At 72.3% G+C, this 230686-nt stretch carries 168 protein-coding genes and 1 other RNA gene (2 of these 169 only partly in view); 80 read left to right on the forward strand and 89 right to left on the reverse strand.

Features of this window, described 5'->3' with window-relative positions:
- The 4 genes from WME83_RS43195 to WME83_RS43210 all read right to left on the reverse strand — a co-directional run.
- Positions 1 to 824 carry the 5' portion of a monooxygenase gene (locus WME83_RS43195; RefSeq protein ID WP_437315535.1) on the reverse strand. 508 nt of this gene lie to the left of the window's left edge, so only the first 824 of its 1332 coding nucleotides appear in the window; the start codon lies at positions 822 to 824; its stop codon lies beyond the left edge, outside the window.
- Between the two features lie 19 nt (positions 825 to 843).
- Entirely contained in the window at positions 844 to 1548 is a 705-nt protein-coding gene (locus tag WME83_RS43200) for a potassium channel family protein (RefSeq protein WP_437315536.1), read from the reverse strand.
- A gap of 1 nt (position 1549) precedes the next feature.
- Positions 1550 to 3076: a cation:proton antiporter gene (locus tag WME83_RS43205; protein WP_437315537.1), complete on the reverse strand. Its 1527-nt coding sequence runs from the start codon at positions 3074 to 3076 to the stop codon at positions 1550 to 1552.
- Positions 3077 to 3393: 317 nt separating this feature from the next.
- Positions 3394 to 5232 (reverse strand): SLC13 family permease, encoded by a 1839-nt coding sequence (locus WME83_RS43210; protein ID WP_437315538.1) that lies wholly within the window; start codon positions 5230 to 5232, stop codon positions 3394 to 3396.
- Positions 5233 to 5376: 144 nt separating this feature from the next.
- Between WME83_RS43210 and WME83_RS43215 the strand changes: the two genes are divergently transcribed.
- Positions 5377 to 6240 (forward strand): class I SAM-dependent methyltransferase, encoded by an 864-nt coding sequence (locus tag WME83_RS43215; RefSeq protein WP_437315539.1) that lies wholly within the window; start codon positions 5377 to 5379, stop codon positions 6238 to 6240.
- A 19-nt stretch (positions 6241 to 6259) separates the two neighbouring features.
- On the opposite strand, the gene WME83_RS43220 is transcribed toward WME83_RS43215, so the two are convergent.
- Entirely contained in the window at positions 6260 to 7555 is a 1296-nt protein-coding gene (locus WME83_RS43220) for a hypothetical protein (RefSeq protein WP_437315540.1), read from the reverse strand.
- Between the two features lie 358 nt (positions 7556 to 7913).
- On the opposite strand from WME83_RS43220, the gene WME83_RS43225 reads away from it, so the two are divergent.
- From WME83_RS43225 to WME83_RS43240, 4 genes are all read left to right on the forward strand, one after another.
- Entirely contained in the window at positions 7914 to 8123 is a 210-nt protein-coding gene (locus tag WME83_RS43225; RefSeq protein ID WP_437315541.1) for a hypothetical protein, read from the forward strand.
- A gap of 278 nt (positions 8124 to 8401) precedes the next feature.
- On the forward strand, positions 8402 to 8917 hold the full coding sequence (locus WME83_RS43230) for a hemerythrin domain-containing protein (protein WP_437315542.1): 516 nt from the start codon (positions 8402 to 8404) through the stop codon (positions 8915 to 8917).
- 183 nt (positions 8918 to 9100) lie between these two features.
- Positions 9101 to 9385, forward strand: coding sequence for a hypothetical protein (locus WME83_RS43235; protein WP_437315543.1), 285 nt, complete (start codon positions 9101 to 9103; stop codon positions 9383 to 9385).
- 298 nt (positions 9386 to 9683) lie between these two features.
- Positions 9684 to 10571, forward strand: a complete 888-nt coding sequence (locus WME83_RS43240; protein WP_437315544.1) for a CAP domain-containing protein — start codon at positions 9684 to 9686, stop codon at positions 10569 to 10571.
- A gap of 15 nt (positions 10572 to 10586) precedes the next feature.
- Here WME83_RS43240 and WME83_RS43245 read toward each other — a convergent pair whose 3' ends face one another.
- Positions 10587 to 11288 carry a tRNA-uridine aminocarboxypropyltransferase gene (locus WME83_RS43245; RefSeq protein WP_437315545.1) on the reverse strand — a complete coding sequence of 234 codons (702 nt, stop codon included), beginning with the start codon at positions 11286 to 11288 and terminating at the stop codon, positions 10587 to 10589.
- Between the two features lie 279 nt (positions 11289 to 11567).
- Positions 11568 to 12413 (reverse strand): 5-dehydro-4-deoxy-D-glucuronate isomerase, encoded by an 846-nt coding sequence (gene kduI, locus WME83_RS43250; protein ID WP_437315546.1) that lies wholly within the window; start codon positions 12411 to 12413, stop codon positions 11568 to 11570.
- Positions 12414 to 12869: 456 nt separating this feature from the next.
- Here kduI and WME83_RS43255 point away from each other — a divergent pair, with 456 nt between their 5' ends.
- A complete protein-coding gene (locus WME83_RS43255; RefSeq protein ID WP_437315547.1) occupies positions 12870 to 13235 on the forward strand; it encodes a hypothetical protein in 366 nt (121 codons plus the stop codon).
- Between the two features lie 126 nt (positions 13236 to 13361).
- Entirely contained in the window at positions 13362 to 16475 is a 3114-nt protein-coding gene (locus tag WME83_RS43260; RefSeq protein WP_437315548.1) for a glycoside hydrolase family 3 protein, read from the forward strand.
- Positions 16476 to 16484: 9 nt separating this feature from the next.
- On the opposite strand, the gene WME83_RS43265 is transcribed toward WME83_RS43260, so the two are convergent.
- The 7 genes from WME83_RS43265 to WME83_RS43295 form a co-directional block, all read right to left on the reverse strand.
- Positions 16485 to 17483: a formylglycine-generating enzyme family protein gene (locus tag WME83_RS43265; RefSeq protein ID WP_437315549.1), complete on the reverse strand. Its 999-nt coding sequence runs from the start codon at positions 17481 to 17483 to the stop codon at positions 16485 to 16487.
- A 124-nt stretch (positions 17484 to 17607) separates the two neighbouring features.
- Positions 17608 to 18180 (reverse strand): hypothetical protein, encoded by a 573-nt coding sequence (locus tag WME83_RS43270; protein WP_437315550.1) that lies wholly within the window; start codon positions 18178 to 18180, stop codon positions 17608 to 17610.
- Positions 18181 to 19186: 1006 nt separating this feature from the next.
- The gene (locus WME83_RS43275) at positions 19187 to 20419 is read right to left on the reverse strand and encodes a GDSL-type esterase/lipase family protein (protein WP_437315551.1); all 1233 of its coding nucleotides are present in this window, start codon (positions 20417 to 20419) and stop codon (positions 19187 to 19189) included.
- Positions 20420 to 20746: 327 nt separating this feature from the next.
- Positions 20747 to 21931, reverse strand: a complete 1185-nt coding sequence (locus WME83_RS43280; RefSeq protein ID WP_437315552.1) for an alpha/beta hydrolase family esterase — start codon at positions 21929 to 21931, stop codon at positions 20747 to 20749.
- Positions 21921 to 22919 carry a hypothetical protein gene (locus WME83_RS43285; RefSeq protein ID WP_437315553.1) on the reverse strand — a complete coding sequence of 333 codons (999 nt, stop codon included), beginning with the start codon at positions 22917 to 22919 and terminating at the stop codon, positions 21921 to 21923. Before WME83_RS43285 ends, WME83_RS43280 begins: the two co-directional genes overlap by 11 nt.
- 757 nt (positions 22920 to 23676) lie before the next feature.
- Positions 23677 to 29085, reverse strand: coding sequence for a hypothetical protein (locus WME83_RS43290; RefSeq protein WP_437315554.1), 5409 nt, complete (start codon positions 29083 to 29085; stop codon positions 23677 to 23679).
- 165 nt (positions 29086 to 29250) lie between these two features.
- On the reverse strand, positions 29251 to 30168 hold the full coding sequence (locus tag WME83_RS43295; RefSeq protein WP_437315555.1) for a hypothetical protein: 918 nt from the start codon (positions 30166 to 30168) through the stop codon (positions 29251 to 29253).
- Positions 30169 to 31276: 1108 nt separating this feature from the next.
- Between WME83_RS43295 and WME83_RS43300 the strand changes: the two genes are divergently transcribed.
- Together WME83_RS43300 and WME83_RS43305 are read left to right on the forward strand one after the other, a co-directional pair.
- Complete coding sequence (locus tag WME83_RS43300) at positions 31277 to 31585, forward strand: DUF6968 family protein (RefSeq protein ID WP_437315556.1); 309 nt, start codon at positions 31277 to 31279, stop codon at positions 31583 to 31585.
- A gap of 369 nt (positions 31586 to 31954) precedes the next feature.
- On the forward strand, positions 31955 to 32395 hold the full coding sequence (locus WME83_RS43305; RefSeq protein ID WP_437315557.1) for a hypothetical protein: 441 nt from the start codon (positions 31955 to 31957) through the stop codon (positions 32393 to 32395).
- On the opposite strand, the gene WME83_RS43310 is transcribed toward WME83_RS43305, so the two are convergent.
- Both WME83_RS43310 and WME83_RS43315 read right to left on the reverse strand, forming a co-directional pair.
- Complete coding sequence (locus tag WME83_RS43310) at positions 32365 to 33294, reverse strand: formylglycine-generating enzyme family protein (RefSeq protein WP_437315558.1); 930 nt, start codon at positions 33292 to 33294, stop codon at positions 32365 to 32367. The genes WME83_RS43305 and WME83_RS43310 overlap by 31 nt on opposite strands.
- Before the next feature lie 23 nt (positions 33295 to 33317).
- Positions 33318 to 34421: a PEGA domain-containing protein gene (locus tag WME83_RS43315; RefSeq protein WP_437315559.1), complete on the reverse strand. Its 1104-nt coding sequence runs from the start codon at positions 34419 to 34421 to the stop codon at positions 33318 to 33320.
- A 288-nt stretch (positions 34422 to 34709) separates the two neighbouring features.
- Here WME83_RS43315 and WME83_RS43320 point away from each other — a divergent pair, with 288 nt between their 5' ends.
- Positions 34710 to 40319, forward strand: coding sequence for a sister chromatid cohesion protein PDS5 (locus WME83_RS43320; RefSeq protein WP_437315560.1), 5610 nt, complete (start codon positions 34710 to 34712; stop codon positions 40317 to 40319).
- Between the two features lie 65 nt (positions 40320 to 40384).
- On the opposite strand, the gene WME83_RS43325 is transcribed toward WME83_RS43320, so the two are convergent.
- The 3 genes from WME83_RS43325 to WME83_RS43335 all read right to left on the reverse strand — a co-directional run bounded on the left by WME83_RS43325 (position 40385) and on the right by WME83_RS43335 (position 48577).
- Entirely contained in the window at positions 40385 to 43108 is a 2724-nt protein-coding gene (locus WME83_RS43325) for a hypothetical protein (RefSeq protein WP_437315561.1), read from the reverse strand.
- On the reverse strand, positions 43105 to 46725 hold the full coding sequence (locus WME83_RS43330) for a poly-gamma-glutamate biosynthesis protein PgsC/CapC (protein ID WP_437315562.1): 3621 nt from the start codon (positions 46723 to 46725) through the stop codon (positions 43105 to 43107). Before WME83_RS43330 ends, WME83_RS43325 begins: the two co-directional genes overlap by 4 nt.
- Positions 46726 to 46804: 79 nt before the next feature.
- Positions 46805 to 48577 (reverse strand): S53 family peptidase, encoded by a 1773-nt coding sequence (locus WME83_RS43335; RefSeq protein WP_437315563.1) that lies wholly within the window; start codon positions 48575 to 48577, stop codon positions 46805 to 46807.
- Between the two features lie 553 nt (positions 48578 to 49130).
- On the opposite strand from WME83_RS43335, the gene WME83_RS43340 reads away from it, so the two are divergent.
- The 3 genes from WME83_RS43340 to WME83_RS43350 all read left to right on the forward strand — a co-directional run bounded on the left by WME83_RS43340 (position 49131) and on the right by WME83_RS43350 (position 55243).
- Positions 49131 to 51551, forward strand: coding sequence for a hypothetical protein (locus tag WME83_RS43340; protein ID WP_437315564.1), 2421 nt, complete (start codon positions 49131 to 49133; stop codon positions 51549 to 51551).
- 634 nt (positions 51552 to 52185) lie between these two features.
- Positions 52186 to 54204, forward strand: a complete 2019-nt coding sequence (locus tag WME83_RS43345; RefSeq protein WP_437315565.1) for a hypothetical protein — start codon at positions 52186 to 52188, stop codon at positions 54202 to 54204.
- Between the two features lie 160 nt (positions 54205 to 54364).
- A complete protein-coding gene (locus tag WME83_RS43350; protein WP_437315566.1) occupies positions 54365 to 55243 on the forward strand; it encodes a hypothetical protein in 879 nt (292 codons plus the stop codon).
- Between the two features lie 627 nt (positions 55244 to 55870).
- Here the strand turns inward: WME83_RS43350 and WME83_RS43355 are convergent.
- On the reverse strand, positions 55871 to 58519 hold the full coding sequence (locus WME83_RS43355) for an SNF2-related protein (protein ID WP_437315567.1): 2649 nt from the start codon (positions 58517 to 58519) through the stop codon (positions 55871 to 55873).
- 1444 nt (positions 58520 to 59963) lie between these two features.
- Here WME83_RS43355 and istA point away from each other — a divergent pair.
- The 3 genes from istA to WME83_RS43370 all read left to right on the forward strand — a co-directional run bounded on the left by istA (position 59964) and on the right by WME83_RS43370 (position 63018).
- Positions 59964 to 61451, forward strand: coding sequence for an IS21 family transposase (gene istA / locus WME83_RS43360; RefSeq protein WP_437313654.1), 1488 nt, complete (start codon positions 59964 to 59966; stop codon positions 61449 to 61451).
- The gene (locus WME83_RS43365; RefSeq protein WP_437313655.1) at positions 61448 to 62209 is read left to right on the forward strand and encodes an ATP-binding protein; all 762 of its coding nucleotides are present in this window, start codon (positions 61448 to 61450) and stop codon (positions 62207 to 62209) included. Before istA ends, WME83_RS43365 begins: the two co-directional genes overlap by 4 nt.
- 161 nt (positions 62210 to 62370) lie before the next feature.
- Positions 62371 to 63018 carry a hypothetical protein gene (locus WME83_RS43370; RefSeq protein WP_437315568.1) on the forward strand — a complete coding sequence of 216 codons (648 nt, stop codon included), beginning with the start codon at positions 62371 to 62373 and terminating at the stop codon, positions 63016 to 63018.
- Positions 63019 to 63179: 161 nt separating this feature from the next.
- Here the strand turns inward: WME83_RS43370 and WME83_RS43375 are convergent, their stop codons facing one another.
- From WME83_RS43375 to ppdK, 6 genes are all read right to left on the reverse strand, one after another.
- The gene (locus WME83_RS43375; protein WP_437315569.1) at positions 63180 to 64385 is read right to left on the reverse strand and encodes a type II toxin-antitoxin system HipA family toxin; all 1206 of its coding nucleotides are present in this window, start codon (positions 64383 to 64385) and stop codon (positions 63180 to 63182) included.
- Positions 64386 to 64388: 3 nt separating this feature from the next.
- On the reverse strand, positions 64389 to 66017 hold the full coding sequence (locus WME83_RS43380) for a DUF262 domain-containing protein (RefSeq protein ID WP_437315570.1): 1629 nt from the start codon (positions 66015 to 66017) through the stop codon (positions 64389 to 64391).
- Between the two features lie 361 nt (positions 66018 to 66378).
- Positions 66379 to 67221, reverse strand: a complete 843-nt coding sequence (locus WME83_RS43385) for a hypothetical protein (RefSeq protein ID WP_437315571.1) — start codon at positions 67219 to 67221, stop codon at positions 66379 to 66381.
- 321 nt (positions 67222 to 67542) lie between these two features.
- On the reverse strand, positions 67543 to 68274 hold the full coding sequence (locus WME83_RS43390; RefSeq protein ID WP_437315572.1) for a PspA/IM30 family protein: 732 nt from the start codon (positions 68272 to 68274) through the stop codon (positions 67543 to 67545).
- A gap of 278 nt (positions 68275 to 68552) precedes the next feature.
- A complete protein-coding gene (locus WME83_RS43395) occupies positions 68553 to 70088 on the reverse strand; it encodes a hypothetical protein (RefSeq protein ID WP_437315573.1) in 1536 nt (511 codons plus the stop codon).
- Positions 70089 to 70285: 197 nt separating this feature from the next.
- Entirely contained in the window at positions 70286 to 73048 is a 2763-nt protein-coding gene (ppdK, locus tag WME83_RS43400) for a pyruvate, phosphate dikinase (RefSeq protein ID WP_437315574.1), read from the reverse strand.
- A 158-nt stretch (positions 73049 to 73206) separates the two neighbouring features.
- On the opposite strand from ppdK, the gene WME83_RS43405 reads away from it, so the two are divergent.
- From WME83_RS43405 to WME83_RS43415, 3 genes are all read left to right on the forward strand, one after another.
- Entirely contained in the window at positions 73207 to 74142 is a 936-nt protein-coding gene (locus WME83_RS43405) for an FKBP-type peptidyl-prolyl cis-trans isomerase (RefSeq protein ID WP_437315575.1), read from the forward strand.
- 66 nt (positions 74143 to 74208) lie between these two features.
- On the forward strand, positions 74209 to 75438 hold the full coding sequence (locus WME83_RS43410) for an AAA family ATPase (RefSeq protein ID WP_437315576.1): 1230 nt from the start codon (positions 74209 to 74211) through the stop codon (positions 75436 to 75438).
- A gap of 176 nt (positions 75439 to 75614) precedes the next feature.
- Positions 75615 to 76283, forward strand: coding sequence for a PE-PGRS family protein (locus WME83_RS43415; RefSeq protein ID WP_437315577.1), 669 nt, complete (start codon positions 75615 to 75617; stop codon positions 76281 to 76283).
- Between the two features lie 15 nt (positions 76284 to 76298).
- Here WME83_RS43415 and WME83_RS43420 read toward each other — a convergent pair whose 3' ends face one another.
- From WME83_RS43420 to WME83_RS43440, 5 genes are all read right to left on the reverse strand, one after another.
- On the reverse strand, positions 76299 to 76946 hold the full coding sequence (locus tag WME83_RS43420) for a hypothetical protein (protein ID WP_437315578.1): 648 nt from the start codon (positions 76944 to 76946) through the stop codon (positions 76299 to 76301).
- 175 nt (positions 76947 to 77121) lie between these two features.
- Positions 77122 to 78864, reverse strand: coding sequence for an ABC transporter substrate-binding protein (locus WME83_RS43425; protein ID WP_437315579.1), 1743 nt, complete (start codon positions 78862 to 78864; stop codon positions 77122 to 77124).
- Between the two features lie 296 nt (positions 78865 to 79160).
- Complete coding sequence (locus WME83_RS43430) at positions 79161 to 80966, reverse strand: acyl-CoA mutase large subunit family protein (protein WP_437315580.1); 1806 nt, start codon at positions 80964 to 80966, stop codon at positions 79161 to 79163.
- Between the two features lie 87 nt (positions 80967 to 81053).
- A complete protein-coding gene (locus tag WME83_RS43435; RefSeq protein WP_437315581.1) occupies positions 81054 to 81560 on the reverse strand; it encodes a hypothetical protein in 507 nt (168 codons plus the stop codon).
- 77 nt (positions 81561 to 81637) lie between these two features.
- The gene (locus WME83_RS43440) at positions 81638 to 83710 is read right to left on the reverse strand and encodes an OmpA family protein (RefSeq protein ID WP_437315582.1); all 2073 of its coding nucleotides are present in this window, start codon (positions 83708 to 83710) and stop codon (positions 81638 to 81640) included.
- Positions 83711 to 84117: 407 nt separating this feature from the next.
- On the opposite strand from WME83_RS43440, the gene WME83_RS43445 reads away from it, so the two are divergent.
- On the forward strand, positions 84118 to 84927 hold the full coding sequence (locus WME83_RS43445) for a DUF4215 domain-containing protein (protein WP_437315583.1): 810 nt from the start codon (positions 84118 to 84120) through the stop codon (positions 84925 to 84927).
- Between the two features lie 6 nt (positions 84928 to 84933).
- Here the strand turns inward: WME83_RS43445 and WME83_RS43450 are convergent, their stop codons facing one another.
- The 4 genes from WME83_RS43450 to WME83_RS43465 form a co-directional block, all read right to left on the reverse strand.
- The gene (locus WME83_RS43450; RefSeq protein WP_020740589.1) at positions 84934 to 85191 is read right to left on the reverse strand and encodes a BolA/IbaG family iron-sulfur metabolism protein; all 258 of its coding nucleotides are present in this window, start codon (positions 85189 to 85191) and stop codon (positions 84934 to 84936) included.
- A gap of 76 nt (positions 85192 to 85267) precedes the next feature.
- Positions 85268 to 86449 (reverse strand): thiolase family protein, encoded by a 1182-nt coding sequence (locus tag WME83_RS43455; protein WP_437315584.1) that lies wholly within the window; start codon positions 86447 to 86449, stop codon positions 85268 to 85270.
- 9 nt (positions 86450 to 86458) lie between these two features.
- Positions 86459 to 88831 (reverse strand): 3-hydroxyacyl-CoA dehydrogenase/enoyl-CoA hydratase family protein, encoded by a 2373-nt coding sequence (locus tag WME83_RS43460; protein ID WP_437315585.1) that lies wholly within the window; start codon positions 88829 to 88831, stop codon positions 86459 to 86461.
- Between the two features lie 411 nt (positions 88832 to 89242).
- A complete protein-coding gene (locus WME83_RS43465) occupies positions 89243 to 89524 on the reverse strand; it encodes a hypothetical protein (RefSeq protein ID WP_437315586.1) in 282 nt (93 codons plus the stop codon).
- 624 nt (positions 89525 to 90148) lie between these two features.
- On the opposite strand from WME83_RS43465, the gene WME83_RS43470 reads away from it, so the two are divergent.
- A complete protein-coding gene (locus tag WME83_RS43470; protein WP_437315587.1) occupies positions 90149 to 90451 on the forward strand; it encodes a hypothetical protein in 303 nt (100 codons plus the stop codon).
- On the opposite strand, the gene WME83_RS43475 is transcribed toward WME83_RS43470, so the two are convergent.
- From WME83_RS43475 to WME83_RS43490, 4 genes are read right to left on the reverse strand one after another with little or no spacing between them, the layout of a single operon-like run.
- Complete coding sequence (locus tag WME83_RS43475; protein WP_437315588.1) at positions 90391 to 91452, reverse strand: hypothetical protein; 1062 nt, start codon at positions 91450 to 91452, stop codon at positions 90391 to 90393. The two genes, WME83_RS43470 and WME83_RS43475, sit on opposite strands and share 61 nt — an antisense overlap.
- A gap of 29 nt (positions 91453 to 91481) precedes the next feature.
- Positions 91482 to 92534, reverse strand: coding sequence for a hypothetical protein (locus tag WME83_RS43480; protein ID WP_437315589.1), 1053 nt, complete (start codon positions 92532 to 92534; stop codon positions 91482 to 91484).
- Positions 92531 to 94741, reverse strand: coding sequence for a hypothetical protein (locus tag WME83_RS43485; protein WP_437315590.1), 2211 nt, complete (start codon positions 94739 to 94741; stop codon positions 92531 to 92533). Before WME83_RS43485 ends, WME83_RS43480 begins: the two co-directional genes overlap by 4 nt.
- The gene (locus tag WME83_RS43490; protein WP_437315591.1) at positions 94738 to 96192 is read right to left on the reverse strand and encodes a hypothetical protein; all 1455 of its coding nucleotides are present in this window, start codon (positions 96190 to 96192) and stop codon (positions 94738 to 94740) included. The genes WME83_RS43485 and WME83_RS43490 overlap by 4 nt, the downstream gene beginning before the upstream one ends.
- Before the next feature lie 330 nt (positions 96193 to 96522).
- Between WME83_RS43490 and WME83_RS43495 the strand changes: the two genes are divergently transcribed.
- Positions 96523 to 97308, forward strand: a complete 786-nt coding sequence (locus tag WME83_RS43495) for a hypothetical protein (protein WP_437315592.1) — start codon at positions 96523 to 96525, stop codon at positions 97306 to 97308.
- 420 nt (positions 97309 to 97728) lie between these two features.
- Here the strand turns inward: WME83_RS43495 and WME83_RS43500 are convergent, their stop codons facing one another.
- The 4 genes from WME83_RS43500 to WME83_RS43515 all read right to left on the reverse strand — a co-directional run bounded on the left by WME83_RS43500 (position 97729) and on the right by WME83_RS43515 (position 103694).
- On the reverse strand, positions 97729 to 98895 hold the full coding sequence (locus tag WME83_RS43500; RefSeq protein WP_437315593.1) for a trypsin-like peptidase domain-containing protein: 1167 nt from the start codon (positions 98893 to 98895) through the stop codon (positions 97729 to 97731).
- On the reverse strand, positions 98892 to 100781 hold the full coding sequence (locus tag WME83_RS43505; RefSeq protein ID WP_437315594.1) for a hypothetical protein: 1890 nt from the start codon (positions 100779 to 100781) through the stop codon (positions 98892 to 98894). The genes WME83_RS43500 and WME83_RS43505 overlap by 4 nt, the downstream gene beginning before the upstream one ends.
- A 49-nt stretch (positions 100782 to 100830) precedes the next feature.
- Positions 100831 to 102807, reverse strand: a complete 1977-nt coding sequence (gene nuoH, locus WME83_RS43510; RefSeq protein WP_437315595.1) for an NADH-quinone oxidoreductase subunit NuoH — start codon at positions 102805 to 102807, stop codon at positions 100831 to 100833.
- Positions 102808 to 102887: 80 nt separating this feature from the next.
- Positions 102888 to 103694 carry an ABC transporter ATP-binding protein gene (locus tag WME83_RS43515; RefSeq protein ID WP_437315596.1) on the reverse strand — a complete coding sequence of 269 codons (807 nt, stop codon included), beginning with the start codon at positions 103692 to 103694 and terminating at the stop codon, positions 102888 to 102890.
- Positions 103695 to 103780: 86 nt separating this feature from the next.
- On the opposite strand from WME83_RS43515, the gene WME83_RS43520 reads away from it, so the two are divergent.
- The 6 genes from WME83_RS43520 to folK all read left to right on the forward strand — a co-directional run bounded on the left by WME83_RS43520 (position 103781) and on the right by folK (position 108283).
- Positions 103781 to 104524 (forward strand): polyhydroxyalkanoate synthesis regulator DNA-binding domain-containing protein, encoded by a 744-nt coding sequence (locus tag WME83_RS43520; protein WP_437315597.1) that lies wholly within the window; start codon positions 103781 to 103783, stop codon positions 104522 to 104524.
- Between the two features lie 85 nt (positions 104525 to 104609).
- The gene (locus WME83_RS43525; RefSeq protein WP_437315598.1) at positions 104610 to 105245 is read left to right on the forward strand and encodes a sigma-70 family RNA polymerase sigma factor; all 636 of its coding nucleotides are present in this window, start codon (positions 104610 to 104612) and stop codon (positions 105243 to 105245) included.
- A complete protein-coding gene (locus tag WME83_RS43530) occupies positions 105242 to 106117 on the forward strand; it encodes an anti-sigma factor family protein (RefSeq protein WP_437315599.1) in 876 nt (291 codons plus the stop codon). The genes WME83_RS43525 and WME83_RS43530 overlap by 4 nt, the downstream gene beginning before the upstream one ends.
- A 67-nt stretch (positions 106118 to 106184) precedes the next feature.
- Positions 106185 to 107147 carry a glutathione synthase gene (gene gshB / locus WME83_RS43535; protein WP_437315600.1) on the forward strand — a complete coding sequence of 321 codons (963 nt, stop codon included), beginning with the start codon at positions 106185 to 106187 and terminating at the stop codon, positions 107145 to 107147.
- Between the two features lie 181 nt (positions 107148 to 107328).
- The gene (locus WME83_RS43540; RefSeq protein ID WP_437315601.1) at positions 107329 to 107694 is read left to right on the forward strand and encodes a hypothetical protein; all 366 of its coding nucleotides are present in this window, start codon (positions 107329 to 107331) and stop codon (positions 107692 to 107694) included.
- Between the two features lie 91 nt (positions 107695 to 107785).
- Positions 107786 to 108283 carry a 2-amino-4-hydroxy-6-hydroxymethyldihydropteridine diphosphokinase gene (gene folK, locus WME83_RS43545; RefSeq protein WP_437315602.1) on the forward strand — a complete coding sequence of 166 codons (498 nt, stop codon included), beginning with the start codon at positions 107786 to 107788 and terminating at the stop codon, positions 108281 to 108283.
- A gap of 67 nt (positions 108284 to 108350) precedes the next feature.
- On the opposite strand, the gene WME83_RS43550 is transcribed toward folK, so the two are convergent.
- From WME83_RS43550 to WME83_RS43560, 3 genes are read right to left on the reverse strand one after another with little or no spacing between them, the layout of a single operon-like run.
- Positions 108351 to 109013, reverse strand: a complete 663-nt coding sequence (locus WME83_RS43550; protein ID WP_437315603.1) for a hypothetical protein — start codon at positions 109011 to 109013, stop codon at positions 108351 to 108353.
- 4 nt (positions 109014 to 109017) lie between these two features.
- The gene (locus WME83_RS43555) at positions 109018 to 109794 is read right to left on the reverse strand and encodes a 3'-5' exonuclease (RefSeq protein WP_437315604.1); all 777 of its coding nucleotides are present in this window, start codon (positions 109792 to 109794) and stop codon (positions 109018 to 109020) included.
- Positions 109791 to 110900 carry a DsbA family protein gene (locus WME83_RS43560; protein ID WP_437315605.1) on the reverse strand — a complete coding sequence of 370 codons (1110 nt, stop codon included), beginning with the start codon at positions 110898 to 110900 and terminating at the stop codon, positions 109791 to 109793. Before WME83_RS43560 ends, WME83_RS43555 begins: the two co-directional genes overlap by 4 nt.
- A gap of 59 nt (positions 110901 to 110959) precedes the next feature.
- On the opposite strand from WME83_RS43560, the gene WME83_RS43565 reads away from it, so the two are divergent.
- Positions 110960 to 111757 (forward strand): response regulator transcription factor, encoded by a 798-nt coding sequence (locus WME83_RS43565; RefSeq protein ID WP_437315606.1) that lies wholly within the window; start codon positions 110960 to 110962, stop codon positions 111755 to 111757.
- Between the two features lie 39 nt (positions 111758 to 111796).
- Here the strand turns inward: WME83_RS43565 and WME83_RS43570 are convergent, their stop codons facing one another.
- Entirely contained in the window at positions 111797 to 113167 is a 1371-nt protein-coding gene (locus WME83_RS43570; RefSeq protein ID WP_437315607.1) for an OmpP1/FadL family transporter, read from the reverse strand.
- Positions 113168 to 113299: 132 nt separating this feature from the next.
- Here WME83_RS43570 and WME83_RS43575 point away from each other — a divergent pair, with 132 nt between their 5' ends.
- Entirely contained in the window at positions 113300 to 113977 is a 678-nt protein-coding gene (locus WME83_RS43575) for a hypothetical protein (RefSeq protein WP_437315608.1), read from the forward strand.
- A gap of 16 nt (positions 113978 to 113993) precedes the next feature.
- Here the strand turns inward: WME83_RS43575 and WME83_RS43580 are convergent, their stop codons facing one another.
- The 4 genes from WME83_RS43580 to WME83_RS43595 form a co-directional block, all read right to left on the reverse strand.
- Complete coding sequence (locus WME83_RS43580) at positions 113994 to 115190, reverse strand: metallophosphoesterase (protein ID WP_437315609.1); 1197 nt, start codon at positions 115188 to 115190, stop codon at positions 113994 to 113996.
- A gap of 118 nt (positions 115191 to 115308) precedes the next feature.
- Positions 115309 to 116139, reverse strand: a complete 831-nt coding sequence (locus WME83_RS43585) for a hypothetical protein (RefSeq protein ID WP_437315610.1) — start codon at positions 116137 to 116139, stop codon at positions 115309 to 115311.
- A 349-nt stretch (positions 116140 to 116488) separates the two neighbouring features.
- Positions 116489 to 118594: a hypothetical protein gene (locus tag WME83_RS43590; RefSeq protein WP_437315611.1), complete on the reverse strand. Its 2106-nt coding sequence runs from the start codon at positions 118592 to 118594 to the stop codon at positions 116489 to 116491.
- Positions 118595 to 118653: 59 nt separating this feature from the next.
- Positions 118654 to 120669 (reverse strand): SpoIVB peptidase S55 domain-containing protein, encoded by a 2016-nt coding sequence (locus WME83_RS43595; RefSeq protein ID WP_437315612.1) that lies wholly within the window; start codon positions 120667 to 120669, stop codon positions 118654 to 118656.
- Between the two features lie 141 nt (positions 120670 to 120810).
- On the opposite strand from WME83_RS43595, the gene WME83_RS43600 reads away from it, so the two are divergent.
- From WME83_RS43600 to WME83_RS43680, 17 genes are all read left to right on the forward strand, one after another.
- Positions 120811 to 121053, forward strand: coding sequence for a hypothetical protein (locus tag WME83_RS43600; protein WP_020740621.1), 243 nt, complete (start codon positions 120811 to 120813; stop codon positions 121051 to 121053).
- A gap of 10 nt (positions 121054 to 121063) precedes the next feature.
- Entirely contained in the window at positions 121064 to 122044 is a 981-nt protein-coding gene (locus WME83_RS43605; protein WP_437315613.1) for an aldo/keto reductase, read from the forward strand.
- Positions 122041 to 122883, forward strand: coding sequence for a phytanoyl-CoA dioxygenase family protein (locus WME83_RS43610; protein WP_437315614.1), 843 nt, complete (start codon positions 122041 to 122043; stop codon positions 122881 to 122883). The genes WME83_RS43605 and WME83_RS43610 overlap by 4 nt, the downstream gene beginning before the upstream one ends.
- A gap of 309 nt (positions 122884 to 123192) precedes the next feature.
- Entirely contained in the window at positions 123193 to 123888 is a 696-nt protein-coding gene (locus tag WME83_RS43615) for a cytochrome c3 family protein (RefSeq protein ID WP_437315615.1), read from the forward strand.
- Complete coding sequence (locus WME83_RS43620) at positions 123885 to 126881, forward strand: TAT-variant-translocated molybdopterin oxidoreductase (protein WP_437315616.1); 2997 nt, start codon at positions 123885 to 123887, stop codon at positions 126879 to 126881. Before WME83_RS43615 ends, WME83_RS43620 begins: the two co-directional genes overlap by 4 nt.
- Complete coding sequence (gene nrfD / locus WME83_RS43625; protein ID WP_061629775.1) at positions 126878 to 128311, forward strand: NrfD/PsrC family molybdoenzyme membrane anchor subunit; 1434 nt, start codon at positions 126878 to 126880, stop codon at positions 128309 to 128311. The genes WME83_RS43620 and nrfD overlap by 4 nt, the downstream gene beginning before the upstream one ends.
- Positions 128301 to 129071, forward strand: a complete 771-nt coding sequence (locus WME83_RS43630) for a DUF3341 domain-containing protein (RefSeq protein WP_437315617.1) — start codon at positions 128301 to 128303, stop codon at positions 129069 to 129071. The genes nrfD and WME83_RS43630 overlap by 11 nt, the downstream gene beginning before the upstream one ends.
- A complete protein-coding gene (locus tag WME83_RS43635; RefSeq protein ID WP_020740628.1) occupies positions 129068 to 129673 on the forward strand; it encodes a c-type cytochrome in 606 nt (201 codons plus the stop codon). The genes WME83_RS43630 and WME83_RS43635 overlap by 4 nt, the downstream gene beginning before the upstream one ends.
- On the forward strand, positions 129670 to 130875 hold the full coding sequence (locus WME83_RS43640; RefSeq protein WP_437315618.1) for a hypothetical protein: 1206 nt from the start codon (positions 129670 to 129672) through the stop codon (positions 130873 to 130875). The genes WME83_RS43635 and WME83_RS43640 overlap by 4 nt, the downstream gene beginning before the upstream one ends.
- A gap of 10 nt (positions 130876 to 130885) precedes the next feature.
- Positions 130886 to 131611, forward strand: a complete 726-nt coding sequence (locus WME83_RS43645) for a hypothetical protein (RefSeq protein WP_437315619.1) — start codon at positions 130886 to 130888, stop codon at positions 131609 to 131611.
- Positions 131611 to 132453, forward strand: coding sequence for an SCO family protein (locus WME83_RS43650; protein ID WP_437315620.1), 843 nt, complete (start codon positions 131611 to 131613; stop codon positions 132451 to 132453). Before WME83_RS43645 ends, WME83_RS43650 begins: the two co-directional genes overlap by 1 nt.
- A 31-nt stretch (positions 132454 to 132484) precedes the next feature.
- Positions 132485 to 133429, forward strand: coding sequence for a cytochrome c oxidase subunit II (gene coxB, locus WME83_RS43655; RefSeq protein ID WP_437315621.1), 945 nt, complete (start codon positions 132485 to 132487; stop codon positions 133427 to 133429).
- Positions 133430 to 133448: 19 nt separating this feature from the next.
- On the forward strand, positions 133449 to 135086 hold the full coding sequence (ctaD, locus tag WME83_RS43660) for a cytochrome c oxidase subunit I (RefSeq protein WP_437315622.1): 1638 nt from the start codon (positions 133449 to 133451) through the stop codon (positions 135084 to 135086).
- On the forward strand, positions 135083 to 135769 hold the full coding sequence (locus tag WME83_RS43665) for a cytochrome c oxidase subunit 3 family protein (RefSeq protein ID WP_437315623.1): 687 nt from the start codon (positions 135083 to 135085) through the stop codon (positions 135767 to 135769). The genes ctaD and WME83_RS43665 overlap by 4 nt, the downstream gene beginning before the upstream one ends.
- Positions 135770 to 135784: 15 nt before the next feature.
- The gene (locus WME83_RS43670; protein ID WP_437315624.1) at positions 135785 to 136267 is read left to right on the forward strand and encodes a cytochrome C oxidase subunit IV family protein; all 483 of its coding nucleotides are present in this window, start codon (positions 135785 to 135787) and stop codon (positions 136265 to 136267) included.
- Positions 136268 to 136514: 247 nt separating this feature from the next.
- Entirely contained in the window at positions 136515 to 137927 is a 1413-nt protein-coding gene (locus WME83_RS43675) for a sensor histidine kinase (protein ID WP_437315625.1), read from the forward strand.
- A 7-nt stretch (positions 137928 to 137934) separates the two neighbouring features.
- Positions 137935 to 138492, forward strand: coding sequence for a response regulator transcription factor (locus WME83_RS43680; RefSeq protein WP_437315626.1), 558 nt, complete (start codon positions 137935 to 137937; stop codon positions 138490 to 138492).
- On the opposite strand, the gene WME83_RS43685 is transcribed toward WME83_RS43680, so the two are convergent.
- Positions 138489 to 139685, reverse strand: coding sequence for a trans-sulfuration enzyme family protein (locus tag WME83_RS43685; protein WP_437315627.1), 1197 nt, complete (start codon positions 139683 to 139685; stop codon positions 138489 to 138491). The genes WME83_RS43680 and WME83_RS43685 overlap by 4 nt on opposite strands.
- Positions 139686 to 139806: 121 nt before the next feature.
- On the opposite strand from WME83_RS43685, the gene WME83_RS43690 reads away from it, so the two are divergent.
- On the forward strand, positions 139807 to 141474 hold the full coding sequence (locus tag WME83_RS43690; RefSeq protein WP_437315628.1) for a nitrite/sulfite reductase: 1668 nt from the start codon (positions 139807 to 139809) through the stop codon (positions 141472 to 141474).
- A 302-nt stretch (positions 141475 to 141776) separates the two neighbouring features.
- On the opposite strand, the gene WME83_RS43695 is transcribed toward WME83_RS43690, so the two are convergent.
- The 5 genes from WME83_RS43695 to WME83_RS43715 form a co-directional block, all read right to left on the reverse strand.
- Entirely contained in the window at positions 141777 to 143891 is a 2115-nt protein-coding gene (locus tag WME83_RS43695; RefSeq protein WP_437315629.1) for an ATP-dependent helicase, read from the reverse strand.
- A gap of 88 nt (positions 143892 to 143979) precedes the next feature.
- On the reverse strand, positions 143980 to 144942 hold the full coding sequence (locus WME83_RS43700) for a hypothetical protein (protein WP_437315630.1): 963 nt from the start codon (positions 144940 to 144942) through the stop codon (positions 143980 to 143982).
- A gap of 84 nt (positions 144943 to 145026) precedes the next feature.
- Positions 145027 to 146460, reverse strand: a complete 1434-nt coding sequence (locus WME83_RS43705; RefSeq protein ID WP_437315631.1) for a serine/threonine-protein kinase — start codon at positions 146458 to 146460, stop codon at positions 145027 to 145029.
- A complete protein-coding gene (locus WME83_RS43710) occupies positions 146457 to 147458 on the reverse strand; it encodes a serine/threonine-protein kinase (protein ID WP_437315632.1) in 1002 nt (333 codons plus the stop codon). Before WME83_RS43710 ends, WME83_RS43705 begins: the two co-directional genes overlap by 4 nt.
- 185 nt (positions 147459 to 147643) lie before the next feature.
- Complete coding sequence (locus tag WME83_RS43715) at positions 147644 to 148975, reverse strand: extensin family protein (RefSeq protein WP_437315633.1); 1332 nt, start codon at positions 148973 to 148975, stop codon at positions 147644 to 147646.
- A 197-nt stretch (positions 148976 to 149172) separates the two neighbouring features.
- Here WME83_RS43715 and mrtC point away from each other — a divergent pair, with 197 nt between their 5' ends.
- Together mrtC and WME83_RS43725 are read left to right on the forward strand one after the other, a co-directional pair.
- Complete coding sequence (gene mrtC, locus WME83_RS43720) at positions 149173 to 149976, forward strand: myxosortase MrtC (protein WP_437315634.1); 804 nt, start codon at positions 149173 to 149175, stop codon at positions 149974 to 149976.
- Positions 149973 to 150722 carry an HAD family hydrolase gene (locus WME83_RS43725; protein ID WP_437315635.1) on the forward strand — a complete coding sequence of 250 codons (750 nt, stop codon included), beginning with the start codon at positions 149973 to 149975 and terminating at the stop codon, positions 150720 to 150722. The genes mrtC and WME83_RS43725 overlap by 4 nt, the downstream gene beginning before the upstream one ends.
- Positions 150723 to 150749: 27 nt before the next feature.
- On the opposite strand, the gene WME83_RS43730 is transcribed toward WME83_RS43725, so the two are convergent.
- Positions 150750 to 151874: an AI-2E family transporter gene (locus WME83_RS43730; RefSeq protein ID WP_437315636.1), complete on the reverse strand. Its 1125-nt coding sequence runs from the start codon at positions 151872 to 151874 to the stop codon at positions 150750 to 150752.
- A 190-nt stretch (positions 151875 to 152064) separates the two neighbouring features.
- Here WME83_RS43730 and WME83_RS43735 point away from each other — a divergent pair, with 190 nt between their 5' ends.
- From WME83_RS43735 to WME83_RS43745, 3 genes are all read left to right on the forward strand, one after another.
- A complete protein-coding gene (locus tag WME83_RS43735; RefSeq protein ID WP_437315637.1) occupies positions 152065 to 152895 on the forward strand; it encodes a TM2 domain-containing protein in 831 nt (276 codons plus the stop codon).
- 222 nt (positions 152896 to 153117) lie between these two features.
- A complete protein-coding gene (locus WME83_RS43740) occupies positions 153118 to 154587 on the forward strand; it encodes an IS4 family transposase (RefSeq protein ID WP_437314353.1) in 1470 nt (489 codons plus the stop codon).
- 101 nt (positions 154588 to 154688) lie between these two features.
- Positions 154689 to 155036, forward strand: coding sequence for a four helix bundle protein (locus WME83_RS43745; RefSeq protein ID WP_437315638.1), 348 nt, complete (start codon positions 154689 to 154691; stop codon positions 155034 to 155036).
- Positions 155037 to 155228: 192 nt separating this feature from the next.
- Here WME83_RS43745 and WME83_RS43750 read toward each other — a convergent pair whose 3' ends face one another.
- The 10 genes from WME83_RS43750 to WME83_RS43795 form a co-directional block, all read right to left on the reverse strand.
- Positions 155229 to 157328, reverse strand: a complete 2100-nt coding sequence (locus tag WME83_RS43750) for a beta-galactosidase (protein ID WP_437315639.1) — start codon at positions 157326 to 157328, stop codon at positions 155229 to 155231.
- A 160-nt stretch (positions 157329 to 157488) separates the two neighbouring features.
- Positions 157489 to 159009: an NADH-quinone oxidoreductase subunit N gene (locus WME83_RS43755; protein ID WP_437315640.1), complete on the reverse strand. Its 1521-nt coding sequence runs from the start codon at positions 159007 to 159009 to the stop codon at positions 157489 to 157491.
- 3 nt (positions 159010 to 159012) lie between these two features.
- Positions 159013 to 161265, reverse strand: a complete 2253-nt coding sequence (locus WME83_RS43760; protein WP_437315641.1) for a complex I subunit 4 family protein — start codon at positions 161263 to 161265, stop codon at positions 159013 to 159015.
- Between the two features lie 7 nt (positions 161266 to 161272).
- Complete coding sequence (locus WME83_RS43765; RefSeq protein WP_437315642.1) at positions 161273 to 163861, reverse strand: NADH-quinone oxidoreductase subunit L; 2589 nt, start codon at positions 163859 to 163861, stop codon at positions 161273 to 161275.
- A 210-nt stretch (positions 163862 to 164071) separates the two neighbouring features.
- A complete protein-coding gene (gene yihA / locus WME83_RS43770; RefSeq protein WP_437315643.1) occupies positions 164072 to 164836 on the reverse strand; it encodes a ribosome biogenesis GTP-binding protein YihA/YsxC in 765 nt (254 codons plus the stop codon).
- Entirely contained in the window at positions 164833 to 165171 is a 339-nt protein-coding gene (locus WME83_RS43775) for a gamma-butyrobetaine hydroxylase-like domain-containing protein (protein ID WP_020740654.1), read from the reverse strand. The genes yihA and WME83_RS43775 overlap by 4 nt, the downstream gene beginning before the upstream one ends.
- 222 nt (positions 165172 to 165393) lie before the next feature.
- The gene (locus WME83_RS43780) at positions 165394 to 166410 is read right to left on the reverse strand and encodes a Gfo/Idh/MocA family oxidoreductase (protein ID WP_437315644.1); all 1017 of its coding nucleotides are present in this window, start codon (positions 166408 to 166410) and stop codon (positions 165394 to 165396) included.
- A complete protein-coding gene (locus WME83_RS43785) occupies positions 166407 to 166808 on the reverse strand; it encodes a hypothetical protein (protein WP_437315645.1) in 402 nt (133 codons plus the stop codon). Before WME83_RS43785 ends, WME83_RS43780 begins: the two co-directional genes overlap by 4 nt.
- 84 nt (positions 166809 to 166892) lie before the next feature.
- The gene (locus tag WME83_RS43790; RefSeq protein WP_437315646.1) at positions 166893 to 167846 is read right to left on the reverse strand and encodes an acetyl-CoA carboxylase carboxyltransferase subunit alpha; all 954 of its coding nucleotides are present in this window, start codon (positions 167844 to 167846) and stop codon (positions 166893 to 166895) included.
- Between the two features lie 134 nt (positions 167847 to 167980).
- Complete coding sequence (locus WME83_RS43795) at positions 167981 to 169909, reverse strand: adenylate/guanylate cyclase domain-containing protein (protein ID WP_437315647.1); 1929 nt, start codon at positions 169907 to 169909, stop codon at positions 167981 to 167983.
- Between the two features lie 239 nt (positions 169910 to 170148).
- Between WME83_RS43795 and glpK the strand changes: the two genes are divergently transcribed.
- Positions 170149 to 171660, forward strand: coding sequence for a glycerol kinase GlpK (gene glpK, locus WME83_RS43800; protein ID WP_437315648.1), 1512 nt, complete (start codon positions 170149 to 170151; stop codon positions 171658 to 171660).
- A 277-nt stretch (positions 171661 to 171937) separates the two neighbouring features.
- Positions 171938 to 172735, forward strand: a complete 798-nt coding sequence (locus WME83_RS43805; protein ID WP_437315649.1) for a UPF0158 family protein — start codon at positions 171938 to 171940, stop codon at positions 172733 to 172735.
- A 90-nt stretch (positions 172736 to 172825) separates the two neighbouring features.
- Here the strand turns inward: WME83_RS43805 and WME83_RS43810 are convergent, their stop codons facing one another.
- From WME83_RS43810 to WME83_RS43820, 3 genes are all read right to left on the reverse strand, one after another.
- A complete protein-coding gene (locus WME83_RS43810; RefSeq protein ID WP_437315650.1) occupies positions 172826 to 174151 on the reverse strand; it encodes a carbohydrate porin in 1326 nt (441 codons plus the stop codon).
- 1095 nt (positions 174152 to 175246) lie between these two features.
- A complete protein-coding gene (locus tag WME83_RS43815; protein ID WP_437315651.1) occupies positions 175247 to 176497 on the reverse strand; it encodes a serine hydrolase domain-containing protein in 1251 nt (416 codons plus the stop codon).
- A gap of 960 nt (positions 176498 to 177457) precedes the next feature.
- Positions 177458 to 178162, reverse strand: coding sequence for a hypothetical protein (locus WME83_RS43820; RefSeq protein WP_437315652.1), 705 nt, complete (start codon positions 178160 to 178162; stop codon positions 177458 to 177460).
- A gap of 88 nt (positions 178163 to 178250) precedes the next feature.
- Here WME83_RS43820 and WME83_RS43825 point away from each other — a divergent pair, with 88 nt between their 5' ends.
- Both WME83_RS43825 and WME83_RS43830 read left to right on the forward strand, forming a co-directional pair.
- A complete protein-coding gene (locus WME83_RS43825; RefSeq protein WP_020740663.1) occupies positions 178251 to 178739 on the forward strand; it encodes a nitrate reductase associated protein in 489 nt (162 codons plus the stop codon).
- A 35-nt stretch (positions 178740 to 178774) separates the two neighbouring features.
- Positions 178775 to 179860 carry a BMP family lipoprotein gene (locus WME83_RS43830; RefSeq protein WP_437315653.1) on the forward strand — a complete coding sequence of 362 codons (1086 nt, stop codon included), beginning with the start codon at positions 178775 to 178777 and terminating at the stop codon, positions 179858 to 179860.
- Here WME83_RS43830 and WME83_RS43835 read toward each other — a convergent pair.
- The 3 genes from WME83_RS43835 to folP are packed head-to-tail and all read right to left on the reverse strand — an operon-like array spanning position 179844 to position 183035.
- On the reverse strand, positions 179844 to 180782 hold the full coding sequence (locus tag WME83_RS43835; protein WP_437315654.1) for a CdaR family protein: 939 nt from the start codon (positions 180780 to 180782) through the stop codon (positions 179844 to 179846). The two genes, WME83_RS43830 and WME83_RS43835, sit on opposite strands and share 17 nt — an antisense overlap.
- Positions 180779 to 182107: a diadenylate cyclase CdaA gene (gene cdaA / locus WME83_RS43840; RefSeq protein WP_437315655.1), complete on the reverse strand. Its 1329-nt coding sequence runs from the start codon at positions 182105 to 182107 to the stop codon at positions 180779 to 180781. The genes WME83_RS43835 and cdaA overlap by 4 nt, the downstream gene beginning before the upstream one ends.
- Positions 182100 to 183035, reverse strand: coding sequence for a dihydropteroate synthase (folP, locus tag WME83_RS43845; RefSeq protein WP_437315656.1), 936 nt, complete (start codon positions 183033 to 183035; stop codon positions 182100 to 182102). Before folP ends, cdaA begins: the two co-directional genes overlap by 8 nt.
- Before the next feature lie 367 nt (positions 183036 to 183402).
- On the opposite strand from folP, the gene WME83_RS43850 reads away from it, so the two are divergent.
- The 3 genes from WME83_RS43850 to WME83_RS43860 all read left to right on the forward strand — a co-directional run bounded on the left by WME83_RS43850 (position 183403) and on the right by WME83_RS43860 (position 188516).
- Positions 183403 to 185262 carry an HDIG domain-containing metalloprotein gene (locus WME83_RS43850; protein WP_437315657.1) on the forward strand — a complete coding sequence of 620 codons (1860 nt, stop codon included), beginning with the start codon at positions 183403 to 183405 and terminating at the stop codon, positions 185260 to 185262.
- Positions 185263 to 185318: 56 nt separating this feature from the next.
- Positions 185319 to 187046, forward strand: coding sequence for an acyl-CoA dehydrogenase family protein (locus WME83_RS43855; protein ID WP_437315658.1), 1728 nt, complete (start codon positions 185319 to 185321; stop codon positions 187044 to 187046).
- 222 nt (positions 187047 to 187268) lie between these two features.
- Positions 187269 to 188516: a serine/threonine-protein kinase gene (locus tag WME83_RS43860; protein WP_437315659.1), complete on the forward strand. Its 1248-nt coding sequence runs from the start codon at positions 187269 to 187271 to the stop codon at positions 188514 to 188516.
- A 51-nt stretch (positions 188517 to 188567) separates the two neighbouring features.
- Here WME83_RS43860 and WME83_RS43865 read toward each other — a convergent pair whose 3' ends face one another.
- The gene (locus WME83_RS43865; protein WP_437315660.1) at positions 188568 to 189320 is read right to left on the reverse strand and encodes a hypothetical protein; all 753 of its coding nucleotides are present in this window, start codon (positions 189318 to 189320) and stop codon (positions 188568 to 188570) included.
- Positions 189321 to 189387: 67 nt separating this feature from the next.
- Positions 189388 to 190488 carry a DUF362 domain-containing protein gene (locus WME83_RS43870; RefSeq protein WP_437315661.1) on the reverse strand — a complete coding sequence of 367 codons (1101 nt, stop codon included), beginning with the start codon at positions 190486 to 190488 and terminating at the stop codon, positions 189388 to 189390.
- Between the two features lie 384 nt (positions 190489 to 190872).
- Here WME83_RS43870 and WME83_RS43875 point away from each other — a divergent pair, with 384 nt between their 5' ends.
- The 10 genes from WME83_RS43875 to WME83_RS43920 all read left to right on the forward strand — a co-directional run bounded on the left by WME83_RS43875 (position 190873) and on the right by WME83_RS43920 (position 202088).
- Complete coding sequence (locus WME83_RS43875) at positions 190873 to 191514, forward strand: ComEA family DNA-binding protein (protein WP_437315662.1); 642 nt, start codon at positions 190873 to 190875, stop codon at positions 191512 to 191514.
- 407 nt (positions 191515 to 191921) lie between these two features.
- On the forward strand, positions 191922 to 193409 hold the full coding sequence (locus WME83_RS43880; RefSeq protein ID WP_437315663.1) for a UDP-N-acetylmuramate--L-alanine ligase: 1488 nt from the start codon (positions 191922 to 191924) through the stop codon (positions 193407 to 193409).
- Positions 193406 to 194263 carry an inositol monophosphatase family protein gene (locus WME83_RS43885; protein ID WP_437315664.1) on the forward strand — a complete coding sequence of 286 codons (858 nt, stop codon included), beginning with the start codon at positions 193406 to 193408 and terminating at the stop codon, positions 194261 to 194263. Before WME83_RS43880 ends, WME83_RS43885 begins: the two co-directional genes overlap by 4 nt.
- Before the next feature lie 264 nt (positions 194264 to 194527).
- Positions 194528 to 194720, forward strand: a non-coding RNA gene (ssrS, locus tag WME83_RS43890) — 6S RNA.
- Between the two features lie 584 nt (positions 194721 to 195304).
- Positions 195305 to 195991: a hypothetical protein gene (locus WME83_RS43895; protein ID WP_437315665.1), complete on the forward strand. Its 687-nt coding sequence runs from the start codon at positions 195305 to 195307 to the stop codon at positions 195989 to 195991.
- A gap of 3 nt (positions 195992 to 195994) precedes the next feature.
- Positions 195995 to 197758: an MXAN_5187 family protein gene (locus WME83_RS43900; RefSeq protein WP_437315666.1), complete on the forward strand. Its 1764-nt coding sequence runs from the start codon at positions 195995 to 195997 to the stop codon at positions 197756 to 197758.
- A gap of 34 nt (positions 197759 to 197792) precedes the next feature.
- Complete coding sequence (locus tag WME83_RS43905; RefSeq protein ID WP_437315667.1) at positions 197793 to 199355, forward strand: OmpP1/FadL family transporter; 1563 nt, start codon at positions 197793 to 197795, stop codon at positions 199353 to 199355.
- Positions 199356 to 199488: 133 nt separating this feature from the next.
- A complete protein-coding gene (gene trxB, locus WME83_RS43910) occupies positions 199489 to 200448 on the forward strand; it encodes a thioredoxin-disulfide reductase (protein WP_437315668.1) in 960 nt (319 codons plus the stop codon).
- Positions 200449 to 200458: 10 nt separating this feature from the next.
- On the forward strand, positions 200459 to 201517 hold the full coding sequence (locus WME83_RS43915) for a uracil-DNA glycosylase (protein WP_437315669.1): 1059 nt from the start codon (positions 200459 to 200461) through the stop codon (positions 201515 to 201517).
- Position 201518: 1 nt separating this feature from the next.
- A complete protein-coding gene (locus tag WME83_RS43920) occupies positions 201519 to 202088 on the forward strand; it encodes a DUF2085 domain-containing protein (RefSeq protein ID WP_437315670.1) in 570 nt (189 codons plus the stop codon).
- 90 nt (positions 202089 to 202178) lie between these two features.
- Here WME83_RS43920 and WME83_RS43925 read toward each other — a convergent pair whose 3' ends face one another.
- A complete protein-coding gene (locus tag WME83_RS43925) occupies positions 202179 to 203546 on the reverse strand; it encodes a hypothetical protein (RefSeq protein ID WP_437315671.1) in 1368 nt (455 codons plus the stop codon).
- 401 nt (positions 203547 to 203947) lie between these two features.
- Positions 203948 to 204727: a biopolymer transporter ExbD gene (locus WME83_RS43930; protein ID WP_437315672.1), complete on the reverse strand. Its 780-nt coding sequence runs from the start codon at positions 204725 to 204727 to the stop codon at positions 203948 to 203950.
- A gap of 77 nt (positions 204728 to 204804) precedes the next feature.
- On the opposite strand from WME83_RS43930, the gene WME83_RS43935 reads away from it, so the two are divergent.
- The 3 genes from WME83_RS43935 (at position 204805) to WME83_RS43945 (ending at position 209246) form a co-directional block, all read left to right on the forward strand.
- The gene (locus WME83_RS43935) at positions 204805 to 206400 is read left to right on the forward strand and encodes an AMP-binding protein (protein ID WP_437315673.1); all 1596 of its coding nucleotides are present in this window, start codon (positions 204805 to 204807) and stop codon (positions 206398 to 206400) included.
- A 69-nt stretch (positions 206401 to 206469) separates the two neighbouring features.
- Positions 206470 to 207087: a hypothetical protein gene (locus tag WME83_RS43940; RefSeq protein ID WP_437315674.1), complete on the forward strand. Its 618-nt coding sequence runs from the start codon at positions 206470 to 206472 to the stop codon at positions 207085 to 207087.
- Between the two features lie 149 nt (positions 207088 to 207236).
- Positions 207237 to 209246 carry a hypothetical protein gene (locus WME83_RS43945; RefSeq protein ID WP_437315675.1) on the forward strand — a complete coding sequence of 670 codons (2010 nt, stop codon included), beginning with the start codon at positions 207237 to 207239 and terminating at the stop codon, positions 209244 to 209246.
- Positions 209247 to 209355: 109 nt separating this feature from the next.
- On the opposite strand, the gene WME83_RS43950 is transcribed toward WME83_RS43945, so the two are convergent.
- From WME83_RS43950 to WME83_RS43975, 6 genes are all read right to left on the reverse strand, one after another.
- Positions 209356 to 210696, reverse strand: a complete 1341-nt coding sequence (locus tag WME83_RS43950) for a hypothetical protein (protein ID WP_437315676.1) — start codon at positions 210694 to 210696, stop codon at positions 209356 to 209358.
- Positions 210696 to 211232, reverse strand: a complete 537-nt coding sequence (locus tag WME83_RS43955; protein ID WP_437315677.1) for a hypothetical protein — start codon at positions 211230 to 211232, stop codon at positions 210696 to 210698. The genes WME83_RS43950 and WME83_RS43955 overlap by 1 nt, the downstream gene beginning before the upstream one ends.
- Entirely contained in the window at positions 211229 to 211756 is a 528-nt protein-coding gene (locus tag WME83_RS43960; RefSeq protein WP_187345766.1) for a sigma-70 family RNA polymerase sigma factor, read from the reverse strand. The genes WME83_RS43955 and WME83_RS43960 overlap by 4 nt, the downstream gene beginning before the upstream one ends.
- A 348-nt stretch (positions 211757 to 212104) precedes the next feature.
- The gene (locus WME83_RS43965) at positions 212105 to 213010 is read right to left on the reverse strand and encodes an alpha/beta fold hydrolase (protein ID WP_437315678.1); all 906 of its coding nucleotides are present in this window, start codon (positions 213008 to 213010) and stop codon (positions 212105 to 212107) included.
- 167 nt (positions 213011 to 213177) lie between these two features.
- Complete coding sequence (locus WME83_RS43970; RefSeq protein ID WP_437315679.1) at positions 213178 to 214803, reverse strand: multiheme c-type cytochrome; 1626 nt, start codon at positions 214801 to 214803, stop codon at positions 213178 to 213180.
- 141 nt (positions 214804 to 214944) lie between these two features.
- Positions 214945 to 216420 (reverse strand): MlaD family protein, encoded by a 1476-nt coding sequence (locus WME83_RS43975; RefSeq protein WP_061625132.1) that lies wholly within the window; start codon positions 216418 to 216420, stop codon positions 214945 to 214947.
- 149 nt (positions 216421 to 216569) lie between these two features.
- Between WME83_RS43975 and WME83_RS43980 the strand changes: the two genes are divergently transcribed.
- The 6 genes from WME83_RS43980 (at position 216570) to WME83_RS44005 (ending at position 224626) form a co-directional block, all read left to right on the forward strand.
- A complete protein-coding gene (locus WME83_RS43980) occupies positions 216570 to 217727 on the forward strand; it encodes a CAP domain-containing protein (protein WP_437315680.1) in 1158 nt (385 codons plus the stop codon).
- A gap of 157 nt (positions 217728 to 217884) precedes the next feature.
- Positions 217885 to 220356, forward strand: a complete 2472-nt coding sequence (locus WME83_RS43985) for an Hsp70 family protein (protein ID WP_437315681.1) — start codon at positions 217885 to 217887, stop codon at positions 220354 to 220356.
- On the forward strand, positions 220356 to 220739 hold the full coding sequence (locus WME83_RS43990) for a hypothetical protein (RefSeq protein ID WP_437315682.1): 384 nt from the start codon (positions 220356 to 220358) through the stop codon (positions 220737 to 220739). Before WME83_RS43985 ends, WME83_RS43990 begins: the two co-directional genes overlap by 1 nt.
- Positions 220697 to 222271, forward strand: a complete 1575-nt coding sequence (locus tag WME83_RS43995; protein WP_437315683.1) for a hypothetical protein — start codon at positions 220697 to 220699, stop codon at positions 222269 to 222271. Before WME83_RS43990 ends, WME83_RS43995 begins: the two co-directional genes overlap by 43 nt.
- Before the next feature lie 70 nt (positions 222272 to 222341).
- A complete protein-coding gene (locus WME83_RS44000; protein WP_437315684.1) occupies positions 222342 to 223115 on the forward strand; it encodes an ABC transporter ATP-binding protein in 774 nt (257 codons plus the stop codon).
- Positions 223112 to 224626: a glycine betaine ABC transporter substrate-binding protein gene (locus tag WME83_RS44005; protein WP_437315685.1), complete on the forward strand. Its 1515-nt coding sequence runs from the start codon at positions 223112 to 223114 to the stop codon at positions 224624 to 224626. Before WME83_RS44000 ends, WME83_RS44005 begins: the two co-directional genes overlap by 4 nt.
- Before the next feature lie 14 nt (positions 224627 to 224640).
- Here the strand turns inward: WME83_RS44005 and WME83_RS44010 are convergent, their stop codons facing one another.
- The gene (locus WME83_RS44010) at positions 224641 to 225759 is read right to left on the reverse strand and encodes a cation diffusion facilitator family transporter (protein WP_437315686.1); all 1119 of its coding nucleotides are present in this window, start codon (positions 225757 to 225759) and stop codon (positions 224641 to 224643) included.
- Positions 225756 to 226988, reverse strand: coding sequence for an acetyl-CoA C-acetyltransferase (locus WME83_RS44015; protein ID WP_437315687.1), 1233 nt, complete (start codon positions 226986 to 226988; stop codon positions 225756 to 225758). Before WME83_RS44015 ends, WME83_RS44010 begins: the two co-directional genes overlap by 4 nt.
- A gap of 121 nt (positions 226989 to 227109) precedes the next feature.
- Between WME83_RS44015 and orn the strand changes: the two genes are divergently transcribed.
- Positions 227110 to 227673 (forward strand): oligoribonuclease, encoded by a 564-nt coding sequence (gene orn, locus WME83_RS44020; protein WP_437315688.1) that lies wholly within the window; start codon positions 227110 to 227112, stop codon positions 227671 to 227673.
- Between the two features lie 368 nt (positions 227674 to 228041).
- Here orn and WME83_RS44025 read toward each other — a convergent pair whose 3' ends face one another.
- The 3 genes from WME83_RS44025 to WME83_RS44035 form a co-directional block, all read right to left on the reverse strand.
- Positions 228042 to 229313, reverse strand: a complete 1272-nt coding sequence (locus WME83_RS44025; protein WP_437315689.1) for a serine/threonine protein kinase — start codon at positions 229311 to 229313, stop codon at positions 228042 to 228044.
- Between the two features lie 267 nt (positions 229314 to 229580).
- Positions 229581 to 230033: a helix-turn-helix domain-containing protein gene (locus tag WME83_RS44030; RefSeq protein ID WP_437315690.1), complete on the reverse strand. Its 453-nt coding sequence runs from the start codon at positions 230031 to 230033 to the stop codon at positions 229581 to 229583.
- Positions 230034 to 230089: 56 nt separating this feature from the next.
- Positions 230090 to 230686: the final stretch of an ABC transporter ATP-binding protein gene (locus tag WME83_RS44035; protein WP_437315691.1), read on the reverse strand. It continues 1254 nt past the right edge of the window; only the last 597 of its 1851 coding nucleotides appear in the window; the start codon falls outside the window, past its right edge — the gene reads right to left on this strand; its stop codon occupies positions 230090 to 230092.

Consider the following 230686-nt stretch of genomic DNA (forward strand, 5'->3'; position numbering starts at 1 on the left):
GCGGTCAGCGTGTTGTAGTGAACCTGCACGACCAGCTTGGAGCCCGGCTCGATCCGGGTGCCCGTCCCCGCCGGGAAGGTGAGGCTCCCGCCGCCGGGCACCCAGCCGCCGAGCCAGCGCGGCCTGATCCCCGGCCCCCCGAAGCAGGGATAGCCCGGGCCCGGGTCGGCCGCGTCGAGGGCCTCGACGTCGGCGACCATCTCCGGCGCGGCGATGAAGGCGATCACGTGGTGGACGATGCGCTGCTCGCCGGGCCTGACGCCGAACCCGGTGACGTAACGCGCGCTCTCCTCCGGCCAGTCGAGCACGAAGCAGCGGTAGTCGTCGGGCCCCGCCTGCGGGGTGTACTCGACCGGCATCTCGAGCGTCCGGTCCACCCGCGCGAGCTCGGGGCTCGGCGGCCGATCGAGCGGCGGGCCCTCCTCCGCGGGGTCGCCCAGGGCCGCGCCGCCGTCGACCCACGCGGCGATCGTCTGGATCTGCTGCTCGGAGAGGGAACGATCGCCCACGTAGTCGGCGCAGGCGCTGTCGGCCGGCCAGGGGGGCATGGTGCGCTCGACGACGGCCCGCTTGATGAGCGGGGCCCAGGGCGCCGCCGCGTCGGGCCCCTCGAGCGAGAACGGCGCGATGCCGCCGGCGCTGTGGCACCCCGCGCAGCGCGCGTCGAAGATGGGCTTGACGTCGCGGTAGTACGAGACCGCCGCCGCGACGCCGCCGCCCGCCGCCGCCCCGGCCCCGTCGTCGCCGCCGCACCCCGCGATGACGGCGGCCAGCGCCGCGCCCAGCCCTGCCGACAAGCCCGTGTAGCCCGCGCACCTCACCATGGAAACACCTGCCCTCGCGTCAGCGACGCTCGTGGACCCCGCCGCTCCCCAGCTCGCGCCGGAGGAAGAACGCGATGACGTCGGCGAGCTCGTCGCGCGCGGCCACGAGGAGCACGGTGGCGCCCCCCGCGACGATGGACGAGCCGCGCGGCGCCTCGACGCGGCCGTCGGGGCGGTAGACGCCGGCGAAGACGCACGACGAGGGGAAGCCGGCGCTGCCCGCGATGACGCTCACCGAGCGGCCCGCGACCGCCGAGTCGGCCGGGACGTCGAGCTCGAACGCCACCGACTCGCCGGCGCCGAGCACCATCGCGTGACGGACGCCGGGGTGCTCGATGGCGGTGGCCATCGCGCCGATGAAGACGTCGATCTCGGAGAGGATCCGCTGGACGCCCGCGCGGACGTAGACGCCCCGGTAGTCGGGGTCGCGCATGCGCACCATCACGCGCTTGGCGCCCGCCGCCTGGGCGAGGAGCGCGACGGCGAGGTTGTCGGCGTCGCGGCGGAGCATGGCCACGACCACGTCGGCGCGCCCCACCTCGGCCTCCTTGAGGAGCCCGGCGTCGGTCGCGTCGCCGACGAGCGAGACGAGGCCGTGGCGCTCGAAGGCGCTGTTGGCGATCGACTCGTCGCGATCGACGATGGTCACCTCGTGGCCCGTCTTCGCGAGGTGGACCGCGACGCTCAGGCCCGCGCGCCCGGCGCCCGCGATGAGAACGCGCATCTCAGTGGCCTCCTTCGTGCTCGTGCAGCTTCATCATCTCGCGATCGATCTCCCCCACCTGCGCGTTCGCCGTCTCGTCGGCGATGAGCCCGCGCCTCGCCGCGTCGACCAGCGCCGCCTTCTCCGCCGTGAGCAGCGCGAGATCCGTGAGGTGGTCGCGCTCCGCCTCGCCCTGGGGCGACTGGAGCGCCGCCTCGGCCGCGATCACCCGGCGCTGGAACGCGGCCCGGCGCTCCGCGTGCTCCTTGCGGGAGAGGAGGCCCGCGGCGAGCAGGTCGTCGAGCTCCGCCTGGCCGCGCCGCGCGGCGATGAGCGTCGCCTTCGCGCCGTCGAGCGCGGCGTCGGCGCTCGGGGCCGCGACCCGCAGGAGCTTGAGCAGCCGCGCGAACGGCAGCGCCTGCGCGACCAGGGTCACGAAGGTCACGCCGAAGACGATCGTGATCAGCCGCTCGCGGAACGGCATGTCCTTCGGGAGGCTGAGGACGGCCGCCATCGAGAGCGCGCCCTTGATGTTGCCGACCAGCATCACGTGCTGCCAGCGCAGCGGCACGACCTCCCGCGTCAGGGCCCGGAGCGCGCCGAAGCAGCCGTAGACGGCGACCGCCCGGCCCGCGTGCAGGGCGATGAGCGCGAGGCCGATGGAGGCCGCCTCGCGCACGAGCATGTCCGCCTGGATCTGCATGCCGACGAGCAGGAAGAGCAGCACGTTGAGGAGGAAGCCGGTCGTCTCCCAGAACCCCTCCAGCGCGAGCACGCGCGAGGGCTCGAGGTGGCGGCGCGCGGCCTTGCCGACGACCACGCCGGCGACCACGACGGCGATGACCGGCGAGGCGTGGAGCCGCTCGGTGAGCAGGGCCGTGGCGAACACGAGCACGAGCGAGGCGAGGATCGCGGTCAGGTGGTCCGGCGTGCGGCGGAGCAGGACCGCGCCGAGGGCGCCGAACGCGCCGCCGAGGACGGCGCCGCCGAGCATCGCCATCGAGAGCGCGCGGAAGGTCTCGACCGGGTCGAACGTGCCGCTCGCGAGGACGCGCGAGGCGATCAGCACGAGCACGAGCGCCGTGCCGTCGTTGAAGAGGCTCTCTCCCTCCATGATCGCGGCCAGCCGGTGCGGGACGCGGACGCTCCGGAAGGCGAGCAGCACGCTCACGGTGTCGGTGATGGCGAGCAGCGCGCCGAGCAGGAGCGCCGCCGCGAACGGGAGATCGAGCACCAGCGTCGCCACCGCGGCGGTGCCGAGCAGCGAGATGAGCACCCCCGGCACGGCGAGCGCGAGGATGGGCCGGCTCGCGGCGCGCAGGATGTCCGCGTCGGCGGCCAGGGCGCCCTCGAAGACGAGCACCGGGAGGAAGGCGATGAGGATGACCTCCGGGTCCATCGGCGTGTTCGGCAGCACGTCGAGGACGACGAGGACGAGCCCGATCAAGACGAGCGCGACGTTGTAAGGGACCCCGACGCGCTTGGCGCCGATGGCGACGACGGAGCCGACGGCCAGGACGAGGAGCAGGCTCTCGAGCCGCTCCCTCATGCGTCACCCCGCGGCGGCGGCACGAGGGCGGTGGCCATCGGCCCACGCGGCGGACACGCCGCGATATGCGTGAGTTCTCTGCGAGCGATCACCGTAAATCCTGCGCTACATGATCGCTCCCGAATTCGCAAGATTGGAGAGCCGCCGCCCGCGCGGTCCGGCGGGCTGCGCGCGGCTACGTGGAGGCGAAACGCGAGCGTGCCTGTGGCCGGAGAGCGGGGAAATGTCCGAGATGTCATGACACGACGTCCGCGGCGCTCTCGCGTCCTCCGCGCGCGGCGGCCTCCGGCGGGCGGCGGAGGCGCGTTGACCGGCGCTCAAAAGGGCCAGACGAGCGGGACGACGATCAAGGTGGTGGCCAGCACGAGGAGCTGCAGTGGCAGGCCGACGCGGGTGAAGTCTTTGAACTGATAGCCGCCCGGCCCCATGACGAGGATGTTCACCGGCGAGGCGATCGGCGTCGCGAACGCGGCCGAGGACGCGAACGCTACCCCGATGAGCAGCGGCTCCGGCGCGAGGCCCAGGGCCCCGGCCAGCCGGACCGCGATTGGGGCCATGAGCACGGCGGTCGCGGTGTTCGAGAGCACCATCCCGATGGTCGAGGTGAAGAGCACGAGCGCGCCGAGGACCACCGTGGGGCGCGCCCCCGCGAGGAGCCCCTCGGCGGCGGAGACGACGGCCCCCATCGCGCCGGTGCGCTCGAGCGCGGCGGCGAGGGGGACCATGCCGGCGATGAGCACGACGCTCTCCCAGTTCACGGCGCGGTAGGCGTCCACCGGGCGCACGCACTGCGCGAGCACGAGGAGGAGCGCGGCGAGCAGCACGGCGATCACGTTGGGCAGCCACCCGAACGCCATGCACACGAGCATGCCCAGGGTGATGCACAGGGCGAAGGCGGCGCGCGCGCGATCGACGAGGACGTCGCCGCGCGCGTCGGGCTCGGCGACGAGCACGAGATCGCGCCGCTCGTCGCGCAGGTTCTTCAGGTGCTTGAGCCGCCCCTTCACGAGCAGCGTGTCGCCGGCGCGGAGCTTGAGATCCCTGAGCTCGGGGGTGGCGTGGAACACCGGGAGCCAGCCGTCGCCCCGCCGGATCGACAGCACGCTCGCGCGGTAACGGTCGCGGAACCTGGCCTCTCGCAGGGTCTTCCCCGTCAGGCCGGAGCGCCGCGGCAGCACGACCTCGGCGAGGGACTCCTCGGGCGGCAGAGCGAACACGGGGCGCGCCGAGAGCGCCTCGAGCCCGAAGCGGTCGGCGAGCGCCGCGATCGCCGCGTCGCTGCCGAGCATGCGCAGCTCGTCGCCGGCGGCGAACACCGTCTGCGGCACCACGCGCTGCGCCTCGAGGCCGTGGGGCCCGGGGCGCGCGATGCCGACCACGGTCACGCCGAAGTCCGCCCGCAGGTTCGCCTCCCCGAGCGTGAGGCCGGCGAGGCGCGATCCGGGCGCGACGCGCGCGGCGCGCAGGGCGCTGCCGAGCCCGTACTCCATCGAGAGGTCGTCGAGCGAGAGCGACCGCGGCGCGCCCGCCTCGGCCCTGTCTCCTTTGCTGGGCAGCGCGCGGCGGCCGATCGCGGCCATGTACGCCACGCCGACCGCGAGCGCGACGAGGCCCGGGGCGGTGAAGCTGAAGAAGCGGAACGGCGCTCGCCCCGCCTCGCGGAGCGCCTCGCTCACGAGCAGGTTCGGCGGGGTGCTGATGAGCGTGAGGTTGCTCCCGAGGTGCGCCGCGAACGCGACGGGCATGAAGAGCCGCGCCGGCGCGATCCCGCGGCGGAGCGCGAGCGTGCTGACGACCGGGAGGAGGATCGCCACGGTCCCCGTGGAGCTCATGAAGGCGGACACGAGCGCCGTCGCGCCCATCACCGCGACGGTCACCTGGGCCTCCCCCCCGCCGGCGAAGCGCTCGAGGCGCTGGCCCAGCCAGTCGGCGACCCCCGTGTCGGTGAGCGCGGCCCCGACGATGAAGAGGCCGGCGATCATGAGCACGGCCGGGTTCGAGAACCCGGCGAGCGCCTCGGGGACGGTGGCGACGCCGGAGATGGTGAGGGCGAGCAAGGACGTCATCGCCACCACGTCGAGCCGCATGCGATCGCTCACGAACAGGGCGATCGCGAGCCCGAGGATGACGAGAGCGACAATGGCCTCCGAGGTCATGCGGCGGCTCAGCCTAGCGGGACTCCCAGGAGGCCGCATCACGGGCGGACCAGCTCACCGCGCCTCCCGGCGGGGCGCTTCCGTGTTCGCGGTCCGGAGTCGCTCGCGCTTTGAGTCGTCGGCGGCCGACGCTATACAGCCGTCATGCGCGCGCGTCGTCCCAGCCAGACCGCCTCCTCCATCGCGCTCATCCGGGCGCTCGCGGATCAGGGCCTGACCGATGTACCGGGGTTCGAGGACCCGGTCGTGCACCGGCTCCTGTCGCCCGGGTGGAGCGCCGCGCTGGCGCTGCTCGCGCGGCGGATCCGGGGCATGGACGCCGCGAAGCGCGCGCGCGTCCTGGCCCGGCTCTCCGCGGTCCCGCTGCGCGTGATGGCCATCGACGTCGAGCTCGAGCGCGCCGTGGAGCGCGGGTGTCGTCAGGTCGCGAGCCTGGGGGCGGGCCTCGACACGCGCGCATTCCGGATGAAGGCGCTCTCGGCGACTCGCTTCTTCGAGATCGATCACCCGGCGACGCAGGCGCTCAAGCGGGGCAAGGCGGCGGCGCTGTCGCCGGTGGTGGAGGAGCTGACGTACGTCGCGGTCGACTTCGAGCGCGACGCGCTCTCCACCTGCCTCCGCTCGTCCGGCCATCGTCCCGACGAGCCCACCGCGTGGGTATGGGAAGGGGTCGTGATGTACCTGTCGGACGAGGCGCTCCGGGCGACGCTGCGGGCGCTCGCCGAAGCGTCGGCGCCGGGCAGCGTCCTCCTCGTCAATTACATGGAGCCCGGCGGCCCGCGCCGCCTCGCCTTCCTGCGACAGCTGGTCACGCGCCTCTGGAGCGAGCCGCTCGTCGGCTTGCGCCGGCGCGAGGTCATGCGCGCGGAGGTCGAGCGGGCCGGGTTCCGCGCCTCGAGCGACACCGGCGCGGCGGACTGGGCCCGTCGGTTCGGCGCCCCCTTCGCCCCGGAGAACCCCGCCGCCAACCTGCGGCTCCTCGTCGCCGAGCGCCCCGGCGCGGGCTGACCATCGGCGCGCGCCCTCGTCAGCTCCACGTCTCCGATCGCCGCGGATTGCGGGTCTCGATCGCCTCGGCGTGCCCCCGCAGCCCGCGCGCGGCGGGCAGGTTGCCGTGCGTCTCGAAGACGTCGGCGAGGGCGAGGCCGAGGATCACGATCTGCTGGGGCTTGTCCAGCGCGCCCACGGTCGGCGCCACCGAGCCGAGCAGCTCGAACGCCCGCCGCCACGCCTTCGCGGCGGCGTCCGGCATGTCGGCGTTGAGCGCCGCGTGCCCGGCGCAGCGGTGCATGTCCGCCGCGAACTCGTGGCTGCCGCGGCGGTCCGCGAGCTCGCCGGCGCGGGCGTACGCCTCCGACGCGTCGAGGAAGCGCCGTTGCTTGCTGTGCAGGCTGCCGAGCGAGGCGTAGGCCTCTGGGACGATCGCGGACAGCCCGCGCCGCTCGGCCTCCTTCAGCGCGGCGACGAACACCCGATGTCCCTCGTCGACCACGCCCGCGGCGATCAGCGAGCGCGCGCGCTGCATGGCGACGTGGATGGCCTCCTCGCCCAGCCCGCGACCCGCGAGCAGCTCCTCGGCTTGCCGCTGGATCTGCGCAGCCTCGTTGTGCCGCCCCGCTTGAAAGCACTTGTCGGCCTCGTGCAGGAGGCGCCGCGCGGGGAGGAGATCCGGCGCGCGAAGGGGGGAGTCGGGCGCGATGCGAATCTCGAGGTCGGCGGGGAGGCGCTGCCCGCGCGCCGAGAGATCGGTGAGCAGGCGCTCGACATCCATCATGGCCGCGCTGTCCGCCTCCGGCCACACCACGCGGGACGCGCCCTCGCCGAAGCGCGCGAGCAGGTCGCCGACGCTCGAGTGGACCGGATCGACGAGGACCCAGCGCACGAGCGCGAGCTCGGGCCGCTGCGCCAGCCAGAGGACGTCGCGGGCGTACGCGCGGGGGTCGTCGATGTGCTGGGGCGAGAGCACGACGACGGCGGTCGCGTCCGGCGCGCGGGCGGCGAGGTGGGCCGCGAGCGCGCCCGCGAAGGCGTCGAGCGGCTCGCGCAGGGGGCCTGGCTCCGGGGTCGAGGCGGGCGGCTCGGCCGCCGCCGGGGCGCCGAGCTCGCGCGCCAGCGAGCGCTCGCGGGCGGCCCAGCCACGGCTGGGCCCGTAGACCGGGTCGGCCAGCACCCAGACGGGGCGGGGCGCCGGGCCTGCTTCGCCGAGCGCTCGCAGCAGCGCCAGCGTGTGCCCGTGGACGTGCGCCGGGACGATCACGTGCAGCAGGCGGGCTCGTTCGCCTGTGAAGATGGCGCTGAGCGCGCGGGCGATGTCGTGGATCATGTCGCGTCCCGGGGCGGATTCTTGCGCCGATCGGCAGCGAGGCCAAGCGAATGCGCGCGCCCCGGGGCGCGGCGTCGCCGGCGCCCGCGCCGGGCGCCCGCGCGGATCGCCGCGCCCCGGGGATCGGGCGGCCGTAGCGCGTCGCAGGACGCCACGGTCGAGGCGATATGTCTCAGGGACCGCGCGCCGGTGCGGGCGCGCGCGGCGCGGAGGAGGACGCGCGGGCGCTCGCCCCCGCTTGGCCCGGGCATTGCTGAGCGGAAGAGGCTGAAGCAAGCGTGAGAGTCGTCGAAGAACCGCCGAGCGCGCCCGGGGCGAGGTGCCGCTGGTCGCGTTCGGGCTCGGAGGAGAAGGTACCGTGAGAACTCTGTATCTGTCGCTGCTCTTGAGCGGCGTGGTCTTGGGTTGCGGTGGCAGCAAGCCTCAGCCGGAGGGCCCGGCCGAGAAGGCGGGCGAGGCCGTGGACGACGCCGCGCGCGACGTCAAGGACGAGACGAAGGACGCGGCGGAGTCGACCGGCGACGCCGCCGAGGAGGCGGGCGACAAGGTCGAGGACAAGACGGACTAGCGCGACAAACGGGTTGAAACCGAGAAATCGAGCCACAGAGGCGCAGAGGGCACAGAGGAACAACGAAATGACTCTGTGCCCTCTGTGTCTCTGTGGTTCGAATCTCTTCATTCGTAAGCGTTCAGGCTGATCGGTGTCTGGCAGCGCCGGCCCCTCGGCGGCGCTGCGCTGTGAAGAAAGCTGGCCGGAGCGCCTGCGCGCGAGGCGCCCGCGGCCGAAGGTTGAACCCAGAGGACCCCCGCCGCGCCGCGGCGCGGCTCGCAGAGTGGAGGCAGGAAATGAAAGCGACATCATTGCTCGAGAAGCAGCATCGCAAGGTGGAGTCGATCTTCAAGCAGCTCGAGAGCGGCAAGGCGGAGCCGGCGCCCCTGCTCGCCGAGCTCGCCAACGAGCTCGCCGCGCACATGGCGATCGAGCAGGAGAGCTTCTATCCCGCGGTGCGGCAGATCAAGGAGGACCTGATCCTCGAGAGCTACGAGGAGCACGCGATCGCCGAGCTCGCCCTGAAGCGGCTGCTCGCGACGGACCCGGAGGACATCTCGTTCAAGGCGCGCGTGACGACGCTGAAGGAGCTCATCCAGCACCACGTCGAGGAGGAGGAGGAAGAGCTCTTCCCCAAGGTCGAGGAGGCCGTCGACGAGAAGCGCCTCATGGAGCTCGGCAAGGAGCTGAAGGCGGAGTTCGAGCAGCGGCTGGCCGAGGGGTACGAGGCGCTCCTGCCGGCGGGCTACAAGAAGACGTCGGCGGACAAGGCGAGCCACGCGAAGCACGCGAACGGCGCGAACCCGGCCTGACGAGGCCTGCGCGCGCACAGGGCGAAGCGCGCGACGGACCGGGGCCGAGCCACGGGGGCAGGGAGGACGCAGGGACGGCCAAGGCCCTGCGTCCTCCCTGCCCCCGTGGCCGTTTTGTGGGCGTTCAGGAGGGCGCGCGGCGCGCCGGCCCGGGGCGCGCGAGCGGCCGTTCGGCGGTCGACCATGGTAGAAGCAATCGGCTGGATCAGCTCCATCATCCTCGTCCTCACCGTCGGCAAGCAGGTCCACAAGCAGTGGAAGAGCAAGACGAGCGAGGGTGTCTCCAAATGGCTCTTCCTCGGCCAGCTGGCGGCCTCGGTCGGGTTCGTCGTCTACAGCTGGCTGGTCGAGAACTGGGTCTTCGTGGCGACGAACCTGCTCATGGCCGCGAACGCCCTCGCCGGCGCGCTGATCGTCTATCTACAGCGGCGGCGGGGCGCGCCTCGGCCGGCGGGCGAAGGGCGCTGAGCCGGCAAGACGCGAAGGACGCCAAGGACGCCGACGGAGGAGGAGAGAGAGAGCCTTCCTCGCGCGCTCCTCTCCCGACCGCCTCGGCGTCGTGTTTTTTCTCCGCCCGGACACATGCACTTATCCCGCTCGACTGAAACCAACACCAACAGACGCACCCCCTGTGCGACACCCGCACTTTCCTCCGCACAGAAACGCCGCACGCTCACCAGCTGCGCCAAAACTGCTCTGAATCTACAAAAGTCCAGCACGATCGGTCGAAGTTGAGCATGAGTCCAAAGCACCATAGACTCAGCACATGCTTAACCCTTCGACTCACTCCTACGCCATCGCGCTCGCCGCGACGTTCATGGCCTCTGTGCTGTCGGGCTGCATCGGCGAGCTTGGCAGCGCGCCGCCCGAGGGCGAAGGCGACGGGCCGACGAGCGGTGCCGGCATCGAGGACGGCAGCGGACCGCCGGGCGGCGGCGCGACCGCGGGCAGCGGCGGCTCGGCCGCCGCGGGCGCCGGCGACGGCGGCAGCGCGGGCGGCTCGCCCCCCGGCGGCAGCGCCGGCTCCACCACCGCGGGCCCCGGCGGCGGCGGCTCCACCACCGCGGGCGCTGGCGGCGGCGCACCCGCGGGAGGCACCGGCGGCAGCGACGGCTCCACCACCGCGGGCGCCGGCGGCAGCGGCGGCGCACCCGCGGGGGGCACCGGCGGCAGCGACGGCTCCACCACCGCGGGCGCCGGCGGCAGCGGCGGCGCACCCGCGGGGGGCACCGGCGGCGCCGGCGGATCCGGCAGCGGCGCCGGCGGCAACGACGACCCGACCGGCGCGGCGCAACTGTGCGTCGATACGATCAACCAGCACCGCGCCACGCTCGGCCTGCCGCCCCTCGCGCGCTGGACCGAGGCGGAGTCGTGCTCCGATGAAGAGTCCGAGTCCGACGGAAACACCGGCCAGGCGCACGGCGCGTTCGGCGCTTGCGACGAGCGGGCTCAAAATGAGTGCCCCGGCTGGAACGGCCCGCCCGAATCGATGATCGTCCCGTGCTTGCAGCTCATGTGGGACGAGGGGCCCGGCGAGGATTTCAACAAACACGGCCACTACATCAACATGAGCAGCACCGCGTATACCAAGGTGGCTTGCGGATTCCACACGTTCCCGGACGGCAGCGTCTGGGCCGTGCAGAACTTCCGGTGACCGGCGCGCGGCCGCTCACCCGCTCTCCGCGTCGTCGACCTCACGCCCGAGGAGGACCTCGGAGCCGTCCTCGGCGCCCGGGGCCGCGGCCCCGTCCGTGAGCTTTCCGGTGAGCCGCACGCACCTCGCGCGGTGCACCCAGACGTCGAACGCCTCCATCATTCGCCGCTCGACCTCCGCGCCCTCGAGCAAGCCGAGCGCGCGCGCGACCGCCTCCAGCGTCGACAGGGCGCCCTCGTGCGGGGCGCGCCGCAGCCCGTAGCGGCTCGGCGCGCCCTGCGGCAGCGCGACCGGCTCGGCGCCCTGCGCGTCCGCGTCGCGGTGAACGACCCGGCGCGCCTGGTTCCAGTTGCCGTCCGGAACGAGCAGCACCACCGGCCCGCCGCGCGCGTCGTCGGGCGAGAGGGCGCGCGCCCCGGGCGACGGATACAGCACGAGCCGGCGCCCCTCCGGCAACGGCGGCCGCGCCCGCGGCGCGATCTCGCCGCGCACGCGCACCTCCGCGCCCTCGAGCAGGCGCGCGACGAGCCGGCCCGTGTTGGTGCTCCTCGTGCGCTCGATGCGGTGGGTGAGCAGCACGACGCGCGTGCGCACCGCGAGCCGGGGCAGCGCGCCGCAGAGGCACATCGATCGCGGCAGACCACAGCCGCGGCAGCGCGGCGTCCCCCGCGCGCGGATGGGGGGCAGATCGGGCGGCTGCAGCGGGATGAACGTCATCTCGGCTCGGGACCGGGCGTTTTCGCACGCGCAGCCCTCCCCGGTCAAATGGCCCCTCCCCGCCCGGGCACATCGAGCGCGCCCCGCGACTCGCTCCTGTTCCCGCCGAGCGCGGAGCCTCGCGCGCCCTCGTGCGCGCGACCTGCGCCCCGGCCGGCCGGCTGCCTACCGGGCGGCCGGGCCCCGGAGTGATTCACATGAAGGCGGGAAGACAGGAAGATCGATGATCTTTTCTTCCCGCCTTCCCGCCTTCGTGTTCGAATCCGGCCACCACCCGCTTTACTTCAGCTGGCAGACGTCGAGCACGTCCATGTCGGTGTAATCGAGGTTCTCGCCGCCCATGGTCCAGATGAAGCCGTAGTTCGAGGTGCCCACGCCCATGTGGATGGACCACGGCGGCGAGATCACCGCCTCGCCGTCGCCGACCACGAGGTGGCGCATGGCGTCGGGCTGGCCCATGAAGTGGAATACCCGGTTGTCGCCGGTCAGGCCGAAATAGAGATAGATCTCCGAGCGGCGGTCGTGCAGGTGCGGCGGCATGGTGTTCCACACGCTGCCCGGCTTGAGGAAGGTCACGCCGAGGAGCAGCTGCGCCGACTGGCACACGCCCGGGATGATGTATTGATAGATGGTGCGCTCGTTGGACTGCTCGGGCGACCCGCGCTCCAGGGGCTTGGCCTGCTCGATCGAGATCTTGGTCACCGGAAAGGCGGTGTGGGCCGGCAGGCTGGCGAGGTAGAACTTGGCCGGCGCGGCGGCGTCCGCGCTGTCGAAGGTCACGTCGGTGACGCCCATGGGCACGTAGAGCCCGTCGCGGGGCTTGAGGTCGTAGGCCTTGCCGTCGACGGTGACGCGGCCGGCGCCGCCCACGTTGACGATCCCGAGCTCGCGGCGCTCCAGGAAAGGACGGCCCTTGGCGCTCTTGGGCTCGGTCTGGGCCGGCAGCGTCAGGGTCTCCTTCGTGGGCGTGGCCCCGCCGATCACGAAGCGCTCGTTATGCGAATAGCTCAGCCGGGTATGGCCGGGAGCGAACAGGCCTTGCACGAGATATTTGTCGCGGAGCGCCTGGTTGTCCGCGCCCTTCATCATGTCCGGGTGCGTGGCTTGATAAGTCTTGTTGAACATGATCCATCCTTGAAGCGCGCCGCGCCACGGGAGCCGAGGGCGCGAGCGCCGGGAGCGCGCGAGGAGCCGGAGGCTGGATGGCGTGGCAGGAGCCGTCCTGCCGCCCGCTCACGACGTCCACCGCCGAGCGAGTCGCGAACCGAGATGCACAGGGCGTTCCAGCGCTGCGCCACACGCCGGATCGACGGGAGGAAACACGCGCCGACCGGCGCTTGGGTGGAATTTTCCGCTCATGGCAGCTGAGAACCGGGCGTGCTGTCAACCGCGGCTTGCACCGGTTGACAGGCGTGGTTGACAGCCCGCGGGCTTGGAGGCGCGAGAGATCATGGCAGCGGCACCGCAGAGCTCGATGCCGCGGGCAACCCCGGGGGCCCGGCGCCGCGCTGCGCCGATGCCCCTCGGCCCGGCGTCCCGTGCCGTGGTACATCTACGAGCACATCTTGAAAGGAGCGCGCGATGGCGAAGCTCATGGTGTACGAGACGTTCTCCAAGTCCAATATCGATGCGCTGCTCGATGCCGGCATCGTCGTCAACCTCGCGTTCGACGCGTCGCACAGCAAGCAGGAGAAGACGGTCCACCTCGAGCTGCTCATCGACGCCAGCACGGAGGCGATCGAGCGGCTCAGGAGCCGTCACAACGACACGTACATCATGCTGAAGGGCGCGCTGATGCAGGGCGCGGGCACCTACAAGCTCGAGTGCCACACCTTCGATCAGGACATCGTCGACAGCTCGCCGAAATCCTACGAGATCCGCCAGAACCGCGCGATCGTGCGGCACGGCGACATCGGCACCATCATCCAGGACATCGGCTGGTGGTGAGGCGCGTGAGCGCGCCGGTGTGCGGTGCGCCCAAGCTCCGTGCGTCAGAGATCCCGCCAGCAGCGCCCAGCTCATCCCTGTCGTGGCGCCCCCATTTGGCTCCGGATCGGGCATGATGCGGGCCGCATGAAGCATTGGAACCGATACACAAAATGGCTGCTGCTCGCAGCCCTGACCACCCCTGTCCCCGCCTGCGGGGACGACTCCACGGATCCCCCGGCTGACCCGACAGGGACAGGCGGCGGCGCCACGACCGGCACCGGCGGCTCCGGCGCGGGCACTACCACCGGCACCGGCGGCGCGGGCGGCGAGGGCGGCGAGGCCGCGGGCACCGGCGGGGCCGGCGGCGCGGGCGGCGAGGCCGCGGGCACCGGCGGGGCCGGCGGCGAGGCCGCGGGCACCGGCGGCGAGGGCGGCGAGGCCGCGGGCACCGGCGGGGCCGGCGGCGCGGGCGGCGAGGCCGCGGGCACCACCACCGGCACCGGCGGAGGCGGCGGCGCGGGCGGCGAGACCGCGGGCACCACCACCGGCACCGGCGGAGGCGGCGGCGCGGGCGGCGAGACCGCGGGCACCACCACCGGCACCGGCGGGACCGGCGGCGCGGGCGGCGCGGGCGGCGAGGCCGCGGGCACCACCACCGGCACCGGCGGGACCGGCGGCGCGGGCGGCGCGGGCGGCGAGGCCGCGGGCACCACCACCGGCACCGGCGGGACCGGCGGCGCGGGCGGCGAGAGCGCGTCGGTCGAATGGCCGACCGTGACGAGCGAGATCCCGCTCGACCCCGAGATCGAGGACGCCATCACCGAGCTGCTCGCGCAGATGAGCGCGGCGCAGAAGGTCGGCCAGATGGTCCAGGCCGAGATCCTGGCGATCACGCCGGACCAGGTCCGGGAGTACCACATCGGCTCGGTGCTGAACGGCGGCGGCTCCTGGCCGGGCCGCTCGAAGCACGCGACCGTGGCCGACTGGGTCACCCTCGCCGACGCTTATTACACCGCCTCCACCGACACGAGCGGCGCGCCCGGCGAGCACCTCGGCATCCCCGTCCTCTGGGGCGTGGACGCGGTGCACGGCCACAACAACGTGATCGGCGCGACGCTGTTCCCGCAGAACATCGGGCTCGGCGCCATGAACGATCCCGATCTCATCGAGCAGATCGGCGCCATCACCGCCGCCGAGGTCGCCGTCACCGGGCTCGACTGGGCCTTCGCCCCCACGCTCGCCGTGGTGCGGGATGACCGGTGGGGCCGCTCCTACGAGGGCTACTCCGAGGATCCGGAGATCGTGAAGAGCTACGCGGGCCGGATGATCCGGGGCCTCCAGGGCCGGCCGGCCGAGAGCGAGGATCTGTTCAGCGACAGACACGTGGTCGCGACCGCCAAGCACTTCATGGGCGACGGCGGGACCGAGCAGGGCAAGGACCAGGGCAACACCGTCTGCTCCGAGGAGGCGCTGCGCGACATCCACGCCCAGGGCTACCTCTCCGCGATCGAGGCGGGCGCGCAGACGGTGATGGCGTCGTTCAGCAGCTGGAACGGCGACAAGATGCACGGCCATCGGTACCTGCTCACCGACATCCTCAAGGGCCAGCTCGGCTTCACCGGCTTCGTCATCGGCGACTGGAACGGGCACGGCCAGCTCCCGGGTTGCACCAACGCGCAGTGCGCCGCGGCGATCAACGCCGGGGTGGACATGATCATGGTGCCCAACGACTGGAGGGCGTTCATCGAGAACACCATCGCCCAGGTGGAGAGCGGCGAGATCCCGATGGCCCGCATCGACGACGCGGTGACCCGGATTTTGCGCGTGAAGATGCAGGCCGGCCTCCTCGGCCCCAGGGCGGACAAGGGCGCCCCCTCGGCCCGGTCGGTCGCCGGCGACGCCGCGCTCCTCGCCGCGCCGGAGCACCGCGCCGTGGCGCGCGAGGCCGTGCGCAAGTCGCTCGTCCTGCTCAAGAACAAGGGCAGCGTCCTGCCGCTCAGCAAGGCGATGAACGTCCTCGTGGCCGGCAAGACCGCGGACAACATCCAGAACCAGTCCGGCGGCTGGACGCTGACGTGGCAGGGCACCGGCAACACCAACGCCGACTTCCCGAACGCGCAGTCGATCTACGCCGGCATCCGCGAGACGATCGCGGGCGCCGGGATGAGCGGCACCGCGACCCTGAGCGCCGACGGCACCGCCGCGGCCGACACCTTCGACGTCGCGATCGTCGTCATCGGCGAGACGCCCTACGCCGAGGGCCAGGGCGACATCGGCAAGTTCGAGACGCTCGAGCACGCGAACCTCCACCCCGAGGACCTCGCCGTCATCGACACCATCCGCGCCCGGGCGCCGAGCGTGCCCATCGTCACGGTGTTCGTGTCGGGCCGCCCGCTCCACACCAACAAGGAGCTCAACCGGTCGGACGCGTTCGTCGCGGCCTGGCTGCCGGGCAGCGAGGGCGGCGGCGTCGCCGACGTGCTCTTCGGCGATCACGAGTTCCAGGGCAAGCTGTCGTTCTCGTGGCCCTCGGCCGACTGCCAGACGCCCATCAACAACGGAGATGGCGAGACGCCGCTCTTCCCGTACGGCTATGGCCTCGTGACCACCGACGCCGACGCGCTCGGCGACGATCTGCCCGAGGTCTCCACGGGCCACGGCTGCGCGGCCCCGGACCCGGGGGCGGCCGGCACCACCAACGAGCCGCTCGAGATCTTCGTGGATGGCGACGAGAAGGGCGATTACGTGCTGCGCATCGGCGGCCCCTCGAACTGGGGCGGCGTCGACGTGGGCATGGGGGCCACCCTGCCCGGCGGCGAGGTCAGCGTGAGCACGGTCGACGGCGAGATCCAGGGGAGCGCCAAGCAGGTGACCTGGAGCGCGACGGGCCAGATCTACGCGCAGGTCTCGGCGGGCTCGCCCGGGGTCGATCTGTCGCCCTACTACAACTCGGAGACCTCGATCGTCTTCCGGGCGCGCGTCGATGCTCCGCCCGAGGGCGCGCTTGTCACGCTGTCGGCCCACTGCGTGTATCCCTGCTTGGGCGACATCAACATCGCCAACACGCTGACCTCCATCGCGGACGGGGAGTGGCACGAGGTCTCCGTCCCGCTGAAGTGCCTGACGGACAGCGGGCTCGACATCACCAACGTCAACACGCCCTTCCTCATCTACTCGGAGTCGCCGATGGACGTGGCGATCGAGGACATCCGCTGGGAGCCCTTCACCGCCGGCCCCACGCCGACCTGCACGTTCTGAGCCTCTAGTCTAGTCGAACCAAGGGATCCTGGCGCAGCGCGCCCCGATGTTGCCTCGGTGCTCGGGGTAGTAGACGTGGCGGGTGGCTGACCGCAGCGTCGGGGCGAGCTCGTCGTTGCTGCCGCTCCGGAAAGCCCGGTAGGAGCCTGCTGTCACAGCGGCGCAGTCATGGCATGGCATCGGGTACTCGACCGGGTCCCAGTCCAGCGTCCATTCCCACGCGTTCCCGCCCAGGTCGGCCTGGCCCCACTTCCCGTCGCCTTTGGGCGACCTCGATCCGACGTCCCGTAGGCTGCAGGTGCCGCCGCAGTAGACGGCGTAACTGTCATCGATCGTCGTCGAGGTGGCTGGCTTCGACCACGGATAGTACCTGTGCTCGCTGCCCCCGGAGGCCGCGTAGTTCCACTCCGCCTCCGTCGCCAGCCGTCCCCCGTCCCACGCACAGAACGCGAACGCCTCGTACCAGTCCAGGCAGTTGATCGGCCTATTTTCGTTGCTCCCCGCCGTGTCCGTCCAGCTCTGATGGACGATGCAGCGCAGGGCGTCCTTCAGGGCAGCCGTGTTCTGGGGCAGCTTGGTGTTCCATGCGGAGCTCCAGCCAGAGCCTGGGATCTTCGGATGTGCGCCCGTGCCGTGCCCAGGCGGGCTGGCCTGCGTGCCCATGCCGGCGTTCACGAACGCCCGGAACCGACCCACCGTGATCTCGTACCTGTCGAGGTAGAAGTCGCTCACCGTCGCCGGATAGCTCCGGTCCACATAGTCGACGCCGTCGTAGCTTCGAGCGAAGGTCCCGCCGGGGACCCGCAGGCTCTTGCAGCAGTCCTCGTTCCCCGATGGCCCGCAGGTCGCCGGCAGCCCGGCGCAGCTCGGCGCCGTTCCACCCCAAGCGTCCGCGCGGCCGCTGCCCCGGTCGTTCGCGATCGTCTCGCCCGCGGTGCAACCTGCCGAGAACAGCAGCCCGAAGAAGGCGATACCGACGGTGTGGCAAGGACGGGCAAGCGAGATCATCGATCGTCCACTGGTCAATGCCTGCTCCCATTCCATGGGCAGGGCTCACCACCGGAGCGCGCGCCTCTACGCGCGGCGCGCGCCCGTCGACATCGCAGCACGGTCCGTTGGGCCTGTGCTCCGATCAGCCCCCGAAGAACGCCTTCGCCTGCTCTCCCAGCGCGTTCTCGCCCTTCGGGCTGCTGGCGTGGCAGCCGTCGCTGACCTCGCCCGCGTCATTGTTGAGGATGAACTTCCCGAGGTAGCTCATGTTCTCGTTGATGGTCGGGTCGTTGGCCAGCTCTTGCGCCTTCATGTCGGTCCAGTCGGCGCCGCCGGCCCCCGCGATGAAGCAGTCGTGCCCTTCGTTGTAGACCGGCTGACCCACGATGTAGATATGCGTGCCCGGGTTGACGTGCTGGCGCGCCGCATTGACCATGTCACGGAGCTCTTGATCGGTCGCCCTCTGGGACAAGATGCAGATCTGGACCATGATGGCTTTGACGACGTCCTTCCCTCCGATCGACGCCATCTTCCGGTCGAAGAGCTGCCAAGAAGAGCTGCTCGGGTTCGTCCAGTTCTGGACCACCATGGCACCCGTTTGATAGTTGTCCGCGTTCCACAGGATCCTGCCGCCGACGCGCTTGTAGCCAGTGCCGATGTTGTTGGCCATCGAGCAGCCAGTGTACGCGACGGAGTTGTCTCCCGTCGGGGGCAAGCCGTCATCCCCACCGCCCGTTCCGGTAGCGCTGCCGGCGCCGCCCGTGCTCGCGGTGCTCCCCGACGCGGATCCGCCCGCGCCTGCGCCGCCGGTGCCATCTCCACCGGTGCCGGTGGTGCCGACGGTGGTGCCGCCCGTGCTGGCGCCTCCACCTGTCCCAGCGCTGGTCGAACCTCCGGTCGTGGGACCGCCGGTGCCCGTCGTCCCCGCGGTCGCGGTTGTGGCGTCTCCCGACCCCGAACCGTCGACCGGGTCACTCTCCGAACCGCAAGCGCCGAGGCAGAGCGCGGCCATCCCAAGAGCGCAGCGGGCCATCCATCGGTGGGAAAGAACACGAGAATTCATCGTCGTCACCTTCTGTTGGGGGGCGTCGGCCAGGACCTGCGAGGGCTCTCGGCTCGCGTCCGACCGTCCGTGTTCTATGGCCGCTGCGACCCGCGCGAATAGACGGCGAGATCGCCGTCGCCCCCCTTGGACAAGTTTGTCATCCCCCTCGTCGACTCCGAAGGCCGTCACGATGCCCGCTCCTCCGAGGGGAGCGTCACCCCCAATATCCGTTCTATTTGACCGGGCATGTTTGCCCCCCGAGGCGGGGTGACTCCATTGACCCCCCTTCGGCCGTTCCTGTCATCCCCGCCCCCTCCCCCACCTGTCACTCCCCGGCACACGCGAGCTTCCAATAAGGTGCTCAACCCGCGCCTCCCAGCAGGCGGCCGCCGATCGGACGCTGAACGTGATCTATCCGGGCTCGTTCGGTCGGCTCGGGCGAGCGACGACCGCCGACAGCTGCCACGCGAACGCCGCAGGACAGCAGCTGCTCGGCAATCAGGCCGTCGGCTTCTGCGGCGAGTAGGCGAACCGGAGCGCGCTCGCCGGGCCGCACGCGCGGCGAGCGCAGCGCCCGCCCCGTGCGGGGCGAGCTCGGGGGCTCACGGCAGGGTCGCGGCGGCCGTGACGCCGAGCCAGCGCTCGATGGCCGTCGGCGACCCGGCTCGCCGGCGGTTCACGGCAGCAGGTCGCCGATCGCGTCGTACCATCGGTTCGCCATGCGGGCATAGCCGGCCGCGTTCGGGTGCACCCCGTCCGCGAGCTCCGATGTCGGAAACCCGGTATGCATGTCCACCAGCACCACGTGCTTCCCCGCCGACGCCCGGGCTTCCACGATGGGCGGCAGCGCGTTGTTGTACGAGACGACGGCGGCGTTGTTGAAGCTGAGCGGAATGAGCTTCGCGACGACCACGAGCGCGTTGGGGGCCGCGGCGAAGATCTTGTCCAGGAGCGAGCCCAGCCGCTGCGGCGCCATGGCGAGGTTGTCGCTCTGCGTCACGTCGTTGGTCCCCGCCATGAGCAGCACGATGTGCGGTGTCTCCTGCATCGAAGGCGTCGGCACGAGGCCCGCGATCTGGTTGATCTTCCAGCCGCTGTGCCCCTCGTGCTTCCGCGGAAACGGAACGCCGTCGACCGTCGACGGCCCGTTCGTCAGAGAGCCCGTGAACGTGATGCTCTGGCCGGCGGCCAGCGCCTTCCTGAACAGCTCGATCCGATAGCCGCCGCCGCCCGACACCCCGACCCCATCCGTGATGGAGTCGCCCAGCGGCAGGATCTTGCAAGGATCTCCGTTCGTCGGGCACGGCGAATACGCGCTCGAGCCCCCTGTTCCTGTCGTGGCGCCGCCGTCGCCACCCGAGCCGCCGTCGCCGCCCGAGCCGCCAGCGCCACTGCCGGCGCCAGCGCCGCCCGCGCCGCTGCTCGCCGAGGCGCTAGAGGACGCGCTCGAGCTGCTGCTCGAGGAGGACGTGGTCGCGCCTCCCGTGCCTCCGGTGCTGCTGGCCGACACGATGGTGGGCCGCCCGGTGCCGTTCGCGCAGAACCCCCACGACGCTGTCTGCCCCTTGTCGATCGCGCCGTTGTAGCCCTCGTTGGTGACGTTCAGCCGCCCGCCCGAGGGCGTGGAGCGCGCGTTCCACAGGTTGATCACGGTGGTGCCGCCGAGCTCGACGACCATGCCCCACGACGTGGTGGCCGCGGTGCTGCTCCGGTTTGCGACCGTCACGTTCGCGCAGTACCCGCTGCCCCACTGCGACTGGATCGTGAGCGTCGCGTCGATCATGCCGTCCGGGCTGGTCACCCCGGACTCGAGGGAGCCGCTGTCCTCCTCCAGCGCACCCGGCTCCACCGCACATGCGAGCAGGCTGCACGCGAACGAGAGGGAGACAACTCCAAGAAAGCGATTCATACGCATCAAAATTCTCCATGTCTGGACCGATCGATTCGCAGGTTTCCGCTAAAGATGGATAAGCAATTCAGAAATACGCCTGCGAGCTCGGCCGCTCCATCAGGTTGGAGGTCTAGAATTCCCAGTCGACATTCTATCGATCGTGACGGTGTGCACCAGTCAGGATCGGCCGCATGCCGACCACGCCCCGGATTCACCCACCCTGACGATCGGCAGCGCACGGACCGAACCGCCTGACACGGCGAGCCGTCGCGAGCGCCATCCCCTCTCGAGGGCGAGCGCCGCGCGCCGCTCCCGGCCGTCAACCGGCGTGCGTTCGTTCCGCGCTCACGGCAGCGAATGCCGCTTCAGCGTGGCCCACCCGATCTCGGCGCTGCCCCAGGCGGTGCCGCCGCCCTGCGCGGTGCACAGCGTCACCTCCACGCCGCCCGCGCAGCTCGAATACGTCGAGCAGCCGCGTTCGTCCTCCGCGCTCGGTGAGCCCGTGCAACGGTTCAGCTCGGCCCATCTCTCGAAGGTGCCGACCGCGCCGAGAAAGGTGATGTTCGCGCCGTTCGGCGCCTGCTGAGCCCCTCCCTCGTAGGGGACCAGCACGTCGGCGGTGCCCCGGAACGAGATCTCGGTCACCGGCCGCGCCGGCTGGCAGGGCTGCTCCGACTCCGCCAGAAGGTCGAAGGCGCTCGGAGCGACGCCGGCAAAGACGTCCGCCGCGTTGCAGGCCAGGTGGTAGGCCATACCGCCGCCGTTCGCGACGCCCACGGCGTAGACGCGCTTGACGTCGACGCACGCCTCCGCCTGGACCTCTTGGACCAGGGCACGCGCGAACGCCACGTCGTCGACGTCGCGCGACGAGGTGCAACACGGACCGATGTTCCACGCGCCGTCGATGCCCTGCGGCCACGCGACGATGAACCCCTCGCGCTCGGCGAGCTCGCGATACCCCGAGGCCTCGGCCTCCGCCGCCGAGGTCCCGCCGAGCGTGTGGAAGTCGAGGACCAGCGGCATGGAGCTCGCGCCCGTGTAGCTCGCAGGGAGGCGAACGACGTAGCTGCGGGTCGTGTCGCCGACCGTCACCGTGCGCTCGTTGTCGCCGATCGAGAGCGTGGTCGCCGGGCAGGCGGCCGCCACGTCGCCTTCGCCGGGCGCCCGGCAGAAGCCGCCCTGGCAGCGGAACGGCGCGCCGAGCGGCGCGCAGTCGGCGTCGCCGCTGCAGGTGAGATCGCAGAACGCGGCGCTCTCGGCCGCGGCGCACGCCGCCTCGGCGGGCCGCGCCGCCACGGCCACGCACTCGGCGCCGGAGGAGAGCGCGGCGCACTCGCCTTCGGCCGAACAGGCGCGCGTGCAGACGCCGCAGATGCAGGAGAGGCCGTCTCCGCAGCCGGCATCGCAGCTCGTGAGAAAGTTGGTCTCGCTCCCGGTTTGCGGGCCCAGGTCCCTGCAGGCCGAGGCCAGGAGCGCCGCGACCACCGCGCTCGCGACGAGGCCCGCCGCCGCGACCACCCTAGATCTCATCGCCGCCCCCGAGGTCCTGCGGGATCAAGCACTGTCCGATGTAGAGCACGACCTGCGTGTACCTGTCCGGCGTCTCGTGCGCCGCGTTGAAGGCCTCGACCTGCTCGCGAAGCTCGACCAGCTGGGCGCGCAGGCGCCCCAGCGTCTCGTAGGCCCGCTGTTCGTACGGATGGCCGGGCCACACGTCGAGGGTATAGGTGCTCCCCCCGACGCGGTCGGCGAGGCCAGGCGCGGTGCGATCCTCGCGCAGCCGGCACAGAATGGTCTTCACCATCGCCTGGTAGTGATCGAAGATCGCCGCCTCCCAGCCCACCGGCGAGCCCAGCAGCACGTAGAGGCTCGCGGCGCTGTACGTCGCTCCGGCGCCATCTCCGGTCCGCTCGATGCGCGCCGATTCCACGAGGCGCCCCAGGGCGGAGTCGAGCTCCGCGCGCTCGAGGTGCGTCCGCTGGAGCAGCTCGTCGCGCGTGAGCGGGCCTTCCCGATAGATGATCGCCCAGACGAGCTCGTCCACGCCCTCGCCGGAGCGGAGCGCCCGGAGCGCGCCGAGCTCGTCGTCGGAGACCGCGCGATACACCACCTGAGCCCCCTGCCCCGCCTGGAAGATCAGGCGGCTCTCGCAGAGATCGAAGAGCACCCCGCGGAGCAGGACGTCGTCCTCGGCGGCGAACGCCCTCAAGATCTCGGCCCGCGGCGTGATCCCCCGGCGGCGGATGTAGTCGAGCACGGCCTCCCAGAGCGAGCGGCCGCGCTCGACCGAGCTCTCCGTGATGCGACGGACCCGGCGCTGGTAGCTCCGAAGCCCCATGCCGAACATGTCGGCGCTCACCTTGCGGCTGACCCCCTGCCGCTCGAGCTCCATCGCCAGGTCCTGGAACACCTGGTCCGCGAGCTGGGCCAACGGGGCACGCCAGCCCCCCGAGGTCGCCAGCTGGGCGATGAGAACGGTGGTCTGGCGAACGATGGCGTGAATCAGCTCGACCGTCATAAGGCTCGACGAGAAACCTCGTATGTCGCCGCAGAGTAGCGCGGCACAGGATAGAGCGGGGAGTGACAAACCCGACGCCCCCCGGGAGCGGGGAGGGTGACGCTCGGCATGCCATGCGGCCCCGCAGGGTGGCTGTGGTGTGAGGGAAGCGGCTTCCATACGTGGAGGAGGAACCTGAGATAGCGTCGCTTTTCATGCGGAGCGGATCGCTGAAGTGCGAGAGCACGGCAACCAAGCCGTCGAGTCGTCGGTGAGCAGGGTCCCACGAGGAGATAGCCATGAGGTCCAATCGCAGGGGTTGTCGCTGGGCGCTCGGAGCGCTCATGGTCGGTGTCGTCCCGTCCTGGCTGGCTGCGTGCCGAATGTCGCCGGGCAGCGACGACGATGGGAGTGCCGGAGCGACCTCCGCCTCGAGCGGCACGAGCGGTCAGCGGTCGCCAACGCGTGGAACGCTGGGCTCTGCTGTGGTGACGACGCCGACGACTGCACCGGCTCGCCTGGAGCGCTGACCGAGCGCGCGGATTGCGAGACGTATCCAACGTGCGGCACGGGCGCAGAGACCGTCCTCTGCACCGTTCAGAACGGCACGCATTGCGGCAGCTACACCTCGTTCATGATCCCGAGCTCGCGTGGAGCGTCCTCGAGCGGCATGCGCTTCCGTAGGCTTCTCCGAGGCTGGGCTCGCGCGCGGAGCGTGTGCCACGCTCACCGGCTCGCCGGCGCCGCGGAGCGCCGGCGTCGGCCGATCTCCCCGGCTCTATGGGTCTTCCCACGACGGCTCGACCGCGGGCCGCTCCCGCTCGATGAGCCCGCTCCCCTCCTCCTGCCGGTCGCGGAACGGCGTCGATTGCGGCGGGAAGTCGCGCAGGCCGCGGCCGGCGGTGTAGTCGTAGCGGGCGAAGAGCAGCGCCGACAGGCGCGGTGACGTCTCTGCCGGGCTCGGGATGTCGAACAGGAACGTCCCCTCCGCGCCCAGCGAGACGCGGTGTCCGCGCGAGAGCCAGCTCCAGAACGTGAGCCCCGCGGTGAACGCGTCGCGCAGGAACGCCTCGTCGCGCGTCTCGTTCTCGGGCCGGTAACTCGCGAGCCAGCCGAGCTGGATCCACGGGAACAGCCCGCGGCCAGGGAGCAGGTCGAGGTCGAGCGTCGCGTCGATGCGATCGAGGGTCGACGGCAACGGGCTCAGCCGCAGCGACGTGCCCGCCGAGACGAGCGCGTCGACGAACGGCCGGTGCCTGAGGCGCGCGCCTAGCGCGGCCTGCGTCCGGTGCTCGGCGGCGTACGGGGTGAAGACGTCCTTGTCGGCGCCCGGGAAACCCCGGAGCGACTCGTCGACCGCGAGGTACGTGAAGCCCGCCCACGGCGAGAGGGTGAGCTCGCCCAGCGGGATGGACCAGAACGCGCTCGCGCTCGCCCTGCCGCCCACGGCGTCGCTTCCGCCGGGCTGGAACACGACGCGGCCACTCAGCGCCGCGCCGGGGATCCAGCCGCTCGAGGCGAGGTCGAAGCGCGCCTCCGCGCCGAAGCTCTCCGGACCGTCGCGCAGGCGCCCGAACCCCGCGGCCGCGACCCAGGCGCGCCGCTCGATGAGCTCGCGGTGCACGTCGACGCCGAGCTCGAGGAAGCGGAGCGGCAGGCGGAGATCTTCCTCCGTGAGCTCGGCGTCGACGAGGCGGGCGTAGCCACCGACGGAGAGCGGCCCGGCGTCGGGGTCCTCTCCCACCGGGGGCGCGGGCCGGAGCCGCTCTTCGGTGGGCGCGAGCGGCGCCGGCGGCTGCGGCGCGGGCGGCGGCACGCGCGGCCGGGGCGCGCCGTGGGCGACGGCGAGCTCGACACGGAGCAGCGCCCTGCCGCCCGGCGAGGCGACGCGGAGCACGTGCGGGCCCTCGGCCAGGACGGCGACGCGGGACTCGACCTCGCCGCCGAGCCAGAAGAACGGCTCGCGCGTGACGCCCAGGCGGCGCGCCTCGCGATCCTCGGCGGGGTCGAGCGCGAGGGTTCCCTCCTCCAGCACGCCGGGCGGGGCGCTGCCGGCCGCGCCGGGGGGACCGCCGCCCGCCGCGCCGAGGGCGACGGGCGCGGCCGCGCCGTCGAGCGGCGCCACCGAGAAGCGCAGCTGCCCGGCGGGCGTGGCCGCGGCGACCTCGGGATGGCAGGCCGGATCGTCCGCGGGCGCCGCGCGCGCGCGGGGCGAGGCGACGCACTCGTAGGCGGCGCGGGCGCGGATGCGCACCACGGTCGGGCCGACGAACGCGAGCTCCAGGGGGCGGTCCGGATCGATGTCGTTCCAGGTCGAGAGGACGCGGCCCGAGAACGGCTGCGCCGCTCCGGCCGCGGTCGCGCGGATCCAGCCGAGGACGCTCCGGTCCGCCGGCGGCCGCGCCTCGATGCGGTGGCTGCCCCGGGGCACCTCCACGACGCAGCGATCGGCCATCGGCGCGGACGCCGGGGAGCACGCGACCGGCGCGCCGTCGAGCGCGATCGAGAACGCGCAGGGCGTCTCCTCGCGGTCGAGCGACCGGCAAGCGCCGTCGAGCACGATCGCGCCCGGCGCGGCCCGGTCGAGCCGGAACTCGGCGCGCGCGCCGTCCGTGATGAGGAGCGACGCCTCCGGTGCGTCGACGAGCGCGCGCCGCACCCGCACGCGGAGCGGCAGATCGCGCTCGGCCCTGGCCCGGATCTCGAGCGTGGCCGTGCCGGCCGTGGCGTCGGCGCGCGGCGGCACGGCCCAGCCGGTCACCGGCGAAAGGCGCGCGAGGGCGGCCGGCGGGAGCTGGAGCGGCGGCGACGGCGCGGCGTTTTCGGAGGCCGCGGGCGCGGCGTTCCCGAGGGCCGCGGCGCCCTGGCCCGCGGAAGCCTCGCGGGCGGCCGCCTGCACGGCGAGCTCGGCGAGCGCGAGGGCGCGCAGGGTGAGCCGCCGATCGGGCGCCGGGGCGGCGGCAGCGACGTCGGTGGCGAGGTTCGCGGCGCGGGCGAGCGCGGCGGAGGAGCGGTGGGCGAGCCCGATCCGGGTGAAGGCGTCGGCGGCGATCCGCGCCTCGCCGGCGCGCTCGGCGAGGAGGCCGAGCAGGAGCGCGTCCGCGCCCGAGCTGCCGCCCGCGGGGCCGGCGAGCAGCGCGACGCCGCGCCGCGGATCGCCGGCGATGCGCGCCGCGCGCGCGGTGGCGAGGGGCGCGCGGTCGCCGGGCAGCGGCAGCGGCGGCACGCGCGCGGGCAGGCCGAGCGGGACCGCCGGCGGGCTGCCCGGCGGCAGGGAGAACACGGTCGACGGCGGCGCGCCCGCGGCCGGGGCGCCCGGGAGCTGCCCGGCGTCCCCGGGGTCGACCTCGACGGCGCGATCGAGCGCGGCGAGCGCCGGGAAGCCGAGGGCCTCGAGCGACGCCGCCCGCTCCGCGCGGAGCGCCGCGCGCGCCCGCGAGGCCGCGGGCGCATTGCGGAGGGCGCGCGTGGCGAGCCGGATCTGCTCGAGCGTGCCGTCGACGGGCGCGCCGGACGGCGGGCGCGCCGGCGTGACGACGCGCGGCTCGGCGGGCGCGGCGGGGTGCAGGCGCACGGCGGCGCGGAGCAGCGCGGGCGCGGCGGTCTCGACGCGCAGCTCGCCGGCGCCGGCGGGGACCGGGATCTCAATCGCACCGGTGGCGCCCGCGCGCACCCAGGCCTCGTGGACGGCGGCGCCGACGCTGACGCGCAGCACGCGGGCGTCGCCGGCGGCGGCGGGCGGCGCGACGGCGGCTGCCGGCGGCGCGCCGGCGGCCTGAGGAGCGCGCGCCGTGGCGCCTTGCGCACCGGGCGATCGCGCCGCCTCGCCCATCACGGCGGCCGGCGCGAGGACGACGCGCGCCACCGTGGCGCGCTCCGGGTCGGGGAGCGCGAAGGTCACGGCGCCGTCGACCCAGGCCCACTGCATGATCTCGCGCAGCGACGCGCAGGGAGCGCGCCCGCTGCGCGGGATGCGCGCGAGCACCGGCGGCGCGCCCGCCGGCCGCTCGAAGATGCGCACGCCGGGCGCCACCGCGACGACCGAGGTGAGCCCGGCGCCGCCGTGCACCGCGACCGGCGCGCCGTCGATGAGCACCGACGACTCGGGGACCACCTCGCTCGCGGCGCTCCGGAGGAGCACCCGCGCGTGGGCGTCCGGAGGCGCCTCGACCTCGAGCCGGGCGCGCGGGGTGTCGAGGAGCGTCCAGCGGAGCCCGGACTCCGCGTTCACATCGCAGAGCGCGTCCTCCGCGGCGGGCGGGGGCGCGCCGGCGCCTCCGGGCGGGGGCGCATCGCGCGGCGGCGCGATCGAGCTCCACGCGATCACGCCGTCGGGGATGTCGAGCGCGTCCCACGGGGCCTCGCGCGCCCAGGTGGTGCGCGCGAGCGGCGCCGCGCTCCCGATGTCGCCGTGGCCGAGCGCGTAGCGCTCCGCGAGCGGCGCTCCCACCGGCCGGCGGCCATCGAGCGGCGGCGGGAGGGCCGCGCTGAGCGCGGACACGGCCGCGACGTCATCCGGGTGCGCGCGGCCAGCGCGATCGCGCGGCGGCGCACCGGCGGCGGATGCCCGCGCGCCACCGGCGGGTGCCCGCGCGCCGGCGGCGGGCGCCCGCGCGCCGCCGGCCGGCGACCAGGGCGCAGCCCCGGCGCCGGCGTCCGCGCGCGCCGCGGCGAGCCGCGCGAGGACGGCGCGCTGCAGGGGAACGGCGGTCGCCGCCGGCACGGCCTGCGCCGCCGCATAGGCCTGCGCTGCGCGCGCGAACGCCGCGCCGGGGGAGGGCGCCCACCGGACGGCCTCGGCGAGGAGGAGCGCCCGCAGCGGCGGCGGCACGGCCGGCCGGGCCGCGAGGTCGACCGCGGCCTTCGCGGCGCCCGGCGCGGCGGCCCGATCGGCGGCGGCGAGGAGCCGCGGCGCCTCGGCGTGGGCCGGCGCGCGATCGCCGGCCGGATCGCGCTGCGCGGCGCGATCGAGCAGCGCGGCGCGGTCGCGCTGCGGCGCGAGGAGCTCGGCGACGCCGGCGCGCTGCCGGTAGCCGCTGGCGGCGACGGCGATCTCCCCCTCGACGACCTCGACGGTCGCCGCGCGCGCGTCGACCGGGAGCGGCACCCGGATCCACCGCGGCTCTCGCCAGCGCGCGGCGTCCGCGAGCCGGGCGCCGGTGCGCCACGCGAGCTCGCGCACGACGGCGCCGCCGGCGCGGACCACGACGCGCGTCGCGCCGTAGGCGCGCGGCCGGAGGGCGATGCGCAGCACGTCCGCGCCGGGCGCGTGGAGCCCGAGCCGCCCGCCGGCCCCGAGCGAGCGCCAGGGCGTGGCGCGCTCGAGGGCCGGGAGATCGGGGCCTTCGCGGCCTCCGCGCAGCTCGACCTCCCGCGCGACGAAGTACGGCTCGATGAGCGGCCGGAGGAGCAGCGATTCCTCGAGGTAGCGCGCGGTGAGCCATGCGGCCGCGGCGGGCGCGAGGGGCGCGGAGGTCGGCGCGGCGGGTGCCCCTGCAGCCCTCGGCGCGGCCTTCGCGCCGGAGGCGCCCGGCGCGGACAGCGCGGCGCGCGCGGCGTCGACCCACCGGAGCAGCGCGGCGGCCTCGCCCGGCGCGGTGGCCGGCGCGGGCGCGCGGCCGCCGAGCCACGCGGCGACGTCCTCGTCGAGGCGGTACCAGGCGAGCGGCGCGCTCTCCCGCGCGGCGACCCGCACCGCGACCGGCGCGCTCTCCGCGCCGCGCGGTACGGCCGCGCGCACGGCGACGAAGCGCGCGCTCGACCAGGCCGGCACCGCGACGTCGCGCGCGCCCTCCTTGAGCGGGGGCAGCGGCATCCACGTGATCGCGTCGGGCGTGTCCCCGACGCCCGAGCCGAGGCCGATGCCCGCGACCTCGCCGCGCACCTCCAGCCGGTCGCCGGGCTCCACGGGCACGAGGAGCAGCTGCCCCGCGGTGAGCGCGATCGGCGCGGTCGGATCGGCGGCGATGGGCGCGGGGGGCGTCCCCTCTGGAGCCGGCGCGCCCTGCTGCGGACCGTTGCTCCACGAGACGACCCGCGCGCTGTCCGGCGGCACCCAGGCGAGCGCCTCTGCGGCCGCGGCCTCGCGCGCGCCCGGGGCGCCGGGGGCCACGCCGAGGGCGAGGGCGAGGGCCGCGCCGAGCAGCGCGCGGCGGGCAGCGGACGCGGCCAAGGCGTCGAGATCCACGGCCATTACCCTTGCACCATGCCCACCGTGCGCCCCGTGCGGCGTGAGGTATCGGGCTAACCGATTTCCGGCGTCGAGCGCAAGCGCGCGATCGGCGAGCCGCGCGCGGCGGCCCTCGTGGCGGCGGGGCGGGCCGCAGCGGCCGCAGGGGCGGCGCTCCGGGGCCTACGGCGGGGGCCAGCGCCGCTCGCGCTTCAGGCGCTCCAGCAGCGCTGCGAGCGCCGCCGCGTCGAGCTCGAGGAGCGACGCCTCGTCGTCGGGCGAGAGCGTGATGCCGAGCACCTCGCACACGTCCCTCACGCCCTGCTGGAGCCCCTCCTCGCGGCCCTCGCGGAGGCTTCTCTCGCGGAGCGACGAGAGGCTCGCGTGGCCCTCGCGCTGCAGCAGGTTGGCGAGGGCGGCCTGCTGCGCCGCGGCGCGATCGTAGAGCGCCTCGACGTGGAGCGGGTTCTGCAGCACGCCGGGCGCCTGCAGCAGCTCTCCCGGGAGCGCGCGCCGCGGCGGCGCGCCGGGCGCGTGCACCTCGACGTGGCGCGGGGCTTCGAGGCGGACGACCCAGACCCAGCGCGTCCCGGCGGCCAGGAGGTCGTGGATCTTCTGCGTGAGGCGCGCCTCGTCCTCGCCGAGGTCGGCGTACGCGATGGCCAGCGCCGGCGCGCCCGGCGCCCACCCCGGGGTATCGGGCACGTTGCCCACGGCCACGTGCGGCGCGCGGAGCAGCTCGGGCGCAGGGCTGTAGCCGGTACCGATGCCGGCCTCGCGGACGGCGGGATCCCAGGCGACGACCGCGCCGCCGAGCAGGTGGGCGCTCGAGGCGCGCCCGCCGCTGGGCAGGCAGAAGATGGGGTGTCCATGGGAGAGCTCGTACGGGTCGCCGGGCCGGACCTGAGCGGCGCGGAACGGCCCGCGCGGGTCGGAGCGCGTCGCGGGGAGGTCCGGCGCGGCGGGGTCCGGGGGAGGCGGAGATGCCGTGGCGGGCGCGGGGGTAGGATTGCCCGGGGCCGGGGCGAGCGGCGGCAGCTGTGCCGACGCCGTGGGGCAGGACAGGATCTCGGGCGGCTGAATGGGATACTTGGGTCGCATGCCCGTGGATTCCGGGCATGCACGAGGATGCATCACCGTTTCCGACGGCCGGCTGCGGCATCGGTCTGCCGCGAGGCGCAGGGGCACTCTCGACCGGTCCGACCGCCCTCCTGGACCGCGAACGGCCTCGGCGAACCGGTCGGAGCGCCCCTCCGACATCGATCCAGGGATCGGGGAGCGGTTCGCCCGCCCTTCCGGCATCGATACCACGCGCCCGCGAGCGGTCCGACCGCCCTTCCGGCATCGATACCACGCGCCCGTGAGCGGTCCGACCGCCCTTCCGGCATCGATACCACGCGCCCGCGAGCGGTCCGACCGCCCTTCCGGCATCGATACCACGCGCCCGCGAGCGGTCCGACCGCCCTTCCGGCATCGATACCCGCGCCCGCGAGCGGTCTGACCGCCCCCAGGCTGGCAGCGGTCGGTTCGCCGATGCTCCTGATTCTCATCTGCCACAGGCGCGCCGTCCGGCGATCTCAGCGATGAGGATGAGGTGGCCTGGCTGCCTGCTGGCCCTGTCCGATGTACCCCTGACGCTGCCTGTTCCTGCGCTAAAGCCTTTGGTTTCTCGTTCGGAAGAGGGGAGCGCGGCTCGAGGCAGCACACTTGAGCCCGGCATGCCGGTCGCAACAGGGGTGGCATGCGAACACTCAACACCATCGCCGCCGCTCTCATTTACTGTTCCATCCCTTCGTGTGCGGTTGACCCGACACCTGGATCGGACGCCGTGTTGGACGAGGAGACCCTGGAGTCTGGCGAGTCGTTCACAGCAGTAGAAAGGTGCAAAAATGCGGTAGACAAGGGGGTTGACATCTGGAGGCTCATGTGCGGATCAGCGTTGGAAGTATTCTTTACGCGACCGCAAATGGTTCACTGTTTTTCAGAGAGCAACCAAGGGCGAGCCCTGGCCTATAGAAAGTGCCCTTCCAGTTGCCCTACTGCATGCTTCGCGCTGTCGACGCGATGGGAGCTTTACTGTGACGAGCGCGCGCCCATGTTCATGAGAAGCATCTGCGAACAGGCGCGTCAAAACGGGCAGAAGAAGTGCCTGAGCGCCTGTTGAGCTCAGTCGCTTGACATCGCCGACGAGCGCGCTAGCTGGTGGGGCATGCCGGACGTGATCGCGGAACGTACCATCAGTCTGACACTTCCGAGCGGGACCAAAGAACGCATCCGGGTGCGGCTGTGGGCACCCGAGTACAGGCCGTCCGCTCTGTGCTGGGAAGCTGACGTGGAAGTCGCTGGAGCGGGGGAAGCACATAAGACCCACGGAGTCGGCATCGATGCTTTCCAGGCGCTGTACGGCGCGCTCCACTTGATTCCGGCGATGCTCAGCAGTTATGAAGGAAATGGTCAGCTCTCGTGGTTCGACGAGGCATGGACCGGGTTCCCAGAGATCAGCCTGACGAACGCGTGAGCTGGGCTGTCTGCGTCGTGATCCCGGTGCCCTGAAGCGCGGATCGCGCGCTCAGCCCCGAGCTCGACGCGGCGCCCCCAGGCGAGCGCACGGGGCGCGAAGATCAGCGCCGGCCGCCGCTCCCGAGCTCGACCAAGTGGACCTCGACGCCAACCCGGCGACGCCCCCGAGCTCGGCGGCGTCCACCTCGACCCGTGGCCGCTCCGCGGTCGCGGCCCGTAGGACCTCGACGCGGCCGCGCTGCTCCCGAGCTCGACCAGGTGGACCTCGACGCCGGCGCGCCCCGAGTTCGCCCATGTCCACCTCGAGCGGCGCATCTGCTCGGGCGCCATGTAGCGCGACGCCGACGCACTTCGGACGTGCGCTTCCATGCCGCGCTCGCGCCACGACCTCGCCATGGACGAGGAGCAAGCCCCGGGTACCGGGCGGATCACCGAGCTCGTGCCAGGCGCGCCATTCCAGCCGAGGGAGACGGTCCATGTGGTCGACGCTGTGGACCGAGAGATTCACGACGTGGCCCGCTTCATCGGTTCGGCCCGCACAGTGGTCTATCTGAGTTACGACACGGAATGCGGGCAGTCGTACCCCGCGGACCCTAGGATCGGGGTGCGGCTCGACACGGGCGCGATAGAAACCTTCTGGCCCGAGGAGCTCTCCGTCGGGCTTCACGCGCAGCAGAGCGACCGCGCAGCGGGCGCGGAGTTCGCGAGCGCCTTTGCGCTCTCTCCCGCGTTCAATGGCATGCAGCCGTTTGGTCAGGCCGTGGCGCCGCCAGCTGGCTACTCGTCCCGCGCGCAACGCATACCGTAAAAGGACAACGTCCTCTCCGGCAGCTCGCCGATGCGGTACGTCGGGCTGAGCGTCTCCTCGCCGTGAGAGAACGCCCCTCCGCGGGAGCCCCTCCCGAAGCCGCCGTCGCTCAGGGCCGCGCAGTTGACGCAGCTCCCGGTCAGCGCGAGATCGGCGTGGTAGTCGAGGACCCACTCGAACAGGCTCCCCGAAAGGTCGGCCTGACCCCACACCCCGTCGCCCGCCGGGGACTTGGACCCGACGGGCGGTATCGGGCACACCGTCGTCGTGGTCTCGCAGCCGTACACGGCCAGCTCCTCGCTCGGGGCCTCCTCTCCCCACGGATACGCGCGGTGCTGGTTCCCCCCGACGGCGGCGTAGTTCCACTCCGCTTCTGTAGGCAGCCGGCCCTCGTCCCACGCGCAGAACGCGAACGCGAGATACCAGCTTACGCAGTTGATGGGCGCCGCCTCGTTGCCGGTGGGCTCGTCGGTCCACGTCCGGAAGTTGGCGTCGCATTGCAGCGAGGCCCGCAGCTCGTCCTTGCCCGCGGGCAAGCTCGCGTCCCACGCCGGATCCCAGCCGCTGCCCTCGATGAGCGGGTGCGCGCCCGCGCCCGCCTTCGGCTTCGTCGCCGGATATCCCTCGACGAACTGCCGGAACCGCCCCACCGTCACCTCGAAGCGATCGAGGTGGAAATCGGCCACCGTGGCCGGATAGCTCGCGTCGTTCAGGCGGTTGAACTGGCCGCCCACCACCTCGCCCTCCGCACAGCAGCTCTCCTTGGCCTCCGGTCCGCAGGTGGGCGCGACCTGCTCGCAGCGCGGCAGCACGAACACGTTGGGCTCCACGTCAGGGATGCACGCGCCCCCGGCGGCCAGCGAGATCGCGACCGCGGCGAGAGGCCTATGAAAATGCATTCGCACGCTCTCCCCTGTGCGCATCAGAAGCTCCCGGAGATGCTGGCGCCCGCGCCGGACGGCGCGATCCACGGCAGCGCGACGGCGCCCTGCGCCCGCGCTGGCTCCTTCTCGCCGCTCGCCCCGACGATCCCGTACACCGCTACCCCCAGCGCGACGAGCCCCGCGCCGCCGAGGCCGGCGAACAGGCCGACATCGCGGTTCTTGCGCGCGTTGTCGGCCGCGAAGTCATAGCCGGGGTTGCAGTACGTCCCGCCCGGGACCTCGCGGCAGTTGTCGCGCAATGCCCCGATCGCCGACAGATCGTCGATCAAAAACCCGACCGACGCGCCCACGAGCGCGATGCCGGCGGCCCCCGAGACCCACGCCCACGCCGGGACGCCGCCCCCGCCCGGCGCCTCGTCCGCCTTCGCAGGCGCCGCCGCGGCTCCAGCCCCGGCGGCGGCCGCCGGCCGCAGCGTGAGCTCGACCGTCTCCGTCTGGCCCTCCGCCATCGTGATCGCGCGGGTCTCCGTCTCGTGCCCCGGGGCGCTCGCGCGGATCTCGTGCGGGCCTGGATCGATCGGCAGCGGCTCGCCCAGCGCGGCCGCCGGGAGCGCCGTGCCGTCGCGCTGCACCTCGACGCCCGCGGGCGCGCCCTCGACCACGATGCGGAGCTTCGGCACGCGCGGCTCGAGGGCCGCGATCTCCTTCTGCGCGATCTGCTCGAGGCTCCGCCTCCGCTGCTCCCCCGCCGTCTCGCGGTTCAGGACCAGGGCTCGATTGTAATCGTGCCACGCGGTCGCGAGCTTGCCGTCGCGCTCGTGGCATCGCGCGATGTTGATCATCGTGCTCGCCGAGGGGTTGAGCGCGAGGCTCGCCTCGAACTTCGGGCACCCCGCCGCGTAATCGCCCTTGTCGACCAGCGCGCGCGCGGCCTTGAAGAGCGCCTCGGCGGCCACCGGGTCGCGCGCCGGCTCCTGCGCGCCCGCCGCCGCGCCGCAGAGCACGACCGCCGCGGCCGACGCGAGCCCGACGACAGCCCTCCTGCCAAGCGCGAGCCCCGCGCCACGGCGGGAGTCGGCGATCTGGAACCTCGGCGCCGCGAGGTGGCCTTTCCCGAGCGGGCGCGTTGTCGTTTCCGCCATGTGTGCTCGTTCCGCTGCGACGACCCCGGGGCCGCGCGGGGAGACCCTACAACAAAACCTGACGGACGACCAACCTGGCAAGATCCAGCGAGGCGTCGCTCGACGCGAAGAGCCCGCTGCGGTGCCCCGCTATCCGGTTCCCGCCGCCGCTGCCGCTGCCACGAACGACGGCAAGCAGCGTGCCCACCACCTCGCGCGCGGTCCACGGGCGCAGGTCCACACGACGGTCGCGGCGTCCGGCGCCAGAAAGCACCCTGCCCGCGGGGGCGCCAGGTTATCCTGCCCGAGATGGATTCCGTCTCTCAGCGCGGAGCTTCCGCCGAGACCGACCTCGCGGCCCGAGAGCGCCAGTATCGCCAGCTGCTCGTGGAGCAGTTCGAGCGGCTCACGTTCAAAGGCATCTCGAGATCGGGCAAGGCCATCAGCCTGCCCCTCGAGGACATCTATGTCGAGCTCAAGGCCGTCGCCGACGTCCCCGACGCCGCCGACACCTACAGCGCGGACGAGCGCCGGCTGCTCGTCGAGGCGGAGGCGCGCGGCCTGCCCGACGGCGATCTCCGCCGCGAGCTCGACAGCCTCCGTGTCGAGCGCTGGCGCGAGGAGAGCCGTCGCGGACAGGGCCGCATGGTGCGCCGCTCGATGGACGAGGCGCTCGCCGATCCCGCCCGCCCGGGGCTGGTCATCCTCGGCGATCCCGGCTGCGGAAAGACCACGCTGCTGCACTACCTCGCCCTGCGCGCCGCGCGCGAGGGCCTCCCCGAGCGCGCGGGCGCGGCGCCGCTGCAGGGCGCGGAGCTCCGCGCGGCGAGAGGGCAGCCGCGCCTGCCCATCTTCGTGCCGCTCGCCGCGTACGACGACTGGCTGCGCCGCGATCACGAGCCGCTCTCGCTCTCCGACTTCCTGCCCGTCTACTACGACACGTGGTGCTCCCGCGGCGGCCTCGCCCCGCTCTTCCAGCAGGCGCTCGACGAGGGCCGGGCGCTCGTGCTCCTCGACGGCCTCGACGAGGTCCTCGACATCACGACCCGCCGTCACATCGCCAACCAGGCGCGCGCCCTGATCCAGGGCGAGGCCGCGCGCGGCAACCGCTTCGTGGTGACGAGCCGGATCGTGGGCTACCGCGAGGCCCAGCTCCCCGGCGACCTGCCCCACGTCACCGTGCTCGACTTCGGGGAGCGCGAGATCGAGGCGTTCGCGCGCAGGTGGTGCGAGGCGTGCGAGGTGTGGCTCGCCGACGGGCAGCGCACGGCCGTGGCGCTGAAGCGCGCGGCGCAGGAGGAGAAAGAGCTCCTCGCCGAGGTGCGCGCCAACCCGAGCGTGCTCCGGCTCGCGGCGAACCCGCTCCTCCTGACGATGCTGGCGCTGCTCCGGCGCCAGGGCGGGAGGCTCCCGGACGAGCGGGTGAGGCTGTACGAGCGCTACATCGAGATGCTGCTCGACAGCAACTGGGAGAGCGCGCGCAGCGACGGCGCCCGCACCCGCGAGCCCCCGCGCTTCGACCGGAACCTCGCGACGACCTACCTCATCGAGCTCGCGCTCTGGCTCCAGCGGCACAAGCCGAGCGGAACGGCGCGCCGGCAGGACCTGGAGGGGGCGCTCGTCGAGATCGCGCTGCGCGCGGACGGGATCGATCCGCTGAGGGCCTCCCCCAAGGACAGGCAGCAGGCGCACGACAAGGCCGCGCTGTTCCTCAAGGACATGCGGCACTTCGCCGGGCTGCTCGCGGAGCGCGGGCAGGATGCGTTCGGCTTTTTGCACCTCACGTTCCAGGAATACTTCGCAGGTCGGGCGCTGGCGCGGATGGACCCCGAGGAGCGGTGGGCGATCCTGAAGGAGAACCTGCACCGGCCACGCTGGCGGGAGCCGATCCTCCTGTGCGCCGGGCAGCTCGGGATCGTGGAGGGGCGGAACAGGGCGGTGAGCGAGCTGGGGCGGCGGATCCTCGGGGCCCAGAGCCTGCACGAGGAGATCCTGCACCGGGATGTCCTCCTCGCGAGCGCGATGGCGGCGGACGGCGTGGGGTTCGATCGGGCGCTGCTCGACGAGCTTACATTCGAGCTGAACGCGCTCGCCGACGCTTCAGTCCCTACTGTGCGCCTGGAGGCGTTGAGCGGACTCGCGAAACTCGCGCGATTATCGCACGACGGAGCACATGCGAGGCTAGAGCAGAGGATCCGGGACAAGAGACGCCCGGAGGAGATCGCGCGATCTCTCGACAATGTGCTCAGGGCCGAAAGCCTCACGGGGTTGCGTCGAGCTCTGAGCGAATGGTTGGACGATCCCGACATCACCGTGTGTCGCAGCGCGCTCGACGCGCTGAAGACCACAGCGGCGAGCGACACGACGATCCGAGAGATCCTCATCAAGAAGCTCGCCACCAGAAGAGACGCTTCATGGATGATAGTCGACGCCCTGGGGACGATCGCGCCGTCCGACAGGGAGGTGCGTGACCTGCTGCTGACGCAGCTGCACGTCCCAGACGAGATGACGCGCCAGGAGGCAGTCACGGCGCTTGGAGGACTCGCTGCGAGCGACAGAGAGATACGCGACCTTCTCTTGAAGATGCTGGACGACCTCGACGAGATGGTGCTTCAGGCAGCGATCGCCTCGTTGATCCCGATCGTGGCAAGCGACGCCGATGTCCGAGACAAGCTCGTGGAGATGCTCGACTCCGCGAATGAAGAGACCTGCGCAGCGGCGATTCACGCCCTGGGGCCCCTGGCGGCGAGCGACGACAAGGTTCGCGATTTGCTCCTCAAGAGAACAACGGGGCCAAACAAGATCATAAGACAAGAAGCGCTCACTGCGCTCGGGCCTCTCGCGCCGACGAGCGACGAGCTCCGCCAAATCATCCTCAAAAACCTGAACGACTCGAAGAACGGAGCTCACCATGCAGCCATCACCGCGAGCAGAACCCTCGCCCTGCTCGACCAAGAAGTGCGCGACAGCATACTCACGCACCTCAACAATCCAAGCCCACAAACGCGCGCAGTGGCCATCACGACCATAAAACCGATAGCGTCGAACGACGCATCCCTGCGCAAGCTCCTGCTCGGCACGCTGAGCAACACAAAACACCCAGTGCTGCACGAGATGATTCACGCCGTGCAAGCATTGACATCGACAAACGACGACATCCACCAAAGCATCCTGAACAGGCTGGACGACGCAGACGGGAGCGTTCGCGTAGCAGCGATACACGCCCTCCAGTCGATCGCATCGAACGATGCAGACGTCCGCACTCTCCTCCTCAGCAAGCTGGACGATCCAGACGAGGACGTGCGTGTGGCCGCGGTGCACACGCTCAGGGCGCTAGTACCTGCTGACACACGGGTCCTCCCTCTCCTCTTCGGAAAGCTCGGCGATGCCGACGGGAGCGTGCGCGTGGCAGCCGTGAGCGTCCTGGGCCCGTTGGCCTCGTACGACGCCGAAGCTCGCCAACTCATCCTCGACAAGCTCAACGACTCCGACGGCGTAGCTTACGCGGCGGTCAGCGCGCTGATCCCGTTGCTCGGCGACGAGGAGATCGTCCGCCACCTCCTCGAGAAAATCCACAAACTTACACGAATATCATGCTTCAAATTGATTCAAAACCTAGGGCCGCTAGCATCGAGAAAACCACATATTCGCAGGCTCGTCCTCGACAAGCTCGTCGATCCGGACGAAAGCATACGTCCCGCGGCGGTGCATGCCTTGGGGTCGTTGGTGTCCAGCGATGCAGAAGTCCGCAGCCTCATCTTGGGCAAGCTCGACGACCCGATCGAGAGCATACGACGCGCAGCGGTGCTCGCCTTGAGATCGTCAGTGTCCAGCGACACGGAAGTCCACAGGCTCACCCTCGCCAGATTCAATGATCCGGGAGAGACGGTGCGTGAGGCGTCGGTGCGCGCAGTGGAGAGGCTGGTGCCGGAAGAGGCGGAGACCCGAGAGCTCGTTCTCGGCAAGCTAGACGACGCATCGGAAACCGTGCGGGGCACGGCGATACGCGCCCTGAGAGCGCTGGTACCGAAGGATTCGGAGATCCAACAGTCAATCCTCCGCAAGCTCGACGATTCGAGCATCGAAGTTCGACGCGCGGCGATCACGACCCTCGAACCAGCACTACGACACGAACTCACAATACGGAGCTCGATCGTCGACAAGATCAAAGACGAGTCATTTCACGTGCGCATCACGGCAGTCCATGCGCTCGCCCCACTGGCCATCGGCGTCCCCGAGATACGACGACGCCTCATCGAGTGGCTCGGCGTGGTGGACGAGTTCAATAACCCGGAGACAGAGCGGACGCGCGCTCGCCTCGCGGAGGCATACTCGCAGGCGGCCTCACAAGACAAAGAGGTCCTCGAACATATAATCTCGATGCTTCAGTCCAGCCGGTGGCCCGAGAGGAAGAGCGCCGCATGGACGCTCTTGGCGATGCCTGGCGGGCCACCGCCGGATGCGTTACCCACCTTGCACGGACTGCTCGACGATACGAGGGCCGAGGAGAGCTGGCCGGCACGCCTCGAAGCGGCTGCAGCCTTGATCAACGACCGCGATCAGGGCGTAAGTATGGCTGCTATCGCGGCGACTGTGGAGGCCTTGGACTACGCCACGAGCCCCTGGTACAACTGCTTTCGCAGCGCTGGCCGAATACGGACACAGGCCGCACAGGTGCTCGGCACACTGGAGCCGATCTATCGGAATGACGGCATCTTCGAGCGTTTGACGCGAGTGCTGCACGAGGACACCGAAGAGAGCACACGTGACGCAGCATACAACGCGCTCCTGCGCCTCGCCGTCTCACCCGAAGCCGAATCCGACATTGAAGCATTGACAAAGACCGCGTCTTCGGAGTTCCAGCAGCTCATCGAGCCCACCCCACCGAGCACCGCCATGCAGCCCTTGCCTCCCTCTCTCCTCCTCCACCTCTCCGATCTCCACTTCGGCACGCGCGAGAGCGCCGCCGCCTGGTACAGCCAGCTCGCCGAAGATCTGCGAGGCGAGCTCGCCTGCTCCCGGCTCGACGCTGTCATCCTCTCCGGCGACATCGCCAACCAGTCCACGCCCGAGGAGTACGACGCCGCCCGGCTGTTCCTGGAGAAGCTCTGCGGCGAGTTCCAGCTCTCCCCGCAGCAGGTGATCCCGGTGCCCGGGAACCACGACCTCCACTGGGGCCTCGCGAAGAAGGCCTACAAGCTGTTCGAGCGGGACGATTACACGGGAAAGCTCGAGGACGGCCACTTCATCGATATCGGGAGCGGCGCCGTCCGCGTGCGCGACGAGGAGCTCTACGCGAAGCGATTCGAGCACTTCGCCAGGTTCTACGAGGATCTCCGCGGCGAGCCCTATCCCCTGTCCCCCGAGCAGCAGGGACTGCTCTACCGGTTCCCCGCGCAGCGCCTCCTCGTCCTCGGCCTGAACTCCGCCTGGGACCTCGACCACCACTTCCGCGCGCGCGCCGCCATCCACCCGCAGGCGCTGAGCCGCGCGCTCGACCGGATCCGGAGCGACGTCGAAACGCGCGACTGGCTCAAGATCGCCGTCTGGCATCACCCGGTCAACAGCGCGTTCGAGGACCGCATCAAGGACCACGGCTTCCTGGAGCGGCTCGCCGGCGCCGACTTCCGCCTCGGGCTCCACGGCCACATCCACAAGGCGCAGAACGGCCTCTACCGCTACGACGTCTCCGCCGCTGGCCGCCGGCTCGAGCTCGTCTGCGCCGGCACGTTCGGCGCGCCAACGCACGAATGGGTCCCCGGCTATCCGCTCCAGTATCAGCTCCTCCGCTTCGAGGGCGGCACGCTCACGGTCGAGACGCGCCGTCGGGAGGAGATCAACGGGACGTGGAAGCCGGACGCGCGCTGGACGGCGGGGCGCGGGAAAGACCCTGCGCCGCGCTATCAGCTATCGTTGTAGCTGCCCCGGGCAACGACGCGCGGAAACTCCCCCGCGCCCGCAGGCCCCCGCTCCACCCGCCCCCATCACGGATCGTCCTCCACCCAGAGCCGCGGCCCATTGTCCCGCCCCGGCGCCCGCTGCCCGACCAGCACCGCCCCCACCCACACCGCCTTCGCCGGCTCCCCCGCGTCGCCCGCCTGCGGCCCGAGCAGCGACAGCCTCACCACCCGCTCCCCCGGCGCGAGATCGTCCCCCAGCCGGATCACCCCGCGCCCCACACCGTCCTTGCCGCGCTCCTCCGTCGCCGCCTCCCACAGCGTCGCCCGCGTCAGATCCCCGCCACGGCCCGCCAGCACGCCGTCCGGGATCGTCACCCGCCGGAAGAACGCCGCCTCCCGCGACCCAGGCTTCGCCCCCTCGATGCGGTAGCGGATGCGGTAGTCCGCGTTCTCCCCGGGCGTCACCACGAACAGCACGAGGTGCAGCGTCTCGCCCGCAGCCTGCTTGAACCGGTACGTCATCGGCCGCGCCCGCGTCAGCTCGAACACGTCGCGCCGGCGCACGATCGCCCCGCCGTTCGCCGGCGGCGCGTCCGTGTACGCCACCCCCGCGCCGCCGAGCCCCTCGATCTCGACCCGCCGCGTGCCCGCAGGCGCCGCCACGCGCAGCGCGCCCGACAGCGCCACGATCGGCTCCCTCAGCGCCACCTCGCCGTCCACGCGCACCGCGACCTCCTTGCCCAGCGACGCGCGCGCCGCCCGGTAAATGACCGACAGCCGGCCCGCCCGCGCCCCCTCCCCGTCCACGCGCACGTCCTTCGCCACCAAGAGCGGCGTCCACGCGTCGCCCGGCGACGCCTCCCCCGCCGACTGCCACGCCGGCATCAAGAGCCGCCGACGCACCGGCGCGTGCTCCGGGAGCAGGATCCGCTCCGGGCGATCCGCGTCCGACTTGGCGCCCTCCCCCGACCGCTCGATCCGCACCTGCTCGCGCAGATCCGAGAAGCGCTCCTTCCGCTCCAGCTCGTCGAGGTTGACCGCGCGGACGTCGGTCCACGTGCTCACGTCGAACGGCGCGTAGCGCCACGTCTCGTCCTCGGCCAGCGTGACCCGGTACGGCAGCCGGTACAGCGTCTCGTTCACGCCAGGCTCGATCGCGCGCAGCCGCACGTGCGTCCTCGCGTCCCCCGTGATCTCGATGCGCTCGACCCCCTCCGGCGGCCGGAGGATCGCGAGCCGCGGCTCGGACGCGTCGAACCCGTCGGTCCACCACTCGAAGCGCGAGCGCGGGAGCGTCACCTTGAGCTCCGCGCGCTCGGTCGGACCCGGCCCCCACCGCGCCACCACCGTCGCGTCACCCTGGTTCGCGCCGCCGCTCGCCTCGATCTCGGTCCGGATCAGGAGCCCGAGGAGCTCCTGCCCGGGCGCCATCCGCGCGATGACCGGATCGCTCGGATCCAGCGCCAGGTAGCGCACCAGGCGCACGTCCGGGGGCGTCTGGAGCCGCATCGGCGCGGCCAGCGCCGCGCCGGGGGCCTCCGTCGCCGGCTCCGGCGCCGCGCCGGAGGCCTCCGCCGCCGCGGAAGGAGCCGCCGCGACCGCGGGCGGGGGCATCGCCGGGTGCACGATCTCGCCGATCTGCTGCATCGCCTGCGCCTCCGGCGCGCCGAACCGCACGCCGAAATCCGGGCCGACGCCGTCGATCACCACCGTCCGGATGTCCTCCCGCGACAGCCGCACCGTCGCCCGCCCGAGCGGGCCGAGCTCGACGCTCGCGGGCGCGCTCGCGCCGTCCGCGACGCGCACGGTGCGGCCCGGCGGACCCTCGATGTCGAGCGACAGCGGGCCGCGGAAGTTCAGCGCCGCCGCGTGGCGCTCGCCGATCACGAACTCGGACGCGCCGCGCCCCTCGGCGCGCGGGAACGGCATCCGGAACCGCCGCAAGAGGAGCCGCGACATCTCGTAGTCGATCCCCTCGCGGCCCCCGGCCTCGAGCCGCCGCGCCCAGCCCCGGAGCAGCTCCTTGCGCGACGGTTCCGGCAGATCGGCGAAGCCGAGCGCCGACACCCGGCGCCCCATCTGCCGCCGCTCCTCGGCGTCGAGGCTCTGCTCGTAGAGCGCGCGCGACGCCTCGCTGCGCTGGTAGCGCCCCTCCAGCCGCGACAGGATCGTGAGGTCGAGCGGCCTGCCGTCGGTGTCCACGGCGGGCTTCGCCCGGAGCCGCACCTGCCCGCCCTGCGGGAGCACGTCGTGCGTGATGAGCAGCGTCGAGCGCGGATCCGTCACCGCGCCCGCGCCGCTCGCGAGCCGCGCCGCGTACTCGCCCTCGCCGAGCGGGCGGTCCGGATCGCAGCTGACCCGGCTCTCCAGGTCGTACACGTGCCGCGCGACCTCCTTGCCCCGCTCGTTCACGAACGCCGCGACGAACCCGTAGGGATAGCGCCTCGCCGAGTCGCAAACGTCGGCCTTCACGGCCGCCCAGGTCGTCACCTCGACCGCGTCGATCTCGGCCGGGACCTTGATCGCGAGGTCCCGCTCCGGCTCGATGTGGTAGGCGAGGATCTCGTCCTCGGCCGGCAGCGAGGTGCCCAGCGGCGGCGCGCCCGGCAGCATCGAGAGCGCGAACGCCGTCACCCCGAGCAGCGCCATCGCGATGAGCCAGCGCGGGTTCAGCGCCTTGCGCGGCGCGCTCGCGTGCGCGCGGAAGCCGCCGGTCGCCGAGCGCGCCCGGAGCGGCGGCCGCGCGGGGCGCGGCGGCGCGGGCGCGGTGTGGCCCGCCGGCGCGCGGTGCTTCGCCGGGGCGGTCACGGGGCCGCCTCCTGCTGCGGGGCCGCGCCGGGCGGCGACGAGCCGGACGCAGGCACCAACGACCCGGACGCAGGCACCGACGACCCGGACGCAGGCACCGACGACCCGGACGCAGGCACCGACGAGCCGGACCCGGGCGCCCCCGGAGCCGCCCCGCCAGGCGAGCCCGCCTCGATCCGGAGCGCGCTCGTGCCGATGGTGACCGCGCGCCGCAGCCGCACGCCGCCGGGCACGGCGGCGCCCGGGACCGCGACGAGCGCGCCGTCGATCGGCAAGAGCTGCGCCTCCCCCGGCCGGGCCGCGATGACCCACGGGCGCCCCGTGATCACGTCGCGCCCGAGCTCCACATGGCACCGCGCCTCGACCCGCGGCGGCGCCGCCGCACCGGCTCGCGCCGCCGCCGCACCGCCCCGCGCCGCCGCACCGCCCCGCGCCGCCGCCACGCCCCGCGCCGCCGCCGCCGCCACGCCCCGCGCCGCCGCCACGCCCTGCGGCGCCAGCGCCGGCGCATTCCCCTGCGCGGATGGCCCGGACGCGCCCTCCGGCCCAGCCGCCAGCGCCGAGAAATGCGCCCGCAGGTAGTACGGGTTCCGCTCGGTCGCGTAGCGACGGAAAGCTTCCATGGCAGCAGAGAGATCGCACCCCGCGGTCACGCCCCGGGTCGGGCACGCCTCGTCCCCGCTCGCGCCCGCGCCCGAGCTCCCCGCGCACGTCGCGAGCGCGTGCGCGCGCGCGGCCACGTCGAGCGGCACCGGCGCCACGCCGAGCCGCGTGAGCCGCGCCTCGAGGCGCGTCTCCCCCTGCCCCGGCGCCGCGAAGCGCCGGAGCTCGAAGAAGCGACGGATCGCGCTGCCCAGGTACACGATCGCGAACCGCCCCTCGGCGAACCGCTTCGCGTAGGCCATCGCCATGTCCGTCGCGCCGCTGAACGGCACCTGCTCGCGCGTGCCGTCGAAGATCCCCACGCGCAGCTCCAGATCGCGCAGCGTCTCCAGCAGCGGCCCCGCGAACGTGGGCACGTGCTCCGGCCGCACGACCTCGTACCCGAACGAGATCACCGCGTCGCGCTCGTAGCTCCGGTCCGCCTCGATCGCCTGGACCGACAGCGCGTTGCCGCCGTCCCCGACCCAGACCTCGTGCGCCCGCTGGAAGAAGCTGCGCAGCCCCTCGGCGCGCCGCACGTCGGCGGCCCCGCTCGGCTCCGCCGTCGGCACCGCCCCCGCGAGCAGCAGCGACTGCGCCGAGAGCGCGTCGGCGAGCGCGAGCCCCGCGCCGAACGCCCCGATCTGCCAGCGCGGCGCGGGCACCTCGACCAGCATCGCGCCCGTAAGCGCCGTCCTCACCGCCTCGGGCGAGGGCGACACCGGCAGGATGCCGCCGATCGACGGCGCAGGGCCGGCGGGGTCCCCCCCGCGCGCGGCCGGCGGCGGCGGCGCGGGCGCGTTCGCGAGCACGAGCCACGCCGGGTTCCCGCGGCGCTCCGGGCCGCCCTCCTCCGGCCCGGGCTCGGCGATGCCCCACGCCGCGGGCGCGGCGTCGGTCCCGCCGATGCGCACCTCGCGGAAGCCGAGGCGCCCGAGGATCGCCCGCTCCCACGCCGTCGGCGGCGGCGCGCCGGCAGCGCCGCCGGCGCGCGTCGCCGCCGCGATCAGCCGCGGCGCCACGACGCTGTCGAACAGCCGCAGCTCCTCGATCGACGGCGGGCGGAACCGGCCCGGCTGGACCTCCGTCAGGGACACCATCCGCTTCGAGAGCTCCTCCTCGAGCGTCCCGCTCCAGCGCACGACCTCCGGCGCGCCGAGCACGCGCGCGCCGACCGCCTCGGCGACGGGGCGCGGCACCCGCAGGCGCGGCGCGTCGGCGAGGAGCGTCGACTGCTCGGCCGCCGGCCGGAACGTCATCGCCGTCTCGGCGCCGAGCCCCTCGCCGATCGACACCACCGGCAGCCCCGCCGGCGTGCCCACCACGCTGAGCTCCGGCGCGTCGCCGCCGCCCGGCTCGACGATCAGCACCTGCGGGCTCTCCAGCGCCTCGATCATCGAGGCCGCGAACGCCTCGTCGTGCCGCCGGATCGCGCCGTGGCGCGACAGCAGCACGACCCCCGCGGCGTCGAGCAGCTCCGCGACCCGGAGCGCCACCGCCGGCAGCGCCGAGCCGACCTCGGCGGGCGCCGCCAGCACCAGCCACTCCGGCGCCCCCGGGCCCCGGCCGGCGCGCCTCCGGATCGCCGCCCGCGGCGCGCTCGGCGCGTCCTCCGGATCGTCGAACCGGGCGCCGAGGACGTACCACGGCCGCTCGCCGTCGCCCGCGCGCCCGACGAAGAGCCGCGCGCGCTCCGCCACGCCGAGGATCTCGTCCGCCGGCCGGCCGTCGCGCAGCACGCTGCGCGCGAGCCGGTGCGCGACCCGCCGCGACTCGATGTCCGCGGCGATCGCGGCCGCCCTCGGGCGCGGGCCGGGGCGCGGCGTCGTGTCGGCCAGCACGAGCGACAGCGCGGCGCTCTCGACGCGCGGCGGCGGCCGGACCTCGGCCGCGGGCGGCGGCGGCGCGCTGCCCCAGCCGAGCGCGACGAGCGCGTAGCCGACCCCGTTGCCGACCAGGAACGCCGTGAGCGACACCTGGATCGTCGGCATGATCACGATGCCGACGTGCTCCTTGTTCCACATCTTCACGGCGAGCAGGCTCGGGAGCAGGTAGCCGAACCCGAAGTAGTCGATCATCTGCAGCCCCGGCGCGAACCGCACCATGGCGAAGCCGATCGCCATCTTCACGAGGAAGCCGAGCACGTACACGAAGATCATGCGCCTCGGCCCCACGAGCAGCATCCGGGAGAAGGGGCGGACCGAGGTGATCCAGCGCGAGAGGTAGTAGACGACGAGCGCCTCGATCGTCGTCGTGAGCAGCTTCGTCGGCTCGTACCAGGCGACGGCGAGCAGGCCGGGCACGAGGATGCCGTTGTAGTCCCACCCGTAGCGGACGTTGTTGCGGGCGCCGAGCAGCGCGCCGATGACCAGGATGATGTGGGCCTTCGGCAGCTCGAGGAACTCGAGCGACAGGCTCTCGTTGAGGACCTGGAAGCGCGAGACCGAGAGGTTCGTCGTCCGGAGCAGCACACCGAGCACGAGCGCCGTCAGCGCCGTGACGACCGCGAGCCGCGGCGCCGCGCGCACGAGGCCGCTGTTCCAGAAGGCGTTCGCGATGAGCGGCACGAGCACGAGCCCGATGCTGTAGAGCTCCCGCGAGTGCACGAAGTCGTAGCGCGCCGAGACCTCGGGCACGACGAAGCCCTCGACGAAGAGCCGCACGATCACCGCGCCGACGATGAACAGGTAGAACCGCTCGCGCCCGAACGCCGTCGACCACGCGCCCGTCCGGGTGATCCAGCGGCCGATCAGCGCGACGAACAGGTACGTCACGACCGACTCCGCGATGATGAACACCGCGGTGACCGGCGCCGCGAAGAACACCGTCGCGAGGTAGCCGGGCACGACGAGCCCCGCGTACGTCCAGCCGAGCGTCTCGGTGAAGAACGTCCCGAAGACGAGCCCGATCAGGACCGCGGTGTGGAGGCTCCGATCGAGCCCGTTCGGGGGGAAGAGCGGCAGGTTGTCGAGCATGCGGCGGGCGGCGGCGGCGGGGCGGCGGCGGGCGGGTCGGGCCTTCGGGCGGCGCCGCCCGGTCGCGCGGGGAGCGCCGCTACGGGAGCGTGGTGGCGAGGCCGATCGCGCTCGGCGCGCCCCAGCCCGTCGGGTAGTCCCAGCCGGGCCCCGCGGCAAAGAACTCCGTCTCGCCGCTCACGATATCGCGGAACGTCGCCTGCACTTCGGGGGTCGTGTAGAGGATCGAGTTGAGGAACCCGACGCGCGGCAGCCCCTGCGCCTCGCGGTAGCTGTTCACCACGGCGATGAGCCCCGCGAACGCCGGCGACGAGAACGACGTCCCGCCGTAGCGCTTCCACTCGCCGAGGTAGTAGACCCAGTACGGGGCCGGCGAGACCGCGGCGTGCATCGCGACGTCGGCGACCGCGCGCTTGCCGTCGGACCCCTCCACGACCCCGACCTGCCACGCGGGGATCGCGAACGAGAGCGTCGGGCCGGAGCCCGAGCCCGGCCAGGCGACCTCGCTCTCGACCTCGCCGTTCCTGGTGAGCCAGAGCGACGTCCCGCCGACGCCGGTCACGTACGGGCTCGCCGAGGGCGTGTCGGTCTGCGCCGAGTCGCCGGTCGCCGCGACGACCGTGATCCCGAGCGCCGCCGCCATGCGCGCCGAGTTGTGGTACTGGAGCCGCACGGCCGTCGGCTCGGAGTCCTCGCGGTGCGCGAACGAGTCGGTGATGACCGACACCTCGCCGCGCGCGATCGCCTCGTTGAACGTGTAGACCATCGACGTGTTGCGCGCGTCGGGCCCCTGGTACACCACGAGCTCCGCCTCCGGCGCGAGGCCCCCCGACCACTGGACGTCGAGCGTCGACTCCAGGTAGCGCGTCGCGATCGGCTCCATCGTCACGACGACCTCCGGGTTCGCCCGCTGCACGCCGAGCCCCCGCCAGAACGACTGGAGATCCCTGAGCTTGAAGGTGGCGCCGACCGTGACCCCGAGCTTCACGCCCTGGCCCCGGAACCCGAGCTCGTAGAGGTCGTCGATGTCGTACGCGGCCGCGATCTGCGCGAGGCTCATCGCCGCGTCGACGTCTTCCGGCGGATCCGGCTCGATGCTGCCGCCCTCGGCCGGCAGCGGCTTGGTGCTCGCCGCGAGATCCGCCGTGATGATGCCGGTCGTGCGATCGGACACCCACGACGGCACGGTGAGCTCGCCGAGGGTGCCGTAGACGTCGAACGGCGGATTGCCCGCCTGCGGGTTCTCGCGCTCGAAGACCCGGAGCTCGGTCTTGAAGGCCTCGTTGAACTGCGCCACCGTGCCGGTGAACTGGATCAGCAGCCGGTTCGTGGCCGTGAAGTTCACCGTGAGCCCCTGCTCCTCGAGCCAGAGCTTCACGAGGTGCACGTCGAGCTCCCGCGGCGCGTGCGCCGCGATGAGCGCCTCCGGGGTGAAGTACTGCCGGAACCGCGGGCTCTGTGGGTCGTAGATCTCCTCGATCGCCTTCTCGAGGAGCCCCGCGTTGCGGATCGGGAAGCCCATCAGCGCGCGGACGATCTCGTCGCCGCCGGCCGTGCCCTTGTCCGTGTACACGCCCGGCAGCGGGGCCGGGATGCCGTCCGTGGCCTCGGTCGGCTCGAGCTCTTCCTCGGTGAAGTCGGGCAGCTCGTCCGGGAGCGCGACCCCGCCCTCCCCGCCGGACCCGCCGCCGCCTTCGGCCGCGCCCCCGCCGCCGCTCCCGGCCTCGGCCCCGCCGCTGCCGGCCGCGCCGCCCGCGCCGCCGGCGCCGCCGCCGCCCGCGCCGCCGCCGCCCGGTGGATTGACGACGTGCACGTCCGACTCGCAGCCACAGCTCGAGGCCGAGAAGGCCACGCTGTTTGCCAGAACGAACAACCCGAGGACAGGAGCGGCCCGGAGAGAGGGTGAAGTGCGGCGCATACCCAGAGCGATTCAAACCCCTTCCGACAGGCCGATCCAGCCCAATCGTCAGCGCGCGCCGACGTCGCATCACACGGGCGCCGCCCGCAACACAACGCGCCTCGGCGGAGGGTGCGGAGCACCACATCGCACCTTGTCTCGAACAGATCCGCTGCTGTGCCGCGGCGCGGCGGCTCGGTCGGAGCGCCGCGCCGCGCATCGGCCGGAGCGCGCCGCGCGTCGGCCCGAGCGCGCCGCGCGTCGGCCCGAGCGCGCCGCGCGCGAGGCGCCACGGGGCGCCACGGCGCGCCCTAGGGGACGTCCTGCTTCTCGAACCGCAGATGCATTTGGCGCGGCGGACCTCGGTAGACAATTGTATCGATGCGGCCACGATGCGACGCTCGGGCTGCCCGGGCGTCCGGCGCCCCCTTTCGCGCTGCGTTCTCCAGCGAGTATGGCGAAGACCTACCGTCCGCGGATCCCCAAGCCCTTTCGCATCCCGCGTCCGATGACCTCGCAGGCGGAGGCGGCGCGCTCCGCGTGGCTCAGGCCCGATGTGCTCTCGATCGCCGCCGGCGCGCTGATCGCCGCCGTCGCGCCGCTCGAGCGGTTCGACTACGTGGCGCGCGGCCTCACCGCGTCGGCGCTCGCCGACGCCGCGCCCTCCGCGCAGGTGCTGCTCGTCACGGCGTCGCCCGAGGCGCTGCGCGACGGGCTCTGCGAGCGCTCGCTCCCCGGGCTGCTCGAGCGCGGGCGCGCGCGCGGCGCGCTGCTCATCCCCCCGGCGGACGCGTTCTGCGGCGGCGACGCCGCGGGCCGCGGCGCGGGGGCCGCGCCCGCGGTCCGGATGCCGCCGGCGCTCCTCCGCCTGAGCGCGGGCGAGGTCGTCGGCTTCTTCTCGCTGGGCGCCGAGGAGCGCGCGGCCGAGCTCGGCGCGCTCGGCGTCTCCGCGGCGCCCTGGGTGATCAAGAAGGCGCCGCAGAGCGTCCCCGCGGTCAGCCTCCGCGATCTCGCGGACGGCCAGGTCCCGGTGAACGCGCTCGAGGGCCGCGTCGCGGTCGTCGCGGTCGGCGCGGGGGGCGTCCCGCCCCAGGCGGTCGCGACGTCGGCGCTGCCGCCGGCGAAGGGCGTCGCCGCGGTGCTCGGCGGCCTGCTCGACGGCGGCCGGCGCGCCTCGGCCCCGGCCTGGGTGCCGGCGCTGTTCGTGCTGGCGGCGGGCGGGCTCGTGGGGCTCGCGCGCCGCCGCCACGGCAGCCTGGTCGCGACGGCCGCGCTGTTCCTCGCCGTGTTCGCGCTCGCCGCGGGCCAGAGCGCGCTCGCCGCGCGGGCCGAGGCGAGCCTCCTGCCGCTGCCGAGCACCCTGTTCGGCCTCGCGGTCGCGTTCGCGGGCGTGATGATCCTGCGCGGGCTCGCCGTCCAGCGCTCGGTCGATCGCGCCGCGGAGCTCATCCAGCGCGCCGCGCTGTTCCGCATGCAGGGGGTCCACACGCTGCCGGACGAGGAGTTCTGGCCGCGCGTGGCGCGGCTCGCGGAGCAGGCGCACCCGGCGGATCTCGTGCTCGTCGCGGAGCTGCCGCCGGGCAGCTGGCACCTCAAGTTCTGGAACGATCGGCCGGGCGGCGAGAGCCTCGTCGCGGAGCGCCGCCACGACGTGCGCCGCCCGCCGTACAGCAGCGAGCAGGGCGTGCCGGCGATCCGCCTGGCGCGCCGCTTCCTGACGAAGCAGGACATGCCGGCGGTCGTGGTCCCGCTCATCGCGTTCGGCGAGATCGAGGGCTACGTGTTCTTCTGCGGCCCGGTCGCGGAGTCGACGTACTCGCGCGAGCCGGAGCGGGCCGAGCACGTCGGCCGCGAGCTCGCGCTCCTCCTGCGCCGCAAGCGCCTCGCGCGCACCGCGATCGCGGAGGGCGGCGCGGGCGAGGGGCGGGCCGGCCACGCGCCGGCGGACGATCTGGTCGAGGGCGCGCGCGTCGCGCTCGACGACCTCCAGCTCTTCGGGTCGATGCTGCGGAGCGCGCCGGTCGGGCTCCTGTACGCCGACGCCTTCGGCGACGTCCGCTTCCTCGCGCCGGAGTTCGCGAAGTGGCTGCGCGCGCGCGACGTCACGGTGCCCGCGGAGAGCGCGAGCGCGGCGCTCCCGCCCGGCTCGCTCACGCTGGGCGACGTCCTCGGCGCCACGTCGGCGGGCAGCGCGGAGGTGTCGCTCTCCAGCGTGATGGCGAGCGACGAGGGCATCGAGCTCAGCGTCAACGCGCCCGAGCCCGCGGTGATCTCGGTGCGCCCGCTGCGCCGCGAGTCCGACGGCTCCTCGTGGATCGCGGGCTACGTCGCCGCGCTGATCCCGGTGAAGCAGCCGGCGCCCGTGTCCGGGAACGTGCGGCCGCTCGCGGCGCGCGACGCGACGGATCCGCTCTGCGCCTTCCAGCTCGTCGACGTCGTGGTCGACGCGGTCGCGAGCGCCGCCCGCGCGACGGGCCGCGCGGTGCGGCTCGAGCCGATCCGCGGCGCGACGCACGCGCTCGGGCACCGGGGCGAGCTCGGGCAGGCGCTCGAGGCGTTCCTTGTCGACGTCGCGAGCCGCGGGCTCCCCGGGCACGGCCCGGTGGTGTCGGTGCGCGAGGCCCCGCAGGGCGTGCAGCTGTCGATCCTGGACGTCGGCTTCGGCCTGGGGCTGCCGGAGTCGGCGCTCCAGCGCGTGCTGACCGCGCCCGGCGCGGCGCCGGCGGGGCTCGAGCCGCTCGGCCGGCTCATCCTGGCCGTGGAGGACAGCCACGGGCAGGCGGAGCTGAAGACGAACGACGGCTGGGGCATCACGCTGACGGTGACGCTCCTCAGGGCGCACCCGCGCGTAGGCGCGGCCGTGCAGGAGAGCGGCAAGCCGGCGGCGCAGCAGAACGTGATCGCGATCGGGAGGGCGAGCCCGAAGTAGCGGGACGAGAGGGGGGCGGGACGCGAGGGGCCCGTGCTGCGAGCCCTCCCCCTCACCGCGCCGAGCGTGGAGCATCGGCGCTCAATGCGTCGCGTCACGCGCCTGCTGTAGAACGACAATTTCGCTTCAATGCGACGGACGCGACACGCGACACGCGACACGCGACGGCGGCGCTCGTGGAGCGCCCATTGAGATTTCGCTTCCATGAGCGGCGATGTCTGACCTATACTCACGAGAATCGTTCGCACCCCGGCGACAAGAGAAGGAGGTGTGACCAGAATCGTGCGGTCGTTCCCATGGACGTCGAGCAGCGATCGCCGGAGCGATCGTCCCGCGGCACCTCCTGCCGCGCATTTCAATAACAGAGACATCGATAGCTGACTCGCGGCTAGCTTGGACAGGCCGTGTATCCTGCTGCGGCGGCAGGCGGCGCCTCGTCAGCTGAGTCTATCAGTTGCGCTTGGAGCATAGCTCTGCGACGCGAGCCTCCGCCACGGGTGCGTGCGCGCTTCGATTCATTGAATCGCGACGATCCGCCAGCAGGCACCGCTGCAGGTTACGGCGTTCATCAGAATAACCAGCTCCTGTCGTCCCGTGCGCGCAGCAACACAGGACAGACGTGTCCCCGAGGAACATGATGAAATTGAGACAGCGGAGATCTGCCTGGTGTGCAGGCGCCGCAGCGGCATTTCTCGGATTCAGCGCCCCTACCGCCGCCATCGCCTTCGACCCGCATGGGCACGAGGTCATCGAGGCCGTGACCTACCGATGGCTGCTCGAGACCGATGCTCGGTTCGACGACGGCACCGGGAACAAGGCCAGCGGCAAGGAGGTCCTGGGTTTCTTGATAGCGCAAGGCGTCCTTGAAAAGCCGGAGTGCTTCAACTGCGGAGACGAAGGCCTCGACAAGCCATTTCTCAGCTGGCCGGTCATAGGATCCGGGAAGCCGGATCTCGTGATGTCGAGGCAGTTCTCGTCGAACGGCCAGTGCTTCCATTTCATGGCGCGCGCGGCGGACGTTTGGGGAAGCGAGCCGGAGACCGAAGCGACGCCGCACCGGCTCGACGTCCCCAGGTCGCTGGCCACAGACGCGTATGCGCGATGCACGCGCATGATGACCTCGCTGCTGAACGGAATTCTGAGCGCCCCGGAGGAATCCAACAGGGACTACCGAGGCGTATACGCGCTGATGCACATCATCGTGGACTCGTTCTCTGACGCCCACGTCAGCAGGGACAAGCACAACAGAATCGAATACCTGAAGCCATGGCGGCTGCGTGCATGGACATCCTACTCCATCCACTGGAGCGGCTGGAAGTATTTCGGAGGCGACAGTCACCATGGAGTGTTCGACGATCGAGACGACCAATACGTCCTCGACGACGCCGCCTGCCCCGGCACGGGACACCCTTACTCGATGCCGCGCTCGTGCCTCACCGATCGAGCTCTGGCGGCGTCACAGGCGCTCGAAGACCTTCTACTTCTTCTGTATCGCGTCACCAAGAAGATAGCGACCGAGCGCGCGGCCGAGCCGATCAGATACTATCTCGGATACGAATGGGCACACTACCTCAACGAACACTTCCAGAGCATGCACTCATGGTCGGACAGCAGACCACCAGCAAAGATCGACCGAGAGTGGCGCCCGATAGGAAGCCTCGGCGTCCGCTTCAGACCGAATCCGGTGCCAGGCGCCAACGATCTCACTGCCACCCTTGGATTCATGGACTTCAATGGGCTTTCCTTCCCGTTCGTCTACGCTCCAGAGATCGAGGCTGGGATACGACGCAAAGACAGCCGCTCTAACGTACTATTGAGCACCAACATCTCCCTGTCTTTGCCGATTCTAGACAACGTATTAATCGGCGTGACCGCATTTTCTCTAGAACTCGACGCCCCAGATCTCAAGAACCCACGTATTGGAGCCAATATACCACGAGTCGACCTGTACCTGTTCGACGCCCTACATCTCAGCCTATCCGGCCCGAGATTTTCATGGGAATCACAGAAGTTCGAGGGCGAGCCGTTCACGATTGGCATTGCCACCGCCTTCGGAAAGACGGTACCCAATTACAACGACTCTGGATCGCCGACTCGTTTCGGCGAGCAGCGGTTCGGACGCGACGCAAAAAGATGGCATCTACGTCCTCTGAACGATGATTTCCAAACGAGCCCCTACAGCTTTATTTTGACCCTCGTTGGAGGGAATGTCCTGCCAGTCGACAACGAGTCGACGTTCTTGACACCAGCGCTGGAGGTATCGAGAGATCGCGACCGCATCAACCGACGCTCGGGCCTCGGAGGCTCGGGCCTCGGAGTTGGAGCGAGGCTAGGTGGAGTTCGCCACAAGGCGAGCAATTACGACGAATTTGGCGTTGCGCTCGGCACGCCGCTGAGATATTATATTATCCCCGATTTCCTCGCGCTCGTGATGAGCCCCATCGAAGCCGAATTGACGCACCGCGTCCACGAAAAGGAGAACGGCTCGGGGCTTCGCTTCGACATAGGCGTCGAAGCGGGCGCAGCTATCACGCTTCTGAACTCTCTGGAGGTCGGGCTCTTCTCCCCCCGGTTCTCTTACGTACACCTTGACCGGGTCAAAGGCACCAACCTCGGGGTCCGCTTCGCGCTCGTGCTGCCCGAGTCCTGGTGAGACAGAGCGATCGACGCGGAACGTCGCGACAGAGCAGCAGATCGACCGCGCGGACGCGGCGCTCTGCGCATGAGCGCAGTCACGCCATGGGACGACACATCGGTCACCCGCCAAACGTGAACGCGAGACATCAAAAAAGCATCGATCCAAGAGCAAGAACATGAACCGACACGCAAAGGCATCAATATCCGCCGTCATCATAACTTTAATCTCCGGTTGCGGCGGGCTACCAAAGGCCCACTATTACGAGTCAGGAGTAGGCTACCAGTCCGCAGCCTATGAACCGCAGGGTCGAAAGCTGGGCGCGTCTGGAAATCCAAATATCCAGGGACAGGACTTCTGCAGAGATCTGGAAAATGCGGCTCGAGTGCACTCGATCGGGTTGACGAGATGGGGCTGGTTCTTCGGAGGCAGCGCGATCGCCTCCGCCGGAGCTGGCACTGTTCTCATCGCAACAACACCGGAGAAATCGTCGACCGGACGGAACGCTCTGAACGCGGCGATCCCGCTCGGCGCTGGGCTTTTGGGTCTCATCGCAGCTGGTTTTCTCGGCCGTGCCGACGACGCGTCTGACGCGGCATCCACGGCGGCCGCCGCGCTCGTGCTGTCCAATGATAAAGACAAGGCCGTCGGGGCGGATCGTCGGGCGAACGACGATTGCAACCAGGCTCTGGCCACATGGAACGACGGCCGCGGCTCCGCCAACCAGATTCTCGCACAGAGGCTCAAAGATCAAAAAGCCCAAGAAGGGCCGGGCAACGGAACACCCGGGACCATCCCTCAAGGCAACGCCCCGCAAGGCAACGGCCCGCAAGCCACCCCCCCGCAAGGCAACGGCCCGCAAGCCAACCCACCTCAAGCCAACCCGCCTCAAGGTAACGCCCCCCAAGCCAACCCGCCTCAAGGTAACGCCCCCCAAGCGAACGCGCCCCAAGGCAACGCCCCTCAAGCCAACCCGCCCCGGGCCAATCCACCCCGGGCCAACCCGCCCCGGGCCAACCCCCCTCAAGCCAACACTCCGCAGGGCACCAACCCGTAGCGGCCGTCCAGGCCGACGTTGATGCCCTAACCCCATACAGTCGGCGTCTCTGATCGGTCGGGCGCCCGACCTGCCTCGGGTCGCGATCGCGAGCGCCCAACCCACGAGCCCTCAACCGAGGTCGGGTCGCCCACCCGTTCCCGCAGGCGCCGGCCCCGTGGCCGGCGGTCCTCCGGTCAGAAGGACGAGCCCGAACCAGGTCGAGCCCGGGGCGCGGCACGCGGCCTCCACCGTCGGCCTCCAGGCCATGACGGCTGCCGCCTCCACAGAGAGGGCGCCGCCTCAGAGCACCTACTCGCCGCGGCTCTGTTCGAGAAGGTCGGCTCGAGCTGGGTCTACAAGACCAGCAAGGACTCGCTCGGCATCTGGACTCCCTTCTTCGACGGCGGCTTCTGCGCCGGCCCCGGCGTCTCCTTCTCTTCCGAGATGCCGGCCGGAAAGACCTACCGCATCTCCGCCACCGCGCGCACCCACAGGGGCAGCTCCGCCTCCACCCGCAAGCTCCACGTCAAGCCCCGCCTCCCCGTCAGCCAGCCCCGCTGACCCCCTCCGCGCAGACGCACGGGCTCTTCACGAGCCACGGACGGCGGACGGCGAGGCTCGCCCCGTGGTCGGTGCCCGGACGGGTCAGCCGGACGCCGCGCCTCCGAGTCGGCCGACCCAGCGCGCCGCCTCGTCGACGGCCGATCTCGCGAGCGCGGCGTCGAGCGGCACGCCCGCGCGCGCCAGGGAGCCGAGGTCGTGCAGCCGCGCGAGCGCGGCGTGCGCCTCGACGGGCAGCCCGCCGGCCGGCACGAGGTCGCGGTACACGCCCGCGATGAGGGCCGCGTGCGACTCGGGCGCCGGCCCCTCCAGCATGCCAGCGATGGTCCCGGCGAGCGCCTCGTAGGCCGCGCGCGCGGCGTCCGCGGCGAAGCCGGCATCCAGCACCACCCGCGCGAGCCGCAACCTGTCCGCCGCCGTCCTCCGCGCGGCCTCCACGGGAGGGCTCGCCGGCGGCTTGCTCGCTTGTGCGCTGCCACCCCCCTCCCCCTGCACCGCCTCGCCCGCCGCACCGGCGCCCTCGCCCGCCGCACCGGCGCCCCCGCCCGCCGCCTCGCGCGCGAGCAAGGGCGCCGTGCCTGTCTCCACCACGGCGGCCTCCATCGCGCCGGCGCCCACCGCGGCGGCCCCCTCCACCACGGCATCGTTCGCCGGCGCGGCCTCCCGCCCCAGCCATTCCGCCTGCAACGCCGGTGCGCCCTGGCGTCCCTCGTCGCCCTCCGCGGGCAGCGCGGCGACGCCGCCCTCGTCCGTCGCGCTCCCCTCCCCCGCCCCGGCCTCCGCCGCCGCCAGCACCTGCCGCATCTCGCGCAGCACCACCGCGAAGCTCGGCGCCGCCAGCTCCTCCACCGCGGCATCGGCGCGGAGCGACGCGCTCAGCACCTTGCGCTTCTCGGCCAGAATGCCCTCGATCCCCCGCTCGATGCCCTCCTCGGCGCAGAGGTAGGTCACGCTCACGCCGCGCGCCTGACCCATGCGGTGCGCGCGCGCCGTGCGCTGGTCGAGGCGCGCCGGGTTCCACGGCAGGTCCAGGTGCACCACATAGCTCGCCGCCTGCAGGTTCAGCCCCACGCCGCCGGCGTCCGTGCTCAGGAGCACCCGCACGGCCGGATCCTCGCGAAACCGGTCGAGCAGCGCCGGGCGGCGCTCCGTCGGCACGTCGCCGTGGAGCGTCACGTGGCCCACGCGGAGCCGGTCGAGCCGCTCCCGGGCCAGCGCCAGCATCCCCACCCACTCGGAGAACACGAGCACCTTGCTCCGAGGCTGCGCCGTGATCTCGGCGATCAGCGCCTCCAGCTCGTCGAGCTTCGGCGACGCCCTCTTCTGGCGCCTCGGATCGCACAGCTCGAGCGCGTTGCACGCCTGCCGCGCCTTCATGAGCAGCATCATGAGCCGGTCCAGCTCTTCCTTGCGCAGCGCCCGGCGCTCCGCGACCGCGATCAGGCGGGCCGCCTGCGCGCGGTAGTCCGCGTCGAGCTCGCGCTGCTCCCGGGTGAGCGGCGTGTACCGCGTCTGCTCGAGGAGCGGCGGCAGGTCGAGCAGCACCTCGGCCCGCTCGCGCCGGAGCGCGACCGGCGCGATGCGCCGCCGCAGCTCGCCGAGGTTCTTGTAGCCGACGATCCTGCCCCGCTCGTCCTGGCGGTGGAAGTCGGCGTTGAACCGCCAGAGCGGCCCGAGCAGCGCAGGATCGACGAGCTGGAGCAGCGAGTACAGGTCGTCGAGGCGATTCTCGACGGGCGTCCCCGTGAGGACGAACAGGAACCGCGACGGGATCGCCCGGAGCGTCGCGGCCGTCTTCGTGCGGAAGTTCTTCGCGCGCTGCGCCTCGTCGAGCACGAGCACGTCCGCCGCGAGCGCCTGGAGCCGCGAGAGCTCGCGCCAGGTGAGCTCGTAGCTCAGCACCGTGTACGCCGCCTCCGCCGCGAGCGCCCCCGAGCGCTGGCCCGGAGAGCCGCCGAGCACCGCGGCGCGCTCGCCCGTCCACCGAGCGATCTCCTGCGCCCACTGGTGCTTGAGCGACGCCGCCGTGACGATGAGGATCCGCCTGGCCTCGCCGCGGCGCCGCAGCAGCTCGCACGCCGCGATGGCCTGGAGGGTCTTGCCGAGGCCCATGTCGTCGGCGAGCAGCGCCCGCCCGTTGCGGAAGAGGTGGAGCACCCCCTCGCGCTGGTACGGGAAGAGCGGCAGCCCGAGCTCATCGATCGCGGCCTGCGCGCGGCACGCCCGCGCATCGAGCGCGCTCCGGCGGCGCTTGTGCCAGATCGCCGCCGCGAGCCGCTCCGCCGCCGGCAACGCCGCGTGGACGACCCGCGGCGCGAGCGCCTGCTCCCCGGCGGCCCTCGCCGACAAGGCCTTGAGCAGCCCGCCCGCCTGCACGAGGCGCGCGCGCTCCGCGCGGAGCGCCTCGGGCCACGCCCCCACCGCGACCAGGCGCAGGCCGTCCTGCGCGTCGATCGTGAGGGTCGGCCGCGTCGGCGCGTCGAGCCGGGCGAACGCGCGGCGCCACGCCGGGCGCTCCGCGACCGCCCGGCGCACCGCCTCGAGGTGCTTGCAGGTGCCGAGCTGGTTGCTCAGGAAATCAGGGCAAGAGCAGGTGTCGTATCGCTCGCTGCTGTCCACGAGATCGACCACGTACCGGCCCCCGGTCCCGCTCGCCACGGCGTAGTCGCCGTCGACGCGATCGCTGAGCGGCGCGACGCCGAACGGCTCGGCGTGCGCGCGGTGGACACGCACCTCGCGCTCATACCGGCGAACCGCGTCGGGGTCCTCATAATCATGACATTGCGGGGTGCTCCAGCGGATCGGATCGAGCGAGGCAGTGCGCACGGCGCAGCTTTGCCGCAGCCTCCCGGTCGTCGCAACGGTGTAGAGAAGCGAAGAACGCATTGCGTTTTGAATCGACAATTTCTCACCATTCGAACACGGGCTCGCTTGGCACGCGGGGGCGTGCGAACCGGAAGGCCGCGCGGGACCCACCGGCTCGCCGGGGCTCGTCAGAGCGCCGGCGAGCGAGCCGCGCAGGCGGCGGCCGCGTGTGCTGCGCTCCTCACGATGGAAAGGGAGCCCGAAGCGGGTCGAGCCCGGGGCGAGGCAGGCCCCCTCCGGGGCCGTGATGGCTGCCGCCTCCATGTAGAGGGCGGAGCCTCCGGGGGACGCGCCGCAGCGCCCCGACTGGCACAGGTCGGCTACAAGGCTAAAACTCCTATAATTTCGACATCTTACAATACATTTACCGCTTGAAACCGCGCCTCGCCCGGCTCGCCGGACAGGCCCCGCTCCGGCCGATCCCTCGTCCTCACGCACTGGCATATCCGTTGCTCTATAGGTCGGCGTCCGGCGCGCGAGAGACGCCGCCGAACCAACAGCAACGCATTCGCGGCGCCCTGCGCGGAGGCCGCGGACCGAGCACCTTCGGTCCGACCGGCCGCGTGCGGTCCGCCGCAGGAGTCAGGAGTGTCGGTGATCCTCGCGTCCCGCGTCCGATCGGTGAAGACCGCGGCGACGTGATCGTTGGCGTTCACCGTTCACCGCCGGCCCCCGCGCCGATCTGGGCCGCGCTCGCCTCCGCGGCGTAGACGTTGCGCCCGCCGAAAAGTCGAAGGCCCGAGGGCTGCCACCCTCGAGCCTTCTGGAGCTCCGCCTTCGGAGTCCCCCACCTTCACCACAAGCCGGGCTCCAGGTCCAGAAAACGGCGGCATGGAGCCTGTTGCCTTCGTCCGTCTATCGCCTCGCCCTCTGCTCCGGCTGCCGCGTCCAGCTTCGCCTCTGCCGTCGCTGCGACCGCGGCCAGCGCCTCTGCCTCGACTGCCGCCCGCTCCGGCGCCGTGAGTCGCTCCGTCGCGCCGGCGCCGCCTACCGGGCCCGGCCTCGCGCTCGCCGCCTCCAGGCCGCTCGTCAGGCCCGCTACCGCGACCGGCAGCGGGACAAGTTCTCCGCGCAGAAAGTGACGCATCACGGGGTGACGCAAGCCGCGGCCGCGTCGATGTCCCAGGTCGCGCCGGAGCTCTCCTCCGGCCGAAAGGACGACCATGACGATCGGTTCCGAGATGTCAGCCGCTGCTCGCTCTGCGGAGCGCGGCTTTCGCCCTGGGCCCTGCGTGAGCGACGCGCGCGGCCAGCTCTTCATCGACGCGCTCCCCGCGTCCCACGCGGGCCTGCGCCGTGACGGGAGGGGGCGGTGATCACCAAAGAGAAGGAGGCGGAGATCCTGCGCCTCTACCACGGCGAGAAGTGGCCCATCGGCACCATCGCCGGCCAGCTCGGGTTGCACCACACCACCGTGCAGCGCGTGCTCGGACAAGCGGGCGTCGACCCGAAGGCCGTCGCGCCGCGCCCGTCCATGGTCGACCCCTTCGTGCCCTTCATCGTCGAGCAGCTCGGCAAGTATCCCTCGCTGCGCTCCAGTCGCCTCTTCGTCATGCTGAAGGAGCGCGGCTATCCGGGCGGTCCCGATCATCTGCGCCGGGTGATCGGCCGTCTCCGCCCCAAGAAGCCGGCGGAAGCTTTCCAGCGGCTGCGCACGCTCCCCGGCGAGCAAGCGCAGGTCGACTGGGCGCACTTCGGCAAGCTGGCTGTCGGCCGGGCACTGCGTCCGCTCTGGGCCTTCGTCATGGTGCTCAGTTACTCGCGGCGGATCTTCCTGCGCTTCTTCCCCGGCGCGGCCATGCCCTTCTTCGTGCGCGGGCACGTCGAGGCGTTTGCCGACTTCGGCGGCGTCCCGCGCGTGCTGCTCTACGACAACCTCAAGAGCGCCGTCGTCGAGCGCCACGGCGACGCGATCCGGTTCCACCCCACGCTGCTGGCTCTGTCGGCGCATTACCGCTTCGACCCGCGCCCCGTCGCCGTCGCCCGCGGCAACGAGAAGGGCCGCGTCGAGCGCGCCATCCGCTACGTCCGCGAGGCCTTCTTCGAGGCCCGGGCCTACGCCGACCTCGGAGACCTCAACCGCCAAGCGACCGAGTGGACCAACTCCGCGGCGCTCGATCGCTCCTGGGTCGAGGACCGCACCCGCACCGTGCGTCAGGCCTTCGACGACGAGCGCAGCGCGCTCTTGCGACACCCCGACACGCCCTTTCCGGACCACGAGCGCGTCGAGGTCGAGGTCGGAAAGACCCCCTACGCACGCTTCGATCTCAACGACTACTCGGTCCCCCACGACCGGACGCGCCGCACGCTGGTCGTCCTCGCTGACCTCGATCAGGTGCGCATCGCTGACGGCAACGAGGTCGTCGCGGCCCACGTCCGCTCGTGGGACCGCGGCCAGCAGATCGAGCAGCCCGAGCACCTCCAGCGCCTGGTCGACGAGAAGCGCCGCGCCCGCGAGCACCGCGGCCTTGATCGCCTCGCGCGCGCCGCCCGCAGCAGCCAGGCATTCCTGCGCATCGTCGCCGAGCGCGGCGATAACGTCGGCAGCGCGATCGCCCGGCTTCTGCAACTGCTCGACGCCGTCGGCGCCGCCGAGCTCGAAGAGGCCCTGGTCGAGGTGCTTGAGCGCGACACCATCCACATCGGTGCCGTCCGCCAGGTGATCGACCGCCGCCGCTCCGAGCGCCACCTGCCGCCCCCCGTCTCGATCCCCGTCACCCGCGGCCAGCACGCCGCCCTCGTCGTCACACCGCATTCCCTCGCCACCTACGACGCCCTGAAGAAGGACCCGACGCCATGACCGACCTGACGCCCACCGAGACCAAAGACCGCCTCAAGAGCCTCGGCCTCTTTGGCCTGCTCGCCTGCTGGGAGCAGCTCGCCGACAAGCCCTGGCTTCGCGAGGTGCTCGCCATCGAGGAGCGCGAGCGCCACAAGCGCAGCCTCGAACGCCGCCTGAAGAACTCCCGCGTCGCCGCCTTCAAGCCCATGACCGACTTCGACTGGTCCTGGCCCAAGAAGATCGACCGCGAGGCCGTCGACGACCTCTTCGGCCTGGGATTCCTGGCCACCGGCCACAACGCCGTGCTCGTCGGCCCCAACGGCGTCGGCAAGACCATGATCCTCAAGAACCTCGCCCACCAGGCCGTCGTCCGCGGCCACACGGTCCGCTTCTCGACCGCGAGCGACATGCTCGCCGACCTCGCCGGGCAAGAGTCCTCGGCCGCGCTCGCGCGCCGGCTCCGGCGCTACACAGTCCCCGCTCTTCTCTGCATCGATGAAGTAGGCTACCTCTCCTACGACAGCCGCTATGCGGATCTGCTCTTCGAGGTCGTCACCCGTCGCTACGACGCGCAGAAGCCGCTCTTGCTCAGCACGAACAAGGCCTTCGCCGACTGGGGCCAGGTCTTCCCGCACGCCGCGTGCGTCGTCACGCTCGTCGACCGGCTCGTGCACCGCGCCGAGGTGATCGAGATCGAGGCCGAGAGCTACCGGCTGAAGGAAGCCAAGGAGCTGAGCGCCACCCGCATCAAGCAGCGCCGCACCAAGAAGCACTGAGCGGCCTCTTCACCGGTGAACTTCACCGGCACCCGGCCTGGTCTTCACCGGTGAACTTCATCGGCATCCGGCATGGTCTTCACCGGCACCGGCTGCGGGTTTCACCGGTGAACTTCACCGAAATCCCGCGGGTTGACGAGATCATCTACAAGGAGATCGTCATGAAACCCTATCGCATCGTCAACGGGCTCGCTTTCGTCGGCTTCGGTGTCCTCGCTATCGCGCTCGCGGGTTGCGCCGTCGACGCCACCGACGAGGACGCGCTCGCCGACGACGTGGTGGAAGAGGACGTCGCCGAGGCCGAGCAGGCCATGGGCGTCGAGTGCGCCGGCGCCGCCGCCACCGCAACCTTCGTCGGCGGCATCAACTACACCTCGCCCCAGAGCTACAGCACCGCGAGCTGCTACAAGGGCGTCGTCCTCGACGTGCAGAGCTACTCCTCGCTCTACGCCCAGAACCCGAGCGGCTCCGTCTTCCCGGGCCGCACCACCGTCGATTGGGCCGACAGCCTGCCCGCCTTCGCCGACCCCGACCACGTCGCCACGTGCGAGAGCACCTACCTCGCCGCGGATCTCTTCGAGAAGGTCGGCTCGAGCTGGGTCTACAAGACCACCAAGGAGTCTCTCGGCATCTGGACGCCCTTCTTCGACGGCGGCTTCTGCGCCGGCCCGGGCGTCTCCTTCTCTTCCGAGATGCAGGCCGGGAAGACCTACCGCATCTCCGCCACCGCGCGCACCCACAAGAGCAGCTCCGCCGCCACTCGCAAGCTCCACGTCGAGTCCCGCCTCCCTGTCAGCCAGCCTCGCTGATCCCCCGCGGCTGCGGCGAGCTCCCGGCCGGGCCACGGACGGCGGCTGGCCTCCGTCCGCCGGCTCGGCCGCGGGGCTCGCTGCCGGGTGCCGACGATGGAAGCTCGCGCCGGCTGCGCGTCAAGTGGACGCGAGTTCCGGCCTGCTACGCCCGCACGCCGTCAAAGCTGGCTCGTGTTCAGGTGCTGCTCCAGCGCATCTCGCGCGCCGGCGGCGATGGGCAGCGATCCGCGTAGCCGGGACCAGGCGCCGCGCACACGCATGGCTGTCTCGGACACGATGTCGCTCGTGAGCTCGGGCGACGCCCTGATCCTCTCGGCCAGCCTTTCGAAATGAGCTCGGGTGATCCGGGAGAATTCCTTCTCGCCGGAGAGCCGCAAGGCGAGGCGCTGGTCCAGACCCGGGCCATAGGCGATCGTGGAGACCAGATCGTAGGCAGGCGAGAGCCGCGCGCGGCGGCCGTCGGGGTACACGAGCGACCAGTTCTTCAGGTGCGCATCCGCGTTTCCGCTCAGCACGACGAAGACGAGGCGGCGCACCAGTTCCTCGTAATCAGCCTCGCCCGACACGGTGCGCACGATATTGGCGATCGTCGCGTAGTTGTGACCCTTGTACTTGTCCCGAGGCCGCACGTTGAGGACCTGGGCGAAGTCTTCCTGATGGATGCGGGCTCCTTGTTCGTCCCGGTCGAAGCGCCGGATTGCGAGCGCCAGGGTCTCGTCGAAGCGCAGCTCGTCGGGCAACCCTTGGATATCCGAGACCTGCACGAGATTGAAATCCGGCACGGAAATACCGGCTTCGCGTGCCCATGCCAGCATGGAGTACTCGTTCTCTGGAACCCTGGGGTAACGCCTGTCCGGCAGCTTGACGATCCAGCGCCCGCCCTGGCCAGCGACCGGGAGCGTGAAGCGCGTTTCCTGTTGAAGCACCGAGAACTTGAGCTGCATGCCGGCCAGAGAAAACCGTAGAGCCTCGTCGTCGGCCGGGGATGAGGGCGCCGGCTCGTCAAGCTCGTCGCCACCGGCTACCGGATCTTCGGCGCGAACGACGATGGCTCCGGGGAGGTCACCGCCGAGCACAGCCAGGAGGGGTAGCTCCTGGTTTTCCCGTACGCCCGCCTTGCGCGCCAGCAGCGTGCGAAGCGCGCTGTCCTCTTCCGGCAGGTAATTCTGGAAGAACGGAGGCAGTCGGCCGCTCTGCCCGGTGTACTCCAGAGGCGGGGCCAGATGATCCTCGAACCAGCGGCCGAGCACGGGGCGGTCGGGGAGCGCCAGGTAAGCCTCGTCGAAGCGGAAGACGACCCGCCCATCCTGGTGCCGCTCGATCATGCCTACCGAGGCGTCACGTAGCAGAACGCGCAACATCATGGCTCAGTCCTCGCTCACGATCATGGAGGAGAGGGATGGGCTGTCGTCAGCGTTCCACTCGCCCTGGCGCTGGAAGTAGCGATGGACCGTCTGCCACAGGACCACCTCGCGGAGCGCGAGGAACCGTGCCGCGTTGCCAGCGCGCAAAGCCGCACGCGCCTCGCTCGAGATCGCATGCGACGCGAGCGTCGGCTCATCGCTCGTCGTGGTGATGGCCTTGATCATGTCTCGCGTCGGTAGCCGCGGGTGCAAGATGCGGTTCGCCAGGCCGGAAGCGAGTTCGTCCTCGGCGAGCTTGCCTCGCAGCACGGTGGGCACCTTCTCTTCCCCTGGAGCGGAGAAGAGCGCCGTCACGTCGAGCAATTCCCCGCTCATCAGGTCCCGCGGGCCGAGCGACGCGAGCGCGCAGCACTGCAGCTTGCTCCGCGCCCTGGCGAAGTGAAAGCTGTCGAGGTGATGGATGTCCTCTGCCGGTGCGGTACCTGCGAGCGCCAGCAGCCGCTGGACCGATCCCTCCTCATCGTCCTTCCGGATACAGGCGAGATGCTGCCTCATCCCCACGGTCGCTCCGGTCAGGTGAGCGCCGAGCGCTCCGCGCCACAACCAGCGGCGCAGCAGCAGGCGGCTGCGATCCCGCGGCGTCGGAAACTCGTGGAAGAACTTGGACAGGACCACGATGGGCAAGGTGTAGGGCAGCAGCTCGACGTGCGCGAAACCGGCATCCCGCCGGAGGAAGACGATCGTCTCCCGCAGGGCGGCTTCGGTGGCCCGGAGCGCGGCAGGCACCTCGTCGCGATGCAGCGCGTCCGTGAAGTCACGATCGAGCGGCAGACCTTTCACAGCAAGCAGCGCGCTGAGCACATCGCCATCCGCCAGCGGACCGAACCCCATTTCTGACGCTCTTTGTGCAACGTGGCGCAGATCCGAAGGTTGTTCCTGGCTCAATGAGCCGAAGAGCGCATTGAACACCTCATGCTCTTCGAGCGGGCGGCCTGATAGGTTGGTTCGGGAATAGATGGTCCTGAGCACTTGCTCGTCGTTCGTATCGACGATGTAGCAGGGGATCTGGTATTCTCGTATACGCTTGCCGACATCGAGCGCGAGAGCGCGCTGCGCCGGGCCGAGCTTGGGATGAGCGAACAGCCATTCGAGAAGCTGAGTGGAGTCCAGAACAACGGCCATCGGCAGCCTGGGAAGCTCGCTCTCAATGACTTCTTGACGAGTCTTCGTACAGATGAACTTCGTTTCTTTCAGATCAAAGTGCATTGCACCCTCGTCGGACGCCAGGCGCCCGAGCAAGGTCTCGGCAAGCGTCGTGATACGCTGCTGCCCATCGATGACCCACAGAGCATCGGCGCGCGCAGGCGCGTCGATGTTCAGCTTGCCCAGCGAGAGCCTCCCTGCGGGTGCGTGGCGCTGCCAGAAGACCAGCGTTCCGATCGGATAGCCACGGTAAATGCTGTCGAAGAAATCAATCCGGTCCGAGTCTTCCCACCTGAGCGCACGCTGGAAAGGGGGGACACGGATCTTGCCCTCCTGTACCCTGGGGAGAAGCTCGTCGATCTGAAAAGCTTTCGCCTCGGGACGACGATCGAGCTGCGGCGGTAACTCGGCGGAGCGGGGCGTGGCCATGCCGCACCGAGTATATTCCGCTCCGTCTCGCGTGTCAGTCAGCAAGCGGACGCGCACAGCCGTGTTCTAGCCACCCCTTCCGCGGCGCATCCCGCACGTTTGCACAGGTCGCACAGGTCACGCCAATCGGTATTCTCGGGATGACCTTTCGCGCTCACGAGGATCGTGATCCGGGCGCGGCCGTGCAGGACGGCACGCTCCCTCCGGGGAGTGCCTGCCCAGGCGCACCCCGGAGGGAGGAGGGCAGCATCGCCGTCCACCCGCGCCCACGCGGTGGCGCGATGCGCCCGGTTGCCAGGCTCGACGCGCCCCTCAAGGGGCGCAGGCTCATCGCTTGCTGGCCGGAGCTCGCGCCGTCCGGCTACTCGATCGACAGGGTGACGCTATCGTCCGTGAGCGACGTCACGTTCAGGGTGCCTGAGAAGATCTTCTCGAAGGCCGTGTCGCGGAGGATGAACGAGGAGCTCGTCTCTTCGATTCGCGCGGCGGCGCTCAGGAAGCTGTAGTTCAGATCGTAGGCGTCGATGGTCCCCGCGAAGTCGCGCGACGAGATCCAGTAGGCATCCCCATCGACCAGCACGGGCACCAGGGCGCAATCGTAGTTCGTGGGCTCGCCCCCGAAGAACTCGGTTTCGTCGACGTCCCAGACCCCATCCACGAACGTCGCGCAACCGGCCGTGCCGTCCTCGTCGGCTGAGATGGCGAGCTCTGTCGTAGCGAGGCCGCCGTCCGAACCGCCGCCGCCCTCCGCATTGCCGCCCGACCCAGCGCCGCCGCCGCCTTCGGCATTGCCGCCCGACCCAGCGCCGCCGCCGCCTTCGGCATTGCCCCCGGAGCCCGCGCCCCCGCCGCCTTCGGCATTGCCGCCCGACCCCGCGCCGCCGCCGCCCTCCGCATTGCCGCCCGACCCAGCGCCGCCGCCGCCTTCGGCATTGCCCCCGGAGCCCGCGCCGCCGCCGCCTTCCGCATTGCCGCCCGACCCCGCGCCGCCGCCGCCCTCCGCATTGCCCCCGGAGCCCGCGCCACCGCCGCCCTCCGCATTGCCGCCCGACCCCGCGCCCCCGCCGCCTTCGGCATTGCCCCCGGAGCCCGCGCCACCGCCGCCCTCCGCATTGCCGCCCGACCCCGCGCCCCCGCCGCCCTCAGCATTGCCGCCCGCGCCGCCGGTGCCCGGGTTGGGATCATCGTCCCCGCAAGCGATCAACAGGCATCCAAGAAAGACAATCGATGTCCATTTCATTCGCACCTCAGCTCTCTCTCTGTGGTGCGACAAAGCGTACCATGAGCCACATGCACGCCAAAGGAATCGACCCAGGCGGGCCCGGCGCGCGCACGCAACCGACGCCCTCCCCTGACGTGCGCACGCGGCCGACGCCGGTCCGAGGCGCGGCCGTCGTCCCCGTCCAGTGATTGGCAATCGCGGTTCAGAGAATGGCGCTCGAAGAGCGCCCGCCCCGCAGCGTGCAGCCCGCGAGCGCGAGCGCCGCCTGCGCCCTTCCCCCGCGCCGCTCTCCCCGTCGGTCCCTCAGGAGCCGATCCGGATCCTCTTCTTCAGCGCGGCGAGCTCATCATCGACCGCCGACCCGCCGGGCCTGTCCGCGTCGGCGCCGCCCGCGCTGCCGCGGCCGTGCTCGAGCTGGGCGAACTTCGCCTCCAGCTCGGCCGCCGACAGCCCGCCGCCGGAGATCGCCTCCTCGACCTCGCGCGACGCCGCGACCTGCGCCACCTGCCCCTCGACCTGCTCCTCCATGCGCCGGAACTCCGAGAACGCGCTCTGGCCGCCCCGCGACCCGAGCCCCTCGGCCCCGCCGCCGGCGCGCTGCTGCTGGATCTGCGCCGCGAGCGTGCCCTTCCGCGCCTGGAACTCCTCCTGCTTCGCCTCCATGCGCTCGAGCTCGGTCTTCATCGAGAGGACCGCCGAGCGCTGCTCCGCGCGCATCGCCTCGGCCCGGTCGCGCTCGCCCACGACCCGCTTCTTCTGCACGAGCGCCTCGCGCGCGAGCTTCTCGTCGTTCGCCTTCAGCGCGAGCTCGGCGCGCTTCTCCCACTTCTCCGCCTCGGCGTCGAGCTCGTCGACCTTCTTGCGCAGCACCTTCTCCGCCGCTACCGCGTCGACCAGCTCCTTCCGCGCCGCGCGGACCTGGTCCTTCATCTCCTCGACGATGAGATCCAGCGACTTTTTCGGATCTTCCGCCTTGTCGAGGAGCGCGTTGACGTTGCTCGAGATGACCTTTCCCATCCGGTCGAAGATGCCCATGCCGGTAGCGTGCACCGCCCCGCCGCCCCTGTAAAGCGCCCGCGCGCCGCGCCGCCGGCGCCCCCGCGCCGCGCGCCCGCCGCCCCTCGCGGCGCGCCTGCCGTGCCCTTGGCGTGCGCCCGCCGCGCCCTTGGCGTGCGCCCGCCGCGCCCTTGGCGTGCGCCCGCCGCGCCCTTGGCGTGCGCCTGCCGCCCCGTTGGCGTGCGCCCGCCGCCCCCTCGCGGCGCGCCTACCGCCCCCTCGCCGCGCGCCCACCGCGACGCGCCAGCGACCGGCCCTCAGGGCGGCGGCGGATAGCCCGGACCGACGCTCGTCTCCACGAACGAGCGCGTCGTCAGCAGCGGGATCTTCACCGTCTCGTCCTCGTACAGCGGCCTCACCACGCACGTGTCCTCCCCGCACTCGCCGCCGTCGACGAACGCGACGTCCGCGACCAGCCAGTACCGGGTGCTCCCGTCGCCCGACGAGAACGTCACCGGCGCCTCCGGATCGTAGAACCCCGTCGGCCCGAGATCCGCCCCGAGGGCACCGTTGCAGAAGATCTTCACCCGCGGGTGAACCGCATAACGCCGGCCGTGGCTCGAATAATAATGGACGCCGATCCGCATCCACTGCCCGAACGGCGGAAAATCGACGTTGATGTTCTCGGGCGCGCAGAAATCGTCGCTGTTCGGGTCCGTCACGTCGGGATCGCACGTGATGTTGTCGATGTCGAGCCGCGGGTTGTGGCACCCCTGGCCGAGGGTGCGCCACGCCTCCCCGGCCCCGCGCGGCGCGTAATAACAGGTGTTGTTGGCCTCCACCGGGTCGAGGAACCAGCTCACCGGCTCCGGCGGCGACGCGGTGTCGCTGAACCAGCGGATCTCCGGGCTCGAGTCCAGCGCCTCCACCGTGCAGTTGTTGTAGCCGCAGTCGCTCGCCGATCCGCCGACCCGCCACGGCTGCGTGTCGTTCGGCTGGTGCAGGTGCAGATCGAGATCCACCCCGTCGCCGCCGAGGTCGTGCTCCCACTCGAGCTCGACCCGCAGGCCGGGCGCGCCGACGTAAAGGGCATACTCACAGGAGCCGGTCGTGCCGTCCGCGAGCCGCTTCGTGTAAACGACCTTGTACTCCCCCGACTGGAGCGGTTTGTAATCGTCCGCCGGGTCGGCCCCGGACACGCCCGGACACGGGTCGATGCCCGCCGGGCAAACCACGGTCCACGTCTCCGATCCGGGCTCGGCGTCCGCGCTGAACGTCCCTGTCCCCTCCTTCAGGTTCACGTCGGCGAACGGCGGCGCCTGCAGCGCGTGACAGCCCGCCGGGCTCTCGCTGAAGCAGCTCTCGGTCGCGTGACGGCCGCCGATGCACGGCCCCCACACGCCGACCTCGTTGCAGAGCTCGGTGCCCGGGAAGCACCCCTCCACCGCGCGGTACGACGGATCGCCCATGAAGCACGCGTGCGCCTGCCCCGCGACGCAGGAGCACGTCTCGTCGACCTGACCGTCGCAGTCGTCGTCGAGGCCGAGGTGGCCGACGTCGCAGAGCTCCTCCGGCCCGCACTCCGTGCCGCACGGGTTCACCGCCCCATCGACGACCCCGGCGTCCTCGCCGGGGGAGAGCGCCCCGCCGAAGCCGGGCTCCGAAGGAGCGCCGCCGCCGCCGCTCCCGGCCGCGCCGCCGTCGCCCCCGCTGCCGCCCGCGCCGGCGGCCGCGCCGCCCGCGCCGGGATCGCGGCGCGGGCCCGAGGCATGGCAGCCGACCGCGACGAACGCACCCGAGGCCGCGGCCCCCAAAATAGCGAGGAGCGCAGAGGAGACGCCGAGATGACGCATGAGACCTCCAGTCGCCAACGCGCGGTGGAGCCGCTTGGGCGGGCAGGCGCGCCAAGCCAGACACCGGCGATGAACGGCGAGGCTCCTGTCTTAGCAGACTCGGCGCGACACCAAAGCTCGCTCGCGCGCGCGCAAAGCACGCTCGTGAGAACGGATGTCGCGCCGCCCAGCCAGCGTATGTCCCGGAGCGGTGATGGTCAGTCCGTCGCGCGCGGACCCCTCGTGGACTCGGCCGCGAGCGCCGCCTGCGCGGCCGCGAGGCGGGCCACGGGGACGCGGAAGGGAGAGCACGACACGTAGTCGAGCCCGGCCCGCTCGAAGAACGCGATCGAGCTCGGATCGCCGCCGTGCTCGCCGCAGACGCCGAGCTTCAGCCCGGGCCGCGCCGCGCGCCCCCGATCCCGCCCGATCTCCACGAGCTCCCCCACGCCGGCCACGTCCAGCGACTGGAACGGATCCCTCGCGAAGATGCCGGCCTCGACGTACGCGCCGAGGAACCGGCCCGCGTCGTCGCGCGAGATGCCGAGCGCCGTCTGCGTGAGATCGTTCGTGCCGAAGCTGAAGAACTCCGCCTCCTCCGCGAGCTCGCCGGCCACGAGCGCGGCGCGCGGGAGCTCGATCATCGTCCCGAACCGGACGTCGACCCTCCGCCCCTTCTCGGCGAACACCTTCTCCGCGACCCCCTCGACGAGCGCGCGCGTGATGGCGAGCTCGCGCCGGGTCATGCTGAGCGGGATCATGATCTCGGGCTCGACCTCGATGCCCGCCGCCGCGACCTCGCACGCCGCCTCGAGGATGGCGCGCGCCTGCATCTCGTAGATCTCCGGCGACGTGATCGCCAGCCGGCAGCCGCGGTGGCCGAGCATCGGGTTGTACTCGGCGAGCTCCTCGTTCTTGCGCGAGAGGTCCTGCGCGGGGACGCCCATCGCCTTCGAGAGCTGGTGGAGCTGCGCCTCGTCCTGCGGCAAGAACTCGTGCAGCGGCGGATCGAGCAGGCGAATCGTCACGGGCAGGCCGGCCATCTCGCGGAAGACGCCCACGAAATCGCTGCGCTGGAACGGCAGGAGCTTCGCGAGGGCGCGCCGCCGCCCCGCCTCGCCGTCCGCGAGGATCATCTCGCGCACCGCCTGGATCCGCTCCTCGTCGAAGAACATGTGCTCGGTGCGGCAGAGCCCGATGCCCTCGGCGCCGAAGTTGCGCGCCGTCCTCGCGTCGTGGGGCGTGTCGGCGTTCGACCGCACGCGCAGGCGCCGGACCGCGTCGGCCCAGACCATCAGCTCCTCGAACTCGCCGCTCAGCGCCGCCGGGACCGTCGGCACCGCCCCGAGGTAGACCGTGCCGGTGCCGCCGTCGAGCGTGATCAGGTCGCCGGCCTTCACCGTGATCGTGTCGGTCGCGTGCCCGTGATCGTCGTAGAGCGTCACCGCCATCTGGCCCTGGCTCACGCTGATCGCCGAGCAGCCGGCCACGCAGCTCTTGCCCATCCCCCGCGCCACCACGGCCGCGTGGCTGGTCATGCCGCCGCGGGCCGTCAGGATGCCGCGCGCCGCCTTCATGCCGTGGATGTCCTCCGGCGACGTCTCGGACCGCACCAGGATCACCGCCTTGCCCTGGCCGGCGCGCCGCTCCGCCTCGTCCGCGCTGAACACCACCTGCCCCGTCGCCGCCCCCGGGCTCGCCGGCAGGCCGCGCGCGAGCAGCTTCTTCGGCGCGCTCGGGTCGATGCTCGGGTGGAGCAGCTGATCGATCGAGCCCGGGTCCACCCGCAAGATCGCCTCGCGCTGGCTGATCAGGCCCTCTTTGGCCATCTCGACCGCGATGCGCACGGCCGCCCGGCCCGTGCGCTTGCCGGTGCGGCACTGGAGCAGATAGAGCCTCTTCTGCTGGATCGTGAACTCCAGGTCCTGCATGTCGCGGAAGTGCTGCTCGAGCGTGGCCTGCACCTCGACGAGCTCCGCGTACACCTCGGGCATCTGCGCCTCGAGCGAGCGCGCGTCGTCGACGCCGCCGCCCGCGCCGGACCTCGACAGCGGGTGCGGCGTGCGCACCCCCGCCACCACGTCCTCGCCCTGCGCGTTGGGGAGCCACTCGCCGTAAAAGCGCCGCTCGCCCGTCGACGGATCGCGCGTGAACGCGACGCCCGTGCCCGAGTCGTCGCCCAGGTTGCCGAACACCATTGCCTGGACGTTGCAGGCCGTCCCCCAGGCCTCCGGGATGTCGTGCATCTTCCGGTACACCTGGGCCCGGTGGTTCTTCCAGCTATCGAATACGGCGCGGATCGCGCCCCAGAGCTGCGCGTACGGGTCGTCGGGGAACGGCCGCCCCGTGGCCCCGAGGACGATGTCCTTCTGCCGCTGGATCAGCGCCGCGAGCGACTCCGGATCGAGCAGCGAATCAGGCACCTTGCGCTCGAGCTCGGCGGCGTTCAGGCGCGTGGCGTCGACGCCGAGCCGCGCCGCGGCCTGCTTGCGCGCGCGGCCGAGCGCCTCCTCGAAGCGGTCGCGGGGCACGCCCAGCACGATATCGGCATACGTCAGGATGAAACGCCGATAGGCGTCCAGCGCGAATCGTTCGCTGCCCGTGCGCTTCGCGAGCCCCCGGACGATCTCGTCGTTCAGGCCGAGGTTCAGGATGGTATCCATCATTCCCGGCATCGACGCGCGCGCGCCGGAGCGGACGGACACGAGCAGCGGCGCCTCGGGGCTCCCGAACCGCGCGTCCAGCAGCGACTCCAGCCGGCCGATCGCCGCCCTGATCTCGTCCTCGACGCCGGCGGGGAGCGCCTTGCCCGCGGCATAGTACGCGTTGCAGACCTCGGTGGTGACCGTGAAGCCCGGCGGCACCGGGATGCCGAGGCGCGTCATCTCGGCGAGCCCCGCGCCCTTGCCGCCGAGCAGCTCCTTCTGCTGTGCGTCCCCGTCCGCCTGCCCCCCGCCGAAGAAGTATATCGATCTCCCCATGGCCGGGGCACGCTAGACCGTCCGCGCAGTCGGGTCGAGATCCCTCGAACGCCGCGCGCGGACGGCCGGCGGCGGCGCTGGGTCCGCAACCGACGGAATCGCGCCGCGCACCTCACAAAAATACCGGCTCTCGACGGCGGACGAGCTATGAAGCGCGCATGAAGCGCGGATACCTCGTCCTTGTTGCGATGCTTGCCGTCCCCCTTGCCGCCTGCGACCAGAAGCCGGCCCCGCAGGCGACCGCCGACGCCCCGGCGGCCGCGTCTGCCAAGCCGGCCGCGCCGCCCACGCACGCGGCCGAGCCCACCGCGGAGCCGACGCCGCCAGAGCCCGCCGGCCTGCCTGCGCCCCCGGACGTGGCCGCGCCGCCCGCGGACGCGCAGAAGACGGCCTCGGGCCTCGCGTTCAAGGTGCTGACGCCGGGCAAGGACAAGGAGCATCCCGGCCCCGACGACAAGGTGAAGGTCCACTACACGGGATGGACCACCGACGGAAAAATGTTCGACAGCTCCGTCCTCCGCGGCGAGCCGGCGAGCTTCGGCGTGGGCGGCGTGATCAAAGGGTGGACGGAGGCGCTCCAGCTCATGAGCAAGGGCGAGAAGCGCCGCCTGTGGATCCCGGGCAACCTCGCCTACGGCGACCGGCCGATGCAGCCGGGCGCCCCGGCCGGAATGCTCGTGTTCGACGTCGAGCTGCTCGATTTCGCGCCCGCGCCGAAGCCCCCGCCCGTGCCGAAGGACGTGAAGGCGCCGCCCAAGGCCGCGAAGAAGACCCCCTCCGGGCTCGCCTACGAGGTCCTGCAGAAGGGCACGGGCACCGAGCACCCCAAGCCGACGAGCCGCGTCACCGTGCACTACACGGGGTGGACCACGGACGGGAAGATGTTTGACAGCTCCATCGTCCGCGACGAGCCGATCACCTTCCCGCTGGGCGGCGTGATCAAGGGGTGGACCGAGGGCGTACAGTTGATGGTGAAAGGCGAGAAGGCGCGCTTCTGGATCCCGGCCGAGCTCGCGTACGGCGAAAAGCCGACGCGCCCCGGCGCGCCCGCCGGCATGCTCGTGTTCGACATCGAGCTCCTCGACTTTCGCTGATCCGTCGGCCGGCGCTTTACATCCGGCCGACCGCCTGGCTACATGGAGAGCTGCGAGCGGCCAGGCATGCTGACATCCATTCGGCTCAAGAACTTCAAGAGCTTCGCCGATCAAACGGTGGAGCTGTCCCCCTTCACGCTGCTGCTCGGGGCCAACGGCTCCGGCAAGAGCAATTTCCTCGACGCCCTGCGCTTCTTGCAGGGCGTCGGGCTGGATCTCCCCCTGTGCGACATCTTCCGCGGCCGCGTCGACGGCAGGCGCGAGATCTGGCCGGGCCTGCGCGGCGGCACGCAGGGGGCCACGCACAAGGGAGCCAAATCGTTCACCATCGAGAGCCGGTGGGCGATAGGGAAGGAGGAGCTCACACACAAGATCACGTGTCAGGTCGAGCCCGACGTGATCGTCGAGCACGAGTCGCTCGAGGCGAAGTCGGCCGGCGGGCCGCTCTTCGACACGCCCGCGTCGGCGCTGAAGGGCCTGGAGGGGTTCGCCGCGGCGGGCGCGCTGATGTCGGCGTCGAAGAAGGGCCGCTCGATGCGGATCGCGTCGATGGATCGCAACCCCGCGCGGCGCAGCCTGCTCGGCCAGATCGAGCACCACCGCGGGCGCGGCGACGACGTGAGCCTCTCGGACGTCATCGCGCTCTGCAACGCGCTCCAGGTCGCGATGCGGGGCACGCTGTCGATCGACATCGACCCTTCGCGCATGCGGGGTTACGTGCCGCACGAGATCGAGAACCTCGGCGCCGGCGGGCAGAACCTCTCCGCCGTGCTCCGCTGGCTCTGTCAGGAGGCCGATCACAAGGCCGACGTGCTCGGCTGGGCGCGCTCGATCTTCGCGCCCGAGATCCTCGATATCGAGTTTGCGGAGACGGGCCTCGGCGACGTGATGATGGTGCTCGTCGAGAAGGGCGGCACCCGCGTCCCGGCGCCGAGCCTCCCGGACGGCGCGCTGCGCGCGCTCGGCAAGATCGCCGGCGTGCTCACCGCGCCGGAGGGCTCGCTGCTCCTCGTGGAGGACCCCGACGCCGGCATGCACCCCGAGCGGGCGGGCGTGCTCGCGCAGCTCCTGGAGGGCGCGGCGCGGCCCTCCGTCTGCCAGATCGTGGCGACCACCCACTCGCCCGCGCTGCTCCGGGGCGTCTCGAAGCAGGGCCTCAGCCGCGCGATCGCGTTCGATCGCGACCCCGAGACGGGCGCCACGACGGCGCGCCGGCTCGCCGATCTCCCGCGTTTCGAGGAGATGGCAGAGCGCGATCCGGGAGAGCTGCTGTCCTCGAAGGCGCTCGCGGGGTAGGGCGCCGGACAGCGCGGTACAGCGCTGCCATTGAGTTGCAGTGCCGCCATTTCGCGAGGAGCAGAATATCTGCCCTTCTCGCGAAATGCATTGTGAACGACCACAGAGACCTCTAGGCTACCGGCGCGTCCACGGCGCGGCGACCGCCGCGCGAATCCAGTGCAATGAGGTCTTCCATGCTTCTCCAGAAAACTACACTTCGACTGGCCCTCTGTCTCGCCGTCGGCCTATCGGCGGCCGCCTGCTCGGACGACGACCCCGGCGGCGAGGGCGGCGGCACGACCAGCTCGACCAGCAGCGCCACCACGGGCTCGGGCGGCGGGACCACCTCGACCAGCAGCGCCACCACGGGCCAGGGCGGCGCCAACGAGGGCGGCGCCAACGAGGGCGGCGCCAACGAGGGCGGCGCCAACGAGGGCGGCGCCAACGAGGGCGGCGGAAGCGGCGAGGGCGGCGCCAACGAGGGCGGCGGAAGCGGCGAGGGCGGCTCCACCCCGACCGATCCGGCCTGCGGCGCGGACACCGCGACCTTCGCCGACGTGCAGGCGATCCTGACCGCGAGCTGCGCGGGGTGCCACGGCAACAGCGACCATCTGCCCGGCGAGCTCGATCTCCGCGCGAACGCGGCCCATGACGGGCTCGTCAGCGCGGACAGCACGACCTGCGCCGATCGGGTGCTCGTCGTGCCGGGCATGCCGAGCCAGAGCTACCTCATCAACAAGCTGCGCAACGTCGACCTCTGCAACGGCGGCAAGCGCATGCCCCCGCCCCCGAACATGGCCCTGTCCGAGGCCAACATCAAAAAGATCAGCGACTGGATCTGCGCGGGCGCTCCCAGCGACTGAGCGCCGCCGCCGGTCTCAGTACACCTTGCAGCGCGCGCCGCCGGCGGCGCGCGCGTAGGGGACCTTCGCGCTCCGCCCCTTCACGTAGATCGCCCCGCCCCGGGCGGGCCTCGGGATCACGGCGCCGGTCGCGAGCGGCCGCCCGGGCGGCAGCTCCTCGACCTCGATGATGACGTCGTTTCCTTCCTGATCGACCGCCGAGATCGACGGGCGCCGGAGCTCCTCGTCGGCGGGGCCGCCCGGGCAGGGCACCCCGCGCGCGCTCAGGGCGACGGCGAGCGTGTCGCCCCCGGTCTCCGGGGCGCCGGCCGCCCACTGGAACCTCCGGTCGCGCGCCTCCCCCACCTCCACGGCCAGGCAGCTGCACCGCTCGGCGCGCGACGCCGCGCGCGCGAGCGCGAGGTCGTGCCGCACGCCGACCCACGACGAGGGGGCCCGCTCCTCGGGCGTGGACGGGGCGCCGTCGAAGTCGTCGGGCGTCCCGACCGCCCGGCGCGGCGCCTTCTGCTGCGCGGCGTCCGGCTCGGCCGGCGTGGCGGGGTCGACGGTGCCGCCCTCCCAGAACGCCGCGGCGCCCGCGTGCTGGCCGCCGCCGCAGGCGGCGAGGACGGCTCCGGAGAGGAGCGCAGCGAACCGTGCGATCTGGGCGGCCGAGGGGCGCATGGCGGTGCGATCTTCGCACCGGCGCCGCCGGCGGCCAAGGTTTATGCGGAGACGGAGGGGAGGAGCTGCGCGGAACGCGCGGCGAGGTGACGAGGCGCGCAGCGGCGCGCGGGGGCGCTGAAGCCGCGAAGACGCCCGCGGCGCGCCGGGTGCCCGGCGCGCCGCGCAGCGACCTTCACTTCGGCTTGATCTCGGTCAGGACGAGGAGGTAGTCCGGCGAGTTGTTCGGCGACAGCTTCGCGTACGGGTTCTCCTTGCTGGGCCACCCGACGAAGCGCTTCGTGCTGTACTCGCCCCAGGACGGGTTCTTGAACAGCGGGATGACCGGCACCTGCTGGGCGTAGATCATCTGCAGCTCGTCGATGATGCTCTTCTGCTCCGCCGGATCGGTCGCGGCCGCGAACTTCTTGAACAGCGGCTCGGCCTCCTTGGCGCCGAAGCGGTGCCAGTTGCGCGTCGTGGCCTCGCCGACGGGCTTCACGAACTCCGGGGCCATGAGGTCGCGGTAGAAGTTGAACGGCGTGGGCTCGGTGTTCGTCCAGCCCATCGACATGTCGAACGTGCCCTTCTGGAGCGCCTCGAAGAACGCGCTGAAGTCGTAGGTCTTCAGCGACGCGTCGATGCCGACCGCCTTCAGGTTCTGCGTGGTGATCTGGACCGCGCGCACCCAGTCGGACCAGCCGGTCACGACGTTGATGTCGAACTTCAGCGGCTTGCCGTCCTTCGCCCGGATGCCGTCCGCGCCCTTGGCGTAGCCGGCCTCGTCGAGGAGGGCGTTCGCCTTGGCCACGTCGTAGTTGGTCCAGTCGCCCGCCGCCGCGGCCTTCTCGTTGCGCCAGCGCGCGTAGGCGTCGTCGAGCCCGGTCCCGTCCGCGCCGACCGTGTAGCCGTTGACCGCGATCTTGGCGATCTGCGCGCGGTCGATGGCCATGCTGATGGCCTTGCGGAGCTTGATGTCGTCGAACGGCTTCTTCGTGGCGTTCGGGTAGAGCGTCACGGTGCCGCCGACGAGCGGGAACCAGTAATGGTTGTTCTGCGGGTCCTTGGCGACGTAGGTCTTGTCGATGTCGGGGACGAAGTTGCCGGCCCAGTCGACCTCGCCGTTGATGAGCGCCAGGTTCGCCTGGTCGTTGCCCGGGTACGCCGGGAAGCGCAGCCCCTCGACCGCCGGCTTGCCCTTCTGCCAGTAGTTCGGGTTCTTGCCGAGCTCGTAGATCTGGTTCTGGAACGTCTTCACCTCGGTGAAGGGGCCCGTCGCGACCGGGTTCTCGTTCGTGAACGTGACCGGGTCGGCGACGTCCTTCCACTTGTGCTCCGGCACGATCGGCTGGTGGCCGATGTAGTGGAGCCCGGGGACGAACGCCTCCTTGAGCTTGAACTCGACGGTGGTGTCGTCCTTGGCCTCGACCGAGTCGACGAACTTCCACACGCCCGAGAGATCGAGCGCCGGGAACTTCTTGAGGAGGCCGAACGTGAACGCGACGTCCTTCGCCGAGAAGGGTTGTCCGTCAGACCACTTGACCTCGGTGCGGGTCGTGAAGGTGAGCTTCTTGTTCTGGTCGCTCCACTCGTACTTCGTGGCGAGCCACGGCACGAACTCGCCCTTCATCGTGTTGTACACGATCATGGGCTCGTAGATGCCGGCGACCGTGGGGAAGCGCACGCTCCCCTCGCCGAGGAGGGGGTTGAAGTTGCGCACCCAGGACGCCTGCTGCTCCCTGGAGATGGTGACGAACTTCGCGCCGCCGCTCTTCGTCCCGCCCTGCTCCTTGGGCCCGGTGCCCGGGGTGGCGGAGTTCGCCCCCGCCGGGTCCTTGCCGGTCTCGGCCCCCTTGTTGTCACAAGCCGCCGTGGCGCCGACGGATAGGAAGAGCGCCGAAAGGGCAAAAATGCGGCGCGACATGGATCGACTCTTCATAAGCTTGCTCCCTCGCGGCGACCTCGGTCGCCCGCGACGATCCTCTCACTCGACCGACAGCACGCAGCGCCGCAGCGCAGCGACAACAGCAGACCGTACGGCGGCGCCACGGATGAGCCGCGACTGCGGCACCCTGACGCCGGCGCACTCTACCGGCCGACGTAGAGAAGTGTCAACCTGACGAATTGAGGGGGTTCCCAGGGCCGCCGTGAGGCCCGCGACCTGATCGGATGCGCACTCCGGCGCGCTCCTTCGCCGGAGCGCGCGCCGGAGCGGGCGCCGGCGATCTCGCGAGCTCAGAATTCCGCAGGGTCGCTGTACGTGCCCATGACGTCGCGCAGCACGTCGCAGATCTCCTGCTCGGTCGCGTACGCGCTGGCCGCCGCGATGATGGGGGGCATGAGGTTGTCGCGGCCGCGAGCGCTGTTTCGCACCTCGGCGAGCGCGCTTCGCACCCGGTCCTGATCGCGCTGGGCCTTGACCCGGGCCAGGTTCTGGCACTGCACCCGCTGCACCTCCTCGTCGATCCGCAGCAGGGGGATCGTCTTCTCGCCGGCGGCGGCATAGCGGTTGACGCCCACCATGATCCGCTCGTTCGACTCCAGCTCTCGCTGGAACCGGTAGGCCGAGGCGGCGATCTCGCGCTGCGGATATCCCTTCTCGATGGCGGTCACCATCCCGCCCATCTCGTCGATCCGCCGGATGTACTCGAGCGCCTCCTGCTCCAGGCGATCGGTGAGCCACTCGACGTAGTAGCTCCCCCCGAGCGGATCGATGGTGTTCGCGACGCCGCTCTCGTGGGCGATGATCTGCTGCGTCCTGAGGGCGATGGTCACGCTCTCCTCGGTCGGGAGCGCGTATGTCTCGTCGAGCGAGTTCGTGTGGAGCGACTGGGTGCCGCCGAGCACGGCGGCGAGCGCCTGGAGCGAGACGCGGACCACGTTGTTGTAGGGCTGCTGGGCCGTCAGCGAGACGCCGGCCGTCTGCGCGTGCGTGCGCAGCTTCATGCTCTCGGCCTTCTTCGCCCCGTAGCGCTCCTTGAGGAACCGCGCCCACATCCGGCGCGCGGCGCGGAGCTTCGCGATCTCCTCGAAGAAGTCGTTGTGGACGTCGAAGAAGAACGACAGGCGCGGCGCGAACGCGTCGACGTCGAGGCCGCGCTCGACGCAGCTCTCGACGTAGGCGAGCCCGTCGGCGAGCGTGAACGCGAGCTCCTGCGCGGCGGTCGAGCCCGCCTCCCGGATGTGGTATCCGCTGATCGACACCGAGTTCCACCGCGGCACCTCGCGCGCGCAGAACTCGATCATGTCGGTCACGACGCGCATCGCCGGGCGCGGGGGGACGAGCCAGGCGTGCTGGGCGATGAACTCCTTCAGGCAGTCGTTCTGCACGGTGCCGCCGATCCGCTTGCGCGGGATCCCGCGCTTGTCGGCGAGCGCGATGTAGAACGCGAGCAGCACCACGGCGGGGCCGTTGATGGTCATCGACGTGGTCACCTGGTCGAGCGGGATGCCGTCGAAGAGCACCTCCATGTCGCGGAGCGTGTCGACCGCGACACCGCACATCCCGACCTCGCCGAGCGACCGCGGAGAGTCGGAGTCGTAGCCCATGAGCGTCGGGAAATCGAAGGCGGTCGACAGGCCCGTCTGCCCCTCGGCGAGCAGGTATTTGAACCGCGCGTTCGTCTGCTCCGGCGTCCCGAAGCCCGCGAACATCCGCATCGTCCAGAGCTTGCCGCGGTACATCGTCGGCTGGACGCCCCGGGTGAACGGGTACTCCCCGGGCAGCCCGAGCGCCGCCGCGTAGTCGGCCGGCGCGTCGGCCGGCGTGGCGAGGTCGGGCACGTCGACGCCGCTCCAGGTCGTGAAGCGCTCGCTGCGCGGCGGGAAGCGCGCCGACGCCTCGGCGACCGGGCCCTCGCGCCACGCCGCCACCGCGCGCCGGAGCGCCGCGAGCCCGTCCTTGTCGAGCCCGAGCCCGTCGCCGCCTCCGCCGTTCGTGGTGCGGGGCGCGCCTCCGTTGCTCTCGCCTTCGTGGGCCGGAGACCGGAGCGCGCGATCCGCGTCGGTCTGCGGAGGGGGGGTGGGCTGTCGTTGCGCCATGGCCCGCATTTTAGCGCGGCGCGCGCGCGGCGGCGCAGGAGAGCGCGGAGATCGCCGCCGCGCTCTCCTGCGCCGCCGCGCGGCGCGTCACGGGCAGCGCGCGTGGAACACCGCGGAGGCGACCGGCGTCGCGCCGTCCTCCAGCGAGTCCTCGATCGTCCCCGTGACGCGGATCCCCTCCGCGGCGCAGAGCGCCGCCGCGGCCTCGGCCGGCAGCGTCGTGCCCGCCGCGCCCGTGTCGAAGGTGAACTCCACGGTGACGTCGCTGTCCGGAGCGACCTCGACCGGCAGCGGCGTCGTGGTCTCGGCGGGGAGCGGCGCCACGATCGCGGTCTTCTGGTCGGCGCTCGAGATCTCGAACCCGCGCACGGCGACGCGGCTCGGCCCGCTCGCCCGCGGGCCCAGGTGGAGCTTCAGCGCGAAGCTCGCCTGAAGGCCGGTCCCGAGCGCGCTCGACGAGACGGTCGCCTCGGGCGCGGCGATGGAGGGGTCGACGAACACGGCGGCGTCGGTGTCGATGCAGCCGCCCGCCAGGGCGGCGAGCGCCGCCGCCGCGAGGGCCGCGGCGGCGGAGAGCGGGGCGCGGGCGTTCATGGGGCCACTCTCCCCCGGGCCCACCCGTCCTGTCCAGATCGGCCGCGCGCGGGGGCCCGCCGCGGGCGGCGCGCCGCTCAGGGCGGCGGCGGGACGACACCCTTGGAGCGGGCCAGCGCGCAGCCGAGCTCCACGTTGGTCGGCCCCTTGTCGGTGCGCACGACCTTGAACTCGACGCGCCGGTTCTTCTCCCAGGCCGCCGCGTTGTGGGCCGGATCGAGCGGGCAGTACTCGCCGTAGCCCATCGAGCGCACCGAGTTCTTGTTGACGCCGCGCTGCGCGAGCGCCGCCGCGACCGCGTCCGCGCGGGCCTGCGTCAGCTTGAGGTTGTAGGCGTCGGCCGAGCGCTCGTCGGCGTGCCCCTGCACCTCGATCAGCGTGAACTCCGGGTGGTGCTTGAGCGTCTCGGCGACGGCCTGCACGATGCCGAACGACTCCGGGAGGATCTCCGCGCTGCCGGTCGCGAACTGGATCTTCTCGAGGATGACGATGTTGTTCTCCTCGATCACGACGTTGCCCTTGTCCGGGCACCCGTCCTCGTCCTCGAGGCCGTTGAACGTCTCGGGATCGTTCGGGCACTTGTCGGCCACGTCGGGGATGCCGTCGCGGTCGTTGTCGGGATCGGGGCAGCCGTCCTCATCCTCGAAGTCGTCCCTGTCCTCCGGATCGTTCGGGCACTGGTCGGACTTGTCGGGGATGCCGTCCTTGTCGTTGTCGGGATCGGGGCAGCCGTCCTTGTCCTGGAAGCCGTCGCGGTCCTCCGGGTCGTCCGGGCACTTGTCGCGCGAGTCGAGGATGCCGTCGCCGTCGCGGTCGCCGTCGCTCCCCTCCGGGCAGCCGTCGTCGTCCTCGTCGCCGTCGCGGTCCTCCGGGTTGTTCGGGCAGCGGTCGTCGACGTCGAGGATGCCGTCCTCGTCGTTGTCCGGATCCGGGCAGCCGTACTTGCCGGGGGGCGAGTCCGCCTTGGTGTCCTGGAAGCCGTCGTAGTCCTCCGGCTCGTCGGGGCAGTCGTCCTGATCGTCCTTGATGCCGTCGCCGTCGCGGTCGCCGATCGACGGCTCGAAGACGAACCCGATGGTCGCGCGCTGCTCCGCCGCCTGGAAGCCGGGCGTGTACCCGAGCCCGGCGCCGAGCATGAGGAAGCTGTTGCGCTCGATGAAGAGCTTGATGCCGCCGACCGCCTCGGCCGACAGCTTCTGCTTGCTGCTCTCGCCGCCGCCGACCTGCTGCGTCAGGTACGTCTCGGCCACGAGGTCGAGCGGCGTGAGCACGCGGTAGCTCATGCCGAACCCGCCGGTGATCAGGTCCGAGTACTCGAAGTCCCCGTGCTTCAGCTGGTAGGTCGCGCCGTCCGAGCGCAGGCCGAACGCCGGGTTCTTCCCGGTGTGGCCGCGGTAGCCGGCGTTCAGCGCGATCCGGAACGGGTTGGTGATGCCGAACCGCTTCTCCAGCACGATCTGCGGCCAGAAGAAGAACCCCGGGTCCGCGGCGAAGTCCTCCGCCCCGGCGACGCCGACGCCGGCCTGGGCGATCACCGCGAGCCCGATCACGTCCTGATCGGGGCGGAGCAGGCGCACCTTGGCGTGGATCGCCAGGTTGCCGAGCGCCTGGGCGTCGAGCGAGTCATCGTCGTAATTGCCGCCGGGGCCCGGGCCGATGTCGTTGATCGCCTTGGCCCCGTTGAGCACCACCGGCGCGGAGAGGCCGACGACCAGGAAGTTGGCGATGCCGTAATCGAACTGGAACGTGCCCTGGAACGCGTGATTCAGCATCACCTTCGTTCCCTGGTCGTTCTCGGTGAGCGGCATGATGTTGTGCCCGTAATCGAGCACGAGCCCCAGGCTGATGTCGTTGGCGCCGAGGATGTCCGCCCCGTTGACCGAGAAGAGGCCTTTGGAGTCGACGGCCGGCCGGAACAGGTGCAGGTCCATGCCGTCGCCGTTCCTGCCCTCGCCCGTGCGCATCTGGGCCGCGGCCTCGCCCGCGGCGGCGGCGGTCATCGCGGCGCCGAGGGCCAGCGAGAGCAGCGCGGCGCCCGGGCGGCGGGGCCGGCCTTGCTGGCTGCGGGGGGGCGGCGCGCGCCGGTCGTCGGGCGCGTCGGGGGCGCCCGGGCGCGGTTCGGCGGGGAGCAACGGAGAGCGAGGCGTCATGGCAGGGTCCTCGGGTTCGTGAGGTCGCGGTGGGGCAAGCGCACCTGGAGCTGGCGCTCGGCGCCACGTACCACCGCGCGAATTCCGGTGTCAAACAGACGGCGCGGCGGGCTCCGACCGCGGGCCGGGGCGGGGCCCCTCGGCGCGGGCACGGCCCGGCGCGCGAGGGGCGTGCGCGCGGGTCGCCTCGTCGCCGGAGCGCCCGCGATTTGCCGGGGAAGACCGCCCTCCCTGCGCGCGATCCCGGCGCGCCGGGGTGCGCGCCGGGCGACGAGCGCGCCAGTAGCGCTAGAATTGTCCCTGGCTATCGGAGACGGGTATTCCGAGGGAGATTGCGGCGACAGGTGCTCGGTACGGAGTCGATGGGGGGCCACCGTCGGTCGCGGATCTCGCTCCTGGAGGGATAGATGCTGCTCACGAGGTGGACTGGGTCGGCCGCGGCGCTCGCGGCGGTGGCGCTCCTTGCGTGCGGGGAGGGACGCCCGAACGACAGCAGCGGCGGGGCCGGGTCGGGCGGAGGTGGGTCGGGCTCCGTGTCGAGCGCGACGACGGCGGGCACCGGCGGGACCGCGAGCGCAGGCGGCGGCGACGGGGGCGCGGGCGGCGGCGACGCGGGCGGCGGGGGCGACGCGGGCGGCGGCGGCGCGGGCGGCCGCGGCGCGGGCGGCGGCGGCGGCGACGCCGAGTGCGGCGACGGCGCGGTGGCCGGCGCCGAGGGGTGCGACGACGGCAACGCCGCGGCGGGGGACGGCTGCGGCGAGGGCTGCGCCATCGAGGCCGGGTACACCTGCGCCGGCGCTCCGAGCATCTGTTCGACGATGTGCGGCGACGGCCTGCTGCGCGGCGCCGAGGCCTGCGACGACGGCGACGTCACGAGCGAGGACGGCTGCAACGGGGTCTGCGTGATCGAGGCGGGCTACGAGTGCGCCGGCGAGCCGAGCGTCTGCGGCCCGGTCTGCGGCGACGGCCTGCTCATCGGCACCGAGGCGTGCGACGACGGCAACACGGTCGCGGCCGACGGCTGCAGCCCGGATTGCGAGGTCACGCTCGGCTACACCTGCAACGGCGAGCCCAGCGCGTGCGTCCCCGTGTGCGGCGACGGCATCCAGACCGCGCGGGAGGCGTGCGACGACGGCAACACCGCGAACGGCGACGGCTGCAGCAGCACCTGCGAGGTCGAGCGCGCGTGGACGGCGGCGCCGATGCGCCGCCGCTGATCCCGCTCAGGGGGTGCGCGTTTTCAGGCTGTCGATGGCGTGGACCGGCGCCAGGTCGCCGGCCATGAGGTGGGCGATCGCGCTGTAGACCAGCCGCTGGCTCTCCAGCATGCTCTTGCCGGCGAACACCGGCGAGGTCACGACGAGGTTGAAGTGCCCTCCGCCGCCGGTCACCTCGGCGGTGGAGCCTTCGATCTTCTCTTCGATGGCCCGCTTCAAGGCGTCGGGGATCGACCCCTGAAACGTCGTCAGGTGGGTGGGCATGGGCCCTCTATAGGCCATCGACCCGCCGCGGGGAAGCCGGAGCGCGGCGCCGCGGCGGGCCGCGCCCCGGCCGAGATCAGGCGCTCGCGGTCGCGCGGGCCAGCTCGATCAGGCCGGCCGCGCCCATGCCGCCGCCGATGCACATCGTGACGATGGCGTACCGGCCGCCGCGCCGGCGGAGCTCGTGGAGGGCGGTCGCGGTCAGCTTCGCGCCGGTGCACCCGAGCGGGTGGCCGAGCGCGATCGCGCCGCCGTTCACGTTGAGCTTCTCCTCGGGGATCTCGAGCGCCCGCTGCACGTAGACGGCCTGCGACGCGAACGCCTCGTTCACCTCGAAGAGGTCGATGTCGGCCATCTTCAGCCCGGTCCTCGCGAGCAGCTTCCGCACCGCGGGCACCGGGCCGATCCCCATGATGGCGGGGTCGACGCCGACCGTCACGAACGACCGGAAGTACCCGAGCGGCTTCACGCCGAGCGCGTCCGCCTTCGCCTTGCTCATCACGAGCGCGGCGGCGGCGCCGTCCGACAGCGGCGAGCTGTTGCCCGCGGTGACGCTCCCCTTCGCCGCGAACGACGGCTTCAGCCCCGCGAGCGCCTCCGCCGTGGTCTCCTTGCGGATCAGCTCGTCGGTGCGGAAGTCGAAGGTCACGCGCTTGCCGTTCTCGTAGCGCACGCCCTTCACGGTCACGATCTCGTCCTCGAAGCGCCCGGCCTCGCGCGCCGCGGCCGCCTTCTGGTGGCTCTTCAGCGCGAACGCGTCCTGGTCGGCGCGGCTCACCTGGAACCGGCTCGCCACGTTCTCCGCGGTGATGCCCATCGGCGTGTACACCGTCGGACAGCGCTCCATCACCTCCGGCGACGCGCTCAGCTTGTTGCCGGTCATCGGGACCATGGTCATCGACTCGACGCCGCCGGCGACGGCGACGTCGAGCGACCCCATCGCGATGCTGCCCGCCGCGATCGCGATCGCCTGGAGACCGCTCGAGCAGAAGCGGTTGATGGTGATCGCGGACGCCTCCTGCGGCATCCCGCCGAGGAGCGAGACGGGGCGCGCCACGTTGAGCCCCTGCTCGCCCTCCGGCATGGCGCAGCCGAGGACGAGGTCCTCGACGTCCTCCGGCTTCACCTGGGGGACGCGCTTGAGCAGCGCGGCGACGACCTCGCCGGCGAGCTCGTCGGGGCGCTTCTGCGCGAGCGACCCTTTGTGGGCCCGGCCAACGGCCGAGCGGACGGCCTCTGCAATTACGACGTCGACCATGGCGTTCACCTAGTTCCGGAGGGGCTTGTTGTTCATCAGCATGTACTGCATCCGCTCAGCGCTCTTGGGCTCGCCGCACAGGCTGACGAACGCCTCGCGCTCGAGCTCGAGGATCTCCTCCTCGGTCACCTCGCGCGCCGCGCCGCCGGCGCCGCCGCAGAGCACCTCGGCGAGCTTGCGCGCGATCTTCGCGTCGTGCTCGCTGGCGTGGCCGCCGGCGACGAGCGTGTCGATCATCATCTGCAGCGTCGCGATCCCGCTCTCGCCCGGCAGCTTGTAGGCGCGCGGCACGGGCGCGTGGTACCCGGCCTCGGCCAGGCCCACGGCGCGCGCCTTCGCCTCGTACAGCTGGCGCGACCGGTCGAACGAGACGCCGTCGGTCTTGCGGAAGAACCCGAGCGCCTTCGCCTCGTCCGCGCTGGTCGCGACCTTGGCGAGGGCGATGTTCTTGAAGACCTGGGTCACGAGGTCGTACGAGTTCACCGGCACGCCCTCCGGGATGCCCTCGAACGCGCGCCAGAGCATGTTGAGCGTCCCCGCGCCGCCCGGGATCAGCCCGACGCCGACCTCGACGAGCCCCGCGTACGTCTCGGCCGCGGCCTGCACCGCGTCGCACGCGAAGCAGAGCTCGAGCCCGCCGCCCAGGGTCATCCCGTAGGGCGCGGCCACGACCGGGACGCTCGCGTACTTCAGCCGCTGCGTCGCGTCCTGGTAGCCCTTCACCATCTTGCGGATCGCCTCCCAGTCCTTGTTGCCCGCGGCCATCACCACGAGGAACAGGTTGGCGCCGACGCAGAAGTGCTCGCCCTGGTTGAAGACCACGAGCGCGCGGAAGTCCTGCTCGGCCTTCTCGGCGGCGAGCGAGAGCATCCCGATCGAGTCCGGATCGAGGCTGTTCGCCTTGGTCTTGAAGGTGACGCCGAGCACGCCGTCGCCGAGGTCCCACGCCTCGGCGCCGTCGTTGGCGAGCACGGGCTTCACGCCGCGGCGCGCGCCGACGAGCGTGACGTTGCGCGGATCGACCTCGCGGGCGACGTACTCTCCCTTGAGGAGGTCGAACACCGCGCCGTCCTGCCGGTAGAACGAGGTCGCGCCGCTCTGCTTCATGCGGAGGATCGACTCGGGCAGCTTGATGCCGTCCTTCTGCATGCGCTCGACGGTCTCGGCGAAGCCGAGCGCGTCCCAGGTCTGGAACGGCCCGAGCTCCCAGTTGTACCCCCAGCGCATGGCGTCATCGATCGCGACGATGCTGTCGGCGATCTCGCCCACGCGGCGCGCCGTGTACGCGAGCGAGCGGGAGAGCACCTTCCAGGCGAACTGCCCTGCCTTGCCGGGGTCGTTCGCGAGCTTCTTCACGCGCGCGGCGGGGTCCTCGATCTTCTCGCAGGACTTCGTGGCCTTCTTGATCGCCTCGTCGCCGCCGTGGGGGCGGTACTGGAGCTTCCCGGGGTCGAGCGTCTCGAGCCCCTCCTTGGCCTTGCGGTAGAAGCCGCCCTTGGTCTTGTCGCCGAGGAGCTTCGCCTCGATCATGCTGCGGATGTAGGCGGGCACCTTGAAGACCTCGCGGTCCTCGTCGCGCTCGAGCGCCGCGTAACAGTTGTCGGCGACGTGGGCGAAGGTGTCGAGGCCGACGATATCGCCGGTCCTGAAGCTCGCGCTCTTCGGGTGCGCCATGGCGACGCCGGTGATGGCGTCGACGTCCTCGGGCGCGAGGCCGTCCTCGATCATGAGGTGGATGGCGGAGAGCATCGCGTGGGTGCCGATGCGGTTGCCGACGAAGTTCGGGGTGTCCTTGCCGAAGACGATGCCCTTGCCGAGCACGTCCTCGCCGAACTTGCGCACGCGGGCGACGACGGCCGGATCGGTGTCGGGGCCGGCGACGAGCTCGAGGAGCTTCATGTACCGGACCGGGTTGAAGAAGTGCATGACGAGGAATCGCTTGCGGAAGTCCTCGGAGCGCCCCTGCATCATCTCCTCGATGCGCAGCCCGGAGGTGTTCGAGGCCGCGATCGCGTCCTTGCGCATGACCTGCTCGAGGCGCGCGAAGAGGGCGCGCTTCGGCTCCATCTTCTCGATGATCGCCTCGATAACGAGGTCGCATTGGGCGAGCTCGTCGAAGTGATCTTCGGTGTTGCCGGTGCGCACGAGGCGGGCGTGGGAGGGGTGGAAGAACGCGGCGGGCCTGGCCTTGAGGGCCTTCTCGAGCCCGCCTGCGGCGAACCGGCTCCTCGCGGCCGGGTCCTTCCGCTCGGCGTCGGTGAGGTTCGGGGGCACGATATCGAGGAGCAGGACCTCGATGCCGGCGTTCGCGAAGTGGGCGGCGATGCCGCTGCCCATGACGCCCGCGCCGATGACGCCCGCGCGGCGGATTGGTTTCGTCATGCAGATCCTCCGAGATGATGAATATGGGGCGCGAACCATTGGCGCAAAGGGCGCCGGGCGCAAGCGTATCCGGGGTGGACGGCCGCGGGGGTGAGCGAGCGAGGACGCGCGTCGTCGGCGCGGCGTTGGACGAAGAACGGCCGGTCGAGGTGGGAGGCCGCACGCTTCAGCGCGGGTGTGCGACACCGGACGACGGCAGCCATGGGGGGCGGCGCACAGGAGCGGACACGACAGCGTACTTTGGACTACCGATACGCCGCGGCTTCCATCGATTGACCGTCCCTGCTGTGACCGACACCGGTCCGGGGCGTCAGCTGCGTGCGGGCGAGCGTGCTCAGGGGGGTTGTAAGCGCGCTGGCGGGCGCGTCGGGAGGGCGCGCGGCGGGCGCGCCGCGCGCCGTTCTCAGCGTCTCAGTGCCAGGCCTGGGCGGACTGCACGGGCCGTCCGGTGCGGTCGTGCTCGGCGAGGAGGCGCGTCGACATGTCGACGCACACGGTGCAGGAAGCGAAGCGCGAGCGGTGCTGGCACTGGAGCCATGTCGCCGTCCCTTGCGCCCCGAACTCCACCGCATCGAGGTGTTTGCCGCAGGCGACGCAGTGGATGTGCTGGTGGTCGTGCTGCTGCTGCTGCGCCGGGCGCGGCGGCGCGAGCGCCTTCCGCTCGCGCTTGGTCAGTCGCTTCTCTCGCTTCATGATCTCCTCGATGACGGGGGTGGCCGCACGGCATCGTGCTGGCGCGGAGCAAGCTACCATGCGCCGCGCGGCGGGCGCGCCGGAGGGCTGCGCGGGAGCGCGGCGGCGTCGCCCGCGGCGGCGGCGGGGCGACCTCGCCCGCAGGGCTGGCGACCTCGCCCGCAGGCGCGGCGGTGCGTGGGCGTGAGCGTCTTGACTTCGTCCGGAGGGTGTGCGTCACGTCCGCAGGCGCGGCAGTCACGATCGACGGAGAGCCTGTCGAGCTCGAGGACGGCAGGCCCGTCCCGGTCCTCCCTGGGCGCCACGTGGTGCGGGCGTCGTCGAACGGCAGGACGGCGGAGGCGGAGGTCGAGGTCGCGCGCGGCAGGACGCGGGAGGTGACGCTCGCGTTCGCGGCGCATCATTGTTGCTCAGCGGTTCGAGCCTGTTCTTCGCCTGCGGCGGGCCTTGCCAGGGTGCCACCTGCGAGGTCACCGACGACTGCCACTCGGAGCACCAGAACGTGCCGGGCACGATCTGCGTCGATGGGCAATGCGAGCGCTGGGAGCCTGGCAAGGCGATCCGACGATGCCGTGCCCGAATGGGCTGGCGTGGGATGGCTCGCTGTGCGTTCGTGATCGCTCCATGAATGATCGGCACGACCCGGGCCTCGGGGAGACCGATTACAACGGTCGAGGCCCGTGCAAGCCATGCCCGGTGGGGTTCGACTGCGAGACGGTAGACGACTGCCTCGAAGGGGTGTGCGACTCCGGCATTTGCAGGGCGCCCACGTGCACCGACGGGGTGAAGAACGGAGTCGAGACGGGCGTCGACTGCGGCGCGCCGTGCCCGCGCTGCGCGCCGGAGGGCGACGCGCACAACGTGCGTCAGGACATCAGGCCGAGCACGAAGAGCGCGTCGGACCAGAGCGGCCAGAGCGTGCGGTAGGGGTGGGTTGCCAGCAAGAGGCCGCCATTCGGGAGGCGCCGGACGTGGAACGGGGCGTGATCGACCAGGAAGTAGACGTGCTCGCCCGTCAATTTCACCCAGGTGAGGGACCCGCCGCCGGGGGTGAACGACTCGCCGCGCGCCCTGGCCTGCACCGTCAGGTTGTGGATCTCCTCGGCGCGCGGCGCCGCGGAGATCCACGCCTCGTCGGGCACATCGGCGGCGGCCACGAGCGCCTCGATCAGGGCGGAGCCCGGCATGGCCAGCGCCTTGAGGACGGTCTCGCGGGAGAGCGGGATCGAGCGCCCGCTCTTGTCCGTCGGAACCACGCGCGCCCCGACCGGCGCGGCGTCGATACGCGCGTGGAGCGCCTCCGTCGACATGCCCGCGATCAGCGAGACCTTTTCCTTGTCGTGGAGGCTGACCCACGACAGGGCCAGATCGCGCGCGATGTCGCCGGCGTTCGCGTGGTACGTCGCGCACATCGAGACCGGCGCGAGCCAGGTCCACGCGCTCGTGCAGCCGCCGGTCGAGACGCGCCTGCTCGCGTCGGGCGCGCAGAGGCGGAGCAGCAGGTCCTCGAGGTCGTCCAGAACGATGTGCCACGTGAGCTCGGCTTCCGCCTCGACGGAGCGCGGTCCGCTGCCCAGGGCGAGGTACAAATCGAGCGGGAGAATGTCCGCCGCGCTGGCAGGGACCAGGTGGATGGGGCCCATCGGCGTTAGACGTTCGCTCTTGTCGGTGAAGCAGCGATAGTGGCCATAGAATGAGCGCCGGTCGTCGAGCTCCGTGGCGAAGTAGGTTTCGGCATCGGTGCGTCCGAAGTGGGCGCGGATCATCGCGACCGCCTCGTCCACGAAGTTCACGGTGCGATCCACGTCGGAGCCCATCGTCACGCTGATATACCTCCCCGGGATCACGAGCGACGGCAACGCCGCCGCGAACGCGTCGACGCGCTCTGCCTCGTCACACCAGGCGAAGAAGTACGGCCCTGGTTTCATCCTTGGATCACCCTCATGCGGTTGCTGGGTCAGGGCATCAGGCCGAGCGAGAAGAGCGCGTCGACCCAGAGCGGCCAGAGCGAGCGGTACGGGTGGGTCGCCAGGATCACGCCGCCTCCCGCGAGGCGGCGCACGTGAAAAGGCGCGTGCTTTCGGAGGAAGCGGACGTGGGCGCGCGTGTCCGTGTGCACCTGCCACGTGGGCGGGCCTTCGCCCGTCTCCGCGATCTCGCTCGTCAGCGCCAGGATCTCTCGCGCGCGCGGCTCGGCGGCGCGCCACGCCTCGTCGGGCGCCGCCGCGGCCTCGAGCGCCTCCAGCAGGGTGGCGGGCGGCGTTGCCAGCGCCTTGAGGACGGTCTCGCGGGAGAGCGCGTGCGCGCGGTCGCTTCCGCCCTTGAGCGGGACGCGCGCCCCGGCCGGCGCGGCTTCCACCCGCGCGCGGAGCGCTTCCAGCGACAGGCCCGCGTTGCGCGATACCATCTCCTTGTCGTGGCGCTGTAGCCACGAGAGGGCGAGATCGCGCACGATGTCCCGCGCGTCCGCGTTGTACGTCGCGCACATGCGGACGGGTGCGATCCAGTCTCCTGTATTCGCGCATGCGCCGGTGCGGACGCGACCGCTCGCGTCCGGCGCGCAGAGGCGGAGCAGGAGGTCCTCGAGGTCGTCCCGGAGCAGGTGCCACGCGACCGCGGCCTCGGCCTCGATCGAGCGCGGGCCCCTGCCCCAGGCGAGCTCAAGAAGAGAGCAGAGAAACCTACGCTGGTCGCACGTGGACATGTCGATGGGGCCGGCCGAGATGTCACGGGCGACCTCTTCGTTGTAGCAGTCACTGCTGCAACCGAAGAGGCGCTTGGTGCCGCCCAGCATGACGTCGAAGATGGCTCCACCAGAAGGACCTTCGGAGAACTCGGTTCGGATCATCGCGACCGCCTCGTCCATGGAGGTCGTGTAGGATAGGCCATCGTCTTGCATCACGCCGATACGAGTCCCTGGATGCACGAGCGCCGGCAGCGCCGCCAGGAGCGCGTCGAGCGTCTCTGCCGCGTCACACCAGGCGAAGAACCACGGTCCTGAGTCGCTCATAGCTGGGTCACCTTGATGGGGTGATTGAATCCTTTCAGGGTCTCCTTCTTGCGCGTCTTCGTGTTGAAGAGGTACCCATCCTTGACGGTGTAGGTATCTTTCGGCTTGAATTTCGCACCGCGTGCCATGATGAGCTCGACATGCTCGACATCCCCGGCGACCCCCTTGTTCCGTAGCCCCTCCATCCCGTTCGACAACTGCGTGACCACATCGTCTACTTTAACGGTATCGCCGCCTTTTACCTCGCTGACGATCAGCTTCCGCCCGCGGGTGACCGTCACAAAGTCAGGAGCCCTCCCACCGGACATGCCGGGGAGCGACTCGTCTGGAAGGCCGAGCATCTTGCGCACGCCGCCGTCTCCGACGCCGAGGAGCGCCCGCTCGTCGCGGGTCATGAAACTGATCGCCGCCTTCTCGAAGGTGTTGAACGCGGCTTCCGTGACGTGCCCATCCAGCGTCTTGTACCCGCGGAGCTTCCATACCTTGAACCCGTTGACGACGACCTCGTCGACCTCCGCGATCTCCCCGGCGACCCGGACCGCCCCCGGCGTCATCCCGCCGGCGCCCTTGATCGCGCGCCAGCCAGGTCCGACCGCCGCGAGCCCGAACCCCAGCCCCGAGAAGATCCGCTCCTCGTCGCTGAGCGCTCGCCCCGCCGGCAGGCAGAACGCCTTGCCCGTCACCGCCTCGCCCAGGTCGAGCGCCGGCCCGACCACCGGCACGAACCCCACTCCGATGCGCGTCGTCGCGTGCACCAGCGTCTGCATTACCTCCGCGTACGCCTCGACGCCCTCGCCGACCGTCGACATCGCCCCCGCGAACGCGCTGATCGTCTGGTAGAGCTGCGTCTGCTCCAGGTCGAGCCCGTCCCCGGTCCACTGGTTCAGGCTGTCCTTCATCTGGTCCGCCAGCGCATCGAACCGCGGCTTGAGCACCGTGTCCACCTGCGCCCGCAGGTCCGCCGGCACCGGCGAGTCCTCGAACCAGTCCGACGCATCCATGAACCGCCGCACGTACGCCGCGATCCGGTTCTGCGCCTTCAGGAACGCGTTCGTCTCCGCCAGCGACACCCCCATCCGGTCGCGCAGCGCGATCTCCAGCGCCGCGCTGTTGTCCCGCCACGCCCGCACGTTCGCCACGAAGTCCGCCCGCGCGACCACCACCCCGCCGCTCACGTCGATCTCCAGCGCCGCGATCACCGCGTCCGCGTACGCCGCATAGGGATCCCTCCCCTCGTCGAACGCCCCGTCCACCTCCGCGATGTCCGGCACCTCCACCCACGGCACCTCGCTCTCCCCGAGCGCGTAGTTCCACGGGTCGTCCGGATCCCACCCCTCGGCACGCGCGTCCTGCGTCGCCAGGTCCGCCACCTCGTCCGCCTGCGCGCCGAACTCGTCGAGCAGCCGCGCGAGCTCGCTCTCCAGGTCGCTGACGCTCTTCTTCAGGTCGTCGACGAGCTGCTCCATCGCCGCCCGCGTCTCCGCGTCGACCACGTCCTCGTACCGGTCGAGGATCGCGTCGAGGTCGGTCCGCGAGATCTCGTCCAGCGGCCGGCTCACCAGGTCGTGCAGCTCCGTGTCGAGCTGCCGCAGGAGGTCCATCCGCGCCCGGAGGTCCGCGACCCTGGCGGCGTTGCGGAGGAGCTCCGTCATCAGCCGGGCGACCCTGACCTCCAGCTCCGCGATGTCGCGCGCCAGCGCCGGGTTGATCTCCGAAAGGCTCAGGTCGACCGCGGTGCTGCCCTCGAAGCCGGTCCCGTCGCGGCGGATGTTGAAGAGCGGCTTGTTCAGGCCGAGCGGCTCCGAGACGAGGTGCACCACGTCGTGCACGTGGGTACACCAGTTGCCGCCGTTCGTGGTGTGGACCCCGAAGTGGAAGTCGTTCCTTCCCATGCGGAGCAGCACCGAGTCGAACTCCGCCTCGAGCGTGTTGCTCGCGGAGCCGTCGGCTTCGATCTGCAGCGCGCCCGGGATCCCGTAGGTGGGCAGCGGCGTCTGATTCGCCTCGAAGATGGCAGCGCCTTCATGCGCCAGCTCGGGGCTCGCGCACGAGTCGACGTCCTGATGGCTCCTCCAGAGCACGGTATACGGCGTGCCGGCCCACGCGAACGACGGCGCCAGCACCGCCAGCATCGTGACCAGCGCGACGAGCTTCTGCAGCACCGCGGCGCCCAAGCGGCGCAGCGCGAACTCCTCCGACCGGCTCATGTCCCCTCCGCGCCGCGCACGGCGGCGTCATACGCGATGGCGGCGCCCTTCACGTCGCCCGCGTCGAGCCTCGCCTGCACCGCATCGAGCGCCGCCGCGGCCATCCCCTTCTCCCGCAGCGCCGCGAGGCCCGCTGCGATCTTCCGCGGCAGGCCCGTCCTGAGCTCCGCCTCCGCGGCGTCGAACCGCCCGCGGAGCGCTGCGCACCCGGCCTCGCGCCACGACGACCCGGCCGTCTCGCAAAGCGGCCGCATCTGCACGAGCGCCACGAGCACCCCGCACCGCTCGGCGAGCAGCGGCAGCCCCAGCTTCTCGCTGACCGGCGGCGCCGTCGACAGCGCCTCCACCCGCGCGCGCGCCCCCTCGCCGAACACCTCCGACGCCCTCTCGATCCGCGAGCGCGCGATCGCCTGGCGCGCCCCTTCGTCCCCCTCCAGCACACCGAGCGCCTGCCGGCGCAGCGCGATGCCGCCGAGCAGCGCCATCGCCGTCGCGTCGCTCCGGGCGACGCGCCGCTGCGCGTAGCCCAGCATGGCGCTCAGCGAGCGCAGCGCCCCCGAGGTCATGTCCGGCACCACCGCCCCGTGCGTCGCGAGCACCTCCTCGTGCGGCGCGATCGCCTCCTCGAACGAGACCGCGAGCGCCTGGAGCTCCGCCGCCAGCGTCATGATCTCCCCGGCGAGCTCGTTCGGCGCCCGGCTCGCCTCGCGCGCCGCCGCGAGCACCGCCTGCTCCGCGCCGTCGAGGCCGTCGATGCCCGACCGCGACGCCTGCTCCGAGAGCGCCGCGTACGCCGCCGTCTCCGCCGCCTCGGTCGCGCGGTACGTGGCGAACCGCGCCGCGACACCCGCGTACCTGGATCGCAGCGGCGCCGCGTCGCTCCGGGCCTGCTCGAAGACCGCCTGCACGACCGCCATCGCCTGCTTGTCGGCCGCGAGCGCAGCCACGAGCGGCTCCTTCTCGGCGCTCGCCTTGTCGGTCATCGCCCGCTGGAAGTTATCGGCCGCGCGGACCGGCTCCTCCTCCAAGATCGCCTCCTGGCGCTGCCTGGGCTTCAAGAGCAGCCCGAGGAGCCTGCCGTGCAAGGTCGCCCGGAGCGACTCGGCGTTCTTCTCCTCGTCGCGCACGTAGGCCACCGCCCGATCGATGTTACCGAACCAGGCCCGGAGCTCCGCCTCGTTCGCGGCGAGCTCGTCGGACATCACGCCGTTCGGCCCGAACGCCCACATCTGGATCGGCAGCTCGCCGTCCTCCTCGGCCTTGCTCCACGCGCTGCCCGGGCCTTCGCTCGCATCCACGCAATGCTCGACGATGCTGGTGTTCGATTGCGCGCAGAACCGGCCGGGCGCGTGCTCCTCGCGCCTCCACAAGCACCCTGACCCCGCCGCGCCGAGCGCCACGACGGCCACGGCCGCCACGAGGATCGCCTTTCGCCTCGCGTTCCTTCTCATGCTCATTGCCTCCACCCCGCAATTTTTCTCGCCCGCGCAAGCTCGCCCGCCCATTCTCCGGCGGCAAGCGTCGTGGCCGGAGCGATAGGACATTGCTCAGCCGAGGAGCGCGCCGGAGAGCGCTCCAAGCTCCGTCCGTCTTCAGCGCACAAACCATCGCTCCCGGAGGGTTCGAGGGCCCCGCCGTGAGAGCAAGAATCCAGCGGCCGGAAGAGCAAGAATCCCGCAGCCGGAGCTCAACAATCCTCTTCCCATCCCCGAAACTCCCATTGTAGCTTCCGCTCTCATTGCCGCCGTCCGGATCTCCCGGCCGGCAGGGAGGGAATCTTTATGGAATATTCGGATGCGGTCCTCGAGGCCACGCCGGAGCGCGCGACGAAGCTCCTGATGGGGATAGGCGCCGTCGCCGCGATTCGCACGTTGATGGCCGGGGCGGGGATGACCGATGACGACATCCTGGAGGGCCGAACGCTCCTCCTCGATGTCCTCGCCGCGCCCCGCAAGGGCGGCGCGTCGGCCGATACCGACGATGCCAGGGCGCAGCGCGCCGCGACGGGGGAGCTCGATCAGTGGGACGAGCCGAATTACGCCCGTTATGGTGCCGCGCTCCGCCGGCGTTTCCCCGACGTGCACGATTACGTGTTCAAGGATCTCGCGCCCTCCACCGGCACCGCCTCCGTCCGGGGAGTGGCCACCTTCCTCGCGCGGCTCGACGCCCTCGAGAATGGCGTCGATGCGGACCGCGCCGGGGCGAAGCAAAGCGATAAAAAGGCCGTCGCGTTCCTCGCCACCCGCGGCCTCGACAAGGCCGAGCGCAAGCGCCTCAAGGGCCTCGTCGACGTGGCGCTCGGCCCGACATCGCCTCTGCCCGAGCCCACCGAGCTCCCGGAGGCCGCACGCCGGCGCGAGGCGCTCGTCAAGCTGCGCGGCTGGTTCGACGAATGGTCGACCACGGCCCGCGCCGTGATCAAGAAGCGCAGCTATCTCATCCGCCTCGGCCTCGCGAGCCGCAAGGCGCCCCAGCGCAAGCCCTCGACCGCACCGCCCAAGCCCGCCGCCACCCCGCCCACGCCGGCGGCGTCGGGCGAAGGGGCCGGCAGCACCGGCATCGAGTAATTCATCACACAAATTTGGGTTCTCGGAGCGCGCCGAACGCTTCCCGCGCGCGCCCGAGACCTTCGCGCGCGCTCCGGAAGCTTCGCGCGCGGTCCGGAAGCTCTCCCGCGCGCTCCGGAGCACGAAGTTTCGCGCACTTAGCGGCGTCCGCCGCGCCCCCGGCGCCGTCCGGCGCGCGCCGGGCGACGAATTTCTCGGGAAATTCGACCCTCCGCCCCCCGCGCGAAGCTTCCGGAGCGCGCGCGAAGGTTTCAGGACCGCGCGCGAAGCTTCCGCCCCGCGTGGGAAGCCTCCATGCCGCCGCCGAGCACCTTCGCGGACGTCCTGGAAGCCCTCCGGCGCGCGTCCTCTGCCTCCACACGCGCACCTGGTCTTCCCACGGCAGGCCGTAGGCCCTCGGGGCGGGCAGCTCGTCGAGGCCTATCTCCCCGCCGACTCGAACCTCGGCCCCGCCTCGAACGTCTCCGCGAGCGTCCGCCGGTACTCGTCCGCGATCTGCACCAGCCCGTCGATGAGCAGCGCCACCTCGTGGTCCGCGAACCCCTCCAGCGCCGCCACGCACGACACCGCCACCTCGTCCCCCGTGATCGACACGCGGAACTCCCCCGTCGTCTGGTCGTTCATCGTGAGCAAGAACCGGTAGAACGGCTCGTGGTTCGCCGCCGGCACGCCCACCACCGGCGCGCGCAGCGTCAAGAGGCGCCCCGCCTCGTCGATCTCGATGTCCACCTGCGTCGCCGTCTCCGCCGTCGGGAACGGCCGCTGCGCGATGCGCCACGCCCGCGGACCGACCCGCGCACGGTTCGCGATGATCCCGAGCGACGACAGGCCCTGCCGGATCATCCGCTCGACGCCCGCGCGCGCCGGGGACGGCGCGAACGCGTGCGGCAACAGCCGCCCGCAGCCGAGGCACCGGTCGCTCTCGATGTCGAACGGCTCCTCGCACGCCGGACAGCGGTACACCGGCGCCCGGTCCCGGAGCTCGCCGAGCGGCCGATCCACGAGCGCGAGCAGCGGCTGGAACGCGCCCGCAGGGAGCACCGCGCTGTGGCCCGGCAGCTCCCCCGCGACGCCGGGCAGCGCCGCGACCACCCCGATCGCGCGCCCCTCCGGATCGAGCACCGGCGCGCCGAGCGGCGCCGTCACGTCGAGCTCGAACCCAGGCAGCTGCCCGTCGACCTTGCGCGCCACGTGGCTGACCCGCGCGACCGCGAGCCGCAGGCTCTGCCCCGGCAGGCAGCTCAGCACCGCGGCGCGCTCGCCGAGCCGCGGCTCCGCCGGCGCGCGCACCGCGAGCGCCGCGACGCCCGGCGGCTCGGCCGGCGCGACGAGCGCCACGTCCCGGCCCACGTCGGCCGCGACCACGCGCCCCGCCATGCTCCGCCCGTCCTCGAACGTCAGCGCGACCTCCGTCGGGTAGCCGAGCCCGCGCCGGCTCGTCACCACCACGCCGTTGCCGAGCGCCACCCAGCCGGTCGTGACCAGCGCGCCGGCGCGGATCGCCACCACCGAGCGGCGCGCGCGGGCGACGCGCTCGTGGAGCAGGGCCAGATCGCCGTCGCCGTGCGCCGCGAGCTGCGACGTCATTGGGCGACGATCCTCGAGAGCGCCGTCATCAGCAGATCGATCGTGCCCGGCTTGGCGCCGTCGCGCTGCGCGTACGCGACGATGTCGCGCAGCCGCTGCTCCGTCTTCGCCGGCAGCTTCGTGCGCACGAGCAGCTCCGACAGCGCGCCGATCGCGAGGAAGTGGCGGAGCACCGGATCGGCCGGCGCGCGCTCGATCTCGCGCAGGTAACGGCCGAGGTGCTCGCGCGCGAGCGCCGCCGTGGTGAGCGGATCGATGTGGAGCGGCTTCTCCTCGGGCACCTGCCCGCGCAGCGCCACGAGCCGCTCCATCGCGAGGAACGCCGGCTCGGCGACCCCCGCGGCGTTGCCGCGGCGCGCGCCGCCCTCGGCCTGGGCGAGCTCGCGGGTCGCCGCCGCCGTGCAGCGGTAGAGGTGCGCCACCGCGTCGGGCATCGCCTCGCCATGCTCGTAGATCGCGCGGAACACGGTGCACCGGATGAGGAGCACCATGACGCCCGGCCGCTCCTGGAAGCTGAGCGCCGCGCCGAGCACCTGCGCGTCCCGGAGCAGCTGGCAGAACCGATCGGCCGGCGTGTTCGCCCCCTCGGAGCGCCCCGCGCCGTTCTGGCGCGACGGCGGATCGATCTCGACCTCCGGCAGCGCGGGCGGGCGCACCGACACCGGCGTCGACGCCGGCGTCGCCGCCACGGCCGCCATGCCGGAGGAGGTCGAGCGGCGGAAGGGCACGGTGCGCGCGCTGCGGCGATCGCTGGCCTGCGCGGGCGCGTCCGCGGCGGGCGCAGGCTCGCCCGACAGCGGCGTCGCGGTCGCCGCGGCCGCCGTCGCCGCGCCCGCCGGCGCCGGCTTCGCGGCGGCGGACTCGGGCCCCGGCATCGCCATGCTGCTGATCGCCTTGGACGCGACGCCGCCATCGTGGGCCGGCGGCAGGATGCCGGCCTTGGGCGTGGGCGCGCCGCCGTTTCTCGCGGACGTGACGCCCGACGTGCCGCCCGACGCGCCGCCCGACGCGCCGCCCATCGACACCGGCACCGGCGTGGACGCGAGCGAGGGGGACAGGATGTCGGGGATCGCGTCCGCGTCGCGGATCGGGCGCGCGACCGACTCGGGCAGGCGCGGCAGCGGGGGCGCCGCCCACGCGGAGAGCTCCTCGGCCGGCAGCCGCACCGCCGAGACCGGCGTCGGCGGCCCGGCGACCCGCACCGACGGCGCGCCCTGAGCGCGGCCGGGCGCCGGCGGGATGGAGAAGCTCTTGAGCGGCCGGGCGCGGCCCGCCGACGCCCAGGTCAGGCTCGCGCGCTGCTCCTCCGAGAACGGCGGCCGCGCGTCGAACCAGGCGCCGAGCGTCGCCGCGAGCCGCTGCGCCGCCTCGCCGCTGTCGCGCAGCGCCCGGCGCAGCGCCTCCGGCGCGAAGGCGGCGACGCGGCCGACGCGGCGGAGCAGCAAGAGGTCGTCGCGCAGGCAGAGCCGGAACGGCTCGGCGCCGCCCGAGAGCTCCAGCGCCGCCCGCAAGAGCGGCACCCGCTGCCGCTCGGCGACGCGCACCACCGGCACGTCGATCGACACCCGCTCGTTCGCCGCGTCGAGCGCGACGAAGAGCGTCGCCGCCCCGAGCGGAACGAGCCACCCGACGCCGTCCTGCAGCGTGGTCGCCTGCACGGTCGTCCCGGCCTCGGCCGAGGCGCAGTGGGCCACGAAGCGCACCGGATCCCGCGTGCGCCACGCGTCGATCGAGCTGCCGTCCCAGTCGCCGTCCGCGGGCGGCGGCTTGCGCGAGAGCGAGAGGGCCGGCGCGCGGTCGACCCCGCACGCCTCGCACCGCGGCCCGCGCAGCGGGAAACCGCACGCCGCGCAGAAGTCGGAGGCCGGGCTCGACGGGACCGCCACGCCGACAGCATACCTCAGCGCAAGGCCGAGGTGGCACCGGGGTTTGCTCTCACAGGAACGGATTCAGGTGGAGCGCAACCTTGGCCTCCCGCAGGTTGTGCTGGACCCTGCGGATGAAGTGGACGAGCAGGTAGGCCCAGACGGAGAACGTGACGACGCTGATGACGAGCTGGACCGTCTTGCTGACGCCGATCACCATCCAGAGCGCCGTCAGGAGGAACGCCACGAACGAGAGCGGGACGAACCACTTCCAGCAGAGGTTCATCATCTGGTCGATCCGGACGCGCGGCAGCGTCCAGCGGATCCAGATGACCACGAAGACGAGCGCCCAGCTCTTCAGCAGGAAGAGGAAAACGCCGAGGAGCTGGAGGCCGAAGCTCCCCTCCTGCTGGGCCGGCGAGACGCCGGGGATCTGCCATCCGCCGAGGAAGAGCGCGCTCGCGATGCCGCACATCACGAAGACGTTCGCCCACTCGGCGAAGAAGAAGAAGAGGTAGCGCATCCCCGAGTACTCGGTCGAGTAGCCGGCGACGAGCTCGCTCTCCGCCTCGGGCAGGTCGAACGGCGCGCGGTTGCCCTCCGCGAGCGCGGTCGTGAAGTAGAGGAAGAACAGCGCGAACGTGATCGGGTTGCGGAAGACGAACCAGTGCCAGGGCCAGCCGCCCACGTCGAGCACCGAGGGCCCGGCGCCGCCCTGCGCGGCGATGATGTCCTGGAGCCGCAGCGAGCCGGTCATCATCACGATGCACACGATCGCGACCGCGCCGGGGATCTCGTAGCTGATGATCTGCGCCGCCGAGCGGATCCCGCCGAGGAGCGACCACTTGTTGTTCGACGCCCAGCCGCCGGTCATCAGGCCGATCGTGACGAGCGACGTCACGGCGATGACGAAGAGGATGCCGATGTCGAGGTCGGCCGCGATGAGGTACTGGCCGAACGGCATGACCACGAACGTGGCCGACACGCCGACGAAGACGAGGTAGGGCGCGAGCCGGAAGAGCGCCCGGTCGCTCTCGGCCGGGATGACGTCCTCCTTGAGGATCGACTTGATCCCGTCGGCGATCCACACGAGGAGGCCCTGCGGGCCGGCGCGGTTCGGCCCGATGCGCGACTGCATGCGCGCCGAGACGCGGCGCTCGACCCAGGTGATGATCCCCGCGGTCGGCGCCATGAAGAGCAGGATGATCGCGGCGGCGATGCCGAGGATGATCCCGGCGCCGAGCAGGTCGGTCGGGGCGCTCGCGTGGAACCCCTCGGTCGAGAGCTTGACCTCGGACGGCGCGCCGCCCCGCCGGAGCCCGACCGGCGACAGCCGCTCGTGGCCGCTCGGGGTCACGTCGCCCTTCGAGAGGACCTTCACGCCCTCGAAGCTCGTGATGACGTCGCCGGCGAGGATCTGCGCGCGGCTCGCGGGGCTGCCGTCGCGCACGGAGGTCACGACGAGCCCGCCGGCGGGCGGCGACTCGGCCGCGACCTCGACGCCGAAGAACGCGAGCGCGCGCGCCCCCTCCTTCTCACGCGCCTCGATCACGGCGCGGCGCGGGGTCGGCGGGATGAAGTCGATCGTGACGCCCCGCACCGTGCCGGAGACGGGGAGCGCGCCCTGCGCGGTCGCGGGGACCTCGACGGTCACGTCGCCGTGGAAGGTCGTGTGCACCGCGTCGTCGCCGCGGCCGGCGAAGCGCGCCTGCATCCCCTCGGAGAAGACGAGCGACACCTTGTTGCTGCTGATCTGCGCGCCGTCGATCTCGATGCTCTGGCCGGTGAGCGGCGCCTGGCCGGGGCGCCGCAGCGTCCCGCGGAACGTGACGACCGCCTCCCTCGCCTGCGCGGTGGGCAGGTTGGTCCCGAGGATCTCGATGCGGTCGCCGAGGTCGACCTCGCGCGGCACGACGTCGATGACGCTGAGGAGCTCGGGCGCCGTCCTGCTCTCGGCGCAGCCGGCCCCGCCGAGGAGGGCCAGGAGGGCCAGGAGGCACGGGAGGAAGCCTCGAGGGAGAGCTCTCCAGGGTGGAGATCCGCGCATGGCGCCGCTTATAAACCGCGCCGCCCGGGCGGTCGAGATTGCGGCGATCGTGTCGCTCTAGCCTAGCCGCGCGTGTCGCCCTAGCCGCGCGCGTCGCGCGCGCCCCGGACGGGGAGGAAGTACCGGCTGCCGTCGAGCTCGTTCACCCCGACGTAGAGCTCCGCCTCGAACACGTCCTTGAGCCGGCGGTAGGTCATCACCTCCTCGATGGTGCCCTGCGCGACGAGCCGCCCGGCCTTGAGGAGCGCGACGCGGTCGGCGTACTGGGCGGCCGCGTTGAGGTCGTGCAGCACCGCGACGCAGGCGAGGCGCCGCTCGGCGACCTCGCGGCGCACGACCTCGTGGACCTCGATCGAGTGGCGGATGTCGAGGTGGGCCCCGGGCTCGTCGAGGATCAGCACCTGCGCCTCCTGCGCGAGCGCCCGGGCGATGGCGACCCGCTTCTGCTCGCCGCCGGAGAGCTCGGCCACCGGCCGCTCCGAGAGCTCCAGGAGATCGCAGGCCTCGAGGGCGCGGGCGACCGCCTCCTCGTCCCGGCGGGAGGCGCGCATCCAGGCGCCCTGGTGGGGCGCGCGGCCCATCATGACGACCTCCCGCACCGAGAACCCGGGCGCCGAGGCGATCCCCTGCGGCACGACCGCCACGCACCGCGCGATCGCCCGCCGGTCCATGCCGCCGAGCGGCCTGCCCAGCAGGGTCGCCCCGCCCCGCGCCGGCCGCAGGGCCCCGGAGAGGACCCGGACCAGCGTCGATTTGCCGGCGCCGTTCGGCCCGAGGACGGCGCAGAGCTCGCCCGCGCGCACCTCCAGGCTGATCCCCTCCAGCGCCAGCCTCCCTGTGGGATAGCTGGCCGCCACGTCTCGCAGCTCGATCGCCGGCTCCTGCACGTCGCCCAATTTATGAGTGATATCGAGTCATCTTCCCTTGCGCGAGCGATCTGTCGGTGGTCCAATCGACTCGAGGCGTAGAGGAGATGGAAACGGCGAAGGAGACCCTGGGAGGCGGCGAGGTACCGCGTCGCGTTATTAAGCGCTACTCCAATCGGAAGCTCTACGACACGAAGGACAGTCGTTACGTCACCCTGCAGCAGATCGGGGAGATGGTCCGGGCTGGCGAAGAGGTCCAGATCATCGACAACGCGACCAAGGAGGACAAGACCGAGGTCACGCTGGCGCTGATCATCTCGGAAGATCTCAAATCGCAGCCGCGCTCGGTACCGCTCGGCACGCTGCGGGATCTGATCCAGGAGCGCGGCGAGCGGCTGCTGTCGCAGCTGCGCGAGGGCCCGATCGGCCGGCTCATCCCCGGCGCGGTCCCCGGCGAGGGCGGGGCGGCGGCGCCCGGCGCGGCGCCGGTCCCCGCGCAGGAGCCGGCGGCGTCCGCGTCGCCGGGGTCGCAGCCGCCCCCGCCGCTCGACGCCGACAAGTCGAGCCACGCGAAGGGGCGCCTGAGCGGGATCGTCGAGAGCTCGAAGCAGACGCTCGATCAGTGGCAGCAGGCCGTCGACGAGCGCATCCGCGCCATCCTCCCGGGGCTCGGGCTGGTCCGCGATCTTCAGGCCGATGTCAAGCGCCTCTCGCAGCGCATTGACGAGCTGGAGGCGAGGCTCCAGGAAAACGCGGGTGACCGCGCCGAGGGCGCCGCTCCTCCTCAAACCGGCTCTGCCGCGGACGAACCCGCGGGCGAGGGGCCGGGGGGTGAGAGCCGGCTGGAATAGCCCTGGCCGTTCCCCTGTTGCCCCCGTCGAGCCCATGCCGTTCTTCTTCAGCAAGAAACCTGCGTCCGTAGCGCAGGACCTTTCGTTGGCCAGCTGCGAGGGGGGCCGCGCCGACGCCTTCGAGATCGAGCTGCTCGGTCATCTGGACACGCTGTACGGCGTGAGCTGCCGGATGACCAAGAGCTCGACCGAGGCGGAGGACCTGGTCCAGGACACCATCGTCAAGGCGATGCGCGCCCGGGATCAGTTCGAGCCCGGCACCAACCTCAAGGCCTGGCTGCTGCGGATCCTCACCAACACGTTCATCAACCGGTACCGCCGGGGGGGCCTCGAGCGGGGCATCTTCGACGGGCCGGACGCCGAGCCGCTCACCGACGGGTGGGTCGGGGCGACGACGATGCGCGCGATGCGCGATCCGGAGACCCAGGCGCTCACGCCCCTCGTCGAGGCGGAGGTGCAGCGCGCCCTGGACGAGCTGCCCGAAGAGTTCCGCCTGGCGGTGGTGCTGTCGGACATCGAGGAGCTCTCCTACAAGGAGATCGCCGAGGCGATGGGGTGCCCGATCGGCACGGTGATGTCGCGGCTGCACCGCGGCCGCAAGCTCCTCCAGAAGACGCTGCGCGAGCACGCGGTGCTGATGGGCATCGTCAGCGACGACGCGGCGAAGGACGCGCCCGCCGACCTGGACGCGTACCGCAAGCGGAAGCGGGGTGTCGCATGAGCGCCGCGAAGTCGATCGAGAGCTGCGCGCGGTTCGACTACGCGCTGTCGGCCTACGTCGACGGCGAGCTGGATCCGGACCACGCGGTCGACCTCGAGTCCCACCTCGTCCAGTGTCCGCCGTGCTTCGAGCAGGTGAAGATGCTGCGCTCGCTGCGGACGAGCCTGAAGCGGGCGAAGCCGGCGGCGTGCCCGGACGCGCTGCGGGCGCGCATCGCCGCGGCCATGGCGCACGAGCAGGCGCGCGGCGCGGCGCGCGCGGCGGCGCAGGCGGCCGACGCGAGGCCGCGGCTCATGCACAAGGGGTACGCCGTCGCGCTCGCCGCCGCCGCGGGCGTCGCGTTCATGGTGGGCGTGACGCGGGAGCGGGCCGCCGCCCCGGCGGACACGGCCAAGGCGAGCACGAAGGCGGACGTCGAGCTCGCGCGCGCCGAGAGCGTCGAGGTCCTGCTCGACGATCTCGTCACGCAGCACGCGCAGCCGCTCCCGCCGGAGACGACCAACCCGGAGGACCTGCCGCGCTTCGATCCGTTCGTCGGCGTGCCGGTCCGCAGGCCGGAGTTCCCGTCGATGCCCGTGAACTTCATGGGCGCCCGCGTGCACACGATGCGCGATCGGCGCGCCGCGCTGCTCCAGTACATCGTGAGGGGCAACCACCGGGTGACGGTCTACCTCTTCAACTCGCGCGCGGTCCCGGTGCAGAAGGCGCAGCCGATCCTGCAGCCGCGCGTCGTGCGCGAGCGCCCCGTGTACGTGGGCAAGATCAACGGCTACTCGGTCGTCGCCGCCGAGCACAGCGGCGTCGGCTACGCGCTCGCCTCGGACCTCGGCGACGACCTCAGCACGCAGCTCGTCCTCGCCGCGATGCAGTGATCCGCCCGCGCCCGCGCGAGCGGGCGCCCCCCTCCCCTCCATCCCCCTCTACCCCGCGAGAGACCGCATGCGCTTCGTCTTCGTCATGGATCCGCTGAGCCGCGTGACGCACGACAAGGACACGTCGTTCGCCTTCATCCGCGCGGCGCAGGCGCGCGGCCACGAGAACTACCACTGCCTGCCGCGCGACCTCTCGGTCGAGGGGGGCGAGGCGCACGCCTCGGCGACCCCGGTGCGCATCGGCGACGCGCCGCCGTACATTTCGCTGGATCTCGCCGCGGGCCCGCGGCGGCTCCGGCTCTCGGACGTCGACGCGATCTTCATCCGCAAGGACCCGCCGTTCGATCGCAGCTACCTGTACGCGACGCTGCTCCTGGAGCGCGCGCGGCGCTGCCCGCTCATCGTCAACGACCCGCGCGGGCTGCGCGACGCCAACGAGAAGCTCTACGCGCTGAACTTCCCCGAGTGGACGCCGAAGACGCTGGTCACGGCCGACCGCGAGCAGATCCACGCGTTCGTGCGCGCCCTCGGCGGCCTGGCGGTGATCAAGCCGCTCGACGGCGCGGGAGGGCTCGGCGTGCTGCAGATCAGCGAGCGCGACAAGAACGCGCGCGCCATCGCGGACATGATGACGAACGAGGGGCACCGCCTCGCGATGGTCCAGGAGTACCTGCCCGCCGTCGTCCAGGGCGACAAGCGCGTCCTCCTGCTCGACGGCGAGCCGCTCGGCGCGATCCTCCGGGTGCCGCGCGACGACGATCACCGCTCGAACATCCACGTCGGCGGGCGCGTCGTGTCGACGGAGCTCTCGCCGCGCGAGCTCGAGCTGGTCCGCGCGGTCGCGCCGCGCCTGCGCGCCGACGGCCTCCACTTCGTCGGCCTCGACGTCATCGGCGAGCGCCTGACCGAGGTCAACGTCACGAGCCCGACCGGCATCCAGGAGCTCGGGCGCTTCACCGGCACCGATCCCGCGGACAGGGTGATCGCCTGGGCCGAGGAGCGGGCGCGCGGCCGAGCGGCGCGCGCGTGATCCGCGCCGCGGGCGGGACCGGCCGCGCGGGCGGATCGGCGTCCTCGCGCGGGACCCGCCGCACGGGCGGATCGGGGTCCTCGCGCGGGATCCGCCGCGCGGGCGGATCCCGACCCGCGCCCGGGATCCACGGTACGCCGGGAAGTTGGCCCGGAGGCCCAGGTTCTGCGAAGGCTCGCCCATGGGCGAGTCATTCGAGCGATGTGCCGTATGCGAGGACGGCGAGCTGGTCGAGCGGGAGGGCGGTGCGCCCGGGGATCCTCGCGCGAGGACGAGGATGGCGCGCGTGGTCATCCAGGGGCGCTCGCTGAGCCTGTGCCGGACGCACGCGGCGACCGTCGCCGCCGCCATGCCGGAGACGTTCGAGGAGATGCGCGAGCTCTTCGTGGGGCTCCAGCGCAGCGTTCCGCCGGCTTCGCGCGATGTGGCCGTCGAGCGGCGCTCTCCCATCCCGCGCCGGAACCCCGAGGATCGGCGCGTGTTCCCGCCGCGCCCGGAAGGCCGGCGGATCGGCGGCGGGCGCCGCGCGACCGATCCGGCGGAGTGACGGCGCGCTGCGCGCGGCGATCCGCGGCGCGTCGATCGACGGCCGCGCGCGGCGCAGCGAACCGCCGCGCGCGGCGTGGTAGGGTCTCGCCATGACATCCCGCAGGCGCGTCGTGATCGGGCTGGGGTCGAACCTCGGCGATCGCCTCGCCACCCTCCGCGCCGCGATCGACGCGCTCGCCGCGGATCCCGCCCTCGAGGTGGTCGGCGAGTCGTCGCGCTACGAGTCGCCCCCCGCGGGCGGCCCGTCGCAGAGCGACTACGTGAACGCCGCGGCGCTCCTCGCCACGTCGCTGCCCGCGCGCCAGATCCTCGAGCGCACGCTCGCCGTGGAGCGCTCGCTCGGGCGCACGCGCCCCGATCCGGTGCGGTGGGGGCCGCGCACGATCGATCTGGATCTGCTCTGGATCGAGGGCGAGGTCGTCGCCGAGCCGGATCTCGTGGTGCCGCACCCGCGGCTCTGCGGGCGCGTCTTCGCGCTGAGGCCGCTGCTCGACGTCGCCCCCGACGCGCGCGATCCGCGCACCGCCGTCGCGTACGCCTCGCTCCCCGAGGCGAGCGCGCCCATTCGCCGGCTCGATCCGAGCTGAGCGCCGCGGCGGCGCGCGGCGCAGCGGCGCGCAGCACGGCGGCACGCGGCGCAGCGGCGTGCGCCCCTCAGCTCGCGGGCGGCGCTCCGCCGCGGGCCCGGAGGCCGGCGCGGCCGCCGGCGTACGACGCCGCGGCGCCGATCGCGACCATCACGACGAGCAGCAGCGCCCACCCCAGCGCGCCCGCGGGCGCGCCCTCGGCGAGCGCGAGCGCCCACGCGAGCGCCGCGACCACGGCCCCGCTCGCGGCCGCCTCGCGCCGCCCGGCGCGCCCGCCGAACCGCCCCACGAGGTAGCCGCCGGCGAGGCCGGCCAGCGCGAACGCGATCGCGTTGAGGCCCACCATCGCGAGCCGCACCGACCCTTGCGCCTCCGCGTCTCCCGTCCGCTCGATCATCCGGCGCAGCAGCGTGTTCGCGAGCCCCGCGAGCGGCAGCCACACGATGAAGATCGCCACCGTGCCGAGCGCGATCCAGTGCCACGGCGGGCGCTCTTCGCCCTCGTCGTCGCCGCTGCCCTGCAGCACCGGGAGCCTGCGCTTCTCCGGCGAGCCCGTCGCGCCGCGGGGAGGCGCCGCGCCGGGCGCGCTCGCCGCGCCGGGCCCCGCCGACGTGCCGGGCCCCGCCGACGTGCCGGGCCCCGTCGGCGTGCCGGGCCCCGCATGCGTGCCGGGCCCCGCCGGCGTGCCGCTGCCGACGACGGGGAGGCGCCGCTTCGGCCCGTCGACCATGGCGTCAGCTGGGCTTCGTGGCCGGAGGCGCCGCGGGGGCCGGAGCCTTCCGCCAGAGCCGCCGCGCTTCGTCCTGCAGGCGGACCAGCCGCCGCTGCTCCTGGATCAGGCCGCCGTAGGCGCGAGGCACCCGCGGATCCTTCGCGAACGCGTACAGGACCTGCAGCGCCGCCTCGGCGTCGTCCGTCGCGCGGTGCGCCTTGTCCAGCGTGATCCCGAGCCGAGCGGCCATGTCGCCGAGGGCGCGGCTCTCCTCGTTCTTGTAGAGCTCGCGGGCGAACGTGAGCGGGTCGATCCAGTCGACCTCCCGCCGCATGGCGGGCGGCGGCTCGCGCGGGCGCATGCCCACGCGCTCGAGCTCGGCGAGCAGGAACGAGCGGTCGAAGGCGGCGTTGTACGCCGCGGGGATCGCCCCCTTGAAGCAGGCGAGGATCTCCTCCGCGACCTCGGCGAACGACGGCTTGCCCTCGACGTCCGCGTCCTTGATCCCGTGGATCGCGGTGCTCTCCGCCGGGATCGGCCGCCCGGGATGGATGAGCCAGTTGTAGCGCGTCAGGATCTCCCCGGCGCGGCCGATGACGATGCCGAGCTCGATGATGCGATCCCCCGCGGGATCACGCCCCGTCGTCTCGACGTCGATGAAGGCGATGGGCTGGTCGATCCAGGCGCTGCCCGCGTCGATCTCGGACGCGACGCCGACGGCGCGCACCTTGAGGAGGTGGGCGATCCCAGGGTAGTGCCGGCCCGTCGGGAAGCAGCCGCACGGGTCGGCGACCTTCAAGGCTTCCTCGGCTGAGCGGGCTGCGCAGGCCCGGCTGAGGCCGCGGGGCGCGCCGCGCTGCCCGCCGGCGCGCTGCCGCCAGCGGCGGGCGTCGCGCCGGCCGCGGGGGTCGCGCTGGCGGCAGGGGTCGTGCTGCCGGAGGGGGCCGCGCCGGACGCGCCCGCCGTCTCCGGCAGCGCGCCGGCCGGCTTCGGCGGCGCCGGCCGCGGCGTCTTGCCGAGGAGCTCCAGATCGAGCTTCACCCAGTCCTCGAGATCCTGGCCCGGGTTCGTGAGGAGCTGCAGGTCGACCTCGCGGCCGTTGATGTAGATGAGGGGCGTCCCCTCGAGCCCGACCTCCTCGGCCTGCTTCTTGTCCTTCTCGATGCGCGCCTTCGTCTCGGTCGAGACGAGGTCGGCGCGGAACTTCACCATGTCGAGCTTGAGCCGCTGCGCGTAGCGCTCGATGTCGGCCTGCTCCAGCTTGTCCTGGTTCTCGAAGAGGAGGTGGTGCATCTCCCAGAACTTGCCCTGGTTCATCGCGGCGATCGCCGCGCGCGCGGCGGGCTCGCCGTGGACGTGCGCCTGGAGCGGATAGAACTTGAAGACCAGCCGCACCTGCCCGTCGAAGCGGCTCACGAGGCCCTCGAGCAGCGGCGACATGAGCCGGCAGAACGGGCACTCGAAGTCGGCCCACTCGACGATCGTGACCGGCGCGTCGGGCGGCCCCATCTCGGGCGAGCCGTCGGTGGCGAGCGTCTTCACCTTGTTCGCGTCGAAGCGCATGTGGAACGCGTCCTCGCGCTCCTTCTTCGACCGGCCGTCCTTGACCTGCTTGAGCAGGAGCTGCGCGGCGGGGAGGCACGCCTTGCAGGCGCGCTGCTCCTTCACGCACTGCGCGATGTTCACGGGCGTGTCCGGGCAGGGGGAGAGGAGCTCCGAGACCTGGGCGGCCCACTCGCGGCGCTCGCGGGGCGTGAGCGACGAGGTGTCCACGCCCGGAAGCGAGACCGACACCTCCTGGGGCGGGGCGGGTTTGGGCTCGCTCGAGCCCGAGTTGCCAGGACAGCCCGTGACGCCGATCGAGAGCAACGCGAGGAGCGGCGGCATCCAGCGCAGGAATGACATCGCGGCGCGAGCTTAGTCGGACCCTTTGCGAGATGCTAGCGCGGGTGTAGCGTCAGGAGGTGCGGAGCGTCCTCTACCGCTTCCCGGATCTGCAGCAGTTCGAGCGAATCGTCGGCGAGCCGGAGGAGGGCGACCTCGAGCTCGGGCTGCCCGCGGGGGAGGTCGTCGCGGATGGCGAGTGGGTGCTCGCCGTCTTCGAGCTGGGCGAAAACCGCCGCGCGACATCGGCCGCGGCGTGCGCTTCCGTCTCGCCCGAGGGGGCGCGGCTCACGTTCGAGCCGCGCGACTGGCGCCGCCTCGCGCACTTCGCGCGGACGGAGGCCACCCGCCCGGGCTCGATGCCCGACACCGACGCGGCGGCGCTCACCCGCGCCGAGGGCGAGGTCCGGCCCGCCGCGCCGCCCGGCGGGAAGGGCGCCGGCGCGGGGGGCCGGGTCCCCCCGCCCGCCGCGTCGCTCCGGCTGAAGGGCAAGGGCTCGCGGATCCTCGTCGTCGACGACGATCCGCAGATCCGGGAGATGCTCTCGACGATGCTCGAGGCGGTCGAGCTCGCCGTCGTCGCGGTCGCCAGCGCGGAGGAGGCGCTGGAGCGCGTCCGCAGCGCGCCGTTCCACCTCGTGGTGCTCGACTGGAACCTCCCGAGGATGAACGGCATCGAGCTCTGCCGGACGCTGCGGCAGGACCCCGGGCTCCGCGATCTGCCGGTCCTCTTCCTGACGGCGAACGCCTCGTCGCAGGACATGGTCTACGCGTTCGCCAGCGGCGCCGACGACTACATGGTGAAGCCGTTCCGCGCCCCCGAGCTGGGCGCGCGGATCTTCAGCCTGCTCCGCCGGACCCGGCGCAGCGCCCCGTGAGCGGCCTCGCCGCGCGGCCGCGCCGCGACGCCGCTCGGCTCAGAAGGCGACATCCACGTTGACGTTGAGCACGCCGATGTTCTGCGTGTAGAGCCCGCCCGAGTCAGGCGACCGCGAGGCGCCCGCGAGGCCCGGGGTGATGCTCTTCCCCGTGGTGTCCCGGCCGACGTAGAAGAGGTGCGTGTACGACGCCGCGAGGTGCAGCCGCTCCGCGACCTGGAAGCGGCCCCCCACGGCGAACGAGACATCGTGGAAATCGGTGGCCGAGGGATCCAGGGTCTCGTCGGGGACCGCGTTGGAGTCGTAGCCGACGCCGCCGAAGACCTCGCTCGAGGGCCGCGGCCAGTAGCTGATGCCCGCGCGCACGCCGAAGGTGTCGCTCCAGCGGCGGGCGATGTTCTGCACCACGCTGGCCGGGTCGGCGGCGGAGCCGTCGCTCCGGATCTCGCACGCCGCGCCCACCACGGTGAGGCACTGGTTCTCCATGGTGCTCCAGCGCGTCCAGTCGCCGAAGATCCGGAGCTCGAGGCGCTCGGCCGGGGCGAAGCGGGCGCCGAGCCGCACGATGTCGGGCAGGTCCTGGTGCAGCTCGACGTCGGTCGGGGGGCTCGAGACGCCGTTGAGGCGGTTGGTGAGCGTGCCCTCGAGCGTCTCTCCCCCCGTGACGTTCGGCCGGGACTGGTACGACGCGCCGATCCAGAGCTTCTCCGGCACCGCCTCGATCAGCGCGCCGACGCCGAAGCCGCCGTACAGCCCGCTCACCTCGAGCAGCGAGCGCCCCTCCGTCGCAAGGAGGTTGTCGCCGGAGGCGTTGCGGGCGCGGACGGTGTTGACCTGGCTCCGAATCAGGTTCCCGGAGACGCCGAGGCTGAGGCGGAGCGACGGGATCCTGTAGGCGGCGGCGAGCGTGAAGTACATCGCCTGGAGCGAGGACTCGATGGAATGCCAGCGCTGCACCCCGTCGACCGGCCCGGCGAGCTCTCCATGGCCCTCGAAGGCGCTGTTCGTGCCCCAGGTCGCCGCGCCGCCGAAGGGCACGTAAACGCCGGCGCCGAGCGCCAGGTCGCCGAGCTTGGCCGTCGCGCCGAGCATCGGCGAGGCGGCCAGGTTGAGCAGGCTCGCCGCCCCCGTGTTCGCCCCGGGCGCGGTCACGTCATCGGACGGCGCCTGCGGGTGTGTGTAGGAGGCCGCGCGCAGCGCCAGGTTTCCGTCCAGGAACAGGTGAATCCCCTCGCTCTCGGCGATGCCAGCGGGGTTGTAGTAGATGGCGGTCGCATTGCTGGTGATCGGGGTGCCGTGCTCGCCGCCGAAGCGCGCGGTCGCGAAGCCGCCGGCGAACGCAGGCGCGGTCCAGACAAGGCCGCCGAGGAGGCCGACGGAGAGCGCGAGACGGTGGCGGTGGATGGGCATTGCCGGTGTTCTCGATTCTGAGGGGAGGAATGCGGCGCCTGCGACAGACCCTGCATGGTAGGGTTGCGTCCCCTGAGGGTCGCGGGATGCTCGACCCGATCGAGTGAAATGTCACCTCTCGCACGGTGTCAAATGCTTTTCTCCCGCTCCATCCGGACAACGCTCGCATCCGCCGCGCTCCCCTGCTTCGCGTCCGCTGCGCTCCTCCTCGGGTGCGCCGACCCGGAGGGCAGATTCGGTGACTTCGAAGCTCGCGATACCACCCTCCGTGAACACCAGGCCGGCGGCGGCGGCGGAGACGGGACCGGCGGCGGCGGGGAAGGCTGTCCGCCGGAGCCAGGCGCCGTCGATGGCGAGTTCTTCTTCAACCTCTCGGCGCGCATCAGCCCGCGAACCCCCATCGTCTTCGTGGCCGGCCTGACCACCGAGGCGAGCGACGGCGGCGTGAGCTTCTCGATGACCTTCCAGCCGCTCGAGGCCGCCGATCGCCGGACGCCCACCGGTCCGTCGGTCGAGGTGGGCCCCTACGCGCTGTCCGAGGACGGGACGTTCACCGCGGAGCTGCCCACGATCGTCGTGCCGGGCAACGCCAACCCGATCTCGGGCGGCGAGCTCGAGGCCACCATCACGCTGTCGGGCACGCTCTGCGAGCCCGCCGACTTCGTGTGCGGCGACGTGACCGGCACCGTGGCGAGGCCGGTCAACCTGAACCTCAAGGGCTCGACCTTCGCCATGGAGCGCATCACCGATCCGAGCAGCTACCCGGCGTCGGTCATCAACTGCAAGAAGGACCCGGCGAGCCCCCTTTAGGCCCGCCCGGCTCGCGCTACGCCACGGCCTCCGTCACGGCGGCGCCCTCGAGCTCGAGCAACGAGATCTCGGACGGCGCGCCGACGCGCATCGGCGGACCCCAGTAGCCCGTCCCGCGGCTCACGTAGATCTGGCTCTCGCCGTGCGACGACAGGCCGGCCACGTAAGGCTGGTCGAGCCGCACGAAGAGGCCCCAGGGGAAGATCTGGCCGCCGTGGGTATGGCCGCTGAGCTGGAGGCCCACCCCCTGCTCCGCGGCGTCGAGGATCTGCTTGGGCTGGTGCGCGAGCAGCACGAGCTCGCGCGAAGGGTCGCGCCCGGCGAGCGCGCGGCCGAGATCCGGGCCGTGGCCGCGGCCCATGCCGCGCGCGCTCCAGTCGTCGACGCCGGCCAGATCGAAGCTGTGGTCGCCGTCGCCGATCGAGACGCGCTCGTTGCGGAGCACCCTCACCCCGAGCCGGCCGAGCTCCGCGATCCACGCCTCGACGCCGGAGTAGTACTCGTGGTTGCCCGTCACGAAGAAGACCCCGTGCCTGGCGCGCAGCGCGGCGAGCGGCGCGGTGTGCTCGCGGAGCTCCTCCACCGAGCCGTCGACGAGATCGCCCGTGATCGCGATGAGATCCGGCTTGAGGGCGTTCACCTGCGCGACGACGCGCTCGAGCCACGCGCGCCCGATCGTGGGGCCGATGTGGAGGTCGGTGAGCTGGACGATCCGGAAGCCGGACATGGCCGCGGGGAGGCGGCGGAGGCGGACGCGCACCGGGCGGACGGCGACCTCGCCGAGGGCGCTCGCGGCGCCGGCGAGGCCGAAGCCCACGGCGAGCGCGCCGGCCGTGCCGGCGATGGCGCGGGAGAGGAACGTGCGGCGATCGCCGTCGAGCGGCTGGTTCAGGAGCGCCGTGATGCCGTGGGCGCCGAGGCGAACGACCTCCGAGGTGAGCAGGAGGAAGAAGAGCAGGACGGCGAGCCCGACCCACGTGTAGACGACGCCGGCGACGACGCCGCCGATGTGCCGGGGCAGCGCGCGGCTCAGAAAGAGGCCGAGCGGCACGAGCGCCGCGAGCACCACCAGGGCGACGCTGCCGATGCGCTGCCAGAGCGGGCCAAGCTCGGGCGCGCGGATCAGGCGCTGCCAGAGGTAGTAGTGAACGCCTGCCACGATGGCGCTGAAGATGCCGATGAAGAGGACGAAGGAGAGGAGGGGGCGCTGCACGCGTCCAGCATGACCACGGCCGGACGCGCCCGCCGCTCCGATTCACGACGGAGCGCAGCGCGCCAACACTTTTTCACGAAGCGACCCCGACCGGTCCGCGGAGCGACCCCGGCCGCAGCTACATCGTGCTGACGCACACGCCGAACCCAGGGGGGTAGACCGTGCTGCCGCCCTGGCACTTCGCGGTCGCGCCGCAGTCCTGCGATCGGCTGTCGATCCGGCAGAGCTGCTTGCACTGGTTCGTCAGCATCGAGCACACGAAGCCCGGCGCGCACGGGCAAGGGTCGTCGGCGCGCCCGTCGCCGGGCACGACGCAGCTCGTCGTGCCGTCCTCGCGGACGATCGTGCAGGTCAGGCCCTCCGGGCACACGCTGTCGTCCAGGAGCTCGCAGCTCGTCGCGGGGACGCAGACCGGGATGGAGACGGGGGTGTTCCCCTCGGCGAGCGACTCGGCCATCGATCGCTCTTCGCAGTACGTGCCCGGCGCGCAGCTCTCGACGTTGCCGCAGCAGTACTGCCGGCACACCCCGCCCTGCCCGTCGGCCGCCGCGCACCCCAGCCCGGCAGCGCAGTCCATGCCGCGGTGGCACGGGCCGCCCGCCCCGTAGCGACCCACCGGCCGGCAGCTCGGGATCGCGTCGCCTTCACCGAGCACGAGCTGGCAATGCAGCGGCTGCGCCGTGGTGCCCCCCGTTCCGGACCCGTCACCGCCGCTGGACGAGCACTCGGTCGGATCGCCCCCCGGCGTGCAGCCGTCGCCGCACAGGTGCGCGAAGCGCGTGTAGGGGTCCGGCGACGCCGTTGGCCCAGGGATATCGACGCTCTCGTCCACGGCGCCGCCGCCGCCCGCGGTCGGAGGGGTGCCGCCCGACGCGGCCGTTGCGGCCGGCCCGCCGCCGTCCCCGTATCCCGAGGAGAACCCCCCATACCCCCCATCATCGCTGGACATCTCGGCGGCGGCATCGTCCCCCGACATCCCGCACGCGGAGACCGCAAACGCCGAGAGCGCGGCGAGACCGAAAACCAGAAGGGCGCGGGGGGAGCTCATTCCAGGGGCACGAGAAAAGGACAAGCGGAGCGAGCGTATCATGTCGTCCTTGGGTATCCACAGAATGTGCCGTCCAGCGGTGTGCTCTCCAGGACGCAGGAGCCCCCGTGGACGCGACGACAGGGCGCACGTTCCGCGCGCGCGCCGAGCGCGGGTGCGCCTCGTCCGCCGGCGCTCCTGGCGCAAGCATGACGCGCATGTCGCGCCGAGCGCTGCGATGGCGATCGGCGAAGGCGGCATGGGACGGCGGCTACCGCGCCTCGATGTCGCGGGTGACCACGTTGCCCGCGCTGTCGTAGGCGCGCACCGCGAGCAGGTGAGATCCAGGCGGCACGAGGGCGCTGAGGTCCGCCTCGAACGGCTCCGCCGGCTCGTCGAAGATGCCGTCGCTCGGGAAGATGGGCCGCCACTCCTCCAGGCCGGCGATCGAGACCTCGACGCGCGCGACCGGGCCGAGGCCGTCCGCCACCTCGCCGGTGAGCCGGCGCCCCTGCAGCGAGAGCGCCCGGAACACCGGCGGCGTGTTGTCGACGAGGACGGTGCCCGACTCGAGGCTATGGCGCTGGGTGCGCTCGGGCGGGTTCGCCAGCTCGTCGCTCGCCTCGACGAGGATGCGGTACTCGCCCTCGGGGAGCGCGGTCGTGTCCCACACGTGCTCGGCCCGCGTCACCTTCTCGCCCGGCTTGAGCATGTTGCGCCAGGTCGACTGGCCCTCCATGCGGTACGAGAGGCGATAGCGCAGGTCGTCCTGATCGGGGTTGTCGACCTTCCACGTCAGCTGGAGCGAGCTCACCGGCTTGGGCGCCTCGCCGCCAGACGGCGGGAGGTTGGTGCGAGAGGGCTTGGTCTGCCCCTTCGGCGCCGCCTCGATCGAGGTGACCACGGCGCGCGCGTTGTCGGTCACGAACGAGAGCTTCACCTCGCGGAGCGCGGCGCCCGGATCCCGGCTCCAGCGCGCGCGGATCTGGACGAAGCGCGCCGGCGGGCTCTTCGTGTCCCCCGGCGCGGCGAGCGCCGGGGACCACGGGCTCCAGGTGGTGTCCGGCGTGTCGGTGTTCCCGCTGCGCGTCGCGAGCTCCAGCGCGCCGTCGGAGCGCCACGTCAGGCGCCCGAACGTGGCCCGCAGCCCGGCGTCGAGCACCTTGCTCGTCCACACCGCCTCGGCCCCGCCGACGCCCTTCACCTCGTGGAAGACGGCGGGGTCGGTGGTCGCGACGAACCTGCGCTTCCCGGCCATCATGAAGGCGCCGACCTGGCGCTCGTCGGTGTCGGCGACGAGCCGCGCCACGTGGTTGTCGCTCACGGTGTAGAGCTGGCCCTCGGCGCCGGTCCCGACGTAGGGCATGAGGTCGTCGCCGAGGCCGAGCGAGACGTAGTGCGTGTCGTCGTCGCTCATCATCTTCTCCGCGACGCCGCTCCGATCGAAGCGCACGAGCACGCCCTTGCCGGGCTTCGGCGCCCGCGTCGGCTGCGGGGTCGGCGGACCGCTCCGGTTGCGCTTCGGGGGGGCGAACGCCTCGGCGTACTTGTTGGCGATGGCGTAGACCGCGCCGCCCTTCGCGCCCGGCGCGATCGCGATCGCCTTCACGTCGTCCGCGTCGAAGTCGTGGAGCACGGTCGCGCGGCCGGGCGCCGTGAGCTTGTAGAGGAGCGCCTTGCCGTTCGAGCCGGCGTAGACGGCGCCGTCGTCCGCGACCGCGACGCTCACGAGGTGCGGCTCGTCGCTGTCGAAGTACACCTGGGCCTTGCCCGCGGCGTCGACGCGGAACAGCCTGCCCTCGGAGCCGGTCGCGGCGTAGAGCGCCTTCGCCTTCGCGTCGTAGGCGAGCCCCCACACGTCCTCGGTCTGCGGGAGCTCGGCGAAGAGCTTGGCCGGGCCGCCGTTGCCGGCGCCGCGCGGCAAGCGGAAGAGCTTGCCCTCGGGGAACGTGCCGGCGATGACGTCGCCGCCTTCGGCGAGCGCGAGCGCGCTGACCGCCATCTGCCCGGTCGTCGCCGCGAGCGTCACCCGGCCGCCCGAGACGCTGTAGATCTTCCCCTCGTTGCCCGTGCCGAGCAGCACCGTGCCGTCGGGCAGCACCACGGAGCTCCAGACGGACGTCGCGTCCGGCAGCGGCGTCGCGCCGAGCGTCAGCCCGGCGCGCACCATGCCGTTCGAGTCCACGCTGACCCCGGTGAGATCGCCGCCCTTGAGGTCCTCGAGCGACTTGAGCTCGAAGCTGCGCGTGCCGACCGCGTGGGCCGGGAGCGCCACGAGCCCCGCGGCGGCGAGGACGGCCGCGAGGAGGCGGCGCGGCGAGGGGAGGGCGTGAGGGCGGGACGAAAGGGGACGGGCGGGAGAGCGCTCTGTGCTCATGGATTGAAGGAGGAAGGGGTCAGGGCGGAGAGGAAGGAGGGAGGCCGGGGGCCGCGCGGTCAGCGAAGGATAGGCCGGACCGTGACGCTCACGGTGTCTTTCCCGACCATAAACCGCTTGAGGGAGATCGGCACCTGCACCTGCGCGCCGAAGGTCTCGGGCGCGTCGGAGTCGGAGCTCGGGCGCAGCGTGTCCATCGCGCCCGGGGGGAGCCTCGAGGCGACCTTGCCGCGGTACGCCGCGCCGTTCTCCCGGAGCTTGAACGTGGCGACGACGCTCTCCGCGTCGTGGTTCTGGAGCGGCAGCATCGCCACGAGCTCGGCGACGTTGTTGGGGGTCGCCATCGGGCGCTCGACCTCGTACCCGGGCGAGAGCTCGATATCCACCTGGCCGCCGGCGAGCTCGCGCGGGATCGGCACCTCGATGACGCGCGACTCCAGGGGGCCCTGGTGGGGCTGGAGATCCAGGCGGATGCGCGCGGGCGCGCCCGCGTCGATCTCGGGCTCGAGCACCTTGGCGCCGCGCAGGAGGACGACCTCGCGGTCGAACGTGACCTTCACGCGGGTGTCGACGCGCTCGATCGCGACCTCCTCCCACGGGTTGTTGAGGAGCGCCCCCATCGACCGGACGAGCCGGCTGCGGACGAAGTCGTCGGCGGTGAGCGGGGCGCCGTTGCCGGCGCCGAAGTCGACGAGCGAGATCGTGCCGTAGCGCCCGATCTTCAGCTGGCTCACCGCGCGCCAGGTCATGTCCCGCCGCTCGGCCGTGGTCGCCTCGACGGCGTTGCCGAGCGCCATCGACACGAAGGAGGGCGCGAGGAACTGGTCGTGCGCGACCTCCACGTTCCACGTCGGGTGCGGGGCGCCGTTCACGCCGTCGATCTGCACGCGCATCGGGAAGACCGGCGCCTTGGCCGCGCTGTCGACCACGATCGCGGCCTGCCGATCGTTGACCAGCGAGCCGACCGTGCGCACCGCCTCGCCGATCTTGAAGCTGCGGTTCTGGCTCGCGAGGATCCAGTGGACCTGGGCGATCGCGGTGGGGAGGTTCGTGACGCCGCCGTTCATCATCGGGTGGCCGAACGCGACGAGCTTGTCGCCGGACACGCGCGTGACCGTGCCGATGCCCATGGCGGAGATGTCGCCGCGCACGAGCTCGACGCCGATCGCGCCCCCGTCGACGTACTTGGTCGGCGCGCCCGGATCGGGGTTCGCGGACGAGCCGCCGCCGGCCTGCATCGGCTCGAGCCCCATGGGGCCGAGCAGGTCGCTGGCGATGCGCAGCGACGTGCCGCCGAGCCCGCCGAGCATCACCGGCGTCGACGCGCGCGCGAGGCTCGTGGCCTCGGGCGGGGCGAGCGCCGGCGCGACGCGCGCGGCGATCTGGCTGGCGTGGCCGGCGAGATCGTAGGCGTCGACGGGCCCCGCGAAGCCGCGGCCCCCGTGCAGGCGGGCCGGCGCGGCGGCCCGAGGCGGCGCGCCGCCGATGCCGCTCACCGGGGCGGGCAGCGGGCCGCCGACCTTCGGGGCGATCGCCCGCGGGAGCGGCCGCGCGAGCTCGTCGAGCATCGATTTGATCGGGGTGACGCCGGCGATCGCCTCGGCGCCGAAGAGCCAGCCGTACGCGTAGGCGCCGATCATCTTGCCGTTCAGGTAGATCGGGCTGCCGCTCATCCCGGCCACGGTGCGCGCGACCTCGAGGCGCGGGTGCTGGGTCTTGATGAGGATGAGGTCCTGGTTCGGGCGGAAATTGCGGAGGGTGGAGATGACCTCGACGTCGAACTTCTCGGGCGTGGTGCCGGAGAAGACGGTGAGGCCGTATCCCTTCATGCCCGGCTTCACCTCGGCGACCGGCAGCGTGTCGGGCGGCGTGGAGATCGCGTGCGCCGCGCCGAGGCCGACGGCGACGCTGCACGCGGCGCCGGCGAGCAGGCTCATGGGGATGAGGCGCCCCTCGCGCTCGACGAAGGCGCGCGCCGTGCCGGCGATCGCCGACCCGAAGCGGGTCGCGAGCGGGACGGCGCGCGCGGCGAGGAAGGAATCCGGACGAAAACACGGCATGTCGCGCAGGGGCACGGGCCAAGCTTAGCCCGGATTTGCGAGCGCGACAGAGCCGGGGCGCGCGGGGCGCGGGAGGGTCGCCGGGCCGCCCTCTCCACGTTCCCGCGTCGCTGATTTCCAGGGGCGTGGCGCGCCGGTGACGCTAGGCTTCGCCCCGTGAAGGATATCGCGGCGACCGCGACGCTCATCCTGGCGTTCGCCACCTGGGTCACCACCCACGTCGCGCTGGCAGCGCGGCTCGTGCTCCGCAGCGAGCCCCGATGGCGCGGGCTCGTCGCGCTCGTGGTGCCGCCGCTCGCGCCGATGTACGGGTTTCGGCAGGGGTGGCGCCGGATGAGCACCCTGTGGCTGGTGTGGCTCATCGTGTACGTGCTCGCGCTCCTCGTCGCGCGGGCGTGATGAGGGCGGCGTGATCGCGGACGAAATGGCGGGAATGACGGTGAAGCGGCGCCCGGGCGCGCCGCCCGCGCTCGTCGTGGGCACGATGAACTTCGGCGGCCGCACGCCGCCCGAGGAGGCCGAGCGCATCGTGGGCCGCGCGCTCGAGCGCGGGATCGCCGCGTTCGACACGGCCAACCTCTACCAGGACGGCGCGTCCGAGAGGATCCTCGGCCGGGCGCTGCGCGGCCGCCGGGACGAGGCGCAGATCGCCACCAAGGTCGGCCTCCGCCGGGTCCGGGGCAAGGCCGAGGGGCTCGGGCGCGCGCAGGTGATCCGCGCCGTCGAGGAGAGCCTCGGGCGCCTCGGCACCGACCGCGTCGACGTCTGCTACCTCCACGCGCCGGACCCGGAGACGCCCGTCGAGGAGACGCTCGCGGCGATCGACGCGCTGCTGGAGCAGGGGAAGATCCTGCGCTTCGGGGTCAGCAACCACGCCTCATGGCAGATCCTGGAGACCATCGCGCGCCGCGACGCCGAGGGGAAGGCGCGCCCCGCGGTCTCGCAGGTGCTCTACAACGCGCTGATCCGCCAGCTCGACCTCGAGTACGCCGCGTTCGCGCGGCGGTATGCGGTGCCCACCGCGGTGTACAACCCGCTCGCGGGCGGGCTCCTGACCGGGCGGCACGCGGGGCCGGACGCGGCGCAGGCGGGCTCGCGGTTCGAGGGCAACCGGCTCTACCAGCGCCGGTACTGGAGCGCGCGCATGTTCGAGCTCGCCGCCGGCTACGCGGCCGTGGCCGCCGATGAGGGGATGAGCCTGCTCGCGCTGTCGTACGCGTGGCTCGCGGGGCGCGAGGTGGTCGACTCCGTCCTGGTCGGCCCGACGCGGGCCGAGCACCTCGACGCGGCCGCCGACGCGATCGCGCGCTCGCTCTCGCCGGAGGCGGCGCGGCGCATGGACGCGCTCTACCGCGATCACCTGGGCACCGACGCGAGCTACGCGCGATGAGCGACGGCACGACGAGCGATCGCGCCGCGAGCGACGGCGTCACGAGCGGCCGCGCGGACGACCTCCTGCTGCCCGAGGCCAGGGCGCTCGACCTCGCGGGCCCCCTCGCCGACTACGCCGCGCGCGGGTACGCGCGGCTCGGGCGCGTGATGACCGACGCGGGGCTCGCGGCGCTCCGCGCGCGCTCGGACGACCTGATGCTCGGGCGCGTGACGTACCCTGGGCTCTTCTTCCAGCACGACGCCGCGTCCGGACGTTACGAGGACCTGCCCTACGGCAAGGGCTACGAGGGGCCGAGCACGTCGTACCGGAAGCTCGAGAAGCTCGAGAAGGACCCGCTGTTCCTCGCCTGGATCGAGAACCCGCTCTTCGAGCGGATCGCGCGCTCGCTCATCCAGGGGGAGATCTCGATCTACCGGGCCGTGCTCTTCAACAAGGCCGCGTCCGGCGGGACGCCGCTGCCCTGGCACCAGGACGGCGGCAGCTACTGGGGGCTGGATCGCGACCCCGAGCTGCAGATCTGGACGGCGCTCGACGACGCCCCCGCGGACGGCGGCTGCGTGGAGGTGCTGGAAGGCAGCCACCTCGGCGGGCTCGCGACGCCGCTCGGCGGCGTCGTCCCGGGCGCGGTCGTGCGCGCGGCCGACGCCGACGCCCGCAAGATCGCGCTGCCGGCGGCCGCGGGCGAGGCCCTGCTGATCCACAACTACCTCTGGCATTGCTCCGGGGTGAACCGGAGCGGCCGCCCGCGGCGGGCCGTCACCGTCTGTTACATGAGCAGGGCGACCCGCTGCCTCAGGAAGAAAAGAGCGCCCCGCGCGTTCACCCCGGTGTTCTGAGCTCCCCGCGGGACGGCGGCCGCGGCGGCCCCTCCCGACCGGCCGCCGCCCTCCCCCGGCGCGCGCTTCGCCTGACGTTTCCGCTCTTTTTCGATCCAGCGCCGGGCCGGCGCCGCCCGCGCATCCGTAAGGGCAAACCCAGGCAGCCGCGGCAAGTTGCCGCACCCGGCGGCGTCCTGCCGCGCCGTGGGGCTTCAGTTATCCACAGCGGCAATCTGCCGCGGTCACGCGGCACTTTGCCGTCTTGTCGCACCCCGCCAGCAAGCCATAACTGGGCCGCGCGTCGCTCCCGACGCACCACACAACCCTATGGCTCGGTTCCTGTTCCCACGATGGGCCAACAAAGTGGTGCCCCTGGGGCTGCTCTTCGGAGTCCTGCCCCTCGGCGCCGCTGTGATCGGCGGATTCTGGTACTACGGTACCAACAAACACCTCGAGGTCGGGTATCAGCCGGATCAACCGGTTGACTACTCGCACAAGCTGCACGCCGGCGACCTCGGTATCGACTGCCGTTACTGCCACAACACAGTGGAGGTCTCCGGCTTCGCCGCCGTTCCACCGACCGAGACGTGCATGAATTGTCACGCCAAGGTGCGGAGGGACAGCGAAAAGCTCCTTCTCGTGCAGGAGAGCTGGGCGAACGATGAACCCATTCCCTGGGTGCGCGTCCACAACCTGCCCGACTATGCCTATTTCGACCACTCGGCCCATCTGGCTGCAGGGGTCGGCTGCGTGAGCTGTCACGGCCGCATCGACCAGATGCACAAGGTCCGGCAGGTCGCGCCGCTCACGATGGGATGGTGCCTGGACTGCCACCGCAACCCGGGCCCCCACCTCCGCAATCCCGCCGACGTCACCAAGATGGATATGGCGCCCTCGACGGCCGTCATGGCGGGCGCCGGGGTCCCCCCGAACCCGGAACCTTATCAAGATCGCGTGCCAGCGGTCACTACCTCCGGGCGGCAGGTGCAGGCGCCGCTCCACTGCTCGGGGTGCCACCGATGAAACGAACTCCCCTCCCCCTCGCCCAGGACATCTCTGGAAAGACCTACTGGCGCAGCTTGAACGAGCTCGCCGGCTCGCCCGACTTCGTCGATGCGCTCGGGCGCGAGTTCCCTCCGGCCGCGTTCGAGCCGCCGGAGGGCGTCGGGCGGCGCACCTTCCTCAGCCTCATGGGCGCGTCGCTCGCGCTCGGCGGCCTCGTGGGCTGCCGCAGGCCCGTCGAGCAGATCCTGCCGTACTCGCGCGCCCCGGAGGAGGTCATCCCCGGCCAGCCGCTCTTCTTCGCGACCGCGCTGCCGATGATGGGCACCGCCTTCGGCGTCCTCGTCGAGAGCCACGAGGGGCGGCCCACCAAGATCGAGGGCAACCCCAAGCACCCCGAGAGCCTCGGCGCGACCACCATCTACACCCAGGCCGCGGTCCTCGACCTCTACGATCCCGATCGCAGCAAGTCGCCGCGCGAGGGCGCTGCCGAGAAGTCCTGGGACGACGCGGCGGCGTTCCTGCGCGAGCAGGGCGACAAGCTCCGCGGCCGCGGCGGCAAGGGGCTCACGATCCTGACCGAGGCGCACAGGTCGCCCACCCTGGCCGCGCGCCTCGCCGATCTCCGCAAGACGCTGCCCGAGGCGCGCATCGTCCGGTACGAGCCGTTCTCGCGCGACGCCGCGCGCGAGGGCGCGCGGCTCGCGTTCGGCAAGCCGCTCGAGACCACGCTCGACCTGGCGAAGGCGCGCGTCATCGTCGCGCTCGACGCCGACCTGTTCGGCACCGACGGCAGCCCGGTCAAGCAGGCGCGCGGGTTCGCCGCGGGCCGCGCGGTCGACAAGGACGCGAAGGCGATGAACCGCCTCTACGCGGTCGAGAGCACCTTCACGATCACCGGCGCGTCGGCGGATCACCGGCTCCGGATCCAGAGCCGCAAGATCCCCGCCTTCGCCTTCGCGCTCGCCGCCGAGCTCGGCAAGCGCGGGGTCGCGCTCGACGCGGAGCTGCTGAAGGCGATCGAGGGCAAGGCCGGCGGGCTCGACGCCAAGGCGACCCGCTACGCCGCCGCCATCGCCGCCGATCTCGCGGCGAACCGCGGGCAAGGCGCGGTCGTCGCCGGGCGCTCGCTGCCGAAGGAGGTCCACGCCCTCGCGCACCTCATCAACCTCGCCCTCGACAACACCGGCAAGGCCGTGCGGCTCGTCGCGCCGTTCGACGAGTCGCGCGAGGGCCCCGAGGCGATCGTCGAGCTCGCGCGCGCCATCGAGAAGAACGAGGTCGAGACGCTGATCATCCTCGGCGGCAACCCGGCGTTCGACGCGCCCGCGGACGCGCGCTTCGCCGACGCGCTCGCCAAGGTGCCCGTGAGCGTGCACGTCTCGACGCACGTCGACGAGACGAGCGAGCGCTCCCGCTGGCACCTGAACCGCGCCCACCCGCTGGAGTCGTGGAGCGACGTCCGGGCGGAGGACGGGACGGCCAGCATCGTGCAGCCGCTCATCGCGCCGATCTTCGGCGGCAGGACCGACGCCGAGGTCATCGAGCTCCTGCTCGGCGGCTCGCGGACCGCGTACGACCTCGTGCGGGCGACCTGGCTGAACGCCGAGGGCGCGAAGCGCACCGAGCAGGACCTCCGCCGCGCGCTGCACGACGGCCTCTTCGCGGGGACCGAGCTCGCGGGCGAGCAGGTCACCGCCACGACGCAGGCCGCGGTCGACGCGCTGCGGGCGTTCGCGCCCGCAGCGGTCGAGGGCCTGGAGGTGACCTTCCGGCCCGACATGCACGCGTGGGACGGGCGGTTCGCGAACAACGGGTGGCTCCAGGAGCTGCCCCACCCGATGACCAAGCTCACCTGGGGCAGCGGCGCGAACCTCTCGCCGTCCACGGCGGCGCGGCTCGGCGTGAAGGACGGCGACGTCGTCACGCTGTCGGGCGGCGGCGCCCAGGTCCGGATCCCGGTCGTCGTCGCGCCGGGGCAGGCGGACGACTCGGTGGCGATCGGCGTCGGCCAGGGCCGGCGCGCGGCGCTCCGGGTCGGGCGCGGCGTCGGCGTCGACACGACCCCGCTCCGCAAGAGCGACGCCTTCGAGCTCGCCGGCGGCTTCTCGCTGGAGAGGACCGGCGAGAAGGTGGAGCTCGCGCGGACGCAGGAGCACTTCGTCATGGAGGGCCGCCCGCTCGCGCGCGAGGGGACGCTCGCCGAGCTCGAGAACGACCCGGAGTTCGCGAGGAAGCAGGTCCACGTGCCGCCGCTCCTCAGCCTGTTCAAGGAGCCGAACCGCCGGCAGGGGCACGCCTGGGGCATGAGCATCGACCTCAACGCCTGCATCGGGTGCAACGCGTGCGTGGTCGCCTGCCAGGCCGAGAACAACATCCCGGTCGTGGGCGCCGACGGCGTGCGCCAGACGCGCGAGATGCACTGGCTGCGGATCGATCGCTACTTCCAGGGGACGAACCCGGACGAGCCCGAGAGCATCCAGCAGCCGCTCCCCTGCCAGCACTGCGAGAACGCGCCGTGCGAGCAGGTGTGCCCGGTCGCCGCCACGGCCCACAGCCCCGAGGGGCTGAACGACATGGCGTACAACCGGTGCGTCGGCACGAAGTACTGCGCCAACAACTGCCCGTACAAGGTCCGCCGCTTCAACTTCTTCGAATACGGCCAGCCGGACTCGGAGTCGCGGAAGATGCAGTTCAACCCCAACGTCACCGTCCGATCGCGGGGCGTCATGGAGAAGTGCACCTTCTGCGTGCAGCGGATCAACCACGCCAAGATCGAGGCGAAGCGCGAGGGACGGGAGCACGTCAAGGACGGCGAGGTCGTCACCGCGTGCCAGGGCGCCTGCCCGACGCAGGCCATCGTCTTCGGCGACCTCAACGACCAGAACAGCCAGGTGTCCGTGACGTCCGCGAGCCCGCGCGGTTACCGGATGCTTGACGAGATCAACACAAAGCCGCGGGTCACCTACCTCGCCAGGATCCGCAACAAGAACCCGGAGCTCGCCGACGCATGAGCGCCACTGCACCCCTCCAGGTCGATCACCCCCGGATCTCCGACCGCGCTGCCCTCTTGGATGAGGCGCCGCTCGTGCAGGGGAAGGACGACTTCCGCTCCCTCACCGACAAGGTCGCGGGGATCGTGCTCAACAAGCCGCCCTCGGGGTGGCTCATCCTGTTCTGCCTCGCCGTCAGCCTCCTGCTCGTCCTCGGCGGCTCGCTCGTCCACCTCGTCGGGACCGGCATCGGTATCTGGGGGCTGAACACCACGGTCAACTGGGCGTGGGACATCACCGGCTTCGTGTTCTGGGTCGGTATCGGCCACGCCGGCACGCTCATCAGCGCCATCCTCTTCCTCTTCCGCCAGAAGTGGAGGACGAGCATCAACCGCGCGGCGGAGGCGATGACGATCTTCGCCGTCGCGTGCGCCGCCATCTACCCGGTGGCCCACCTGGGCCGGATCTGGTTCGCCCACTGGCTGTTCCCGATCCCGAACCAGATGAGCATCTGGCCGAACTTCAAGAGCCCGCTGCTCTGGGACGTGTTCGCCGTCTCGACGTACGCGACGGTCTCGGCCCTCTTCTGGTTCGTCGGGCTCATCCCCGACCTCGCCACGCTCCGCGACCGGGCCACGACCCGGACGAAGCAGATCGTCTTCGGCATCCTCTGCCTCGGGTGGCGCGGCTCGCACCGGCACTGGCTGCACTACGAGAAGGCCTACCTCATCTTCGCCGGCCTCTCGACGCCGCTCGTGCTCAGCGTGCACACGATCGTGTCGTTCGACTTCGCCGTCTCGATCGTCCCCGGCTGGCACACCACCATCTTCCCGCCGTACTTCGTCGCCGGCGCCATCTTCAGCGGGTTCGCGATGGTCGTCACGCTGATGGTGTTCGCGCGCAAGGCGTTCGGTCTCCAGGGCCTGATCACGATCCGGCACCTCGAGAACATGAACAAGGTCATCGTCGCGACGGGCACCATGGTCGGCTACGCGTACGGCATGGAGCTCTTCATCGCCTGGTACAGCGGCAACGCCTACGAGCGGTTCGCCTTCGCGAACCGCATCCTCGGGCCGTACGCCTGGGCCTATTGGACCATGGTGAGCTGCAACGTCATCTTCCCGCAGCTCTTCTGGTTCAAGAAGGTGCGCACCAGCATCCCCGCGATGTTCATCATCTCGATCCTGGTCAACATCGGGATGTGGTTCGAGCGCTTCGTCATCATCGTGACGAGCCTCCACCGCGACTTCCTCCCGTCCAGCTGGACCTACTTCCGCCCGACCATCTGGGACATGTCGACGTTCTTCGGCTCGTTCGGCCTCTTCTTCACCCTCTTCCTGCTGTTCGTCCGCTACCTCCCGATGGTCGCGATCAGCGAGGTGAAGGGGATCACGCCGGCGGCCGATCCTCACGGCTCGCACAGCAACGACGAGGCTCATCATGCAGCGTGACAGCGACCCTCCGAGCCAGAAGCGCTCCGGGGAGCCTGCCTCGGCCGAGGAGGCAGGAGAGCTCAAGGACTCCGATCGCGAAAGCCACCCCGGCGACGACGAGCCGCAGGGCTTCGTGCCCAAGGACGAGGCGGAGTACGACAAGCCCCACGCGGAGGGGCCGCACGGGAAGGCGGCGCTCGGGATCGAGCGCAAGCTGGAGCACCGGGCCGAGGAGGCGGCGGCCGCCGCCTCGGCGCCCTACGCGCTGATGGGCTACTTCACGACCCCGGCGGACATCTATCACGCGTGCGAGGCGCTCCGGGACGCGGGCTACAGCCGCTTCGACGCGCACACGCCCTTCCCCGTGCACGGGCTGGAGAAGGCGATGGGGCTCAAGCCGACGCCGCTGCCGTGGCTCGTGCTCGGCGGCGGGGCGACGGGGCTCATCAGCGCCATCCTGCTCGCCTGGTACACGCAGCTCCACGACTATCCGCTCATCATCAGCGGCAAGCCGTCGTTCTCGTACCAGGCCTTCATCCCGATCTTCTTCGAGCTCACGGTCCTCTTCGCGGCGCTCACGTGCTTCTTCTCGCTCTTCGCGCTCGGGCGCCTGCCGTCGTTCTTCCACCCCACCATGACGCACCCCTCATTTCCGCGCGCGACCGACGACGCCTTCTTCATCAGCGTCGAGGTGAGCGACCCGAAGTTCGATGCCACGGAGACGCGCAACCTCCTCCAGCGCGTCGGCGCGCAGGGCATCAGGGAGGTCTCCTCGTGAACCGCTGGTGTATTCCCCTCCTCGTCGTCCTCGCGGGCTGTCGCGGACAGGCGAGCAGCGACCCGCCGATCCACCTCTTCGGGGACATGGACTGGCAGCCCAAGTTCCAGCCCGAGGAGGGCACGCGCCTCTTCGCCGACGGGCGGGCGATGCGGCCGCTCGTGCAGGGCACGGTGCACCAGGGCGCGCTCGACGAGAGCGACGCCTACCGCACCGGCAAGGACGGCGAGGCGTTCCTGGCCATGGCGCCCATCACCGTCGACGAGGCGGTGATCCGGCGCGGCCAGGACCGCTTCAACATCTACTGCGCGCCCTGCCACGACCAGAGCGGCAGCGGGCAGGGCATGGTGGTGAAGCGCGGTTACCCGCCGCCCATCGACCTCTCGTCCGACCGGGCGCGCGGCCTGCCCGACGGCGAGATCTTCAACGTCATCACGAACGGCGTGCGGAACATGCCGGCGTATCGGAAGCAGATCCCGGTCAAGGACCGGTGGGCGATCGTGACGTGGGTGCGCGTCCTGCAGCAAAGCCAGCACGGGCGCATCGACGATGTCCCCGAGGCCCAGCGGAGCAACATCGCGAAGGAGAGCGGAACTCCATGAAGTCCCACGGAAGTGCTCTGGCCGAGGACACGAAGGTCCTCGATAAGGCGGTCGCGAAGCGGCTCGTCTCGAGGAGCATGGTGCTCGCCGTCGTCGGCGTGGCGCTCTCGGCGCTGGCGGCGATCGTCGACACGAAGCGGTTCGCGTTCTCGTACCTCACCGGCTTCACCTGGCTCGTGACGATCGGGCTCGGCGCGCTGTTCTTCGTGATCATCCAGCACCTGACGCGCGCGCGCTGGTCCGCGGCCGCGCGTCGCCACATGGAGTGGATGAGCGGCATCCTGCCGGCGTGCGTCGTGCTGTTCCTCCCGATCGCGGTGCTCGCCCACGACGTCTACCACCACTGGATGGGGCCCGAGGCCGCGAACGATCACGTGCTCCACGAGAAGGCGGCGTACCTGAACCCGACCTTCTTCTACATCCGCGCCGCGGTGTTCCTCGCGGCGTGGACGGGCCTCGCGCTCTGGTTCATCAAGACCTCCCGCGCGCAGGACGAGAGCGCCGATTTCCGCCCGACCGCGAAGATGCGGGCCAGCAGCGCCCCGGCCGTCATCGTCTTCGCCCTGACCCTCTCGTTCGCGGCGTTCGACTGGCTGATGAGCCTCGACCCGCACTGGTACTCGACGATCTTCGGCGTCTACGTGTTCGCCGGCGCGGCCACGAGCTCCCTCTCGGCGCTCGCGCTGATCACGATCGCGCTCCACAAGGCGGGGCTCCTGCGCAAGGTGAGCAACGTCGAGCGGCAGCACGACATCGGCAAGCTCCTCTTCGGCTTCGTCATCTTCTGGGCCTACATCGCGTTCTCGCAGTTCTTGCTGATCTGGTACGCCAACATCCCGGAGGAGACGATCTTCTATCGTCACCGCTGGGAGGGCTCGTGGAAGGTCGTGAGCCTGGCCCTCTTGTTCGGCCACTTCGTCGTGCCGTTCCTCGTCCTCCTGTCGCGGCACGCCAAGCGGAGCCCGCTGGTCCTCGGGGCGGCGTCGGTGCTCCTCCTCGTGATGCACTACGTCGACCTCTACTGGCTGGTCATGCCGAACATGGATCACCACGGCGCGCACCTGAGCTGGATCGACCTCGCCGGCTTGCTCGGCCCGCTGGGCGTGGGAGCCTGGATGCTCTCCCTTCAAGCGGCCAAGAGCCCGCTGTATCCTCTGAACGACCCCCACCTTGCCGAAGCGGCTCGGATCGACAACCCGTAAGGAGCCGGCCATGAGCGAAGCGACCGACAACACTGCGACCGAGCACGCGGAGACCGAGCACGAGCACGCCGAGGCGGATCGACCGCCGAACTCGCTCATCTTCGTGATCGTGATCGCCACGCTGCTCTCCCTCGTGGTGACCGTCCTCTTCGTGAACGAGGTCTTCAAGGCGACGATGGAGCGGGAGATCTCGAGCAAGGTGCTCGAGCCGCCGAACAGCGCGCTCCGCGGCCTCCGGGCCATGGAGAAGGAGCGCCTCAGCCACTACCAGTGGGCGAGCGAGAAGGACGGCGTCGTCCGCATCCCGGTCGACCAGGCCGTGGCGCTCACGCTGAAGGCCTACCAGGAGAAGCGCATCGGGCAGCCGCTCCCCGGCGCGAGCGCCGCGCCCGCGCAGGCGGCGCAGCCGGGGCAGCCCGAGGACAGCGCCACGAAGCCCGACGAGGCCGCGGCGCCGAACGCGGAGAACGGCGCGCCGCTCCAGGGACAGGACGCCGCGAAGCCGGGCGACAAGGACGCGGCCAAGCCCTCCGACGCCAAGCCCTCGGACGCCAAGCCCGCCGACGCGCCCAAGCCCGCCGACGCCAAGCCCGCCGACGCGCCCAAGCCCTCCGACGCCAAGCCCGCCCAGCCCGCGCAGCCTGGCGGCGCGGCCCCCAAGCCCGCGCAGCCCGCGCAGCCCGGCGGCGCGGCCCCCAAGCCCGCCAGCCCGGCGCCGTCCGCTCCGGTGCAGTGATGTCTCGCCCGCTGTCCGCCCTGCTCGCCGTGCTCGCGCTCGTGGTGGCCACCGTCACCCCGGCGCGGCGCGCGCGGGCGGCGGACACAACCATTCCGACCGAGCTCGTCGGCATCGACATCGAGGAGCGTCCGGGCGCCCAGCTGCCGCGCGAGCTCCGGCTCCGCGACCAGTCGGGACAAGAGGTCGAGCTCGGCCGGTACGCGGCGGGCGACAAGCCCCTCGTCCTGGTGCTCGGCTACTACGAGTGCCCGATGCTGTGCTCGCTGGTCCTGAACGGCGTCCTCCAGGCGATGAAGGAGAGCGCCTGGAGCGCCGGCACGGAGTACCGCACCCTCGTCGTGAGCTTCGATCCCCGCGACACGCCCGAGGCGGCGCGCAAGAAGCGGGCGAACTACATCGAGGCCTACGGCCGGCCGGTCGCCGGCGACGGCTTCGACTTCCTCGTCGGGGACGAGGCCTCGGTGCGGGCGCTCGCCAGCACCGTCGGCTTCAACTACCGATGGGACGAGACGACCCAGCAGTACGCGCACGCGGCGGGCGCGTTCGTCTTCACGCCGGACGGACGCCTGTCGCGCACGCTGTACGGCATCTCCTTTCCCCAAAAGAACTTCGGCCTCGCGCTGCGCGAAGCGGGCAGCGGGCAGGTCGGGAGCGCCTGGGATCGGGTGCTGTTGTTCTGTTTCCATTACGATCCCAACGCCCGAGGGTACGTCCTGGCGACGCAGCGGCTGATGAAGGCCGCCGGCGTCGTCACGGTCGTGCTGCTCGGGCTCTGGCTCATGCGCTTCTGGCGGACTGAACGCGCCCGCACGAGGGCGCGCGTAAACGAGGCTTCCTAGGATACAAGGTGGCGGAGCCACAACTATGGAGATGAAGAACCCGATCGAACTTGGCTCCTTCTGGCTGCCCCGCGCGGGGTCGACGCTCGCCGAGCACATCGACTCCGGCTGGGCTGCGGCCTACTGGGTCTCCGTCCTCTTCTTCCTGCTCGTCGCCGGGGGGACGGTGCTGTTCGCCATCAAGTACCGGCGGCGCAGCGAGCACGACAAGACGAGCCCCATCGACCACAGCACGACGGTCGAGGTGGTGTGGACGCTGATCCCGCTCGCCATCCTGATCTCGCTCTTCTTCGTGGGCATGCGCGGCTACGTGCACGCCTCCGTGGCGCCGGCCGAGTCGTACGAGATCAACGCCACCGGCGAGATGTACATCTGGACGTTCACCTACCCCGACGGGACGACGACCGTGAACGAGCTCGCCGTGCCGCGGGGGCGCCCGGTGCGGATCATCCTGAGCTCGAAGGACATCCTCCACAGCTTCTACATCCCGGAGTTCCGCGTGAAGCAGGACGTGGTCCCGGGCTCGTACACGTCGGTCTGGTTCGAGGCGACGGACACGCGCGAGACGGTGCTCCTGTGCACCGAGTACTGCGGCTCCGGCCACTCGGACATGCTGGCCACCGTCAAGGTGATGGAGCCGTCGGACTTCGAGAAGTGGCTCGAGGGCAACAACAACAGCGACCTCCCGCCCGAGGAGCTCGGCAAGACGCTCTTCGCCAAGCGGAGCTGCGCGACCTGCCACTCGCTCGACGGGACGCGCCTCCAGGGGCCGTCGCTCAAGGGCCTCTTCGGCCGCGAGGAGGAGCTCGCGGACGGATCGAAGGTCACCGCGGACGAGAACTACTTCCGCGAGAGCGTGTTCAACCCGCAAGGCCAGATCGTGCGCGGCTACCCGCCGGTGATGCCGTCGTTCAAGGGGCTCCTCAAGGACAGAGAAGTTGACGCGCTCATCGCTTACCTCAAGACGGTGAAGTGAGCGCCGGGGAGAAGCAGTCATGTCGCAGACCGTAACAACCCTCGACGTCCATACGGCACCCCACGGCGGCCACGAAACGGATTACATCCGGGCCAAGAGCGGGATCATGTCGTGGCTCACCACGGTCGATCACAAGCGGATCGGCCTGATGTACCTCGTCAGCACCTTCATCGCCTTCAGCATGGGCGGCTTGTTCGCGCTGGTCCTCCGGCTCGAGCTCCTGACGCCGAAGGCGACGATCATGAGCGCGAACGCCTATAACCAGATGTTCACGCTCCACGGCGCGGTGATGACGTTCCTCTTCATCATCCCGAGCATCCCCGGCGCGCTCGGCAACTTCCTCCTGCCGATCATGATCGGCGCGAAGGACGTCGCCTTCCCGAAGCTGAACCTCCTCAGCCTGTACCTCTACTGGATCGGCGCCCTCTTCACGCTCTCGTCGCTCCTCACGGGCGGCATCGACACCGGCTGGACGTTCTACGTGCCGTACTCGAGCACGGTGACCACGACGTCGGTCCTGAGCGTCACGTTCGGCGTCTTCATCCTCGGCTTCTCCAGCGTGCTCACGGGGCTGAACTTCATCGTCACGATGCACAAGCTCCGGGCGCCGGGGATGGGCTGGTACAAGATGCCGCTCATGCTCTGGTCGATCTACGCGACGAGCATCGTCCAGATCCTCGCGACGCCGGTGCTCGGCATCACGCTCCTCCTGCTCATCGCGGAGCGCGCCTTCCACATCGGCATCTTCGACCCGGCGCTCGGCGGCGACCCCGTGCTCTACCAGCACTTCTTCTGGTTCTACAGCCACCCGGCCGTCTACATCATGATCCTGCCGGGCATGGGCATCATCAACGAGCTCATCTCCGTGCACGCGAGGCGCCGGATCTTCGGCTACAAGGCGATCGCCTTCTCCAGCGTCGCCATCGCCCTCGTCGGCTTCCTCGTGTGGGGCCACCACATGTTCACCTCCGGCCAGAGCGAGCTCGCGGCGATCATCTTCTCGTTCCTGACCTTCCTCGTCGCCATCCCCAGCGGGGTCAAGATCTTCAACTGGATCGCGACCCTGTGGCGCGGCTCGATCGCCTACACGGCGCCGATGCTGTACGCGCTCTCGTTCCTCATCCTCTTCTCGATCGGCGGCCTGACCGGCATCTTCCTCGGGATGCTCAGCGTCGACCTGCACCTGCACGACACGTACTTCGTGGTCGCGCACTTCCACTACGTGATGGTCGGCGGCACCGTCATCGCCTACATCGGCGGGCTCCACCACTGGTGGCCCAAGATCACGGGGAAGATGTACTCCGAGCGGCTCGCCTCCATCGCCTGCGTGCTCGTCTTCATCGGCTTCAACGTCACGTTCTTCTCGCAGTTCGTGCTGGGCAGCCGCGGGATGCCGCGCCGCTACTACAACTACCTCGACCAGTTCCAGCCGCTGCACGCCTTCTCCACGGTGGGCTCGTGGATCCTGGGCGCCGGCTTCCTCGTGATGTTCATCTGCTTCATCCAGTCGCTGCGCTCCGGCGCCCGCGCGCCGGCGAACCCCTGGGGCGGGCTCAGCCTCGAGTGGACCACCGCCTCCCCGCCCATCACCGAGAACTTCGTCCGCACCCCGATCGTGACCAAGGGCGCATACGACTTCAACACGGAGAAAGCATGAGCGCGCACGCCGAGGCCGCCGATCGGCCGCACAAGGCAGGGCCGGTCCTGTCCCCCAATTTCCACGTCGCCCATCATTTCGACTCCGCGGACACGCAGTTCGACGCCAGCAGGATGGGCATCTGGCTCTTCCTGGTCACCGAGGTCCTCCTCTTCGGCGGGCTGTTCTGCGCGTTCGCGATCTTCCGGACCTGGTTCTTCGACTCCTTCGTGGAAGCCCACCACCACCTCGACAAGGTGATGGGCGGCATCAACACGGTGGTGCTCATCTGTTCCAGCCTGACGATGGCGCTCGCCGTCCGGTCGGCGCAGAAGAGCGACCAGAAGACCACGACGCGGCTGCTCGTGATCACGCTGCTCTGCGCGGCCGCGTTCCTCGTGATCAAGTACTTCGAGTACCAGCACAAGTTCCACGACGGCCTGCTGCCCGGGAAGTATTTCACCGCCCAGGGCTTCACCACGGCCCACGCGGGGATCTTCTTCGCCATCTACTTCATGATGACGGGCATCCACGGCCTGCACGTCGTCATCGGGATGGGGCTCATCACGTGGATCCTCATCCGCAACACGCGCGGTGAGTTCTCGAGCCGTTACTACTTGCCGGTCGAGGGGGTGGGGCTGTACTGGCACCTCGTCGACCTCATCTGGATCTATCTCTTCCCCCTGCTCTACCTGGTGGGCTGAGGCCTAGAGGACAGCATGTCGACACACGCAGAAGCAGGCGACGCGCACGGACACGGGCACGGCCACGGCCACGGCGCCGACCACGTGCCCCACGTCCTGCCGCTCAAGGTCTACATCGCCACGTGGCTCGCGCTGCTCGTGCTCACGGTCGTGACCGTGGGCGCGAGCTACGTCGACCTCGGCGCGGCCAACCTGGCCATCGCGGTCCTCATCGCGACGGTGAAGGCGAGCGTCGTGGCGCTCATCTTCATGCACCTCAAGTGGGACCACAAATTCCACACCCTGATCTTCGCCTCGTCGCTCATCTTCCTGGCGATCTTCATCGGCTTCACCATGTTCGACACGAACAACCGGGGCCGGGCCGAGGAGATCGAGGCCGAGCGGCCGGCGGACTGGAAGGCGCCGTTCGACGGCAAGCGCGCCGTCGACAACTGGGAAGTGAAGAAGCCGCACAAGGTGGCCCCGCCGCCGAAGCAGGTCCACCAGGGCACCGAGTGACCGGCCGCGAGGCCGCACGCCCCGCGGCCAGGCGCCGGACGTAAGCCGGCGCACAATTATAAGTCCCGGGAATCACAGGGATTTTTCCTGCCGACCCCCGGGTGTGGGCGCGGGTGCACCTCGCGCGTGCTCGCGGCTTTCGTGCGCGGTACAAGGGAGCGGTTGAAAGGCAACGTCGAAAGGTTGCTCCCGGCTGAACGCCGGGCGCCTCGACCGCGCCCCCGAAGCCCTCCCTGTCCGCGCGCGGATGCAATCCTCCTTCCAATCCTGGTCGCTTGACGCCGACCCCACCAAGAGCGGCGCGCCGCCGGCCGCTCGGCGGCGGCTCGCGGTGCTGCTGTCCGGGCCGAAGCCCCCGTCCTGGGACACCGCCGACCGCTGGCTGATCCAGCTCAGGTGGGTCGCGATCGCGGGGATGATCGCGACGACGGTCGCGAGCCGGAAGCTCGTGCCCGACCTCCGGCTCGGACCGCTCGTCCTCGGCATCGCCGCGATCACGGTGGCGAACCTCGCCTGGACCTACCGGGTCCGGCGCGCGCGCCCGCTCGACGGGGGCGAGCCCTCGGCGCGCGAGCCCGCGCAGGAGCTCGCGCGCGCCCAGCTCGTGGGCGACGTGGTCGCGAACGCCTGGATGCTCTGGTTCTCGGGCGGCCTCGAGAACCCGTTCGCCGTCTTCCTCGCCTTCCACATCGCCCTCTCCGGCCTGCTCTGCCCGCGGCGCACGACCGTGCTCGTGGGGCTCCTGACGCTGCTCGCGATCGGCGTGCTCACCGACGCGGAGCCGCTGCCGCTCGACTCCGCGTCGCTCGACGGCGACCGCATCCGGCAGCTCGGCGACCTCGTCTCGCTCACGTCGCTGACCCTGTTCCTCGGCTTCTTCGTCGTCGTGTACGCGCATAGGCTCGAGGAGCTCCGGCAGCAGAGCCAGCGCAACGAGCGGCTGGCGATGCTCGGGCGCATGGTCGGCGGCATGTCGCACGAGCTCAGCACGCCGCTCGCGACCATCCTCCTCGCGAGCAAGGACCTCGTCGACGTGGCGCGCGAGACCGGCTCCGAGGACGCGGCGCGCATGGCCGAGACGGTGGCCGGCGAGGCCCGGCGCGCGAGCGACATCATCAGCCTGATGCGCGGGCAGATCCGGCTCGATCAGCGGCTCGAGCCGCTGGAGCTCACCCGCTTCGTGCGCGAGCTCGCGAAGGCCGAGCTCGCGCGGCTCGGCTACCAGGGCGAGCTCGCGTTCGACACGCCGCGGCCGGTGCAGGCGAACGTGCTCAAGCCGGCGCTGCGCCAGGTGCTCGTCAACCTGCTCGCGAACGCGGCCGAGGCGACCGACGACCGGGCCGAGCAGCGGATCGAGGTGAGCGTCGTCGAGCGCGGCGACGTCTGCGAGATCGCGGTCTCGGACAGCGGTCCGGGGCTGAGCCCCGAGATCGCCGGGCGGCTCGGGGAGCCGTTCCAGACGACGAAGATGTCGCAGGGCGGGATGGGGCTCGGGCTCTACATCAGCTCGATGATGGCCTCGCGCATGAACGCGGTGCTGCGCATGGAGAGCGTCGAGACCGGCGGGGCGAAGGCGACCTTGCGCCTCCGCCTCGACGGGACCCCGGGCCCCATGGACGCGGATCTGCCCCCCGCGCTGAAGCGCGCCGGGGCGGCCTGAGGTGAAGATGACGCGACGGATCGAGACGGCGCTGCTCGTGGACGACGACGACGCGTTCCGCACCACCCTGCAGGGCGCGCTGCGCCGCCGCGGCGTCGTGGCGAGGACCGCGGCGACGATCGACGAGGGGCTCGTGGCGCTCGAGTACGAGCCGGTGGACCTCGTGGTCATCGACTACCGCATGCCGCGCGGCGACGGGCTCAGCGCGCTCGCCAAGTACCGCAAGCTGCAGCCCGACGCGGCGATCGTGATGCTGACCGGGTTCGGGGACATCCCGCTCGCGGTGGCGGCGATGCGCGAGGGCGCGGACACGCTGCTCAGCAAGCCGGTCGACGCGGACAAGCTCCTGCGCGAGGCCGCGGGCCTCCGCGAGCGGCAGCGGCCGCCCCCCTCCTCGGCGTCGGCCCCGACGCCGCCTCCCGGGAGCCTGAAGCTCGACGACCTGGAGCGCGAGGCGATCCGCGCCGCGCTCCGGGAGTCGGGCGGCGTGGTGGCGACCGCGGCGAAGCTGCTCGGGATCGACCGGCGGACGCTGCAGCGGAAGCTGAAGAAGCTCGGGGGCTAGTGTTTGCCGAGCGCGTCGAGCGCGCCGAGGACGTCCTTCACGACGTCCTCCGTCTCCTCGACGCCGACCGAGAGGCGGATGAGCGCGGGGGAGATGCCGATCGCGGCGAGCTGCTCGTCGCTGAGCTCGTGGAAGCTCATGATGCAGGGCTGCTCGATGAGCGTCTCCACGCCGCCGAAGCTCGGGGCGATCGCGGCGATGCGGGTGCCGTCGACGACGCGCGCGGCCGCCTCGCGCCCGCCGCGCACGATGAAGCTCACGACGCCGCCGAAGCCGCGCATCTGCGCGGCCGCGACCTCGTGATCCGGGTGCGACGGGAGCCCGGGGTAGAACACCCGCTCGACGGCGGGGTGCGCCTCGAGCGCGCGCGCCACCGCGAGCCCCGTCGCGTTCTGCCGCTCGACGCGGAGCGCGAGCGTCTTCATCCCGCGGCCGATCAGCGCCGCGGCGTGGGGGTCGATGATGCCGCCGAGGACGCTGCGCATGTCGCGGACGAGCGAGATCAGCGCGCTCGAGCCGGACACCGCGCCGCCGAGGACGTCGTTGTGGCCGGACAGGTACTTGCTGGCGCTGTGGACGACGAGGTCGATGCCGCGCCCGATCGGGTCGGAGTTGTACGGGGTCGCGAACGTCGCGTCGACGATCGTCTTGACGCGCGCCTTCTTGCAGATCTCGGCGAAGCGGGACAGGTCGATGCAGTGCAGGTACGGGTTCGTCGGCGACTCGCTCAGCGCGAAGCGGGTGCGCGGCTTGAACGCCGCCTCGAGCTGGTCGAACGCGCCCGGATCGATCAGCGTGTGCTCGACGCCGAGCCGCGAGAGCACGTTGATCACGAACTGCCGCGTGCGGCGGTACACGTCGCGGAAGAGGATGACGTGGTCGCCCGCCTTGAGCAGGGCGAACGCCGTGGTCGTCACCGCGGCCATGCCGCTCGCGAAGAGCACGGCGTCCTCCGCGCGATCGAGCGCCGCGATGCGCTGCTCGACCTCGCGCACGGTCGGGTTGCCGTAGCGGCCGTACTCCTGGCGCTCCGGGTCCGTGTCGCCCCCGGCGAAGTAGCGCTCGAGATCCGCCGTGTTCGCAAACGTGTACGTCGCCGTCTGCGCGATCGCGGGGGCGAGGGTGTGGGACGGCCGGTCGCGGAGCACACCCGCGTGCACAGCATCGGTCGAGTTCGGCAGTTCGGTCTTCATGGGGGCGCTGAGGTGGGGGGGGGCGCCGGGGTGGGGGCGCCGAGAGGCCGGGATCTTCGGTGCACCGGCCTTCAGAATTGTCGCACTTGACGCGTCGGAAATATAGGGAATACCATCGGTTATGTTGCATCGAGTCGAGCGCCTTGCGGCGGCCATCGACGAACACGCCGAGAACGTCGCCAAATTCAAACGTGGTGAGCTGACCCCCGACCAGTTCCGCCCGCTGCGGCTGGCCATGGGTGTCTACGCGCAGCTCGCGCACGTGAAGCACATGCAGCGCATCAAGATTCCCGGAGGGCAGCTCACGGCTGCGCAGCTGGAAGCCCTCGCGGAAGTCACGGAGCGGTGGGGTCGCGGGCTAGCGCACGTCACGACCCGCCAGGACATCCAGCTCCACTACCTGGAGATCGAGGAGACGATCGACCTGCAGCGCGTGCTCGTGCGCGCGGGGGTGACGACGGTCGGCGCGTGCGCGGACACGCTCCGCAACATCACCGCGTCGCACCTCGCCGGCGTGGTCGAGGACGAGGTGTTCGACGTGACGCCTTACGCGCTCGCCGTCACCCAGCACTTCCTCTTCCACGAGCACAACCGGCGGCTACCGCGGAAGTTCAAGGTGGCCTTCTCGGGGAGCGCGCGCGACCACGCGCAGGTCATGATCAACGACATCGGTCTGTTCGCGAAGATCGGCGACCGCGGGCGCGGCTTCGCGGTCTACGTGGCCGGCTCGCTCGGCTCGACGCCCGAGATCGCGCACCTCTGGAAGGAGTTCATCCCGGAGTCCGATCTGCTGCCGGTGTGCGAGGCCGTGGTGAGCGTGTTCCACCGGGACGGAGAGCGGAAGAACCGGAAGAAGGCGCGCCTCAAGTTCCTGCTGCGCAAGATCGGCGAGGCCGAGTTCCTGCGCAGGCTCGACGAGGAGTTCGATCGCATCAAGGCGGAGCGCGGCGACGCGCTCGCGGCCGAGCTGGCGGAGAACGTGGCCGGGTACCGGGAGAACGATCCGCCCCCGCTCACGCCGCTGCGGGAGACGCTCGGTGACGGCGCGTTCGCGCGCTGGAAGCGGACCAACACGATCGCGCAGAAGCAGCCCGGCTACCGGGTGGCGACGGTCAAGCTGCCGCTCGGCGACATCACGAGCGAGCAGCTGAAGCGCCTGGCCGATCTGTCGCGGCGCTACGGCAACGGTGAGGTGCGGGCGACGAACACCCAGAACTTCGTGCTGCGCTGGGTGCCGGAGGGGCAGCTGCTCAACCTGCACCGCGAGCTCTCGCAGATCGGCCTCGCCGAGGCGGACGCGGGGCATGTCACCGACGTGGTGACCTGCCCGGGCGGCGACTACTGCACGCTCGCGATCACGAAGAGCATGGAGGTCGGGTCGCGCATCCGGGAGCACCTGGTGCCGAACGGCAGCCGCCAGGAGGCCGACGACTTCGTGAGCGCCCTCGGCGAGTTCGACATCAAGATCTCGGGGTGCCCGAACTCGTGCGGGCAGCACCACGTCGCCGACATCGGGATGACGGGGCTGATGGTGAAGGGCAAGGACGGGGTCGAGCGCCCGCACTACTCGCTCCGGGTGGGCGGCGGCTGCGGCCCGAACGCGCGCATCGGCGAGCGCCTCGACGGCCGCATCCCCGAGGAGGAGACGCCCAAGGTGATCGCCGCGATCGCGCGCTTCTACATGGCGGGCCGCGCCGAGGGCGAGAGCTTCCGCGACTTCGTGACGCGCAAGGGCGTGCAGGAGATCACGCGCGCGGGCTTTGCGGCCGCCGAAGGCGCGGCGATCTAGAGCGGCTCTGATCGGGGACGGAGAGGCCGTGCGCGGTCTCTCGTCCCCGGCGTTCGTTCTCCGCTCCCGCGTTCCCTCTTCCGTCTCCCGTCTCCCGTCTTCCGTCATCGCTCTTCGTGCGCGTGCGCGTGCGCGTGCGCGTACGCGTTGATTCCGGGGGATCGCGCACGCGCACGAGAGACGCGCACGGGAGACGGGAGAGGGGGGACGGGAGACGGGAGACGGGAGACGGAAGAGGGGGGACGGGAGACGGGAGACGGGGGACGTGAGCTGGGCCCGTCTCCTGCGCGGGCGCTCCCCGCTCAACGGCGACGCGGGATGAGCGGCGGATCCCCCGCGAACGGGTTCATCGCCAGCGCCGCCAGCACGCCCGCGGCGCCCGCCTTGACCTTCTCCATCCCCGGAGCGACCGGCGCGAGCTCCTCGCGCTCCTCGATGAGCTCGGCGGGAATGTCGAGCAGGAACCTGCTCGGCGTCCTCGGCACCATCTTGCCGCGCGAGCCGCGGTGCTTCGCCCGCGTGAGGTAGAGCCGATCACGGGCCCGCGTGACCGCGACGTAGAAGAGCCGCCGCTCCTCCTCGATGCTGTGCCCGCCCGTGTCGCCCCCCTCGGCGCCGCTCGGCGCGGCGTCCGTGGCGCGCTCGTCGAGGCTGCGCTGGTGGGGCATCAGCCCCTCCTCCAGGCCGATCACGAAGACGTACGGGAACTCGAGGCCCTTCGCGCCGTGCATCGTGGTGAGCGTCACGCGGTCGGTGGCCTCCTCTTCCTCGGAGTCCTGCCGGAGCGCGAGCAGCCGCAGGAACTCGGCGAAGCTCGCGCGGTCCCCCTTCCCCTTCTCGTCGCGGCGCGCGAAGACGTTGAGCAGCCCCTCGAGGTTGCCCCAGCGGCGCGCGGCGGCGTTGTTCGTGGAGGAGCCGGTCATGATGTCCTCCTTGAAGCCGGCGTCGGCGAGCAGCGCGCGCGCGACCTCCGCGGAGGGCTCGCCGCGATCGAGCCGCCCGCGCGCGGCCTCGATGATCCGGAGCAGCTGGCGGCACCCCTCGATCGCGGCGGCGCTCAGCTCATGGACCGCGTGCGGACGCGACACCGCCGTCCAGAGCGAGGTGTCGTGCGCCGTCGCGTACGCGCCGAGCTTGGCGACCGCGGCGTCGCCGACGCCGCGCGCCGGGTAGTTCAGGATGCGCCGCAGCGACATCTCGTCCTGCGGGTTCAGCGCGACGCGCAGGTAGGCGATGAGGTCCTTGACCTCCTTGCGCTCGAAGAACTGCTGGCCGCCGATCATCCGGATCGGGATCTGCCGCTCCTTGAGGGCCGACTCGATCGCGGCCGCCTGGAGGTTCGACCGGTAGAGCACGGCGATGTCCTTCGGCCGCGCGGCCTCGCGCTCCAGGAGGCGCTGCGCCTCCGTGGCCACGAAGCTCGCCTCGACGTCGGGGTCGACGCAGATGATGGACCGCACCTTGTCGCCGTCCAGGCGGGTGGCGATGAGCGACTTCTTGTGCCGCCGGGCGCCGGACTTCGCGAGCACCGCGTTGGCGACGTCGAGGATCGGCTTGCGCGAGCGGTAGTTGTGCTCGAGCTTGACGACCTTCGCGCCGGAGAAATGCTCCTCGAAATCGAGGATGTTGCGCACGTCGGCGCCGCGCCAGGCGTAGATCGACTGGTCGTCGTCGCCGACGACGACCACGTTGCGGTGCTCGCCGCAGAGCAGGCGCAGGAGCTCGAGCTGGGCGCGGTTCGTGTCCTGGTACTCGTCGACGATCACGAAGCGGTAGCGCATCCGCCAGCGCTCGAGGACGTCGGCCCGCGTCTGCCAGAGGCGGACCACCTCGCAGATGAGGTCGTCGAAGTCGAAGGCCTGGAACGAGCGCAGCGCCGCGTTGTAGCGCGGGTACACGAGCATCGAGATCTCGTCGTAGTCGTCGATGCCCTTGCCCTGCCGCTGCGCCTCGGCCCACGCCTCGGGCTCGAGGAACGCGTTCTTGGCGTTCGAGATGCGCGAGAGGATCGCGCCGACGTCGTAGCTCTTGCCGGCGCGGAGCTCGCGGAGGATCTCGCGGATGACCCCCAGCGCGTCGGACTGATCGAAGATGGCGAACGAGCCGCCGCGCAGGCCGAGGGCGCGGGTCTCGGCGCCGAGCACGTCGAGGCCGAAGCGGTGGAAGGTGCAGACCTTGAGCTCGCGCGCGACCTTGGCGCCGACGAGCTTGCCGACGCGCTCGTGCATCTCGGCGGCGGCCTTGTTGGTGAAGGTCATCGCCAGGATGGAGCGCGCCGAGATGCCGCGATCGAGCAGGCGCGCGATCCGCGTGGTCACCACGCGCGTCTTGCCGGATCCGGCGCCGGCGAGCACCAGCATTGGCCCGAGCTCGTGCTCGACGGCCGCACGTTGAGACGGGTTCAATAAGTCCGACACCGTGCGGTGCCCTAGCCCGGCGTGGGCCGGAGCGGGAGCTTGATTTTACCGGACGGCGGGGCGGGCGCGGGATCACCGCTGGAACGGCTCAAAGTCCCGGCGGCGTAGCGAACTGCCCCGGGAACGGGTTCGCCTCCCGGCGGCGCCGGACGTCGTCGAGCGTCCAGGGCGCCGTGCCGCGCTCGTGGAAGAGGGCCACGCCGATCACGCCCACGTTCCTCGTGTCGCCGTGCTTCTGGTTCGCGTAGGAGCCGCGGACCGAGCCGAACCGGAACGCCGCGACCGTGTCCATGCTCTGGCGGAAACCGTCGATCTCGAGCTCGCCGTGGGGCTCGACCAGGTAACCGCGCTTGTCGAACGCCGCGGGCTGGCCGTCCATGACGTCGAGGCCGTCGACGGAGACGACGCACTCGATCCGGTTCGGCGTGAGGTTGCGCAGCACGACGCTGTAGCGCTGGCCGGCCTCGCCGACGACGTGGCTCGTCTCGCCGGCGATGAAGCCGCTCAGGAAGCCGCCGCCGTCGCCGCGCAGCCCGATCGCGACGGCGCCGCCGGCGAGCGTGAAGGCCTGCGGCGACGTGCGGCGGAAGCCGGACGCGCTCGCCATGGCGCGGGCCCCCTCGGCGTCGTTGTAGAACAGGCTCGCGACCGCGAACGGCCGCTCGACGTCGGCGCGGACGAACGGCGCGGTCGAGATGCGGGACACGCGCGTCTCGCCCCACTCGGTGCCGAGGCCGGGGCGCTCGATCGGCTCCGGCGCGACCTGGCTGCTCGGCGCCCGGCGCGCCGCCCCCTCGGCGCGGCCTCCGCCGTGCGCGGCCGAGGGCGCCTCGAAGTCGGCCGAGGGCGCCGCGGGCGCGTGCGGCGATGCGGAGAGCGGCGGCGGGGCGGGCGCGCCCGGTTCGGAGGCGGCGCCATCCCAGGCGCCGGCGTTGCCCGAGGCGACGAACCCAGGAGAAGGATCGGCGGCCCTCGACGTCGCGGCGTCCGCCGGCCGGGCCGCGGTGCCGCCGCCGCACGAGGCAGCGCCCGCGAGGAGCGATATCGCCAAACAAGCCAGCCCGATTCGTCGCGTCCGGTTCATGGTCCCTCCACGCCGCATTGCGGTGTCGACCGGAGAACGGGCTCGACGAGGCTACCTTACAGCCGAGCGCGCCTCTGCCGCGGCGGGCGCGGACGGCGGCGCGGGGAGCTCGCCCGCCGCGAGCCAGCGCTCCGCGAGCGTGAGCCCGAGCGCGGCGGACGCGACGGCGAGCGCGCACACGCCGAGGGCGGCAGCGCGCGACGCGGCGCGGGCGGCGCGCGGCGCCGGGCATGCGCGCCGCCGCGAGCGCGACGGCGGGCGGCGCGCGAGGGGCGCGGCGGCGGCGCGGCCGCCGCCCTGCGGGGCGAGCGGCGGGAGGCGCTGCGCGGCGGCGGGCGCGCCGGCGCGCGCCGTGGGGACGTCGAAGGCGGTCGGGGTGAGCTCCGCCGTGCTGGCCGACTGCGCCGCGCCGTGCGGCGCTCCGTCGCGCAGTCGGCGCACGGCGGCGTCCATGTCGGCGGCCGTCTGGAAGCGGTGCTCGGGCGCCTTCGCGATGGCGCGCAGGATCAACCGATCGAGGGCGGGCGGGATCGGCTGCGGCGCGAGGCGCGACGGCGGGGGCGGCTCCCGCTCGCAGTGGGCGAAGCGGAGCGCGTCGCGGCGGCCGTGCAGTTCGTCGAACGGGCCTCGGCCGGCGACGAGCTCGTAGAGGACGAGGCCCATCGCATAGATGTCGGCGCGCGGATCGATCGGCAGGGAGGCGCACTGCTCGGGCGCCATCGTCCTCGGCGTGCCGATGATCGCGTCCGGGGCGGTCAGCGAGGCGCCGGCGTGGAGGAGCTTGGCGATGCCGAAGTCGAGGACCTTGAGCGTGCCGTCGTCGCACAAGAACAGGTTCTCGAGCTTGAGGTCGCGGTGGACGATGCCGGCGGCGTGCGCGAGCGACAGCGCCGAGAGGGCCTGCTGGACGAGGCCGAGCGCGGTCGGGACCGCGACCACGCCGAGGCGCGCGAGCTCGGTCCTGAGGTCGCGCCCTTCGAGCAGCTCCATGGCGAAGTAGGGGCGGCCGCCCTCGGTGGTGCCGAGATCGAACACCTCGGGCAGGCTCCGGTGGCGCAGGCGGGCGATCGCGCGCGCCTCGGCGCGCATGCGCGCCGAGAGGTCGCTGCGGCCGGCGTGGCTGCGGTGCAGCAGCTTCACCGCGAACCGGCGGCCGAGCTCGCGGTGCTCGACCTCGTACACCTCGCCCATGCCGCCCTGGCCGAGCAGGCGCACCACGTCGTACGGCGTGCCGGGGATCGGCTCGCCCTCGACGAGCGCGCGGAGCGGCCACGCGTCTTCGGACGGCTCGACCTCGCCCAGCGCGCGCAGCAGCCGCGCGCCTTCGGACGGCTCGACCTCGGCGAGCGCGCGCAGCGGCCGCGCACCTTCGGACGGCTCGATCGCGCCCGGCGCGCGCAGCGGCCGCGCGCGAGGAGCCTGCGGCGCGCGCAAAGCGCCGGGCGCGTACAGGAGCGTGCGCCCCTCGGCGGTCGCGCCGGTCATCGCGCGCCTCCGTCCGCGAGCTGCGCCCACGCGCCGCGCGCGCCGCGCGCGCCGCCAGATGGCGCGGCCTGCCCCGCGCCGTCGGGCTCGGCCGTCTCCCGGCCGCCGTCTTCTCCCTGCGCCTCCGCGAGCGCGGCGGCCATCGCGTCCGCCGTCTGCCAGCGGAGCCCCGGGTCCTTCTCGAGGGCGCGCGCGACCGCGTGGTCGAGCGCCGGAGGGACCCAGAGGAGCGAGCGCAGCCGCGGCGCCGGCGTGCTCAGGTGCGCCCGCATCACCGCCATCGAGTCGACCACCGGAAACGGCCCTCGCCCGGTGATCGCCTCGAACAGGAGGAGCCCCACCGCGTACACGTCGGTGCGCGCGTCGACCTCCTCGCCCCGGATCTGCTCGGGCGACAGGTAGCGCGGCGTGCCGAGGACGTTCGATCCCGTCGGCGGCCCGAGCCCTTCGCGGGTCACCTTCGCGATGCCGAAGTCGATCAGCACGGCGTGCTCGGCCTCGGGCGCGGAGGGCCCGCTCTCCAGATCGGCCGGGCCCTGCTCGGCGCCGCTCGCCTGCGCGAGGAAGACGTTCGCCGGCTTGATGTCGCGGTGGATGATGCCGGCGCGGTGCGCCGCGGCGAGCCCGCCGAGCACCTGGATGGCGATGCGCACGGCGGCGGGGGTCGCGAGCGGCCCGCGCGCGTCGAGCCGCTCGCGCAGCGTCTCGCCGAAGAGGCGCGGCATGACGAGGAAGGGACGGCCGTCGCTCGTCACGCCGACCTCCTCGACCTTCACGACGTTCGGGTGGCTCAGCGTCGAGAGCGCGCGCCCCTCCTGGACGAGGCGCGCGCCGACCTCGCTCGCCCCCTCGTGCATGGCGCGGAGCAGCTTGAGCGCGCGCAGCTGACCGCGGCGCCCCGTCGCCTCGAAGACCTCGGAGCACGAGCCTGCGCCGATCCTCCGGAGCAGGCGGTACGAAGTCCCCGGGAGCGGCTGTCCTTCTCGCTTTTGCACCATGTCCGTCGACCTCCCTTGCGGGGGCGCGCGGCGGAGCGCCGGCGCCTTCGTTCGGGAAGGGAATCGTCGCTCTCGCGGCGGGAGTTGCGCGGACAAACCGCTCAACTCACCAAAAAACACGCAATCAACGGATGTGCAGTGGGCGCGGCGCGCCGTTCAGGGCTGTACAGGGGCGCGGGGCGCGCTCAGTGATAGAGGAACCACCGGACGCCCGGCTTGATCTCCATATGGTAATGGTCGGCGTGCGGCGCGTTGTAATTGGGCGTCAGCACGTATGTAAAAATTCCGAGATCCGCCGCCTCGCACACGATCGACCGGAGCTCGCGGGCCTCGGGGAGCTCGGGCTGGGGCGCCCCCTCGCCGCAGGTCTTGTCCCCGATGCGGCCGTGGAAATGGCGCGCGACGCTGATCCAGGTGCCGTCGCGCTTCTTGAGCGCGCCGACGTCGATGGCCAGGCCGGCCGGGTGACGCGTGCCGGGCGGAGCCCACGCGCCGCGGGGCTTCTGGCCGGCGTCGCCGCGCAGCGCCACGTCGCCGCGGGGCTTCTGGCCGGCGTCGCCGCGCAGCGCCACGTCGCCGCGGGGCTTCTGGCCGGCGTCGCTGCGCAGCGCCACGTCGCCGCGGCGCTTGGTCGCGGACGCCGTGGCCCGGGACGCCGCGGGCTTGCGGCGCGCGGAGCGTCGCGTTCCTGCCTTGCCGGCCGCCTTGGCCGGCGCGCTGCGCGCCGCGGTCGCGCTCGACGCGGTGTTTCGAGGGGCCTCCGCCGTGCCCTTGTCCTTCGCGCCGCCCTCCGCCGTGCCCTTGTCCTTCGCGCCGCCCTCCGCCGTGCCCTTGTCCTTCGCGCCGCCCTCCGCCGCGCCCTTGTCCTTCGCGCCGCCCTCCGCCGCGCCCTTCTCCTTCACGCGTCGCGGGCGCTCCTCGGGCGCCTTCGACGTCCCATCGAGCGCGCCCTTCTTGCCCAGCTCGACCGGCGGCGCGGGCCTCGTCGATTCCTTGCGAACGTCGCTGTCCGCGTCCTTCGCCTCGACGGCCCCGTGCGCGTGCTCCCCCTCGTCGCCTCCCCGCTCGCGGCCCGGCATCGGCACGTTGGGCCGATACATCGTGTAATGGACGACCTCGTCGATATCGTGCCGCATGAGCACGGCCGCGAAATCGTCGAGCGCGAGCGCGAGGCGCGCGTCCAGGATCTCGAACATGCTCGTCACGCGCTGCTCGGGCGGGAGCACGGAATGGTAGTACACGCCGTTCAGCCGGCCCGTGAGCCGGATCGGCGCGCGCACCCCGGGCGCGTGATCCACCCTGAGGTACAGGATCTTCCGGCGATCCAGCTCGGCCAGCGCCTCGTCGTCCGTCATGTTGGCGTAGCGGTACGCCGGGGAGGCCTCGGCGACGCTCGCCTCCGGCGTCACGAGGAACGGCGACGCGGCCAGCGCGGGCGCCGGATCGAGCGTCGCGACGGACGCGAGCAGCGCGCCCACCAGCGGCTTCAGCAGACAGCGAAGACGGGAAAACGCCACAGCGGCCGCACTCTAACGTGACCGGGCAGGAAGGCGAAAAAACGGCGACGGCTGGACCGGTGAGCAGCAGCGCGATCGCGACGCCGCCGCGCTGACCGTCGCGCGGCGCCGTGCTCGCGGTTACGCTGGGCGCGCGGCGCCGCGACGCCCCGAACGGCGCGATCCCCGCGCGCATCCCCTCCTCGACGAACACGCCTTTGCAACCACCGACGCCCTTCGAACCGAGCCGCGACGCGCACCCCCGAGCCGGCGCCGAGACGCCCGGCGCGCCGGCCGACGCGGGCGCGCTCCACGGCGAGCGCCCGCGGCCGCCCGAGCCGACCGCCGCGCGCGCGCTCCTCGCCGCGGCCATCACGACCGCCGCCGTGACGGCGGCGTCCTACGCGGCGCCGAAGAGCTACGCCGGCACGATCGTGGGCCTCGCGTTCCTCGCGGCGACGTACTGGCTCGTGCTGCGGTACGACGAGGCGACGATCCGCGCCCACGGCCTGTCCCTCGGGGGCGTCCTCGAGCCCGCGCCGCTCTCGGCAGAGCGGCTCGCAGGCGCCGCGCTCCGCGCCGTCGCCTGGGCCGCCCTGGTCGCCGCGATCATGTTCCCGCCGTTCTGGCTCGGCTACCGGCTGTACTGGGGCGTGACCGCGCCGTTCGTGCTGCGCCCGCCGTCCGCCGACGAGATCGCCGCGCAGCTCCTCGTGGTCGCGCTGCCCGAGGAGGCGTTCTTCCGTGGCTACCTCCAGAGCGCCCTCGACCGCGTCTTCCCGCCGCGCGTCCGCGTCCTCGGCGCGCCGCTCGGCCCGGCGTGGCTCATCTCCTCGGCGATCTTCGCGATCGGCCACGTGCTCACGATCCTGCACCCCGCGCGGCTCGCCGTCTTCTTCCCCGCGCTCGTCTTCGGGTGGCTGCGGGCCCGCACCGGCGGCATCGGGGCGCCGCTCCTGTTCCACGCGGCGTGCAACCTCTTCTCGCTCACCCTCGCGAACGGCTACGTTCACGCGCCGTGAGCACCTCGTTCGACGACACGGCGCCGGGCTCCCCGCGCGGCGCCGGCCCGGCGGGGCAGGACGGCGCCGCGCAGCGGGACCGCCGCGCCGCGCGCCGTCGCGCGGCGCTGTTCGACATGGATCGCACGCTGCTGCGCAAGGAGACCGCGAGCCTCTACGTGAAGTACCAGCGCCAGATCGGCGAGGCGACCGCGCGCGATCTCCTGCGGACGCTGTACTGGGTCGGGCAATACACGCTCGGCGTGCTCGACGCCGAGAAGGTCGCCGAGCGCGCGCTGCTCGCGCTCCGGGGCGTGCCCGAGACCGTCCTCGCGGCCCGCTGCGACGACTGGTTCCGGCTCCACGTCGAGCCGCACATCGCCGACGCGGGGCGCGAGGCCGTGCGGCGGCACAAGGCGGCCGGAGACCTGTGCGCCATCGTGACCGGCGCGTGGCCCTACACCTCGCGCCCGCTGGCCAGGCGGCTCGGGATCGAGCACCTCGTCGCGAGCGAGCTCGAGATCGACGAGCGCGGGCACTTCACGGGCCGCGCCGCGCCCCCGCTCTGCCTCGGGGAGGGCAAGGTCGCGCGCGCGCGGGCGCTGGCCGAGGCGCAGGGCTTCCGGCTGGAGGACGCGACGTTCTACACGGACAGCATCAGCGATCTGCCGCTCCTGGAGCTCGTGGCGGAGCCGGTCGCCGTGAACCCCGATCCCCGGCTGCGCCGGGTCGCCGAGCGGCGGGGGTACCGGATCGAGCGCTGGTGAGCGCGCCGGCCGCGGCGCGCGGTCGCCTCACGCAGGCGGCGGTCGAGAGCCCGGCGGCGGCCGCGAGGTGGGCGAGCCGAACGAGGGCGGCGGCCGCGACGAGAGCGGCCCCATCGGGAGGCTCGCGCCGGAGAGGCTCGAGCGGGTGTTGACCGCCCACAGGACGATCGCGGCGACGACCGGACCGATGAAGATGCCTGCCGCGCCGAACAGCTCGAGCCCGCCGAAGATGGCGAGCAGGGCGATGAGCGGGTGCATCCCTCCGTGCGAGCTCTGGACCCACGGTCTGATCACGTTGTCCGAGAGCCCGACGAGGACCGCCGCGGCGCACATGCCGATGCCGGCGCCGATGCGCCCGATGACGAACAGGTAGATCGCCGCCCCCAGCGTCACCGGCGTGGTGCCGATCATGGGGACGAGCGAGAGCAGCGTGGCGAGGAGGCCGAGGAGGAACGCGCCCGGCACCTTGCAGACGAAGAGCGCGACGGTCGTGAGCGTCCCCTGGACGGCCGCCGTCGCGAGCAGGCCGAGGACGGCGCCGTGCACCGTGTCCTGGATCGACGCGAAGAGGACGTCGGTCTCCTCGTTCCTGAACGGCGACTGCTTGAGCAGCCAGCGCAGCAAGAGGCCGCCGTCGCGGAGCAGGTAGTAGAGCGCCACGATGAACAGGAAGGCGTCGACGATCGTCTGCGGCACCGCGGCGACCATGCCGCCCGCGAAGCCGGCCATCGAGCTGCCCACCCGCTGGAACAGGTTGCTCACGTACGTGCGGACGTCGTCGCCGGACAGGCCGGCCCTGTTCATGAGCCCCGTCAGGCGCCCGTCGTTCAGGAGGCCCTGGACGCGCTCGATGGTGCTGGACCAGTCCCGCGCGAAGAAGCGGCTGATCGAGGCGGAGGCCTCGATGATGATCACGGCGAGCGGGATGCACACGAGGATCACCACGCCGACGGTGGAGATCGCGGGGGCGAACTGGCGGAAGCGGCCGAGTCGCGGCGAGAGGCGGCGCTGGAGCGGGGAGACGAGGAGCGCGACCAGGCCGCCGAGCAGGACGGGGACGAGCAGCCCCTTTACCATCCAGAAGAACAGCGCGACGAGCCCCGCCCGGAGGGCGAACGACAGCCATCGATCCGACTGGGTATCTTGGTTCATCGCCGGGTGCGCTTGCTCGTTGTGCCGCGTTCAGCGGCCTCCGGGGCCAAGGTAGGGTGGGCCTCCGGCAACCACCAGCGATTTCCGCGTTCCGCGAGCGCAGCGCGGCGGTTCCGCGATACAGTCAAGCTCGGCCGGCGACCGCGGAGGCGACGGCGCCTTCACCGCCGCGTCAGCTGGAGGAAGCAAGATGAGCACGAGCGGTGGCGGGGTTCCGCCCGGGGGCGGAAGCTGGGGGAACGGCGGCGGGGGCTGGGGGAATGGAGGAGGCTGGGGGTCGAGCCCGCCTGGCGGCCAGGGGGTGGCGCCGGGCGGCGGTGCGCCGGCGGGAGGGGGATACCCGCCGCCGGGTGGGGGATATCCGCCGCCGGGTGGGGGATACCCGCCTGCGGGCGGGGGAGTTTCGCCGCCGGGCGGAGGATATCCTCCGCCGGGCGGGGGATACCCGCCGCCGGGCGGGGGATACCCGCCGCCGGGCGCAGGATGGGGTGCGCCGCCCGGAGGAGGACAGGGCGGGCCGCCCGGAGGCGGCTGGGGGCCGCCGCCCGCGTACGGCGGCGGGCAGCCCCAGCCGGGAGCGATGCAGCTCTACTCCGACAAGGATCAGGCGACTGCCTTCCTGCTCGCGGCGTTTCTCGGGATCTTCGGCGCCGACCGCCTCTACCTCGGCCAGACCGGGCTCGGCCTCCTGAAGCTGTTCACGTGCGGCGGCTTCGGCTTCTGGACCCTCATCGATCTGATCCTGATCGGCACCGGATCGATGCGAGATGCCCAGGGCCTCGTGCTCAAGCGCGACGCGCCCGTCGGTTACCCGACCAAGAGCCAGTCCACGGTCTTCTTGCTCTCGTATTTCCTGGGGAGCCTGGGCGCCGATCGCTTCTATCTGGGACAGACCGGGCTCGGCATCGCCAAGCTCTTGACGTGCGGCGGACTCGGCATCTGGTCGCTGATCGACATGCTGCTGATCGGAATGGGGCGGTTCCGCGACGCCGAGGGCAACTCGCTGAAGTTCGACCGCTGAGGCGACTGCACCTGAGCGGATGAGAATAGCCCGCCGCTGAAGCTGGCGGACTCTCCCCGTCTCCCGTCTCCCGTCTCCCGTCTCCCGTCTCGTCGTCTCCCGTCTCCATCTCCCGTCTCCGTGCTCGTCTTCGTGCGCGTGCGCGTGCGCGTCTGAAGATCCCGCACATCTTGATCCTTTTCGTCCGCGCCAAGCGTCCGAAAGGAGATGAGAAATTCGGGTTTGTCAGCGGCGGCACAGTCGATCGCCGATGAGTTCCAGGCGGTACAGCTGGGCGATGCTCGCCTTCACGAGCGTGTCCGCCGGATCGTGACGCGGCTCAGCGAGTCCCCTGGGGATAGTCTTCCCGACGCGATGAAGACGGACGCGGAGCTGGAGGGGCTCTACCGCCTCCTCGGCAACAAACGCGTCGCGTATGGTGCGCTCGTGAGAGCGCACGCGGAGCAGACCGTCGAACGCATGGCCGGGCATAGGACGGTCCGTGCGGTGCACGACACGACCGAGTTCGAGTTCGACGGCGAGGTCGAGCGCAAGGGGCTCGGCCCGCTGCGTGGCCGCAGCGAAGCGCGCGGCTTCTTTGCGCACGCGACGCTGGCGGTGGCCGAGGATGCGGTCAACCTGCCGCTCGGTCTGATCGGGCTGGAATGCTGGGCACGCACGAGCTCGCCGCGGTCCGGGCAGCGCAAGAAAAAGCTGAACGGCGGCGACTACGCGCGCATCGACGACAAGGAATCCACCCGCTGGGCGCGGCAAGTGGAGGAGGTCGAGCGAACGGTCGAGGGTCGCTGCTCGCTGGTGCACGTGATGGATCGCGAGGCGGATGCCTACCCGCTCTTGAGCGCGATGAGCCAACAAGGCCGGCGCTTCGTCGTACGCGTTGCGCGTGACCGGCTGGTGTGGGAGCTGGATGACCAGGACGAGCCGCTCGAGGACATCGGCCTGATGCCACTGAGCGAGGCGCTGGGCGAGCTGCCCATCAAGCTGGAGCGCGAGGTCGCGCTCTCCAAACGCCGCGCCAGCTCTGCGCCACGGCAGGGGCGCGCGCATCCCGACCGCCACGCTCGGCCGGCGACGTTGGGCATCAGCGCCACGCGCTTGGCGCTGCGGCGCCCGCCGTACCTGTCCGAGCAGATGCCCCACGAGCTCGGGGTAAACCTCGTGGTCGTGCGGGAGCTCGATGCGCCTGCCGGACAGGAGCCGGTAGCTTGGGTGCTGGCCACCAACGAGCCGATCCAGACCAAGGAGCAGATCGCAGCGGTGGTCGACCACTACCGCGCCCGATGGCTCATCGAGGAGTTTTTCAAGGCCCTGAAGACCGGCTGCTCCTTCGAAACGCGCCAGCTCGAGAGCTTTGAGAGTCTGACGAACGCGCTGGCCCTCTTCGTCCCGATCGCCTGGCAGATGTTGCAGCTGCGCGCGCTGTCGCGGCTCCGACCCAACGCTCCGGCCGACGAGGTGCTCAACCCAGCGCAAACGGCGCTGCTACGGCAGTTTCAGCCCAAGAAGATGCCCACCGAAGGCGCCACCGTGCGCGACGCGCTCTATGCCGTCGCTGGCCTTGGAGGTCACCTCAAGCAGAACGGTGCGCCCGGATGGCAGACGCTTGCGCGAGGCATGCAAACCTTGTTGACGTTGGAAGCCGGCTGGAATGCCGCGGCCGAGATTTCCCGCCAAACTATGGGGAAGATGTGATCAATCCTCAGGCGTGCGCGTGCGCGCTCCGTTCATCCCTCTCCGCCCAGAGTCATCCGTTTCCACGCAACTGAGCCGGCCCCCGCGACGATCTCGTGAGCATGGCTCTCCTCGATCACGAAAACCTGGACGTCTACCACCGCTCTATCGAGTTCTTGACCCTCGCACTTCGCATCGTCACGTGTCTGCCTCGTGGAGAGCGAGAGCTTCGTGAGCAACTCAAACGCGCAGCCATGTCGATGCCACTGAACATCGCAGAAGGCTCGGGAAAACCCGCGAATGCAGACCGAGCGCGCTTCTACGCAATAGCCCGTGGCTCCGCGATGGAATGCGGCGCGCTGATGGACGTGTGTCGCGTGGCGGGCTTCGTGCCGCCTGCTGAGGCGGAAGATGCGAAGACCTTGCTGGCTCGAATCGTCGCTATGCTCACGAGAATGTGCCGCGGGTGAGCAAAGGCGATATGGTCGCGCACGCGCACGCGCACGCGCACGAAGGACGAGCACGGAAGACGGAAGACGACGAGACCGAAGACGGAAGACGACGAGACCGAAGACGGAAGACGACGAGACCGAAGACGGGAGCGGGCCTCTCAGCGAGCGCCTCCCGCGTCACCGAAACGGCCGCCCCGCCCCCTCACGCCATCACTCCAGCGCCAGCATCCGCACCGAGCGCGGAACGAGCCGCACCTCCAGCGCCCCTCGCCTCGCCTCGAAGTGCGCGTCGTCCAGCACGTCGCGCGCGCGCGCCGCGCTCACGGTGACCCGCGCGACCACGTCCGCGTCCCCGGGGTTCAACAGGAAGAGCACCCGCGGCGCGCCGGACGCGTCCTCGTGCAGCGTCGCGAACACGCTGTCCGGATCGCACGCGAACGTCGGCAGGCCGAGCGCGTCGATGGCGCGCGACACCGCGGAGTCCGCCGCGGCGGGGTTGTCCTGGAGGAGCGCAGGCAGGTTCTGCCCAGGGGCAAGGAGCCGCCGCAGATCGTAAGGCTGCGGGAGCGCGCGGAACGCGCCGTCGAAGGCCGGCTCGCGCGGGCCCAGCGTGATCAGCGTCCCCTGCCCCGCCGTCGCCTCGAGCCGCGCGAACAGATCCGGGCTCAGGCCGCCCGACGTCGCGCAGATGACCCAGCGCGCCCCGGCGAGCGAGATGTCGCGATCCTCGCCCCCCACGTGCGCGTAAGGGACGCCGCGCGCGTCGAGCGCCTCCTCGAACGCGCGCACGAACGTGTCGGGCTCCACCGCGAGCGGGTAGCCGAGACCCGCGTCGTCCTCAAGGCAACGGTCGCGCGCCCCGAAGTTCATGATCGAGAAGAACGCACCGGTGAGCGGGCCGAAAGCGTGCATCACCCGGGTGAGCCGACGCTCGGTGCGCGGCGTGACGATGCGCACCGGCGCACGGCGGCGCAGCGCGTGGAACCTCGTGGCCTCGAGGGCCGCGGCGAGCTTCCGCCAGAAGGCGGCGAACGGGCGCGGGCGGCCGTGCGGATCGATCGGCGCGCCGATCCAGCGATCGCGCTCGACCGCCATGTAGATGTTGTACCCGCGCAGCCCGTACGCGAGCGCGGCCATCATCACGAAGATGCTGTCGCGCTCCTCGAGCGGCGGGAAGAACGGCGGGAAGCCGGCGCCCATCTCGCACGCGAACGGCGGCAGAGAGAGCGCCTCGCAGCGCACGGCGAGCTCGCTCGTCCGGCGAGCGATGATCTGACGGCTGCTCGGGCTCGCGACGCTGTAGTAGTCGAGGCCGACGAGGTCGACGACGCGCGAGATGCGCGCCGGGTTGAGCGGCGTCGCGTCCTGGCCCATCGGGAAGTTGTGCATCGTCGGCAAGCCGTCGAGGCCGGCCGCGGCGAGCGCCTTCGCGAAGCGGCCCATCGCGACCTCGAGGAGGTGCTCGTGGAACTCGCTCCAGTCGAGGTGGCGCGCGAGCTCCGCCGGCGCCTCGGCGTCGAACGCGACCGGCGGCGTGATCGTGGCGAACCGCAGGTCGCCCTCCTCGGCCGGCGCGCGCTCGCGGGCGACGGCGCGCAGGAGCGCGGCGCCGGCGTCCTCGGCCACGGCGCCCTCGGGCGCGGGCTCCGCCCGCCGCGCGTACGCGCGCTGGAGCGCCTCGATCGTGCGGTACTTCTCGCGCAGGAAGTCGCGGTACAGGGCGATCGCGTCGGGGTGGTAGTCCTGGTCGTACGCGCCGTCGCGGAAGTAGAGCGCGCCCTCGTTGTCGATCTGGAAGAGCACGATCGGCCCGTCCGGATAGAGGTGCGGCTTGAGCACCGGGGCGAGCGCGTGGAAGTAACGGGCGACCTCGTCGTGGAACGCGTTGCTCGCGTAGCTCGGGACCGGGAAGCCGTAGGGGAGCATCGGGAGCACGACCGGGTTGTTCCGCGGGGAGCGGGCCTGGCAGCTCGGGTCCCAGATGACGCGCTCGGGGATGCCGAAGCAGGTGAGCTCCGCGTTGATGTGCGGGCCCGGGCGGGCGATGACGTAGAAGCCGAGGTCGTGCGCGAGGCGGAGGAAGGCGCCGACGTCGCGGCGCACGTCGAGCTGGCCGAAATCGAACTGGCCCGGACCGGTCTCGTGGACGGCCCAAGGCACGTAGATGTCGATCAGGTGAACGCCGAGCGCGCGCGTGGCCTCGAGGCACGCGCGCCAGTCCGACGGGTCGAGCCGCCAGTAATGCAGGGTGCCGGCATACAGCGGGACCAGCTTGCCGCCGATGTCCAGGCCGCCTGAGACGAGGCGCACCCCCCGCGTGAAACGTTCCCCTGGAGAGCTCGCGTCCTGCGTCGTGGCCACGCGCGCGCACACTAGCAAGGATCGCAGGGAGATCGATACCGCCGCGTGCGATCGGGCGAACGCGCGCCGTCGAGGAGGGCGGCCGCGCGCTCGCTCGACCGCGCGGGGCTCAGCGCAGCATCGTCAGCGAGCGCGCCACGAAATCGTAAACGGGCGCCCAGTAGACGCCGAGCAGCAGGGTCGGAACCGCGAGCGCGCACGCCGTCACGCCGAGCAGCGGCCGCACGGCTGCGGGCTCGGCGCGCTCGCCCTGCTCGAGGTACATCGCGCGGAGGACGCGCGCGTAATAGAAGAGCGAGATCACGCTGTTCACCACGCCGACGATCGCCATCACCCAGCGCCACGGGCCGCCGGCGGTGAGCAGCGCCGAGAAGAGATAGAACTTGCCGACGAAGCCCGCCATCGGGGGCAGGCCGGTGAGCGAGACCAGGAACACGGCCATCGCCGCGGCGACGAGCGGCGCGCGGCGCCCGAGCCCGCGGAAGGCGGAGAGCGTCTCGTCCCCGCCGCTCTGCTCGGCCACGGCCATCACCACCATGAACGCGCCGACGTTCATGAAGCAGTACGTGACGATGTAGAACGCGATCGCGGCGACGCCGGCGTCGCTGAACACGGCGAAGCCGAGCAGCATGTAACCGGCGTGCGCGATGCTCGAGTAGGCGAGCATGCGCTTCACGTTCTCCTGCCCGAGCGCCGACAGGTTGCCGACCGTCATGGTCGCCATCGCGAGGCACCCGGCGAGCACCGGCCACGGCGTCGCGACGCCGGGCGGCGCGCTCCCGGCGCCGAGCGCGTCCGAGAAGAAGCGGACCAGCACCGCGAAGCCGGCGGCCTTGGGCCCGACCGAGAGGAACGCGGTCACCGGGGTCGGCGCGCCCTCGTACACGTCCGGCGTCCACATGTGGAACGGGGCCGCGCTGATCTTGTAGCCGAAGCCCGCGAGCATGCAGGCCGTGCCGACGAAGACGACCTCCGGCACCTTGCCCTGCTCCGCCGTGAGCGCGGCGATCCGGGCCGCGCACTCGCCGAGGTGCATCGACGCGGTGATGCCGAAGATCCAGCTCATCCCGTAGAGCATGATCCCCGACGCGACCCCGCCGAAGATGACGTACTTGAGCGCCCCCTCGCTCGATCGCGCGTCGCCGATCTTGAAGCCCGCCAGCACGAAGCTGATCACGCTGACGAGCTCGAGCGACAGGTAGATGAGCAGCAGGTGGCGGCTCGCCGCCATGAGGTTCATGCCCAGCGAGAGCACGAGGATCAGCGTGAAGAGCTCGCCCGTGTCGCGCCGGAGCTCGGGCGCGGCCCCCGGCCCGCTCGGGGGCACCGCGAAGAGGACGATCGCCGCGGTGACGAACGCGAAGATCACGCGGAACAGGTTGGAGAAGCGATCGAACGCGAGCATCCCGTGGAAGAGCTCGTGGGGCCCGGCGCCCGTCGCCAGGAAGTACGCGCCCATCCCGCCCGAGGCGCCGAGCGCCGCCAGGCTGATGACGACGAGGCCGGCGATCTTGAGGCGCGCCGGCGACGCGAGATCCCACACGACGAGCAGCAGGGCGGCGGCGATGAGGACGAGCTCCGGCGTGAAGTACGGGAGGCTCGCGACGTTGTCGAAGGTGCGGGTTTCCACGGCTTATCTGGCGCTGGCGAGGGCGCCCCGGCCCGCCGCGCCGCCCTCCCCCGAGGCGGCCGCGCGGGCCGGCGCGCCGCTGTCCACGCCGGGCGCGCCGGCGATCTGGGACGGCCCCGGCCTGTCGACGAGGCGGTGCACCTCGAGGGCCCCGCGGTCGATGAGGCTGAGGAGCGGGCGCGGCCAGAAGCCGAGCAGGAGGACCAGCGCCGCGAGCGGCGCGATCGTCGCGAGCTCTCGCCCGCTGATCTCCGGGAACTTCCCGCCGAACGGCTCGAGGTACTTGCTCTGCCGCCACGACGCGCGGAACGTGCCGAGGAACATCCGCTGGAGCGCCCAGAGGTGGTAGGCCGCGGTGATGACCACGCCGACGGCGGCGAGGATCGTGAGGGCGCGGTAGCGCGCGAAGGCGCCGATGAACGTCATCGCCTCGCCCCAGAAGCCGGACAGGCCGGGCAGGCCGAGCGACGCCATGAACGCGAAGCCCACGAACGCCGTGTAGAGCGGCATCTCCGAGGCGAGGCCGCCGAACTTGTCGATGTCGCGCGTGTGCACGCGGTCGTAGACCACGCCGACGAGGGTGAAGAGCATCGCGGTGATCAGGCCGTGGTTGAACATCTGCACGAGGCACGCCTGGATGCCCTGCGGCGTCATCGCGCCGAGCGCGAGCAGCGTGAAGCCCATGTGGCTCACGGAGGAGTAGGCCACGAGCTTCTTCAGGTCGCTCTGCGCCATGGCGCAGAAGGCGCCGTAGAGGATGTTGATCACCCCGAACGCCGCCATGGCCGGCGCCGCCCACTGCGTCGCCTCGGGCAGCAGCGTGAAGTTGATGCGGAGGATGCCGTAGGTGCCCATCTTGAGGAGCACCCCCGCGAGGATCACGCTGATCGCCGTGGGCGCCTCCACGTGGGCGTCCGGCAGCCAGGTGTGGAACGGGAACATCGGGATCTTGATGGCGAACCCGACGAAGAGCCAGATCCAGACCACCTTCACCGCGGCGACGCCGAGGATCTCGAGCCCCTGCGCCGCCCAGGCGACGCGCGAGAGCTCCGGGATGGAGAAGATGCGCTCGGTCGCCTGGCCGTCGACCAGGTAGGTGTGGCCGGCGTTCAGGTAGAACCAGATGAACGCGAGCAGCATGAAGACGCTGCCGGCCAGCGTGTAGAGGAAGAACTTGATCGCCGCGTACTCGCGCCGCGGGCCGCCCCAGATGCCGATGAGGAAGTACATCGGCAGGAGCATCACCTCCCAGAAGACGAAGAAGAGGAACAGGTCGAGGGCGATGAAGACGCCGAACATCCCCGTGACGAGGAGGTTGTACATGGCGAAGTAGCCCTTGAGCTGATCGTGGACGCTGTAGCTCGCGAGCGCGCCCACGAACGAGATCAGCGCCGTCAGGAGGACCATCGAGATCGACACGCCGTCGACGCCGACGAAGTACTCGACGTTCAGCGAGCGGATCCACACGCCGTGCTCGATGAACTGGTAGCCGTCGTTGCCGTCGGCCCGCGTGAAGCCCCGGTCGAACTGGGCGTAGAGCCACCCCGCGAGCACGAGGTTCACGCCCATCAGCACGACGGTCAGCAGCCGGAGCTTGCGGTCGTCCTTGTAGCGCAGGAGGTGCGCGACGAAGACCGCGACCACGCCGAGCAGCGGCAGGAACGTCAGGATCGACAGGATGTGGTCGCCGACGAAGCCGAGGCCGCGCCCGCGCTCCGCGTGGATGCCCATGGCCAGGGTCCGCGGTGTCTCCAGCACGCCGGCCGCGCCGGCCGCGACCGCGTCCGACTCGACGACGACGTGCCCGTAGAGCTCGCGCGCGCGCACGCCCTCGGTCCTCCACCGGACCACGACCTTCCGGCTCGCGCCCGGCGGGAGGGTCGCCGCGGTGCCGCCGCCCTCGAGCTCCGCGCTCACGCCCGGCGGGACGCGCGGGTCCTCGGGCGACGTGCGCACGATCACCCGCGTCACCTTCAGGGGGCCGTCGCCGCGGTTCTCGATCGCGAACGAGCCGGCGTAGTCCGGCCCGCTCGCCGCGAGCTCGACCGGTGCGCCGGGCGCCTCGGCGCGCAGCGCGATCTGGCCGCGCGGCTCCGGCGGCGGCGCATCGAGGGCCTGCGCCGCCGCGGGCCACGCCGCGCCGAGCACGACGGAGAGCGCGGCCAGGAGGGGGATCAGGAGCTTCATCGAGGTGGACCTCACCGCGGTCGCGAGGGCGACGCCGCGGCGCGTGTTGACGAAGGAGAGGTTCGACATCCGCCGTTCACCGCAGGAAGTAATGAACGATGCTGATCAAGGCGACGCCGCCCAAGAGGAAGTAGACGTAGCTCTGGATGCGCCCCGTCTGCAGGGTGCGGAGCTTCGCGCCCGCGCTCAGCGTGCCCTCGGCGACGAGGTTCACGACCCCATCGACGAGGTACCTGTCGATGGCGCCCGTGACCCAGGCCGCGGCCCGGGTCAGGACCGCGACCGCGTTGACGATGCCGTCCACGATCCACCGGTCCATCTCGGCGAAGAAGAGGCGCAGCGAGAGGGCGGCGCGCACCACCGTCGCGTCGTAGATCTCGTCGACGTAGTACCGGTTCGAGAGGAGCCGATGGCCCGGGAGCCGCCGCTCCTCCTCCGCCCAGCGCGCCGAACGCCGCTCGCCGTAGCGGGCGCGGGCGCGCGAGAAGGTGAAGATCGCGCCGCCGACGGAGAGCGCCATGAGCGCGAGCTCGAGCCCGAGCCCGTGGCGCTGGAACGAGACGTCCGCGTGGGCGAACACCGGATGGAGCCACGCCTCGAGCAGGGGCTCGCCGTGGCCGCCGACGAAGTGGCTGGAGAAGCCGAACACCGCGCCCGCGAGCGCCGACAGCACCGCCAGCGCCGCGAGCACCCAGGTGATCGCCGGCGGCGACTCGTGGACCTTGGTCTTGATCTCCTTGCGGGCGTGCGGCCCCTCGAACGTCAGGTAGTAGCTCCGCCACATGTAGAACGAGGTGCAGAGCGCCGCCGCGAGCCCCATCCCGTAGATGAGCAGCCCCGGGATCGGGCCGGTGTTCTCGGTGCCGAACGCCTTCCAGAGGATCTCGTCCTTGGACCAGAAGCCGGCGAAGAACGGGATCGGCGCGGCGGTGATGGCGAGGCACGCGACCTGGTACGTCCGCGCCGTGAGCGGCATCACGCGGCGGAGGCCGCCCATGTTGCGCATGTCCTGCGCCGCGGCCTCGTCGTGCTCCACCGCGTGCATCCCGTGGATCACCGAGCCGGAGCCGAGGAAGAGGCACGCCTTGAAGAAGGCGTGCGTCATCAGGTGGAACACGGCGGCCCAGTACGCCCCCACGCCGACCCCGATGAACATGAAGCCGAGCTGGCTCACCGTGCTGTAGGCGAGCACCTTCTTGATGTCGTACTGGAAGAAGCCGATCGTGGCCGCGAAGAGCGCCGTCGAGGCCCCGATCAGCGCGACGATCCCGCCCGCGACCGGGCTCAGCGAGAACACGGAGCTGAGGCGCGCGATCATGTAGACGCCGGCCGTGACCATGGTGGCGGCGTGGATCAGCGCGGAGACGGGCGTCGGGCCGGCCATCGCGTCGGGCAGCCAGACGTAGAGCGGGATCTGCGCGCTCTTGCCCGCCGCGCCGACGAACAGGAAGAGGCACGCCAGCGTGATCAGCGAGACGCCCCACACCGTCTTCGACTGGAGCGCCTCCTTGAGGAACGCCTTGCCGCCCGCGTCCTTGATCACGAGCTGGTCGTGGATCTCGCGGAAGGTGACCGTCGAGCCCACGGTCGCCAGCACGACCTCCTTGCCCGGCTCGACGCGCATCCGCTCGATCGCGGCGATCTCGACGCCGTCGCCCCCGATCACGGCGCCGTCGCCCGGCACGATCACCACCGAGTGCGCCCCGGCGTCGATCTCCTTCCGGAGGAAGGGCGACACGCCGAACGGCCGCGGGCTCGACGCGAGCTGCGCGGCGTCGGCGATCCCGAGGTACACGCGCGCGCCGGGGTGGCCGGTGAACGTGAGGTAGCCCTTGGCGCCGGCGCGCGGCGCCCTGCGCTCGCCGGGCTTGCCCGCGGGCGCGTCGCTCGTCCCGGCGGCGCCGCCGCCGTCACCGGCGCGCGCCTCCGCGGCCACCGCGATGAAGCGCGCCCGGTAATCGGACAGGTACCGGCCGTCGTCGAGCCACCTGGCGCCGAGGCCCCAGAAGAGCAGCGCGAGGCCGCACACGAAGCCGAAGTCGCCGATCCGGTTCACGACGAAGGCCTTCATGCCGGCGGAGGCCTTCTCGTAGTCGCGGTACCAGAACCCGATGAGCAGGTAGCTGCAGAGGCCGACGCCCTCCCAGCCGAAGAACATCACGATGAGGTTGTCCCCGAGGACGAGGAGCAACATCGCGAAGACGAAGAGGTTCAGGTACGTGAAGAACCGCCAGTACGAGGGCTCGGCCTCCATGTACGACGCGGCATAGACGTGGATGAGCGCGCCGACGCCGGTGATGATCAGCGTCATGAGGCCGCTCAGCGGGTCCATCACGAACGCGAAGTTCGCGTCGAGCGACCCGATGCGCACCATCTGCCAGGCGAAGCTGTAGAGGGCGCGCTCCTCCGGCTCGAGCCCGGCGAGCGCCACGAAGTTCGCGAGCCCGAGGGCGAAGGCGCCCAGCATCGCGCCCACCGCGACGAGCGTGACGCCGAAGCTCCCGATGTGGAGCCGCTTCGACAGATCGCGGCCGAACGCGCTCCGCTGCAGCGCGCGGCCGAAGAGCGCATTCGTCGCCGCGCCGAGCAGCGGCAGGAGCGGGATCCACCAGAGCGGCGTCAGCGACGCGTGGACGTGCGTGACCTGGCCGGTGTAGTCGGGCATCGTTGGGGGCAGCCGGTGAGAACGTGGGCTGGCGCGCGCTCTGCACGGCGAGACGCGGCGCGACAGCGGAACGTTCGGCTCTGGTGACTCCCCCGCGAAGCCGGAGGAGCCGCACGTTCATGGAGGATCAGACGGCGGGTCTATACCTCCATCGGCCCCGCGTTGGGGCGAGATACGCCGCTCCTCCGCGCGCCTCGCACCGCTGCGAGGTCAGCCGTCGGTCGCCCGCCGCTCCTCGTCCTCGCCCGCCGCGCCGCTGCTCTGCGGCGCGGCGCTGCCGAGCAGCGTCGCGCGCCGGATCGCGAGCCACAGCTCCCGCCTGCCCTCTCCGGTGATCGACGAGAAGCCCACCGCGCGGCGGCGCGCGCCGCTCGCCGCACGCGGCGCCGCGGCGGACACCTGATCCAGCGCGCGCCGCACCGACGAGCTGGGCACCTTGTCGATCTTCGTCGCCACGAGGAGCAGCTCCACGGGACGGCGCGCCACGTCGCGCGACGCCTCGACGAAGCGGACGAGCTCGAGGTCGTCCTCCTCGAGCCCCCGCCGCGCGTCGACCAGGAGCAGCACCGCGGCGAGCGTGATGCGCCCGCGCAGGTAGCCCTCGATCAGCGACGCCCACGCCGCCTGCTCGGCCTTCGAGCGCCGGGTGAAGCCGTAGCCCGGCAGATCCACGAGCTGGAACACCACGCCGTCGCGCGCCCGGGCCTCGTAGAGGTTGATCTGCCGCGTCGAGCCCGGGTTCGAGCTCGTCCGGACGAGCCCCTTGCGCTCGACGAGCGTGTTGATGAGGCTCGACTTGCCGACGTTCGAGCGCCCCGCGAACGCCACCTCGGCGCTCGCGGGCGGAGGGAGCGACGCGAGCGAGGCCGCGCCGGCGACGAAGGACGAGTCGACGATCTGGAACGGATCGAGCTGCCGCTCGGCGCGCGCCGGCGGGGGAGCTGCTTGAGGCTTGGGTGGGCGGCGGGCGGTCACTTGGAGCGGGGCGGCTGGAATTGCGGCTTGCACTCGTCGCACTGGCAGAGCGAGCGCAGGTACCGGAACGTGTAGATCCCCGAGTCGTGCCGGTCTCCCCAGGTGAACTGGAGCGCGTAGTTGCCGACCTGCTCGATCTCGCGGACGTCCAGATCGCCCCCGGGCACGAAGTTGATCGTGCCGCCGTGCCCCTGGCAGTTCGCGCACGGGCAGTACCCGCGCAGGATCTCGTGCGGGAGGACGCTGCGGTGGCCGTCGGCCCAGTGGATCTCCATCACCCGCGCGCCGTGCGGCGCCTTGACCTGCGTGGGTGTGAGCTTCGGATCCTGCGGCATCGTACCCTTCCGGCGCACGGAAGTACCACGCCGATCCGGCGCTGCAAAGCGCAGCGGAGCTCAGCTCGTCGCAAAATGCGCCGCGCCCGCCTTCGCGACGTCCCCGCTGGCCTCGCCTGTTCCGGGCCTGTTCCGGCGAGGGCCGCCGGACTCGGCCGCCGGCCTCGCGGCGCCCTCCCGAGCGCGGCGCCGGCGAGCGCCACGCGCGCGCGCCGGCCGCGGCTACCCCGCGGCGGCCGCCCGCGCCTCGACCGGCGCGAGCGTCGCCTCGACGCGCTCGAGGACCCGCACCACCGCGGCGCCCTCGTCGAGCGGCGTCAGCGGCGGCGCGCGGTCCTCGACGCAGCGGAGGAAGTGCTCGATCTCCACCGAGAGCGGCTCGCGCCACGGCACCTCGACCTCGCGCTCTTGGACGATGCGCGCGAGCGCGTCGCGCTCTTCGACGACGTGCGCGCGCTCGCCGAGCAGCGCGCCCGCCGCGGCGCCGCGCGCGTCGAGCAGCGCCAGCCGGTCGGGCGCGCGCACGTCGTCGAAGAGCGCGACGCGCGCGCTGCCGGCGAGCCGCAGCCGCCGCTCCTTGGTCGGGCTCGACGAGCAGAGCTCGATCTGCGCGGTGAGGCCGCTCTCGAGGCGCGCCGACAGCGTGACATGCTCGCCGCTCGGCGAGAGGTGGGCCCGCGCCTCGACGAGCGGGCTCGGGTCGAGCGCCGACAGCACCGAGAGGTCGTGCGGCCCGAGCGTCCAGAGCGCCGAGCGGGCCCCGCCGCCGGCGCCGCCCGTCGAGAGGCGCGCCGCGCTGAAGCTCACGAGATCGCCGAGGCGCCGCTCGCGCGCGAGCGCGACGAGGTGCACCACCGAGGGGTGGTAGCGGAGCAGGTGGCCGACCATGCCGACCCGGCCGAGCGCCGCCGCGCGCGCGGCGCAGCGATCCGCCTGCGCCGCGGAGAGGGCCAGCGGCTTCTCCACGAACACGTCGGCGCCGGCCTCGAGCGCGCGCAGCGCGAGCTCGGCGTGGCTCGCCGCGGGCGTCGCGACGACCACCGCGTCCACGCGCGCGGCCAGCGCCTCGTCGAGCGTGCGCACGAGCCGCGCCCGCGGGGCGAGCGCGCGCGCCCGCGCGAGGCGGCCGCGGTCGACGTCCGCCACCGCGACCACGCGCGCCCGCGCGTTCTCCGACAGCGCGCGGAGGAGCTTCTCCCCCCACCGGCCGCAGCCGAGCAGCGCGACGCGGACGCTCACGGCGCCCCCGGCGCGGCGGCGGACTCGGCCGGCGGGCGCCCGAGCTCGCCGAGGATCGCCTCGCCCTCGCGGTTGCCCGGGTGGATCGACGGCCCGTTGATGTCGACGAGGAAGTCGTACGCGGCGCGCGGGTCTCCCTCGATCGTCGCGCGCACGCGGACGTGCTGGAAGCAGGCCGACTCGGTGGCGGTGCTCCAGACGGGCGGCTTGCCCGGGTGCCGCGCGCCGATCGCCTCCGGCACGCTCCGGCCGTCCTGCGCCCGGTACTGCTGCACGATGCCGAGCGCCGCCCTGCGATCCGAGGCGTTGAACCGCGACTGCACCCAGAGGACCGCGCCGGCGGCGACGGCGCTGGTGCCCACGAGCAGCAGCGTCCGCGTCGCCTTGCCGTAGTCCATCCGCGATGGCGTATAGCCCCGGCGCCCGGGGAGGGCCAGCCGGAGCGCCCGGGCGGCGCGCCGCCTCGATCCGCCTCGCGCCGCCTAGCCCACGAACGACCCGAGACCGCGGAACCTGCGGTACCGGTCGTCCACGAGCTCCTCCGGGCTGAGCCCGTCCATCGACGTGAGCGTCGCCCAGAGCGCCTTGTCGAGCCGCGCCGCGGCGTCGTCGTGGTCCTGGTGCGCGCCGCCGGTCGGCTCCTCGACGATGGTGTCGACGACGCCGAGCTGCAGGAGGTCCGGCGCGGTGATCTTGAGCCGCGCCGCGGCCTCGTCGGCGCGGGCCCCGTCCTTCCAGAGGATGGCCGCGCAGCCCTCGGGCGAGATGACCGAGTAGCAGCTGAACTCGAGCACCAGCACGCGGTTCGCGACGCCGAGCGCCAGCGCGCCGCCCGAGCCCCCCTCGCCGATGACGGTCGCCACGATCGGCACCCCGACCCGCGCCATCGCGGCGAGCGCGGCGCCGATCGCCTCGCTCTGGCCGCGCTCCTCGGCGCCGATGCCCGGGTACGCCCCCATCGTGTCGATGAACGTCAGGATCGGGAGCCCGAACCGGTCCGCCATCTCGTAGAGCCGGATGGCCTTCCGGTAGCCCTCCGGGTGCGGCATCCCGAAGTTGCGCTTCACGTTCTCCTTCGCGCCGCGCCCCTTCTGGTGGCCCACCACCACGACGCTCCGCCCGTGGTACGTCGCGAGCCCGCCCACGATCGAGCAGTCGTCGGCGAAGCGCCGATCGCCCTTCAGCTCGACCCAGTCCGTGAAGAGCCGCTTCACGTAGTCGAGCGTGTACGGCCGGTTCGCGTGCCGCGAGAGCAGCACCTTCTGCATCGGCGTCAGGCCCGCGAAGATCTCGCGCGCCAGCCGGCCCGTGTTGTCCTCGAGCTGCGCGAGCTCCGGCTCGAAGCGCGGATCGGCCGCGGCGAGCGACCGCAGCTCCCGCACCTTCTCGATCAGCTCTGCGACAGGTTTCTCAAAAGGTAGAATCGAAGCAGCCACGGCGCGGACCCTAACGCTGCAGCGGGCGGACGGCTACGGCGCTGTGCTGCCGCAGCGCATCGCGTCGAGCGCGCCGCGCACCCGCGACGACGCGCGCGCCCTCCGCCCGGGGCGGAGGCGTCGCGTCATCGCGCTCATTCCTGGGCGGCGTTGGTCGGCTCGACGTTGGCGAAGGCGTTCGCCGGGACCTGCGCCATCGGCCGGCTCCGGATCACGTTGTAGATCGGGATCGGCTTGTCCTTGCCCTTGACCTTCGCGGGCTGGAGCTCCTCGGTCTCGAACCGGCCGCCGAGCTGCGCGTACGTGGTCTCGCTGATGACGATCTGGCCGGCCAGCGCGATCGAGCAGAGCCGCGCCGACGTGTTCGCCACGTCGCCGATCACCGTGTAGCTGAGCGCCTTCGAGCTGCCGATGTACCCGGCGACGAGCGGCCCGGTGTGGATCCCGATGCCGACCGCGAGCGGCTGCTCGTCGCGCTCGAGCCGCTCGCGGTTGAACTCGCCGAGCACCTCGCCCATCTTCAGCGCGCACTCCACGCTGCGGACCGCATCGTCCCGGTGGGCGACCGGCGCGCCCCAGAGCGCCATGATCCCGTCGCCCATGAACTTGTCGAGCGTGCCCTCGAACTGGAAGATCGTGTCGACCATCCGCTCGAAGTACTCGTTCAGCATCACGACGAGCTCCTCGGGCTTCTTGCTCTCGGCCATGCGCGTGAAGCCGCGGATGTCGCTGTTGAAGACGGTGCACTCCTCGACGTGCTGACCGCCCTGCTTCACGGCGAGCTGGCCGCTCAGCACGCGCTCGGCGATGTTCGGCGAGAGCAGCCGGCGCAGCTGCTCGCGCGTGACGATCTCGTTCTCGATCTTCTTCCCGAGGATGTTGATCTCGATGAACATCGCCGCCTGGTAGGCGATGGCGGTCACGAGCTCGAGGTCCTTGGGCTGGAACTGCGCGAGCGTCTCCGAGTCGAGCCAGAGCACGCCGAGCACCTCGTTGTTGTGCTGCAGCGGGGCCACGAGGGGGGCGACGATGGCCGAGCTTATCCGGTTCAGGATCATGCTCTTGCCCTTCGACGCCGCGAAGTCCATCGCCGCGTCGTGGGTCAGCACCGCGGCGCGCTCGTGCACCACGTGGTTCAGGATCGTCGAGGACACGCTGATCGGCGCCGTCGTCCCGTCGCGCCGCTGCATGGCCTGCGGCGTGAGCTCGCCGCTCTCGTTGCGCAGGAAGATCACCCCGCGGTCGGCGCGGATGAACTTGAAGACGCTCGTGAGGATCTTCTCGAGCAGCTTCGGCGTGTCGCGCTCGGCGGCGATCTCGCGCGACAGCTCGTGCGACAGGCGCAGCCGCTCGTAGTCGGCGCGCAGCTGGTTCATGTCGTTCGCGATCCGGTCGAACGCCAGGAACCCCTTGTCGACCGCGGCGATCTGCGTGCCGATCTGCCGGGCCTGATCGTTCACGTCGATGCGGGTGCCCTGCGCGACGTACGAGCCGCCGTGCGCCCCCGAGCGCCCCGGCAGCGGCGCGGTCCCGCCCGGCCCGGCGACCAGCGGCGGCGGCGGCGGCACGTACGGCGGCTGCCGCGCCACCGGGGGCGCCGCCGGCGTGCCTGACAGCGCCCCCGCCTGCTGCGGCGGCTGCTGGCGCGGGTACTGCGGCTGCGGCGGCGGCGGGTAGGCGCCCTCGCGCGGCGGGTGTCCGTACCCGGGCGCCGGCGCCGCGCCCTGGTGGTTCACCGCGGGAGGCCAGCCCGGGACGAGCGGCGGGGCGACCGGCGCGCCCGGATCGTCGAAGCGGCCTCGCGTGGACCCCAGGGCGATCTCGTCCCCGTGCTTGAGCGGCGCTTCGCCCCGGACACGCTCGCTGTTGATGAACGTGCCGTTCAGGCTCCCGAGATCGCGCAGGACGAAGTGATCGCCCCGCTGCTCGATGATGCAGTGCTCCTTCGAGACGATCTTGTCGAGCAGCTGGATGGAATTGTTCGGGTGGCGCCCCAGCGAGTTCACGGGCCGCAGCTCGATCGCCTGCTGGCCCTCGGCGGTCTGCAGGATGAGGCGGGCCATCGGTTCTGGGAGATTACCCAGCCGGGCACGGACCGACAATCTTTCCGGCCGGAGTCCAGGACAGGCCGGGGAAAGCGACCGCGCTGATCCGCGGGGGCGCGCCCGCCCCCGGCGCGATCGCCCCGGGCGGCCCCCCGCGGCGATCACTGACCATACGATCAGCCCACAGAAGCGGGATCCGTGTGGAAGTGTCGCCTGGAACCGCTATGCGCCCACGGGCCGCCGCGTTAGTCGGCCGCATGGATTCCGCGTACCTCCTCGCGATCGATCAGGGCACCACCGGCACGACATCCCTCCTCATGGACACGGCGGGCACGACGCTGGGCCGCGCCACGCGCGAGTTTCGCCAGCATTTCCCGGAGCCCGGGCTCGTCGAGCACGACCCGGAGGAGATCTGGCAGAGCGTTCAGGACGCCGTGGGCGAGACGCTCAAGGTGGCCGGCGTGGCGGGCAGCGCGATCAAGGCGATCGGCATCACGAACCAGCGCGAGACGACGCTCGTCTGGGAGCGCGCGACCGGGAGGCCGATCCACCGCGCGATCGTGTGGCAGGACCGCCGGACGGCGCCGCGCTGCGCCGAGCTGCGCGCCGCGGGCCACGAGCAGGCGGTCGAGGAGACGACCGGCCTCGTGCTCGATCCGTACTTCAGCGGCACGAAGCTCGAGTGGATCCTGGACAACGTGCCCGGCGCGCGCGCGCGCGCCGAGCGCGGCGAGCTCTGCTTCGGCACGATCGACAGCTTCCTCGTCTGGCGCCTCTCGGGCGACGTGGCCGGCGGCGCTCCGGTGCACGCGACCGACGTCACCAACGCGTCGCGCACCCTGCTCATGAGCCTCGCGTCGCTGAGCTGGGACGACGCGATGCTCGCGATGCTGCGGATCCCGCGCCCGCTGCTGCCCGAGATCGTCGGGTCGGCGGGCCGCATCGCCGCGACTCGCGGCTTCCCTCACCTGCCCGACGGCATCCCGATCGCCGGCATCGCCGGCGATCAGCAGGCGGCCCTCTTCGGCCAGGCCTGCTTCGCGACGGGCGACGCCAAGTGCACCTATGGCACCGGCGCCTTCGTGCTGGCCAACATCGGCGATCGCCCGCTCCGGAGCCGCTTCGGCCTGCTCACCTCCGTGGGCTGGAAGATCGGCTCCGAGGTGGTCTTTGCGCTCGAGGGAAGCGCGTTTATCGCCGGGGCCGCGGTGCAGTGGCTCCGCGACGGCCTGGGCGTCATCAAGAGCGCGGCGGAGGTCGAGGCGCTCGCCCGCAGCGTGCCCTCCAGCGAGGGCGTCACGTTCGTCCCGGCGCTCTCCGGCCTCGGCGCGCCCTACTGGGATCCGGACGCCCGCGGGATCATCGTCGGGGTGACGCGCGGCACGACCGCGGCGCACCTCGCCCGCGCGACGCTCGAGGGAATCGCGCTCTCCGTGACGGATCTCGTGCGGGCCATGGCCGACGACCTGGGCCACCCGGTGCGCCGGATGCGCGTGGACGGCGGCGCCGCCGCGAACGACCTGCTCATGCAGTTCCAGGCGGACGTGGCGAACGTCGCTATCGAGCGCCCCACCGACCTGGAGACGACGGCGCGCGGGGCCGCAATGCTCGCCGGCGTCGGCGCCGGCCTCTTCCGGACGAAGGAGGACTCGGCCCGCATGTCCCGTGTCGGGCAGAGCTTCCAGGTCGCGATGAACGAGGAGGATCGCGCCTCCCACCGCCGCCGCTGGGCCGACGCGGTGGCGCGCGCGCGCTCGCAGCGCGGCTGATCGCGGCCCGATTCCCCTGAATTTCCACGCTGTTTTCCGCTTGAACCAGGTCTTCCGAAGCTCGCTCCCGAGCCGTCATCGCGCCGCCGGCTCGCCGGCCGAACGGGCTTCCGGATCAAGGAATCAACCCTAGGTTGCGAGAGTTAGGCCCAGAAGCCCCCAACCAGCGTAGAGTGCTATGACGACGGCGCATTTCCGTTCAAACTTGGTGCACTTGAACCGAGGCGCGCGGCCAGCCCACCGCCGCCTCGCTGCTTTCGATGGAGACGAGGAGGACATGCCGACTACCGAGAATGCTTCAGCCGGCGGGACGGCCGTTCGCGACATCCCGATCGACTGGGAGGCGCTGGAGGACGCCTTCGAGAACAACGCCCCAGAGGTGCACTCGTACCTGCACCTCGGCACGGGCGACGTGCTGCGCGTGGTCGACGGCGTGGCCGATCCTCAGATGCACGCGCGCATCGCGGCCGATGCCAACTACCTCCGGATCGATCCCGTGAGCTCCCGCGAGCAGTACCGGTGGATGGAGCGCTACATCCCGATGGTGGAAGACATGGAGCTCCAGGCGAAGCTCAGCCAGGCGATCGACGGCAAGGGCGCGTTCCGGCGTTTCAAGGATGTGCTGATGTCCTACGGCCCGGAGCGGGAGCGCTGGTTCGCCTTCCGGAGCGAGCGGCTGCGGATCTTCATGGAGGCGTGGCTGAGCGCCCACGCGCTGAACCCGGTGCCCCGCCCGCTCTGGGTGCCGGAGGTGCCGGCTCGCCCCGAGGCCGCCGCGCCCGTGGCGCCCGCCGTCGAGCCGCCGGCGCGCGAGCGCGAGCGCGAGCGCGAGGAGGTGCGGGAGCCCCGCCGCGGCAAGAGCGTGGAGAGCCTGCGCAAGAACCTCCGCGACATCGCCGAGGCGCTCGGCCCGCGGGATCTCGACACGCTGACGGCGTTCGCGGAGTTCCTGAAGGCGCGCCGCGCGGCGCGGTCGTTCGCGCACCACTACCACGAGGCCCAGGGTCCGGCGGACGAGGAGTCCGGGCCCGCCTCGCAGGAGATCGCGAGCGAGTCGCGCAGCGACACGGCGTGAGGGCGCGCCACCGGCGCCGCGATCGCGGCGCCGGGGCGCTGGCCTGAAGGTGGGGACGGAGGGGAGCGGCGGCTTCGATCGCCGAGCGGTCTAGAAGTACCAGTCGGTGCGCGCGCCGATGTAGTGGCCGACCGTCGAGCGGGCCCGGAAGTTCGCCGGATCCGACTCGTCGCGGAGGCCGAAGGCGCGGATGTAGGGCGACATGTTCTGCAGGACCGCCGCCTCGTTGTAGATGGCGGCCGTGTAGATGAGCTTGAAGTGCGGCCGCGCGCCGGTGCTCAGCTCGCCCGTCGGCACGAGGGTCGGGACGACCGAGAGCTTGATCGCGGTCCCGAGGTCGCCGTCGCCGTCCTTCCGCCCCTGGAACGACGCCTCGACGACGGGGTGGAAGATCTTGTGGGCGAAGATCGCGGCGTTCGCCTGGACCGAGAAGTCCATCTGCTTGTCGGCAAGCCCGGCAGCCGCGGCGCCGTCGGCGTCGGCCGCGCCCTTCGTGTAGTGGAAGGTGGCGAGGCCTTCCAGGGCGGCGACGTCGCCGATCCGGAAGCCGAGGTGCTCGACGGCCTCGACGCCGAAGGAGCCCGAGTAGGTGCCGTCGTCGTTCGGAGCGCCCCAGGTCTGGTACGTCTTCGCGCCGCCGGCGGCGCCGTTGGCGATGCCGGTGCCGAAGCGCACGGCCGTGTCGCTCCAGTTGCCCTGGCCGAGCCCGAGGTGGAGCTTCGCGCCGATGACGCCGCCGACGTCGCCCTTGCCGTTGTCGGGCGCGTCCTGGTCCGGCCCCCGCGTCGCGGCCGGCAGGACGTGGAACTCGCCGTGGACCTTGACGTGGTGCTTGGCCTCGCCGCCGAACTCGAACTTGTAGTTACCGGCGAAGATGGTGCGGAAGCGCTCGACCCCGTTGTCGAAGTTGTAGACGGGGAACGAGGCCTGGTCGGTCGACGACCGCCGGTAGCCGAGGATGGCGAGCTTCAGGTTCTCGTACGTGATGCCGCCGCCCTGGCCGCTGAGGTCGTCGAGGTAGAAGTAGTCGCCGATGGGCGCGTACTGCTCGCGGAAGAAGCGCGCGCCGCCCCAGACGCTGAGGCCCGGGACGATGAAGTTGCCGGCCTCGATGTAGGCCTGGTTGAACTGGAGCGTGATCGCCTGGCCGTCGTTCGAGGCAGGCTGCATGAACTGCCCGCCCCACTGCCGCCAGATGGCGAACGTCATCTCGGACTTCACGAAGAAGTCCTGCGGCGTCGCGCCCTTCACCACGTGGGCGACGAACGACGGCTCGGAGTAGTCATCCTCCTCGTAGCGGCCGCCGATGCCGAACCCGAGCAGGTTCATCGACTGGCCCTGGGCCTTCTGCCCGTAGAGCGACCACGCCATGCCGAGGCGTGAGTACCAGTGCCACTCGAAGTTCTCGCTTCCCACGGCGTGGGCCGACTTCGGCGCCGCCGTGAGGCAAATGGCGGAGACGGAAACCAGCCCGAGGGCTCGGACTGCGGCGCGCCGACCCGCGATTCGCATGCTGGGAACCGACGACCTGTCTCTCTTAAGTGATGTCATCGAACGACGCTCCTATCCATTTCTTGGAGTGTGCTTGGGGTGATGGGGAGGTGATGCGGCCAGATGGCCAGAGCGGCAGAGGAAGCGGCCTGTCAAGAGAATCTAAGGATGGCTCTGTGCGACAGAGCCGCCCGCCGCCACACACGTGGGGCTCGCGGGGGGCACAGTTAACAGGAACGTTCTGTTCATGTCAAAGGTCTCCGAAGCACCCTCAGCAGTTTGTTGCCTTCTGCGATGCGTCAAGATTAAGTGGCCGAAATCACTTGTCTTAACGAACCTTAACCTTTCCCTCGGGCCAGGAGCCGAGGCGCAGGATGACGCGACGCGCCAAAACAGCTCGTTCCGGATGAAGTGCAGCCGAAAGAATCCACGCGACCCTGGCGCGTTACCGGGAGTGCTCGGCGCGCGCGCGACGCGACTGCGAGGCTGCACGCGCGAGCCGCGGGGAGCGGCTTCCGTGCTGCGGCGGCGTCGCCAGAGCGAGCGACGCGGCGCGGATTGTTTCGGGACCTCGAACTCGGGTTTTCGTCTCAAGGCGAGCGGGGCATCGCCTGCGGGGCGCGTCTCGCTCTCCTGCGTTGAGCCCCGGCGCGCCCTCCCGTCCGAGGAGCGTCATTGACGCTCGCGCGCGCCGCGCCCGTCGCGCCCGCGAGCACCCCTGCGCGCGCGCGCAGGGCGACGCGGCAGCGCGCGGCCGCGGGAGAGGCCCGCTCCGGGTACGCGATATAACGCGTCGCGTTGTCACGGCGGTATGCTCGACGCAGATCGCGAGCGGGTCAGTCTCGATTGCCGTGCACCGCGGGGTGGACACGTTCATGTCCAGGAAGGGCGTTACGCGGTCGCCGCGAGACACGTCATGTTGCTCGCCGCGGGCGGGCTGCGGCGCTCGGACGACAGGCACGATCCCGCCGCGCGAGGCGCATGGACGCGGATCGCCGGCCGGCGAGGGCCAGCGGCGGCTCAGCGCTCGTCGACGGCGGCAGCGATCACCCCGTCGAAGAACTCCGCCACGCCGGTGCGGTCGAGCATCCGGTTCCAACCGATCTCGTCGAAGGGCTCCGGCAGGCCGTGATTCGTCAAGAGGATCCCGAAGAGCTCGCGCGCCGGGTCGAGCCACACGAACGTGCCGGTCCCGCCCGCCTTGCCGAAGGAGCCTGGCGACAGCCGCGTTCCGCCGTTCGAGAAGCGCGGCGTCCAGATCTCCCAACCGAGGCCCTTCGGCGCGAGCAGGAGGTTGTTGAGGGGCGAGGTGTCGGTCGCCGCGGCGGTGACCTGAGGCGTCTGGTTCCGCGTCATCGCGCGGACCGACTCCGGGGTGAGGACCCGCGCGCCGCCGTAGCTGCCGGAGCCCATGATCATCTGGCAGAAGATGGCGATGTCCATCGCCGTGGTGAACACGCCGTCGCAGCCGGTGATCCCGCCGAGCGCGAAGTCCTGCTCGTCCTGCACCTCGCCGCGCACGAGGCGGCCGCGGCGCGCCGAGGTCCCGGTCGCCGCGATGCGCGGCGCGACCTCCGCCGGCGGGTTGAACATGGTGTCGTGCATGCCGAGCGGACCCCAGATGTGCGCGTGCGCGAAGGTGCTCAGATCGGTGCCGGAGGCGATCTCGACCAGCCGGCCCAGCAGGCGGTAGGTGAGATCGCTGTAGAGCACCGACGAGCCCGGCGCGGCCTCGAGCGGCGTCTCGGCCATGGCCTGCCACGCGGCCTCGTCGTCCGGCTCGTCGAGGAGCTGGTGGTCCATGGGCAGCCCGGCCGAGTACCGGAGCATATCGAGGACGGTGACGCCCGACTTCCCGTTCGCGGCGAAGCGCGGGAGGTACGACGCCACCCGGTCGGAGAGCTGGAGCTTGCCCTGCTCGACGAGCACCAGGATCGCCGTGGCGGTCGCCAGCACCTTCGTGATGGAGAGGACATCGAACATCGTGTCGAGCGTGACCGGCTCGCTGCAGCCGGCGACCTTGTTGCCGAACGCCCGGTGACCCACGATGACGCCGCGCCGCGCGACGAGCGCGGTCGCGCCCGGGAAGAGGCCGTCGTTCGCGCGGCGCTGCACGCGCGCGAAGACATCTTCGATCCGCTCCGAGCTCATGCCCACCATCTCCGGAGAGCCGGTGGCGAGCACGGCCGACGTCGTCGCGCCGGCGGACGTGCTGCCGAGCACCGCGGGCGCGACCGCGGTGAGCGTCGCGATGCCGCCGAGTCCGCGCAACAGATGCCTGCGATGAAACGAACGTTCTCCGGGTTCCATGTGAACAGCTCCTTGCGAGGTCTCCTCACGATGCTCGTCGCCGACGCCGCCGAGCGGCGGGCGCGCGCTCTCCCACCGCCGCTCCCGCACACGAAGGCACGGCCGCGGCACACCGGATCACAGAGCGCCGCGCGCGAGCGCGACGCGAAGGTGCCGCGCCCCGACGTCGAGGCCTGTGCGCCGGGTTCGCGGCGCGATCCCGGAGACGCCCAGCGGGGAGGCCTGCTCGGCCCGCTCGCCGGGGCGGCTCCCCCGAGCGCACCCACACCCGGGATTGAGCCCGCCGCAAAGGCCGCTCGCGACATCGCCGTCGGCCCGGCGCCGCGCCGCACCGGCGCGATCGCGCTCCCGGCGGCTCACGAGCGGCGCATGCCCCGGGTCTCGTGCTCTATCTCATCGCTCCAGGAACGCGTCCTCCAACGCCGATCGCCGGCATGTAGCCCCAGCGAACACCCCTACGGATACGGCGCACTGGACCCCCCTCCCGCGCGATCAGCACGGAAGCGCCCGCGCTCCAAGTTGCCTGGAATGAACACCAGACGACGCTGCAGTATCGCTTCAGCGTCCTTCAATATCAAGAGATAGAATCCATCTGCGTTGTCTCGCCCGCCTCTTTTCGCCTCTTTTCGCCTCTTTTTTGCCTCCTTTCCGCAGCTTTCGCTCCTCGAACAGCGGTCGTCGTTCCGCGTCCCACCGCAGGCGCTGTAGGGCGCTCTCGCAGGCGCCATGGGTCGCGGAAAGCGGGCGGATGCACGCCGGTATAGGGACGTTGCTCCGCGCAACGCGGAGACCACGTCAAGGGCGTTTGTCCCGAGGCGGAGGCGCCGGAGGTCCGGCGCCCGGCGATGCGTGAAGCGCGCGGCGCTTTTCGCTGGCTCGCGCGCCTCGCGACGCGCTGAGCGCCCGCCGCCCGGCGCGCGCTCAGCGCGCGGGCACGATGCTCAAGGAGACCCGGGCGCGCGCGCTCTGGTAGTAGGTGTCGAGCGCGTGGGCGAGCCGCTGCGCGACGTACCAGCGCTTCAGCGCCGGGGCGACGTCCTCGTAGCGCTGATCCTTGAACGGCGTGGCGCCGGAGCGCAGGACGAGCTTGAGCTCGAACTCGCTGGGCTCGAGCATCGGCGCGACCATGCGGTCCAGGTACAGGCTCGCGCGCGCCTGGCGGCGCAGCAGCGCGTCCAGCTCGTCGGAGCTCACCCCCTCGGCGGCCGCAGCGGCGAGGAGTCGCGCGCGGCCGCGGGCGCGCTGCTCCAGCGAGAACCGGGCCGCCTCCGCCCGCTGCGCGACCTCCGCCGACGTCGGCGCCGGCGAGATCGGCAGGCTGGCGAGCAGCGTCTCGGCGATGTGCCGATCGAGCGCGGCGCGGACGTGCCGGTCCCGGTAGAGCCCGGGCTCCGCGTCGGGATCGGCGAGCGCCTCGATGCGCGCCTGGAAGGCGAGCTCCCGCTCGAAGATGAACTGCGGGCGGCGCACGCCGCCCGTCTCCGGCGCGTGCCAGCGCACGACGACGCGGTCGAGCAGCATGGGCGCCGGCGGCGCGACGGCGGCGTCCTGACCGCGGGCGCTCCGGACCGGCGACGCGAGCGCGAGCAGCGCGGTCAGCGTCATGAGGAGCCCGGGTCGGCGCACGGCGGCAGGGTAGCGCAAAGCGCGCCGCGCGTCCCAGGCGCGAGCCGCGGCTCGCGGAACGATCGGCGCGCGGCTATAGGAAGAAGGTATGTACAGGCAGTTCGCGCTCGAGGGCGAGGTCCACGCCTCGCTCGACTGTGTGCCGCTCTCGGTGCGGCGGAAGCTCGACCTCGCGGAGCTCAAGATCTCGCTCGCGGGGTGGCAGGCGCTGTCGCGCGCGGAGCGGCTCGCCCTGTGTCACCTGCCGGTCGATACGGACGAGGACCTCGCCGTCTACGCCGAGGTGCTCCGCGGCTTCGCGGCGCGCGCCGGGGTCGACCTCACCCCCCTCGCCGGCGCGCCGGTGCGCCGCTCCGCCTGGGATCCGGAGAGCGTCGTCGCGCGGCTGCGCGAGCGGCTCGGCCCGGACGGCGCGCTCGACGGCGCCGCGCTCGGCCGGCTGGCGGCCCTGACCGAAGAGGAGCGCTACGCGATCGTCAAGCTTGCCGATCCGAAGCGCGGGCCCGAGAAGCTGCGGGCGCTGCTCGGCGAGCTCGGGCTCTCCCGGGGCGACGGCAGCGAGGCGACGCCCGGCTGAGCGGCCGAGCGGCGCCGCCGCCGCCGCTCGAGCCCATGCCCGCCGCGCTGTCCCTCCGACGTGTCACCGCCGCCGTCGCGGCGCTCGCCGCCCTGTCGCTGCTCCTCCCCGCCCGCGGCGAGCCGCCTCGCGGGGGCGGCGCGCGCGCCGCGATCCGCGTGGGCCTCGTGTTCGACGTCGGCGGGCGCGGGGACAGGAGCTTCAACGACGCGGCCGACCTCGGCCTCGCGCGCGCCGCCCGCGAGCTCGGCGTGACCACCGAGGTGCTCGAGCCGAGCGGCGCCGAGGACCGCGAGGCGGCGATGCGGCTGTTCGCGGCGCGCGGCTTCGATCTGGTGATCGGCGTGGGGTTCATCTTCTCGACCGACGTGGAGGTCGTCGCGCGCGCTTTCCCGGCCACCCGCTTCGCGTGCCTCGATTACGCGGCCTCGCCCGGCCGCGCGCTGCCCGAGAACCTCGCCGGCCTCACCTTCCGCGAGGAGGAGGGGGCCTTCCTGGTCGGCGCCATCGCCGGGCTCACAACGGCGACGGGGCGCGTCGGCTTCATCGGCGGCATGGACATGCCGCTCGTCCACAGGTTCGAGGCGGGCTACCGCGCCGGCGTGCGGGAGGTCTGCCCCGCGTGCCGCGTCAGCGTCGCTTACGCGGGGACGACGCCCGACGCGTTCCGCGATCCGGTCAAGGGCAAGGCGCTCGCGGTGAGCCAGGTCGCGGCGGGCGCCGACGTCCTCTTCCACGTCTCCGGAGCGACGGGCCACGGCGTGTTCGAGGCGGCGCGCGACATGGGGGTCAAGGCGATCGGCGTCGATCGAGACCAGCACGACGAGATGCCGGGGACGGTGCTCACCAGCATGATCAAGCGCGCCGACGTGGCGGTCTTCGAGGCGATCCGCGCGCTCGTCGAGGGCCGCTTCGAGGGCGGGATCGCGTCGTTCGGCCTGGCCGAGGGCGGCGTCGGCTACGTGAGCGAAGGCCCGCACGCGGCGGGGATCCCGGCCGCGGCGAGGGCGCGGGCCGCCGCGCTCGCGGCGCGGATCGCGCGGGGCGAGCTCCAGGTGTTGCCCGCGCCGACGCCCGCCGCGGCGGAGCGAGGGCGCGGCGCGCTCACCACTTCACCATGACCTTCGCGGGGTTGACCTCCGCGGTGACGCGCGGGACGTCGACGAGCACGTCGAGGAAGTCGCTGCCCGGCTGGCTCAGATCGAGGTTCGCCGCCTTGGGCTCCACGCGCGCAACGATCGAGTCGGGGTTGACGGCGCCCACGTCCTCCGGCGTCCCCGTGATCCTCACCTGCACCACGGCGGGCGAGACCGTGGCGCGCGGGATCCCGACCACCTCGACCCTGCGGTCGAAGGTGCGCGTGGCGAGCTCGCGCCCGATCTCGAGCGTCGCCATCACGCTGTCGACGTCGTACGTCACGAGCTTCGGCGGCCGCTCGAGGGCGAGCTGCCGCTGGTACGTGCCCTCCGTGAGCCCGCTGATGTCGAACGGCGCGGTGCGCGCGAGCTGCATCACGTCGACCACCGAGCGCGGGCCGCGGGCGCTCACCGACGGCGGCTCGACCGAGATCATCCCCTTCACGAGGAACCCCTGCGCGGTGTCCCCCGTGCGCGGCACGTGCACCGGGATGGACCGCGTGACCACGTCGTCCCAGCGGAGCTCGATCGTCGGCGGGTAGATCTGATCGACGACCAGCCCCGCCGGCATGTGGAACATCGAGGCGTCGAGATCGATGCGCGTCTTCGCGCCGTCCCGGAGGTCGAGCCGCAGCGTCCCGAGGCTCTCCGCGCGGAGGTCGTCGAGCTGGGTCCGGGGGCCCCGCACCGTCACCGCCACCTCGTCCGCGACCTGGGTCATGAGCTGCCGGTGGCTCGACTCGGGCGGGAGGATCAGGACGACGCTGAGCATCAGCGTGCGCTGGGCGTTCTCCGCGCCGTGAATGAAGGCGTAGAGGCAGAGCGCGAACGTGATCGAGAGCAGCTTGAGGCCGAGGTTGTCGAGCAGCGCCGAGCGGAGCGCCTCGCGGATGCCGGCCAGCGTCATGGCTCATCTCGCGGAGGTGCCCCCTCCGCGCTCCCCTTGGACGCGGCGGTCGTCGCGACCTGCCCCGTCGGAACGAAGGTGCGCTGCGACGGGACCGGAGAGTCCGTCGCCGCGGCGGTGGCGTCGACCAGCGCCGGCCGCCCGCGCTCGGACGGGCGCTCCACGTCCTGCGTGGTGGAGGTGGCGCCCGGGCTCCGCGCGTCGGCGCTCGTCCCCACCGCGGCGCGGAGGTCGGCGCTCGACCCCGCCGCGGCGCGCGCCTCGGCGCCCGAGCGCATCGGCGTGGAGGTCGACATCCGCGCCATCGGCCGCGCCTCGGCGTCGGCGGGCGGCTTGATCATCGACGACGTCTTCGTGACCGGCGCCGCGGGCTTGGCCTCGATCGGCGCGGGCTTCGCCGCGGCGGCGGCGGGCTTGCCGGGCTCGTGGCCCGGCGCGGGGGCGCCCGGCGCGGGGCTCACCGCGGGGCTGCGCGCCGGCGGCGCCGGGAGGCTCGTGCGGCCGCTCTGGGCCACCTTCTTCGCGAAGCGCCGCCGGCGCGACGAGCGGCCGAAGAGCCCGAGCAGCGCGTGCCGCAGCGACTGGCCGTCCAGGTTCGAGACGATGTTGCCGCTGAAGCAGAAGCTGATCGTGCCGCGCTCCTCGCTGACCACGACCACGACCGCGTCGGTCTCCTCGGTGATGCCGAGCGCGGCGCGGTGCCGGGAGCCGAGGCTCGCGTCGAGGATCTTGGTCTCCGGCATCGGGAAGAAGACGCCGGCGCGCGCGATCTTGAGATCGCGGATCAGCACCGCGCCGTCGTGCAGCTTGTTCACCGACTCGGGGACGAAGAGCGAGACGAGCAGCTCCCGGGTCACCACCGAGTCGATGTGGATGCCGTCGCTCTTGACGAACTCGAGCACGTTCGCGTCCTGCTCGAAGGCGATGATCGCGCCCATGCGGTGGCGGGCGAGCTCGGTCGCGGCCGCCACGACCTCGTCGATGACGCGCGACTGCTGCTCGCGGCCGCTCGTGAACCAGTTGCTGCCGCCCACGCGGATGAGGGCGCGGCGGATGTCGTTCTGGAACACGACGACCACGATGAGGATGATCGACGAGAGCAGCCACGAGAGGAGGCTGAGGAGCGTCGTCAGGCCGAAGATCTTCGCCCCGAGGTAGATGAGGAAGACGATGCCGAGCCCGAGGCCCATCTGCATCGCGCGGGTGCCGCGCAGCACGAGCAGCGCGCGATAGACGACGTACGCGACGATGAAGATGTCGATGAGGTCCCGGACGATCTGCGTCACCGGCCTCGCCGAGAAGAGGCGGAGGAACCCCTCAACCATCGCCGCGCGCCCCCTGGGTGAGGGGAGCCCCGGCGCCGCGCCGCTCGCGCGGGCCCGCGCGGTCGTTCACGCGATCGATCGCGCGCATCACGTCGAGCGCCTGCCGGACGGGGCGGACGTCGTGGACGCGCACCGCCGCGGCGCCGCGCGCGGCGCACGCGAGCGCGGCCGCGACGGTGCCGCCGAGGCGCTCCGAGGGCGGCGCGAGCGCGGCGTCCGCGCCGTCGCCCCGCTCGGCGGCCTCGGCCGCCGCGGCGCGCGCGACGAACGACTTGCGGCTCGGCCCGACGAGCACCGGGAAGCCGAGGGCGCACAGCTCGTCGAGCCTCGCGCACAGCTCGAGCGACTGCCGCGCGTTCTTGGCGAAGCCGAGGCCCGGGTCGAGGACGAGCTCGCTCCTCGGCAGGCCCGCCTCGAGCGCCCGCGCCGCGGCGCTCGACCACTCGCGCGCCACGTCGGCGACGACGTCGCCGTAGGCGTCGTCGGGGTAGGCGGAGAAGCCGGCCATCACCGACATCGGGCCGCGGCTGTGCATGAGCACGAGCGACGCCCCGCGGCGCGCGCAGAGCGCGCCGAGCTCAGCCGCGCTGTCGAGCGAGATCGTGTTGACCACCGCCGCGCCGTCGTCGAGCGCGCGCGCCGCGACAGCGGGAGAGGTCGTGTCGATGGAAACGACGGCCCCCCTCCTCACCGCGCCGCGGACGCTCCCGCCGATGCGCGCGATCTGCTCGTCGTCCGGCACGGGCTGCGCACCCGGCCGCGTGGATTCCGCGCCGATGTCGATCATGTCCGCCCCCTCGGAGAGCATCGCATCGATCTGCGCGAGAGCCGTATCTTCATCCGCGAAGCGACCGCCGTCGGAGAAGGAGTCCGGCGTGCGGTTCAGCACCCCCATGATCACCACGCTCCTGCGGCGTTCGAGCAGCATGCGCAGCGGGGACATTTCCTGTGGGTAGCAACTTTTGCGCCGAACGGCAATTGTCTGCTCGAACCGATGTTTTCCAGGAGCAATTGGAACATCGTGAGGGTGGTCCGGCGCCGCGCTCCGGCGTCGCCGTCGTGGCCAGCGGGCGCGCGCCGGCGTTGGACGGCGCGCCCGCGCGAGCATTCGGCGGCGACGCCGGAGCGCCGCGCTCCGCGCGCCGCTGACTCGGACACGCTTCTTTGCTAGGGTCGCGGCTACACCTTGACATCGGCGGCCGCCAGCGGCCGTCCGGTGGCGGCGGGATCACGCGCGAGCGTGCCCCGTCAACCGTTTCTCAGGCTGCATCCAGCGGACGAGACCGAGCGGTTCCATGCTGCGCACGCGTATCCGGGCAGGTCCCCTCGCCGGCTTCGTCTTGAGCGTCCTGTTCGCGGCGTTCTTCGCCGTGCTCAGCGTGGGCGAGCTCTTGATCCCGTCGCTCGCGCCCGAGATGGGCAAGCCTGCGCCCGTGACGCTGCGGGTCCCGTACGGTCCGCGGATCGTGCGCGACACGCACGACGGGAGCTTCTCGCTCTCGTACGAGCACGCGCGCGTGATCGTGCCGCGCGGCACGGTGCTGTCGGAGCACAACGAGGATCACAACGCCGCGATGGCGTACGAGACCGTGCGGCGCATGCGCCGGCCAGGGCTCGGCGCGCGCGTCGCGAGCACGTACGTCATCTATCTCATCGTCTGCCTGATGCTGACGGTCTACCTGCGCCGCTTCGGGCAGAACCGGGTGCGGCTGCTCCGGACGCAGGTGGGCATGTTCGTCCTGATGACGGCCTCGCTCGTCGTCGCGAAGCTCCTCTTGCTCTTCACGGCGCTGCCCGAGTTCTGGATGCCCGTCGCCGCGCTCCCGCTCTGGGTGGCGATCGCCTTCGATCGGCGGACCGCGTTCCTCGTGGAGGTGGGCGTCGCGTTCATCGCCGCGTCGCTGCTCCGGTTCGACGTGGTCCTCCTGTCGGTGCTGCTCGTGCGCGGCATCGCCGCGACGATGTTCTTCTTCAAGCGCAAGGGCTCGCGGCAGCTGCTCGTCGCGGGCAGCCTCGCGGGCCTCGCCGGCGCGATCGGGTTCGTCGCGCTGACCGTGCTGTTCGAGGGCAGCTTCGACCTCGTCGCGGATCTGAAGCTCTGGCTCGGGTCGAACGTGCTGTCCTGCATCGGCGGGGGGCTCCTCGTCGGCGTGCTCGGGCGGAGCCTCAGGGAGCCGGCCGAGCGGGCGATGGGGCACGTGCCCCGCGACAAGCTGCTCGACCTCACCGATCTGGAGCAGCCGCTCCTCAAGAAGATGGCGGCGGAGGCGCCGGGCAGCTGGGAGCACGCGCGCGCGATGGCGAACCTCGCCGAGGCGTCGGCCGCGGCGATCGGCGCCGACGCCCTGCTGACGCGCGTGGGCGCCTACTACCACGACCTCGGCAAGACGGTGCAGCCCAAGTACTTCATCGAGAACCTCGCGCAGGGCGAGCGCTCGCCGCACGAGGATCTCGACCCGGAGGTGAGCGCCGACGCCATCATGGCGCACGTCGTGATGGGCACGAAGATCCTGCGGGAGGGCAACATCCCCGAGCCCGTGGTGGAGTTCGCGTACACCCACCACGGCACGCAGGTCGTCGAGTACTTCTGGCACAAGTGCGTCGAGCAGGGGAACCCGAAGGAGCTCACGCAGGAGCACTTCCGTTACCCGGGCATGAAGCCGCAGACGAAGGAGACGGCGATCCTGATGCTCGTCGACTCCATCGAGGCGGCGTCGCGGACCATCTGGCCGCCCGAGCACAAGAAGTTCGAGGAGATGATCCAGCGCGTGATGTTCTCGAAGCTCGCGTCCGGACAGCTCGATCAATCCGGGCTGACGATCGAGGACCTGCGCATCATGACGACCCGGATGGCGTCGACGCTGGTCAACATGTACCACGGGCGCATCAAGTACCCGTGGCAGCGGGAGGCCGATCGCGCCGGGCACACGCCCGCGCCCCCGACGGCCACGCCGCACCCCGTGCGCCCCGCCACGCCCACGCCCGTGCCGCCGTCCGGCGCGGTGGGGCGGGACGGGAGCGCCGCCCCGCCGCCCGCCTCGACCGCGCGGGGCGCGGCCGCGGCGGCGCCGTCGGTCAGCAGGGACGACGCCGGGGGTGCCGCGAAGGACGAGAGCCCAGCGGAGTCCGTGCGCACGCCGAAGAAGACGCACTGAGCAGGCCGCGCGTTCGCGCGGAGGCGCGGCGGCCTGCCCCTGGAAAGGACGGTCCGATGCCCCCGACGATCGAGCAGAGCTTCATGAAGGCCCTCTTCCACGGCATCATCGCCGAGGACATCATCTTCCCGTACCCCGAGATGCCCGCCGAGGACCGGGAGACGACGTCGATGATCCTCGACAGCGTGCGGAGGTTCTTCGGGTCGAGCGTCGACAGCGCGAAGATCGATCGAGAGCACGCGATCGATCCCGGCCTCTTGGCCGAGATGAAGAAGCTCGGCCTGATGGGCCTGCAGATCCCGGCCGACCACGGCGGCGTCAACCTGAGCAACATGGCGTACGCGCGCGTCATGCAGGAGGTCGGCGGGCTCGACGCGTCGATCGCCGTCACGCTCGGCGCGCACCAGTCGATCGGCTTCAAGGCGATCCAGCTCTTCGGGACGGAGGAGCAGAAGCAGCGCTACCTCCCGAAGCTCGCGACCGGCGAGTGGATGGCCGCCTTCGCGCTGACGGAGCCGGGCGCCGGCTCGGACGCGGCGGCGATCCGGACGCGCGCCGAGGTGTCGGCCGACGGCTCGTACTACACGCTGAACGGGTCGAAGATCTGGATCACGAACGGCGGCATCGCCGACGTCTTCACGGTGTTCGCCCGGACCTCGGCGCTCGAGGAGGGGAAGAAGCCGAAGCTCACGGCCTTCATCGTCGAGCGGGGCATGGGCGTGAAGAACGGGCCGAACGAGCACAAGCTCGGGATCCGGGGCTCGTCGACGACGGAGCTCTTCTTCGACGACGTGAAGGTGCCGAGCGAGAACGTGCTCGGCGAGGTCGGCAAGGGCTTCAAGGTGGCCGTCGAGGTGCTCAACAACGGGCGGCTCGGGCTCTCGGCGGGGTGCGTGGGCGCCTGCAACACGCTGATCCGCCTGGCGCTCGACCGGGTCCAGGAGCGGCGCGCGTTCGGCCGGAGCATCGGCGATTTCGGGCTCATCAAGGACAAGATCGCGACGATGCTGGCGCACACGTACGCGCTCGAGTCCATCACCTACCTGACGGCGAGCCTCGTCGACGCCAAGGTCCCGGACTTCTCGATCGAGAGCGCGATCTGCAAGGTCATGGGGAGCGAGACCCTGTGGTTCGTGGTCAACGAGACGCTCCAGATCGCGGCCGGCATCGGCTACATGCAGGACTACCCCTACGAGCGGCACCTGCGCGACGCGCGGATCAACATGATCTTCGAGGGGACGAACGAGATCCTGCGCTGTTTCATGGCGCTCTCCGGGATGAGCGGCCCGGGCAAGGCGCTCTCGGACGTGGCGAAGGCGATGCGAGAGCCCATCAAGGGGTTCGGGCTGCTCAGCGACTTCGCGATCCGTAAGGCGAAGTCGGTGCTCGGGCGCGAGCGGATGTCGAAGGCGCACCCGCTGCTCAGCCGGGAGGCGGTCATCTTCGAGGACTACACGGCAGAGCTCGCCACGCACAGCGAGGACATGCTGCGGAAGCACGGGCGCGAGATCGCCGAGATGCAGTATGCGCAGCGCCGGATCGCGGAGATGGCCATCGACCTCTACTGTATGGCCGCGTGCATCTCACGCACGACCCGGGCCATCGAGCGGCGCGGCGAGGAAGGTGCGCGTCGTGAGATCGATCTCACAACCGTGTTCGTCGGCATGGCGCAGAAGCGGCTCAGGCAGCATGTTTCGGACTTCCAGAAGAACGACGACGAGCTGCGCAAGGCCATCGCGGTGCGAGCCTATGCGGATCGCGCCTACCCGTTCGATATTCTCTGATCGCATACCCGCGCACCTCGGCTGACATCGAGTACCATGGAGTCACCTCGAGCGAGACGCGTCGAGCGAGTCCCAATGACACGCTGATTTCCGGAAGTTTTCAGCGCACGGCGTGGACGGATTGCGATACAATCAACGGGAGTAGTATTGGCGTAGACCCTTCGACAGGAATCGGGTGATCACTTGTCCCAGGCTAGGGCATTGGGTAGCAGGTGCGGAGCCATGAAGGAGACTGCTGAAGGTCGGGCCGTCATGGAGAAGTATCGCCTCGAGCGCCGGCTCGGGGGCGGGGGCATGGGGGACCTGTGGCTGGGCTTCGACATCAAGCTCCGGCGGCGGGTGGTCATCAAATTCATCCGGAGCTTCGCGGCCACCGAGCCCGAGCTGATCGCCCGCTTCGAGCGCGAGGCGCGCGCCTCCGCGCGCGTCCGGAGCCCCTACGTCATCGAGACGTACGATTACGGCGTCGATCGCGGCTGCGCGTTCATCGTCATGGAGTACCTCGAGGGGGAGGACTTGAACCGCCGCCTCGAACGGGAGCAGAAGCTCCCGCTCGCGCAGGCGACCGTCCTGTTCACGCAGCTCGGCAAGGCCCTCGACGCGATCCACGCCGCGGGGGTGATCCACCGGGATCTGAAGCCGGGGAACATCTTCATCACGTGCTCTGGCGGCGATGAGCTCATCAAGGTGCTCGATTTCGGCGTCGCGAAGTCGTCTTGCTCGCGCGACCGGATCACCAAGACGGGCATGGTCCTCGGGACCCCTCGGTACATGAGCCCCGAGCAGACCATGGCGCCCAGGCAGGTCGATTACCGGAGCGATCTCTGGTCCATGGCGGTGATCCTCTACCGCGCGATCACCGGCCAGTGCCCTTTCGCCGGCGCCAACATCAACGAGCTCGTCCGGCACATCTGCCAGACCTCGTTCCCGAAGGCGTCCGAGCTGGCGCCGGAGCTCCCGACCGGGGTCGACGCGTTCTTCTCCCGGGCCTTCGCGTTCGAGCCCGACGCGCGGTTCCAGTCGGGCAGGGAGATGATGGAAGCGTTCGCCGCGCTCTTCCCTGCGCACGCGCCGGCCTCCCGGCAGCCGTCGGATCCGCTGCCCGCGAGCCCGTCGCCGTACGAGCGGAGCGCCATCATGAAGCGGGGCGCGCTGGGCGGGCCCGCGCTGGGCGGGCCCGCGGCCCCGCCGCGCTACGCCATGGATCAGACGACCATGGCCGCCATGCTGGCGACCCCGGCGAACGATCTCGGCAGCGCGCCGACGACGGGCGACGCCGAGGGCCCCGCCCAGGACGACCGGCAGAGCGAGGTCGTGCTGGACAGCCGTGTCCTGCCGCCGCTTCGGCTCCCCTGGCTGGTCGCGATCGCGCTGCTCCTCGCGGCCGCTTCCGTCGTGTGCCACAGCATGGCCCAGGGCGCGTCGTGGTCGACGGAGCCCGCAGAGGGCCCGACGTCGGCGGACCGGTGATCGGCGCTGCGCCGCCCCGAGCGGGCCGCGCAGCAGCCCGCCCGGCAGCGCCTACCGCGCTTCGGTCTTCGGCGCGTCGGAGAGGCCGGAGATCCACCGGAGCTTCGGGGCGCCCTCGTCGATCCAGCGATCGCGCACCCGGCGCGCGAGCTCGGGGTGCTCGGTCGCCTTCACGGCCAGCACGGACACGAGGCACGTCCCCGGCCACGACTCGTAGGCGGCGACGGCTCCGGCGTAGTCGTCGCTGGCGAACACCGACGCGATGCTGCCGTCGAGGACCTTGAACACGAGCGGCCGCACCTCGCCGTCGATCTCCTGCGTCGTCCGGATGATCTGCGCCTCCCCGAGCCGCACGCCGTAGCCGTCGGCGAGCGGCGCGTGCTTCGCCCAGAACTCGTCGAGGCAGCTGTCGGGGTCGCTCGGCCCCGAGGTGCTCGTGTAGAGGACCGACAGCGCGGCGTAGTGCTCGTCGCCGTACCGGAACGTCGCGCGCGTCGGGTGGCTCCAGATCCGCACGCGGCGCCAGCTCTTCCCGTCGACCAGCGGCACGTCGAGGGTGTTGAACCGGTCCCGCCGGCTCCCCCAGGGCTGGGCCAGCAGCCGCTCGAGCGCGGCCCGCTCGGGGTCGGCCGCGTCGCCGCCCGGGTTCTCGCGGGTGACCGACGCCGGCGTCGGGGGCAACCCCGGCGGCCTCGACGGGGGGGTGCTGCTGCAGGCGGCGGCCGCGAGGCACGCGAGGAGAGGGACCGCCGCCGCGGCCCCCCGATCGGTGGAAGAGCGCGCAGTCGGCCTGGAGCAGGGCATGGGCAACACGAGCCTCGGCAAGCGGTTCTCAGCGACGGCAGCCCCGCGAGCGAATCCCGCGGCGCCGCTACAATCGGACCTCGCGCATCGAAATTTTATTCTTGTCGAAGACGCCCAGCCCGAGCTCGCCCGCGATGCGGATGTACGAGGGCTCGCGGCTCGCCTCCTTGAGCGTGGGCAGCCCGTTCTCCTTGCGCCATCCCTCGACGACGCCCCAGCCGATCACATCCATGGCGACCGGATCGGTCGTGGCGTACACCGACTCGTGCAGGACGCGCCGCTTCGGGTTCTTGTCGAGCGGGCCCTGATCGTAGATGAGCTTGAAGCCGTCCGTGATGTGCAGGCGGACGCGGCTCTTCACCACGTCCTGAGCGTAGAGCTCGGCGATCTGCGGGCTCGCGGTGTGCTCGTGGAAGGAGTGCGGGTTGATCGTCGCGCCGTGGGTGATGTTCTTGAGGCAGCCGGTGTAGCCGCAGATCGAGTGATCCTTGATCAGCGAGACGTTGATCACCGCGGTCGCCTCGGTGAAGGGGCGGACGAACTTGGTGGGGATGCCGCATACGTTGATGCTCGGCATCACCGCGTCCTTGTTCTCGTGCACCGCGGCGCGGATCCCGGCCGGGAACTCGGCGGCCGGCTTGGCCGTGCGGTCGGCGCAGCGGGTGCCGGCGAGGAAGGACGGGTACTGCTCGAAGATCATGACGTTCTCCGCGGGGACGCCGGCCGCGATGACCCCGCGCACGATCTCGAGCACGAGCTCCTTGTTGGTGGCCATGGTCGCGCCCTTCTGGCCGGCGATCCCGTTGGCCTTGATCGCCACGCGGTCGTCCTTGTGGACGAAGCGGCCGAACGCGGCGCCGAGATCGCTCTTCCCGGTGAGCTCCGCCATGGCCCGCTCGAGCATCGCCTTCGCCGCGGACGCCTCGGGCCAGAGGCCGTTCGGCTGCAGCGAGTTCGACTTCGTGACCTTCACGATCTTCCCTGGGATGGAGAGCGGCGTGAAGCCGGGGGGCGGCTTGGCCGCGAGGCTCGGCGGCGCGTCCGCGAGCGCCGCGTGCGGGCCGAGGAGCACGGCGCCCGCGGTGCCGGCGGCGAGGCCGCCGAGGAAGGCTCGGCGCGAGCGCCCCGCGGGGCCGGGATCAACGAAGCGACGGGGATCGTAGGGCATAAGACCTCGTGGTGAGCGCCTTGCGGCGGGGTGGATGCCGCCGGGTCGCCGGGCGCCCGGAGCGCTGATGGTAGCCGAGCTTCGCGCTCGAGACACGACGCCCGGCCCCGCCGGGCGCGCCGGCCTCCCGGACGGTGGCGGCGGGGCCTCCACCTGCGGGGCCGGGCTCCCTGGGCGGCCTCCGCGGGGAGCGAGCTCGACCGGCGAGCGCGCCGCCGCCATGGCGGCGCCAGGCCGGCGAGCGCCGGTCGCGCGCCATTCGCGCGGGTTTCTCAGGGGATCGCGCGCCGGCATGCCGCTCGCTTGGCGGCGCCGCCGAGGAGACGAACGCCGCTCGCGTGCGCGGCGGGTGACGTCCTTTGCACGAGAAGGAGGCGCAGCACGATGCAAGCGACATCGAAAGGGACGGGCTCGCCCGATGGGCGGGCCGATGCAGGGCAGGACGCCTGGCAGGATGACGAGGTGCGTCGCCCGTGGCGGGAGCGGGCGCTGGCAGCGCTGAGGGACTCGGCCTGGACCGCGCTGGGCGGCAAGGTCGTGGCGTACGTCGCGGGGTTCTTCGCGCTGGCGCTCGTGGGCTCCGGGCACGCGCAGAGCCTGCTCCCGGACCGGAAGGCAGACCCGTCCGCCGGCCTGGCGATGGCCGCCGGCGACCCGGCGCCGTTCGGCGCCGCCGGAGGAAGCCCGCCGCCCCAGGCCACGACCGAGCCTGCCGCCGATGCGGGGGTCGCGGCGGCGGCGGCGCCAGCGCCCGGCGATGCGGCGGTGCCGCCGTCCGGCGATGGCGGGGCGGGCGCCCCGGCGGGCGGCGGCGTGACCGCAGACGGAAAGGTCGTGTTGAACCTCGCGACCGAAGCGGACCTCATGCGCCTTCCGGGCATCGGTCCGGCGAAGGCGGCGGCGATCCTGGCGCTCCGCGCCAAGATCAAGCGCTTCCGGAAGGTCGACGATCTGCTCCGAGTAAAGGGGCTCGGCCGGCGGTCGCTGAAGCGGCTGAGGCCGCTCGTGCTCATCGATCCTCCCTGAATCGAGCCTCGCTGAATGGAATACCCCATCACCGGGCACGGTTTGACGTCTCGGGGCGCCGCGCCTCCGTCGCGTCGCGCAGAGCAGGAGTCGCCACGACCGGTGGGCGCGGCGAGCCATCGATCGCGCGGAGCTCCGGTTGGCGCTCCGCGAGTCGTTCAGGGCTCTGGACATGCGAGCGCGCCATGCTGCGCAGATCCCATGTTCGGCCGGGCGGCGCTCTCCGGTGCTCAGCGGCTCGCGCCGCTGTACAGAAACTCGCCGAGGCCGACGGAGGAGGCGAGACAGCCGTAAAGCGCCGCGCCGGATGCCCGGGCGACGCGGGCGACGGCGGGAGCCGCGGACCGGCGAGCTCTCGCGCGGGAGGACCCTTGCCCTCCGAGGGCGCTCGGGCACACTGCGCCGCGATGCACGTCCACTTCGTCGCCGTCGCGGGCACCGGCATGGGTGCGCTGGCGGGGCTCTTCAAGGCCGCGGGACACGAGGTCTCGGGCTCCGACGTCTCCTTTTACCCGCCCATGGGACCGGCCCTCGAGCGGTGGGGCCTCCGGCTCATGACCGGGTTCGACCCCGCGCACCTCGATCCGCGGCCGGATCTCGTCGTGATCGGCAACGTCTGCCGCCCGACGAACCCCGAGGCGCGCGCGGCGATCGACGGCGGCATGCGGGTGACCACGATGGCGCACGCGCTCGCGGACCACATGCTCGTCGGCCGCTCCCCGCTCGTCGTCGCCGGCACACACGGCAAGACGACGACCAGCTCGATGTGCGCGTGGCTCCTCCACGAGGCCGGCAGGGATCCCGGCTTCCTCATCGGCGGCCTCCCGAAGAACTTCGAGGCGAGCTTCCGGCTGCCCCAGAGCGCCGCCGCGGCGAGCGACCGGCGCGGCCTGCCGCTCCTCAACGACGCAGGCGCCGGTCTCCGCCGGACGCCGTTCGTCGTCGAGGGCGACGAGTACGACACCGCCTTCTTCGAGAAGACGCCGAAGTTCTGGCACTACCGGCCCGAGGTCGGCATCGTCACGTCGATCGAGCACGACCACGTCGACATCTACCCCGACGCCGCGTCGTACGAGGCGGCGTTCCGCGGGTTCGTCGAGCGTATCCCGGAGACGGGGCTCGTCGTGGCGGCCGCGCACGATCCGCGGGTCGTCGACGTGGTGTCGCGGTCGGCGCGCGCCGACGTCGCGTGGTTCGCGCTCGAGGGCGACGACACGCACGGAAAGCCGCCGCACTGGCTCGCCGCGCCCGCGGAGGCCGGCGCCGACGGCCAGTCGTTCGACCTGTACGCCGGCGGCGTGATGGCGGGGCGCTTCGCCCTGAAGATGCCGGGGCACCACAACGTGCGCAACGCCCTCGCGGCGATCGCGGCCGCGGCGCAGGGCTTCGGCGTGCCGCTCTCGACCGTGACCGCGGCGCTCGCCAGCTTCGAGGGCGTGCGGCGCCGGCAGGATCTCCTGTTCGAGGCGCGCGGGGTCCGCGTCTACGACGACTTCGCGCACCACCCGACCGCCGTGGACGAGACGCTGCGCGCGCTCCGGTCCAGGCACCCGAGCGGCGCGCTGTGGGCGGTGTTCGAGCCGCGCAGCGCGACGGCGTGCCGCGCCCTGCACCAGGAGCCCTACGCGCGCGCCTTCGACGCGGCCGACCGCGTGGTGCTCGCGCCGCTCGGGCGGCCGGACATCGCCGCGGCCGAGCGGCTCGATCTCGACCGGCTGGTGCGCGATCTCGCGCACGCGGGCAAGCGCGCGGAGGCGGCGGCCTCGGTGGACGCGATCGTCGCCGCGATCGCGCGCGACGCGCAGGAGGGCGACACGGTCGCGCTCCTGTCCAACGGGGCGTTCGGCGGCATCTACGACAAGCTCCGCGGCGCGCTGTCGACGAGGTCGCGATGAGCGGGCGCGGATCAGCGGAGCTGCTCGAGCTCTCCGGGATCGCGCTGCGCGTCGCCGAGGAGGCCGCGGCGCTCGTGCAGGCCGGGTTCCGCGCGGGCCCGCGCGGCCTGCGCGTGGAGGAGAAGGGGCCGCACGATCTCGTGACCCAGTTCGACCGGGCGAGCGAGGACCTGCTCGTCGCGCGGCTCGGCGCGCTCACGCCGGGCATCGCCGTGGTCGGCGAGGAGCAGGGCGCCCCGCGCGCCGCGGAGCCGCGCGCCGGGCTCGTCTGGTACGTCGATCCGCTCGACGGCACGACGAACTTCGTCCACGGCCACCCGTTCTGGTGCGTCTCCGTCGGCCTGATGGACGACGACACGCCCGTCGCCGGCGCCGTGGTCGCGCCCATGCTCGGGCTCCGCTGGACGGGCTTCAGGCCGCGCGAATCAGAGCCGCTCGGCGCCTCGCCGGAGCCGCCGGCGGTCGCCGGCGAGGCGCGCCGCAACGGCGAGCGCTGCGCGGTCAGCGCCACGGCGTCGCTGGCGCACGCGATGGTGGCGACCGGCTTTCCGACGGTGCGCGACCGGGCTCCGGACAACAACTTCGACGCCTTCGTGACCGTCAAGCGTAAAGCGCAGGCCGTGCGGCGCTGCGGCAGCGCGGCGATCGATCTCTGCATGGTCGCCGACGGGACGTACGACGCCTACTGGGAGCGCCGGCTCCACGCCTGGGACGTGGCCGCCGGGAGCGCGATCGTGCGCGGCGCGGGCGGCGTGATCACCGCGCTCGACGGCGGTCCACCGGACTACCACGTCGGAAACATCGTGGCGTCGAACGGCCTGGTCCACGACCCCATCATCGCCCTCTTCACCTAGCCCCGCTCGCCAGCCCGCCAGGTCGCTCGACAGCCGGCTCAGGGCCATCCGTAGGGCGTCGGGCGCTCGCGCACGAGCGGCGCGGTGTGAGCGCGAGACGAACGCGCCGACGCAACCACCAACGCCGCAACCGACGCAACCACGAACGGCCGCAACCAACGACCGCAACCAACGACCGCAACCGACGGACGCACGCGACGCAAAACGTGAGAACCGTGCGGAGGAGCGGTTGACGGAGCCGCCCAGGGAACTATCCTATGGTCGTTCCCTCTGCCGACTTCGTGAGGCGCTGGACGATTGAATCCCGAGTAAGCGAGAACCAGGGAGCCAACAACGATACCGTGGTGAGCTAGGCCCGGAACCATTCACCGGGAAGCCTGAAGCGGTACTTAGGCTCCCACCTAGCAGCTATGCTAGGGGTTCAAGTCCTTCTGCCCACGTCCTCGGCGGTACGGAACATCTCTCCTCTGCGGGCCGTTCATACGGCCCGCAGTTTTTTTGTGCGCGCGACACCCGCTGTGCCCGCGACAGGTGCCCAGCGGTCGCCGCACCGCGGCGTCGCCGGGTGACGCACGCCCCCGCCCAGGCGCAGCGCGGCGCGCACGGGGTGCGGGGCCCCGTGCTGCACGCCGCGCGGCCGGCGTCGGTCCAGGCCGGCGCGCAGCGCGGGACGCGCGTCGGTCCAGGCCACCGCGCGCCGCGCGGGCCGGCGTCGGTCCAGGCCGGCGCGCGGCGCGGGACGCGCGTCGGTCCAGGCCAGCGCGCGAGCGGCGCCGGTGTGTGGCGAGCGCGACGCGGGGCGCGCGGCGCGCGGTGCCATCACGCGGACCGCGGCCCGGCTTTTGTTTCCGTTCTCATCCCCCTTCCGGTAGCTTCGGGCCTGCGATGGACACGAGATCCCCTCGATCTGCAGGAGCGCAGCACGACGAGCGGCGCCCGCTCGCCGGCGCAGCGCGGTTTGGGTCGTCAAGCCACCTCGCGCGCCGCGCCCCCGGCCGCTCGCGCCTCGCACGGCGCCTGGCCCTGACGCTCGCGATCCTCATGGCGCCCGGGGCGGCCCTGGCCGCGGTGACGCTCAAGGGCAGGACCACGGGCATGCCCAAGCTCCTCAACCCGGTCTGGAACGAGGCCAAGGACCCGAAGGCAAACCGGTACACGTTCCGCGAGCCCTCCCCGACCGTCCGCGCCGACGTCCGCGCGCTCGTCGGCTACGTGCCGAAGGAGCTGTGCGTCGTCGCGCTCGGCGAGAAGGGCGAGCCGGAAAAGACGCCGCGAACGGTCGTCATCGCGGGCGGCCGCACCTCGCCCGTGACCCTCGTCGTCGCCCCGGGCCAGCAGATCCAGTTCGAGAACCACGATCCGTTCCCGCACAAGATCTACGACGTCGGCAACAAGGCGCTCCCGGCGGTCGAGATCGCCGCCGCCAAGACCCGCGCCTGGACGCCGCCAGGGCCGGGCAAGTACGAGATCCGCGATCAGCTCGCCCCGAGCATCCGGTCGTGGATCGTCGTCGAGCCGAAGGCCGTGGCGAGCGCCTACCCGGATCGTCAGGGGAACTTCGCCCTGGAGATCGAGGCCGGCACGTACACGCTCCAGGGCTACTTCAACGGCGAGCCGGTCGGAAAGACCGTCGAGGCCGTCGTGAAGCCCGGGCCGGATCAGCAGCTGCTCAAGGAGCCCGTCGTCGTGGGCGAGGCCGGTGGACCGAGCGCGGAGGCAGGAAAGTAGGCCATGCTGCTGTCGCGCTTCTGGTACGGGGTGCTCGCGCTCGCGCTCGGCGCCGCGATCTTCGTCCTCTTCGTCGCCGCCCAGCTCTACAACCGCTCGAGCCACCGCGCGATGAGCGAGGCGCTCAGCGCCGACTCCAGCGCCGTCGAGTGGTTCCTCAACGACGACGCCCGAAAACGATCGAGCGCGCTCATCCGCGTCGCGCTGAACCCGGCCCTGCGGACGGCGCTCGCCAAGTCGTCGGCCGAGGCCAAGCCGGGCGCCGAGCTGCGCGAGAAGGCCCGCACCGCGCTGCGCAGCGCGGTCGCCGAGGTGCCTCCGGAGCTGAAGTTCGACCACGTGTGGGCCGTCGACGCGGCCGGCCGGGTCGTCGCGTCGGTGGACTTCGAGCACCGCGAGGACTGGGAGCTCGGCGGCTACCCGATCGTCGCCGACGCCCTCCACGGCTGGATCCGCGACGACGCGTGGGTCTGGAAGGGCCGCATCCTGCGCGTCGTCGCGCGCCCCGTCGAGCAGGACGTCAACGGCGAGCCGGTCGGGGCCGTGATCGGCGCCAAGATCATCGACGACACCTTCGCCCGCGCGGTCACGAAGCGCACCGGCGCCGCCGTCGGCTTCTACGCCGAAGGGGCGCGCGTCGCCTCCGGCGCGCCCGAGGGGTTCGACAAGGCGAACCTCGACCAGATCACGCAAGATCTGAAGCTGCTCGACGACAACAAGGACTACATCGAGAAGGGGCGCTCCGAGGTCCGCGTCATCGGCAAGCACCTCGGCGTGGTCTACGCGCGGCTGCCCGGCGAGGCGTGGGAGCTCGGCGCCGGCTACGCGGTCGGCCGCCTCGCGGCGTCGGTGGACTCGCCGCTCAACTTCCTCGACAAGGCGAACAACGACGACAAGAGCCAGGTGCCCACGCTGCTGCTCCTGGCCGGCACCCTCGTCCTGGCCGCGATCGGCCTTCTGTTCTCGTTCCTGGAGCACACGCGGCCGCTCCACGTCTTCCGCAACGAGGCGGCGCGGTTCGCGAAGGGCGAGGTCGACGTGCTGGCGCCGAGCCGGTTCCGCGGCGCGTACCGGAAGATCGCGGCCGACATCAACGACGGCGTCGAGAAGGTGGCCGCGAAGGGCGGCGCGCCCAGGAAGGCCGCCGACCTCGAGCAGGTGCTCGGCCCGATCCCGGCGCAGCCGGCGATGAGCGCGTTCTCGGTGCCGCTCGGCCCCGGCGAGCCGCGCCCCGATTCGCGCCCGTCGTACCCGAAGCCCATGGTGAGCCCGCGCGGCCCGACGCGGCGGCCTGGCTCGCACCCGCTCAGCAACCCCCCGCCGGCCCGCGACTCCGAGGAGCCGGTCGAGGCGGTCGAGGAGGTCTCGGACGCGAACATCGCGCTCTCCCCGCGCGGCCCGACGAACGCCCCCGGGCGCCCGCCGCCGCGGCGCCCGCCGCCGCCGCCGCCGCCCAAGGCGCCGGGCGCGCCCGCCGCGGCGCCCGCCGTCGCCGAGGCGACGAGCGCGCCGGAGGCCCCGGCCGCGCGGCAGGACGGCGCGGGGGACCCGGACGAGCTCGCCGAGTGGAACGCCGTCTACGAGGAGTTCCTGTCGGTCAAGCAGCAGTGCGGGGAGCCCACGAACGCCCTCACCTTCGACAAGTTCAAGGGGACGCTGCAGCGCAACAAGGACGCGCTGGTGGCGCGCCACAACTGCTCGCGGGTGCGCTTCACGGTTTACGTGAAGGACGGCAAGGCGGCGCTCAAGGCGTCGCCGGTGAAGTGAGCCGCCGGGGATCGCCCGCGCGGAGACGGAGATCATGAGACGAGGAGCTGCCGGCGCCGCGGGCGCCGCGTTCGCTGCGATGGTGGCCGCCGGCGCGGCGCGCGCGTCGTCGGGGCTCGACTCGCCTGACATCGGGGTGCTCCAGCTCGGCCGCGGCGGGGCGTGGGTCGCGCGGGCCGACGATCCGCTCGCGGCCTACTTCAACCCGGCGGGGCTCGCCGCGCAGCGGAGCAGCGTGCACGGCGGCGTCCACTTCATCCATCAGGCGCAGTGCTTCACGCGCCTCGGCCCCGACGGGCGCCCCGTCCCGCCGAGCACGACGACGGCGATCCCGGCGCCCGGCAGCGAGGGCGGCCCGGACCCGGAGGTGTGCGCCGAGGGCGGCCTGTTCCCGAACCCCCAGCTCGCCGCGACCTTCCGCGTGAGCGACGCGCTCGCCGTCGGCGTCGCGGCGCTCGGCCCGCACGGCGTCGGCGCGCGGTCCTGGCCCGAGTCGCTCCCGTACACGCACCCGAGCTTCGGCCCGATGACGCAGCCGTCGCCCCAGCGGTACCTGCTCACGTCGCTCGACGCCCTGATGCTGATGCCGACGTTCGCGGTCGGCTTCACCCCGACGGAGGGGGTCTCGATCGGCGCCGGCTTCATCTGGGGCGCCGCGGTCATCGACTTCGTCAACTTCGCCGAGGCGACCTCGGCCGAGGGCGGCGACGACTTCAACGCGCACGGCGACCTGCGCACGCGCGCGAAGGCGGAGGACCTCTTCGTCCCGGGCTTCGTCCTCGGCGCGCGCTGGGCGGCGACCGCGCACCTCGATCTGGGCGCGTGGTTCAAGTGGCAGGACGCGGTGCGCGCGGAGACCGACCTGACCGTCGAGTCGCGCTACTGGACGCCGGCGGGGGTGAAGAACGAGGACCCGTGCAGGGGCGAGGCGCCCCGGTGCAACGTCACGGAGGAGCGGGGCGCGGGCGAGCTCAGGATGCCGATCCCCATGGAGGCGAAGCTCGGCCTCCGGTACCACCGGCCCCGCGCCTTCGCCCTGCGGCCCGCGCAGCCCACCGCCGCCGCGCCGCGCACCCGCGACCCGATGATCGACGATCTCTTCGACGTGGAGCTCGACTTCACCTGGGCCAACAACAGCGCGGTCGACGCGATCGAGGTGCGGTTTCGCGAGGGCATCCCGGTGCGCGGCACGGTCGTGGGCACGGTGCCGCCGAACGCCGACGTCCCGCACCGCTGGCGCGACGTCTTGGGAGTCCGGCTCGGCGGCGATTTCGTCGTGCTCCAAAATCTCCTCGCGCTGAGGGCCGGCGGCTTCTTCGAGCAGAAGGGGCAGGACGACGCCGATCTGAACCTCGATTTCCACCTCGGCTATCGGGTCGGCGTCGGGGCCGGCGTGACCGCGCGCATCGGCCCGGTCGACGTTTCGGCGGCGTTTCAGCACACGTACTTCGGCCCGCTGGACAACGGCGGGAAGGGGCGCATCAAGGCCGTCTCCGGCGCCGTGCCGAGCGGCTACCGCAGCATCCAGAGCGTGAACGGCGGCCGCTTCGAGAGCAGCCTGGACGAGTTCGGTCTGAGCGGAACGATGCGCTTCTGAGCGGGCGGCCGCTCGCGCGTGGAAGCGTCGGGGGGCGCGGCGCAATGCGGCGCGGCCCAGCGCGACGGGGCGCGCGGCGGAGCGCGGGGGCGGTCGACGCGGAAGGCGGTCGCGCCTATAAGATGGCTCCACCATGAGTGAATCGAACGTCCGTAACCTGGTCATCATCGGCTCCGGTCCTGCCGGGCTCACCGCCGCCATCTACGCGGCGCGCGCCAACCTGAAGCCGCTCCTCATCGAGGGCTTCAGCGCCGGCGGCCTGATCCCGGGGGGCCAGCTCATGTTCACGACCGACGTGGAGAACTACCCCGGCTTCCCCGAGAAGATCACCGGCCAGGAGCTGATGCAGCGCTTTCGCGACCAGGCCGCGCATCAGGGCACCGAGATCGTGACCGCGGACGTGACCAAGGTCGAGCTCACGGGCCACCCGTTCAAGGTGTGGGTGGAGGACACGCTCTACCTGGCGAAGACGGTGGTGATCGCGACGGGGGCGCGCGCCAACTACCTCGGCCTCGAGAGCGAGGAGAAGCTCAAGAACAAGGGCGTCAGCGCCTGCGCGGTCTGCGACGGCGCGCTCTTCCGCGGCCAGGACGTCGTGGTCGTCGGCGGCGGCGACACGGCGATGGAGGAGGCCTCCTACCTGTCCGGGCTCTGCAGCAGCGTCACGCTGGTGCACCGCCGCGACGAGTTCCGGGCGTCGAAGGCGATGGTCCAGCGCGTGGTCGAGAACCCGAAGATCAAGATCCTCTACAGCCACGTCGTGGAGGAGGTGCTCGACGTGAAGGCCGACATGGTGACGGGCGTCCGCGTCAAGAACCTCAAGACCGGCGACAGCCACCTCGTGCCGGCGGCGGCGATGTTCGTCGCGATCGGCCACACGCCGATGACGGATCTCTTCGTGGGGCAGCTCGAGACGCACCCGAACGGCTACCTGAAGACGGTGCCGGGCTCGACGCGCACGAACATCCCCGGCGTCTTCGCCGCGGGCGACGTGCAGGACTGGAACTACCGCCAGGCCGTGACGGCCGCCGGCACGGGCTGCATGGCCGCGCTCGACGCGGAGCGCTGGCTCGCGCAGCAGGGCGGCCACTGAGGGGACGGCGATGGTGGACGCGCTGCGCGAAGAGCTCGCCGATCTGACCGCCTCGGTCCGGGCGTTCCTGGAATGGCACGCGATGACCGGCGCGGACGGGCTGCCGGGCGATCCGTCGGCGCTCCACGAGGCGCTGGGCGCGTCGTCCTCGGAAGGCGGTCCGCCGGCCGCTCGGCGCGCGGACCGGGGCTTCGCTGGGCTGGACGCGCCCGCGCCGGCGGTGCCGCGCGGGGGCGGCGGCGCGGCCTTCGCGCCGGCAGCGCAACGCAGCGCCGCCGGCGCCTTCCCGGCGCCTCCGGAGCAGCGCGCCGCCGCCTTCGCCTCCCCGCCGCACCCCGAGCAGCGCGCCGCCGAGGCGCAGGCGGCGCGGGCGCCGGTGCAGCCGCCGCGGGCTCCCGAGCCGTCCCCCCGCCCTGCCGCGAGCGCCGCCGCGGCGCCCCGCGCCGAGCCGGCTGCGCGCGCGGTCGCGGCAGCGCAGCCGGATACGCCCGAGGAGCGCGCGGCGCGGCTCTCGCTCATCGCGGAAGAGGTCCGCACCTGCCAGAAGTGCCCGCTCCACGAGGGCCGCACCCACACGGTGTTCTCGCGCGGCGACCCGCTCTCCGAGATCGTGTTCGTCGGCGAGGGCCCAGGGGCAGAAGAGGATCAGCAGGGGGAGCCGTTCGTCGGCCCGGCGGGGCAGCTGCTCGACAAGATGATCGCGGCGATGGGGTACCACCGCGACGGGGTCTACATCTGCAACATCGTGAAGTGCCGGCCGCCGAAGAACCGGAAGCCGGAGCCCGCCGAGATGGCGGCCTGCAGCCCCTACCTCGCGTCCCAGCTCGCGCTGATCAAGCCGAAGGTGATCGTCGCGCTCGGCGCCACCGCGGTGCAGGGGCTGATCGGCACGACCGAGGGGATCACGAAGCTCCGCGGGACGTGGAAGCTCTACAAGGGCTCGATCCCGATCATGCCCACGTTCCATCCGGCCTACCTGCTGCGCCAGCCGAGCGCGAAGCGCGAGGTCTGGAGCGACCTGAAAGAGGTGATGCGCCACCTCGGCAAGAGCGCGCCCGACCGGGGCTGACGTGACCGCGTGCGCCTCCGGGCGCGAGACCTCGGCGGCGCAGGCGCCCGCGAGCGCCCACGCCGCGGCGCAGGCCCCCTCCGCCGGCCTCGACGACGCGGCGGCGCGGCCCTCCGGTGGGCCGACCGCGGCCGAGCCGTGGCCGCGGCTCTCGGCGGTGCGCTGCGCGCTGGCGCTCGTCGGCGCCCTGCCCTGGTGCATCCTCCTGGCGCGGAGCACCCTGCCGCTCGGAGGGCTCGGCGCCGCGCTCGATGGCCTCTTCGCGCCGATGTGCCACCGCATGCCGGAGCGGTCGCTCGCGCTCGCGGGCGTCGTGATGCCGCTTTGCAGCCGCTGCGCCGGGATCTTCGCCGGCGTCGCGGCGGGCGCCGCGATCGCGCGGCCTCGGCTGGCGATGGCGGCGTGGCGCCCGATCCTCATCGCCCTCAGCGCGTTGATGGCGCTCGACGTGGCGACCCAGGACCTCGGGCTGCGCCCCCCCTGGCATGCCACCCGCCTCGCCACGGGCCTGGCCTTCGGCTACGCCGCGACCGCAGCGTTCCTCGCGCAGCTCGCCCGCCGTCCGGGCTGAGCGCAGCTCGCACCGGAACGGCGCCCGGGCTGCGCGCAGCGCGCTCGTCGCCCGGGCTGCGCGCAGCGCGCTCGTCGCTCGGGATGTGCGTTACTTGCGACCTCCCATGGCCCTGCACTCGTGCACGGGGCCCTTCGTCGCATGGCGAACACACTCGCTGTACGCCGCGACGCCATCCTTCCACTTGCCCGTGTCCTGGAGCGCCGAGCCCAGGTAGAGATAGGGCAGCGCGTCGGTCGGATCGGCCGCGATGGCCGCGCGCGACGCCTCGATCGCGTCCTTGTACCTGCCGCGGTTGAGGAAGCTCAGCGCTTCCTTCTTCAGCTTGCTCGCGTCCTCAGCGTTGCCCGCGGGCGCCGCGGCCTTCTCCGCCTCCGCGGCCGCGGCCTTCTCCGCCTCCGCGGCCGCGGCCTTCTCCGCCTCCGCGGCTGCGGCCTTCTCCGCCTCGGCGGCCGCGGCCTTCTCCGCCTCGGCCTTCTCCGCGGCAGCCCGCTCCGCCTCGGCCTTCTCCGCGGCAGCCTTCTCCGCCTCCTTCAGCGGATCCGGAGCGGCCTCCGCCCCTTTCGCGGCGGCGGGTGCCGGCCCCGCCGGCGCTGGGGCGGTCTCGCGTGCAGGGGAAGGATTCCCTGCCGCGGCCACGAGCTTCGCCTGCACGTGCGCCGGCTTCGATACCGGCGCCACCATCGCGATCGGCGCAGGCGCGGACGGCTTGCTCGCGACCACCGACTTGGCGACCACCGCGACGGAGATCACCCCGGCGAGCCCCGCGACCCCCGCGACGATCCGGCGGAGGCGCGCCCGGCGGGCGAGCGTCTCGGGCGACAGCTGATGCACCACCACGAGGCGCTCGTCGGCGTGATCGTCGGGATCGCTGGCCGCCTCGGTGAGCGGCGGGAACGACTCCTCCTCGCGCCGGAAGAACGCCGCCGTCGGCGAGGAAGGATCGATCAGATCGAGCGCGTCCGAGTCCGGCGCCGGCTCCTCGGACGACGACGCGGGGGCTGCCGGTGGCTCCGAGGCGCCGGCTCGCTGCTGCGCCGTCGGCGGCTCGGAATCCTGCACCTTGCGAGGCGCCGCGTCGCCCGCGCTGCTCGACGCGACCGGCGCTTCGGAGACCCGCGAAGCAGCGTGCTCCTCCACCGCCGCGCGCACGGCGGGCGCCTCCACGGCCGCTCGCGCGGCGGGCGCCTCCGCGACCAGCGGAGCAGCAGGCGCCTCCACGACCGCTCGCGCGGCGGGCGCCTGCGCGACCAGCGGAGCAGCGGCCTCCTGCGCCGCCGACGGAGCGGCGGGCGCCTCCACGGCCGGGGGCGCAGCGACCGCGCCGGCGTCGCTCGCCCGCTCAGGAGCAGCGGAGAGGTCCGCGGTCGCCCCGGCGACGGCGACGTCCTGGTCGCTCGCCGGCGGCGGCGTCGAGTCCTGCGTCGCGAGATCCGGCCCCTCAGGCGCCGCCGACATGCGGGGCTGAGAGGCCCGAGGACGGAGGCTGCGGCCCCTGTTCGCGCGGGCCGATGCAAGAAGTCGCTTCGACATGTCCGAACCATCCTCCCGTGATCGTCACGCCCCCGATGGCGCAGGGGATCTGCGACTCGCCCTATTCATGATCCAGGCCGGCCCCAACGGCGAGCGCCCGCCCGCCGTTTCCGTGCGCTCGCAGCGACACCCCGTGTGCCGGATCGTGCCGCGTGGCCCCATCCGGCAACCCCCGCGCTCGACAAGAGCACACGGAGTCTCGTCCGACGAGAAATCGACAGCTTGTTCGCAACGACACGCGCCGGGCGCGCGGGACGCCCCTCTCGGCGGACGCGCCCCTGAGGGGGCGGCGATCCAGGACGACGGGGCCCCCGGCGCAGCGCACGTCAGCCTCCACCGAGCTGCACCGGCCGCCCCGCGACCGGGGCAGCGCGGAGCAGGACGAGCGTCGCGAGCTTCTTCTTCGCGTCGGAGCCGAGGATGGTGCCCGCCAGGTTGTGCGCCATCTCCCACGGCACCTCGTCGTCCGCCGAGAAGAAGGCCACCGACGCGCTGCACGCGGCGATGTCCTTCGTGAGCTGCTCGCCGGTGTGCGACAGATCCGGGCCGGCGAGCCCCTTGCGCTGGCGCTTGCCCATGCCGCCGCCGAACGGCCAGATCGCGGTCGCGAGGTCCTTCAGCACCATCGCGCTGACGGCGCACGCGGGGGGCTTCGACACGCGCCCCTCCGGGACCACCGTGATCTCCTTCGGGAGGTCGTCGCGGCCGTCGGTCTTGATGACCACGTTCGGCGCGCCGGCCGCGCCGAGCTCCGTCACCACCGCGGCCACCGCGCTCGGCTTCGCCTTCTTCTCGGCGAGCAGCGTGACCGGCTTGCCCTCGATCGGCAGCGCGCGGATCACCTTCGAGAGCTTCTCGGCCCCGTCCTTCTGCGAGAGGTCCACGCGCTGGCCGCCGATGTAGGGGCCCATCGAGTCGACGAGCAGCTCGGGCATGCCCTTCGGCTTCGGCGGCTCGGCGGGCGCCTCGGCGACCGGAGCCGCCGTGGCGGCGGGGCCGGGCTCGGGCGGCTTGGGCGCGCTCTCGCACGCCGCGGCGGCCAGGGTCAGACCGGCGACGGCCGCGAGGCGGGGCAAGACGCCGGAACGGAAGCAGGAAGCTCGCATGGCGCGGCAGTGTAACCAACCGGCCTGGCTCCGCGCACCTTCGCTGTGCGAGAGTTCGCGCGATGGCTTCCCCGCTCGTGGAACGGCTCGCTCAGCTCGGATCGTCCGCTCGAATCGCCGTCGAGGACGACCGGGGGCAGACCACCTTCGCGGCGCTCACCGAGCGAGCCCTCCGCGTCCGCGGCGCGCTGCTCGCCGACGGCGGGCGGGGCGCCGCGCACGCGAGCCCGAGCTCCCTCGAAGGGGAGCGGATCCTGCTCCTCGTGCCGCCCGGCGCGGCGTGGGTCTCGGCCTTCCTCGGCGTCCTCCTCGCCGGCGGGATCGCGCTGCCGCTGTCGGCCCTGTATCCGCCGGCAGAGCTCGCATGGCTCGCGAGCGACGCCGGCGTGCGGCGGATCATCGTCGGAGACGAGCTCGCCGGGGTGGCCGCCCCGATCGCGCAGGGCCGCTCGGTGCTCCGCGTGGAGGACCTCGAGCGCGCCGCCCCGGGGCCGGAGGGGGCGCTCTCCGACATCGCCGCGGACGATGCGGCGCTCCTGCTCTACACGAGCGGCACGACCGGCAAGCCGAAGGGGGCGCTCCTCACGCACCGCAACCTGGCCGTGCAGGCGGAGCTCCTGCGCGCGGCCTGGGGCTTCACCGAGCACGACGCGCTGCTGCACGCGCTGCCGCTGCACCACCTCCACGGCGTCGTCATCGCGCTCACGACGTCGCTGCTCGCGGGCAGCGCGACGCGGATGCTGCCGCGCTTCGACGCCCAGCGCGTCGCCGCCGAGATCGCGCGCGGCTCCGTCACGGCGTTCATGGCGGTGCCCACCATGTACCAGCGGCTGTTCGAGCAGATCGACCGCGGCGGCGCACCCGGCTTCGCCGCGGGGGCGCGGGCCCTAAGGCTCGCGACGAGCGGCTCCGCGGCGCTGCCGGTGACGCTGGCCGAGCGCTGGCGCGACCTCACCGGCGCGATCCCGCTCGAGCGCTTCGGGATGACCGAGATCGGCGTCGGGCTGAGCAACCCGCTCGATCCGGGCGGCCGGCGGGCGGGCTGGGTCGGCTTCCCGCTGCCGACCGTCGAGGCCCGCATCACCGACGACGCGGGCAACGCGTCGGAATGGGCGCCGGGCGACGCCCCAGGCGAGGCGCCGGCGCGGCCCGGCGGCGCCGCGGTCGCGCGGGGCGAGCTCTGGATCCGCGGGCCGAGCGTCTTCAAGGGCTACCTCGGGCGCGAGGACGCCACCGCCGCGGCCTTCCAGGACGGCTGGTTCCGCACGGGCGACGTGGCGGAGCGCTCCAGCGACGGGTGCTTCCGGCTCCTCGGGCGGACCTCGGTCGATATCCTCAAGAGCGGCGGGTACAAGCTGTCGGCCCTCGAGATCGAGGAGGCGCTGCGGGAGCACGGCGCGATCGCCGAGGTCGCGGTGATCGGCGTCCCGGACGAGGCGTGGGGCGAGCGCGTCGTCGCGGTCGTCGTCGCCGCGCCGGGCCGAGAGGCGGAGTGCGCGACCGGGCCGCTCCGCGCCTGGGCGAAGGAGCGGCTCGCGCCCTACAAGGTCCCGCGCGCGTCGATCGTCGTGCCGAGCCTGCCGCGCAACGCGATGGGCAAGGTCGTCAAGCCGGAGCTCGTGAAGGCGATCGCGGCGAGCGGCTCCGCAGGGAAGGACCCGAGCGCGGGATGACGGAGAGAGCCGCCCGAGCGCGCGGCGGACGCGCTTGACCGAGCTGCTCCGCTCCGGCCTACTCGGCCGATGCAGACTGCCCCCTCCTTCGGCCCGGCCGCGTACGGCGGCCTCGCGGTTCAGCCGTTCGCGCACCCCACCTACACCATCAAGCGGCCCTTCTGGTCGCTGCTCGGCCGCAAGTTCCACGTCTATGCGCCCGACGGCACCCTCGTGTGCTTCGTCAAGCACCCGCTGCTCAAGCTGCGCCAGGAGTTCACCCTCTTCGCCGACGAGTCGGAGTCGCAGCCGCTGCTCACCATCCGGTCGCGGCAGGTCGTCGCCCTGAACCGGTGCCTGGACGTCCTCGACGCGCGCACCGGCGAGCGGGTCGGGACCATCCGCTCGCGCGGCCTCAAATCGATCGTCCGCGACACCTGGGACATCCTCGATCCCACGGATCAGCCGGTCGGGCTGATGCAGGAGGACGGCGCCGCGCTGCTCCGCCGCATGTTCCCGCTCCTCGTCGGCAAGTGGCACATCGAGCTGCACCAGCAGGAGGTCGCGAAGGTGACCCAGGTGTTCCGGTTCTTCGTCAAGGAGTTCACGCTCGACCTGTCGATGAACCAGGGGAGGATCGACGCCCGGTTCGCCATCGCCTGCGCCCTGCTCGCGCTCATGGCCGAGACCGCGCGCGAGTCCGGCTGAGGCCGCGCCCCGCGGCGGGGGGGCCCCGGCCGCCTCCGCGCATCGATCGCCGCCCGATCGCTGCCCGCTCGCCGCCCCATTACCACCCGATCGCCGCCCGATCGCCGAAACTTGGCCCGTTTCGGCGAGTTCTGCGAGGTTGCCGCGCGATGCGCCTCGATCCTGTCTCCCGCCTCGACGTTGCCTCCGAGGAGGGCCGACCGCCGTCCCCCCCTGTGCCCCCGTCCGGACTAGCCCGCTTCGCCGCGAGCGGGCAGGGCGCCGACGCCGAGCGCGAGCTCAGGGCGCGGCGCTTCCTCTGGACGAGCGCCCCGGCGGCGCAGGACGGGCAGCTCCGCGCCGCGCTCGACGAGGCCGTCGAGCTCGCGCTGGCCATGCGCGGCGCGCTGCCGCCGCGGGTCCAGGAAGGCGCCCCGCTCGAGGCGGTGATCGCCGACCAGGTCTTCCGCGCGAGGGCGCTCGGCGCCGCGGGGCTCGCCGTCGGCCTGCCACGGCTCGCCGGGGGCGCGCGGGGCGCGCTGCACCCGGAGGACAGCGCGACGCTCGTCGCGTGGCTCGGCGCGGCGCGCGAGGCGCCCGTCGCCCTCGTGTTCGATGAGGGCGACAGGTCCGCGCAGGTGCTCGCGCCGGTGCCCCTCGCGGACCTCGTCGAGAGGAACGCGCCCGACGGGCACGGCGCCGCCTCCCACATTCGCGCGCAGACGCGCGGCCTCGCCGCGCGCGAGCCGGAGCGCAGCCTCGCCGCGCGCGAGCCCGAGCGCGGCCTCGCCGCGCGCGAGCCCGAGCGGCCCATCCGGCCGACGCAGCCGAGCGCCGCCGCGCCCGCCCCGGACGAGGCGCCCCCGGCCGAGCCGGCGGCCTCCGAGCCGCCCGCGGCGCCCGCGGCGCCCGCCGCCGCCGAGGGGCGGACCGAGGCGAGGCCGCGCGGCGTGCTGCCCCCCCGCTCGTCGAGGATCCGCCGCCCGGACGCACCGGCGGCCGTCCTCGCCCCCGGGAGAGGCCCCGGCGCCGCGCCGGCGCAGGGGTCGGGCTCGCCGCCCGCTGCGAACGAGACGCTGGCGATGGCCCTGGCCAGCGTCGACCCGGGTGTGGCGCCCGCCGATCCGGGCGCGCCGCCCGCCCATCCTGGCGCTGCGATCGAGGGCGCGGGGACCACGCTCAGGCCGCCACGAGCCGCGCACGAGGCCGCGCCCGCGGCGCCGGTCGCGCCCATCGCGCCCGCCGCACCCATCGCGCCGGTCGCCGAGGCCGCCCACCCGGACAACGACGCGCTGCCGCCGACGCGCAGGGAGCGGAAGGCGCCGCGCAACCGGATCCTCAGCGCGGCCGAGTGGCGAGCGCTCGCCGTCGAGCTCGACAACGCCCGCGGTCCGAAGCCGGTCCGGGTCATCGAGCAGCTGTTCGCGACCCACTACACGCCGCTCCTCGGCGCGACGCTCGCGGGCGAGACGGACGCGGCCGTGCGGGGCGTTGTCGACAGCTGGAGGACCAGCTTCGAGCACAGCTACCGCGAGGCGTTCTCGGCGCTGCGCGTGACCGGCAAGCGGCCGCCCATGGTGTTCGACGCCCCGGACATCGCCGCCCGCATCGCCCGCCTCAACGGGGCGCGCGGGGTGAAGCTCCTGCTCGTCGACGCGATGCGCTTCGACCTCGGCGAGCGCGTCGCCGCCCACCTGAAGGAGATCATGATGGATCGCGCGATCCTGGTGGAGCGCTCGCTGCTCTGGGCGGCGCTGCCGCCCACCACGACGGCGCAGATCTCGCTGCTCGCCCGCGGGCCGGACGGGCTCCGCGAGACGATGCCCCCGAGCGAGGCGGAGCCCGCCATCGCCCGCGGCCGCGCCGTCGCGACCCTGCGGCGCGAGCGGGTCGGGTCGCGCGAGCTGATGAAGCTCGATCTCGTGGAGGCGCGCCTGCGCGCCGCGGGGCCGCCGTTCGCCGAGCGGATCGAGGCGATCGCGGAGGAGGTCGCCGACGTGGTCGCGCGGTTCATGGCCAGCCTGCCGCCGCGGACCCTGCTGCTCGTCTTCGGCGATCACGGGTTCCGCATGACGCCCATGGGCGACGGCACCGCGACCGGCCCGGCGTCGCAGGGCGGAGGCTCCCCCGAAGAGGTGCTCGTCCCGGCGCAGGCGTGGCTCGTCGGCGGCGTGCACTGAGCGGCCGCGGCCCCGGGGCGACCCGGGTCGGCGCAGGCCGGCGCGCCGCGCGGGCCCGTCAACGCGGCGCGCCGCGCGGACCGTCGAGCCGGCGCGCCGCGCGGGGCCGTCAAGGCGCCGTGCGGTAGGGGCCCGCCGCCCCCTCCCCGCGCGGCCGCGGCCGGAGGAGCCCCGCGAGACGGGTGGCGACGAGCGCGCCGGCGCCGATCAGCGCGACGGCCGCGCAGAGCGCGCCGCCGACGTAGGGGATCCCGCTGACGATCAGCAGGCCGAGGCAGCCGATGGCGAGGTGCGCGTAGGGGTTCCTGGTCCGGTGACCGAAGAGCCCCGCCCCCGCGGTCTCGAGCACGGCGCAGCCGCCCGCGACCACGGCGACGACGGCGAGCAGCAGGCCGATCACCGCGAACGGGATGCCGATCAGCGTGACGCACAGGGCGGCGGCGACCGCGACGGCGCCGAGGACGCCCACCACGCCGAGCGCGAACGATCGCATCGGCCGGGCGGCGATCTCGACCTTGAGCGCCTCCATGCGCCGCGGCCAGAGCGCCAGCATCACCGCGCCGAAGGCGAACAGGAACGCCGTGCGCGTCACCGCGTTGCCGGCCTCGCGCGCCAGCGTGGACGCGCCCTTCGCGCTCGATCCGTCGTCGCCCATCGGGTTCGCGTCGTTGTTCACGTCGCCGCGGATGCGCGCGCGCTCACCCCGCCGGAGCGGGCCGCCCACGACGTCGACGTCGCCGTCGATGCTGGCGCCGTCGGCCACGGTGAGCGGGCCGCCCACCGTCGACACGTCGCCGCGCACGCGCGCGCCCTCGTGGATGTGCGTGGAGCCGCCCATCACGTCGATGTCGCCCGTGACCGTGCCCCACACGTCGAGCGAGCCGCCGATCACCGACACGTCGTTGACCACCTCGCCCTTCTCGATCCGGAGGCTCCCGCCGGTCACGAACCGGTCCCGGCCGCGCGACGAGGGCCGCGCCTCCTCGGCGTCCTCGTCCTCGGCGTCGTCGGGCGACGCCGCGGGCGAGGGCGCCGGCGGGGACCCGACCGCGGGCATCTCCGGGGCCGGCGCCGCCGAGGCCGGGTACGGCGCCGCGGGGGCCGGGGCGATCGCGATCAGGTCGCCGTCGCGGGTCGCGACGTAGCTCCCGTCGGCGAGCAGCAGCTCCAGCACCCGGTCCGCCGGCTGGTCCTGGACGTGGAGGTCGACGGCGTTGCCGGGCGGCACGTTGAGCACGAGGCTCCACCCGGCGGCCTGGGCGACGCGCTTGAGCGCCTCGTTGCGCGGCTCGTTGCTCACCTCGACGCTGACCTTCGGCTCGACGTCTGGCCAGGACCCCTTGCGGAGGATCTCCGCCCTGGCCGCGCCGCTGGCCGAGGCCCCCAGCGCGGCGCCCAGCGCGGCGGCGGCGAGGCGCGAGGAGACGAGACGAGTCGAGACGGTGCGCATCAGATCCCTCCGTTCAGCGAGAGCTGCTTTCCCCTGGTCCACGCGACATAAGCCCCCACGATCACGAGCAAGGCCGCCGAGAGCCACGGCAGCGCCGTGAGCCAGCCGGACAGGGCCCCGCTCCCGGCGACGGCGCAGCCGATCCTCACCACCACCGCGCAGGCGTGCCAGAGCCCCGCCCAGCTCTCCCGCAGGCCGCCCGCCCCGGCCACGAGCGACGGCGCCGCGCCGAGCGCCGAGATCGCCAGGGCGAACGCGAGCGCCGGGACCGGCAGCGGCGCGCGCGGCGCGGCGGTGTCCCTCGCGCAACCGTGCGCCGCCTGCGCGCGCAGGAGCTCCCCCGCGCGGAGCGACAGGAGCGCCGCCTGGCCGAGCTCTGCGGAGCAGCTCTGGCAGCACGCGGCATGCTCGAGCGCGCCCTCGGGCAGGAGGGCCCCCTCGCCGTCGCCCAGCGCGGTGAGCGCTATCTCGGTGAGGTGACCGTTGGACTGCCACACGAGGTCGGGCGCGAGCCTGTCGTCGTCTTGCATCGTCACTCTCCGAGCGCCTCGGCGAGGCAGCGCCTGCCGCGCGCGATCCACGTCGCCACCGTCCCGAGCGGGATGTCGAGCCGGCGCGATATCTGCTGGTAGTTGAGGCCTTCGACATGGAAGGCGAGGAGCGCGCGGCGCTGGGGCTCGGCCAGCTTCTGCAGCGCCAGCTCGATCCGGCGGGCGCGCTCGGTCTGGGCGGCGCGCTCCTCGGGCCCGGGCGCCGGGTCCTCCACCGAGTCGAGGAGCTCGCGCTGCTCCTCGGCGCTCGCCTCCGGGAGCGCCTCGGCGCGCCGCGTGCGGCGGCGGCGGCGCAGCACGTCGAGCGCCACGTGGCGCGCGATCCCGAGCACCCACGGGCGCAGCGGCTCGCCGTCGCGCAGGCGGCTGCGCCCCTCGAGGGCCCGGGCGAGCGCCTCGTGGGTGCAATCCTCGACGTCGGGGTGATCGGACCGCTCCCCGAGCACGCAGGCGATCGCCGCGCGCACCACCGGCCGCAGGGCGGCGGTCTCGTCGAGAGACGCCCCCACCGTCACAAGCGACGCCGCGGGGAGCCCGTCGGACGCTTGGGGACACGGCGGCGTGGCCACTGGAATCATGCTGGACCCAGACAATTCGCGCGAGCCCTCCCCCAAATTTCACAGGCTGGTCGAGAACGCGCCAGCAGCATCGCGATGGCCGAGGGCCGCCGCGGCCCGACCGAGCCCCACCTCGGTTCCTGGACGGCCAACCTCGGTTCCTGGACGGCCGGCCGCGGTTCCTGGACGGCCGGCCGCGGTTCCTGGACGGCCGGCCGCGGTTCCTGGACGGCCGGCCGCGGTTCCTGGACGGCCGGCCGCGGTTCCTGGACGGCCAACCTCGGTTCCTGGACGGCCGCCCTAGGCTCCGGGCGCAAGGAATTCGAGGAGTTCGGGAAGGACGAGCGCCGGGTCTTCCAGGTGGGGCGCGTGGCCGAGCGGCACGAGGCGCAGCGTGGCGCGGGGGATCGCGGCGGCCGCGGCGATGCCGAGCGGCGCCGGGAACACGTCGTCGCGCTCGCCCCAGAGCACCAGCGTCTCCGCGTCGATCTCGCCGAGCCGCGGGAGGCGATGGGGCACCGGGCCGACGGCGGGGAAGAGCGCGTTGAACGCGGCGACAGGGGCGACCCGGCCGTCGGGCACGGCGTAGAGCTCGCCGTGCAACGCCGCGAGGCGCTCGCCGCGCGGCGTTGGCTGCGGGGGGCGGATGCGGCGGAAGAGCGCCTTGCCGAGCACCCGCATCAGGCGCTCCGGCGGGGCGCGGAAGTAAGCGCGGCTCCAGGCGGTCATGACCGGCCCGACCCCCATTGCGCCGATGAGCACGAGCTTCCGCGGGCGCGCGCGCTTGCGGAGCGCGATCTCCGCCGCGACCAGCCCGCCGAGCGAGTGGCCGACGAGCGCGGCGTCGCCGAGATCCAGCTCGAGGAGGAGCTCCTCGACCGGATCGGCGAAGAAGCGGAGGCCCTCCTCGAAGCCCCCGCCCTCGAACGGCGGCGACGAGGCGTGACCGAAGCCCGGCAGATCCACGGCGATGACGCGGTGGCGACGCGCGAGCTCGGGGAGCAGCGGGAACCACGTCGTCGCGGCGTTGCCGCGGCCGTGCAGCAGGACCACGGGCGAGCCGCGGCCGCCCTCCAGGTAGCGGAGCGTCGAGCTCAGCGCGGCGCGGCGGTGCACGGCGAACGGCGGCTCGCCGGCGGCGAGCTCCGCGAGGATCGCGCGCTCGGCCGGGCCCAGGCGGGAGACGACGGCGTGGACATTCGTCACGGGCGCTCCCCGTAGCGCGAACGATACGGCGCGGAAATGCCGCAGCCGAGAGGGGCGCCGCCGCGCGCCCGCCCCTGCGTCGGCATCGGCTGTTGCCCGGGCCTGCGCGAGCACCGGGGCCGTGCCCGGGCCTGCGTCAGCACCGGGGCATGCCCCCCGGGCCTGCGTCAGTCCCGGCCGTGCCCGGGCCCGAGGATGAGCTGCATCTTGGCCATGGGCTCGAACCCCTCGACGTGCGGCGGGTGGTGGCACTGCGTGACGCAGCTCTGGGGCGGGGGCGAGAGCACGATGAGCCCCTTCTTCTCGGGATCCTTCGCGTGCAGCGAGCCCGGGCCGTGACACTCCTCGCACTGCACGTTCTGGAGGGAAGCGTTGTGCGTCACCGTGGAGCCGCCCGGCTTGCCGTAGCCGGTCACGTGACAGCTCACGCAGTCGAGGTTGTACTCCTTGAAGTCCTGCTGCAGCGTCGCGTAGGCCCGCGCGTGCGCGGTGCCGTCGAAGACCTTGCGCTCCTCGTCGTGGCAGTTCGTGCAGGCGTCGATGCCGATGTAGCTGGCCTCGCCCTTCGCCGGCGGCTCGGGGACGCGATCCGCGAACGCCTCCTTGTTGTGGGCGTTGACCCGCTTGTAATAGGCGAGGAGCTGCCCGGCGACGTCCTTGTCGGCCCCGAGCTTCTCGCGCACCTCCACCGAGCTGTAGCGGAAGAAGCTGCCGGTCACCTTCGTCTCCGCCGACTCGAGCTGCGCCTTCTCGGCCCGGAGCTTCTCCAGATCGGCCTTCCGATCGGCGATGTCCTTCGCGGAGACCGTCTTGCTGCCCTCCCAGCCGTTGAGGCGGATCTCGAGCTCCCGGATCCGCCCCGACAGGCTGATCAGCTCGTCGGCCTTGGCGACGCCGCCCGCGTCCGCGAACACGAGCGGGCCGTCGCCCTTGCCGCGGACGAAGAGATCCACGACCGCCACCGACTGGAGGTGGTTCGGCGTCTCGACGACCAGCGTCGTCCCGATGAGCACCGGCGGCTTCGGGCCGTCGTTGACGTCCCCGCGCTCGCTGGGCTTGCCCAGCACGAGCACGTGCAGCTCCGGCGCGTTGTCGGCGAGCCGCAGCGCCTCGCCCCGCGGCAAGGCGGCGAGCCCCACGAACACCGTCGCGCCCTGCTTCTTCGCCTCCTCGACGCCCGCCTTCACCGCCTCGACCGTCGAGCCGGCCTTGACGCCGTCGGGATAGGCGCCGGCGAGGCCCTTCGGGTCGCTCACGCCGATGAGGCCCACCTTCACGCCGGAGACGTCGCGCACCACGACGCCCCGGACGCCCTGCGCGCCCTCGAGGTTCTTGGCGAGCACGGCCGCCCCGGACTGCTCCTGGTACTTCGCGAGCGCCTCGGCGCCGAGCGCCCAGTCGTTCTCGCCCGGCGCCCACGCCGCGAGCCCGATCTCCTTCGCCGCCAGCGCCATCGCCTCGGCCTTCCAGGCGTCCTGGGTGCGGCGCTCCGGCTTCACCTCCGGCTCCATGAACAGCAGCGGCCCGGCGCCGACCACGAGGCGATCCGGCGCCTCGCCGCGCTGGCCCTCGATCAGGGCGGCGAGGTGGTCGATGCCCCCGAGCTGGTCCTTCGTGCAGCCGCACGGCTCCAGCGCGCCGGCCACGGTGCTGAGCACGTAGAGCCGCACCGTCGGCCGGGTCGCGCCCGCGTCGGCGTCCGCCTCCGCGCTCGCGGCGCCCTGCTCGGGGACCTTGCACCCCTGGCAGGCCGCCGCGCCGGCCGCCGCGGCGATCGCGAGGAAAGGGATCAAGAGCGCGTACCCCCGACGCACTCCGCGAAGAAGCGAGCGCTTCATGCCCGCGCTATAGCACACGGGCTCGGGCGCATGAGCCGGGGGCCGCGCCGAGGCGCCGGCGGCGGTGTCGAGGCGCCGGCGGCGGGCCGGGGACGGTCAGAAGCTCGACGGAGCGAAGGGCAGGACCGTCTTCAGGTCGGCGTCGTTGAACCGGAGCTGCAGGCCGATGAAGTAATCCCGGCGATCGGTGTTCAGGATGTCGTCCATGCCGCCGAGCAGCCACAGCTTGCGGATGAACTCGTACGCGAGCGCGACCCGCCAGCGCGGCGACAGCTCCTCGCCGAAGCCGAAGAGGTCCTGCCGGAGCTCGAACCGGTCGTCGAGCAGGTGGAGATCGAGGCCGAGGCCGCCCGTCGACTCCTTGATGCCGAACCGGCCCGTGAACGGGCCGAGCCGCTTCGCGAACTGGAACGAGAAGCGGAAGGCGTTCGTCGTGATCGTGCGGACCTCGCGGTAGTGCGCCGGGTCGTTGATGTTGGTCGTGTCGACGTCGATCTGCTGGAAGTCCGTCTTGCCGCGCGGGTCGTTCACCAGCTCGACGACGTAGTACTTGTCCTCGGTCGGCTGGAGCCGGAGCTCGACGTAGCTCTTGATGGTGTTGGCCAGGAAGTTGTAGTCGGTCCGGAGCCCGACCACCGTCTGGAAACGGCTGATCCCGCCGACGAGCTCGCCGACGTCCTCGACGACCGTCTCGACCTCGTTGATCAGCGTCTCGTCCTTGGTGAGGCGGCCGAGCGTCCCCTCCCCGCGGTCGACGCGCGCGGCGATGCTGTCCACGTGCTTCAGCGCCGACTCGAGGTTCTCGGTCGCGCGCCCCACCCGCTCGGCGGCGCGCCGGAGCTCGCCGGGCTGCCCGCCCTGCTGGCCGGGCACCTCGGCCGCGGCCGTCATCGTGCGGATGTCGCGGGTCACCTGCTCGACGTTGCGGAGGATCTCCCGCAGGCGCGGGCCCGACTCGCCCGTGATCTGGTTGATGTTGTTGATCGTCTGCGTGACGCCCGCGCGGTTCTCGCGCACGGTCGCGTTCATCTGCTCGGTGACGTCCGCGAGGTTGTCGAGGATCTGCGCGAGCCGCTCCTGCCCGGTCTCGGAGCCGACGGTGTTCTTCAGCGTCTCGGTGACGGTCTTGACGTCCTTCAGGATCTCGGCGACCTGCCCCTGCATCGACTGGATCGTCGGCTCATCGATGTAATAGAGGACCCTCCCCTCGTCGGGGATGCGCGGCTTGCCCTCGGTGCCGGGCGAGAGCACGACGAACGACTCGCCGATGAGGCTCGTGGCGCGCTTGCCGATGGCCGCGTCCTCGTAGAGCGGGACGTCGGGGCTCATCTTGATGTCGATGCGCGCCTGGCCGTTGTAGAGCGAGATCTTGTCGACGACGCCGACCTGGATGCCCGAGATCATCACCCGCGATTGCGGGGACACGCCGATGGCGTCCGGCAGCGTGGCCCAGACGCGGTAGCCGTTCCCGCCGCCCACGTCGCGCGAGACGAAGCGGTAGCCGCCGTAGGCCGCGCCTGCGAGCACGATCGTCATGACGCCGACCTTCGCGGCCTTGGAGACCTCAGCCATCCTGCGCGAGGGCCACGGTAGCACGAGCCGACCGCGGGACCGCGCTGCTTTCTCCCCGACGCGAGCGATGGCGCGCCGCGGTCCGATGCGAAGAGGCGCGCGCGGGCAGGAGACGGGCGCCAGGTCCGGAAACCTGCTAGCCGAGGCGTATGCGGTCGTGGTGGGCCAGAGGGGTGTTCGTCGCGGCGCTCACCTTCGCCGGGGCGGCAGCCGCGGAGCCGCCGGCGCTCACGTGGGAGGCGGCGACGCGATCGCCGCAGCCGCCCGCGGCGCTCGCGCCGGACGTCGCCGCGCTCGCGGCGCGCTGCGGGAGCGCCGACGCGGCGCTCGCCGCCGTCGCCCGGCGCAACGTCGAACGGCAGCTCCAGGGAGGGGAGATCATGCCGCCCGACGAGCTCGCCTTCACGCTGCGCGCCGCGGGCGCGCCGCACGCGTGGCCGAGGGGCTGGTCGATCTCCGGCCGAGGGCTGGGGCCGGACGAGGTCGGGGCGCGGCTCGACGGGTGGATCGCGGGCTGGACCACGCTCGGGGTGCGGCGATGTGGGGTGGCCCAGGCGAAGAAGCCGGATGGGACGGTGATCGTGGCCGCGGTCGGGGTGGACGCGCTCGCGGATCTGTCGCCGCTGCCGACGACGGCGCGGGTGGGGCAGTGGGTGACCCTCGAGGGGACGATGCGGGTGCCGGCGAGCGCGGTGAAGGTGGTGCTGCTGGGGCCGCGGGGCGCGCCCAAGACGGTGCTGAGCTCGCTGTCGGGTGCGCGGCTCCGCTCGAGCTTCGCGGTCGACCAGCCGGGGAGCTGGCTGGTGCAGGTGCTGGCCACCGTGTCGACGGGGCCGAGGCCCGTGCTGGAGGCGATGATCTTCGCGGGGAGCGCCCCGCCGGGCCGGTACGTCCGCGCGACCGCGCCCGGCGAGGAGGCCGCGAAGGGGGCGCAGGGCGACGAGGACGCGATGCTGCGGATGATGAACGCCGCGCGGGCCTCGGAGCGCCTGCCGGCGCTCGCGCGCGACGCGGCGCTCACCGCGCTGGCGCGGTCGCACTCCGAGGAGATGATCAAGGCGAAGATGGTGGGCCACGACGTGGGCTCGGGCGATCCGGCGGTGCGCCTCAAGGCGGCCGGCTACCGGGCGACGATCGCGGGGGAGAACGTGGCCAGCTCGAGCACGACCGAGGGCGCGCACCGCGCGATCTGGGCGAGCCCGTCGCACCGGGGCAACCTGCTCGACCGGCGCTACGGGAGGACCGGCGTGGCCGTCGTGCGCGACCCGAGCGGCCGGGTCTGGGTGACGCAGCTGTTCGCGGGGTGACCGCGGACGTCAGGCGTCAGGCGCCGCCGGTACGCTCGCCGGTGCCGCTCGAGCTCCGCCAGCGCGTCCGCGAGCCGGCGCTCGGCCTCTTCACCGCCGCGCCGGCTCCTGCGGCTCGCCCGGGCGGCCGCCGTGCCGCGCGTGTATCCTTGCACCGATGGCTGCACGCCCGCTTTACGTAGGCATCGACCTCGGCACCACGAACTCGACCGCGGCCGCCTTCGACGGCGAGAAGGTCACCCTCGTCAGGAACTCCCAGGGCGCGACGCTCACCCCGAGCGTGGTGCGGATCGACGCGCGCGGGACGACCACGGTCGGCGCGCGCGCGCGCCGGTTCCTCGAGAGCGATCCGCAGAACACCCGCGCGGAGTTCAAGCGGCTGATGGGGACGGCCCAGCCGATCGAGTTCGCCGCGGCGAAGGTGACGAAAAAGCCCGAGGAGCTCGCCGCCGAGGTGCTCCGCTCGCTCCGCGCCGACGTCGCCGAGCACCTCGGGGCCCTGCCCGCGTCGGCGGTGATCTCGGTGCCCGCGCTCTTCGAGCTGCCCCAGAGCGCGGCGACCTCGGAGGCGGCGCGGCTCGCGGGGTTCGAGCGGGTCGAGCTCATCCAGGAGCCGGTGGCCTCGGCGCTCGCGGCCGGCTGGACGGCCGAGGAGTCCACGGGCAGCTGGCTCGTCTACGACCTCGGCGGCGGGACGTTCGACGCCTCGCTGCTCGAGACCCGCGACGGGCTGCTCCGCGTCGTCGGGCACGACGGCGACAACTTCCTCGGCGGGCGCGACTTCGACTGGGCCATCGTCGACTGGGCGCTCGCCGAGATCGCGCGCACCCAGGGCGTCACCGTGAGCCGCGCCGATCCGCGGCACGCGGCCGCGCTCCGCAAGCTCAAGCTCGCGGTCGAGGAGGTCAAGATCGAGCTCACCCGCGCCGACGAGGCGGCGCTCGCGATCCCCGGGGCGTTCGAGGTGGACGGCGCGCACGTCGACGTCGATCTGGTCCTCGGGCGGTCCACGCTCGACGCGCTCTGCGCGCCGATCATCGACCGCTCGATCGAGGTCTGCCGGCGGCTCCTCGCGGCGCACGGCCTCGACGCGTCGCAGCTCGCGCGCGTCGTGCTCGTGGGCGGGCCGACCGTGATGCCGGCGCTGCGGGCGCGCGTCCGGGGCGCGCTGGGCGCGCCGTTCGGCGAGGGGCTCGACCCGATGACCCTCGTCGCGCAGGGGGCCGCCATCTACGCGGCGACCGCCGGGCTCGACGCGCGCGCCTCCTCGCTCGCGCCCGCCAAGGACGCCAAGGAGGAGGGCCGCCGGCTCTGGCTCCAGTACCCGGCGATGTCGAGCGACCTCACGCCCCACGTGGTGGGCCGCGTCGTGGAGGGGCCGGGGCCCGCGCCCGAGCGGATCCGGCTCGCGCGCGAGGGCGACGGCTGGACGAGCGCCGAGGCGCCGCTCGACGCCGAGGGGGCGTTCGTGGTGACCGTCGACCTGCTCCCGCGCCGGCCGAACGTGTTCCGCGTCGAGGCGACCACGGCCGGCGGCGCGAGGGTGCCGGTGCACCCGCGGTCGATCACCATCGTCCAGGGGCTCACGATCAGCGATCCGCCGCTGTCGCGCACCGTCGGGGTCGCGCTCGCGGACAACTCGGTGCGGGTCTACTTCGAGCGGGGCGCGCCGCTGCCGGCCCGGCGGACGTTCGTGCACCACAGCGTGGAGAGCGTCCCGAAGGGCTCCAGCGCGTGCGTGCTGAAGATCCCCATCGTCCAGGGCGAGCTCGACGTCGCCCACCTCTGCCGCGTGGTCGGGACCCTCGAGATCGACGGGAGCGGGCTCACCCAGGCCCTGCCCGCGGGCGCGGCGATCGAGCTCACGCTCGAGCTCGATCGGGGCGGGCACCTGTCGGCGCGCGCGCTGATCCCGTCGCAGGGGCTCGTGTTCGAGCGCGTCGCGCACCTGCTCGTCCCCGAGGCGGCGCCCGAGGTGCTCGACGCCTCGCTCGCGGCCATGCGCGAGCGGCTCGCCTCGGTGCGCGAGAGCGCCCTGCGCAGGAACGCGCCGCACGCGCTCGGCAAGGTCACCTACGTCGAGTGCGCGCTCGCCGAGGTGGAGCGCGACGCGGCCGCGGCGCGCGGCGGCGACGCCGACGCCGGGCAGAAGGCGCGGCGCGCGCTGCTCGAGCTCGACGTCCTGCTCGAGCAGGCCGAGGCCGACAAGCGCTGGCCGGAGCTCGAGGCCGAGGCCCAGGCCGCCGTCGCGAACGCGTCGGTGTGGATCTCGCAGCTCGGGTCGAGCACCGAGAAGGCGCTCCTCGAGGAGGCCGCGCAGGGCGTTGCGCGGGCGCGCGCCGAGAAGAACCAGGTCGAGCTCCAGCGGCAGCTCCGCCTCGTCCGCAACCTGAGCAGCGCGGCGTTCCAGCGGCACCCGAAGGCGTGGGTGTGGATGTTCGAGGACGCCGCCTCCGAGGCGCACCAGGCGTCGGATCTGGTCCGCGCGCAGAAGCTCGTGCGCGACGGGCGCGGCGCGGCGGAGCGCGGCGACACGGCCGCGCTGCGGGCGATCACCGAGGAGATCTGGCGCCTCCTGCCGGTCGACGCGCAGAAGCGCAGGCTCGGCCACGAGTCGGGGGTGCGCTGATGGACGGCGCGCTCGGCCGCATCCGCGACAACCCGTTCTACGTGCTCGGCCTGCGGCCGACCGCGAGCCGCGCGGAGATCGAGCGCGAGGGGCAGAAGCTGCTCGGGATGCTCGAGCTCAAGCTCGCGAGCGCGGCGACCTACCCGACGCCGGTCGGCCCCGGCGCGCGGACCGCCGACAAGGTGCGCCAGGCGATGGCCGCCCTCCGCGATCCGGAGCGGCGCCTCGCCCACGAGGTCTGGGCGCGGCTCGACCCGAGGCCTCCGCCGAAGGACGACCTCGACGACGACCTCGGCGAGCTGCCGCCGCCGGAGCCGCCCGGCGAGGATCCGCGCGCGCCGTGGCCGGACGCGCTGTCCGCGCTCGGCTGGAGGTCGCGGTGAGCTGGGGCGCCGCCCTGGGCATCGCGATCGCGCTGCGGGCGATCGGCGTGGTGGTCGCGCGGAGGGCCTCGCCCCAGGCGTCGTGGCGCGAGCTCGTGCTCGGCTCGGGCAGCTGGCGCATCCCGATGACCATCGTCCTCGTGCCGGTCGCGTTCGTCCTCGCGCTCGGCCTTGCCGTGGGCCAGCTCTGGTGCGCGCTGCTGCTCGCGCCGCTCGTGCTCCTCCTCGCGCCCTGGCTCGTCGCGCGCGGCGTGCTCATTCCGCTCGGGCTGCCGCGCGCCGCGTACTTCGTCGCGTGGCTGTCGGACTGGACATGGCGCGCCGATCGGCGCGGCGGCGCGGCGCTCGCGGCCGCGTGGGCGCTCTGCCGCGCGCGGAGGCCCGGCGCCGCGGTGGAGGCCTGGGTCAGCGAGCGGATCGAGCGCGCGGGAGCGGGGCCCGCGCCGTCCCCGGCGAGCGCCGTTCCGCTCCGCGGCGCGGGGATCGCCGCCGGCGCGATGCTCGCGGCGCGCCGCGGGGACGTGGAGGGTGCGCGAGCGCTCTTCGACAGCGTCGCCGGCCTGGACGAGCGCGCCTGCCCCCGCGAGGCCCGCCGCATCGCCGCCGGGTGGCTCGCCGCCGAGGCGGCCTCGCGCGGCGACTGGGCGGCCGCGCTCGAGCGCGCCCGCGAGGGCGGCGGCCGGGAGCTCGCGCTGCTCGGCGCCATCGCCGCGCGGCTGCTCGGGGAGGCGCCCGCGCCGGGCGCGCTCGAGCTCTGGCTCCGCTGGCTCGCCGCGCCCCATCGCCGCGCCACGCTCCCGCTCGTGCGCCGCGCCCTGGCCGCCGGCGAGGGCGCGCCGCCCCCGCAGCCGGAGGAGCCCGAGCCGTGCGCCGCCAAGGTCGCCGAGGGCGACCTGTGGAGCCGCGCGGTGCTGCTCCACGCGACGATGCTGCTCCGGCCGCGCGGCAAGGTCTCGGGCGACGATCTCCGGCGGCTGGGCGGCGCGTGGGACGCGGCGCTCGACGACGAGCGCGCCCAGGCCGAGCTCCGCGAGCGCGCGCAGCTGCTCGGCGCCTCGGGCGCGCAGGCGGCGCTCGGCCCGCTCTCGCGCGCGGTCGAGGAGGACCTCGCGGCGGCGCTGCGGGCGGCGCGCGTGCCGCGCGAGGCGTGGGACGATCTCGGCGGGACGATCGGCCGCACGCGCCGGCGCCTCCGGGACGAGCTCCTGTCCGAGGTGGAGCTCGCGTGCGACGCCCTCCGCCGCCGCGTCGACGAGAAGCGCGAGCTGCCGGCGCTCTCGGAGTGGCGCGAGTGGATCTCGCTGCGCGCGCAGTACGAGGCCGCGGCGGCGCTCGTCGGCCCGGAGTTCCGCCGCCTCGCGTTCCCCAAGGTGCACGCCGACGTCTGCCACGCGGCCGTCTGGCTGTTCAACGCGCGCAAGGAGCGGGCGATCGCGAACGCGATGTTCCGGTGGCTCCTCGCCGAGGCCGAGGCGCTCGAGGACGCGCGCCTCGCCGGGCTCCAGCGCGGCAACGTCGGGTGCGGGGTATGACGCGGGAGAGGGCGCCCGCGGCGCGCGCCGGGGCGCCGGCGGCTCGTCCTGATCCCCCCGGGCCGGCCGCATGATCGAGCTCGACCGGGTCACGAAGCGCTACGCCGGCGCGGTCGCGGTCGACGGGGTCTCGCTGCGCGTCGAGGAGGGCGAGCTCCTCGTCCTCCTCGGCGGCTCGGGCTCGGGCAAGACGACCACGCTCAAGATGGTGAACCGCCTCATCGAGCCCACGTCGGGCGCGATCCGGATCGGCGGCAAGGACATCACCGGCGAGCCGCCGCACGCGCTGCGCCGGCGCATCGGCTACGTCTTCCAGCGGCTCGGGCTGTTCCCGCACCTGACCGTGGCGGAGAACATCGGCGTCACGCCGTCGCTGCTCGGCTGGGACGCGGCGCGCATCCGGGCCCGCGTCGACGCGCTCCTCGAGCTCTGCGAGCTCGATCCGGCGGCCGTGCGCGACCGCCGCCCCGACGAGCTCTCGGGCGGCCAGCAGCAGCGGGTCGGGGTCGCGCGCGCGCTCGCCGCCGAGCCCCGGGTGATGCTCCTCGACGAGCCGTTCGGGGCGCTCGATCCGCTGACGCGCGACCGGCTCCAGCAGTCGTTCCTGGCGATCCGGCGCCGGCTCGGCCTGACCGCGATCTTCGTGACCCACGACCTCGTCGAGGCCCTCCTGCTCGGCGACCGCATCGCCGTGATGCAGGGGGGGCGGCTCGCGCAGGTGGGGACGCCGCGGGAGCTCATGACCGCGCCCGCGGACGAGTACGTGGCGCAGCTCGTCGGGACGCCGAAGCGGCAGGCGGCGGTCATCGACGCGCTGCTCCGGGAGGGGGAGCGCCGGCCGTGAACGAGCAGCTCGCCCTGCTCCCCGGGCGCCTCCTCGCGCACCTCGAGCTCACGCTCGTCGCGCTCCTCGTGGGGACGGGCGTCAGCGTGCCGCTCGGCGTGCTGGTCTCGCGCGCGCGCCGGCTCGAGCAGCCGGTGCTCGCCGTCGCGAGCGTCATCCAGACCGTGCCGAGCCTCGCGCTGCTCGCGTTCATGGTGCCCGCGCTCGCCGCGATCGGCGCCGCGAGCATCGGCTACCTGCCGGCGCTGATCGGGCTCGTGCTCTACAGCGTGCTCCCGGTCCTCCGGAACACGGTGGTGGGGCTCTCCAGCGTCGATCCGGCCCTGATCGAGGCGGCCGAGGGCGTCGGCATGACGCCGGGCCAGCGGCTCCGGCGCGTGGAGCTGCCGCTCGCCATGCCGGTGATCGTCGCCGGCATCAGGACGGCCGCGGTGTGGACGGTGGGGACCGCGACGCTCTCGACGCCCATCGGCGCGGAGAGCCTCGGCAACTACATCTTCAGCGGGCTGCAGACGCGCAACACGGCGGCCGTGCTCGTCGGGTGCGCGGCGGCGGCGGCGCTGGCGCTGGTCCTGGACGGCACGGTGCGGGCGCTCGAGATCGGCCTCCGCCGGCGCCGACGGGGCCTCGTGGCCGCGGCGATCGGCGCGTTCGCGCTGCTCTACGCCATCGCCGCGGCCGGCTTCGCCCGGGGGGCGCTCGGGGGCGGCGCGCGGCGGATCGCGATCGGATCGAAGACCTTCACCGAGCAGTACATCCTGAGCCGCGTCCTCGCGGGGAAGATCGCGCAGGACACGGGGCTGCCCACCGAGGCGGTGGAGTCGCTCGGGTCGACGGTGGCGTTCGACGCGCTGAGGACGGGCCAGATCGACGCGTACGTGGAATACTCCGGGACGCTCTGGACGACGGTCATGAAGCGGGGCGACGCCCCGGCCGACCGGGGCGAGGTGCTCCGCGGCGTCACGCGGTACCTGCTCGAGGAGCACGGGATCGTGGTCGCCGCCGCGCTCGGCTTCGAGAACACCTACGCGCTCGCGCTGCGGCGCGAGCGCGCGGAGCGGCTCGGCGCGCGGACCATCAGCGATCTCGTGCCCGCGGCGCGATCGATGTCGATCGGCGGAGATTACGAGTTCTTCGAGCGCGCCGAGTGGAAGACGGTCGAGCAGCGCTACGGGATCGCGTTCGCGAGGCAGCGCAGCATGGACCCGTCGCTCATGTACGAGGCCGTGAGGGCGGGCGAGGTGGACGTCATCAGCGCCTTCTCGACGGACGGGCGGATCGTGTCGTTCGACCTCCGCGTGCTCGAGGACGACCGGCGGGCGATACCGCCCTACGACGCCGTCGTCCTCGCGAGCGCGCGGCTCGCGCGGGAGCACCCGGAGGTGATCGAGGCGCTGCGGGGGCTCGAGGGCAAGATCGGCGCGGAGCGGATGCGGGAGCTCAACGTCGCCGTCGACGAGCGGGGAAAGTCCCCCGCGGAGGTCGCCGAGGCGCTGCTGCGGGAGCTCTGACGGGCCGCGCGCCGCTACGCGCCGCTCGGGTCGCCGGCGGGCCGGCCGCCGCGCGGCGACCCGGCGCCCGGGCGCCTGAGCGTCACGAGGCGCTCTTCCTGGAGCGGCTCGGGCTGGATCGTGCAGTGGTCGAGCGCGTGCCGCTCGCGCAGCCGCCGGCCCACGGCCGCGGCCACGTCCGTCCCGTGGTACCCCCTGGCGAGCACCACGTGCACCGTGAGCACGTTGAAGCCGTCGGAGATCGACCAGACGTGCAGGTCGTGGAAGTCGACCACGCCCGGCACGCTCCGGATCGTGTCCTCGACGTGGGCGAGGTCGATCTCGATGGGGCTGCCCTCCATCAGCACGCGCGACGTGTCGCGCACGAGCCGCCAGCCGCCCCAGAGCACGAGCGTGCCGATGGCCGCGCTGATCACCGGGTCGGCCCGCGTCCAGCCGAAGGCGAGGATGAGCACGCCGGCCACGATGGCGCCGACCGAGCCGAGCGCGTCCGACAGCACGTGCGCCAGCGCGGCCCGCGTGTTGATGTTGTGCCCGTGCTCGCCGGTCGAGAGCAGCAGCGCCGAGGCCACGTTCACGAGCAGCCCCAGCGCGGCGGTGATCGCCAGCGCCTCGGCGTGCACCGCCTGCGGCGCGCGCCACCGGTGGACCGCCTCGATGAAGATCCAGATCGCCGTCAGCGCCAGCGCGATGCCGTTGGCGAACGCCGCGAGCACCTCGGCGCGCCGGTAGCCGTACGTCCGCGCGCGCGTCCGCGCCTGCGCCGCGATGCGCTGCGCGATGATCGCGAGCCCGAGCGCCGCGGCGTCGGCGAGCATGTGCCCCGCGTCCGCCAGCAGGGCGAGGCTCTTCGACCACCACCCGACCGCCGCCTCGACGACCAGGAACGACGCCGTGAGCGCGAACGCCGCGACGAGCCGCCGGAGCGGCGCGCGCCGGTGGTCGTGATGGTGGTCGTGGTGCCGCGGGTCGCCGTGATCGTGATCGTGGTCGTGATCATGGTCGTGGCCGGGCGCGCCGTGAGGGTCGTGCGCGCGCGGCTCGCCGCGCGGAGCATCGCCCCGGTGCGGGTGCTCATGGGCGCCGCTCCCATCATCGTCGGGCACCCCCATCGCGGCGCCGGCGCGGCTCACACCCGCTCGATGATGGTCGCCACGCCCATCCCTCCGCCGATGCACAGCGTGATCAGCGCGGTCGCCTTGCCTTCGCGCTCGAGCTCGTCGAGCGCCGTGCCGATCAGGCACGCCCCGGTCGCGCCGAGCGGGTGCCCGAGCGCGATCGCGCCGCCGTTCACGTTGACGCGGTCGAGGTCGATGCCGAGCTTGCGCGCCGTCTGCAGCGGCACGGCGGCGAACGCCTCGTTGATCTCCCAGAGGTCAATGTCGCGGGCCTGCATGCCCGCCTTCTTCAGCGCCCGCTCCGACGCGGGCGCCGGGGCCGTCAGCATGATCACCGGCTCCGCCCCGGCCGTCGCCGTGGCGCGGAGCCGCGCCCGCGGCCTGAGCCCGTGCGCCTTCACGTAGTCGCCCGACGCGAGCAGCACCACCGCCGCGCCGTCCACGATGCCGCTCGAGTTGCCCGCGGTGTGGACGTGCTCGATCGACGCCACCTCGGGGTACCGCACGCGCGCCAGCTCGTCCACGGTCTCGCCGGCGGGGCCCAGCGGGGTCGCTCCGAGGCCGGCGAACGCCGGCTCGAGCTTCGCGAGCGCCTCCATCGTGGCCCCGGCGCGCGGGTGCTCGTCGCGGTCGAGCAGCGGCTTTCCGTCGAGATCGACGACCGTGAACAGGCTCTTCGCGAACCGCCCCTCGCGCGCGGCCCGCTCGGCCTTGCGCTGGCTCTCCAGCGCGAAGCGGTCGACGTCCTCGCGCGAGAAGCCCTCGATCGTCGCGATGAGGTCCGCCGAGATGCCCTGCGGCACCATCGCCAGCTTCTTGCGGAGGGCGAGGTTGTTGCCGTCGAGGGGCGCGCCGTCCGAGCCCATCGGCACGCGCGACATGCTCTCGACGCCGCCGCCGACGGCGACCTCCTGCTGGCCGGACATGACCCCCATCGCCGCGAAGTTCACCGCCTGCGCGCCCGAGCCGCAGAAGCGGTTGACGGTCACGCCGGTCACGCCGTCCGGCCAGCCGGCCGCGAGGATGGCGGTGCGCGCGACGCACGCCCCTTGCTCGCCCGCCTGGGTCACGCACCCGACGACGACGTCCTCCACGTCGTCCTTGCGGATCCCGCTCTTCTCGGCGAGGCGGTTGAGGGTCTGCGCGAGGAGCTCCTGGGGGTGCACGCCGGAGAGCGCCCCCTTGCCTGCCTTGCCTCGCCCGCGCGGCGTGCGAACGGCATCCACGATGAAAACGTCTCGCATGACAGGCCTCCCGCGCTCGGTGTCCGGCCCTGCCTTAGCATACCCCCCGTTCCCGGGGCAGCCCGCTCGCGCCGGGTCTCGGTGGCCCTGAACCGGCGCGGATCGGCTATGCTCGCCGCCGATGACGGACCGGTCGCAGCGCATGGTGTGGGTCGATCTCGAGATGACGGGGCTCGACGAGAGCTCGTGCGCGATCGTGGAGATCGCGACCATCGTCACGGAGCCCGATCTCACCGTCGTCGCCGAGGGGCCGTGCCTCGTCATCCACCAGCCCGAGGACGTCCTCGCGGGGATGAGCGACTTCGTCCGCGATCTCCACGAGCGCTCGGGGCTCCTCGCGCGCATCCGCGCCTCCACGCTCTCCGTCGGCGACGCGGAGTCCGAGACGCGCGCGTTCCTCGAGGCGCACTGCGACAAGGGCACGGCCGTGCTGTGCGGCAACTCGGTCTGGAAGGACCGCGCCTTCCTGCAGCGCTACATGCCGGACCTCCTCTCTTTCCTGCACTACCGCATCGTGGACGTCTCCACCCTCAAGGAGCTCGTGCGCCGCTGGTATCCGACGCGCGCCGCGCCGAAGAAGCGCGAGATCCACCGCGCGCTCGACGACATCCGCGAGTCGATCGAGGAGCTCCGGTGGTACCGGGCGAACGTGTTCCAGCCGCTCGCGGGCGCCGGGATGCGCTGAGCGGCGCGTCGACGCGCGGGCGCGCTCGAGGACGAGCCCCGAGCTCGCAGCAGCCCGCGAGCTCGCCTCCCCCCGCGGCGCTCCCCCCGCGCGCTCAACCCCGGAGCGCGCTCCATCCACCCCCAGGCCACCCCCAGGCCGAGCCGCGCGCTCGACCCGGCGTCGAGGTCTGCTCCCTCGGGCAAAGGCGCCGCGCTGCTGGCAAAGAGGAGAAAATTGTCGGCGTCGCGAGAAAAATAGATCGATCGAGGGAATGCATTTAGTAGGCTAGCCATGCGTCCAGGCCTCCGGCACGAGGCCTGCGGCGCGGACGCCCCGGCGGCCCCAATCCGCCGGGGTGTCGTTTGCCAGCGGGGCAGCGGATCGCCTCAGAAGAGCTGGTCGCCGTACCACCGCTGATGGGGGCTGCGGCGGGAGTCCACGGCCGGGGTCACGGCCATGGAGGCGGGCCCGGCGCGACGCGTCGCCCGGGACCTCAGGGTCGGCCTCTCGACGGCGGGGGTCACCGCCTCGGGCACGCCCGGGTCGCAGCTCACCGGCGGGGCCAGCGTCGCGCTGTGCTCCACATCGCTCGCGTGCGCCGGAGGATCGGCCGGTCGCGGGGATGGCGCACCGCGGCGGGCGAAGTACCAGCTCAGCGGTACCGCGATGGCGGCGCTCGTCAGCGCGACGACCAGGAACACCCCGGCGGCCCGGAAGGCGCTGCGGCGCCGGCGCGGGGCGGCGACCTGGACCGAGGGGTGCCGCATGGCCTCGGGGGGGAGGGTGCCGGTGGGCAGCGTGTTGCGCGACGCCGGGGCGGGCGCGCTCCGCTCGGTGTCGGGCGACGGCTCGGGCGGCGGCGGAGCCCCGCCGGCGAGGGGCCCCGAGTCCGTGAGGAGCAGCGGCCGCACGGCGGTCATGAGCTCCTGGACGGTCTGGAAGCGCGCGTCGGGATCCTTGGCGAGCGCCCGCGAGAGCGCCTCGCGCACCTGGGCCGGCACGCCCTGGAGCGGCGGCGGCACCTCGTCCAGCGCGCACGCCTCCAGGTCGTCGCGCCCCTCGAACGGGCGCCGGCCCCCGAGGACGCAGTACAGCAGCATCCCGAGCCCGTAGACGTCCGTGCGCGGATCGATCGCGCGCGCGTCGAAGAGCTCCGGCGCCCGGTACCGCGCCGCGTCCGCCACCGGGTCCGCGGGCGCCCCGAACAGCCGGTGCAGCCCGAACGCCCTCAGGACGGCGGCCCCCTGGCTGGTGATCACCACCGTGTGCGGGCCGACATCCCCGTGCGCGAGGCCCAGCGCGTGCGCCGCGCCGAGCGTCCGCGCGACGTCGACCGCGAGCTCGTACGCGACGGGCCGGAGCCGGGGCAGCAGATCCTCCACCGAGGGATCGTCGCTCGGCCGGGCGGCGATCCACCCGGTCGTGCCCTCCACGCCGCCGGCGATGACAGGCACGGTGCCGTGCATCGCCGGAGGCAGCGAGAGGAGCCGATCGAGCTCGCCGCGGAACGCCTCCGGGTCGAGGGCGACATCCTCCTGGACATACAGCGTGACCTCGCGGCCGTCCGCGTCGAGCGCGCGGTAGGCCTCGGCCGGAGCCGGAGAGTCGAGGCTGGCGACGATGGTGTACCCCGCGAACTCCTGGCCCAGGATCACCATGGGCCCTCCGCCGCGAGCCCCCCGACGAGCGCGGCGGTTTCCACCCCTCCGCGCGGGAAGACAGCAGAGCGAAGCGCGATCTGCGATGTTCGATCAGCCCACGAAATTCTGTTCACTGCGTCGGACCTCCGGCACGAGGTTCGAGTCCATGACACCCCCGGACACGGCTCGGGGAACATCGGTTGGCGCGAGGGTAACAGAGGTCTCCTGCGCGCGGAAGCCGTCGCCCGGGCGGACCGGGATCACGGAGCGAGCGAGACGGCGCGCTCACTTTCCGGAACGACGGCTCGACGGCGGCGTACGCCCTGAAACGGCGCGCTCCGGCGGGCGCGACTTGGGCGGAGCCGCCGAACGAGCGCGCTCCGGATCCTCGCTGGCCAGGGCGAGCATTGCTTGCTTCCTGGGCGAGTCGTCAGGCTCCATGAGCAGAAAGAGGATCGCGTTCTGGAGCGCCTCCTGCGCCTGGTCAAAGAGCTCTGCCACGACGGACGCGACCGGGCTGCGCCCGTCGCCGGGCAGGAGCAGGCGCGGATCGCACTGGAGGCCCTGCGCGATGAGGCCGAGCGCGCCGAGCCCGAGATCCCGCTCGCCGCGCTCCACCTGCCGCAGGTAGGTGGCCGAGAGCTGCGCCCGCTCGGCGAACTCCTGCATGCTGAGCCCGCGGAGCAACCGGAGGATGCGGATCGCCTGACCGACCTCCCTGGGGAGCGTGTCGCGCATGAGCGCGAGCCTAGCAGGCAGAGCTCGCCTGAGCCGCCGAGAAGGACCCGGGCGCGCTACAGGTATCCTTCGGCCTGCAGCGCGAACATGCGCGCATAACGCTGGCCGCGGGCGACGAGCTCGTCGTGGGTGCCCTCCTCGACGATGCGCCCGCCGTCGAGGACGAGGATGCGATCGGCCATGCGCACGGTCGGGAAGCGGTGCGAGATGACGATCGTCGTCCGCCCCTTGGACAGCGACCGGAAGCGCTGGAAGACCGCGTGCTCGGCCTCGGCGTCGAGCGCCGCGGTCGGCTCGTCGAGCACGAGGATGTCGGCCTGCTCGCGCATGAACGCCCGCGCGAGCGCGATCTTCTGCCACTGCCCGCCGCTCAGCTCGACGCCGTCCTTGAACCAGCGCCCGAGCTGCGCGTCGAGGCCCCCCGGCACCGCGGTCACGACCTCGTCCGCGCCGCCCTCGGCGACCGCGCGCGCGATGCGCGGCTCGTCGCCGAGGTGATCGAGGCTGCCGAGCCCGACGTTCTCGCGCAGCGTGAGCTGGTATTGGTTGAAGTCCTGGAACACGACACCGATCCTCCGGCGGAGGTCGTCGAGATCCCAGGCGCGGAGATCCTTGCCGTCGAGCAGGATGCGCCCCTCGGTGGGCTCGTAAAG

Source organism: Sorangium sp. So ce385 (genome assembly GCF_051474135.1).
Taxonomy (GTDB): Bacteria; Myxococcota_A; Polyangia; order Polyangiales; family Polyangiaceae; genus Sorangium; species Sorangium cellulosum_D.

Bases quoted from the DNA above. Each gene is read 5' to 3' on its own strand.
- WME83_RS43200 (WP_437315536.1), bottom strand. From the start codon at position 1,548: ATGCGCGTTCTCATCGCGGGCGCCGGGCGCGCGGGCCTGAGCGTCGCG.
- WME83_RS43205 (WP_437315537.1), bottom strand. From the start codon at position 3,076: ATGAGGGAGCGGCTCGAGAGCCTGCTCCTCGTCCTGGCCGTCGGCTCC.
- WME83_RS43210 (WP_437315538.1), bottom strand. From the start codon at position 5,232: ATGACCTCGGAGGCCATTGTCGCTCTCGTCATCCTCGGGCTCGCGATC.
- WME83_RS43215 (WP_437315539.1), top strand. From the start codon at position 5,377: ATGCGCGCGCGTCGTCCCAGCCAGACCGCCTCCTCCATCGCGCTCATC.
- WME83_RS43220 (WP_437315540.1), bottom strand. From the start codon at position 7,555: ATGATCCACGACATCGCCCGCGCGCTCAGCGCCATCTTCACAGGCGAA.
- WME83_RS43230 (WP_437315542.1), top strand. From the start codon at position 8,402: ATGAAAGCGACATCATTGCTCGAGAAGCAGCATCGCAAGGTGGAGTCG.
- WME83_RS43235 (WP_437315543.1), top strand. From the start codon at position 9,101: ATGGTAGAAGCAATCGGCTGGATCAGCTCCATCATCCTCGTCCTCACC.
- WME83_RS43240 (WP_437315544.1), top strand. From the start codon at position 9,684: ATGCTTAACCCTTCGACTCACTCCTACGCCATCGCGCTCGCCGCGACG.
- WME83_RS43245 (WP_437315545.1), bottom strand. From the start codon at position 11,288: ATGACGTTCATCCCGCTGCAGCCGCCCGATCTGCCCCCCATCCGCGCG.
- kduI (WP_437315546.1), bottom strand. From the start codon at position 12,413: ATGTTCAACAAGACTTATCAAGCCACGCACCCGGACATGATGAAGGGC.
- WME83_RS43255 (WP_437315547.1), top strand. From the start codon at position 12,870: ATGGCGAAGCTCATGGTGTACGAGACGTTCTCCAAGTCCAATATCGAT.
- WME83_RS43260 (WP_437315548.1), top strand. From the start codon at position 13,362: ATGAAGCATTGGAACCGATACACAAAATGGCTGCTGCTCGCAGCCCTG.
- WME83_RS43265 (WP_437315549.1), bottom strand. From the start codon at position 17,483: ATGATCTCGCTTGCCCGTCCTTGCCACACCGTCGGTATCGCCTTCTTC.
- WME83_RS43275 (WP_437315551.1), bottom strand. From the start codon at position 20,419: ATGAATCGCTTTCTTGGAGTTGTCTCCCTCTCGTTCGCGTGCAGCCTG.
- WME83_RS43280 (WP_437315552.1), bottom strand. From the start codon at position 21,931: ATGAGATCTAGGGTGGTCGCGGCGGCGGGCCTCGTCGCGAGCGCGGTG.
- WME83_RS43285 (WP_437315553.1), bottom strand. From the start codon at position 22,919: ATGACGGTCGAGCTGATTCACGCCATCGTTCGCCAGACCACCGTTCTC.
- WME83_RS43295 (WP_437315555.1), bottom strand. From the start codon at position 30,168: ATGCGACCCAAGTATCCCATTCAGCCGCCCGAGATCCTGTCCTGCCCC.
- WME83_RS43300 (WP_437315556.1), top strand. From the start codon at position 31,277: ATGCCGGACGTGATCGCGGAACGTACCATCAGTCTGACACTTCCGAGC.
- WME83_RS43305 (WP_437315557.1), top strand. From the start codon at position 31,955: ATGCCGCGCTCGCGCCACGACCTCGCCATGGACGAGGAGCAAGCCCCG.
- WME83_RS43310 (WP_437315558.1), bottom strand. From the start codon at position 33,294: ATGCATTTTCATAGGCCTCTCGCCGCGGTCGCGATCTCGCTGGCCGCC.
- WME83_RS43315 (WP_437315559.1), bottom strand. From the start codon at position 34,421: ATGGCGGAAACGACAACGCGCCCGCTCGGGAAAGGCCACCTCGCGGCG.
- WME83_RS43320 (WP_437315560.1), top strand. From the start codon at position 34,710: ATGGATTCCGTCTCTCAGCGCGGAGCTTCCGCCGAGACCGACCTCGCG.
- WME83_RS43330 (WP_437315562.1), bottom strand. From the start codon at position 46,725: ATGCTCGACAACCTGCCGCTCTTCCCCCCGAACGGGCTCGATCGGAGC.
- WME83_RS43340 (WP_437315564.1), top strand. From the start codon at position 49,131: ATGACCTCGCAGGCGGAGGCGGCGCGCTCCGCGTGGCTCAGGCCCGAT.
- WME83_RS43345 (WP_437315565.1), top strand. From the start codon at position 52,186: ATGATGAAATTGAGACAGCGGAGATCTGCCTGGTGTGCAGGCGCCGCA.
- WME83_RS43350 (WP_437315566.1), top strand. From the start codon at position 54,365: ATGAACCGACACGCAAAGGCATCAATATCCGCCGTCATCATAACTTTA.
- WME83_RS43365 (WP_437313655.1), top strand. From the start codon at position 61,448: ATGACCGACCTGACGCCCACCGAGACCAAAGACCGCCTCAAGAGCCTC.
- WME83_RS43370 (WP_437315568.1), top strand. From the start codon at position 62,371: ATGAAACCCTATCGCATCGTCAACGGGCTCGCTTTCGTCGGCTTCGGT.
- WME83_RS43375 (WP_437315569.1), bottom strand. From the start codon at position 64,385: ATGATGTTGCGCGTTCTGCTACGTGACGCCTCGGTAGGCATGATCGAG.
- WME83_RS43380 (WP_437315570.1), bottom strand. From the start codon at position 66,017: ATGGCCACGCCCCGCTCCGCCGAGTTACCGCCGCAGCTCGATCGTCGT.
- WME83_RS43390 (WP_437315572.1), bottom strand. From the start codon at position 68,274: ATGGGCATCTTCGACCGGATGGGAAAGGTCATCTCGAGCAACGTCAAC.
- WME83_RS43395 (WP_437315573.1), bottom strand. From the start codon at position 70,088: ATGCGTCATCTCGGCGTCTCCTCTGCGCTCCTCGCTATTTTGGGGGCC.
- ppdK (WP_437315574.1), bottom strand. From the start codon at position 73,048: ATGGGGAGATCGATATACTTCTTCGGCGGGGGGCAGGCGGACGGGGAC.
- WME83_RS43405 (WP_437315575.1), top strand. From the start codon at position 73,207: ATGAAGCGCGGATACCTCGTCCTTGTTGCGATGCTTGCCGTCCCCCTT.
- WME83_RS43410 (WP_437315576.1), top strand. From the start codon at position 74,209: ATGCTGACATCCATTCGGCTCAAGAACTTCAAGAGCTTCGCCGATCAA.
- WME83_RS43415 (WP_437315577.1), top strand. From the start codon at position 75,615: ATGCTTCTCCAGAAAACTACACTTCGACTGGCCCTCTGTCTCGCCGTC.
- WME83_RS43420 (WP_437315578.1), bottom strand. From the start codon at position 76,946: ATGCGCCCCTCGGCCGCCCAGATCGCACGGTTCGCTGCGCTCCTCTCC.
- WME83_RS43425 (WP_437315579.1), bottom strand. From the start codon at position 78,864: ATGAAGAGTCGATCCATGTCGCGCCGCATTTTTGCCCTTTCGGCGCTC.
- WME83_RS43430 (WP_437315580.1), bottom strand. From the start codon at position 80,966: ATGGCGCAACGACAGCCCACCCCCCCTCCGCAGACCGACGCGGATCGC.
- WME83_RS43435 (WP_437315581.1), bottom strand. From the start codon at position 81,560: ATGAACGCCCGCGCCCCGCTCTCCGCCGCCGCGGCCCTCGCGGCGGCG.
- WME83_RS43440 (WP_437315582.1), bottom strand. From the start codon at position 83,710: ATGACGCCTCGCTCTCCGTTGCTCCCCGCCGAACCGCGCCCGGGCGCC.
- WME83_RS43445 (WP_437315583.1), top strand. From the start codon at position 84,118: ATGCTGCTCACGAGGTGGACTGGGTCGGCCGCGGCGCTCGCGGCGGTG.
- WME83_RS43450 (WP_020740589.1), bottom strand. From the start codon at position 85,191: ATGCCCACCCACCTGACGACGTTTCAGGGGTCGATCCCCGACGCCTTG.
- WME83_RS43455 (WP_437315584.1), bottom strand. From the start codon at position 86,449: ATGGTCGACGTCGTAATTGCAGAGGCCGTCCGCTCGGCCGTTGGCCGG.
- WME83_RS43460 (WP_437315585.1), bottom strand. From the start codon at position 88,831: ATGACGAAACCAATCCGCCGCGCGGGCGTCATCGGCGCGGGCGTCATG.
- WME83_RS43465 (WP_437315586.1), bottom strand. From the start codon at position 89,524: ATGAAGCGAGAGAAGCGACTGACCAAGCGCGAGCGGAAGGCGCTCGCG.
- WME83_RS43470 (WP_437315587.1), top strand. From the start codon at position 90,149: ATGAATGATCGGCACGACCCGGGCCTCGGGGAGACCGATTACAACGGT.
- WME83_RS43475 (WP_437315588.1), bottom strand. From the start codon at position 91,452: ATGAAACCAGGGCCGTACTTCTTCGCCTGGTGTGACGAGGCAGAGCGC.
- WME83_RS43480 (WP_437315589.1), bottom strand. From the start codon at position 92,534: ATGAGCGACTCAGGACCGTGGTTCTTCGCCTGGTGTGACGCGGCAGAG.
- WME83_RS43485 (WP_437315590.1), bottom strand. From the start codon at position 94,741: ATGAGCCGGTCGGAGGAGTTCGCGCTGCGCCGCTTGGGCGCCGCGGTG.
- WME83_RS43490 (WP_437315591.1), bottom strand. From the start codon at position 96,192: ATGAGAAGGAACGCGAGGCGAAAGGCGATCCTCGTGGCGGCCGTGGCC.
- WME83_RS43495 (WP_437315592.1), top strand. From the start codon at position 96,523: ATGGAATATTCGGATGCGGTCCTCGAGGCCACGCCGGAGCGCGCGACG.
- WME83_RS43500 (WP_437315593.1), bottom strand. From the start codon at position 98,895: ATGACGTCGCAGCTCGCGGCGCACGGCGACGGCGATCTGGCCCTGCTC.
- nuoH (WP_437315595.1), bottom strand. From the start codon at position 102,807: ATGCGCGGATCTCCACCCTGGAGAGCTCTCCCTCGAGGCTTCCTCCCG.
- WME83_RS43520 (WP_437315597.1), top strand. From the start codon at position 103,781: ATGGAAACGGCGAAGGAGACCCTGGGAGGCGGCGAGGTACCGCGTCGC.
- WME83_RS43530 (WP_437315599.1), top strand. From the start codon at position 105,242: ATGAGCGCCGCGAAGTCGATCGAGAGCTGCGCGCGGTTCGACTACGCG.
- gshB (WP_437315600.1), top strand. From the start codon at position 106,185: ATGCGCTTCGTCTTCGTCATGGATCCGCTGAGCCGCGTGACGCACGAC.
- WME83_RS43540 (WP_437315601.1), top strand. From the start codon at position 107,329: ATGGGCGAGTCATTCGAGCGATGTGCCGTATGCGAGGACGGCGAGCTG.
- folK (WP_437315602.1), top strand. From the start codon at position 107,786: ATGACATCCCGCAGGCGCGTCGTGATCGGGCTGGGGTCGAACCTCGGC.
- WME83_RS43550 (WP_437315603.1), bottom strand. From the start codon at position 109,013: ATGGTCGACGGGCCGAAGCGGCGCCTCCCCGTCGTCGGCAGCGGCACG.
- WME83_RS43560 (WP_437315605.1), bottom strand. From the start codon at position 110,900: ATGTCATTCCTGCGCTGGATGCCGCCGCTCCTCGCGTTGCTCTCGATC.
- WME83_RS43570 (WP_437315607.1), bottom strand. From the start codon at position 113,167: ATGCCCATCCACCGCCACCGTCTCGCGCTCTCCGTCGGCCTCCTCGGC.
- WME83_RS43575 (WP_437315608.1), top strand. From the start codon at position 113,300: ATGCTTTTCTCCCGCTCCATCCGGACAACGCTCGCATCCGCCGCGCTC.
- WME83_RS43585 (WP_437315610.1), bottom strand. From the start codon at position 116,139: ATGTCCAGCGATGATGGGGGGTATGGGGGGTTCTCCTCGGGATACGGG.
- WME83_RS43590 (WP_437315611.1), bottom strand. From the start codon at position 118,594: ATGAGCACAGAGCGCTCTCCCGCCCGTCCCCTTTCGTCCCGCCCTCAC.
- WME83_RS43610 (WP_437315614.1), top strand. From the start codon at position 122,041: ATGAGCGACGGCACGACGAGCGATCGCGCCGCGAGCGACGGCGTCACG.
- WME83_RS43615 (WP_437315615.1), top strand. From the start codon at position 123,193: ATGGCTCGGTTCCTGTTCCCACGATGGGCCAACAAAGTGGTGCCCCTG.
- WME83_RS43620 (WP_437315616.1), top strand. From the start codon at position 123,885: ATGAAACGAACTCCCCTCCCCCTCGCCCAGGACATCTCTGGAAAGACC.
- nrfD (WP_061629775.1), top strand. From the start codon at position 126,878: ATGAGCGCCACTGCACCCCTCCAGGTCGATCACCCCCGGATCTCCGAC.
- WME83_RS43630 (WP_437315617.1), top strand. From the start codon at position 128,301: ATGCAGCGTGACAGCGACCCTCCGAGCCAGAAGCGCTCCGGGGAGCCT.
- WME83_RS43640 (WP_437315618.1), top strand. From the start codon at position 129,670: ATGAAGTCCCACGGAAGTGCTCTGGCCGAGGACACGAAGGTCCTCGAT.
- WME83_RS43645 (WP_437315619.1), top strand. From the start codon at position 130,886: ATGAGCGAAGCGACCGACAACACTGCGACCGAGCACGCGGAGACCGAG.
- WME83_RS43650 (WP_437315620.1), top strand. From the start codon at position 131,611: ATGTCTCGCCCGCTGTCCGCCCTGCTCGCCGTGCTCGCGCTCGTGGTG.
- coxB (WP_437315621.1), top strand. From the start codon at position 132,485: ATGAAGAACCCGATCGAACTTGGCTCCTTCTGGCTGCCCCGCGCGGGG.
- ctaD (WP_437315622.1), top strand. From the start codon at position 133,449: ATGTCGCAGACCGTAACAACCCTCGACGTCCATACGGCACCCCACGGC.
- WME83_RS43665 (WP_437315623.1), top strand. From the start codon at position 135,083: ATGAGCGCGCACGCCGAGGCCGCCGATCGGCCGCACAAGGCAGGGCCG.
- WME83_RS43670 (WP_437315624.1), top strand. From the start codon at position 135,785: ATGTCGACACACGCAGAAGCAGGCGACGCGCACGGACACGGGCACGGC.
- WME83_RS43675 (WP_437315625.1), top strand. From the start codon at position 136,515: ATGCAATCCTCCTTCCAATCCTGGTCGCTTGACGCCGACCCCACCAAG.
- WME83_RS43680 (WP_437315626.1), top strand. From the start codon at position 137,935: ATGACGCGACGGATCGAGACGGCGCTGCTCGTGGACGACGACGACGCG.
- WME83_RS43685 (WP_437315627.1), bottom strand. From the start codon at position 139,685: ATGAAGACCGAACTGCCGAACTCGACCGATGCTGTGCACGCGGGTGTG.
- WME83_RS43690 (WP_437315628.1), top strand. From the start codon at position 139,807: ATGTTGCATCGAGTCGAGCGCCTTGCGGCGGCCATCGACGAACACGCC.
- WME83_RS43705 (WP_437315631.1), bottom strand. From the start codon at position 146,460: ATGACCGGCGCGACCGCCGAGGGGCGCACGCTCCTGTACGCGCCCGGC.
- WME83_RS43710 (WP_437315632.1), bottom strand. From the start codon at position 147,458: ATGGTGCAAAAGCGAGAAGGACAGCCGCTCCCGGGGACTTCGTACCGC.
- WME83_RS43730 (WP_437315636.1), bottom strand. From the start codon at position 151,874: ATGAACCAAGATACCCAGTCGGATCGATGGCTGTCGTTCGCCCTCCGG.
- WME83_RS43735 (WP_437315637.1), top strand. From the start codon at position 152,065: ATGAGCACGAGCGGTGGCGGGGTTCCGCCCGGGGGCGGAAGCTGGGGG.
- WME83_RS43745 (WP_437315638.1), top strand. From the start codon at position 154,689: ATGGCTCTCCTCGATCACGAAAACCTGGACGTCTACCACCGCTCTATC.
- WME83_RS43760 (WP_437315641.1), bottom strand. From the start codon at position 161,265: ATGTCGAACCTCTCCTTCGTCAACACGCGCCGCGGCGTCGCCCTCGCG.
- WME83_RS43765 (WP_437315642.1), bottom strand. From the start codon at position 163,861: ATGCCCGACTACACCGGCCAGGTCACGCACGTCCACGCGTCGCTGACG.
- WME83_RS43775 (WP_020740654.1), bottom strand. From the start codon at position 165,171: ATGCCGCAGGATCCGAAGCTCACACCCACGCAGGTCAAGGCGCCGCAC.
- WME83_RS43785 (WP_437315645.1), bottom strand. From the start codon at position 166,808: ATGGACTACGGCAAGGCGACGCGGACGCTGCTGCTCGTGGGCACCAGC.
- WME83_RS43795 (WP_437315647.1), bottom strand. From the start codon at position 169,909: ATGGCCCGCCTCATCCTGCAGACCGCCGAGGGCCAGCAGGCGATCGAG.
- glpK (WP_437315648.1), top strand. From the start codon at position 170,149: ATGGATTCCGCGTACCTCCTCGCGATCGATCAGGGCACCACCGGCACG.
- WME83_RS43805 (WP_437315649.1), top strand. From the start codon at position 171,938: ATGCCGACTACCGAGAATGCTTCAGCCGGCGGGACGGCCGTTCGCGAC.
- WME83_RS43825 (WP_020740663.1), top strand. From the start codon at position 178,251: ATGTACAGGCAGTTCGCGCTCGAGGGCGAGGTCCACGCCTCGCTCGAC.
- WME83_RS43830 (WP_437315653.1), top strand. From the start codon at position 178,775: ATGCCCGCCGCGCTGTCCCTCCGACGTGTCACCGCCGCCGTCGCGGCG.
- WME83_RS43835 (WP_437315654.1), bottom strand. From the start codon at position 180,782: ATGACGCTGGCCGGCATCCGCGAGGCGCTCCGCTCGGCGCTGCTCGAC.
- cdaA (WP_437315655.1), bottom strand. From the start codon at position 182,107: ATGGTTGAGGGGTTCCTCCGCCTCTTCTCGGCGAGGCCGGTGACGCAG.
- folP (WP_437315656.1), bottom strand. From the start codon at position 183,035: ATGCTGCTCGAACGCCGCAGGAGCGTGGTGATCATGGGGGTGCTGAAC.
- WME83_RS43850 (WP_437315657.1), top strand. From the start codon at position 183,403: ATGCTGCGCACGCGTATCCGGGCAGGTCCCCTCGCCGGCTTCGTCTTG.
- WME83_RS43855 (WP_437315658.1), top strand. From the start codon at position 185,319: ATGCCCCCGACGATCGAGCAGAGCTTCATGAAGGCCCTCTTCCACGGC.
- WME83_RS43860 (WP_437315659.1), top strand. From the start codon at position 187,269: ATGAAGGAGACTGCTGAAGGTCGGGCCGTCATGGAGAAGTATCGCCTC.
- WME83_RS43865 (WP_437315660.1), bottom strand. From the start codon at position 189,320: ATGCCCTGCTCCAGGCCGACTGCGCGCTCTTCCACCGATCGGGGGGCC.
- WME83_RS43870 (WP_437315661.1), bottom strand. From the start codon at position 190,488: ATGCCCTACGATCCCCGTCGCTTCGTTGATCCCGGCCCCGCGGGGCGC.
- WME83_RS43875 (WP_437315662.1), top strand. From the start codon at position 190,873: ATGCAAGCGACATCGAAAGGGACGGGCTCGCCCGATGGGCGGGCCGAT.
- WME83_RS43880 (WP_437315663.1), top strand. From the start codon at position 191,922: ATGCACGTCCACTTCGTCGCCGTCGCGGGCACCGGCATGGGTGCGCTG.
- WME83_RS43885 (WP_437315664.1), top strand. From the start codon at position 193,406: ATGAGCGGGCGCGGATCAGCGGAGCTGCTCGAGCTCTCCGGGATCGCG.
- WME83_RS43895 (WP_437315665.1), top strand. From the start codon at position 195,305: ATGGCGCCCGGGGCGGCCCTGGCCGCGGTGACGCTCAAGGGCAGGACC.
- WME83_RS43900 (WP_437315666.1), top strand. From the start codon at position 195,995: ATGCTGCTGTCGCGCTTCTGGTACGGGGTGCTCGCGCTCGCGCTCGGC.
- WME83_RS43905 (WP_437315667.1), top strand. From the start codon at position 197,793: ATGAGACGAGGAGCTGCCGGCGCCGCGGGCGCCGCGTTCGCTGCGATG.
- trxB (WP_437315668.1), top strand. From the start codon at position 199,489: ATGAGTGAATCGAACGTCCGTAACCTGGTCATCATCGGCTCCGGTCCT.
- WME83_RS43915 (WP_437315669.1), top strand. From the start codon at position 200,459: ATGGTGGACGCGCTGCGCGAAGAGCTCGCCGATCTGACCGCCTCGGTC.
- WME83_RS43925 (WP_437315671.1), bottom strand. From the start codon at position 203,546: ATGTCGGCGGCGCCTGAGGGGCCGGATCTCGCGACGCAGGACTCGACG.
- WME83_RS43930 (WP_437315672.1), bottom strand. From the start codon at position 204,727: ATGCGAGCTTCCTGCTTCCGTTCCGGCGTCTTGCCCCGCCTCGCGGCC.
- WME83_RS43940 (WP_437315674.1), top strand. From the start codon at position 206,470: ATGCAGACTGCCCCCTCCTTCGGCCCGGCCGCGTACGGCGGCCTCGCG.
- WME83_RS43945 (WP_437315675.1), top strand. From the start codon at position 207,237: ATGCGCCTCGATCCTGTCTCCCGCCTCGACGTTGCCTCCGAGGAGGGC.
- WME83_RS43950 (WP_437315676.1), bottom strand. From the start codon at position 210,696: ATGCGCACCGTCTCGACTCGTCTCGTCTCCTCGCGCCTCGCCGCCGCC.
- WME83_RS43975 (WP_061625132.1), bottom strand. From the start codon at position 216,420: ATGGCTGAGGTCTCCAAGGCCGCGAAGGTCGGCGTCATGACGATCGTG.
- WME83_RS43980 (WP_437315680.1), top strand. From the start codon at position 216,570: ATGCGGTCGTGGTGGGCCAGAGGGGTGTTCGTCGCGGCGCTCACCTTC.
- WME83_RS43985 (WP_437315681.1), top strand. From the start codon at position 217,885: ATGGCTGCACGCCCGCTTTACGTAGGCATCGACCTCGGCACCACGAAC.
- WME83_RS43990 (WP_437315682.1), top strand. From the start codon at position 220,356: ATGGACGGCGCGCTCGGCCGCATCCGCGACAACCCGTTCTACGTGCTC.
- WME83_RS44000 (WP_437315684.1), top strand. From the start codon at position 222,342: ATGATCGAGCTCGACCGGGTCACGAAGCGCTACGCCGGCGCGGTCGCG.
- WME83_RS44015 (WP_437315687.1), bottom strand. From the start codon at position 226,988: ATGCGAGACGTTTTCATCGTGGATGCCGTTCGCACGCCGCGCGGGCGA.
- orn (WP_437315688.1), top strand. From the start codon at position 227,110: ATGACGGACCGGTCGCAGCGCATGGTGTGGGTCGATCTCGAGATGACG.
- WME83_RS44025 (WP_437315689.1), bottom strand. From the start codon at position 229,313: ATGGTGATCCTGGGCCAGGAGTTCGCGGGGTACACCATCGTCGCCAGC.
- WME83_RS44030 (WP_437315690.1), bottom strand. From the start codon at position 230,033: ATGCGCGACACGCTCCCCAGGGAGGTCGGTCAGGCGATCCGCATCCTC.